Origin of the sequence: Nocardioides sp. T5 (genome assembly GCF_048161455.1) — a bacterium.
Taxonomy (GTDB): domain Bacteria; phylum Actinomycetota; class Actinomycetes; order Propionibacteriales; family Nocardioidaceae; genus Nocardioides.
The window spans coordinates 57,672-283,502 of the sequence record NZ_CP182415.1 but is presented as its reverse complement, the minus strand read 5'-3'; the positions used below and the strand labels follow the sequence as shown (position 1 = coordinate 283,502).

The following is a 225,831-nucleotide window of genomic DNA, read 5'->3' as shown; positions in this document are numbered from 1 at the left end:
TGTGCTCGCCGGCGCCGTTGACCACGACCGGGTCGGTGTAGGTCTTCCAGGCACCCTGGTCGAGCTTCACCTCGGTCAGGGCCACACCGGAGGTGGCGTCGGTGGCGTCGAGGGCCACCCGCACGCCGTCGCCGGCCTTCTCCTGGGTCGCGCCCGTCGCCGGGGTGACCGTGTCGACCTTCACCTCCGAGGACTTCACGTCCTCGGCGTTGCCGGCCTCGTCGGTCGAGCGGAACTCGATGGTGTGCTCACCGTCGGGGACCGTCACCTCACCGTCGTACGTCGTCCACGCGCCGCCGTTGATGCGGTACTCGGTCGACGCGACACCGGATCCGTCGTCCTCCGCCTCGAGGCTGAAGCTCGGAGCGGTGACGTACCAGCCCTCCTCGCCGTCGGCCTCGGCCGGCGACCAGGTGATGTCGGTGGTCGGGGCGGCCTCGTCGGCAGCCTCGACGACGACCTCGATGGACTTGGCGGTCTCCTCGTTGCCGGCCACGTCGGTCGAGCGGAACTCGACCGTGTGGGTGCCGGGCTCGGTGATGGTGAACGGAGCCGTGTAGTCGGTCCACTCGCCCTCGTCGATGCGGTACTCGGTGGAGGCGACGCCGGAGCCGTCGGTCTCGTCGGTCGCGGCCAGCGTGACCTGCACGCCGTCCTCGACCACGGCCTGGGCCGCGGTGGTGACCGGGGCGGTCGTGTCGGTCGGCGGCTCCTCCTCGGAGTCGAGGTGGAAGTAGTCGAACTCGACCGTGACGGGCTCGTCCTGCTCGGGACCGATCGCCATGATGCCCAGCGAGTTGAGCGGTCCGTCGTAGGTGATGCCGTCACCCATGGGCGTCCACGACGCACCGGCGGTGGACTTCACCGCGGCGGTGTAGGTCGTGCCGACCTTGGTCACCTGCACCCACCAGTAGCCGCTCTCGGTGGTGTCGGCGATGTTGAGCGCGTCCCCGCCTCCGACGCCGTTGCCGCCCTTCTCCGCGGCGAGCTCGGCCCGCAGGTCGACTGCGGCGCCCGGCGCGTTGTAGGCCACGATGTCGGCCTTGGCGTAGTTGTCGTCGTCGCCGTACATGAGCAGCCCGGCGAGCTGGTAGCGGTGCTTGAGCGGTGCCTTCATCTTGGTCTCGGCCACCCAGTCACCCTCGGGCGCGTCCTGGAGGACGAAGTTGCTCGGCTGGACCGGGTTGTTGCCGTTGATGTCGCCCGGCTCGGTCGCGATCTTCAGGTGACCGTCGGCCACCGACGCCGTGGTGGAGTCGTAGCGGACCGACTCCGCCCAGCGGCAGCCGTCGAGCGCGTCGCCGTCGAACTCGTCGTCGGCCTCGACCGCGTCGGCCGTCCGGTCCGGGGTCACCCGGAACCAGTCGACCTGCGCCACGCGCGGCGTGGTGCCGAGGTCACCGGCGGCCATCAGGCCGATCCGCGCGCCCGACCCGGTCTTGAGGTCGAGCGTCCCGGCGAGCGCGGTCCAGCTCTCACCGTCGGCCGAGTAGGCCCCGCTGAGCTTGCCCGCGGTGTTGGTGAACCGCAGGTGGATCGTGCTCGGGAAGTCCGCCGCCACGACCGGGGCGGCAGGCGTGGTGCGCGAGCCGTTGGTCTCGGACTGGAACTCCACCAGGCGCGTGCCGTTCTGGTGGCGGACGAAGGCGAGCTTGTTGTACTCGTCGTCGGACTGGTGCACGACCAGGCCGGCCCACTGCCAGTGCGAGCTGTGGTCGAGCGTGATCTTCGTGGTGGCGGTCCAGTCGCCGGCGGGCACCGGCTGGCCGGCGAAGCTCACCGGTCCGGGGCTCGCCTCGTTGATGTCACCGGTGGTGACGGGCAGGCGCAGGGTGCCGCCGGCCTGGGTGATCGGCGCGCCCGGTGCGTTGCGCATCGCCCACTTGGGCAGCAGCGCCGGCGAGTCGAACTCGTCCGAGACCGGGCCCGTGACGCAGGTGAGGGGCTCGCCCGGGGTCTCCGGCTCGGGCTCCTCCTCCTGCGGGTCGGTGTCGATCGCGAACTGCGAGAAGTCCGCGGTCCGGACCACGTTCTCGTGGGCCATGATGAACATGCCGACGTCCTGCGTGTCGGCGATGCCCTCGAGCGTCACCGCGCCCCCGACCTGGGTCCAGGTGTCGCCGTTGTTGGACCAGTACGCCGACACCTCGTCGCCGCGGCGGCTGAGCTTCAGCCACTTCGGCGTCGTGCTGGCGCCGCCCGCGACCGAGGCGTTGAGCTGTCCGTTGCCGTCGGGGTCGGTGAGGAACTCCATGCCGTTCGCGCGGCGCCAGGCGAGCATGGCGTAGCCGGGCGAGGTGCCGGGCTGCGTCATGTCGTTGCGGATCAGGAGACCCGCCTTGCCGGAGTTGTTCTGCAGGGTGCTGGCGTCGACCCGCACGATCGCGTCGTAGGAGTCGTCACCACCGGCCGGCTTGAACAGCGTCGTGTACTGGTCGGTGCCCTGCCAGGCGTTGGTGCCGGCGCCGGAGATCCGGAACGCGCCGGCCCCCAGCCGCTCGAACTCGCCGTTGACGTTGCTGAAGGGGATCAGGTCCCCGAACAGCTCGCCGACCTGCACCTGCACGAGGCGCGAGGTGGTGGTGTTGCCCTCGTTGTCGGTGGCCTTCGCCGTGATCTCGTAGAGCCCCTCCTCGTCGGGAGCGGTCCACGTGGCGGCGTACGGCGCGGCGTCGTCCTCGCCGATCTTGGTGTCACCGGCGAAGAACTCCACCTTCGTGATGGAGCCGTCGGCGTCGGTCGCCTCGGCGGCCACGGCCACCTCGGCGCCCGGGTCGAGCTTGTCGCCGTCGACCGGCTCGGTGATCGCGACCACCGGCTTGGCCGTCGGGGAGATGCCCTGCCCGATCGCCTCGAAGAAGTTGAGCTTGATGTCGCTGTCGCCGGTGAAGACGAGGTAGAGCTCCATCGACTCACTGCCGAGCTCGCTCACGTCGACCGCGACGTCGCGGAACTGCTGCCCGGTCGCCGGGACCTCGGCCGTGCCGACCACGTCACCGTCGGGGCTGCCCGATCGCAGCTCGATGGTGCCGCCCTCGGCAGCCGCCTGCACCCGCAGGTGGAACGTGTCGATCTGGTGGAAGCTGACCGGCTCGAAGTTGACCCACGCGCCGTTCTTGCCGACCACGACCTGGCCGCCGCCGGCGGCGTCGCGGCCCGGAGCGAGGGTGGCGGTGTCCGACTTGGCGTCGAACCACTCGGCCTGCCGCAGCTTCGGGAAGATCACCGCGGTGTCGGAGCCGAGGAGCTTGTTCGACCCGTCAGCGCCACCGGTGTCGGTGTAGCGGGCGTCGACGGCGTAGAAGATGTTCTCGTCGGCCGCGTGGCCACCGATGCTCGTGACGTGGCTGCCGGTGAGGCCGCGCGAGGCGTTGAGCGGGTGGGCGTGGTCGTCGTGGCCGAGCGCGGGCTGGACCTCGACCGCCTGCGGGTCGACGTCGTCACCCTCCTCGGGGTCGGTGACCTGCACCTCCCAGCTGATCTCGTCGCCGAAGTCGAAGAACGCGCCGTCGGGCGGGGTCTCGAGCTCGACCACGGGCCGGGTGTTGCCGACGGTGATCGGCGCCGTCGTCGTACCGGTCTTCTCGGCCGGGTCGGTGACGGTCAGGCGGGCGTCGAAGACACCGTTCTCGGTGTAGGTGTGGGTCGCGGTGACGCCGGTGGCGTCGGTCGTGCCGTCACCGTCGAAGTCCCAGGCGTAGGACAGCTCCTCGTCCTCGGGGTCGCTGGAACGGCTGCCGTCGAAGGAGACCTCGAGGTCGGCCTGTCCGGAGTCGGGGGTGGCGTCGATGCGCGCGACCGGCGAGCGCGAGCCGCTGATGTAGTCGATGCGGTAGAGGCCGGAGGTCGGGTTGTCGCGCCCGTAGCCGCCGCCCCAGTCGAGGACGTACATCGATCCGTCGGGACCGAACTTGGAGTCGATCGGTGCGAGGAACGGCACGTCGGGCAGGAACGGGTTGACCTTCTCCACCTGCGTGCCCTCGCTGGCGGCGGGGTCCTTGAGCTGGATGTTGTACATCTTGTTGCGCGCCCAGTCATAGAAGAAGGGCTTGCCGTCGAAGGAGGCCGGGAACTTGGTGTCGGACTCCAGCTCCTCGTCGTAGCGGTAGACCGGGCCGCCCATCGGGGCCAGGCCGCCGCCCTGCGGGATCGCGCCGACCGAGGACCGGCGGTAGCCGTAGTACATGTCCGCGGCGCGGGCCGGGGGCAGCTCGGTCAGGCCGGTGTTGCGCACCGAGTCGTTGACCGGGTTGGCGCAGTCGAAGTAGTCACCGACGACGGGCGGGTTGAGCGGGGTCGTGGTGCCGTAGTCGACGTCACGGAAGGGCTCACCGTTCGGGTTCTGGCCCTGGTGGTTGCCGCCCATGCAGAGCGGCCAGCCGTAGTTGCCGGGGCTCTTGATGAGGTTCCACTCGGCGATGCCGGCGGGGCCGCGGGTGGCCGGGGCGTCGGTGCCGTTGTCGGGCGAGTAGTCGGCCATGCTCAGCCAGCCGGTCTCGCTGTCGATGGAGAAGCGGAACGGGTTGCGGAAGCCCATCGCGTAGATCTCGGGCAGGGTCTTGTCGCGGTCGACGTCCTCGGCCTCCGGGAACAGGTTGCCCTCGGGGATCGTGTAGCTGGAGTCGACGCCGGGCTCGCCCGGCTCGTCGACCGGCGTGATGCGCAGGATCTTGCCGCGCAGGTCGTTGGTGTTGGCCGAGGTCTCGCGGGCGTCGTGGAAGGTGCCGGCGCGCTCGGAGAGCGGGGCGTAGCCGCCGGACGGCTCGGAGTGCGGGTTGACGTCGTCGCCGACACCGATGAAGAGGTTGCCGTCGTCGTCGATGTCGAGGCCGCCACCGGTGTGGCCGGGCTCGTCGGGCAGGCGGCGGGCGGGGATCTCGATGATCACCTTCTCCGACTCGGGGTCGACGGACCCGTTCTCGTAGGTGAAGCGGGAGACGGTGGACCAGAAGTTGTCGGGGTTCGCGTTGTCCGGGGACTCGGCGGAGCGGTAGAGGAAGATGTGGCCGTTGGTCGTGAAGTCAGGGTCGAGCGCCACGCCGAGCAGGCCGTCCTCACCCCCGGAGTAGACCGGGAGCTGCAGGACCGTGGTCACGGCCTGCGACGCGGGGTCGTACATCCGCAGCTGGCCGCGGACGAGCTCGGTGTAGAAGACCTTGCCGTCGTCGGCGACGTCGATCGCGAAGGGCGCCGAGGTGTTCTGGTCGAGCGGGATGCGCTCGTAGTTGCTCCACACGGTGCCGCCGCAGTCGCCCTCCTCGAGGCCGGCGACGTACTTGACGCCGCCGACGAGCTCGGCCATGAAGTCGGGCTCGTCGTAGTGGGAGGGGAAGTGCCCGAGCGCGGTGCCCCAGAAGCGGCCACCCTCGTAGGGCTTGCACCAGGTGATCGGGTGGTCGTAGCCCATGTTGCCGCCGGAGTACGTCGACTCGTCCATGGTCTGGAGCACGTGGGCGGTGCCGCGCACGTTGTTGCTGAAGTTGTACCACTCGTCGTTGCGGGTCCAGCGGGTCACGTCCTCGGTGCCCGTGAAGTGCTCGGTGGAGGGGTGGGTGGTGTCCTCGTTGCGCACCACGCCCGAGGGACCGGGGTCGGTGCCGGTGGGGGCGTGGCCGGGCATCAGGGAGCCCACCATGTTGTCCCACCAGGGGTAGTTGCCGCGCATGTCGAGGGCGTTGTGCACCGCCGCGATGCCGTTGCCCGCTGCCTGCCAACGCTCCAGGGCCGCCTTCTCCGAGGCGTTCCAGGGGTCGCCGTTGGCCTGGAAGACGAGGATCGCGTCGAACGGCGCGAGGCCCTCGTCGGTGAACACGGCCTCGGAACCGCCGGCGGTCTCCTTGTGCACGACGGTCACCTCCATGCCCTCGGCCTCGAGCGCCGCCTCGACCTTCGGCGTCGCCTGGGCGATGGCAGCGTCGTGCCAGTCGCCGGCAGCGTCCTCGGTGAAGATGAGCACGTGCCCGTGCCCCTCGTGGGCCTGCGCGGGCGCGGCAGTGGCGACGCCGAGCAGGACGCTTCCGACGAGTGCGAGGACGGCGGTCAGCGCGGTCCCTGCGGTGGATCGACGGGCGAGCCGTCGTCGCGCGGTGGTGGGTGACATCCCAAGGCCTCCAGGGGCTGGTGAGTACGACGAGTTCGAGCAGTGAGAGCAGGAGGGGACGCGCTTGTGACGTGGGTCACCCAAGGTCCAGGGTCGACCGTCCCACCCTTTTGTTTGTTGGTCAAGCAAAAGATGGCCCCTATGAACATAAAGACGCACAACGATGCGTGAAAGCACCGTCTAGGGGGTCGGAGCCGGCTGGCTATCCTCGGGTCGTGACCGCGAGCGCCGACCGACCCGTCGACTGGCCGAAGGTGCGTCTCCACGTCGTCACCGGCAAGGGCGGGACCGGGAAGTCCACCGTGGCCGCAGCGCTCGCCCTCGCGCTGGCGAGCTCGGGTCGCAACGTGCTGCTGTGCGAGGTCGAGGGCCGCCAGGGCATCGCCCGGATGTTCGACATCGACCCGCTGCCCTACGAGGAGCGGCGCATCGCCAAGGGCGCTCCCGACGAGGACGGCCGCGCTGGCCAGGTCCACGCGCTCCACATCGATCCCGAGTCGGCGCTGCTCGAGTACCTCTCGATTTACTACAAGCTCGGTCGCGCCGGGAAGGCGCTCGACCGCTTCGGCGTCATCGACTTCGCCACCACCATCGCCCCCGGCGTCCGCGACGTGCTCCTCACCGGCAAGGTCTACGAGGCGGTGCAGCGACCCCGCGGCGGTCGGCACCAGCACCAGATCACGTACGACGCCGTGGTGCTCGACGCGCCGCCCACGGGCCGCATCTGCCAGTTCCTCGGGGTCAACTCCGAGCTGGCCGGGCTCGCCAAGGTGGGCCCGATCAAGTCCCAGGCCGACAAGGTGATGGAGCTGCTCCGCTCACCGCGCACGGCGGTGCACCTGGTCACGATCCTCGAGGAGATGCCCGTGCAGGAGACCTCCGACGGCATCGCCGAGCTCCGCGCCGCAGGCCTGCCCGTCGGCGGGGTCGTGGTCAACCTGGTGCGCCCGCAGGCCCTCAGCCCGAGCGCGCTCGCCCAGGTGCGCGACGGCTCCGTCGACCCGACCGCGGTGACCTCCGAGCTGGCCCGCGCCCGCGTGGACGTCGACGCCGAGCTGGTGGGGTCGCTGGTCGCCGAGGCGCGCGACCACGCCGTACGCCGACACCTCGAGGACGAGCAGCGCGAGCTCGTCGCGGCCGAGGGTGTGCCTACCTACGACCTCCCGCGCCTCGCGAGCGGCATCGACCAGGGCGCGCTCGTCGAGCTCGCCCAGCTGCTCCGCCGCCAGGGGATGGCATGAAGACCACCCCACGGCCCAAGACCACCTCACCGCCGGTCCTCGACGTCGACGCCCTGCTCGACGACCCGACCATCGAGATCATCGTGTGCTGCGGCGCGGGCGGCGTCGGCAAGACGACGACGTCGGCGGCCCTCGCGCTCCGTGCGGCCGAGCGGGGTCGCAAGGTCGTCGTGCTGACGATCGACCCGGCCCGCCGGCTGGCGCAGGCGATGGGCATCGAGCAGCTCGACAACACCCCACGGCCGGTGTCGTCCGTCGGCGCGGACGCGGGCGGGTCGCTCGACGCGATGATGCTCGACATGAAGCGCACCTTCGACGAGGTGGTCGAGTCGCAGGCCAGCCCCGAGAAGGCGAAGCAGATCCTCGAGAACCCGTTCTACGTCGCGCTGTCGAGCTCGTTCGCCGGCACGCAGGAATACATGGCGATGGAGAAGCTGGGCCAGCTGCACCGTCAGGCGCTGGCCGACGGCAGCCACGACCTGATCGTGGTCGACACCCCGCCCTCGCGCTCCGCGCTGGACTTCCTCGACGCACCCGAACGGCTCTCGAGCTTCCTCGACGGTCGACTGATCCGTCTCCTCGTGGCTCCTGCGCGTGGCCCCGCGCGGTTGATGACCGCCGGCTTCTCCGTGGTGACCAACGCGCTCGCCAAGATCCTGGGCGGCCAGATGCTCAAGGACGTGCAGACCTTCGTCACGGCCCTCGACACCCTGTTCGGCAGCTTCCGGCAGCGTGCCGAGAAGACATTCGCGCTGCTCCAGGCCGACGGCACGGCGTTCGTCGTGATCGCCGCACCGGAGCCCGACGCGCTGCGCGAGGCGGCGTACTTCGTCGACCGGCTCACCGACGACGACATGCCGTTGGCCGGCCTGGTCGTCAACCGGGCCAGCCCCTCGGCCCGCACGGAGCTGTCGGCCGAGGAGGCCATCACCGCAGCCGACCGGCTGCAGTCGGGCGACTCCTCGTCACTGACCGCCGGGCTGCTGCGGCTCCACGCCGACCGGGTCCGCATCGTCGAGCGCGAGCAGCACCTGCGCGAGCGGTTCGCGGCGGCGCACCCGAAGGTCCCGACCGCGATCGTGCCGGCGATGGCGAGCGACGTCCACGACCTCGACGGCCTGCGCGCGATCGGCGAGAGCCTCGCGCGGCAGGACTGAGGACCAGACCGACGCGACTCAGGCGTTGACCGCGGGCGCCTCGACCTTGGTGCGGGCGGTCTCCAGGATGGTGCGCCACGACGAACCGGGACGACGGCGGAGCAGCGCACGGCGCTCACGCTCGGTCATGCCGCCCCAGACACCCCACTCGATCTGGTTGTCGAGCGCCTCGGCCAGGCACTCGGTCCGCACGGGGCAACCCGCGCACACCTGCTTGGCCTTGTTCTGCTCCGCGCCACGCACGAAGAGCGCGTCCGGAGTGTCGCCCTTGCATGCGGCGCGTGCTGCCCAGTCCTCGACCCACATAAGTCAAACCCCACGGTGATTGTCGAGCCGGTCGGCCGCCCCCATAGCGGCCATCCCCGACTCAGAATGAAAAGTAAACGAATCACCCCCGGTCCAGACAGGGACCGTGTGGCTCAATTCGTATAGCCCAATATGACTATCCGGCTGCGCGGCTGGAATTCCGGATGGTAAGCGTCCGCCCCGTACTCTGGTGCCCATGTCCTCACGCTCGTCCTCCTCCTCCGGACGCCCCCAGGGCGGCCCTGACGCCGGTCGGGTCGCGTCCCACCTCGCGGTGATGGCTGCCGTCGCGGTCGTCATGGGTGTCCTCGTCGCCTGCCTCGCCATTCCCTTCGCGGGCCTGGTGGGCGTCGCGGCCAAGGACGTCAGCAAGGGCATGGTCAACCTCCCCGAGTCGCTCGAGGCCAAGGACCTGTCGCAGAAGACCCGGATCTACGACGTCAACGGCAACCTCATCGCCTCGCTCTACGACCAGAACCGCATCAACGTGCCGCTCGGCTCGATCTCGCGGCCGATGGTGAAGGCGATCGTCGCGATCGAGGACTACCGCTTCTACGACCACGGCGCCCTCGACCTCCGGGGCACGCTCCGCGCCTTCGTCACCAACCAGGCCAACGGCGGCTCGGTGCAGGGCGGCTCGTCGATCACCCAGCAGATGGTGAAGCAGACGCTGCTCTACCAGGCGGAGACCGACGAGGAGCGCAAGGCCGCGACCGAGGAGACCTACGCGCGCAAGATCCGCGAGCTGCGCTACGCGATCGCGTTCGAGAAGAACCACACCAAGGACTGGATCCTCGAGCGCTACCTCAACATCGCCTACTTCGGCGACGGCGCCTTCGGCGTCCAGTCGGCCGCGCGCCACTTCTTCTCCAAGAACGCCAAGGACCTCAACATGCTCGAGGCCGCCACGTTGGCCGGCCTGGTGAAGAACCCGGTCGGCTACGACCCGGTCGACAACCCCGAGCGCGCCGAGAGCCGGCGCAACGTCGTCCTCGACCGCATGGCACAGCTCGGCGTCCTGACCGAGAAGAAGGCCGACCGGCTCAAGAACAAGCCGATCAAGAAGACGCTCAAGATCGAGACGTCGCCCAACGGCTGCCAGCAGTCGCGCGCACCGTTCTTCTGCGACTACGTCGTCAACTGGCTGCTCAAGGACCCCGTCCTCGGCGACACGACCAAGGAGCGCCGCCGCACGCTCAACAACGGCGGCCTGACGATCAACACCACGATCGACCTCGACATGCAGAAGGCCGCCGACGACTCCGTGTCCTCCCACGTCTACCAGACCGACCAGGCCATCGGCGGCCTGGCGATGGTCGAGCCCGGCAGCGGTGACGTCCGCGCGCTCGCGCAGTCGCGCCCGATGGGCAAGGACAAGCAGGGCGGCGAGACCTACCTCAACTACACGGTGCCCAAGAAGTACGGCGACGCCAACGGCTTCCAGGCCGGCTCGACGTTCAAGCTGTTCGTGCTCGCCGCCGCCATCAACCAGGGCATCCCGCTGAGCACCAGCATCCCCTCGCCGCAGACGATGCACTTCGACGACTGGGACTTCGAGACCTGCGACGGCCCCTACGCCGGCGACCAGAAGGGCTGGGACCCGGAGAACTCCACCGGCGCGGGCACGTTCGACCTCTACAGCGGCACCCAGCAGTCGGTCAACACGTTCTTCGCCCAGCTGGAGACCCGGACGGGCATGTGCGAGCCGCTCGAGCTCGCCAAGGAGATGGGCGTCAAGGTGCCCAAGGCGCAGCAGGTGCCGTCGTGGATCCTCGGCGTCTCCGACGCCGACCCGCTGACGATGGCGCAGGCCTACGCCACCTTCGGGGCCCGCGGTCTCCACTGCGACCCGCGACCGGTCACCCAGGTGCTCGACTCCTCCGGCCAGGTGCTCAAGGACTTCGCCACCCAGTGCGAGCAGGTCATGCCCGGCGCCACCGCCGACGCGGTGAACGACATCCTGCGCGGCGTGATGGAGCCCGGTGGGTTCGGCCAGAACATCGCCATCGACAAGCCCTCCGCGGGCAAGACCGGCACCAACAACAGCAACATGGCCGTGTGGTTCGTCGGCTACACCCCCACCATCTCCACCGCGGCGATGGTCGCCGGCGCCAACGAGTTCGGCGAGTGGGTCAGCCTCAACGGCCAGGTCGTCGGTGGCAGCTCGATCTACGAGGCGTTCGGCTCGACCGTCGCCGGCCCGCTCTGGGGCGACGCGATGGCAGCGGTGTCGGCCAAGCTCCCCTACGAGGACTTCCAGACCCCGCCCGGCGACGAGATCGCCGGCGTGCTCAGCACCGTTCCGGACGTGACCGGCCAGAGCGTCGAGGCCGCGACCGCGGCGCTCCAGGGCGCGGGGTTCACCGCCGCCGACGGCGGCCAGGTCAACTCCGAGGCCGAGGCGGGCCTCGTCGTCTCGACCTCACCCGAGGCCGGCGCCCAGCTGAGCAGCGGCGACACGGTCACGCTCTACACCTCGACGGGCTACGTTCCTCCCCCGCCGTCCACCGACAACGGTGGCAACGGCGGTGGCAACGGCAACGGCAACGGCGGCCGGGGTCGCGGCAACGGCGGTGGCCGGGGCTGACCCCCGGCGGGCTGCTCAGCCCAGCTGCCGGCGCACCTCGGCGGCGACCGCGCCGCCTTCGGCGCGACCCTTGACCTGGGGCGTCACGACGCCCATCACCTTGCCCATGGCGCGCATGCCCTCGCCGGCGGCGCCCGTCTGCTCGATCGCCGCGCGCACCAGCTCGGCGATCTCGGCCTCGCTGAGCTGGGCGGGGAGGTAGTCGGCGATGACCTCGCCCTCGGCGGCCTCCTTGGCCGCCATCTCGGTGCGCCCGCCCTCCTCGAACGCGACCGCGGCCTCGCGGCGCTTCTTGGCCTCCGTCGACAGGACGCCGATGATGTCGTCGTCCGAGAGCTCGCGGGCCTCCTTGCCGGCCACCTCCGCGTTGGTGATCGCGGTCAGCACCATCCGGATGGTCGAGGAGCGCAGCTCGTCACGCGCCTTCATGGCGGTGGTCAGGTCGGCGCGGAGACGGTCCTTCAGAGCACTCATGTGGGCCATTGTGGCAGCCTTGGCGAATGCCTCTCCTCCCCGTCGTACGCCGCACGCTCGGGCTCGGGACGCTCGCCGGCGCCGGCCTGGCGACGTACGCAGCATGGGAGGCCCGGCAGTACACCCTGCGTCGCGTCACCGTGCCCGTGCTGCCTGCCGGCCACGCACCGCTGAAGGTGCTCCACCTCAGTGACATCCACATGGCTCCCGACCAGCGGGCCAAGCAGGAGTGGGTACGCGGGCTAGCCGCGCTCGAGCCCGACCTGGTCATCGACACCGGCGACAACCTCGCCCACATGCGCGCCGTGCCGGTCGTCGCCGACGCCCTCGGCCGGCTGCTCGACGTCCCGGGCGCCTACGTCCTCGGGTCCAACGACTACTACGCACCGGGCATGCGCAACCCGCTGCTCTACCTGCTCCCCGACACGGGCAAGCGCAACACCTCGACCCCGCAGCTCCCGTGGCCCGACCTCAAGCGGCGCTTCGACGCCGCCGGATGGGTCGACCTCACCAACGGCTTCGGGTCGCTGACGGTGCGCGACACCACGATCGCCTTCGCGGGCGTCGACGACCCCCACCTCTCCTACGACGACCTCGACCGGGTCGCCGGACCGGCCGACCGGGCGGCCGACCTGCGCCTGGCCGTGGCCCACGCGCCGTACCTCCGCGTGCTCGACCAGTTCGCCGCCGACGGCTACGACGCGATCATCGCGGGCCACACCCACGGCGGCCAGGTGTGCCTGCCGGGCGGCCGGGCGCTCACCACCAACTGCGACCTCGAGCCCGCGCGCGCCCGTGGCCTGCACCGCCACCCCGCCGACTCCGCCCCCGGTGACGACGGCTCGGCATGGCTCCACGTGTCGGCAGGACTCGGGACCAACCCGTACGTCCGCTTCCGTGTGGCCTGCCGCCCCGAGGCGACCCTGCTGACCCTGGTCCCCGCCGACTGAAGGAGAGCCCGATGTCCCTGGTGCGCGTCCACAACTTCTCGATCTCGCTCGACGGCTTCGGCTCCGGCGAGCCGCAGTCCCTGGAGTCGCCGTTCGGGCATGCCGGCCAGAAGCTCCACCAGTGGATGATGGCCACGGAGCACTGGCAGACCGGCGGCAGCGTCGGCGTCGACAACGCGTTCGCGGCCCGCCACGACGTCCGCTTCGGCGCCGAGATCATGGGTGCCAACAAGTTCGGCCCACCCGGGTGGCAGGACGACCCCGACTGGCGCGGGTGGTGGGGCGAGGAGCCGCCCTTCCACACACCGACGTACGTCCTGACGCACCGGCCGCGGCCCCCGCTCGAGATGGCCGGCGGCACCACCTTCCACTTCCTCGACGCCTCCCCCGCCGAGGCGCTCGCGGTCGCCCGGCAGGCCGCCGGCGACCTCGACGTACGACTCGGCGGCGGCGCGACGGTGGTCCGTGAGTTCGTCGCCGCGGGCCTGGTCGACCACCTGCACCTCGTCGTGGTGCCCGTCGTGCTCGGCCGGGGCACCCGCCTGTGGGACGGCCTCGAGGCGTTGGAGGACACCTTCGACATCGAGACGGTGTCCTCGCCCAGCGGCGTCACCCACCTGACGCTCACCCGCCGCGCCCCCTCCTGAGCCGAGCTCCGTCCACCGGTCCGGGGCGATTTCCAGAGCCCCTGACCGCTCCGGTATGCTCGCCGACGTTGCCCTGACCAGTTCTCTCGGTCAGGGCGGCGGGCTGTGGCGCAGCTTGGTAGCGCGCCTCGTTCGGGACGAGGAGGCCGCAGGTTCAAATCCTGTCAGCCCGACAGTGTCGGAGGGCCGGATCCACGCGAGTGGGTCCGGCCCTTCGTCGTTCCCGCTGGTGCCGGGATGTGGCACTGTGCCCCCATGGCAGACGGTGCTCCCGACGACGGCCCCTCGCTCGAGATGCCCTCGCTGTCGCTGCGGCGCCGGGCGAGGGGAGCCGGCCCAACGGCGAGCTCCCGACCGACCGCAGCACCGACCCGGGAGGTCCCGCCGACGCCCGACCCAGCGCCCGGACGCGAGCTCCCGCGTGTGCCGGTGACCGGCCTGCCCGCAGCGGCGCTGACCGGTGCCGCCGTCGGCGGACTGGCGGTGGCGCTTGCCTGGCTGGCCGGCGTCGGGTGCGAGGCCGTACGCGGCACGTCGGCGTGCGGCGGCGGGCCGGGACTGCTGCTCCTGGTGGTCGTGCTGGCGCTGCTGGCGTGGGCCGGGAGCCTGCTGCTGCGCCTGCTCGGCGTGCCACGTGCGGGATCGACCAGTGTCCTCGCCGTCGGCATCCTGGCGGTGCTGGTGCTGGTCTTCCTGCTCGGCTCGCTCGACACGTGGCGGGCGCTCGTCGCCGTACCCCTGGCGTCGACCGTCGCCTTCGGCGCCGCGTGGTGGGTCACCACCGCCGCCGGGGATTGACCAGGACCGAGTCACTCCCTGCACTTGTCAGGCGGTGCACGGGGCCACATGTTCAGGGATCCCCGGCCGACCGGGGATTCCTGATGTTGTCAGGCCGTGCACGGGCCGACAGGTTCAGCGAGCGGCGGCGATCAGCTCCGCGATCTGCACGGTGTTGAGGGCAGCGCCCTTGCGGAGGTTGTCGTTGCTGATGAAGAGCGCGAGACCGCGGTCGTCCGGGACGCCCGGGTCCTGCCGGAGCCGTCCGACGTACGACGGGTCGCGACCCGCCGCCTTGAGCGGGGTCGGCACCTCGTCGAGCTCGACGCCGGCCGCCGAGCCGAGGAGCTCGCGGGCGCGGGCGGGGGTCATCGGCCGCTCGAACTCCGCGTTGATCGCCAGCGAGTGGCCGGTGAAGACCGGGACGCGCACGCAGAGGCCGGAGACGAGCAGGTCGGGCAGGCCGAGGATCTTGCGCGACTCGTTGCGGAGCTTCTGCTCCTCGTCGGTCTCGTTGAGGCCGTCGTCGACGATCGAGCCCGCCATCGGCAGGACGTTGTAGGCGATCGGCTCGACGTAGGCCACCGGGTCGGGGAGGGCGATCGCCGAGCCGTCGTAGGCCAGCTCGCGCGCCTTGTCGCCCGCCGCGGCCACCGCGTTGGCGAGCTCGTCGACGCCGGCGACGCCGGAGCCGGAGACGGCCTGGTACGACGACACGATGAGGCGGGTCAGCCCGGCCTCCTCGTGCAGCGGCTTGAGGACCGGCATCGCGGCCATCGTCGTGCAGTTGGGGTTGGCGATGACGCCGCGCCCGGCCTCGATGACACCGCCCATCGCGTCGGGGTTGACCTCCGAGACCACGAGCGGGATGTCGGGGTCCTTGCGGAAGGCGGAGGAGTTGTCGACGACGATCACGCCGGCCTCGACGAACCTCGGCACGAGGGCGCGCGAGGTCGTGGCGCCTGCGGAGAAGAGCGCGATGTCGAGACCCGCCGGGTCGGCGGTCGCGGCGTCCTCGACGGTGATCTCGCGGTCGCCGAACGGCAGCACGGTGCCGGCCGAGCGGGACGAGGCGAAGAAGCGCACCTGGTCCGCGGGGAAGTTCCGCTCGAGCAGGATCTGGCGCATCGCGACGCCGACCTGCCCCGTCGCTCCGACGATGCCGATGTTGACCGGCTTGACCTCGCTGCTCATCGTCCGGTGCCTCCGTAGACCACGGCCTCGACCTCGTCGGCGTCGAGGTCGAACGCGGTGTGCGTGGCGCGCACCGCGTCGTCGACGGCGTTCTCGTCCACGACGACCGAGATGCGGATCTCGGAGGTGGAGATCATCCCGATGTTGACCCCCGCCGACGCGAGCGCGGCGAAGAACTTCGAGGTGATGCCGGGGTGCGACCGCATGCCGGCGCCGATCAGCGAGACCTTGCCGATCTTGTCGTCGTAGAGCAGCTTGTCGTAGCCGACCTCGGCCTGGATGCGGGCGAGCGCGGTCATCGCGACCTGCCCGTCGGTGCGCGGCAGCGTGAAGGAGATGTCGGTGAGGCTCGTGGCCGCTGCGGAGACGTTCTGCACGATCATGTCGAGGTTGATCTGCGCGTCGGCCAGGGCCTCGAAGATGCGGGCGGCCTCGCCCACCTTGTCGGGCACGCCGACGACGGTGATCTTGGCCTCGCTGCGGTCGTGGGCCACGCCGGCGATGATGGGCTGTTCCATGGTGTCTTCCTCGGTGGGTCCGCTGAGGCTGGGGTGGGCTCGGGGGTCGTTGACGACCCAGGTGCCCTCGAGCTGGCTGAACGACGACCGGACGTGGATCGGGATGCCGTAGCGGCGGCCGTACTCCACGCACCGCAGGTGCAGGATCTTGGCGCCGCACGCGGCGAGCTCGAGCATCTCCTCGTAGGAGACCTTGTCGAGCTTGCGGGCGCTCGGCACGATGCGCGGGTCGGCGGTGAACACGCCGTCGACGTCGGTGTAGATCTCGCACACGTCGGCCTCGAGCGCCGCCGCCAGCGCCACCGCCGTGGTGTCGGTGCCGCCGCGGCCGAGCGTGGTGATCTCCTTGGTGTCGGCCGAGACCCCCTGGAAGCCGGCCACGATGACGATGTGGCCCTCGCCGATCGCCTGGGTGATGCGACCCGGCGTGATGTCGATGATCTTGGCCTTGCCGTGCACCGAGTCGGTGATCACCCCGGCCTGCGAGCCGGTGAACGACCGCGCGGTGTAGCCCAGGTCGCTGATGGCCATCGCGACCAGCGCCATCGAGATCCGCTCACCGGCCGTGAGCAGCATGTCCATCTCGCGCGCCGGCGGCAGCGGTGAGACGCCGTTGGCCAGGTCGTAGAGGTCGTCGGTGGTGTCGCCCATGGCGGACACGGCGACGACCACGTCGTGGCCGGACTTCTTGACCTCCACGATGCGCCGGGCGACGCGCTTGATGGCGTCGGCGTCGGCGAGGGAGGAGCCGCCGTACTTCTGCACGACAATGCCCACGGTTGGTCCTCGGGATCGGTGTGCGGCCGTCAGCGGCCGCGGTGCTCTGGCGAGCCCGCCGGCGCCGTTGCCGCCAGGCCACCGCCGATTCTACGGCTGGGCGGTCGGGGGGCTCCCGAGCATCTCATCCGCGACCGCCACGACGTCGGCGTCGGCCTCGAAGTCGGTGTCGAACCGGTCGTGGGCCACGACGGTGAGCAGCGCGTTGAGCGCGGCGCCGGCGAGGTTGCCCCAGTTGTTGACGTAGGAGAACTGCCACCACCACAGCGCCTCGTCGACATCACCCGCGCGGAAGTGGCGCAGGCCGTTCTCCAGGTCGATGGCGATCGACGCCAGGTCGTCGGAGAGCCGGCTCTCCACCACCTCGGGGACGTAGGGGTCGAAGACGAAGGTGTAGGCGTCGACACCCTCGAGCATCTCCGCCAGCCGCAGCCGGAGGTCGTCGATGTCGGCCTCGGGCCCCACGTCGGGCTGGTACTCCTCGCTCGGGGTGAAGTCGTGCTGGGCGCCCATCCGGGCACCGGCCAGCAAGACCTGGCTGATCTCGAGGAGCAGCAGCGAGACCGCCTGCGCACCGTTGCCCTCACGCGCGATGGCGCGCAGGGCGAGCAGGAAGCTCTCCACGGAGTCGGCGATCTGCTCGCCGAACACCCTCTCGTCGATCTCGCTCACGGCACTGGACCCCTTCTGACAGCTGTGCATCCGTCGATCACTCTGCTGATCTCCTTCCCGCGAAGGCTCGGCCGAGCGTCACCTCGTCGGCGTACTCGAGGTCGCCGCCCACAGGCAGTCCACTCGCCAAGCGGGTCACGCGCAACCCCATGGGCAGGAGCAGGCGCGTGAGATAGGTCGCGGTGGCCTCGCCCTCGAGGTTGGGGTCGGTGGCGAGGATGACCTCGGTGACCGTGCCGTCGGCCAGGCGCGGCATCAGCTCCTTGACGTGCAGCTGGTCGGGGCCGATGCCGTCGATCGGCGAGATCGCCCCGCCGAGCACGTGGTAGCGGCCGCGGAACTCGCGGGTGCGCTCGATCGCGACGACGTCCTTGTACTCCTCCACCACGCACAGCACGCTCGGGTCACGCCGCTCGTCGCGACAGATCCGGCACTGCTCGTCCTCGCTGACGTTGAAGCAGATCGAGCAGAACTTCACCCGGGCCTTGACCTCGATCAGCACGTCGGCGAGACGACGTACGTCGGTGGGCTCGGCCTGGAGCAGGTGGAAGGCGATGCGCTGCGCGCTCTTGGGACCGACGCCGGGCAGCCGGCCCAGCTCGTCGATCAGGTCCTGGACGACACCTTCGTACAACGAGGTCCCCTCAGCCGAGCCCGGGGAGGCCGGGCATGCCGCCGCCTCCGCCGAGGCCCTCGGTCAGGGGCCCGAGCTGGTCGCCGGCCAGCGCCTCGGACTTCGCGCGCGCGTCGCGGTAGGCCGCGACGATGAGGTCGGACAGGTCGGACAGGTCGTCGGGGTCGGTGCCGTCGAACTCGCCCGAGCGGATGGCCACGCCGACCAGCTCGCCGACGCCGTTGGCGGTCACCGTCACGGCACCGCCCGCGACGGTGCCCTCGACGGTCTGCTGGGCGAGGTTGGCCTGCGCCTCCTCGAGCTGCTGCTGCATCTGCTGCGCCTGCTGCAGGAGGGCGTTCATGTCGAAGCCGCCGCCACCGAGGGCGTCGAAGGGGTTCTGGGTCATCGGGTCTCCCGCTGCTGGTCTGGGGTCGGGTGGGGCCTGGTCATCGGGTCGGGTCAGTCGTTCTTGATCTCTTCGATCAGCTTGGCGCCGAGCGTCTGGCTGAGCAGCGACTCGGTGTCGATGGCCGCGGAGTCGGCGTCGGGATCGTCGGGGTCCACGTCGTCGTCGGCGGAGCGGACGGGACCGGTCGGCTCGGTCGGCCCCCCGGACCGGGCGGCCTCGAGCGCCTCACGGGCGGGTGCGGCCGAGACCGGCGGCGGAGCGGCGGGAGCGGCAGGCGCGGCGGGAGCGGCAGGCGCGGCGGCGCCGGTCACCCAGTCGGGCGGCGCGCCAGGAGCCTCCTGCCCCGGCGTGCCGGGAGGGCCGGCCGGCGCCGCGGCAGGGACGGCGGGCGCCGTGGGGTCGGTGGCCGCCTGGCGCACGACCGGCGCCTGCGCGGCCGCGCCCGACGGGTCGACGATCGACTCGACGCGCCAGTCCATGCCGACCACGTCGATCGCGGCCTGCCTCAGGATCTCGTCGCATCCGCCGTTGACGAAGGAGTCCCGCGCGCCCGAGTTGGCGAAGCCGACCGTCAGCCGCACGCCGTCGACGTCGACCACGTGGGCGTGCTGGGACAGCACCATCCAGGCGAGGCGACGACGGTTCTTGGTCTGCTCGAGGATGTCGGGCCACAGCCGGCGTACGTCGACGAGGCTCAGGCCGCCGCGCGGACCGGCCGGCTGCTCGGCGACCGGGGCGTCGGGTCCGGCAGCGGCGGCCGGGGCCTGGGTCGGCTCGGCGACGACCGGGGGCGCCTGCGGCGTGGAGGGCTCCTGCGCCGGCGGACCCGGCATCGGCGGGGGCGGCGGCGGACCGTCGTCGCGAGCGGACGGGGCCGCCGTGGGCATCGGCGGCGGCGGAGCCGGCTCGTCGCTGCGCGACGGGGCTGCGGGCTGGGGTGCCGCCTGGGAGGTGGGCTGGGGCGCGGCCGCGGGCGCCGCCTGGGGCGCGGGCTGGGGTGCGGTCCGGGGCGGGGCGGCCGGGGCCTCGTCGCGCGCGGCGGGCGCGGGGGCTCCGGTGACGTCCATGCGGCGCTCGAGCCGCTCGAGGCGTGCCATCACGCCGTCGGACGTGTGGTCGGCGCCCGGCAGCAGGACCCGTGCGCAGAGCAGCTCGAGCAGCAGGCGTGGGGCGGTGGCTCCCCGCATCTCGGTGAGGCCGGCGGCCACGATGTCGGCGGCGCGGCTGAGCTCGATCGCGCCGAAGCGCGCGGCCTGGGCCACGAGGCGCTCACCGGCGTCCTCCGAGACGTCGATCAGCCCGGTCGCCGGAGCGTCGGGCACGGCGGTGACGATGACCAGGTCGCGCAGCCGGCGCAGCAGGTCCTCGGTGAAGCGGCGCGGGTCCTGCCCGGTCTCCACGACCTTGTCGACCACCGAGAACACCGTCGCGCCGTCGCGGGTGGCGAACGCCTCGACCACCTCGTCGAGGAGCGAGTCGGGGGTGAAGCCGAGCAGGTCGGTCGCGAGCTTGTGGGTGACCCCGGCCGCACCGGCACCGCCGAGCAGCTGGTCGAGCACGGACAGCGTGTCGCGCGCCGACCCGGCCCCGGCACGTACGACGAGGGGCAGCGCGGCCGGCTCGATCGCCACGCCCTCCTCTCCGGCGAGCTGGGACAGGTAGTCGCTCAGCAGGCGCGGCGGGATCAGCCGGAAGGGGTAGTGGTGGGTGCGCGAGCGGATCGTCGGCAGCACCTTGTCGGGCTCGGTCGTGGCGAAGATGAACCGCAGGTGCGGCGGCGGCTCCTCGACGAGCTTGAGCAGGGCGTTGAAGCCCTGCGTGGTGACCATGTGGGCCTCGTCGATGATGTAGACCTTGTAGCGGTCGCGCACCGGGGCGAAGAACGCCTTCTCCCGCAGGTCACGGGCGTCGTCCACGCCACCGTGGGAGGCCGCGTCGATCTCGATGACGTCGATCGAGCCCGGGCCGCCGCGGGCGAGGTCGCGGCAGCTGTCGCACTCGCCGCAGGGGTCGGAGATCGGCGCCTGCGCACAGTTGAGCGCGCGGGCCAGGATGCGGGCGGAGGTGGTCTTGCCGCACCCGCGCGGACCCGAGAAGAGATAGGCGTGGTTGACCCGGTTGGCTGCCAGCGCGGCCCGGAGCGGCTCGGTCACGTGGTCCTGCCCGATGACCTCCTGGAAGGTCTCGGGCCGGTAGCGGCGATAGAGCGCGAGCGGTGACTCCACGTCGTGAACCCTAACCGTGCCCACCCACAGCGACCACGGGCCGGGCACACCGGCTGCGGGCCACCACGTACCCGGACATGAAGAGGCCCCCCACGCACCCGTCAGAGCTCACTTACCCTTGCTGCCTTCCGGCCCTGGGGGAATTGGGCGAGGTGACGCCGCGTGGGGGGTTGCCGGGGAGTCTAGGCGAGCCGATAACCGGTGCCCAAACCCGGGCAGCGCGGCAACTCGGTCGGCACCTCCATCTGCTCCGACCTCGCGTGCCCCCTCTACATCCGCGGCAAGCGCGACTCCGCGACAACCTCGGCGCGTTCGTCGTACGGGTCCGCACCGAGCCCCGGTGAGCGCACGCGATTTCACCGGCCCCGAACCGACCGGTACGCTCCTCCGCGGAGGTATCGCCTAGTGGCCTATGGCGCTCGCTTGGAAAGCGGGTTGGGTTAATAGCCCTCGGGGGTTCGAATCCCCCTACCTCCGCCACCACCACCAGGACCTCCACTCGCTCGAGTGGAGGTCCTGGTGCGTCTGGCGCTCCTGCGCCTCGATCTCGTACGACGGAGCCGGCCGGCGGATCTGCGACCATGGTGCCCTCGCGCGTGCAGGGGACGGGAGTCGCAGGGTGGCTCTGAGCGGGCCGGAAGGCCTTGGCCGGACCGACCTGCTGCGCGCCCTGGCCGACCGGATCGGCAGCGGCACCGGCGCCCTCGTGCTCGTGGAGGGCGAGCCCGGCGTGGGGAAGACCCGGCTCCTCACCGACCTGGGCCGGCGCGTGCCCGACGTCCAGCGCGTGCACGTGCCGACCCGGAGGTACGACGTACGTCCCGCGGGCGGACTGCTCGACGCGCTGGGGCTCGGCCTCCCGGTCCCAGACCCCGGCCGACGCTCGCCGCTGGAGACGCCGGCGGCTCCGCACTCCGCCGTGGTCGACCTCGTCCGCTCCGCGGTCCGGGCGGCCGCGGAGGGTGGGACGACCGTGGTGATGGTCGACGACCTGCACTGGTCCGACGCCGACACCCTGGGTGCGATGGGCGCCCTGGTCGACCTGACCGACACGCTTCCCCTCTCGCTCCTGCTGGCCCGCCGCCCCGCGCCCCGGTCACCGGCCCTCGACGCGCTCGTCGAGCGCTGCCGGGAGGCCGACGCCGACGTGGTGCGCCTCGAGGGCCTGCCCGAGCCCGACGTCATCGAGCTCGCCGGGCGGTTGGTGGGTGGCCGGCCGGGCCCGCGCCTGCGACAGCGGCTGGTCGCGGCCGGCGGCAATCCGTTCCTGGTCGAGCAGCTCGTCGCCCAGGCGCGCCGGACCGGCCTGCTCCACGACCTGTCGGACGGGTCGATCGAGCTGAGCACGCCCGAGGCGCTGCCGGACGGCTCGGCCGTGCTGCGCCGGATGGTCGACCTCGAGGAGCGACCCGCGCTGGTGCTGCGCGCCCTGGCGCTCCTCGACGGGCGCGCGTCGTACGCCGAGCTGGCGGCGGCGACCGGGCGCGACGTGCTCGACCTGGTCGGCGCCGTCCAGCGGTGCCGGGAGGCCGGGGTGGTGGTCGAGGACGGCGAGGAGCTCCGGATCAGCCACGAGCTCGTCCGTGAGGCCGTCGAGGCCGACCTGCCAGCCGGCTCCGTGCCCGAGCTCAGGCGGCAGGTCGGTCACCGCCTCCTCGACGCCGGCGCGACGCCGGACCGGGTGGCGGCGCAGTTCCTGCGATCGGGACAGGGCATCGACCACGAGGCCGCCGCGGTGCTCACGTCCGTGGCCGGATCGATGGTCGAGCGGGCGCCGGCGACCGCTGTCGACCTGTTCGAGCGGGCGGTCGCCCTGGCGGGCCACGTCGGACCGGAGGCGACGGCCGCTCAGGTGGGGCTCGTCGACGCACTCTTCTGGTCCGGCCGCGCGACCAGTGCCCTCGCCCTCGCCGACCGGCTCCGCGGTGCCGCCCGCCCGGCCAGCCGGCTGGCAGCCGAGGAGACCGGGATCCGGTGCCTGACGATCCTCGGGCGACCGGCCGAGGCACTGGACCGGGCACGCGCCATGCCCCGGGAGCCCGACAGCCGCGCGTGGACGGAGGCGCTCACCGCGGCGATGGCGATGTTCGCCCTCGAGCTCGCCGAGGCCGAGACGTGCGCCACAGCGGCGCTCGCGGCCTGCGAGGCGCACCCGGACCGCTTCGCGGAGGTGCTCGCGTGGAGCGTGCGGGCCTGGGTCCTCAACCTCGGCGGCTACCACGCCGACGCCGTCGAGCCCGCCGCCACCGCCGTACGCCTGGCCGACGAGAGCGCCCACGGCGCCGGTCACCGGATGGCGCCGCGGCTGTTCCACGGGCTCGCGCTGGAGAGCGCCGGCCACTCGACTGCCGCGGCCGAGACGCTGAGGCAGGGCCTGGTGATCGCCGACGACCTCGGCGCCAGGTGGGCGGTGCCGTTCTACCGGTACGCCGTCGCGCTCGGGCACTGGAACGCCGGACGGTGGTCGGCGGCGGAGCGCGAGTGCCACGAGGGCCTGCGGATCGCGGCCGAGGAGGGCATCGCGCTGGCCGCGCCCTGGGCCCACGCGGTGCTGGCCGGTGTCGCGGTCCACGCCGGGGCACTGGACCGGGCGGCGGAGCACCTGGACGAGGGCGACCGGGCCATCGCGGCCGGTGGGGTCCAGGTGGGGCTCGACTGGCTCGCCTGGATCCGCGCGCTGCACCTCGAGGCGCTCGGGCAGCCCGGGGCGGCGCACGCCCTCCTCGTCCAGGCGTGGGGCCTCGCCGAGGCCGTCCACGCCAACGCCGCGCTCACGCTGTTCGGCCCCGACCTGGTGCGGATGAGCGTGCTGGCCGGGGAGCTGGGCACCGCGCGGGACGTGGTGGCTGTGATGGCGGCGGGATCGCGTGCCGGGCGGGCCAACGTCGACGCCCACGTGGACCGCTGCCGCGGCCTGGTGGAGGGCGACCTGTCACTGGTCGCACGGGCGCGAGAGGTCCACGCCGCGGGAGGTCGGCCGGTCGAGGTCCGGCTCGACGACGAGGCCGCGGTCCTGCTGCTGCTCCGCGCCGGCGCCCCCGAGGCCGGAGCGCGGCTCCGGGCCGTCGTCGCGGACTGCGCGGACGTCGGGATGGTGCGCGTCGCCGACCGTCTCGAGCTCGCCGCCCGGGCAGCCGCACCGGTGACTCCTGTCGAGGAGGGGCCCCGGGACGGGTGGGCGGCGCTGACGCCGACCGAGCTGCGGGTGGTCGCTCTCGTGGCGTCGGGCCGGACCAACGCCGAGGTCGCCGCCGCGCTCAGGACCTCCGTCCGCACCGTGGAGTCGCACCTCTACCGGACCTACGCCAAGCTCGGCGTCAAGAACCGCACCGAGCTCGCCCTCGCCCACAACCAGCGTTCACCGGGCGAGGGAGGCTAGCCGGCCGCGACGCGTCGAGCCCTGCTCGCCCGCTCCGGCCCGTCGGGCGCCCCGACGCAGCTCGACCCGGCACTCGTGCTGGTAGACCGCGCCGTTCATCTGGTAGCGGTTGCGCGAGGAGTCCACGAAGTTCCGGCGGACCCGGTCGAGGTCGGCCACGATCGCGCTGCGCATCCGGGCAGGGTCCGGGAGCACGTAGGCGCCGCTCAGGTGGGCGGCGACCAGGCGCGCCTGCGACTCGAAGAGCGGCAGGAACCCCCAGCCGACGGCCTGCAGGAAGCCGACGAAGTGCAGCGACGGGTGCTCGGGGTGGAAGACCCGGAGGTAGAGGGGGACGCGGTTGTCGTCGGAGTCGAAGACGGCCGCGTCGAGGAACGGCGTGGTGGTGCGGTAGCCGGTGCAGTAGATGATCTCGTCGACCTCCTCCCGGCTGCCGTCCGTGAACTCCACGCTGCTGCCGGCGAGCCGGGCGACCTGCGGCCGCAGCCGGACCAGCCCGGCATCGATCCGGGCCGGCAGGTCCGCGGTGACCGTCGGCAGCGCGGAGCCGAAGTGGTGGTCGGGGCGCGGCAGGCCCGCGCGGGTCGGCGACCCGACGACGAGCCGGCAGTACGCCGTCAGCAGCGGCCCCGCGATCGGGCGCGGGAGGTAGGCGTTGACCAGGAACCCCAGCCAGGACGGCATCGCCCGGTCGATGCGCAGCCCGCGCGCGTAGTGGGGCAGCACGTAGCCGCCCCTGCGGATCGCGAGCACCGTGGTGTCGGCGACGGCGCTGACGTCGGCGGCGATCTGGCTGCCGCTGTTGCCGAAGCCGACCACGAGCACCCGCTTGCCGGCGTACTCGTCGCGGCTGCGGTAGGTCTGGGAGTGCCGGGTCCCGCCGGAGAACTCGCCCGGGAAGTCGGGGAGCAACGGCTCGTTGTGGTGGCCGTTGGCGACGACGACCGCCGTGAAGAGCCTGGTCTCGCCGGTGGTGAGGGTGACGCGCCAGCAGTCGTCGGGCCCGGGCTCCACCCGGACGACCCCCGTGCCCCACTCGAAGCGGTCACGGATGCCGTAGTGGTCGAGGCACCCCTCGAGGTAGGCCGACACCTGGTCGGCCCGGGGGAAGTCCGGGTAGCTGCGCGGCATCGGGTGGTCGCTGAGCTCGAACCAGCCCCGCGGGCTGTTGAGGGTCAGCGTCGGCCAGGCGTGGGTCATGCCGGTGGTGTCCTGTGGGCACCAGACTCCCCCGGGCCCGGGACGCTGGTCGAAGCAGACGAAGTCCACGCCGGACCGCGACAGCTCGACCGCCGTCGCCAGGCCGGCGGGGCCGGCGCCGATCACGCAGACGACGTCCCGGCCGGTGGCGCGGATCTCCATGTCCCCCTCCATCCCTCCCACGACAGGATGGAGCGCCACGCGCCGCGTGGTCATCAGTAGAAACACGCAAGGCCCGCGATCGGGCAGGGGTTCAGCGCAGCTGGGCCTTCAGGCCGTAGCGCCACTCCTCGGAGATCAGCAGGCTCCCCTCGTCGAGGCGTCGCTCGACGGCGTCGACGAGCATCGCCGAGGCCCGCTCGGGGTAGACGCGGTCCCACGACAACTCGGCGCGGTGCTCGAAGACGTTGTGGATGACGCTGGTCATCAGGTCCTTGTCGACGGGCGGGGCGAGGAAGTTGCTGCCGGCGAGGAACGTCTCGGAGCGGTCGGACCCGAAGCGCAGGGTCACGCACGGCACCTCGAGGACGTTGGCCTCCTCGACGATGCTGCCGGAGTCGGTGACGATGACCGCGCACATCGACATCGCGGCGACGACGTCGAGGTAGCTGTCCCACACGGGCGTCGAGATGAGCGCGTCGCCGTACCTGGCCTCGAGGTCCTCGAGCCACTGGCGACGCCCGAAGTTGTCGATCGCGGCCTCGGTGCCGAGGAGGCGGATGAAGAGGACGTGGTGACCCTGCTCGAGCAGTGCCTCCATCGCGTCCATGAGGAGGTTGAAGCGGTCGCGGTTGGTGGTGTTCTCGCGGCGGTGCACGCAGAACCGCAGGAACGAGCCGTCGCCCATCTGCGGGAACTTCTGGAGCACCTGGTTCTTGTCGCTGCCGGCGACCGCCTGTGCGAGGGCGTCGACGACGGAGTTGCCGACGACGTCGATGGCGGCGGGCGCGAAGCCCTCCTCGACGAGGAACTCGCGGTTGAGCTCCACGGGGGCGGCGTGCAGGTCGGAGCCGGCGTCGGCGACCCGGGTGTTGAACTGCTCGGGCGAGGGCTCGCGGCTCCCCTTGGCCCAGCTGGCGCGGTCGATCGACTGCTCACGGAAGGACGCCCAGTCGAGGTCGGCGCCCTGCTCGATCCAGCCCTTCAGGACCTCGGGCCTGGGCGAGAGGGTGCGCAGCCCGGCCTCGACGTGGACCAGCGCCTGGCGCTCGCCGAAGGTGGCGAGCGCGCCGGCCATCGCGGTGGTCGTGTCGCCGTGGACGTAGGTGATGGGGAAGCCGCCGCGCTCGGAGAAGCCGCGCAGGTACTGGGCCAGCTTGGCCGTGATGCCGGAGACGAGGTCGTTGACGCCGCCGCGCACCTCGAGGTTGATGTCCTCGCGGACGCCGAACTCGTCGAGCATCGACTGCGAGAGGTTGTGGTCGTAGTGCTGACCGGTGTGGCACAGCACGACGTCGTGGCCGCGGTCGCGCAGCTCGTGGTAGATCGGCGCCTGCTTGATGATGTCGGGCTTCGTGCCGACGACGACGATGTGCTGGCTGTTCTCGTGGGACATGGGTTCCTTCGGGTGGGGCGGTCGTTCGGCAGGTCCGGGGGACCGGTCAGAGGAGGTCCTCGCGGCTGCTGGCCGCGAGGAGCGAGCGGAGCCGCTCGAGGATGCCGGTGTCGAGCGCCTTCTGGCGGTCGAGCACGTAGACGGCGTCCTCGTGGGTCACGACGATCAGGCCGCGCGCGCCGAGCGTGACGACCGGGCGGCCGTCCATGCTGGCGACCAGGGTGTCCTCGGCGTCGAGCTGGAGCGCGGGACCGATCGAGGTGACCCGCTGGTCGTGCAGGACCCGCTCCAGGCGGGGCCAGGTGCCGACGTCGGTCCACCCCAGCTGCCGCGGGACGACCAGGCACTCCATCCCGGCCCACATCAGGGGGTAGATCTCGTGCCCGCCGATGGCGGCGCCGCGGTAGGCCTTCTCGGACGTGGCCCCGCGGGCGTAGCGCTCGATCGACTCGAAGATCAGCGGCAGCGCGCTGCGGTAGGCCTCGCACGCCCGCCCCACCCGTACGCCGTAGCAGGCGGTGTTCCAGAACAGGTTGCCCGTCTCGCCGAGCTCGCCGACCAGGTCCTCGTCGGGCTTCTCGTGGAAGGAGTCGATCACCTGGACGGCCTCGTCGCCGCCCTTGGTGTGGATGTAGCCCAGGCTCGGGTCGAAGCGGGTGGGCTCGGCGCCGAGCACCACCATCGACTCGGGCGTCCGGTCGAGCTGCTCGAGCATGTCGCGCGACGCCTCGTTGAAGGCGTCCTCCTCGGTGATCAGGTGGTCCGAGGGGGCGATCAGCGCCGGCGCGTTGCCGTACTTGTGCGACAGCGTCGCGATGCTGAGGGCGAACGCCGTCGCGGGACCGGCCGGGTCCTCCTCGAGGATCAGGTTCTCCGGCGGCACCGGGCCGAGCGTTGCCCGGGCGGCGTCGGCGAAGCGCGCGCGCGTCGAGACGTGGATGCGGCTCGGGTCGACGATCTCGCTGAGCCGCTCGATGGTGCCGGTGAGCAGCGGGCGGTCGCGCACGACCGGCTGGAACTGCTTGGGGGCGCGGTCCCGGCTGATCGGCCACAGGCGTGAGCCCTGGCCGCCGGCGAGGATGACGGCGACGGGCGCGTCCGAGGTGTCAGGCATGGCTTGATTCCATCATGGGACCGGCGGTCCCGGGTCAACGTCGCAGCAACGGGCGCAGCATGAAGGCCAGCGCCAGCAGCGACCCGGCCACCAGCCCCGACCACAGCAGGATCGCCCGGGGGGTGCCGAAGAGGTCGATGCGCTCGGGCGCGGGCGGCGCCTGGGCGTCGGCGCGGACCTCCTGGACGGTGGTCTCGACCTTGCCCTGGCGGCCCGGCTTGATCTCACGGGTCAGCGCGTCGTGCGCCTGGACGACGCCTGCTCCGGTCCACGGGTTCGCGGCCGTGCCGTCCGGACCGTCGAGGGCACCTGCGCCCTCGGTCGTCGCCTGCAGCCGGGCGACCAGCTGCGGGGCGGTCTCGCGGGGGAAGCGCTGCTTGAGCAGGGCCATCACCCCACTGACCTCGGCGCTCGCCCACGACGTCGCGACCTGGTCCAGGACGCAGACCTGACCGGTGGCGTTGGCCGAGATCGCCCCCAGGGTCGGGGCGGCGACGTCGGTGTCGAGGTTCGGCAGGACGTAGGTGCTGGGGTTCTCGTCGAAGGGCGGGGTCGCACTGACCGCGAGCACGCCGGGGTAGTCGGCCGGGAAGACGTCGGCGTCGTTGTCGGGCGTGCCCTCGAAGCCGGAGCCGGGGGTCTCGGCCGGGGCGTTGCCGGCTGCGGCGACCACGACGACGTCCAGGTCGACGAGGCGAGCGACGGCCGCCTCGAGCTCCGGGTCGGGCTCGCGGACGGCGAGGGAGATGTTGACGATGTCGAACTGCTGCTGGGGTTGCGCCCGGACGACGGCGTCGATGCCCGCGGCGATGCCGGCCGACGACAGCTCCCGCTCGCCCTGGGTGGAGTCGGCGTCGTCGGTGTCGTAGACCTTGACGTCGAAGACCTGGGCGTCCGGGGCGACCCCGCGGGGGCCGGCGATCAGCCCCGCGACGATCGTGCCGTGGCCGGAGAGACGGGTGCCGGGGTTGACGCCCTCGATCGCCACGCCACCGGCGATGTCGAGCCCCTCGACTCCGACCATCCCGCTGTCGATGACGGCGACCTTCACGCCCCGCCCGGTGGCGAGCTCCTGTGCCTGCTCGACGTGCATCCGCTCGAGGGCGGGGTTGTCCTTGGCGTGGGTGTCGGCCAGGCGCTCGGAGCCCGGCCCCTCGCTCTCCAGGCAGGGGGCGTCGTGGTCGGCGGCGGCCGGGGACGCACCGAGGGGCACGACCGACGCCGCGAGCAGGCCCGCGGCGAGCGCCGTACGCACGGGTGGGCGGCGCACCGGAGACAGTCGGCGACCCGTCGACGGTGCCGTCATCAGCCGGCGTCCGCGGCGGCGTCGTCCGCCGGTGGGGCGTCCACGGAGACGCGACGTGCGCTGTTGGTCGACAGCTGGACGCCCGGCTCGAAGAACTCCAGCCACGCGCTCGGCACCAGCGGCGGCTCCACGTCGCCGTAGCCGAGGAAGTCGGGCACCTCCGGCCCGACCAGCTCGTACTTCTCGCCCTTGGGGTCGATGACGTAGCGGGTGCCGGAGTCGGCGGCCTCGCCCGAGCCGGAGAGGACGTAGGCGCCGGCGCTGGGCTCGACGTCGACCGCGTGCCGGCCGGGGCGTACGTCGGCGGCGAAGGGGTCGGCCGCGCCGGTGGGGTTCGTGGCGAGGCCGAAGGTGGCGTCGGCACCGACCGCAGGGTGGAGCACCGCGCACAGCGCGCCGTTGGTGACCGGCTGCGGGACGTCGCTGGGCCACTCCGCGGGCGTGCTGGGGTCGCCGAACGAGGCGGAGAGGTCGCCGGGCAGCTCCTGCGCCGGCTGCTCGACGACGCCGTAGACCATGCCGGCGAAGTCGCTGAGCCGCTCGGGCTTCTCGTCGCCGAGCAGGTAGTAGGAGCCGCTGCTCGAGAGCAGCAGGTCGCCGATGCGGTAGCGCGAGAGGTCGGTGCCGGTGCTGCCGTAGGGGACGCGCTCACCGGGACGGGTGACCCCGAAGGACGCCTTCTCGAGGGGCTCGCCGAGCCGGAACAGGTTGAGCCAGTCGGCGTCGACCTCGGTCGCCGACGCACCGAACCCGAGCCGGTCGCCCAGCGTCGAGGACTGCGTCTCGTCCTCGGGCATGGGGAAGCGGTAGGCGCTGCCCTGCTTGCTCCCGACCGGCGGTGCGCTGGCGATCAGCCAGGTCGTGCCCTCGCTGCGCACGAGGAACGCCGAGCCGGCAAGGTCCTCGACGGTCGGCGTGCGCTGCACCGCGAGCTTGATGCCGACCCCGGCGCCGGTGCAGGCGGTCCAGCCGTCGTCGACCAGCTCGCCCGCCGCGGGGAGGCTGGCCGGTGCGGCGTCGATGCCGAGGTCCTCGCCGAGCTGCACGGTGCGGATGTACTTGTCGCGCACGGTGAAGGGCGTGAGCTCGGCGTCACCGATCAGGAGCTGCGCCGACACGTAGTTGGGCACCCGCTGGAGCATCGGCTCGTCGCCACCGCGGAGGACGACGTACTGCTCGCCGGTGTCCTTGGAGATCACGAAGCTGGGCGCGTCGAGCCACTGTGCGGGCGGGCGTCCGAGCAGGAAGCCGGCGATCGCCGCGCCCGCCAGGAGCAGGACCGACAGGGCGACGCCGCCGATGAGCACGCGGCCGGGTCGTACGGGCTCGACCTCGCGGCCGCCCGGGGCGCCGGAGACGAAGGCGGTGACGAGCCGGCGACGGCTGAAGGCGTGGGCCTCGACGAGGTCCTTCTTGGTGGCCATCTGGTTCCCCGCCCGCTCAGCCCGCCACCGCGGACACGAAGCCGGCCGCGAGGACCATCAGCGGGAGGAGCGCCAGCAGGGTCATCGTCTCGACGACGTCGCCCATGCGACCGCGGCGCACCGACGGCGAGGCCGGTACGAGCGTCAGCGCCAGGAGCACCGCGCCGACGCCCGCCAGGCCGATCGCGGCGCCGGCGCGCCAGTCGTCGTGGATCAGCAGCATCGACAGGGCGACCGAGACCAGGCCGAGGATTCCGGAGACGAGCCCGGCGAGGACCTCCGAACCCGTGCGGTACTGGCGGGTGCGGAACATGACCGCCAGGCAGCACACGGCGGCCAGGATGGTGCCGTAGACGCCTCGCCCGACCGCGAACGGGGCGAGGAGGACGAGCAGCGTGCCGACCGTGGCCGAGACGGCCAGCAGGATCTCGTGCCCGACCCGGGCGTCGTCGGCGACCTCGTCGGGGTCGATCTCGTCGGGGTCGGCGGTGATGTCGTGCAGCGAGTAGAGCTGGTCGACGCTGGTGCCGGTCACCCCGAGTGCGAGCCACGGGAAGATGCTCCCGGCCAGGACGACGAGGGTGAGCAGGACGACGACGACGGTCGACGGCTCCAGCGAGAAGACCCGGATGAGCACCGTGCCGGCCACGATCACCGCCCCGACCACGACGGCGGGGATGACCAGGGCCCGGCCGTCCTGCAGGCCGACCACGGCGACCAGGCCGACGGCGAGGACGCCCAGACCGGCGTAGAGCAGCGGGTCGGCGAAGAAGGCGTCGGCGAGCGGCCAGCTCCAGTCGGGCAGCTCCCCGGGCGCGAGCAGCAGCCCGGCGACGGCGGCGTAGAGCGCGGCCAGCAACGAGACGACGACACCGGCCTCCGGCTCGCCCTGCGCCCGGGTCAGCACGATGCCACCGACCACGAGGAGAGCGGCGATCACCGCAGCGGCGACGCCGCCGAGCACGCTCTCGCCCTGCAGGAGGAGGGCGAGGGCGCCGAGGCCGAGCAGGATGCTGCCCGCGCCGAGTGCCGTACGCCGTCCCGCTGCGGGCTCCCACGGCTTGAGCTCGTTCTCCACGACGTCGGCCATCGCCTCGACGACGTCGTCGTAGACGCGGGGGGCCTTGTCGTCGACACCGGCGGTGACCGTGAGCAGGCCGCCGTCCTCGATGCCCTGCATCGTCAGACCGGCGTTGTTGACCAGGATCCGGCCCTCCTGGGTCACCAGGCGGTAGCCGCCGTAGACAGTGGAGGCGTCGAGCAGGCCGACGGAGCGGGCGAGCTCCGGGACGAGCTCGGCGACCGGGATCGACCCCGGCAGCACGAGATCGACCCGGCGAGATCCCGAGGCGATGGTCACCCGGACCAGGCCCGAGGCGACCGAGGACCCCTGACTCATTGGTGTTTCCCCCTGATTGTCCTTGCACCTGCGTCGGCCGAGGGGCCGGAGCACTGAACGGGGAGCAGCCTAGGCGAAAGCCGCTCGCTGAAATGCCACGAGGCCGGGCGTCCCCGGAGGGACGACCGGCCTCGGACGGTTGCGCTGCTCAGAAGCGGTTGGCGCCCCGGGCGTCGGCCGCCTTGTACTCGGCGTTGGACGCGTCGACACCCTGGCTGGCCTGCTGGAGCAGGAGGGTCATCTCGGTCATCGCCTGGTCCCACTTCGCCTTGGCCTGGTCGTAGGCCATCTTGGCGTTACCGTTCCAGTCCGACTTGAGGGGGTTGAGCTCGTTCTCGAGCTGGTCGAGGCGGGCCTCGATGTCCTTGGCCGCCTTCATCACGTCGGCCGCACCGGCGTCGAGGCTGCCGTGCTGGACCTTGATTCCGTCGAAAGTCATGTCGATCTCCTAGATCTCAGAAGTTCAGGTGTCGGCGTCAGCCGAGACGGCCCTGGAGGTTGGCGTGGTTGGCGGACTGCGACTCGTCGGTCGAGACGTTGTCGCGCTCCGTCTCCTTCATCGAGGCCGAGAGCTGGTCGAGGGCCTTGAGGATGGTCTCCTGCTTCTGGTCCCAGGCGATCATCAGGTTGTTGAAGGCCGTGGCGCCCTGGCCGCCCCATCCGCCCATCATGGTCTGGATGTTGCCGGACAGGACACCGCACTTGTTCTTGACGTCGCCGCGGGCCTGGTCGACGAAGTCGGCACCCTTGGAGAGGGCCTTCTCTGTCTGGCCGTACATCTCGCTCATGTCGATCCTTCTCCCTCGGCGGTCGAACCGACCGAGTGTTGGTGTGTTGGTGACTCACTGGACTGGTGATCCGGTGCTCGGGGAGACGTCCCGGCCCCCCGCGCTGACGTGCATCTACCCGGCCGTTTTCCGCCTAAACATCAGGACGTCATTTCCCACAGGCGGCGGAAGACGCCCGCCGCGACGACCGCGGCGGCGAAGGCGAAGCTGCCGCACAGCGACTCCGCGACCTCGGCGCGACGCGACCACCACACCGACCGCCAGCCGCGGCCGGTGGCCACGGCCGCCGCGAGCGCGATGGCCCCGAGCGCGACGGTGACGTAGAAGAAGGTGTCGACGTGGCCCGCGCCCGCCCCGGCGACGAGGTGCACCGCGAGGGACACCAGCGCCCCGAGGCCGGCGAGGCGCAGCAGGACCCGCGCGGCGGCGTGGCGGTAGGACCGGGCGGCGAGGAGCAGCGAGCAACCGGCGAAGAAGACGAGGCAGCGCGCGCCGATGCGGTCGAGGTCGATGGTCGCGGTGCGGAGCAGCAGCGGACTGGCCACGAGCACCGTCACCAGGATCGCGGCCGCGGCACCGGTGACAATGCGCGAGGCGCGGTGCACCAGGCGCTCCATCGCGTCGCCGGCGACGACGATGCGACCGCGGCGGCCCTGGCGCTGGGTGTCGCGGGCCGACCAGGCCGTGACGGCCAGCCGGTCGAGGTCGAGCAGCGCCTCGTCGGGCACGTCCACCGCGAGCGAGGGCGCGAAGCGCGCCGCCATCATCGACAGGAAGACCAGCAGGGTCCACGCGACCCGCGCGTCCCAGCCCAGCATGGCCGGGACGGCGCAGCAGGCGAAGACGGTGAGACCGCTGACGATCCACACGATGGCCACCTCGTCGCTGTCGACCGACAGCGCGCGCCCGATCCCGGCGACGACCGCAGCAGCGATGCCGGCGGCGCCGATGATGGCGGGGAGCAGGTGGATGCCCGGCTCGTGGAGGGCCGCGAACGCGGCGGCCGCGGCGAAGGCCGGGGCTGCGCGGCGTTGCCGCGCGTGGCGGCCGAGCGGGAGCACGCCGAGGAGCGAGCAGGCGAGCAGCAACCCGACGGCGACGGTGCGGACGACCTCGTCGCCCGCGCGAGCGGCGTACCAGGCGGCGAGCAGGGAGACCAGGGCGGCGACCCAGGCGATCAGCGCGGCGAGCGCCGGGCTCTCGGGAGCGTTCTTGGCCGCCTGCAGCAGCGTCACCCGACGCGGGCGGTGCACGCCGGTCGTCGCGACCAGGACGTCACCGGGCTGGATGCCGGCCTCGCCCAGCGGGACGGCGGCGTTGAGCCGCTCGCCGAGGGCGGTCTGCAGCAGCGGGATGCCGGGCACGTCCGCCTGCTTGGCGTACTCGCGGGCCACGTCGACCGAGGTGGCGCCGGCGGGCACCACGAGGTCGAGCACCCCGGCCGGGCCGTGGATGCTCAGCGCGATGGTCGCGCCAGCACTGCTGGACATCGCGACGTCCGACACCGATTCCCCCTTCGCGTCGACCACCCCGTCGAGCACCGTTGCACTGGAGGGTAGTCGCAGGTGCGGCCCGCGTGGAGGCGCACCTATCATCGGGGCGACTTCATCGGGCACGGCACTGGGGGATGCGTTGAGCACGACACTGCGGGGCGGCCAGAGGCTCGACGAGCCGGAGATGCCGGGCGGCCAGATCGTGCTGCAGCCGCCGCCCGAGCTGCAGGACGGCGAGGGCGCCGGGGGCGTGCTGATGAACGCCATCCCGATGCTCGGCAGCCTCGGCTCCATCGTGCTCGTGGCGACCATGGGAGGCGCCAACCGGAGCCGCAGCTTCCTCGCGGCCGGCATGTTCCTCTTCGCCACGCTCGGCTTCATCATCGTCCAGATCGACCGGCAGCGTAAGCAGCGGGCGCAGCAGGTCACCGGCTCGCGCACGGAGTACCTGCGCTACCTCAGCAACATCCGCAGGGTGGCGCGCGAGGCGGCCGACCAGCAGCGCCGCGCGCTCAACTGGCACCACCCCGAGCCCTCCGCGCTGCCCTCCCTGGCCGAGGACCGCACCCGGCTGTGGGAGCACACCGCGTCCGACGACAACTTCCTGCACGTGCGCTACGGCCTGTGCTCGCAGCCGCTGTCGCTCGAGCTCGTGCCGCCGGAGAGCGCGCCGGTCGACCAGGTCGACCCGGCCGCCGCGTCCGCCCTGCACCGGCTGCTCGTCGTGCACCGCCTCCAGCCCAACCTGCCGGCGTCGATCGACCTGCGCGCCTTCGACCGCATCGAGCTGTGCGGCGACGCCGAGGAGGTGCGCTCGACGGCACGGGCGATGATCTGCTCCGCGACGGCGTTCCAGAACCCCGACCAGCTCATCGTCGCGGTGCTGAGCTCGGAGCAGAACCTGACCCACTGGGACTGGGTCAAGTGGCTGCCCCACGCCCAGAGCACCCGGGAGGTCGACGCGGTCGGCCCGATGCGCCTGGTCTCGACCTCGCTGGACGACCTCGGCAGCCTGCTCCCGCCCGACCTCAGTGACCGGCCCCGCTTCGGCGCCGACGAGCGTCCCGCCACCCCCCACATCCTGCTCGTGATCGACGGCGGTCACCTGCCTCCCGGCAACCACATCGTCCCGCCCGACGGCCTGCACGGCGTCACGCTGCTCGACCTGCCGAGCCGGTGGGACGAGCTGGAGGACTCCACGAGGCTCCGCCTCGAGTTCGCCGACGCGCCCGACGAGCTCGGCAAGCGCCCGGTCAGTGCGCTGCGCCTGCGCGGCGAGCCGGTCCGCGCCCTCGCCGACCAGTGCGACGTCGCCACGGCCGAGGCCTTCGCGCGCCGCATCGCGCCCCTCAAGACCGCGAGCGCCGAGTCGTCGTCGGCCGGCGGCGCCGTCGACATCACCTCGGCGACGCCCGACCACATGGACCTGCTCGGCCTCGGCGACATCTTCAGCTACGACCCGGCGACCGCCTGGCGCCCCCGACCGGCCCGCGACCGGCTGCGGGTGCCGATCGGCATCGGCGACTCCGGCGGCCTGATCCACCTCGACATCAAGGAGTCCGCCCAGCAGGGCATGGGCCCGCACGGCCTGGTGATCGGCGCGACCGGCTCCGGGAAGTCGGAGTTCCTCCGCACGCTGGTGCTCGGCCTGGTCATGACCCACTCCTCCGAGCAGCTCAACCTGGTGCTCGTCGACTTCAAGGGCGGCGCGACCTTCGCCGGCATGGCCGACATGCCGCACGTCTCGGCCGTCATCACCAACCTCGCCAACGAGCTCACCCTCGTCGACCGCATGCAGGACGCGCTGTCGGGCGAGATGACGCGGCGCCAGGAGCTGCTGCGCGACGCCGGCAACTACGCGTCCGTGCGCGACTACGAGAAGGCGCGCGCCAACGGCGAGCCCCTCGAGCCGATGCCGTCGCTGTTCATCGTCGTCGACGAGTTCTCCGAGATGCTCTCGGCCAAGCCCGAGTTCATCGACCTGTTCGTCGCGATCGGCCGCCTCGGTCGCTCGCTGGGCCTGCACCTGCTGCTCGCCTCGCAGCGCCTCGAGGAGGGGCGCCTGCGCGGCCTCGAGTCCCACCTGTCGTACCGCGTCGGGCTCCGCACCTTCTCCGCCGGCGAGTCCCGGGCCGTGCTCGGCGTGCCCGACGCCTACGAGCTCCCCGCCGTCCCGGGCCTGGGCTACCTCAAGCCCGACCAGTCCACGCTGCTGCGGTTCAAGGCGGCGTACGTCTCGGGGCCGCCGTCGAGCCGCACCCGGGTCACCCGCGACGAGGGCGGTGCCATCCGCGGCATCCTGCCGTTCACGATCTCGGAGGTGCAGGCGCTCGAGCCGACCGAGGAGGTCGCCGAGGTGGCGACGCCGCAGGCGCAGCAGCAGGGCGAGCAGCCCTCGCTGCTCGACATCGCCGTGACGCGGATGGTCGGCAAGGGTCCGGCCGCGCACCAGGTCTGGCTGCCGCCGCTCGACGTGCCCGACACCCTCGACGAGCTCATGCCCGACCTGGTCGAGAGCCCCGACCTGGGCCTCACCTCGCCGCAGTGGCGCAACGTGCCGGGCCTGGTGATCCCGCTGGGCACCGTCGACCGACCGCGCGAGCAGCGCCGCGACACGATGACGCTCAACCTCACCGGCGCCGCCGGCCACGTCGCCGTCGTGGGCGGTCCGCGCTCGGGCAAGAGCACGATGCTGCGCAGCATCGTCACGAGCATGGCGCTGGTCACCACGCCGCTGGAGTCGCAGTTCTTCGTGCTCGACTTCGGCGGCGGCACCTTCGCGCCGCTGTCCCGGCTCCCCCACGTCTCCGGCGTCGCGACGCGATCCGAGCCAGACGTCGTACGCCGCGTCATGGCCGAGGTCGAGGGCATCGTCGACCGCCGCGAGGCCTACTTCCGCGAGAACGGCATCGACTCGATCGAGACCTACCGCTCGCGTCGTACGCAGGGTCGCGCCGACGACGGCTGGGGCGACGTCTTCCTGGTGATCGACGGCTGGAGCACCCTGCGCGCCGAGTTCGACGACCTCGAGATGGACATCCAGCAGCTGGCCGCGCGCGGCCTCACGTTCGGCCTGCACATCGTCACCGCCTCGACCCGCTGGGCCGACTACCGCGCGGCCATGCGCGACGTCTTCGGCTCCAAGCTCGAGCTGCGGCTCGGTGACCCGCTCGACTCCGAGATCGACCGCAAGGTCGCCGCGCTCGTCCCGGTCGGCCGTCCCGGCCGCGGCCTGGTGCCGTCCAAGCTGCACTTCCTCGGCGCGCTGCCGCGCATCGACGGCGACGGCAGCGCCGACACCCTCGGCGACGGGGTCGACGCCCTCATCGACCGGGTGGCCGCCGCGTGGAAGGGCCCCCAGGGACCCAAGCTGCGGCTGCTGCCGGAGAAGGTCACGCTCGAGGCGATCCGCGTGGACGCCGTACGCCGCAACGTCCCGGCGAAGCACATCCTGCTCGGCATCAACGAGAAGGAGCTCGCCCCGATCGGCCTCGACGTCGACGCCGAGCCGCACATGCTCGTCTTCGGCGACGGCCAGTCCGGCAAGAGCGCGCTGCTGCGGGCCTACGTCCACGAGATCATGCGCACCCGCACGCCCAAGGAAGCGCAGATCGTGCTCGTCGACTACCGCCGCTCGATGCTCGGCGAGGTGCCCGACGAGTACCTCCTCAACTACCTCACCTCGGCGACCCAGGCGACGCCCACGCTCAAGGACATCGCGAGCTACCTCGAGGGCCGCATCCCCGGCCCCGACGTGACGCCCGACCAGCTGCGCAGCCGGTCGTGGTGGACGGGCGCGGAGGTGTTCGTGGTGGTCGACGACTACGACCTCGTCGCCACCGCGCAGTCCTCACCGGTGTCGTCGCTCCAGCCGCTGATGGCCCAGGCGCGCGACGTCGGCCTGCACGTCGTCGTGGCACGTCGTACGGGTGGCGCGTCCCGCGCGCTCTACGAGCCCGTCATCCAGTCGCTGCGCGACCTCGCGATGCCCGGCGTGATGCTGTCCGGCCCCCGCGACGAGGGCGTGCTGATCGGCAACATCCGTCCGCAGCCCGCGCCCGAGGGCCGCGCCCGCGTCGTCACCCGCGACGGCGGCACCCAGACCGCCCAGCTCGCCTGGCTCGACCCGACCATGTGACCCGCCGCTCGCCCTCGAGCGGTGCGTGAGGCAGGTCTTCCTCGCCCAGAACATGCGTCAGACACCGCTCCGGCCGTCCTCGCCCTCGAGCGGTGCGTGAGGCAGGTTTCTGGCGCGCGGAACGTGCGTCACCCACCGCTCCGCGGGCGTCGTACGACACCGCTCGGACGACGGGTCAGCGGCGGCCGCTCTTGAACATCCCGCGGGCGATCTCGCGGGCGGCGGTGCTCATGAAGTCCTTGAACGCCCGTGACTTCACGACGCTCTCCATCATGCTGTCCTCCTCCTTCGGCGTGGACCGCCGGGAGGACGACTGTGACTTCTCGGTGACCCGCGCGTTCTTCTGCTCGCGCTCCATCTCTTTGACCCGGGCGTCCTCCGCGGCCTTGCGGGCGCCCTCCTCGAGCTTCTTGGCGAGCACCTCGCGGGCGGACTCGCGGTCGATCGCCTCGGCGTACTTCGCGGTGAGGGGCGACGCCGCGACCGCCGCCTCCATGTCCGCGGTGGGGGCGGGGTCCATGAGCGACTCCGGCGCCCGGAGGCGCGTCCACGCGACGGGGGTCGGGGCGCCGCGCTCGTTCATGACCGTGACCACGGCCTCGCCGATGCCCAGCGACGTGATGACCTCACCGAGGTCGTCGTAGGCGCTGTTGGGGTAGGTGTTGACGGTCGCCTTGAGCGCCTTGGCGTCGTTGGGCGTGTGGGCGCGCAGCTGGTGCTGGACGCGGGAGCCGAGCTGGCCGAGCACCTCGTCGGGCACGTCGGTGGGCGACTGCGTCACGAAGAAGACGCCGACGCCCTTCGACCGGATCAGTCGCACGGTCTGGGCGATCTGGTCCAGGAAGGCGTCGGAGGCGTCGTTGAACAGCAGGTGCGCCTCGTCGAAGAAGAAGACCAGCTTGGGCTTGTCGAGGTCCCCCTCCTCCGGCAGGTCGTGGAAGAGGTCGGCGAGCAGCCACATGAGGAACGTCGAGAAGAGCGCCGGCCTGTCCTGGAGGTTCGGCAGCTCGAGCAGGCTGACGATGCCGCGTCCGTCCTCGGCGGTGCGCAGGAACTCCTTGGTCTCGAACTCCGGCTCCCCGAAGAAGACGTCGGCGCCCTGCGCCTCGAAGGCGACGAGCTCGCGCAGGATGACGCCGGCCGTCTGGGGCGAGAGGCCGCCGATCGTCTTGAGCTCGGCCTTCCCGGCTGCGTCTCCGGTGAGGTACTGCAGGACCGCACGCAGGTCGGCCAGGTCGAGCAGCGGCAGCCCCTGCTTGTCGCAGTAGTAGAAGACCAGGCCGAGCGAGGACTCCTGCGTCTCGTTCAGGCCCAGCACCTTCGCGAGCAGGGTGGGACCGAACGCGCTCATCGTGACGCGGACGGGTACGCCGACACCCTGGCCGCCGATCGCGTAGAACTCGGTCGGGAAGCCGGTCGCCGCCCACTCCTGGCCGACGCTCGACGTGCGGGCGGTGAGCTTGTCGCTGGGCTCGCCCGGGACGCTGATGCCGGAGAGGTCGCCCTTGATGTCGGCGGCGAACACCGGCACCCCGTGGGCGCTGAGCTGCTCGGCGAGCAGCTGGAGGGTCTTCGTCTTGCCCGTGCCGGTGGCGCCGGCGACGAGGCCGTGACGGTTGAGCATCGCGAGCGGGATGCGGATGCGTACGTCGCTGAGGTTCTCCGCGTCGAGCATCAGGCCGCCGAGCTCGAGGGCCTCGCCCTCGAACCGGTAGCCGGGCGCGACCGCCGCCGAGATCGGGTCCGAGATCGGGTCGGTGATCGGGTCGGTCGCCGCCGCCGGCTGGGCCTCAGGGGTCTCGCTCATGCCGGCGAGCCTAGCCACGCAGGGAGGCGACGACGAGGCCCCTCGGGGCGGCGTCGTTATGATCACCGCCGTGATCTTCAAGCGGGTGGGCGACGGCCGGCCCTACCCCGACCACGGGCTCGACTCGCGCGGCTGGGCCGACCTGCCCCCGCGCCAGGTGCGGCTCGACGAGCTGGTGACCACCAAGGACACCTTGCGGCTCGACACGCTCCTCGACGAGGACTCGACGTTCTACGGCGACCTGTTCGCCCACGTCGTGCAGTGGAAGGGCGACCTCTACCTCGAGGACGGCCTGCACCGCGCCCTCCGCGCCGCTCTCCAGCAACGCAGCGTGCTCCATGCCCGGGTCCACCAGGCGGCCGACGGATGACCGGGGCGGCCAAGTCGGCGCTCACCCTGACCGTCCTCGCGGTGCTGCTGGTGGTCGCCGCGGTGTGGGGCTGGGCCGCCTTCACCGAGCCGTTCCCGGAGGACGAGCCGGTCGCGATCTGCGAGGACGCGACCGTGTCCGCCGGGTCCGAGGTGCGCCGCGACCAGGTGGTGGTGAGCGTCTTCAACGGCAGCAAGCGCAGCGGGCTGGCCGGTGCCACGAGCGCCCAGCTCACCGAGCGGGGCTTCGTCGAGGGCACGGTCGGCGACTCGCCGCTGCCGGCGGCCACCACCCAGATCTGGTCCTCCGACCCGACCAACCCGGCAGTGGTCCTCGTCAAGCGGCAGTTCAAGCGCGCGAAGGTGGTCGAGGGTGACGCCCTCGGACCGGGCGTCGTCGTCGTGGTGGGCGAGAAGTTCCAGTCGCTGAAGAAGAAGCAGGTCGAGTCGGTGGTCGCCGAGGCCGACGCGACCTGGTGCCGGGCCACCGGCTCGGAGTGACCCCGGGCAGCCCGACCGCCTGACCTCCGCCGCGCGACGAAGAACTGACTCAGTTCTTCAGTCCTTGGGACGGCGCGACGGGTCGCCGACCCACTGGGCGAGCCGGCCGTTGTCGGAGACCTGGCGCATGCGCGACTCGGTGGCGTCGCGCAGCTTGCGCGGCGTGACGACGAGCAGGTCGTCGCCGTGCCGCAGGACCGTACGTCGTTCGGGCACGAGCACCTCGCCGGACCGGATGACCAGGGAGACCGAGGCTCCCGGCGGGAGCCGCAGCTCGCCGACCTCGACGCCGTGCATCTTCGACGTGGGCGCGATGGTCACCTGCAGGAGGTCGGCGGCGACCCGGTCGAGGGGCGCGGCCTCCACGTCGAGGCCGCGCGGCTCCGAACGGCGCGCGACGCCGAGCATCCGGGCCACCCAGGGCAGGGTGGGGCCGGTCAGCAGGGTGTAGACGACGACCATCACGAAGACGATGTCGAACAGGTCCTCGGCGCCCGCCACGCCCTCGGCCAGCGGGATCGTTGCGAGCACGATCGGCACCGCACCGCGCAGGCCGGCCCACGACAGGAACGCCAGGTCGCGGGGGCCCATCGGCTGCACGATGCTGCTCACCAGGACCGACAGCGGTCGGGCCACGAGGGTGAGGACAAGACCGGTCGCCAGTGCCTGCACGACGGTGTCGAGGTCGATCCGCCCGGGCGACAGGAGCAGCCCTAGCATCACGAACAGCCCGATCTGGGCCAGCCACGCGACACCCTCGGAGAAGGAGCGGGTCGCGACCCGGTGCGGCAGCTCGCTGTTGCCGAGGATCAGCGCGGCGACGTAGATCGCGGCGAACCCGGAGGCGTGCACGGCCGAGGCGGCGCCGTACGCCGTGAACGCGAGGCACAGCACCGCGAGGGGGTAGAGGCCCGAGGACGGCAGCGCCGCCCGGCGCATGATCCACGCCCCCGCGAAACCGATCGCCACCCCGATCATGCCGCCGGCGATCAGCTCGAAGACGATGAGACCGCTGGTCCGCAGCAGCCCGGACTCGCCCACGGCGCCGGTGGAGATGATCCCCACGAGCACCACCACTGGTGCGTCGTTGAGCCCCGACTCCGCCTCCAGCGCGCCGGTGAGGCGCTTGGGCAGCGGCAGCGCCCGCAGGACCGAGAACACCGCCGCCGCGTCGGTGGGCGAGCAGATGGCGCCCAGCAGGATCGCCAGCTCCCACGGCAGCCCGAGGAGGTAGTGGGTGCCGACGGCGACGAGCGCCACCGACACGGCCACTCCGATCGTCGCCAGCGAGAGCCCGAGGGCGACGCTGGAGCGCATCTGTCGCCAGTCGGTCGTCAGACCACCCTCGGCGAGGATGACCGCCAGGGCACCGAAGCCCAGCGCGTGGGCGAGCTGGGCGTCGTCGAACGGGATGCCGAAAGGCCCTCCCTCCCCCAGCAGCACGCCGATGAAGAGGTAGATGAGCAGCGACGGCAGCCCGGCGCGCGCCGAGACCCGCACCGCGAGGATCGCCGCCAGGGTCACGACCGCGCCGACCAGCACGAACTCGTCGAGCTGGTGGACGTCGAACGTCATGCACACCTCTGGGCGGCGCTTCGGGTTGCAGGGCCACTGGATCCTATCGGCCGCTCGGGGGCGCCCCGGCCGCGTCGTGGGGGACGGACGGTCCGCCCGGTGCGCCGCGGGGTCGCCTGCGGCACAATCGCGTGCCGGGAGGGGACGTTTGGCGATCCGCCCGACCGGGTAGGCGTCCCCGGACGAGAGAGGGAGTGATCGATGTACGGAGACACCGCCGCGGGCCGCAAGCGCGTCGCGCAGCTCCGGGAGCAGGGCGGCGACATCCGGGCCCTGGCCGCCCGCCTCGTCTCCCAGGCCGAGGCCGTGCCCTGGCGCGGCAAGGCCGCCGACGCGATGCGCGAGCGGGTCAAGGAGCGGGCTGCCCACCTGCGCATCGCCGCCGCCCACCACGAGACCGCCGCCGACTCGCTCGCCCACCACCTCACGGAGGTCGACTCGCTGAAGGAGGCGATCGACCAACGCGCCCACAAGGCCACCGGGCTCGTCGAGGACGCCCGCACCCGCGCCAGCCACGCCACGGGGCCGGACGGTGCGCCGGCCGAGCCCGACGAGACCGACGCCGCTCTGCTGGCCTTCGACCCTCCGCCGGCCGGTCACCGCGACTGGCTGACCGTCACGCTCCCGGGACTCTGACATGGTGACCATCGACCTGACCACACCTCCTCCGCCGCCCACCAGCTTCATCGACGCGATGGCCCGGCGCCTGGCGCTGACGCTGCCCGAGCTCCGCCTGGTCGCCGAGCTCGCCGGCGGCGCGCCGCTTCCCTTCGACCTGCCCGACGGTGGGGACGACGTCGCCGACGCGGGCTCGCTCTCCGGGCGGCTGGGGCAGAGCCGGGGCTCGGCCGAGGACTCCGCCTACGCCGAGGCCCTCCGCACGCTCCACGACCCGGAGGACACCCTGCGCCGCCGCGGCCTGGTGACCGATGCGGGCGCCGAGCCCGGCATCGTCGGAGCGGCCGGCCTGCTCGCGACACCGCGGCTCGCCCTCGACATCGACGTCGCGGCCGGGACCACGCAGGTCAAGGCCTGGCACCGCCAGTCCGGGGGCGCGGTCGCCAGCCTCTCGACCTGCGACGGCATCGTCTTCGAGCTGGCGTGGTTCCCCGTCGACCAGTGGACCACCGAGCTCGCCCGGGTCACCGCCCCGCCCGAGGACCTGCCGCTCGGCACCTCCCACGTGCCGGCCCGGCTCGACGTGCCCTACGCACTCGCCGACTCCGTCGGGGAGGCGCTGCGCTCCGGCCGGTCCGACCTCGTGCCCGTCCTCGTCGGCCAGTCCGACGGGATCGTCCTCGCCGACGGCCGGGAGATCAGCGGCCCCGAGGCCGTCGACGCCGTGTCGGCCGTGCACACCGAGGGTCGCGGTCGCATGCGGATCCTCGCCGCCGAGGTGTCCGAACGCGAGACCACGTCGGTCGGAGTCGTGTCGTGGGTGCTGCTCCGCGACGGCTGGCACTCCCTGACCCCCCGCCACGACGACGGCGCGCGCGTCGCGGTCACCCGCGTCGACCCCGACGACCTGGCCACCGAGCTGGCACCCGTGCTCGCCCAGGTCACCGCTCCGGAGGACATCCCGTCATGAGTGGTCTCGACATCCCCCGCACCCACGACGGTCCACCGGACGCGTCGTCCGCCTCGGTCGCAGCCGACAAGTACGACCAGATGCTGGCGCTGGCCGACCTGTTCGACAGCTCCGGCACCGAGATGCGCACCCGCGCCCGACTGGGCAGCGAGATCCTGGGCGACGACGACGTCGTCGACTCGGGCGAGCTGTCCAGGGCGACCTGGCGGCAGGCCGAGGAAGACATCCGGGCCGCCACCACCGGCAAGAGCGGGCTGCTGACCCGCTCGGTCGAGCTCGACGCCGACGCGCTCGTCGTACGCGCCACGGTCCTCACCTACCGCTGGATCGACGAGCTGCAGGAGGCGGCGTACAAGACGCTCGGCTCCATCGCCGGCCGCGCGATCGGCTACCTCGCCCCCGAGGTCGCGCTCGGCGGCGCGATCGTGAGCGCCGGGCTCATCGAGACCGACACGCTCGACCGCGACGGCGTCACGGCCTACCTGAGCGAGCTCGCCGAGAACAACCCCGAGCTGATGGACCATCTCTCCGGTGGCGGTGGCCTGCTCGACGGCCTGCACATGCGCTCGCTCCTCACCGCCGGGGCGCTCGCGTCCGACCAGGGCGCCCACGCGGCGCGCGGCGGCCTGCGGGCGATCGGCGTGGAGCCGTTCCCGGCCGACGCCGTGTCGGCCTTCCGCGACTCCGCTGGGTCGTTCGTCGAGGTCGAGGCGCCGGAGACGGAGGTCGACAGCACCACCGCGACGCCGCCCCGCTCGCTCGAGGAGCTGATGGCCAACCTCCTCGCCGAGGACCGTCGGATCAGCGTGCAGCGCGTCGGTGCCGGCCGCTACATCGCCTACCTCCCGGGTTCGCTCACCCACGACACGGGCCGGCTGCGCCTCGTCGGCGCCGACCCGACCACGTCGGCCGGCCAGGTGGTGCGCGCGATCGAGAAGGCGGTCACCGACGACGACGCCCGCGTGATGCTCGTCGGCTCCGCTGCCGGGGGCGCGATCGCCGCCGAGATCGCCGCCACCGCCCGCTCGTCGCGCTTCGTGGTCGACCAGGTCGTCACCGCGGGCGCCCCGTCCGCGCAGGTGCCGCGGATCCCCGAGGCCACCCGGGTGCTGTCGCTGGAGGACCGCTCCGACCCGGTGGTGCTGCTCGGGTCGCTGATCAACGCCTCGATCGCCAACCGGCTCACGGTGGTCTTCGACGCGGCCGGGGCCGAGGGCACCCAGCTCTACGTCGCCGGCGCCCGGGCCGCCGACACGGCTGCGCACCCCGAGCTGCGGGCCGAGATCAGCCGCCTGCAGGACCTGGGGTTCCTCGCGGGCTGAGGCTCTGGCTGAGCGTCATACGGATCCGCACCGATGGGTGCGCCCTGGGATGACGTACGGGCGTCCGGCTCGGCTGCGTCCGACGAATCTGCACCTGTAGGTGTCCGTACGTATGACGCTGAGGCGCCTGCTCAGACGATCCCGTGCACGAACTCGCCGAGCTGGGCGAGGTTGCGGCACTCCACCATCGCGACGATCTCGCCGTAGCGGTCGGCCGCGCTGTCGCCCGTGCCCCAGTGGCGGGGGTGCTCCGGGTTGAGCCACCAGGCGTGGCGCGCCCGGCCGGCGAGCTCGCCGAGCACCGGCAGCGCGAGGTCGCTGTAGTTGGACCGGCCGTCGCCCAGCACCAGCAACGAGGACCGCGGCCCGACTGCGTCGGGGTGCTCCTCGGCGAACCGCGTCAGCGCCCTCCCGTAGTTGGTGCGCCCCCACAGCGCGGCCTGGGAGATGCGCCCGGCGAGCGAGTCCATCACCTCGACCACGTCGGCCCCCGGTCGGAAGCTGTCGCTGACCTCCACGACGTCGTCGACGAAGGTGAACGCGCGCACGCCGCTGAACGCCTCCCGCAGCGCGAACACCAGCATCAGGGTGAACTGCGCGAAGTTCGCCACGGATCCGCTGACGTCGCAGAGCACGACCAGGTCGGTGCGGTGCGGACGCTTGGGGCGGTGGTGGGTCGTCAGCGGCACCCCGCCGGTCGCGATCGACGCGCGCACGGTGCGGCGTACGTCGAGGGGGCCCCGTCGGCGGGCGTGCTGCTCCTTGGTGAGCCGGGCAGCGAGCCGGCGGGCGAGCGGGTAGATCTCGCGGCGCATCTCCTCGAGGTCGCTGCGACGGGCGGCGGTGAAGTCGAGCCGGTCGATGGTGGGCCGGACGGTGACGTCGGCGACGTGCGCGGGCCCCTTCTCCTCGGCGATGCGACGCCGGGCATCGCCCTCGACCAGACGCGTGAACTCACCGATCCGGCGTCCGGCCACCCGCTGTGCCTGCTCGTCGTCGAGTCCCTCGCCGAGCAGCCCCTGCACCAGCCGGTCCAGGAGCTCGCCGGGTGACACCCGCTGGAGCGAGGTGTAGGCCGACCAGCTCGACAGGCCCGGTCCGCGCCCGGGCATCGCCCCGAAGCGCGCGACCGCCTCGACTGCAAGGTCCTGCAACGTCCGACCGTCCTGGGCCTGCCCGTCGCCGGAGGCGAGGGCGTCGGCCAGCGCCTCGCGGAAGCGCTCGAGGTCGGGCCCGGTGTCCTGCGGGCCCGACGCCGGCTCGAGCCCGTCACCGGCGACGCCGCTGCCGACGAGCCGCGGGAACCAGATGTCGAAGACGGCGTCGAAGGTGACCCGCTGCGGCTGACGCTTCACGAGCGTGGCGGCGTAGGCGGCGCGCACCGTCTCGCGGTCGTGCCAGTGCACCTTCTCCAGCGCGCTGATCGCATCGAGGCCCTCGGCCAGCGACACCGAGAGGCCGGCCGAGCGCAGCGCCTCGACGAAGCCGATGTGGGTGTCGAGCAGGCTCATCGCGGGAGCTTCAGCTCCTTCATCGCACGTTGCTGGTCCGAGGCGTGCTTGAGCACGACCCCGAGCGTGCGCGCGACGGTGGCCTCGTCGAGGTCACCGACCTGGAGCGCGATCAACGTGCGCGCCCAGTCCACGGACTCGGCGATCGAGGGTGCCTTCTTCAGCTCGAGCTCGCGCAGGCGTACGACGACGTCGACCAGCTGGGCGACGACCCTCTCGTCGAGCTGCGGCACCTGGCTCGTGATGATCGCTCGCTCGCGCTCGGCGTCGGGGTAGTCGAGGTGCAGGAACAGGCAGCGGCGCTTGACCGCCTCGGACAGCTCACGGCTGGCGTTGGACGTCAGCACCACGAACGGACGCCGGGTGGCCGTGACGGTGCCCAGCTCGGGGATGGTCACCTGGAAGTCGCTGAGCACCTCGAGCAGCAGCCCCTCGACCTCGATGTCGGTCTTGTCGACCTCGTCGACGAGCAGCACCGTCGGCTCGTCGCGCCGGATCGCGCCCAGCAGCGGGCGGGTCAGGAGGAACTCCTCGGTGAAGATGTCGTCGTGGGTCTCGCTCCAGGCCTGGTCGGTGCCGGTCGCCTGGATCCGGAGCAGCTGCTTCTTGTAGTTCCACTCGTAGAGCGCCCGCGCCTCGTCGAGGCCCTCGTAGCACTGCAGCCGCACCAGCTCCGCCCCCGTCGCCCGGGCGACCGCCTTGGCGAGCTCGGTCTTGCCCACGCCTGCGGGGCCCTCGATGAGCAGCGGCTTCTCCAGCGCCCCGGCGAGGTACGCCGTCAGCGCCGTGGCGTCGTCGGTGAGGTAGCCGGTCTCGCGCAACCGCGCCGCGGCGTCGTCCGGGGACTCGAACCAGGTCGTCACCGGGCGAGCGTAGCGGCCGCTGCCACGGCCCAGCGGCAGCGGCAGCGGGCTGCTCCGGGACGCGACCTCAACAACCTGTATAAACATTTGTACAACTTTCCCATCCGGGCTGGGAGCGGCTCCGAACCCGGGGCACCGGAACCCCCACGAAAGGAACAGCCCGATGAAGAAGACCGCCGCACTGCTGTCGGCCACCGCCCTGGTCGCCGTACCCCTTGCCATGACCGCGCCCGCCTCCGCCGCCCAGGGCGAGGCGACCGTCTCGGTCCTCCACGCCGTCCCCGACCTGACCGTGGACGTCTACGCCAACGGCGAGGAGCTGATCCCCGACTTCGCGCCGGGCACCCTCACCGACCCCCTCCAGCTGCCCGCCGGCACCTACGACCTCCAGGTCTTCGCCGACGGCGACGACCCGGCCAGCGCGGAGCCCGCCATCGAGGCGAACGGCGTGGAGGTGCCGGCCGGTGCCAACGCCACCGTGGTGGCCCACCTCGACGCTGACGGCAACCCGGTGCTGACGCCGTTCGTCAACGACGTGTCGGCGACCGAGGCGGGCCAGGCGCGCCTGGTGGTGCGCCACACCGCCGCGGCTCCGCCGGTGGACGTCCGGGCCGACGGCGAGGTGCTGTTCCCGGGCCTGGCCAACCCCGACGAGGCGTCCGGTGACGTCCCGGCGGGCAGCTACTCCGCCGACGTCACGCTGGCCGGTGAGAACCAGGCAGTGCTGGGCCCGGCCGACCTGCAGCTCGCGGAGGGCACCGCCACGATCGTGTACGCGTGGGGCTCGGCGGAGGCCGGCAACCTCGACCTCGCGGTGCAGACCATCGATGGGCTGCACTCCGCTCCGTCCGGCGTGCCCGGCGGCGAGACCGGCGCTGCCGCGCTTGACGGGGGTGCCCCGCTGTGGGCCCTCGCGCTCGGCGCTGGGTCGCTCCTGGCGCTCGGCGTGGCTGCGACGAGGCTCGTCCCGGCGCGCGCCCGCCGCTGACGGCCTGGACGCACGGTCGAAAGAGACATGATGACGAGGCTGGGCAGGAGCACCTGGTGGGCCGTGGCTGCGGCCGCGGTCGCCGGGCTCCTGCTCAGCCTCGTCGTCGTCACCGGAGCGGACGACCCGCCCGAGATCGTGCAGGTGCGCGGGGACGCCGCCGTCTCGGCGCCGGACACGGGCTCCCCGCCCGCGCAGGACGAAGACGCCCGCGCCGGCCAGCACGGCGGCGGCTCGCCCGCCACTGTCGGACGTGCCGACGCCTCGCTCGGCGCCCGCCCGGTGCGTCGTACCCGACCACCGACCCGGGTGCGGGTGCCGGCTCTCGGGCTGGACGCAGCCGTCCGGCCGGTCGGCGTGGCCGGGGAGCGGCAGATGCGCCTGCCGGCCGACCCCGAGGTGCTCGGGTGGTACCGGTTCGGGCCGGGCCCCGGCGACCTGGGTTCCGTGGTGCTCGCGGGGCACGTGGACTCGCGCCGGTTCGGCGTGGGACCGCTGGCCGACCTGCAGGCGATCGGCGTCGGCGACCGGGTCGAGGTCGCCACGGGACCGGACGGGACCAGGTCCTACCGGGTCGACAGCATCGAGAGGTTCGACCGGCAGGCGCTGCCGGCGGAGGTGTTCGCCCGAACCGGTCCCGAGCGGCTCCGGCTCGTCACCTGCACGGGTCCGTACCTGCCCGAGGCCGGTGGGTACCAGCAGAACCTGGTCGTCACCGCCGTACCGGTGTGAAAGTGGTGCGGAGCGCTCGCTGCGCTCACGCTCCTCAGGTTCAGGACGCCTCTGCTGAGCCCTTCGCTCCGCGAAGGGCTCAGCAGAGGGGGCGGGATTCGAACCCGCGGTAGGTCTCCCTACGACCGCTTTCAAGGCGGTTCCGATCGGCCGCTCCGGCACCCCTCCTCGTACGACGCCGGGGCGCCGCACACCGCGGGACTCTACCCAACCGCCGCGGGACGTCCGGCACGTGATGAAATCTTCGGCGTGACCACCGAGACCGCCACCGTGCACCGCCTCGCCCCCGCTGTCGCGGCGCGCCTGCTGGGCGTGGTGCTGGTTGCGGTCGCGGCCCTCATCCTGCTGAGCACGCTGGCGATCGCGGTGCTCGACCTGCACACGGTGTTCCTGCTGGTCCCGGTCCTGCTCACCGTCGCGCTGCTCGTCGCCTGCTGGTGGGCGTGGCGCACGAAGGGCTGGGTCGTGCGGATGACGCCCGAGGGCTACCGGGTGCAGTGGGTGCGGGGCGTCGGCGCGGAGTCCGCGCGCTGGAAGGACGTCGAGGACGCCGTCACCACCACGATCGCCGAGGCGCCCGTCGTGGTGCTGCGCCTGCGCGACGGGCGTACGACCACGATCCCCGTCGAGATGCTCGCCGTGGACCGGGAGGCGTTCGTGCGCGATGTCCAGGACCACCTCCAGCGCGGTCACGGCCTCCGCAAACTGTGACCTGATTCGGCGCACGCGCGCCGCGCCTTGTACCCTTCTGTGCGCCCGGCCACGGCCGGGCATGGAGGCGTCGCCTAGTCCGGTCTATGGCGCCCGCCTGCTAAGCGGGTTTGGGGCTAAAACCCCATCGAGGGTTCAAATCCCTCCGCCTCCGCCAGTGTCGGCCCCCTCTGCCCAGGAGGGGGCCGACCGGCCTGCCGTGCCTGCATTTGCAGGAACCTGCAATGCACAGACCTGCAGTCGACTGGACGGGACGTGGCTGCGCACGGTGGGCGACAATGGACGCGTCATCCCCTGTGACATGACCCAAGAGGTGGAAACCCCATGAGCCCTGTACGCCGTATCGCCGCCGCCGCACTCGTGGCAGCACTTGGTCTCGGCTTTGTTGGAGCGACCTCGGCCCCGGCCGGCGCGATCGACATCACCTGGGGGCGCACCGCCATCCGGTGAACCGAAGCCAGTCGTGCCATGATGTGCACGCAATGAAGAGCTGGGACACGGACCCCTCAACCCCCCACGAGTTCTGGTCCGGTGGCCTCCCCCACAGGCCCGTCCCGGCATGAGGGCAGCACCTCCTCGGAGGTGCTGCCCTCTCCCTTTGCCCAGCCGCTCCTCGCGCGCAGGCGGTGCGTCAGGCGGAGGGCGTGTCTGCCTCCCGGCCGGAGATACCGCGCTTGCCCATCTCGTAACCGAGCTGAAAGCGGGTCTCGACCTCGAACTCGCTCTTGAGGTCGGCGACGTAGCCGGCGTAGGTGCGTGGGCTGACGCCGAGCCGCTTGGCGCCCGCCGGGTCGGCGCGGCCCTCGAGGAGCATCCGGATGGTCATCGCCCGCTGCTCCGCCGCGATGTCGCGCATCAGCGAGGTCTCGCTGCTCGTGAAGGGTCGTGCCCGCTCCCAGTGCCGCTCGAACATGTCAACGAGGTAGACCACGGTCGACGGCTCGCTGATCACCATCGCCGCGTCGGTGCCCTCGTGGCTGGGGATGAGCGCGATGCGGCGGTCGACGACGATCAGGCGGTTGAAGAACTCGTCGAGGGTGCGCACCTCAGCGCCGGCGGCGGTGACCGCAGCGACGTACCGGCGGGTGTCGGCACCTCGTCGGGCTGCGTGCTGGTAGAGCGTGCGTACGCGGACGCCACGCTTGAGCGCCTCGATCTCGTGCGCGCCCGCCTGGCTGAGCTGCTTGATCCCGCGACGGTACTGGGGCTGGGCGGTCAGCAGCTCCTCGCGGGCGTCGCCGGCCAGGGCGGCGAGGTAGTTGCTGATGGTCGCCAACCCGCGGATCTCCGCGAACGGGGCGCCGACGGCGCTCGGCGAGCGACGCCAGGTCTGGGACAGCGCGCTGAACGTCTGCGCCCAGTGGGCGGACTCAGCGATCAGCTCCGCGCCCTGCTGGCCGAGCGGAGCGACGACGCGGGCCTGGACGGCGGCCGGATCGACGGCGCGCCACGTGGTGCCGCCCTCGCTCTTCGTCACCAGGCCGATGTCGACCAGCAGGGTGAAGGCAGCGTGCAGCTCGCCCTCCTTGGAGATGCGCGCGTCGGCGGCGTTGATGCCGCCGGACGTCACGATCTCCTCGTAGAGCGGGGTCGCCTGCTCCTCGAAGACGACTCGCTCATCCGGCCCCAAGGGCATGGCTCACTCCGCTCGACCGACATCCCCGTGGGGAGGATGGTGCCACACCAGCCCCAAGCGCCACCCGGACGGACGCACGGGGAACGCACCGACCCGCCGCCCGGAGGACCGGGCGACGGGTCGGTGACGGGTGAGGCGTGGATCAGGCGTCGAGGCGCGCCTTGAGCGTGTCGAGCTCGCTCCAGAGCACGGCGGGGAGGTCGTCGCCGAACTTCTCGAACCACTCCTGGATCTGCGGCAGCTCGGCCTTCCACTCCTCGGCGTCGACCGCGAGGGCCTGGGCGAGCTCGTCCTCGGTCAGGTCGAGGCCGTCGATGTCGAGCGAGCCCGGCGCCGGCACGTGGCCGATGGGGGTCTCCACGGCGGCGGCCTGGCCGTCGATGCGCTCGATGACCCACTTGAGGACCCGGCTGTTCTCGCCGAAGCCCGGCCAGAGGAAGCCACCGTCGTCGCCCCGGCGGAACCAGTTGACGTAGAAGATCTTCGGCAGCTTGGCGGCGTCGTTGTCCTTGCCGATGCCCACCCAGTGGCCGAAGTAGTCGCCGGCGTTGTAGCCGATGAACGGCAGCATGGCCATCGGGTCACGGCGTACGACGCCCACGGCGCCGACCGCGGCCGCGGTGGTCTCCGAGGAGAGCGTGGCGCCCATGAACGTGCCGTGGTTCCAGTCGCGGGCCTCGGTCACCAGCGGGATGGTGGTCTTGCGGCGCCCACCGAAGAGGATCGCGTCGATCGGCACGCCGCGCGGGTCGTCGTACTCGTCGGCGAGGATCGAGCACTGCTTGATCGGGGTGCAGTAGCGGCTGTTGGCGTGGCTGGACAGCTCGCCGGTCTCCTCGGCCAGCTCCGGCGTCCAGCGCTCGCCCTTCCAGCTCGTGGCCTCGGCCGGCGTGTTCTCCAGGCCCTCCCACCAGACGTTGCCGTCGGGGGTCAGCGCGACGTTGGTGAAGACCGAGTTGCCCTTGCGGATGGTCTCCATCGCGTGCGGGTTGGTGTGCTCGTTGGTGCCCGGCGCGACGCCGAAGAAGCCGAACTCGGGGTTGACCGCCCACAGGCGACCGTCCTCGCCGATGCGCATCCAGGCGATGTCGTCACCGATCGCCTCGACCTTCCAGCCCGGGATGGTGGGCTTGAGCATGGCGAGGTTGGTCTTGCCGCACGCGCTCGGGAAGGCCGCGGCGACGTACTTGGTCACGCCCTGCGGGGACGTCAGCTTGAGGATCAGCATGTGCTCGGCCAGCCAGCCCTCGTCGCGGGCCATCACCGAGGCGATGCGCAGCGCGTAGCACTTCTTGCCGAGCAGGGCGTTGCCGCCGTAGCCGGAGCCGAAGCTCCAGATCATCCGCTCCTCGGGGAACTGGACGATGTACTTGGTGTCGTTGCACGGCCACGCGACGTCGGCCTGGCCGGGCTCGAGCGGCATGCCGACGGAGTGGAGGGCGGGCACCCACTTCGGGTCGTCACCCGCGGCCTCGAGCTCCTCGATGCGGCGCAGCACGTCGGTGCCCATGCGGGCCATGACCCGCATCGACACGGTGACGTAGGCCGAGTCGGTGACCTCGATGCCGAACATCGGGTGGTCTGCCTCGAGGTGACCCATGACGAACGGGATGACGTACATGGTGCGACCCCGCATGCAGCCGGCGTAGAGCCCGCGCATGAGGTCCTTCATCGCCTCCGGGTCCATCCAGTTGTTGGTGGGCCCGGCGTCACGCTCGTCGACCGAGCAGATGTAGGTACGGTCCTCGACCCGGGCCACGTCGGTGGGGTCGGACGCCGCGTGGAACGAGTTGGGCATCACGTCGGGGTTGAGGCGCGTGAACGTACCGGTCGCCTCGAGGGACGCGGTGAGCTGGGCCCACTCCTCGTCGGAGCCGGTGCACCAGTGGACGGCGTCGGGCTGGGTCAGCTCGGCCACCTCGGCGACCCAGGCGAGGATGCCTGCGTGCGTGGTCGGTGGCGTCGTCTGGGTGTCGATCGTTGCGGTCATGCCGGTTCCTCACAGCTTGCGTCGCGGTCGGTTCGCGCGGCCTCGTTGTCGGCGACTTGTCGCGGACGTTAACGCTCGTGAATCGGCGCACATATTGGATCGATCACAGACCTGTGACGTGGGTCTCGCTACTTCCGCGTACGTCGGTGCGGCTGGGCGAGGCGGTCGCCGAGCGAGCCCCCGGTCGGTCCGCCGACCGGGGCGTCGGGATGGATGCTGCGGGTCTCCGCGCGGCGGTTGCTGGCCGCGAGCCAGTCGCGGAGGTAGAACTTCGGCAGGATCTTGGCCACGGCGAGCGTGACGTAGACGATCGTGTTGATCGCGACGAAGGCGGCGAGCACGGCGATGAAGTCGTTGCGCAGGATGCTGTCGGGCAGCAGCACGCCCATCGGGACCAGCTGCGGGACGAGGTGGGGGATCGTCATCTCAGGTCTCCACCCGTGAGCCGGAGCCCGTCTGGACGACGTGCTTCCAGTCCGCCTGCTTGGCCAGGGAGAGGTCCCAGATGCCCTTGAGGTAGACCAGGTTGAGGAACATGGCGTAGAAGAGCTCGGGGAACAGCGAGAGCCCCAGCAGGCGAGCCTTCCAGCCGCCCCGCCACACGGTCACGACGCGCTCGACGGTGAAGACCAGGCCGATGCCGATCCAGAACGGGAACCACACCCAGTTCGAGGTGGCCAGGACCATCAGGATGATGAGGAGCAGGTAGGCGCCGAGCGCGATGACGCCGTAGCCGATGCCGAGCTGCTGCATCCAGTAGCGGAACGTCTGCGGCCGTACGCCGTAGGCGCCGAGGTTCTCGAGCGCACCGCGCTGCCAGCGCAGCCGCTGGGCCCAGAGGCCGCGCCAGTTGGGCATCACCTCGGTCACCACGGTGCACTCGCTGGGCGAGATCATCAGGGCGCCGAGCGTCTTGAGCGCGATCGTCAGCTCGTTGTCCTCGGTCAGGGCGACCGTGTCGTAGACGTCGCCGGGGACGCCGGGCAGGATCTTGCCCCGCTCCTCGGCCACCGCCCGCAGCGCCCGCGGGCGGAACACCGACGCGGTGCCGGTCAGCACGAACACCCGGCCGCGGCGGCGGCGCAGGTCGCGCTGGTAGCGGGTGTACTCGTTGCGCTGGAACTGGCCGATCAGCCCGAAGCCGTCCTCGCCGTAGAACAGCCCGCCGACCGCCATCAGCGCCCGGTCGTCGGTCAGCCGGCGGGTCGCACCCTCGAGGAAGCCGGCGTCCAGCGTGGTGTCGGCGTCCATGATCATCACGCAGTCGTTGTCACCCTGGCCGGGGAGGACCTGCGCGAGCGCCTGGTTGAGGCCGCCGGCCTTCTTGTGGGTGTTGTCGACGGTCTCGTGGACGTCGACGCCGGCCTCCCGGGCGAGACGGACCGTCCCGTCGGTGCAGTTGTCGGCGACGACCACGATCCGGGCCGGCGGCACGGACTGCGACTGCAGCGACGCGAGGGTCTCGGAGATGCAGCCCTCCTCGTTGTGCGCCGGGATGAGGACCGTGATCGTCACCGGGCCGGCGTACTCCCCGCGGGTCTCGGTCATCACCAGCTTGGGGGCGAGGGGCATCCGGTTGCCGTCCTCGCTGCGGCGGGCCCGGGTGAGGAGTCGTCGCTCGACCCCGGCGACGCCGGCCGCGAGGAGCAGGGCGACGCCCACGGCCGCCAGCAGCACTCGGGGGGCGGGCATCTCGGTGTCGTAGAACACCCGCCAGATGCCGAACAGCAGCCCTTCGTCGGGCGCCCGGCCCGCCTCCGGGTCGCCCATGGCCACGGCCACCCACAGGGAACCTGCGCCCAGTGCTGCCGAGCCGATGATGGCCAGGCCCACCGACCGTTGAAGCCACTGCATGTACGGAATCTCCTCCTCTGCCTGCCGGGCGCGCCGCGCCGGAGGCGTTCAGTCGTGCGGCGCCGCCGTGACTGCGGACGGCACGAAGTCGCGGACGAACTCGTCGAAGGGCACGGGCTTGCCGATGAGGTAGCCCTGGGCGAAGTCGACGCCCTCGTCGCGGCACACCTGGAGGATCTCCGGCTCCGAGACGAACTCGGCCACGGTGCGCTTGCCCAGGTCGCGGGCGATGCCGACGATCGAGCGCATGATCGTCCGGTCGACCGCCGACTCGTGCACCCGGGCCACGAACTCCCCGTCGATCTTCACGTAGTCGAAGATCAGGTGCTTGAGGTAGTAGAACGAGCCGAACCCGGCACCGAAGTCGTCGAGCGCGAAGGCGCAGCCGAGCTCGGTCATCCGCTCGGCGAAGGTCCGCGCCAGCGCGACGTCGGCGACCGCAGCGGTCTCGGTGATCTCGAGGATCAGCGCGGACGGCGCGACGCCGTGCTTCTCGAGCGAGGAGACGATCGCCTCCTCGATGACGGGGTTGCCGATGGAGTGGCCCGACAGGTTGACCTCGAACTCGAACGCCGGGTCGTGGTCGCGACGCATCCGGGCCAGCAGCTCGAGGCTCTTGTCGACCACCCAGGCGTCGACCTGGGGCATGAGGCCCACGCGCTCGGCGATGTAGACGAACCGCGACGGGGGGACCAGCTCGCCCTCGTCCCGCAGCCGCAGCAGCACCTCGGCGGAGCTGATCCGGCCGCTGTGGATGTCCATGATCGGCTGCAGGTGGAGCTCGAACCGGTTCTCGGCGAGCGCGGCCTCGATGCGGCTCTGCCACTGCAGCCGGGCCGCGGTGCGGGGCCCGCGCTCGTCGCCCTCGAACAGGACGACCGCCTGGTTGCGGCCGGCGTCCTTGGCGTCGTACATCGTCATGTCGGCCAGCGCGAGCACGTCGGCGGCGTGCTCCGAGGCGGCCCGGAACGTGACCGCTCCGACGCTGGCGGTGACGCGTCGCGCCACGCCGTCGAGGGTGGCGGCGTGGGTGGCGATCCGGTCGACGACGAGGCCCGCCACCCGCTCGGCGTCGGCCTGCTCGCAGTCGGTGAGCAGGATGGCGAACTCGTCCCCGCCGAGGCGGGCCACCACGTCGGTGCTGCGGATCGAACGACGCAGCAGCCCGGCGATCGTGACGAGGAGCTGGTCGCCGGCGTTGTGCCCGAGCGTGTCGTTGACCTGCTTGAAGTTGTCGAGGTCGAGCAGCAGCAGGGCTCCGGTGGGGCCGTGGCGCCGGCACCGGTCCAGGTGCCGGTCGAGCTCGCTCTCGAAGCGACGGCGGTTGGCCAGCCCGGTGAGGATGTCGTGGTCCGCGAGGTGCGCGAGACGGTCGAGGTAGCGGCGCCGGTCGGAGATGTCGACGACGTTGACCATCACGATCTTGCCCATCTGCGGATCGGCCACGACGGTGCTGCTGAGCGCGACGTTGACGTCGTTGCCGCCCGAGTCGCGCAGCTGGCACTCCGCCTCGAGGGACTCACCGCCACGCAGGAACATCAGCCGGCCGAGGTGGTCCTGGATCCGGTCCTGCCCGGGGGTCTCGAAGGCGCCCAGCTTGTGCCCCACCATGTCGGGCGGGTCGAGGCCCACCAGCACGGCCATCGAGACGTTGACCCGGATCACGGTGCCGACCTGGTCGAGGAGCGCCACCCCGTGCGGGGCGTCGTCGAAGAGCCGCTCGACCCGGTCGCTGGCCAGCCGGGCGCGCCGGGTCTGGCGCTCGAGGTCGCGCACGATCCGCTGCAGGACGGGGGCGAGGACGAGCGCGATCGCCCCCCACATCACGGCACGACGCCAGTCGCCGAGCGCGTAGTCGGGTGCCCCGATCACCAGCACCGGCACCACGAGGGTGGCCACGGCCAGGCCGCTGGCGATCCAGAGCTCGCGTGGGCTGCCCGTGATCGCGATCCAGAGGATCGGGACCAGGAACAGGACCGTCATGCCCGACGACGAGCCGCCGCTGCCCGCCCCGGCCGCGTCGTTCACCAGCGCGGCGTAGGGGAAGAGCAGGAAGGCGGGGAGCGCGTCGAGCCAGGTGCGCTCCGGCCGGCGACGGCTGACGACGAACAGCACGACGACCAGCACCAGCAGGAGGGCGGCGAGGGCGGCCACCCACCACGGCCGCTCGTAGGGCGGGAGCAGCACGGTGCACAGACCGAGGGCCGCCACGACGCCGAAAGGGGCGGCGAGGGCAGGGCCGCCTCGTCTGAGGTCGGAGGGTGAGGACCCGGGTGCGCCGGTCCCCGAGACACGACGTCGCACCCCACCACCCTAGTGGCGGGGGCGACGTCGTGAGGCCTACTCCTCGGCTTCGAGATCAGCGGCGACGCGGCGGTGCGCCTCCCAGATCTCCTCGGGCATCCGGTCGAACTGGTCCAGGTGCTCCTCGCGGAAGCCCATCTCCTGCTGCCAGCGCTCCTTGTCGATCGTCAGGATCCGCTCGAGGTCGGCGGCCGGCACGTCCATCCCTGACAGGTCGAGCTCCTCCTCGGTCGGCAGGATGCCCACCGCCGTACGCCGTCCCTCGACCTCGCCGTTCTTCAGCTGCAGGAGCCACAGCAGCGGGCGCAGGTTGTCGCGGTAGCCGGGCCAGAGGAAGTGGCCGTCGTCCGGGTCCTTCTGGAACCAGTTGACGTGGGCGAAGATCGGCTGCTCCTCCGCCGCCCCGACGATGTCGAGGTAGTGGCGGGCGTAGTCGCCCTCGCCGTAGGCCATGAACGGACGGTTGGACATCGGGTCGTAGCGCAGCTGACCGTCGACGCCCTCCGCCGCGAAGGTGGCCTCGGCGCCCAGCGTGAGGCCGTCGTAGACGCCCTCGGCGAGGTCGGTGATCGCCCGGATCAGCGGCTCGCGGTCGCTGGTGCGGCCGCCGAAGATGATGGCGTCGATCGGCACCCCGGCCGGGGCGTCGTAGTCGGGCGCGATGTTGGGCACGTTGTCGAGCGTGGTGGTGAAGCGGCTGTTGGGGTGGGCCCAGGCCGCGGTGTCGTTGTCCTTGCGGTCGGCCAGCGGCGAGCCCGTCCAGTCGAGCCACCCGCGCACGTCGGTCGGCGGCTTGGGCGTCTTGCCCTCCCACCACACCTCGCCCGTCGACGGGTTGTAGGCCACGTTGGTGAAGATCGCCTGCGAGCCCTCGCCGATGGAGGAGAGGGCGTTGGGGTTGGTCCTCTCGTTGGTGTCCTTCGCGACGCCGAACACGCCGTACTCCGGGTTCATGCCCATCAGCCGACCGGACTCCTCGTCGACCCACAGCCACGCGATGTCGTCGCCGTAGAACGACACGTGGTAGCGGTCGCCCAGCGCATCGGGGGCCGCCATCATCGCGAGGTTGGTCTTCCCCGATGCGCTCGGGAAGCCCCCGCAGACGTGCCAGGTCTTCCCGGTCTCCTTGTCGTGGATGCCGATGAGCATGTACTGCTCGGCGAGGAACTTCCGGCTCGCCCAGCCGTCGTACGCCCCCTGCCGCAGGCCGTGGGCGATCTTGCCGAGCAGCGCGTTGCCGCCGTAGGACGACCCGAAGTGGAGGATGGTGCGCTCGTCGGCGACGGTCACGAAGTAGCGCTGGTCGTCGGGGGTGCCCTGGCCGAGGTGCTCGAGGTCACCGGTGACGTGGACGGCGCGGACGAAGGAGTCGGGGTCCTCGAGGTCGTTGACGAACTGCACGCCGACGCGGGCCATGCGGATCATGTGGAGCACGACGGTGCGGGTGTCGGTCAGCTCGACGCCGGCCGCCCACGGCTCGAGCGGGTTGCCGGCGGGGGCCATCAGGTAGGGGATGACGTACATCGTCTTCCCCTCGGACGCACCGCGCATCCGGTCGTGCAGCATCGGCTTCATCTCCGAGGCGGGACGCCAGTTGTTGTAGACGCCGCGGTCCTTCTCGTCGTTGGTCGCGACGATCGTGCGCTCCTCCGAGCGCGCGGTGTCCTTGTAGTAGCTGCGGGAGTAGTAGCGACCCTCGCCGGCCATCTGCAGCTCGCCGGCAGCGACCGCCTCCTCGAGGAGCCGCGCGTCGTCGGAGGCGTTGACCACCTCGACGCGCTCGGCGCCGGTGAGCTCGGCGTACTCCTTCACGAACTCGCGGACCTTGGTGTTGGTCAGTCCGGCTTCGTCCATGACTGCCTCGAGATCTGCCATTGCGCTCACCTCTCGTCGTGCGGCGGTGCCTCGCCGCGGTGCGGGTGCTTGGCACCTTAGGGCACGGTCCGGGCGCGCGACGGGGGTCGGAAGTCCCGACTGTGCGATGACCTCCGGAGCAGACGACCGGTCCCTGATTTCACTCGTCCGGAGTGCGTCGGCTATTCTCGACCAGTCCTCGCAGCCGCTCCGGTTGCACGGACGGGCGCCTGTAGCTCAACGGATAGAGCATCTGACTACGGATCAGAAGGTTTGGGGTTCGAATCCCTACAGGCGCGCAGATCAAGAAACCGCAGGTCAGACTTCTGACCTGCGGTTTCTTGTTGCGTGGGCGCCCCGAGTCACGCCTGCCAGATGCGCATCCAGTCGACGGACATGTGCTGCGGCAGCTGCTTGTCCTTCATGTAGGACAGCTCGTAGTCGGAGGCGAGCAGGCTCAGGATCGGGTACTGCGGCTGGCCGGAGACGCCCTTGCGCGTGCGCCAGGTCTCCTTGCCGTCGATGCGGAAGATGTACCTCTTCGGCGTCCACTCGACCGAGAACACGTGGTAGTTCTTCGACCAGCCGTCGCGCCGGCCCGCCAGGAAGCTGCGCGGCCGCTTGAGCCAGGAGCCGGTCTTGACGACCTGGTTGCGACGCTTCCAGTGGATGAAGCTGGTCAGCCCGCCCCGGGGGTGCTTGTCGCCGAAGTACTCGATCACGTCGATCTCGGCGCCCGCCGTGCGGGGCTTGCCCGGCCGGGAGACCTGGGGCTGGAGCCAGAAGCTGCTGTGCTGGCCGCGGCGCTGGTGCATCCGGACCCGGGCGGCCGCGAAGCCGTACTTGAAGGACACGCGGTTCTGCGTCGAGATGTGGCCGTTGAGGCGGTAGGCGTAGCGCCCGGAGGACTTCCCCCGCTTGACGGCCCGGCACTTGTCCGAGCGGCTCCGATCCTTGATCACGCTGAGGCGCACCTTGCCGCCGGACACCTTGACCGCCTTCGGGCTGCCCTTGGAGCACAACCGCTTGCTGGCCCGCTCGTAGCGCTGCCCGCGGTGGCTCCACTCGGGGCGCAGCGAGCGACCCGAGAAGTTGTCGGTGTAGAGCGGGGCCAGCCAGCGCGCGGTGCTCCGCGGCCGGCTGACGGCGCGAGGCAGACCGCGGTGGCGGCGCGCCGTGACCCGGTAGGTCTGCGCGCTCCCGCGGCGTACGGCCCGAGCGGAGAACTCGGCGCGGCCACGACGGTCGAGCCGCGCCTTCCCGACGTTCTTCCACCGGGAGCCGCGCTTGACCTGGAGCCGGACCGGGCGGCCGGCCCGGCGTGGCTTGACCGTGGCCTCGATGGCCACCCGGGCCGCGTCGGCACGGGCGGTGCGGCGACCCTGGTCGACGATCTGGGGCAGGACCCGGATCGTGGCCCGGGACCGGGCCGGCCGTGCCGTCGGGGCGGACTCCTGCCGTGCGGAGGGACCGGCAGCGGAGCCGGTGTCGACGGTCAGGAGCAGGGACGCGGGCATGAGCAGCGCGAGGGCGCTGCCTGCGAGCACGCGGCGTGCAGGCATGTGATGACGCTCCGTTCTCGGTGGGACGTGTCCTGGAGACCTCTCCCCTCGAGGGTGTCCCGGACCTCACGACCAGCCAAATCCGCACTCCGCCGGGCAGCCGGCACGCACCCGGTCGCGCGGTGCGACCGTAGGCTCTGGTCCGTGCCGCCCATCGATGACGCCACCCGACCGCGTGTGGCGGGCTCGGTCGAGCTGACGCCGCAGCAACGCGGGGCCGGCGACCACCTGCGGATGATCCACGACCACTTCCGCCACCAGCTCGAGACCCTGACCCGGGCGGTGGAGTCGCTGCGGGACGGGGCCGGTGGCGTCGACGCCGTACGGGCGGGGGTGCACGACCTCGCGCCGGCGCTGTCGGCGCAGCAGGTGGCCGGGCTGTGCGGACAGGTGTGCCGCTTCCTGACGATGCACCACACGATCGAGGACCAGAACCTGTTCCCCGCGGTCGCCACGATGGAGGCCTACGCACCCGTCGCGGCGCGGCTGGCCGAGGAGCACCTCGTCGTGCACGCCCACCTCGAGCGTGTCGACGACCTGGCGCTCGCCGTGCGCACCGACCCCGCGCGGGTCGACGAGCTGGTCGAGGCCGTCGCCGGGCTGCGGGCCGACCTCGAGTCGCACTTCGCCTACGAGGAGACCGAGATGACCGAGCCGCTTGGCCTGCTGGGTCTCGGCGTCTGACCCGACCCAGCGGTGCTGCCTAGGCCCGGTCGGGGTCGTACAGGGCGGTCATCCGGCCGTCGGGGTCGAGGCGGGCGAGGAGCGCATCGCCGATCTCCTTGAGCTGGGCGAGCTGTTCGCGGCTGAGCGGGTCGAGCACGTGGCGCCGCACGGTGTCGACGTGCCCCGGGGCCGCGGCCACCACCTGCTCCCACCCGGCACCGGTCAGCCGGGCGTTGGTGGCGCGGCCGTCCTCCGGACAGGGGAACCGCTCGACGAGCCCGCGGTCCTCGAGGCGTCGTACGACGTGGGAGAGGCGCGGCAGCGTGGCGTTGGTGCGCTGGGCCAGGCCCGTCATGCGCAGGGTGCGCTCGGGGGACTCCGAGAGCATCGCGAGCACGAGGTACTCGAAGTGGGTGAGCCCGGACTCGCTGCGCAGCTGGTGGTCGAGGACGCCGGGGAGCAGCTCGGCGACGGCGATCAGACGCAGCCAGGCCTCACGCTCGGTGGGATCGAGCCACTGCGTCTCCATGCCCACAGGCTAGCCATTGGTTGACAGGACAACCCATGGCGGACCGCCTGTCGCAGGGGGCGGGTCAGTGCGGGACGGGGCCGTGCTTCGCCGCGCTCCGGGCGTGGCGTGCGGTGGTGCCGCGCTGCTCGCGGTTCGCCGCCACGAGGAACATGCCCATGCCCACGACGAAGAGGATCGCCATCGTCAGGAACACCAGTGCGAAGACAGTGGGCGACCAGTCGTGCTGGACGTACTGCTGGGGGAGCATCGCGGACCTCCGTGACTCGTCGGAACCTCCAGCGTGCGCGTCCGGACGCCCGGGCGGCAGGTCCGAAGGACCCGGGCCGTGCTGCCGGACGTCCCGGCGTGGTCAGCGGTCGAGGAGCGGCCGGGCCGGGTCCCAGCTCGTGCCGTCGCGCTCGTCGCGGCGCTTGCGGGCGATGGCGGACAGCGCCTCGAGGACCACGCGGTTGGCGAGCGCGGCGGTGATGTCGGCGTGGTCGTAGGGCGGGCTGACCTCCACGACGTCGATCCCGACGACGGGCAGCTCGAGGCAGATCCGGCGTACGGAGTCGAGCAGCTCGCGTGCGGACAGGCCGCCGGGCTCCGGCGTCCCGGTGCCCGGCGCGTGGCCGGGGTCGCAGACGTCGATGTCGACGGAGAGGAAGACGCCCTCGCACTCGTCGGTCGCGATGGTGAAGGCCTCGGTGAGGCACTCCGACAGCCCCCGGTGGACGATCTCGGTCATCTCGTAGGACCGCATGTTCTCCGCGGCCATCCAGTCGAGGGTCTCGGGTCCGGGCCAGTAGCCGCGGAGCCCGACCTGGAGGAAGCGGTCGCCGCGCAGCGCACCCGACTCGATGAGCCGGCGCATCGGCTGGCCGTGCCCCCACAGCGACCCGAACTCGATGTCGCCGGTGTCGGCGTGGGCGTCGAAGTGGATCATCGACACCCGGCCGTGGCCGAGCACGTTGGCCACACCCTTGGCGTCGGGGTAGGCGATGGAGTGGTCGCCGCCCAGCACGACCGGGATCGCACCGGCCCGCGCCACCTTCTCCACCGCCGCCTCGAGCCGGCCGAGGGTGGTCTCGATGTCACCGGGCGGCAGCTCGACGTCGCCGGCGTCGACGACCCGCAGGTCCTGCAGCGCGTCGGTGCGCAGCGCCAGCGAGGGCCGGGAGCCGTCGTGGGGCAGGTAGTCGGTCATCCGGATGGCCTGCGGCCCGAAGCGCGTGCCCGGGCGGTGCGATGTACCCCCGTCGAACGGTGCGCCGACGACCACGACGTCCGCGTCGGCGTACGTCGTCTCGTCGTCCAGGTCGCACTGCGGGACGCCGAGGAACGTGATGTCGGGCCCGAACTGGGCGCCGTAGCGAGCCATGCGCCGACTCTAGGGTCTCGTGCTCGCCCGTGTCCCCTGCGAGGCTGTGGCCCACGCACCGACGAGCGGGAGGCAGCATGGGAGACGACACCTTCTGGACCGATGCCGAGCAGCACCTGATCAGGTACGGCGGCGGGTTCACGCCGCGGATCATCGCCCGGGCGGCCGGGTGCTACGTCTACGACGAGCAGGACCGCGCGATCCTCGACTTCACGTCGGGCCAGATGAGCGCCGTGCTCGGCCACTCGCACCCCGAGGTGGTGCGCACGGTCACCGCGTCGATCTCGACGCTCGACCACCTCTACTCCGGCATGCTCAGCCGGCCGGTGGTCGAGCTGGCCCGCCGCCTGGCGACGAGCCTGCCCGAGCCGCTGACCCGGATGCAGCTGCTGAGCACCGGCGGCGAGGCCAACGAGGCGGCGATCAAGATGGCCAAGCTGTCCACCGGGCGCTACGAGGTCGTCGCCCTCGACCGGTCGTGGCACGGCATGACGACGGGCGCAGCGGGGGCGACCTTCTCCGCCGGCCGTCAGGGCTACGGCCCGCCCCCGGTCGGCAACCTGACGTTGCCCGCGCCCGACGCCTACCGCTCCCCCTTCCGGCGTCCCGACGGCAGCCACGACTGGGAGACCGAGCTCGAGTGGGGCTTCGCCACCCTCGACCGGCAGTCCTCCGGCAGCCTCGCCGCGTGCCTGGTCGAGCCGATCCTGTCCTCCGGCGGGATCCTCGAGCTGCCCGAGGGCTACCTCGTGCGCCTGCAGGAGAAGTGCCGCGAGCGCGGGATGCTGCTGGTCGTCGACGAGGCCCAGACGGGGCTCGGCCGCACCGGCACGATGTACGCCGTCGAGCGCGACGGCGTGGTGCCCGACATCATCACCCTGTCCAAGACCCTCGGAGCCGGGCTGCCGGTGGCGGTGGTGGTGACGTCCGCGGAGATCGAGGAGCGCTGCCACGAGCGCGGGCACCTCTTCTTCACCACCCACTCCTCCGACCCGCTCGCCGCGGCCGTCGCGCTCACGGTGCTCGACGTGGTCGAGCGCGAGGGGCTCGCGCACCGTGCGAAGGTGCTCGGCAAGGAGCTCGGTGACCGGCTGCTCGACCTGCACGAGCGCTACGACGTGGTCGGCGACGTCCGCGGCCGCGGCCTGCTGCAGGGGGTCGAGCTCGTCACCGACAAGGAGAGCCGCACGCCCGCCGACGCCCTGGGCCGTGCCGTCACCGCCGCCGCCCTCGACCTGGGCCTGCACATCAACATCGTCCAGCTGCCCGGGCTCGGCGGGGTGATCCGGATGGCTCCGCCGCTCACGATCTCCGAGACCGAGCTCCACGACGGCGTCGACAAGCTGGAGCGGGCGATCGCCGGCGCGGTGGCGCAATGACGTCGTCGACGGACGACCCGGACGAGGCCGGCGGCTCCTGCTGTGCCCCGACCGCGAGCCGGCCCGGGGAGGGGCCGACGGCCGCGCCCGCTCCGGCCGTTCCGCCCTCCGAGCGGAGCACCCGCGGCCAGGTCCGGATCCCGGCCGGGACGTTCTGGATGGGCGACAGCCACGGCGACGGGGACCCCGCCGACGGGGAGCGTCCCGTGCACGCGGTGCGCCTGTCGTCGTACCTCATCGACGCGAAGGCCGTGACCAACGCGCAGTTCGCCGCCTTCGTGAAGGCGACCGGCCACGTGACCGAGGCGGAGCGCGACGGCGTGTCCGCGGTGTTCCACCTCGCCGTGCAGGCGGCCCCCGCCGACGTGCTGCAGCGGGTGGCCGCCGTGCCGTGGTGGCTGGCCGTGCGCGGCGCCGACTGGCGCCACCCGGCCGGGCCGCGGTCGGGCATCGGGGACCTGCAGAACCACCCCGTCGTCCACGTCTCGTGGCGGGACGCGCAGGCCTACGCCCGGTGGGCCGGCAAGCGCCTGCCCACCGAGGCCGAGTGGGAGCACGCCGCGCGCGGCGGCCTCGAGCGCGCGCGCTACCCGTGGGGTGACGAGCTCACCCACGGTGGCCGCTGGCGCTGCAACATCTGGCAGGGCGACTTCCCCCGCCACAACACCCTCGACGACGGCCACCTCACCACGGCGCCCGCGACCGCGTTCCAGCCCAACGGCTACGGCCTCCACAACACCGTCGGCAACGTCTGGGAGTGGTGCCAGGACGCGTTCCGTCCCAGCGAGTACGCCGACCGGGCGGGCGCCGACGCGGTCCTCGACCCGCTCGCCGCGGAGCCGGACGACGTCCCCGACGCGCTGGTCCCGCGCGTGATGCGCGGCGGGTCCTACCTGTGCCACGACAGCTACTGCAACCGCTATCGCGTCGCAGCGCGCTCCTCGAACACCGCCGAGTCCGCCTCGGCCAACATCGGCTTCCGCTGCGCCAACGACGCCTGAACGCGCTGGGCGCCCGGTCCCGCTACCAGTCCCCCAGCGCCGCGAACCGCTCGCCGATGAGCCGGTGGGTGGCGGAGTCGGGGTGCAGGTTGTCGGGGAGCGGCAGCCGCCCCGCGTCCGCCGGGCCGTAGAGCGCGAGCCCGTCGACGTACGTCAGGTGCGGGTCGCCGCGTCGCTCGACCACCTCGGCCAGCGCCTCGCGCACCACCTCGAGCGTCAGCGCGCCGCGCGCCACGGCCTCCGGGTCACCGGTGGCGACGAAGGCGACGCGCCCCTCGGCGAGCGCCTCCATGTCGGGACCGGTCGGCCCGGGCACGGCCTCGTGGATCCCGCAGAAGACGGGCGAGACCAGGCGGATCGGCGTCTCCGGATGGCCGTCGCGGATCGTGTCGAGCCAGCCGTGGAGGGCGGGGCCGAGGGCGCGACGGCGCAGCAGGTCCTGGTTGACCAGGTTGATGCCGATCTTGAGGCTGATCACGTCGGCCGGGGTGTCGCGGATCGTGCGGGCGACGAACGGGTCGAGGAGCGCGCTGCCGCCGAAGCCGAGGTTGACGAGGTCGAGCCCCGCGAGCCCGGCGGCGACGACGGGCCACGGCTCGGTCGGGTGGACCGCGACCGACCCGTGGCTGATCGAGCTGCCGTGGTGCACCCACCGCGGCCGGTCGTCGGCGACCAGTGCCACCGGGGCGTCCGCGCGCAGCGCGATGAGCTCGGTCTGCTCGTCGTGGGGCAGCCAGACCTCGACGACCGCGTCGCCCTCGGGCAGCGGGATCACGAGGGTCGTCGGCTCCCTGGGGGTGAAGGTGCTGGCGCCGGTCATCATGTCGACGTCGAGCACGTTGCCGCCGGGCGCCTGCTGCCGGTCGACGAGCTCGCCGCCGACGAGGACGTCGTACCAGCCGTCGGGCCGGGCCGGCGCGCCGACGTAGCGCCGCTTGGTGGGCAGCACGTCGAGCTCGAGGCGGGTGGCGACCGTGCGCAGGACGAGGCGTACGCCGGCGGGCTGGGCCTCGACGAGGTGGAGCTGCGGGTCCTCGGACTGCGCACGCGCCCACGCGGGGAGGCGGTGGGGCAGCAGCCCGCGGCCGGTGCGCTCGAGCTCGAGCGCACCCCTCACCAGCGGGGCGAGGGCGTCGAGGGTCGTCGCGCTCAGGGTGGTCATCGGGTCTCCCAGGAGCGGAGCAGGGTGTCGAGCCCGTCGAGCACGCGCTCCCACGTGTCGTCGGACGTGGGCACGGACGGCCCGCCGTGGCTGAAGGCGCCGGCGGCGTCGAGCGCGGCGTAGCCGTGGAAGGTCGCACCGAGCAGGCGCACGGCGTGCACCTCGTCGGCCTCGGACAGGCCGTAGGCGCGCACGGCCGCGCGGGCGAGCTCGGCGTGGCGGGGTCCGGCACTGGTCGCTGCGGCCGACGCGTCGAGCGGCAGGCGGGTGGCGGCGTAGCGCCCCGGGTGCTGGCGGGCGTACGAGCGCCACACGCCGCCGACGGATGCAAGCGCGGCGCGACCACTGACCCCGGCGAGCGCGTCGGCCACGAGGTCGGCGGTCTCGGCCAGGGCCAGCAGCGCGACCCGCGTGCGTACGTCGTCGGCGCTGCGGACGTGGGTGTAGAGGCTGGGCGTCGCCACCCCGAAGCGGGCGGCGAGCGCGGCGAGGGTGACGCGGTCGAGCCCCACCTCGTCGGCGAGCGTGGCCGCCGCCTCGGCGACCCGGGCACTGGTCAGTCCGGCACGCGGCACGACGACCCCTTTCCTCATGTCATTAGGTTCAAACCTTAGAGCATGAGGAAAGGAGTCGGGGAATCAGCGCTTCTTCGACGCCCGTCGGGCCGCACCGACCTCGTCGGGCGCGCCGTCGGTGGCCAGCGCGCCGCTCGTGCCCTGGAGGTGCGCGCGGACGAACCACTGGTACTGCTCGAGGTCAGCGGTCTGCCCGATGAGGATGTCCTCGGTGACGGGGTCGTCGCCCACGGCCTCGATCGCGGCGCGATGGTCCTCGATGACGCCGCTGTAGACGACCTCGAGGGCCGCGAGGTGGGCGGTCGTGTCGGCGCGCGCGAGGTCGTAGTCGTCCCACGTGCGGGCGGCGACCAGGGCGCCGGGGAGCCCGTTGGGCGGCACCCCGAGGGTCGACATCCGCTCGGCGAGGACGTCGACCATGTCGCGGACGCCGTCGATCTGGGGGTCGAGCATCTCGTGCACGCCGATGAAGTGCGGGCCCACGACGTTCCAGTGCGCGTGCTTGAGCGTCAGCTGGAGGTCGTTGAGGGCGTGCACCCGCATCTGCAGGGCGTCGGCGACGGCGTGACCCGTCGTGGTGTCGAGCCCCGGGACCGTCAGCGGCGCGTCGGCGTCGCTCGTGACCGGGGAGGTGCGGGAGGAACGTGTCGTCTTCTTGGCCATGTCGCCAACCTAGGCTCGCCGCACAACCCTGCGCGCCACCTCCTCAGCGGGCGCTCGCGACCCGCTTCGGGAGCACGAGCAGGAGGCCTGCGAGCACCACCACTGAGCCCACAGCCGCCGCTGCGGCCGCCCGCCGGTCGTAGACCACGTCCACGACGAGGAAGAAGATCCCGCCCAGCAGCACCGCGATCATCAGCAACGCGATGCTCGTGAGGCGGTGACCCGCCTGCACCAGCTCGGGCTTGGCGTCGGACTGGAAGACGTGGCGGTGGATGGCCACCGGCGCGAGCATCACGGCGACGGTGCCGAATGCCAGCGCCAGCAGGCCGACGCACCAGGCCCGCTGGAACGCGTCGAGCTGCTCGAAGCGGGACTGGAAGGGCAGCGTCGCGAGGAATCCGGCCAGCAGCTGGACGCCGGTCTGGCTCACCCGGAGCTCCTGCAGGAGCTCGTTCCAGTTGCGGTCCGCCCGCTCCTGCGGGGTCTCGTCGCGCGCCTGGTCGCCCATCCTCGCGACGCTACTCACGGCGCGCCCCGCGCCCACCCCCTGACGGGTGAGCAGGGCCCCCTGGCGCGGTGGCACCGTGGGATCCATGGCCGGGAAGAAGAAGGATCCGGGACCGTCCGTCAAGGACGCAGAGGTCTACGAGGCCCTGCGCGACGACGGCGCCAGCAAGGAGAAGGCGGCTCGCATCGCCAATGCGTCCGCCGCCCAGGGCCGCTCGACGGTGGGCGACCGGGGCGGGCACGCGGAGAGCTACGAGGACCGCACCGTCGACGAGCTGCGCGAGCGAGCCGCAGAGCTCGACATCGAGGGCCGATCGTCGATGACGAAGGACGAGCTGATCGACGCGCTCCGCAATCACTGACGCCTGGGCACGACCCGCCTCAGCGCGGGTCGAGCTCGGCGAGCGCCCGTAGCCAGGTGCGGTCGGCGTCGACCGCCGACGTCGCCGGCATCGGCGCGGTCGCGTCGAGGAGGCGCGCGGCCGCATCGGGTACGTCGCCACCGGCCTCGCGCACGACCCCGGCGAGCACCCGGCCCGCCGCCGTCGCCGCCCCCCGGTGGGTGCTGATGACGGCCTCGTAGATCGGCGGGCCCTTCGCGACGGGCACCTCCCACGCGGCGACGAGCGCGGCGTAGGTCTCGCTGAGGCAGACCACCGCCCACTCCCGGCGCAACGGCGAGTCGCCGGGCAGCTGGCAGCGCGCTGGGGAGGCGTCGAGGTCGGCGTCCCCGTCGAAGTCGGCGACCACCGCGGCCCAGGCAGCGGTGCGACCCAGCTCGTCCCAGCGATGGCGCGAGGACTCGTAGCGGTGGCCCAGCTGGAAGGCGCCGAGCACGACGGACCGGTCACCGCGGGCCAGGCACTCGTCCTCGACCGCGTGCGACGCGGCGATCAGCGGACGGCGGTGCAGCCGGAGGGGTCGTACGCCCGCGACGGCCTCCGCGGCCGCCGCGAATACCGACCGCTCCTCGCCGGCCTCCCGGGCGCGCACCACGGAGTCGATCGCGACCTGCAGCGGCAGGCCCGAGTCGCGCACCTCCAGCACCTGACGCACGAGGGCGACGTCGGCATCGGTGAAGCGCCGGTGACCCGAGGCGGAACGCTCTCCGCGAGGAAAGCCGAACCTGTTCTCCCAGGTGCGCAGCACCCCCGGCGTGACGCCCGCGCGTGCCGCGAGCACCCCGATGCTGAACCCGTCCGAGACCCGGTCCGCCACGTGTCCTCCTCAAAAAGATCGCTGTCCGTCCTTGCCAGACATGCTCGCATAACTTATACAGGTGTGTAGAGGTTTTGTCCTCATCCACCCCCACCCCAGGAGACTCCCATGACCGCCATGATCCTCATCAGCACCGCCGCCATCCTCGTCGCGATCGTCGGCTGCGCGGTCATCTGGCGCATGGACATGCTCCGTGCCGACGAGATCGAGCACACCCGGCCCCCCGCCCCGCGCCCGGCGACCCCGCAGCTCGGCGGCTCGGAGGGCACCCACCCCGCGTCACTGCCGTCGACCTGACCCCCTTCCAGGTCACGGCCGACGACCCGGGTGGGCCGGCGCACACCCCCGGCCCGGCCCACCCGCACGGGTGTCGTTGGGCGACCACCCCCGTGGCAGGTTGGAGGTGACGGACCAGCCGGTCCGCACCGACCGAACCCCAGGAGGAACGACATGGGTCTGGACGACAAGTTCGACAACAAGTCCGACGAGCTCAAGGGCAAGGCCAAGGAAGCCACCGGCAAGGCGACCGACGACGAGAAGCTCGAGGCCGAGGGCAGGGGCGACCAGGCCGGTGCCAACGTCAAGCAGGCCGGCGAGAAGATCAAGGACGCCTTCAAGAGCTGACGGGCTCTCCTGTCCACACGTGCCCGCCGTCGCCCGCGTCGGCGACGACCAGCACCTCGCCGGCGGCCACCGACATCGTGTGGTCGCCGGCGGTCTGCGGTTCGAGGGGCACCCCCACCCGTTGCCACGCGCGGCCGTCGCCGGTGTGCCACAGCTCGTAGTGGTCGCCGGTGCTGACGGTGGCCAGCACTCCGGCGGACGTGGTGGCCAAGGAGGCGACGTACGGCGCCCCGCGCCAGGAGTCCGCGATGCGGCCGAACTTCACGGCGTCCTGCCAGCCGTCGTCGTCGCGCACCCAGGCGGCGTACGTGTCGTCGCTGCGCCCGACCGCCAGCAGCCGCCCGTCGTCGAGCAGGGCCACGCGGTGCACGTCCTGCGCGCCGTCGGCCGCCGGCATCTCCTCCGGCGCCCAGGTGAGGCCGTCGGGCGAGGTCCACGCGAGCGGGTCCGGGTCGAGGTGGCGTCCCGTCCTCGCACCCGCGCCCACCACGACCCAGTGCTCCCCCGCCCAGCCCGCGCCCTGCGCGAGCGACTCCAGGTCGCCGTCGTCGGTCAGCCCGGGCTCGGCCTCGACCCGCACGAACTCGCGGGGGTCGTCGGTGAACCAGACGCCCGGGCCGGAGGTGCGGTTGCCGGTGATCAGCCAGCCCGTCGGGCCGCCCGCGACCGGGCCGACGTTGGTCGCGCTGACGCCGCCGTACTGCGTGAACACCGCGCGTACGTCGACCAGCCTCTCGCCGTCCATCCAGAAGGTCGTGACCCGGGGGTTGCCGTGTGCGCCACCGGAGCGAGCCCCGACGACCGCGATCCGGTCGCGCGAGCAGGCGATCGAGTTGAGGATCGCCCGGCGCCCCCAGTAGGTGCGGGCGTCGACCGGCACGGGCTCCCACCGCTCGCGGTCGGTCGAGAACCACAGCGCGGGTCGGGTGTCGCGGGTCTCGGTCGGCCGGTCGAGGAACACCGCCCCGGCGACCCACCACCCCTCGCCGCACTCCACGGCGTCGCGCAGGACCGTACGACCGGCGGCGCCCGGGTGCGGCGGCAGCGGGTGCTCCACCCACCTCATCTCCACCGGCTCCGGCGGGGGCGGCTCCCCCTCGCAGCCCGCCAGCGCGACGGCGGCCAGCAGTGCCACCACGACCAGGGCCCGGTTGCGCACCCTTCGAGTGTGACGCATGGGCGCCACCGCCCTGGGTACGAAGCGACCATGACCCACGGCCACGACCCCGACCGGATCGACCCCTCGAAGCAGAGCGGTCGGCCGTGGATGGTGACGGCGGTGCCGATCGGGCTGTTGCTCGCCCTCACGATCCTCGTGGTCGTCTACTTCCTCGCGCGCTGACGCCTCCGTCCACAGCCTGACCGCGTCGCCCGCACGGGTGTCGGTCGCCGCTCATAGGGTGGCGCCGTGACCCTGCACCTGCACACCTCCGAGCGCACCGACGCGCTCGCCGACGGCCTGGCGGACCTGCTGGTCACCCCGCTCCCCGACCCCTTCGCGCGTGAGGTCGTCGTCGTGCCCGCGCGCGGCGTCGAGCGCTGGCTCACCCAGCGGCTCTCGCACCGCCTCGGCGTGGGCGCCCGCGGGCGCGACGGCGTGTGCGCCGGCGTCGACTTCGTGACCCCCCACTCGCTGGTGTCGATGCTGCTCGACCGCGACGCCGACGACCCGTGGAGCCCCGACCGGCTGGCGTGGCCGCTCCTCGAGATCATCGACTCGGTGATGGGGGCGCCGGGGTTCGACGACCTGACCAAGCACCTGACCGACCGGCACCCCGGCGACCAGCGCAGCGTCCGTCGCTACGCCGTCGCCCGGCGCCTCGCCGGGCTGTTCTCCTCCTACGCCGTCCAGCGCCCGCAGCTCGTCCGCGACTGGCGGGCAGGCGACGACACCGACGGCGCCGGCGGCCCCCTCGACCCCGACCTGCGGTGGCAGGCCGAGCTGTGGCGCAGGCTCGCCGCCCGGGTCGAGGCACTTGCACCTGACGTCCGGCACGCCACGACGCTCGAGCAGCTGCGCGACGGCGCCGACGGGCTCGACCTGCCCGGTCGCCTCTCCCTGTTCGGCCACACCCGGCTGCCGGTGACCGAGGTCGAGCTCCTGCGCGCCCTGGGCGAGCGCCGCGACGTCCACCTGTGGCTCCCGCAGCCCTCCCCCGCCCTGTGGGAGTCGCTGGCGCCGACGGCCGCTGCCGGGCCGGTGGCGCGTGCCGACGACCGGTCCGCCGACCTGGTCGGCCACCCGCTCCTGGCCTCCCTGGGGCGCGACTCCCGCGAGCTGCGCCGCACCCTCGGCCCCGTCGAGGCCGAGCAGCACGCGGCGGGCCATGCCGGCTCGGCGACCCTGCTCGGCTGGCTGCAGTCGGACCTGCGGGCCAACCAGGCGCCCGACGGTGACGCCCTCGCGGCCCGGGTCCGCCGGCCCACCGACCTCTCGGTGCAGGTGCATGCGTGCCACGGCACCGCCCGACAGGTCGACGTCCTGCGCGAGGTGCTGGTCGGGCTGCTCGAGGACGACCCGACGCTCGAGCCGCGCGACATCCTCGTGATGTGCCCCGACATCGAGACCTACGCCCCGCTCATCTCGGCCGGGTTCGGGCTGGCCGACGTCGCGCGCGAGGACGTCGGCCACCCGGCCCACCGGCTCCGCGTCCGCCTCGCCGACCGCTCGCCCGGCGCGACCAACCCGCTCCTCGGCGTCGCCGCCGACCTCGTCGAGCTGGCAGCCGGCCGGATGACGGCCACCTCCGTCCTCGACCTCGCTGCGACCGAGCCGGTGCGGGCCCGGTTCGGCTTCACCGACGACCACCTCGAGCGGATGGCGCGGTGGGTCGACCAGGCGGCCATCCGCTGGGGCTACGACCGCGACCACCGCTCCGCCTTCGGCCTCGACCTCGACGCCAACACCTGGCTCGCCGGGCTGCAGCGGGTGCTCCTCGGTGCGGCGATGTCCGGGGAGGGGCACCGGTTCGTCAGCGGCACGCTGCCGCTCGACGACGTCGGCGACGGCCACCTCGAGCTCGTCGGCAGCTTCGTCGAGATGGTCGACCGCCTGCACGCCTTCGTGAGCGCAGCCGCGTCGGCGACGTCGGTCGCCGACTGGACCGTCGCCCTCGGCCGGGCGGTCCACGGGCTGACCCTGAGCGGGTCCGACGACGCGTGGCGCGTCGCGCAGTTCGACCGCGAGCTGGCCCGCATCTCGGCCGGCGTCGGCGACCACGAGACCCGCCTGCGCCACGCCGACGTACGCGCCCTGCTCCGCCACCGCCTCCGAGGACGCCCCACGCGCAGCAACTTCCGCACCGGCACCCTCACCGTCTGCACGATGGTGCCGATGCGCTCGGTCCCGCACCGCGTCGTGTGCCTGGTCGGGCTCGACGACGGGGTCTTCCCGAGGATCGAGGCCGTCGACGGCGACGACGTCCTGGCCCGGCGACCGATGACCGGCGAGCGCGACATCCGCTCGGAGGACCGCCAGCTGCTGCTCGACGCGATCGGCGCCGCCACCGAGACGCTCGTGGTGACCTACGCCGGCCGGGGTGAGCACACCAACGACGACAAGCCGCCGGCCGTGCCGCTCGGGGAGCTCCTCGACGCGCTCGACCGCACCAGCAGCACGCCCGTGCGCGACGACGTGCTCGTGCACCACCCGCTCCAGCCCTTCGACGAGGCCAACCTGACCGCCGGGGCGCTGGTGGGGTCCGCGGACCGGCCCTTCTCCTTCGACCGCACGGCGCTCGCCGGCGCCCTGGCGGCGCGGGCGCCGATGCCGGCCCCGCGGGCACTCGTGCCCGGTCCGCTGCCGCCGCCCGAGCCGGTGCGGGAGGTGGCGCTCGCCGACCTCCACGACTTCCTCGCCCATCCCGTGCGCAGCTTCCTGCGCCAGCAGCTGCGGATCACCACCCCCTACGACGTCGACGAGACCAAGGACGCCATCCCGATCACGCTCGACGGCCTGGAGAAGTGGGACGTCGGCGACCGGTTGGTGCGCGACGTGCTCAGCGGGGGCGACCCCCAGGCCGCGATGCTGGCCGAGCAGCTGCGCGGCCTCCTGCCGCCCGAGGACCTCGGGTCGGCCATGCTCACCGAGATCGTCCAGCGGGTGCGCCCGCTCGTCGAGGCGGCCGTACCGCTGCGCACCGGGCCCGCGCGCACGATCGACGTCGACGTCGACCTCGGCGACCGCCGGCTGACCGGCACCGTCGGCAGCGTCTTCGGCAACAACCTGGTCTCCGTGAGCTACTCCAGCCTCGGCGCCAAGCACCGGCTGTCCGCGTGGCTCGACGCCCTCGCCCTCGCCGCCGGCCACCCCGACGAGAACTGGACCGCCCACACGATCGGTCGCTGGGGCAGGTCGGGCCGGCGGGCGCTCGTGTCGCCGCTGCCCGACCACGAGGCGCGCGCACACCTGCGCGACCTCGTCGCCGTGATGGAGCGCGGCCAGCGCGAGCCGCTGCCGTTGCCGGTGCGGACCAGCCTGGCCTTCGCCGAGGAGTTCGCGATCATCGAGCGGTCCGGCGGGGGGAGCCCGGCCGACCCCGACGCCAAGGCACGTGCGGAGTGGGTGACGCCGCGGTTCAACGAGACCGGCTTCCCCAAGGAGGACGGCGACCAGTGGCACGTGCGCGCCTGGGGCGAGCAGGCTCCCTACGACCTGCTCGCCGCGCCGCTGCTGGCCGACGAGGAGGGACCGGCGCCCCACCGCCTGGCCCACTACGCGCTCCGCGTCTGGTCGCCGCTGCTCGCCCACGAGCTGGTCCGGGGGATCTGACGTGGACGAGATGCAGACCTTCGACATCTGCGGTCCGCTGCCGACCGGCACGACGCTGCTCGAGGCCAGCGCCGGCACCGGCAAGACGTGGACGATCGCCGCGCTGGTGACCCGCTACCTCGTCGAGGGCGTCGCCACCCTCGAGGAGATGCTCGTCGTCACCTTCACCCGCGCCGCCAGCCAGGAGCTGCGCGACCGCGTACGCCGCCAGCTCGACGACGCGGCGGCCGTGCTGGCCGACCCCGCCACCGCCGACCCCGCCAACCGGCTGCACGACTGGCTGCTCGACGCCGACGGGGCCGAGCGGGCCGTCCGGCTCGGTCGGCTGACCGACGCGCTGACGTCGTTCGACGCCGCGACCATCGCGACCATCCACCAGTTCTGCCAGCTGGTGCTGCGCAGCCTGGGCGTGGCCGGCGACACCGACACCGGCGCCGTCCTGGTCGAGGACCTCGAGCAGCTCACCACCGAGGTCACCGACGACCGCTACCTCCACCTCTTCGCCCGCGAGCAGCAGGCGGCATGGAGCCGCGAGGAGGCGCTCGGCATCGCCCGTGCCGTCGTCGGGGACCCCCGCGCGCGGGTGGCTCCCCAGGAGGCGCTCGCCGAGGACCCCGAGGGCGTGGCCGCGGGCCGGGTGCGCTTCGCGTGCGACGTGCTCGAGGAGATCGACCGGCGCAAGCGCCGCCTGGGCGTCCTGTCCTACGACGACCTCCTCGGCCAGCTCGCCGACGCGCTCGCCGACGACGACGCGCCGGCCCGCACCCGCATGCGCCAGCGGTGGAAGGTCGCGCTGATCGACGAGTTCCAGGACACCGACCCCGTGCAGTGGCAGGTCTTCGAGCGCGCCTTCCACGGCGTCGCCACGCTCGTGCTCATCGGCGACCCCAAGCAGGCCATCTACGCCTTCCGCGGTGGCGACATCGTCACCTACCTCGACGCCGCCGAGCAGGCCACGACCCGGCAGACGCTCGGCGTCAACTGGCGTGCCGACCAGCCGCTGCTCGATGCCCTCCACGTCCTCGTCGAGGGTGCCGCCCTCGGTGACGAGCGCATCTCGGTCCACCCGGTGAGCGCCCACCACGGCGCCCCACGGCTCGAGGGCGCCGGCCCGCCGTTCCGGCTTCGGGTGGTGCGCCACGAGGAGCTCGGACGTCGCCGCCCGCGCATCGGCGACTGGCGCGAGCACGTCCTCACCGACCTCGCCGCCGACGTCAAGCGCCTGCTGACCAGCGGCGCCACGGTCGGCGCCGGCGACGACGCCCGACCGATCGAGCCCAAGGACGTCGCGGTCCTCGCGGCCCGCCGGGCCGACCTGCTCGCCGCGCAGGACGCCCTCGCCGCGGTCGGCGTGCCCGCCGTGCTCAACGCCGGCGGGTCCGTCTTCAAGACCGCGGCGGCGACGCAGTGGCTGACGCTGCTCGAGGCGCTCGAGCAGCCCCATCGCGCCGACCGCGTGCGCGCGGCCGCGCTGACCGACTTCTTCGGGCGCAGCGCCGACGACCTCCAGGCCGAGCCCGACCCGACCGACGAGCTCAGCGAGCGCGTACGCCGCCTCGCCGACGTGTTCGCCACCCGCGGCGTCGCGGCGGTGCTGGAGAGCGCGGTGCTCGAGGGCCTCACCGCCCGCGTGCTCGGACGCGTGGGGGGCGAGCGCACGCTGACCGACCTGCGCCACGTCGGCGAGGCGCTGCACAAGGTGACCGTCAGCGAGCGCTTCGGCGTGGTCGGGCTGCTGGGCTGGCTGCGCACGCAGGTGGCCGACGACAAGATCGAGGTCGCCTCCGAGCGCACCCGCCGGCTCGACTCCGACGCGGCCGCCGTCCAGCTCGTGACGATCCACGGCAGCAAGGGCATGGAATACCCCGTCGTCTACCTCCCGACCCTGTGGGACCGGTGGGTGCGCGACGAGGACGTGCCGCTCTTCCACGACGCCGACGGCGAGCGCTGCCGCGACGTCGGCGGACCCAGCCGCTGGCGCGACACCGCCGTCGCCGCGAGCCGGCACGAGGACGCCGGGGAGTCGCTCCGGCTCCTCTACGTCGCGCTCACCCGGGCCCAGTCCCAGGTCGTCGCGTGGTACTGCCCCACCGCCAACAACACCGCGTCCGCACCCCTGCACCGCATGCTGTTCGGGCGCGCGCCGGGGCACGCCCGCGTGCACGACGAGCAGCCGGTCGTCGGCGACGACGAGCTCGTCGAGATCCTCGGACGCTGGAGGACGGCCGGCGGCCCACAGCCCGAGGTCGCCGCCCTCGTCCCGGTCGACACGACACCCATCCAGCGCGACCTGCCGCCCCTGGCGGTGCGCACCTTCGACCGCGACGTCGACACCGACTGGCGCCGCACCTCCTACTCCGCCCTCTCCGCCGCCGGCGCACCCCATGCCGGCGCGCCCGACCGGGTGCTGTCCGAGCCGGACGACGCACCCGACCTCGACGACGCCGACCTCGAGCAGCTCGACGACACGACCGCACCCGAGCCCGACCTCGAGCTGACGGCGGTGCCCTCCCCCATGGCCGACCTGCCGGTGGGCGCCGAGTTCGGCTCCCTCGTCCACGAGGTCCTCGAGCACGCCGACCCCGCCGCGACCGACCTGCGGGCCGAGCTCCTGGCCCAGGTCGAGGAGCACCGCGCGTGGTGGGCGGTCGAGGTCGACGCCGACGAGCTGGCCGACGCGCTCGTCGCGGTCTGCGACTCCCCGCTGGGTCCGCTGGCCGGCGGGCTCACGCTGCGCGACATCCGCCTCCCCGACCGGTTGCGCGAGCTCGACTTCGAGGTGCCGCTGGCCGGCGGCGACCTGACGTCGGCGCGCGACGCGGCCTCGGTCGTGCTCGGCGACCTCGCCCCGCTGCTGCGCCGGCACCTGCCCGACGGTGACCCGCTGCTGGCCTTCGCCGGGACCCTCGAGGGCGACCCGGACCTGGCCGGCCAGCGCCTCCTGGGCTACCTCACCGGCTCGATCGACGTCGTGGTGCGGGTGCCGGTCGGCGGCCGCACCCGCTACCTCACCATCGACTACAAGACCAACTGGCTCGGCGACCGCGCAGCGCCCGCGACGGCCTGGGACTACCGCCCCGACGTCCTCGACGAGGCGATGGGGCACTCCGACTACCCGCTCCAGGCGCTCCTCTACACCGTCGTGCTCCACCGCTACCTGCGCTGGCGGCTGCCCGACTACGACCCGCACCTGCACCTCGGCGGTGTGCTCTACCTCTACCTCCGCGGCATGTGCGGTCCGGCCACGCCGCTCGTCGACGGCAAGCCCTGCGGCGTGTTCTCGTGGCAGCCACCCGTCCCGCTCGTGACGGCGCTGTCCGACCTGCTGGACGGAGTCACACGATGAGTGACCTCTTCGAGCCCGTCGACGCCACCGACGCCCGGCTCGCGCTCGGCGCGACCGGGCTGCTCGGCGCCTTCAACACCGCCGGCGTGCTGACCAGCGCCGACGTCCACGTCGCCGCGGCCCTTGGCCGGCTCGGGCGTGAGGGCGACGAACGGGTGCTGCTGGCGGTGGCGCTCGCCGTACGCGCCGTGCGCGGCGGGTCGGTGTGCGTCGACCTCGCGATGGTGGCCGACCCGCCCGACCTCCCCTGGCCCTCGCCGGACGAGTGGGCGCAGGCCGTCGCTGCGAGCCCCCTGGTGGCGGCCGGGCTGGTCCGCTGGGACCACGACCTGCTCTACCTCGACCGCTACCACGAGCAGGAGACCCAGGTCGTCGACGACCTGCTCGCGCGCGCCGCCACCTCCCCCGACCACGACCCCGACCTCATGCGGGCCTCCCTCGGCCGCGTGGTCGCGGCCATGCAGGCGGCGGCCGTCGCCGCCGGCCGGGAGCGTCCGTCCTACGACGAGCAGGTCGCGGCCTGCCTCGCCGCGGCGGGCCAGTGGACGACCGTTCTCACCGGTGGTCCGGGCACCGGCAAGACCACGGCTGTCGCGTCCCTGCTGGTCGGGCTCCTCGACCAGCACCCGGGCGGCCTGCGCATCGCGCTCGCCGCGCCGACCGGCAAGGCCGCCGCCCGCCTGCAGCAGGCGGTGCACCAGGAGGCCGAGGCCTTCGAGGAGGCCGACCGCGTCCGGCTCGCCGGCGTCACCGCCTCCACGCTCCACCGGCTGCTCCGCCCCGACCCGGGGAACTCCACCCGGTTCCGCCACCACCGCGGCAACCGCCTGCCCCACGACGTGGTCGTCGTCGACGAGTCGTCGATGGTGTCGCTCACCCAGATGGCGCGCCTGCTCGAGGCCGTACGCCCCGACGCCCGGCTGGTGCTCGTCGGCGACCCGCACCAGCTGTCGTCGGTCGAGGCCGGCGCGGTGCTCAGCGACGTGGTCCGCGGCTTCGACGGGCGCGCCGACTCACCGGTCGCGGCGCTCGAGTCCACCCACCGCTTCGGACCGGAGATCGGTGAGCTCGCCGAGGCGCTGCGCACCGGCGACGCCGACGGCGCCCTCGCCGTCCTCGCCGCCCGCCACGAGGCGGTCGAGTGGGTCGACGACGTCGACCCGGCCTCGCGCATCCGCACGACCGCGCTCGAGGCGGCGCTCGCCGTCCGCGACGCCGCCGAGCGCGGCGACGTCACCGGGGCGCTCGCCGCGCTCGACCGGCACCGCCTGCTGTGCGCGCACCGCGACGGCCCCTTCGGCGTACGCCACTGGAACCGTCGCATCGAGCACTGGCTCACCGCCGAGACCGGTGACCCGCTCTTCGAGCGGGCCTACGTCGGCCGTCCGCTGCTGGTCACCGCCAACGACCACCAGCTCGGCGTCTACAACGGCGACAGCGGGGTGGTCGTGCTGACGCCGGCCGGTCCGCGCGCCGTCATCGCCGCCAGCGACGGTCCGCGCGACCTCGCCCCGTCCCGGCTGGGCGACGTCGAGACCATGCACGCAATGACGATCCACAAGTCGCAGGGCTCGCAGGCCGACGTGGTCACGGTCCTGCTCCCCGACGAGGACTCCCGGCTGCTGTCGCGCGAGCTCTTCTACACCGCCGTCACCCGGGCCCGGTCGCGGGTGCGTGTCGTCGGGTCCGAGGCGGCGATCCGCGCGGCCATCGGCCGCCGCGCCCAGCGCGCGAGCGGGCTCGGCCTCCGCCTTGCGGCCGCCGACCGACCCGCGTCCCCCGCCGTCCCGCCGTCGCGCGCCTGAAACGCCGGCGACACAGATCACCGATAGCCTCTTTGCATGCCATACCTGATGCGAGTCGAGCTCCCGGACGTGCCCGGGTCGCTGGGTCGCGTCGCGAGCGCGATCGGTGAGGCCGGCGGCGACATCGAGGCGATCGAGATCGTGGAGAAGCGCGACGGGTTCGCCGTCGACGACGTGCTCCTCGAGATCACCCACGGCACCATGCCCGACTCGATCATCTCCGCGTGCAGCGTGCTCGACGGGGTCAGCGTGCTGTGGATCAGCCGCTACGCCGCCGGGGGCAACCTGTTCCTCGACCTCGAGGTCGTCGAGGCGCTCACCGAGGACCCCGCCTCCGCCCGCGACCGCCTCGTGGACCTGCTGCCGATCGCCTTCCGCGTCGACTGGGCCGCCCGCGTCACGCCCGGCGCCGACGGGGTCGCCGCCACCGTCGTCCACGCGACCGACGCCGCGCCGTCGGCGTACGACATCGGACACATCCCCGCACCCACCCGCCTTCCCGGCGACGAGGTCTACGTCGAGTGCGCCGCCCCCTTCGGTGACGACCTCGTCCTGCTGGGTCGCCGCGGCGGTCCGGAGTTCCTCGACTCCGAGCTCGCCCGCCTCGAGCACCTCGTCGGGCTCGCGATGACCATCAGCCACTGACCCCCGCCCTCCCCTTCCCCGGGCTCGAGCGGTGGTCCACCGACATTCCGCGCGGGCCGAGTGTGGGTGGGCCACCGCCGCCCGGCGCGTCGACGTACGACACACCGACGGGCGGTGGTCCACCGACGTTCCCTGCCGTTCGAACGTGGGTGGGCCACCGCCCGAGCGGTGCGTGAGACACGTTCCGCAGCCCGGAAACCTGCGTGGCGCACCGCTCGCCGTACGACCCGACCCCCGCGGTGGTCCACCGACGTTCCCTGCCGTTCGACTGGGGTGGGCCACCGCTCGAGCGGTGGGTGAGACACGTTCCGCAGCCCGAGAACCTGCGTGGCGCACCGCCAGCCGTACGCGTCCACTCGGGCGGCGCGTGAGACACGTTCCGCCGCCCGGAAACCTGCGTGGCGCACCGCTCGCCGTACGACCCGACCCCCGCGGTGCGTGAGACACGTTCCGCAGCCCAGAAACCTGCGTGGCGCACCGCTAGCCGTACGCGCCTGCTCGGGCGGTGGGTGAGACACGTTCCGCAGCCCGGAAACCTGCGTGGCGCACCGCCGAGCGGGGGTCAGGGCACCGAGCGGATCCGGGTGACGAAGACGGAGCCGAGGACGCAGAGCACGAAGCCGACGAGATAGACGACGCCGTAGCCGAGGGACCAGCCCTCGCCGTGGGTGGCGACGGAGCCACCGAGCTCGCGTACGACGACGAGGATGAGGCCGGCGATCGCCGGGGCGAGCACCTGGGGCAGGGCGGAGGCGATGTTGATGACGCCGAGGTCCTTGGCCCGGTCGACGGCACCGGGGAGGACCTGCGTGATGAGCGCGAAGTCGACGGCCTGGTAGACGCCGAACCCCGCGCCGAGCACCACGGCGGCGAGCAGCGCGCCGGGCCAGTCCTGCCACAGGCCGAGGACGAGCGAGCTGGCCCCGATGAGCACGCCGGACCAGATCACGAAGACCTTGCGCCGGCCGATTCGGTCGCTCCAGTGCCCGACCACGACGGTGGTGGCGACGGTGCACACGCCGTAGATCAGCACGAGAGTGCCGAGCCGGGCGGTGGCGTCGTCGTCGCCGAACCCGAGCCCGTCGGTGAGGAAGTAGTAGAGGTAGTTGAGCGCGATCCAGTTGCCCAGGTTGACCAGCAGCCGTGTGAGCCACGCCCACGCGAAGTCGGGGTGCTCGCGCGGCGAGACCCAGAAGGAGCGGAGCAGCCGCCGCCAGTCCATGGGCTCGAGCGGGTGGTCGGGCGGCAGCGCGAGGTCGCGCGAGCCGAGCAGGTAGGGCACCGAGAGCAGCAGCATCACGACCGCGATCGCCAGGTAGCCCTGCGCGATCGATCCGGTCACCTCCGCGATCTTGATACCCATCAGCACGCCGACGGTCCCGGCGATGGCGACGAGCCCGCCGATGAGGCCGCGACGCTCGACGGGCACCTGGTCGGGCACGGCCGCGACGCCGCCGGCCCACGCGGCGTTGAGCGCGAGCTGGACCAGGCTCCAGGCGACGACCATCAGCGCGGCGGTCTCGGCGACGGACAGCAGCAGCAGCGAAGCGGCGCCGAGCACCACGCCGCCGAGCACCCACGGCACCCGGCGCCCCAGGCGCGAGCGCGTGCGGTCGCTGAAGGCGCCCCACAACGGGTTGGCGAACAGTGACACCGCGGCGCCGCTGAACAGGACGACCGCGAGCAGGGCCTCCTTGCTCATGCCCCCGGGCTCGGCAGCGGCGATCCTGTCGGCCTGCTGCGCGAGCAGCACCTGGATCGGGCCGAACCACCCGGCCATCACCCCGAGGTTGAGCAGGACCAGCGCCCCGACCCAGCGGGCCGGCGGGTTGTCGACGGGCTCGTCGAACGGCGACCGGGTCGGCAGCGTGGTCGTCACCGCGTCATTGTGGGGCCGCGAGGTCGCTGCGGGAAGGGTGCCGTGGCGGGACTCTGCCGTCCGCGCTCTCACGCGCGCTGGTGTGCGAGTACGTTCGATCCAACCCGACGACAGGAGGTCGTGATGACGGACCAAGCAGGGACCGACGCTCCCGACGAGCTCGAGCAGGCGGGCGAGCCGTTCGAGCCCGAGGCGCCGGCCCACCTCGACCCGGACGCCGAGGCGGTCGTGCACGACGAGGACCTCGACGAGGAGGCGCTCGTGGACGAGTCCGACCCGGCGCCCGATCAGCCCGCGACCTGAGTCAGGCGCGTTCGAGCAGGAAGAGCGGGATCTCCCGGTCGGTCTTCTCCTGGTAGGAGGCGTACGTCGACCACGTCGCGACGGCGTGCTCCCACCAGTCGGCGCGCTCCTCGCCCTCGAGGATCCGGGCGGTGTAGACGTGCTTCTCGGCCCCGTCCTGCAGCTCGACCTCGGGGTGGGCGACGAAGTTGTAGTACCACTCCGGGTTCTCCGGGGCGCCGCCCTTCGAGGCCACGGCGAGGTAGGCACCGTCGCGCTCGACGCGCATCACCGGGTTCTTGCGGAGGTTGCCCGACTTCGCGCCCACCGAGGTGATGACGACGATCGGGTAGCTCGTGTCGGGCAGCGTGTTGGCCCGCTCCCCGTCGCTGGCCTCGTACTCGGCCACCTGGTTGCGGACCCACTCCGCCTTGCTCGGGACGTACGTTCCAGTCAGTGACATGCCTCCCACAACACCATGCTGGGTAGCGATCTTCCTCACCCGCACGGATAGCCTCCCGCCATGAGTGCGATCGAGGGCGTCAGCGAGATCTTCGACCCCGAGGCCTGGGACGTGGTGCCCGGCTTCGACGACCTCACCGACCTGACCTACCACCGCGCCCGCGAGCACGGCACCGTGCGGATCGCCTTCGACCGGCCCGACGTGCTCAACGCGTTCCGCCCGCACACGGTCGACGAGCTCCTGCGCACCCTCGAGCACGCGCGTACGTCGGCCGACGTCGGCTGCGTCATCCTCACCGGCAACGGGCCGAGCGCGAAGAACGGCAAGTGGGCCTTCTGCACCGGCGGTGACCAGCGCATCCGCGGCAGGGCCGGCTACCAGTACGAGACCGACGGGCACACCGATGCCGGCGCCGAGCCCCTGAGCCCTTCGAGTCCGGCGATCGACAAGGCCAGGCTCGCCCGGCTCCACATCCTCGAGTGCCAGCGACTGATCCGCTTCATGCCCAAGGTCGTCGTCTGCGTCGTCCCCGGCTGGGCGGCCGGCGGCGGCCACAGCCTCCACGTCGTCGCCGACCTCACCCTCGCCAGCCGCGAGCACGCCCGGTTCAAGCAGACCGATGCCGACGTCGGCTCGTTCGACGGCGGCTACGGCTCGGCCTACCTCGCCCGTCAGGTCGGCCAGAAGTTCGCCCGCGAGATCTTCTTCCTCGCCGACGAGTACGACGCCGAGGAGATGCACCGCATGGGGGCGGTCAACCGCGTCGTCGAGCACGCCGACCTCGAGAAGGTCGCCCTCGACTGGGGGCGGAAGATCAACGGCAAGTCCCCGACCGCGCAGCGGATGCTGAAGTACTCCTTCAACCTCCTCGACGACGGCCTCGTCGGCCAGCAGCTGTTCGCCGGCGAGACGACCCGCCTGGCCTACATGACCGACGAGGCGCAGGAGGGACGCGACCAGTTCCTCGAGAAGCGCGAGCCCGACTGGTCGCCGTACCCCTGGTACTACTGACCTGCCGGCCGGTGGCCTGCAACCCTCGACCCGCTACCAGCGGTCCGCGGGGTCGGCGTCGTGCTGGTCGGTGACCTCGTGGAGGAGCTCGGCCGCCGTGTGTCGGTTGCCAGCCGTGCTGCCGGCCAGCAGTGCCTCCTCGCCCTGACCCGGCGTGAAGTCCGGAGGCACCACGAGCAGGGTCAGCCGTCCACCGTCGCCGAGGTCGACGCTCAGCACGTGGGTGTCGTCGCGGGGACACGCATCGACCGTGATCACGCGCTGCTCGACCGTGAGGGTGCGAGGAGCTGTGTCCCAGTCCGGGCGCGAGTACACCACTCGACTGATGTGCCCGTCGGTCAGCGGGAACTGCCGCACGAGGTCCGACATCTCGGACTCGAGGTCGCGGCTGTAGGGCCACCACGCGCCGTCCAGCTGGTCCTGGCCGGGAGCGCGACCCAGCCGCAGGCGCAGCGGGCGACGGCTCTCGGGAGCGGAGACGATCTGCGGCGCGGTCATGGCGTCCGCCTCTCGACCAGCGATCGATGCCGAGCTGGCATCCATCGCGTGGGTCCTCGCCGGGCACTGTACCCCGGGCCGACCTTCCCGTTCGGCCCGGCACGGCCCTCGTCCCCAGCGGGACCCATGGTTGCTTCTTGTGTCACAGCACCGCCCCTCGCGGCGCCACCTCCACCGCGCTGACACCCCGGGCGTACAGCACCAGCAACCGATCGCCGTGCCGGCAACGAAGGACGCCCGCGTCGTCCGCCAGCAGGGTGACGACGCGGTCGATGACCTCGGCCTCGCTCCCGGCCGCGGGGTCTTCGTAGGTGACGTCCATGCTGCCCCCACCGACCAGCCGGACCCGGAGCACGATGTCGGCCATGGTCACGGGCCGATCGCGGTGCAGGCCAGCTGCCGCACTCGACGGGCCGCGTCGCGCGCGGCCTCCGCGTCGGGGAACCAGTCGCCGGACACTGCCACTCGGACGCCCTCGGGGCGCCAGGCGCCCCACTGCCACTCCCCACCGGCCCCGGGCCGGACCCGGTAGTCGGGATCATCGCTGTTCACCCGGAAGTCATGGGCAGCCTGGTCGGCGTAGGCAAGACTGACGAAGGTGCGCCCCGCCCAGGCGACCACGTGGTTCTCGTCGTCGACGAGCCACCACGCGGCGTGGCTCGCCAGATTCGTCTCGACGACGAACCTCATGGTCGTCCCGTTCGACGTCGGCATGACGCCTGCCTCTCGACCGGGACGCTCCTCCGGTGGGGGGACGTCGCCGGTCAGTCACTCCCCACCGTACTCCCGGAAGAAGCCGCGTGACGCCGGGAGAAGGGATGTCATCCCAGTGGTCGCGGCTGCGGCCCCGAGGGCGAGGAGTCAGCTGGTCGCCAGGCTGGTGTTGTCGATCTCGGGGTAGTGCCTGCGGATGTTCACCTTGCGCTCGAGCTCGCCGATGATCGCGGGCGCGAAGTTCACCTCGTAGAGGGCGTGCGCACTGCCGAGGCCGCCGGGGCTGAAGACGTTGATCTCCATCAGCTTGTCGCCCACGATGTCGAGGCCGACGAGGAACATCCCGTCGGCGACCAGCTTGGGCCGCACCACCTCGACCATCTGCAGCATGTCGTCGGTGACCTTGACCTTCTCGGCCTTGCCTCCGGCGGACATGTTGGAGCGGATGTCCTTCGTCGACGGCGTACGTCGGAACGCGGCGTACTCGCCGTCGACCATCAGCGGCTGCCCGTTCATGACGAACATCCGCACGTCGCCCTTGGCCGCCTCGGGGAGGTACTCCTGGGCGACGACGTAGCCGTCGCGCGAGATGGCCTCGATGATCTGCTTGAGGTTGGGCGCCTCCTTGCGGTCGACGAGGAACACGCCCGCTCCGCCCGAGCCCTGCAGCGGCTTGAGGACGGCCTTGCCGCCGAGGTCGGTGATGAACTCCTCGATCATGTCCTCGTCGCGCGAGATGAGCGTGCGCGGCCGGACGATCTCCGGGAAGTGCTGGAAGTAGGCCTTGGACAGCGCGTTGGCCAGGCTGGTGGGGTCGTTGACGACCAGCACGCCGCTCGAGGAGATCAGCTGGCCGAAGGCGACGCCGGCGTTGTTGCGCCACGGGTCGGTCTCGGCGTCGTCGGCCGGGTCGTTGCGCAGCATGACCACGTCGAACTCGTCCATGCCGATGAGCTGCTCGACGTCGGGCTTCTGGACGTCCGCCAGGTGGCGCTCGAGGGAGCGGTACGACTTGGCGTGGCCCGCGCGGGCCTTGGTGCTGAGCGAGCCGTCGGGCTCGTAGGCGAAGTCGCCGATGCCCATGTACCAGGCCTCGTGCCCCATCTCCTTCGCAGCCAGGGCGAGGCGGTTGGTGGTGTACTCCGCCTTCTCCGTCTCGATGTCGTTGACGACGAATCCGATCTTCATGCGTGTCCCTCCAGAAGGGTGCTGAGGTCTTCGGTGCCGGCCGCGCGGGCGAGGTTGTCGTGCGCGGACGGGTCGTGCAGGTATCGGGGCAGCACGCGAGGCGGCCGCAGCAGCCCGCGCGACTCGAGGTCCCCGATCAGGGGCAGGTCGCGCAGGGAGAACTTGCCGAGCCAGAGCTGGTCGAGCGTGCCACCGCCACCGAGGTGCTCGAGCAGCTCGACGAGCCCGCGGAGGTAGATCGCGTCCTTGGTCATCCCGCCGGAGCGGTAGACCCGCATCACGGTGGTCCACGCGCTCCCGCTGGGGAAGTCGTCGGCGACGAGCGCCTCGTGGGCCTCCGCGAACGACGCTCCGGCGACGAGGCGGTGGACGGTCACGACGCGGCTGGCGAGCTGGCGGAGGCGGAAGGCGGTGAGCCCGCCGCAGGCGATCTCGGCGAGGACCGCCAGCCCCTCCTGCGTCTCGTCGTAGCCCGCGAGCCCGACGCCGAGCACCTTGATCGGCTGGTGGCTGCCGTTGGCCTGGGTGACGAGGTGGGTGCCGACCTCGTGGTGGAGCAGCGCCTGGGCGCGGGCCCGCTGGACCTTGGTCTCCGGCCCGATGAGCAGCACGTCGCCGGACACCATGACGCCGTTGACGTCGGGGCGGATCTCGGCGTGCATGTCGAGGTCGGGGTCCTCGTCGCGGTAGCGCGCGATCTCGGCCTCGGCCAGCTCGAGGAAGGCCTCGGCGTCGAGGGCCTCGTCGCTGGGCTCGGTGCGGGTGATGCCGGCGAGCAGCGCCTCGGCCTGCCGGCGCAGCGACGGCGACACCCCGCCGTACAGCTCCACGCTCAGCGGCAGGAAGTCCTCGGTGTCGCGCGCCTCGAGCATGTCGAGCTGCAGCTCCATCTCGCGGTGCTTGGCGCGCAGCAGCTGGCCGAGGACGGGGTCCTCGACCGCCCCGAGGTCGACGTCGTCGAGCTCGGCGCGTACGACGGCGGGGTCGGTCTCGAGCTCGCGGTAGGTGAACGGCGGGTCGGGCTCGCGGCCCTCCAGGAAGTCGTCGCGCAGGTCGTCGGCGTCGACGGGCGTGACGTCGAGCAGGAAGCGGAAGCTCTGGGCGAGCAGGGACAGGCGGTGGTCCACGGCCAGGTCGGACGTGCTGAGCTCCGCACCCGGCCCGGTTGGGTGGCCGTCCGTCACCGCAGCTTCTCGAGCTCGATGTGCAGGCCGGGCAGCGCCGCGGCGAGACCGATCTGGGAGCGCCGGAACCGGTCGGCGTGGAGCTCGCCGGTCCACTCGTCCATGAAGGTCTTCTTGAACTCCAGCGCCAGCACGCAGCCCACGCGCGGGTAGCGGTCGTGGACCCACCAGGCGAGGTTGCGACCCTCGAAGGCGACGTTCTCGCGCGCGTCGATCGGGCCGCAGCCCAGCGAGGCGTCGCGCAGGTCACCCACGAACCGCTCCACGAGCGGGCCGAAGAGGTCGTCCTCGACGCTGCCGGTGCCGACGTTGACCTCGGGGTTCTCCGAGGCCGGGGCCGGCGGCTCGTCGGCGCCGTCGCGCCGGTGGTTGTAGGAGTGCACGTCGAGCAGCACGAACGGGCCGCGCTCGGCCAGGGCGTCGAGCCGCGGCGCGAGGGCGTCGTAGAAGGCGTCGTACGTCGCCAGGCTGCCCTCGAAGAGCTCGTCGGACAGCTCGCCGTCGCGCCACACCTCGAGCCCCCAGCAGTCGTCGGGCTTGCGGTAGACCGCCTCGCGGCGGGGCCGGTTGAGGTCGGCCTCGAAGCGGGACCGCGACGTCACGACGTGGTCGGGGACCACGGCGGCGAGCCGGTCGGTGAACGGGTCCTCCTCGCGGAAGCGTTCCGCCCGGTCGAGCACCATCGCCTCGGCGATCTCGGGTCGCAGCTCGTGACCGGCGTGCACCGAGGTCGCCACTACCGGGCCGTCCCATTCGCCGACGAACGCAACCGCGTCCGACGTCCCTCCCAAGTCCGTCATGGCGGCCTGTCTACCGGAGTGGGCACACCACCTCCACCGCCGCGCACCCCTACGGGTGGCCGGCTGGCTGGCCTGGGGTAGGACTGGGGCATGCGGATCGTCGTGCTCACCGGTGCCGGGATCTCCGCCGAGAGCGGCCTCACCACGTTCCGCGACGCGGGTGGCCTCTGGGAGGGCCACGACCCCATGCAGGTCGCCACCCCGGAGGCGTACGCCGACGACCCGGGCCTGGTCCAGCGGTTCTACGACGCGCGGCGCGCTGCCCTGTCGCAGGTCGAGCCCAATGCCGCGCACCACGCCCTCGTACGCCTCGAGGACGCGCTCGGCGACGACCTGCTGGTCGTCACCCAGAACGTCGACGACCTCCACGAGCAGGCCGGTTCCCGGCGCGTGCACCACATCCACGGGCGGTTGCGCTCGGCGTGGTGCACCCGCTGCGACGAGCGCCACGACTGGCACGGCCCGTTGGCCGACGGACCCGCCTGCCCCACGTGCGGGGTCTCCGGCCTGCGGCCGGACATCGTGTGGTTCGGCGAGATCCCCTACGGCATGGACCTCGTCGAGCAGGCGCTCGACGAGTGCGACCTGTTCGTCTCGATCGGCACGTCGGGCGTCGTCTACCCCGCTGCGGCGTTCGTCCACTGGGCCCGCGGCGCCACCCTCGAGCTCAACCTCGAGCCCAGCGCCGGTGCCACCGACTTCGCCGAGTCGCGCCGGGGGCCGGCCACCCGCCTCGTCCCGGAGTGGGTCGACGACCTGCTCGCCTGACCGCCCTCCGGCCGGCTACGCGCGGTGCAGGGGTCGGAAGTGGAGCCGGACGCGGGTGCCGCGACCGAGGGTCGACTCGACCTCGACGCGGCCGCCGTGGCGCTGCATGATCTCCCGCACGATGCCCAGGCCCAGGCCCGTGCCCGGCCGCAGCAGCGCCTGCTCGTTGGTGGAGCGGAAGAGCGGGGCGAAGAGATTGGCCTGGTCGGCCTCGGAGATCCCGAGGCCCTCGTCCGTGCAGACGAAGGACAGGCCGCCGTCGGGTCGCTTCTCCACCCCGATCCACACCTCGTGACCGGCGTCGGAGTACTTCACGGCGTTGTCGACGAGGTTGGACACGGCGCTGGCGATCTCTCGCGGATCACCCTGGACGACGGCCTCGCCCGCATCGCCGACCAGGTGGAGCGTGATGCCCGCCCGCTCGGCCACGGCCGTCATGGCCGTCATGGTCTCCTCGGCCACCCGGACGAGGTCGACGTGCTGCATGGCCGGCGGTTGCTGCGGGTCGCTGACCTGGGACAGCATCGACAGCCCCTGCAGCAGGTCGCCCAGCCGCTCGCTCGCGCGCACCACGGCCTGCGCGCGGCGCCGGTCGGGGGCGGCGATGAGCTCGCTCGAGGTCAGGAACTCGGCGTTGGCCGCGATCACCGTCATCGGGTTGTTGATCTCGTGGGTCAGCTCGCGCAGGAACCAGTGGCGGGCCACCTCGAGCTCGCGCAGCTCCTCGAGGAGGCGGCGCTCGCGCTGCGTGGCGTGGGCGTTGGCGATCGCGCGTCCGAGGTCGTGGCCGAGCTCCAGCGCCGCGACGCCCTCGCCGTCGGTCCAGCGCCGCGATCCGGTGCGGCGGGCGCACATCAGCATGCCGAGCACCTCGTCGTCGACGCCGACGGGCGCGACCACGACGGCCTCGAACCCTGCTGAATCGAGCGCGGCGGTGAACCAGTCGGCGTACGTCGCGAGCTCGGGGTCGCCCCACACGTGACCGGGCTCGATGATGATCACGCGCTGGTGCGTCCACGCACGGGCAGCCGCCTCGTCGAGCGCGCGCCGCACCTCGGGCGCCATCCTCAGGCCCAGGCTGTCGCGCGTGCCGGCGTCGTCGTCGATGAAGACGCGGATCTCCAGCTCGTCGACCGACAGGGCGCCGAGCAGGGTCGAGCGGGCCTCGCGGACGAGGTGGTCCACGTCGTGGCGGGCCGGGTTGGACCGGGCCAGGCGGCGGGTGGCCCGGATGACCCGCATGTGGTCGGCGTACTCCTCGCGCTCGACGAGCGTGACGATCGAGAGCAGGACGGTCTCGAGCTCGTCGCTGATCTCGAGCATCCGGGCCTTGTCGGGCCGGGCGAGGTCGGTCGGCACGTCGAGGTAGAGCAGCGCGCGCAGGTCCCCGCGCTCGTCGGCGATCCGGGCGACGAGCATGTCCATCGGGTGCCACTCGCCGGGCGCGCCGGTGACCGGCATGTCGGGGACCACGACGACGCCGTCGATGCGCTCGCGGATCTCCTCGGAGAGCTTCTCGAACGGGATCCAGAGGAAGTGGCCCAGCTGCTCGCCCTCGGCGAAGACGAGCTGCATGTCGGAGAGGCGAGACGCGGTGCCGAGGCGCTCCTGGGCGGTGGCCGTGTCGCCGTGGATCGCGACGAACTCGAGCAGGCCCTTGGGGCGGACCACCTCGATGGCACAGATGCGGAAGCCGGCACGCGTGGCGGCGTCGCGGGCCAGGGCGTGCATGAGCGCGCGAGCCCGCTGGTCACCCCAGCTGAGGTCGCGTGTCCTGCGCTCGCCTGTTCGCCCCTGCTCCATGGCGCACTGCCCCTCCCCACCCGCCACTCGGATCGTAGGCGGGTGACCCACACGCCCGGACCGTTTTCCACAGGTTGTGACGGGGACGTGGCTCAGCCGGTGCCCCGCCGAGGTCCTGTCAATGCGCCGTACGCGGGCCGGCGACGGGCAGCCACACGCTGAACGTCGTCCCCTCGCCGAGCACCGAGTCGACCTCGATGGTCCCGTCGTGGCCGGTCACGACGCGCTCCATGATCGCCAGGCCGAGGCCGGTGCCGGGACGCTTGCGCGCCTCGGGGCTGCTCGAGCGGAAGAAGGGGGTGAAGACCTTGTCGACCTCCTCGGCCGCGATGCCGATGCCGGTGTCGGCGCAGGTGATGAGCACGCCGTCGGTCCCGTCCACCGACCGGGCCGAGGCCTCCATCGACACCCGTCCGCCCGCGGACGTGTACTTGATCCCGTTGGACAGCAGGTTGGCGACCATCCGCTCCAGGCCGGCCGCCTCGCCCGTGACGACGAGCCGGTCGGCCACGACCGCGTCGAGCGACACCCCCGCGCGCGCGGCCGTGGGGGCCAGGAACTCGCTCGTGTCCCGGACCATCGCCGACAGGTCGACCTCGCCCGTCTGGGCGCCCCGTTCGGGGTCACTGACCGAGGCGAGGGTCATCAGGTCCGCCACCATGTCCTCGATGCGCCGGGCCGAGCGGTCGAGCGCCTCGATGGAGTGGCGCGACTCCTCGGAGTGCACCTCGAGGCCGAGGAGCTCGAGGTGGGAGAAGAGGACGCTGACCGGGTTGCGCAGCTCGTGGGCGAGGGTCAGGACCATGTCGCGTCGGTAGTCGCTGACGTCGCGGAGCTCGGCGTTGAGGGCCCGCTCGCGCTCCCGCAGCCGCGCCTCGAGGAGCAGCCGGGCGAGGTCGGCGGCCACGGTCATGGCCGCGTTGATCTCGGAGGCGTTCCACCGCGGCGCGTCGGGCGCCCGGCCCATCGACAGCGTGCCGAGGTACTCGTCGCCGGCGCCGATCGGCACCAGCAGGCCCGAGCCCAGGCCGTGGGTGTCGAGCAGACGCGTGAGCGACCGGGGGGTCTCGATCGACTCCTCCTTCATGCTCCAGGTCCGCTGCCGCTCGACGACGACGTGCCCGCGGCGCTGCCACTGCCCGCGCATCAGCTCCGCCACGTCAAGCCGGTCGTGCTCGAGCCCGGGGACGTCGGCCCCGGCGACGATCACGTCGACGGTCGCGACGTCCATCGCCTCGACCATCGCGCGGGCCAGCTCGCTCAGCAGGTCCTGGACGCCGAGCCCCGGTCGTACGCTCTCGATGGCGCGCCGCGCCTGGGTGACCATCCGGACCTGCTCGCCGTAGAGCTCCCGCTCGACGATGCTGATGACCGCCTCGAAGAGCACGCCGGCCTCGGCGTTGACCGCGGCCACGCTGTCGGACGTCGGCCGGAGCCCGGAGTGCGGCTCGTCGAGGTAGAGCAGCCCGCGGAGCTCGCCGTCCTCGTTCTGCAGCAGGCGCACCATCTGGTCGTCGGGGTCCCACCCGTTGGGCAGGCCCGAGGCGGGTACGTCGGGCCGGTGGCCGTACTCGTCGAGCCAGGCGCGCGTCTCGTCGTCCAACCGCTCGCTCGGGATGTGCCGCCAGCCCGCCATCTCCACACCGAGCTGGTGGATGTGGTCGAGGGCCAGGGGCGAGGCCTGGCCGAGCATCTTGTCGCGGGCGTCGTCGTCGCCGGCGATCGCGACGAACTCGAGGTAGCCGTCGGACCGCAGCGCCTCGATGGCGACCACCTTGTGCTGCGTCCGCTTGGCGACGTCCTCCGCGATGGCGTGCAGCACCGCGCGCTGGGCCTCGTTGCCCCACGCGCGTCCCCGCGGGCGTACCCACAGCCCGTCGTCGTCCATCACTGCTCCCGCCCACCGTCCCGAGCCGCCGCCGGTGACGTTACGCCCAATCGGGCCTGCCCGGACCCACTTCCGGCTGATGGGCGCGGCTTGGTGACTCGCGGGTAACATAGCGGCATGAAGCGTGAGATCTACGACGAGGACCACGAGGCCTTCCGCGCCTCGGTCAAGCAGTTCCTGGACCGCGAGGTCGCCCCGCACCTCGAGACGTACGCCGCCGGCCACGGGCTCGATCGCGACTTCTGGCTCGCCGCCGGGAAGCAGGGCTTCCTCGGCCTGGAGATCCCCGAGCAGTACGGCGGCTCCGAGGCCGGCGACTACCGGTTCAACGCGGTCCTCACCGAGGAGCTCGCCAAGGTCAACATGACCCTGCCGAGCTGCGTCGGGATCCACGCCGACATCACCGTGCCCTACCTGGTGCACCTGACCAACGACGAGCAGAGGGCGCGCTGGCTGCCCGGGTCCGCCACCGGTGAGATCGTCACGGCCATCGGGATGACCGAGCCGGGCGGCGGCTCCGACCTCGCCAACCTCAGGACCACCGCGGTCCGCGACGGCGACGACTGGGTGATCAACGGCTCCAAGACCTTCATCACCAACGGCGGCTCGGCCGACCTCGTGCTCGTCGCGGCCCGCACCAGCCCCGAGAAGAAGGCCAAGGGGATCTCGCTGTTCGCCGTCGACACCACGCTCGAGGGCTTCAGCGTCGGCCGGGTGCTCGACAAGGTCGGCCAGGACGAGTCCGACACCGCCGAGCTGTCCTTCGAGGACGTGCGCGTCAGCAACGACGACCTCGTCGGCCCGCTCGACACCGGCTTCATCTCGATGATGCAGTTCCTGCCCCAGGAGCGCCTCGGCTCGGCCATCACCAACCTCGCCCACGCCAAGCAGATACTCGAGGAGACGGTCCAGTACGCCAAGGACCGCCAGGCGTTCGGCCAGCCCATCGGCTCCTTCCAGAACACGCAGTTCCTCCTCGCCGACCTCGTCACCCGCGTCGACGTCACGCAGGCGTTCGTCGACCAGTGCGTCGTGGCCCACACGAAGAAGGAGCTGACGCCCGTCGACGCGGCCAAGGCCAAGTGGTGGACCTCGCAGGTCCAGAACGACGTCCTCGACCACTGCGTGCAGGTCCACGGCGGCTACGGCTACATGAACGAGTACCGCGTCGCCCGCGCCTGGCGCGACGCCCGCGTGACGAAGATCTGGGCGGGGTCCAACGAGATCATGAAGATGCTGATCGGCCGCGACCTGGGACTTTGAGCCCGTGACGCGGATGTTCGTGGCGGCGGTGCCCCCGGAGGACGCCGTCGCCCACCTCGACGAGTTCCTGGCGGTGCGCCGCGACGCCGCGGCGTACCGCTGGACCGTGCCGGACCAGTGGCACCTCACGCTGGCCTTCGCCGAGGACGTCCCTGACCGGTCCCTCGACGACCTGGGCGACCGGCTCGAGCGGGCGGCCCGCAAGCGGCGGCCGGTGCGGTTGCGGCTGGCCGGCGGCGGCGCCTTCCCCCACCCCGACCGTGCCCGGGTGCTCTTCGCCCGGCTCGCCACCGACGATGACGCCCGCACGGAGCTGGACCGGTTGGCGACCGGCTGCCGCGCCGCGCTGTCGAAGGCCGGGGCCCGCGTCGACGGGCAGCGCTTCCGCGCACACCTCACGCTGGCCCGGCTCGGGAGCCCCGACAACGTCACGTCGTGGGTGCGGCTCCTCGACGGCTACGAAGGGCCGGAGTGGGAGCTCGACGAGGTGGCGCTGGTGGCGTCCCACCTCGGCGAGGGCCCGCGCCGCCGTCCACGCCACGAGGTCGTCGCGACGTACGCCATCGACTGAGGGCCTGGGCGGCCGATGAGCACAGCCTCACCTTCGTTGCAGGACGCACCACCGCGAGCGACGATCAGAACGTGAGCCTTGAGATCGGTACGGACGAGGACCCCCAGCACTTCCACGACGAGCTGGGCGACCACGTCGGCACGCGGCTCAACTGGCTGCGCGCCGCCGTGCTGGGTGCCAACGACGGCATCGTCTCGACCGCCGGCGTCGTGATGGGCGTGGCGGGTGCCACCGACGACAGCGGCGCGATCGTGATCGCGGGCATCGCCGCGCTGACCGCGGGTGCGCTGAGCATGGGCGCCGGCGAGTACGTCTCGGTCAGCACCCAGCGCGACTCCGAGAAGTCGATCCTCCAGCTCGAGGCCAAGGAGCTGCAGCAGATGCCGCAGACCGAGGAGCGCGAGCTGGCCGCGATGTACGTCGACAAGGGACTGTCGCCGGAGACGGCCGAGAAGGTCGCCCGCGAGCTCACCGAGCACGACGCCCTGCGCGCGCACGCCGACATCGAGTTCGGCATCGATCCCGACAACCTGACCAACCCCTGGCACGCCGCATGGGCCTCGATGCTGGCCTTCACGGTCGGCGCACTGCTCCCGCTGCTGATCGTGGCGTTCGTGCCCGACACCGTGCGGGTGCTGGTCACGGTCCTCAGCGTCGTCGCGGCTCTCGCGCTCACCGGGTTCGCCAGCGCCCGCATCGGCTACAGCCCGCGTCTGCCGGCCGTGCTGCGCAACGTGTCCGGCGGCCTGCTGGCGATGGGCGTCACCTACCTGATCGGCATGCTCGCCGGCACCCAGCTGGGATAGTCCCTCTGCCTCGGCGCCCTATCTGCGTCTGTGGAACTTCACGTCGCCGCTCGGTAGACGTTCAGCGACGTAATCGGCGTCGTGGGCCCGGTGGTGATGGTGGGCGCAGAGCAGCACGGCGTTGTCGAGGTCGGTCAGGCCGCCCAGCAGCCACGGCAGCCAGTGGTGGGCCTCGGCCCAGGTGCCCGGCACGTCGCAGCCCGCGGCACGGCAGGTCTTGTCGCGCAGCAGGAGGGCCCGCCGCTGCGCGGCGTTGAACAGTCGCTGGGCGCGCCCGAGATCGAGGATCTCGGACCTGCCACCCAGCACGGCGGGGAGGATCCGTCCGTTGCACGCGAGTCGTCGCGCCTCCCCTGCGCTGATCCGCTCGCCGGCACACGGGTCACCGTGCGGATCGGCCGGCACCGTGCCCGCCCCGAGGACGTCGGCCGCGCCGAGCTCGGACCTCAGCGTCTCGAGCGAGATGGTCACCACCACGGTCGTCGCGTCGCCTCCGTGGACGGGCAGGCGCTGCGGGTCGAGGCTCTCGAGCAGCTGGCAGAAGGCCTCGCCGAGACGGCGGGGGTACGGCAGCCGCGGCATCGGGTCGAGGAGGGGCGCGGCCGGCTCACCGAGTGGGGTCGGGACCCCGTCGCGCCGGGGGTTGGCGTAGGCCTCGAGGTAGGTGGCGAAGCGGGTGGCGACCGCGTCGGGCAGGCGGCCCGAGACCCGCGTGGTGCCGTCACCGAGCCGCCGGAGCATCAGTCGGGTGCGGCGGCGACCCTCCGCCTCGAGGGCGGCGAGGCGCTTGCCCTCGACCTCCGCAACCACCTCCGGCGCCACGACCTCGAGGACGTGACGCCCGACCCGGGCCAGCTGCTTCGGTCCGAGCCGCTGGGCGTGCTCGATCAGCAGGGCCTCGGCCTGGTCCAGCAGCTCGGCCGGCACGGAGTCAGGGAGGTCCTCGAGCGATCGGACGACCACCCGCGCCTGGGCGGTGTTGACCCGGCCCTCGCGGAGGGCGGCCCCCAGGGTGCTCCACCGCCGGTCGAGCGCGGTCGCGAGCCGGAGGTCGGCCCGCGCGTCCTCGAAGCGCGTGCAGGTGGCGTCGGCATACCACGCGGCCGCGTCTCGCGCCCCGACCTCGGTCGCCACGTCACCGGCGTCGACGAGCACGCGCATCCGCAGCTCGGCCACCCGGGACTCGATGCGAGCCAGCTCGCGCAGCGCATCCGCCTTCTCAGCGGCCGACATGAAGAGCGGGTTGGCATCCGCCACGTCCTTCAGCACGACGTCCATCGCCGTGGCCGCAGCCAGGATCGGATGGGACATGTGCGGCCTCCTCTCGACGACGTCGTCGCGCACGCGCAACTCACTGACGGTCGTCGCTCCTGGAGGCCGGCCCAGCCGGACACTTACGTCCCTCGCAACTCGCCCACCCAGCCACCGTCCGGGTCACTGACCCTAGAACGATGGACTGTTTGAAGCGTGCGGCCAGACTACACGTCGCGATGCATATTCGCAAGCATGTTCGAACTGCAGTTGCGGCGCAATGACGCGCTTCCCGTTTCCCGTTGCAGTTCGATGCATCGTGGACACACCCGAGCCTGACCTCGGCAGCTCAGGCATCGGGCTCTGGCTGACTGCGTCCGTTGTGACGTCGTTGCTCGAGCAGGATCGCTTGCCGATCTCGCCCGTTGGAGGGGAGGCGGTAGCAACCCCGTGGACCCTAAGTTGACGGTCCGGTCGAGGTTGAACAGGAGACGGAATGTCGTGATGCCCTTCCCGAAGTTGCCGCGCCAGGACGTCCTGCCTTTCCCCCCGACACCGTCTGGTTCCCGTGCTGGGCGCACGATGCAGGACTCGATCTACGAGCCGCGTGCGCCGGAGCGGCGGCTGGCCGATGACGCGCCGAACATCCTGGTGGTGCTCATCGACGATGCCGGTCCTGGCCTGCCGGACACCTTCGGTGGTGAGGTCCGTACCTCGACGCTGACACGCGTCCTGGCGGAGGGTATCGGCTATAACCGCTTCCACACGACGGCGATGTGCTCGCCCACTCGAGCCTCGCTCCTGACCGGGCGCAACCACCACCGGATCGGGAACGGGCAGATCGCGGAGCTCGCCAACGACTGGGACGGCTACTCCGGGCACATCCCGACGAGCACCTCCCTGGTCGCCGAAGTCCTTACCGACTACGGGTACGCGACGGCGGCGTTCGGCAAGTGGCACAACACCCCGGCCGAGGAGACGACGCCGTCAGGCCCCTTCCACAACTGGCCGACCGGTCGCGGGTTCGAGTATTTCTACGGGTTCCTCGCGGGCGAGGCCAGCCAGTACGAGCCCAACCTGGTGCGCAACACCACCAGCGTTCTGCCCCCGAAGCGGGCGGAAGAGGGCTACCACCTCAGCGAGGACCTGGCTGACGACGCGATCGGCTGGCTGCGCCGCCACCAGGCCTTCGAGCCGGACAAGCCGTTCTTCATGTACTGGGCGAGCGGCTGCCTGCACGGCCCGCACCACGTCATGAAGGAGTGGGCCGACAAGTACGCCGGACGCTTCGACGACGGCTGGGACGCCTATCGCGAACGCGCGTTCGCGAACGCAAGATCGGCCGGGTGGATCCCGGAGGACGCCGAGTTGACACCGCGCGACCCGACGCTCCCCGCCTGGGACGACATCCCGGACGCCGAGAAGCCCTTCCAGCGACGGCTGATGGAGGTCGCCGCCGGCTTCGCCGAGCACGTCGACGTCCAGGTTGGCCGGCTGCTCGACGAGGTGGAACGCCTCGGGCACGGGGACAACACCGTCGTGTTCTACATCTGGGGGGACAACGGTTCGTCCGGCGAGGGCCAGAACGGCACCATCAGTGAGCTGCTGGCCCAGAACGGGATCCCCACCACGGTCGACATGCACATCAAGGCGCTCGACGAGATGGGCGGCCTCGAAGTGCTCGGTTCGCCGAAGACCGACAACCAGTACCACGCCGGCTGGGCGTGGGCAGGAAGCGCGCCCTACAAGGGCATGAAACTGGTGGCCTCGCACCTGGGTGGGACACGGAACCCGATGGCAGTGCGCTGGCCCTCGCGGATCGCCCCCGACGCCCGGCCCCGTTCCCAGTTCCACCACTGCAACGACCTGGTACCCACCATCTACGAGATCCTCGGGATCACCCCGCCACGCGTCGTACGAGGGATCGAGCAGCAGGACCTAGACGGCACCAGCTTCGCCTACACCTTCGACGCCCCCCAAGCGCAGGGCCGGCTGCGGACGCAGTACTTCGAGATCATGGGTAGCCGCGCGATCTACCACGACGGCTGGATGGCCTCTGCGTTCGGACCACGAGCACCCTGGGTCCCCGGCCTGCCGCCGGGCATCCAGGCGTGGACGCCAGACAGCGACACCTGGGAGCTCTACCACCTCGACCAGGACTGGACCCAGGCCCACGACCTCGCCGACGCGCACCCCGACAAGCTCGCGGAGCTCAAGGAGGTTTTTGCGATCGAGGCCGCTCGCAACAGCGTCTACCCCATCGGGGGTGGGCTCTGGGTGCCCGTGTACCACCCAGAGCTGCGCATCTCCACGCCGTACCGCAGCTGGACGTTCAGTGGCGACGTCGTGCGGATGCCCGAGTTCTGCGCGCCCGCGCTCGGCAACCGGGCCAACACCGTGACCGTCGACGCCGAGCTGCCCGAGGCAGCGAACGGCGTTCTATACGCACTCGGTGGAGCCGGTGGCGGCCTCACCTGCTACCTCGACGACGGCCACCTCTGCTACGAGTACAACTGCTTCATCCTCATGCGCACCAAGATCCGGTGTGACCGGAAGCTCACGGCAGGACGGCATCAGGTTGACATCCGCACGGAGTACGCCGAGGTCCGGCCAGGCGGCTCGCTGAACGTGACGCTGTCGGTCGACGGCACCGTGGTCGCGTCAGGAGTGGTTCCCGTCAGCGCGCCACTGCTATTCACGGCCAACGACTGCCTCGACATCGGGACCTGCCTGGGCGGCTCGGTTTCGCTCGACTACTACGACCGCGCGCCATTTCCCTTCGAGGGCACCATCCACTCTGTCGACGTTCGCTATCTCACCTGAGCATGCCAAGCTCCGGCGGTCGATCTACGTCCACGTCTTGCGCGAGTACGCGCGGCACACTGACCACCTCACGTGTCTGTCGAATCGCTGGCGACCAGCCAGGGGCGTAAACATCCTCGGGGCAAGTACGCGCCTGATCGACGCTAGCGCTGGCATCGCCTCATGACCGGGGAGATGTTCGTGGCCGCACCGCTACGCGGCGCAATGTCGCGCCCCGGACGGTACGCGGCGGAATGGGACACACCTCGACCGGTGCGCGCCGGTGCTGGTTCGCCCAAGGTGGCTGACACGCGGACGAGTGCTAGGTAGCGGAGGACATTGATTGCTTCGTATCGGTCTGGCTGAACCACCGGGCGCCCAAGCTCCAGCGAGGGAACCTGCAGCGAAGACGTCGACGGCTGCAGCGCTCGTGAGTCTGACTGAGGAGCGCCGAAAGGTAAAGACGGGAGCGGCCCCGGAGGGCGACTCCCGTCTTTCAGCTAGCGAACCGAAGCTCGTAGGAGAGACATTAGCCTAAGGCGGTGACAGCGGAAGCATTCTCGGACGAGACCCTGGTGATCGCTCGACTCCGAGAGTTGGTCGATCACTCGACGCCTTGGCATCGCAGCCTGTGGCAGATCGGGAGCGTGCTGGCGCTTCGGGAAGTGATCGAATACGCCAATGGCGTCCGATCCGGCGTCGCGAAGAGCGAGGGCCTGGCTTACGTCACCAAGTCAGCGGCCACCGCCCTGGGACGCGATCTCGGACTTGGCGCAGGCGAGGTTCGAAACGAGATCGTCCGAATTCTGGCATGCGGTGTCCACAAGACCGAGGGAGTGCTCAACGAGTCCGTCGCGGCGTCGCTCGAGCAGCTGATTCGGCGAGTGGATGGGGACTACTTGGCCAACTGGGAGAGCGCGCACGCTCGGGGTGACGTCTCAGATCAGAACCTGGAGCTCATGTCCCGCGCTGTGATTGCGCACCTACTGGACGCAGACTTCGCGCCTGACCATCTCCATGGATGGTTGCTGGCCAGTAGCGACCGCGTCGACGTGACCCTCGCATCGGTCATGGCGCAAGCCAGCGAGATGTGCGGGCGAGACGCCGTTTCATATGAGGTCCACGTCCCCTTCACTGCGTTGTCCCCCGAGATCGTGGCATCCGCGGGATCACGGTTCCTCGAATGGGACGCATTCGTCACTTGGCTCGCCGACCAAAGCCTCCCGGCACTCAAGGCCCGCGAAGGAGTGGGGGCGCTCAAGTTCTCTGTTTCGGCTCGCGAGCCAAAGGGGGCGATCGCGGCGGCGGAGATCGAGGTGCGTCGCCTCACTGCCCGCGCTGCAGTGGGCTTGGCCTCCGGCACGGTTCAACCGGTAGGAGTTGCGATTGTCGTGCCAGCGGCTACGCCTCGATGGCGCCAACTACGATCGCGTCAGCGCGAGATTTTGCTGTCCTCCATCACCCGTCACGGTCTGCTCCTTCCTGCATCGCGGACCGGCGAGGGACGCGCCCTTGATGATGCGTTTGAGCTACTGGCCGCCGCAGAGACGGCGACCTCCTGGACATCCGTCGCAGCCATGTGGGCTGCCGTCGAAGGTCTCCTAACCCGATCGGGCGATTCTGGAGTAGCTGCCGCGGACCGTATGGCAGCAGTCGTTGCCGGCGGCTTCATGCGCGCAGAGCTGACTCAGCTCGTCGACGTGCTCGCCAGCAACGACGACCTGCTCGGCGAGGCCATGAGAACTGAGACCCGACTGACGGCCAAGATGGATGCAGTACTGAACGCTGTGCAGAACGGGACCACGCTGCAGCTCACTGATCCTACGGATGTGGCAGCGGTTGCACGCGTCCGCAACGCGCTTGGCGACGCGGCTGGGACCATGGACCGGGTACGCGGGTACTACCGAGATGCGTTCCGGCGGTTGTATATGCAGCGGAATCTGTTGCTGCACGGCGGTCGCTTTGATTCTGTTGCACTGCCCGCGACTATGCGCACCTTGCCGCCGCTCGTCGCGGCCGGGCTAGATCGGCTGGTGCACGGCGCGATGCAAGACCCGCCAACGGATCCGTTCGGACTGGCTGCTCGAGCGGAGAATGAGCTAACGCTTCTTGGCAAGCCCGAGGCACGATCGATACACCGAATGCTCGAGTAGGTACGGGTCTGGATGCGGCCATCCCTGTACGAACTCCGGCACGTTCTCGGCACCACCCGCCGCCGAGGCTTACCATTCGCAAAATGGGTGATTTCGGTGTCTTTACCAACCCGCTGAAGGCAGAGAGCTCAACATGGCTTCCGGCCTCGTCGACGCGGAGACGGCAAACAACGAGCCCAGACGCAACCTTGACCTGCTGACTCCGCGCGCGAATCACGCAATCGTCTTCAGGGCCGCACGCTCGGCGACGGCGAGGCCGTCACGGTGGTCCGGCGCGTCTGATGCTGGTGCGCGACCACTATTCCGCGCGATTATTTGAGTTGCTGGGACACCATGCAAGATGGCGCGGAGAGACGCACCGCTGTAGCGACGGCCACCGGAAGCTAAAGACGAACCGAGGGGCGACGCGCTCCCTGGCCTCCGCGGGCTTGAGTACAACGCAGAAGAGTGAAGGTGCGGCTGCGACACTGCGGGACGCGCGATGGCGTCGACCGGACCTGCCCTAGGGTGAGCCCAATGGACGACTATCGAGCCGTGGCCGTCAATGAGCTGGAGCGCCTCGAAGAGGATCTCCTGTACACGGAGAAGGCCCACTTTGCCGCCGCAGAGGGTCTTCAACGCACCCACTGGATCCTAGGTGCGCTCGCCACTGTCACGGCTGCCGCGACGTCGGTCTCGGTGATCGCCGATGGTGCTACGTGGCTCTCGGGCTCGTTCGCCCTACTTGCGGCGGTCCTGTCCGCGTTGCTTACCTTCGTCAAGCCTGACGAGCGGGCCGGCCAACATCTGGCGGCGGCCCGGATCCTCAACGACGTAAGGGTCCAGGCACGCCAGCACCGGGAGCTCGACATGCATTCCTCGACCTCGGAGCAGCCGGAGGTGTGGCGCGAGTATGTCGAAACGATCCGGACGGGGAAGCGTGACGCTGACGCGTCAGCCCCGGCGATCGGGCAACGCGCCTTCGAGAAGGCGAGGAAGAAGATCGAGGGCGGGGACTTCGCCCACGCTGTCGACGCCTGACGGGCTCGCGGGATGGCGTCGTTACCGGGCCTGCACCTGTCGAAGAGCGCCGGTTGCGCGGATGCGGTAGTTCGCCATCTGAGGGCTGACTTCGTAGCGCTCGACGATGTCGTCGACGCTGGCGCCAGCCCGCAGCCTCGACACGAGGAGGCGCCGGGGTAGGAGGAGACAGCCGGCGAGCCAGTTCGCCTCTTGCTCTTCGTCGGCGTCGCAGCCGAAGAAGGTCAGATCGCCGATCTTCTGGACGTCCTTGACTTCGTGCTTGAACAGAAGGTGGGAAAGCTCGTGCGCGATATCACTGGTTCGCCGGCCGATGCTCGCGAGGGGGTTCCACACGATGATGTGCCGGTCGCCGATCTCGAAGGTGCATGCCGAGAAGGCGCCGGGCTGTTTTTCGTCGATCTCTATAAGCCGCTCGATGTCGATGAGGTCGCCGGCGGATCGAACCTCGGCCCCGAGTGAAGCCGCTAGGCGCTCGAGTGGAAGCTGGTCGCTTGTACCGAGCTTCAGGTCACTACGGACCTGATCGCTGAGGCGTTCGGCCTCAGCCTTGAACCCACGACGCACGGCTAACGGGCTTCCTCGACCAGAGCCGTGTGCATGTCCTCGAGCGCGTCGGAAAGCAGCTTGCCGACTTCGGGGAGGAAGGTCTGACTGGAGCGAAGATGTACCGCGAACGCTGGCTTGGGTGCGGCAAGCACGTTGTAGAGATCCTGGATGAGCTTCATCATCGTGCCGGCTGACTCTTCATCAAGACGGTCGTCGGTGTAGAGGTGCTTAGCAATCAGGTCAGGCGTCGACGGCTCGACTGCAGCCGTTTCGGCCGCGTCGAATAGGGAATCCTCGGCACCGAGCCAGCTGATGATGCGCTTGTAATTCCGCAACTCGGGCACGTGACCGCGTTCGACGCGGGATAGCGTGTTGAAACCGACGTCGATCTCGTCGGCGAGCTCGCGTAGCGATAGGCGCCGGCGCCGTCGTTCTGCTCGGAGCGACTCTCCGAGGGCGGGCTGAAGTCTGTCTTCCGTCATCTTCTTCTCGACCCCTTGTGTGGACACGGGCTTGGAGGCCGCATCCCGGGAAAGTGTTGCGGTGGATGCTAGCTGTAGGGATGCAGGATGGCTGCCTGCGACTCGGCGTCGAGGCAGTCTTGTCCATCGCCGTACCAGAGCCCGGTCGCTAGCCAGAGTTCATAGAAGGTGAGCCACTCGCATGCCCATGGTAGGAACGTTTCGGTGACGTACTGCGTCGGTGACCACTCGCCAGGCAGGGTGAGGCAGAGGGTTCCGTCGTCGTAGACGTGCGGGAGAAGTCCGTCTTCGGTCGGCTTGAGTGCGGGTGCGAGTACCCGAACGGACGGGCGACGGTTCGGTTTGACGTCGATCCGCAGGTGATACTGCCCAGTCTCGGAAGTCGGTTGGACCCAGCCGGTCCAGATCAGCGAACCGGGCCGGAGGCGGATCGACCCGTTCGGCGCTAGTTGCCGAAGGGCGAACGCCTGATGGGCGAGATTCAGCTCAGTTCGGTGACCCACCCGCGAAGCCATTGCGGCGCACCTTCCGGGAGTACTCAGCCCCGGTTGCCGCGGCGAGGGTGCCGCCGGTGGTGACCTGGAGCCGTTGGGTGTCGCGCGCGGCGTTGAGGGTGTTGCTGTAGCCGGCGCTGGCGGCCTTGGCGAACCGGTCGCCGAAGGAAGCGGCGATGCGGGGGATGGAGTTGTCGAGGCCGGCCTTCAGGCCGAAGCCATTGAAGTCGTTGGTGGCGGCCTCTAGCCACTGGAAGAACCACGCGGCCCGCTTGGGGTACCTAGCCCAGGAGTCGGCAAAGTTCTCCGTGTTCAGAACCGGGTTCGGCACCCACCACATGCCGTCGCGGTGCTCGACCATTCCGCCCATGCGGCCAATGACGTCACGCAGTACTTCGTAGACGTCGTCGCCGCCGGTGTAGGCGCGCGCAGCGAGCGTGGTCAGGATGACGGAGGCGGGCCGGTCGCCGAGATTGTCGGTGAAGTAGATGTCACGGTGTCGCTTCAACGCCTGGACCGTCTGCTGGAGAGTCGTCTTGACCTGCCACTCGGGGACGTTGTCAATCTGCGTGCTCTTAGCCTCGAGGGCGGCGACGAGCGCCTCGCGCATCTGGCTCTTGAACCAGTCGATGTAGCCGGTCGGGTGAGACGGCAGCCACCGTCTAACGTCCTTGTCGGTGATCAGAATCCCAACTCCGGTGTCGCAGTTCGGGATCGCGGGGAGGAGGTCGATGTGCATCCCGTTCCAGTGGAGCGTCCAGCACCGTTCGCATTCACTGATGGTCGGATGTCCACTCCGAGCCGACCGTGAGTAATTGCGGACGGGAACTCCTGCGTCAACCTTCAGGTCGACTTGACTGATGGCGGTCTTGCCAATGTCGCGGATGGCGACCGCATCAAGGTCGATCTCGTCGTTGCGGTGGACGTTGCGCACCACCGTGCCGAGGGGAAACGAGCCCTGCGGGGTGACGATGTTGTCGCCCCGGGTGTGGCCCCAATGATCGGCAAACTGGTGGCCGAGGGCCGTGTAGTGGGCGACGACCTGGTCGTATTCCGCGACAGTGATGTCAAGGGACCGCAAACCATCACCGAGCATGGAGCTCAGCGACCCGATCCCGCGCGAGCTTTGAAGCATCGTCATGATACGAAGTGTATCACCAGTGATACACTTCGTGCTGGAGTCTACGCTCGGCGCGTCGGGGGCAGCCTCGGGACTCAGGTTGAGCTTCGCTGCCGACAACCGTCCGCGCTCCATGCAGCAGGCACGTGGCGTCATAGTGGGCGGTTCGCAGCGCCTCGCCCAATCTGAACGGAGAGGGCCAACCCGAGGAAGGTTGCCGTCAGCCGACGGCTGGAACGGACTCACCCCGAGCGCTCGGTGGCCCGAAGCCATACCAAGTGCTCAGGCCCGGTCGACCGCCGGTCCGGTGGACCCGCGCAGCACCAGCTCGGGCGCGAAGAGGTACTCCCGCGAGGCGACGGGGTCGCCCGAGATGGCGTCGGCCAGGGCGGCCACGGCCGTGCCACCCATCTGCGCGACCGGCTGGCGCACGGTGGTGAGCGGCGGGTCGAGGAACGCCACGAGCGGGGAGTCGTCGAAGCCGACGACCGACACGTCGCGAGGTACCTCGAGCCCGGCGGCGCGGGCGGCGCGGATGGCGCCGATCGCCATCATGTCGGAGCCGCACACGATGGCCGTGGCGCCCTGCTCGAGCAGCTCATCGGTGGCGGCCGCTCCACCCTCGACGGAGAAGATCGTCTCGGCGATCCACGAGCGTGCCTCGGTCTCGGGCAGGCCCAGGTGGGTGCCGAGCGCGGCGACGAAACCCTCGTGCTTGCGCGCCGAGGGCATGAACCGCGCCGGGCCGATCGCCAGGCCGATGCGCCGGTGCCCGAGATGGGCGAGGTGGGCCACGGCGATGTCCATCGCCACCCGGTCGTCGGCCGAGATGAACGGCGCCGGGACCCCGTCGACGTACCCGTTGATGAAGACCACCGGGAGCCCTCGGTCGAGCAGCATCTGGTAGCGCTCGTGGTCTGCCCGGGTGTCAGCGTGCTTGCCCGAGACGAAGATGATGCCCGCGACCCCGTGGTCGAGGAGCGACTCGACGTACTCGTCCTCCGACAGGCTGCCGGGCGACTGGGTGCAGAGCACGGGGGTGAATCGCCGACGCGCGAGGGCGTCCTCGATCACCTGGGCGAACGCGGGGAAGATCGGGTTCTCCAGCTCGGGGACCACGAGTCCCACCAGGCCGGCGGAGCGCTGGCGCAGGTGCGTCGGTCGCTCGTAGCCGAGGACGTCGAGGGCGGTGATCACCGACTGCCGGGTGCCCTCGCTGACGCCCGGCTTGCTGTTGAGCACGCGGCTCACGGTCGCCTCGCTCACGCCTGCCTCGACAGCGATCTGGGACAGGGTGGCCATGCGGGAATGTAAGCAGGCCTTTCAACTACGTTGCAAGGTCTTTCAGATTCTGAATGTTCTTGCTAATCTCTGGTGACCGTCATCACAGCGCCCTCCCCCGGGCGCGCTTTTCATGGGAGACATCGATGCGCCGATTCAAGGCCGGCTCCGCCGGGATCGCCGTCGCCGCCCTCGCTCTCACGCTCGCAGCGTGCGGAAGCGACGGCGGGGACTCGGACAGCAACACCGACAACGAGGGCGACAGCAGCTCTGCCGACCTCAGCGCCGAGCTCACCTGGTGGGACACCTCCGACCCCACCAACGAGGCCCCGGCCTACGACGAGCTGATCGCGAAGTTCAACGAGGAGTACCCGGACGTCACGATCAAGCACGAGACGGTCCCCTTCGACCAGACCCAGAACAAGTTCAAGACCGCCGCGGAGTCCGGCTCGGGTGCGCCCGACATCCTCCGTGCCGAGGTCGCCTGGACCCCGGAGTTCGCGTCGCTGGGCTACCTCTACGCCCTCGACGGCACCGCGGCCCTGGAGAACAACTTCCTCGAGACGCCGCTCTCCAGCAACGTCTACGAGGACAAGACCTACGGCGTCCCGCAGGTCACCGACACGCTGGGCCTGATGTACAACAAGGAGCTCTTCGAGAAGGCCGGCCTGGACCCCGAGGCCCCGCCGACGACCTGGGACGAGGTCCGTGAGGCGGCGAAGGCCCTGAAGAGCAAGGCCAAGGTCGACGGCATCTACCTCAACTCCGCCGGCTACTTCCTGCTGCCCTTCATGTACGGCGAGGGCGCCGACCTCGTCGACGTCGACGGCGAGACCATCACGGTCAACAGCCCCGAGGCCGCCACCGGCATCCAGACCGCCCAGGACATGGTCAAGGACGGCACGTCGGCCAAGCCGACCGCCAACGACCCCTACGGCACGATGATGACCCTGTTCAAGGAGCAGAAGGTCGCCATGATCATCAACGGTCCCTGGGAGGTCGCCGGCATCAGCGACGACCCCAACTTCGGGGGCATCGACAACCTCGGCGTCGCGCCCGTCCCTGCCGGCGGTGCCGGCCAGGGCGCCCCGGTGGGCGGCCACAACTACGTCGTCTACTCGGGCATGGACGACGCCAAGGCCGAGGCCGCAGCCGCGTTCATCGGCTTCATGAGCTCGGCCGAGTCCGAGGCCTTCATCGCCGACGAGCTCGGCCTGCTGCCCGGTAACGCCGACTCCTACGACATGGTCACCAACGAGCGCGTCGCCATGTGGGCCGACGCCATGGAGGTCGCCCAGCCGCGGCCGTGGATCGCCGAGGGCGGCCAGTTCTTCGCCCCGCTCGACGAGATGGCCACCGAGGTGATGATCCAGGGCAAGCCCGTGCAGCCTGCGTTGGACAAGGTCGCGGAGACCTACAAGAGCGACGTGGTCCCGGACTACTCGCTCCAGTGACACCCTGCTGACCGCAGGGGGCCGGACCGGGTGACGTCCCGGTCCGGCCCCCCGCGGGAAGCCCCATCCAGCACACCTTCTCGACCCCCGGAGACAACGGATGCGCAAGACCTTCGACAAGCACTGGTACGCGTGGGCGATGGTGCTCCCCACGGTGATCGTGCTCGGTGTCCTCGTCTTCTACCCGCTCGTGCGGGGCGTGGCCCAGTCGTTCACCAACCTCAACGAGTCCAACCAGCGCGACGAGATCTGCACAAAGGTCCTCGGCGGCGCGGAGACCTGCGAGCCCAACCCCGACGCCGCCCAGTTCGTGGGTCTCGACAACTACGTCGACATCCTCACCGGGGCGCAGGGCGACTTCTGGCTGCAGTTCGTCAACACCCTGGTGTGGACGGTCGCCTGCGTGGTCCTCCACTTCGGGCTGGGCCTGGGACTGGCGGTGATGCTGAACCGCGAGTTCCGGTTCCGGGGCTTCTACCGCGTCGCCCTGATCCTGCCGTGGGCGGTGCCGGCCTTCGTGGCGGCCTTCGCCTGGCGCTTCATCTTCGACGAACGCTTCGGGGTCATCAACGGCGCGCTGCGCGCGATCGGCCTCGATCCGGTGTCCTGGTTCGAGCAACGCTGGACCTCGCTGTTCACCGCCATCGTCGCCAACGTCTGGCTCGGTGTCCCGTTCATGATGGTGGCCCTGCTCGGCGGGCTGCAGTCGATCAACGGCGACCTCTACGAAGCGGCCGAGATCGACGGCGCCTCGTCGTGGCAGCGCTTCGTCAACATCACGCTCCCGGGGCTGCGTCCGGTCAGCTCGACGGTGATCCTGCTCGGCACCATCTGGACCTTCAACATGTTCCCGATCATCTACTTCGTCACCCGCGGCCAGCCCGCAGGTGAGACCGAGATCCTCGTGACCGGCGCCTACCGCGCGGCCTTCGAGGGCATCCGCGACTACTCGCTGGCCGCGACCTACGGCGTGCTGATCCTCTCGATCCTCGTCGTCTACGCCAGCGTCTACCGGCGCATGCTCGCCAAGCAGGGAGAGGTGTTCTGATGTCCGGCATGTCCGCGATGCCGCCCGCCGCAGTCGCGGCCGACCCGGTGGAGTCCGTCGCCACCACGCGCGCACCCCGCGAGCGTCGTCGCAGCGAGCGCTCGGTCCTGGCGAGCGTCGGTCTGCACGGCACGCTGATCTTCGCAACGTTCTGCGCGCTGTTCCCGATCGCCTGGGTGATGCTGAGCTCGATCAAGCCGGCCAGCGAGATCCGCCGCTCGGAGATCCAGCTCTTCGCCAGTCCGACCCTGGAGAACTACCGCACCCTGCTGACCAGCACCGACTTCCCCTACTGGTTCCTCAACTCGGTCATCGTCGCGGCCTTCACGATGGTGTTCGGCATCGCCATGTCCGCCACCGCCGGCTACGCCCTGAGCCGCTTCAACTTCCCCGGCAAGCGCGGCCTGATGTGGACCTTCCTGCTCACCCAGATGTTCCCGGTGGCGATCCTCATCGTGCCGATCTACACGATCATGGCGAACCTGGGGCTGATCGACACCAAGGCGTCCCTCATCATCGCCTACCTCACCGTCGCGGTGCCGTTCTGCGCGTGGATGCTCCGCGGCTACTTCGACACCATCCCGCGCGAGCTCGACGAGGCGGCTGCCCTCGACGGCCTCGGTCCGTTCGGCACCTTCTGGCGCATCGTCCTCCCGCTCGCGCGGCCGGGCATCGCGGTGACGGCGTTCTACACGTTCCTGACCGCGTGGGCGGAGGTGGCGTACGCCATCGCCTTCATGCAGAGCAGCCGCAACTACACGCTGGGCGCCGGCCTGCAGCAGTTCGTCCCGCAGTTCAGCCCCCGCTGGGAGCTGCTCACCGCCGGTGCCGTCCTCGTCACGCTCCCCGCCGCGCTGGTCTTCTTCTTCGCCCAGCGCCACCTGGTGGCGGGACTGACCGCCGGCGGCACGAAGGGCTGAGCACCCGAGCCACCTACCGGCGAGCGAGCTCCTCGGCCGAGAGGGCGGCGACGATCTCGTTGACCTTGTCCTTGGCGTCGCCGAAGAGCATCTGGGTGTTGTCCTTGAAGAACAGCGGGTTCTGCACGCCGGCGTAGCCGGTGGCCATGGAGCGCTTGAAGACGATGACGTCGCGGGCGTTCCAGACCTCGAGCACGGGCATGCCGGCGATCGGGGAGCCGGGCTCCTCCATCGCGGCCGGGTTGACGGTGTCGTTGGCGCCGATGACGAGGACGACGTCGACCTCGGGGAAGTCGTCGTTGACCTCGTCCATCTCGAGCACGATGTCGTACGGCACCTTGGCCTCGGCAAGCAGCACGTTCATGTGGCCGGGCAGGCGGCCCGCGACGGGGTGGATGCCGAAGCGGACGTCGACGCCCTTCTCGCGCAGCTTCCTGGTCAGCTCGGCGACGGGGTACTGCGCCTGCGCGACGGCCATGCCGTAGCCGGGCGTGATGACCACCGAGGAGGCGTGGGCGAGGAGGTCGGCCACGTCGTCGGCCTGGATCTCGCGGTGGTCGCCGTAGTCGCGGGCCTCGCCGGAGACCGCGCCGTCGGAGCCGAAGCCGCCGGCGATGACGCTCACGAAGGAGCGGTTCATCGCCCTGCACATGATGTAGGAGAGGATCGCACCCGAGGAGCCGACGAGGGCGCCGGTGATGATCAGCAGGTCGTTGCCGAGCATGAAGCCCGCGGCGGCAGCGGCCCATCCGGAGTAGCTGTTGAGCATCGACACGACGACCGGCATGTCGCCGCCGCCGATCGCGGCGACGAGGTGGAAGCCGAGCACGAGCGCGAGGACGGTCATGATCGCCAGCGGCGCCATGCCGACCCAGCCGTCGGCGAGCATGAACCACACCATCAGCACGGCCGAGGACACGAGGATGGCCAGGTTGAGCAGGTGGCGTCCGGGGAGCATGAGCGGGGCTGACTTCATCCGCGCGCTCAGCTTGAGGTTGGCCACCACCGAGCCGGTGAAGGTCACGGCGCCGATGAAGACGCCGAGGAACACCTCGGCGTTGTGGACCGCGTCGGACTCCAGGCCCACGCTGCCGTGCGCCGAGGCGACCTCGATGTAGGTGTTGTAGCCCACCAGCACCGCGGCCAGGCCGACGAAGCTGTGCATCATCGCGATCAGCTCGGGCATGCCGGTCATCTCGACCCGACGGGCCAGCCGGATGCCGATCACCGCACCCACGGTGCCCGCGACCGCGATGATGACGAGGCCCACCACGATCGGCGTCTTGTCGACGATGAGGTCGTCGGTGAGGTAGTCGAGGACCAGCAGCAGCGTGGCGACCAGTGCCAGGGCCATGCCGGCCATCCCGAACGCGTTGCCGCGCCGGGCCGTCTCGTGCTTGCTCAGGCCGGCGAGCGCGAGGATGAACAACAGCGCCGCGAGGATGTAGGCGCCTGACACGAACTCGACCACGGGCTCAGCCCTTCTGGAACATGTTGAGCATCCGCCGGGTGACGAGGAAGCCACCGAAGACGTTGATGCTGGCGAGCAGGATGGCCACCCCGGCGATGATCTGGACCGCGAGGTTGTCGATCGGCGCCTGCAGGATCGCGCCCACCACGATGATCCCGCTGATCGCGTTGGTCACGCTCATCAGCGGCGTGTGCAGCGCGTGGTGCACGTTGCCGATGACGTAGAAGCCGATCACGACGGCGAGGACGAAGACCGTGAGGCTCGGCAGGAAGCTGGGCGGGGCCAGGGTCGCGAGCGCGAGGAAGAGCACGGCCCCCAGCCCGGCGGCGTACACCCGGCGGCGCGGGTCCGGCGGCGCCTTCTCGGCTGCCGGCTCCGGCTCGGCGGCGGCGGCGGGGACCGGTGCCGCGGAGACCTGCACGGGCGGCGGCGGCCACATCCTCGCGCCGTCACGGGTGACCGTGATGCCGCGCTGCACGACGTCGTCCATGTCGAGGACCAGGACGCCGTCCTTGCCGGGGGTGAGCAGCGTGAGGAGGTTGACGACGTTCGTGCCGTAGAGCTGGCTGGTCTGCGCCGCCAGCCGGCCGGCGAGGTCGGTGTAGCCGAGGACGGTGACGCCGTTGGCGGTGACCACCCGCTCGTCGGTCACCGTGGCGGCGACGTTGCCGCCGTTGGCCGCAGCCATGTCGACCACGACGGAGCCCGGCTTCATCGCCGCGACCGTCTCGGCGGTGACGAGCAACGGGGCGGGCCGGCCGGGGATCAGCGCGGTGGTGATGACGATGTCCGCGGCGCGCGCCTCCTCGTCGTACATCGCAGCGGTCGCGGCCTCCTGCTCGGCCGTCATCTCCTTGGCGTAGCCGTCGGAGGAGACCTCCTGCTCCATGTCGACCGTGACGAACTGCGCGCCCATCGACTCGACCTGCTCGGCCACCTCGGGGCGTACGTCGAACGCGCGCACGATCGCGCCCAGCGAACCCGCCGCGCCGATGGCCGCCAGCCCGGCCACACCGGCGCCGACCACGAAGACGCGGGCCGGTGGGACCTTGCCGGCCGCGGTGACCTGACCGGTGAACAGCCGACCGAACTCGTGCGCGGCCTCGATCACCGCGCGGTAGCCGGCCACGTTGGCCATCGACGACAACACGTCCATCGACTGCGCGCGGGAGATGCGCGGCACCGCATCCATCGCGAGCCCCGTCACGCCGGCGGCGGCGAGCCGCTCGACCAGCTCCGGGCTTCGCGCCGGCGCCATCAGGCTGACCACCGTCGCACCCGGTCGCAGCCGGGCGACCTCGTCGTCGGCCGGCGCGTTGACCTTGACCACGACGTCGCTCGACCAGACGTCCTCCCCCGTGCCGATCGCGATGCCGGCGTCGGTGAAAGCGGTGTCCGGCTGGTCGGCCGCCGCCCCCGCACCCTGCTCGACCACGACGTCGTACCCGAGCGCCGCGAGCTGCGACGCCGTCTTCGCCGTCGCCGCCACCAGCGTCTCGCCGGGCCGGGACTCACGGGGGATGCCGATGCGCACTGCTGCCTCCTGGGATGGTCGGGCCGGGCACAACGTACCGAAAAGGCGGAGCTCACACCGTCGTCTCATGTGGCGTGGACCACATCGACCCGCAGGTCGAGTGCGCTCGCGGTAGTAGTCATCGTAAGGCTGCGCACTCGACCTCGGGGCTGTGGATGAACCGAGCGGCAACTGGCTTCTCCGCCGCAGACTGCGGCGATGGGGGACCGATTGTGGCGACATCTCGCAGACGTGCAGGCGGGGCTGCTGAGCCATCGTCAGCTCCGCGAGCTCGGCGTGTCTCGCGGCGAGATCCGCAACCACGTACGAGTCGGGCGCTGGGCGGCGAGGTCGGGTGAGGTGGTCAGCACGACGACCGGACCGCTCTCGCCCGAGCAGGCGCTGTGGCTGGGAGTCCTGCACGGCGGGTCGAGCGCAATGGTCGGGGCGCTCAGCGCCGCCCGCGAGCGCGGGCTCAGACGATGGGACCGCGACGAGATCACCATCTTGGTGAGCAACCCGATGAGCTTCGACCCGCTCCCGGGTTACCGGTTCTTCCGCACGCGACGTCCTTTCAAGGTGCTCGTGGGCGCGGGCGAGCTGCCTGTGTGTCGCCTCGAGCCCGCGGTGCTGATGTTCGCAGCGCACGAGCCCCACCTGCGTACGGCGTTGGGGGCCGTCGCAGCAACTGTGCAGCAGCGACTCACCACGGCGGACACCCTCGTCGACTGGCTCGACCGACTCACGCCGCTGCGCCGCTCCCGCGACCTGCGCGACCTCCTCTCGGACGTGGGCGACGGGGCCCACTCGATGGCGGAGGTCGACCTGCGCAAGGCCTGCCGTGACTACGGCGTCCAGCCTCCCAGGTCCCAGCGATCGCGGGTCGACAACCGAGGCCGTCGGCGCTACACCGACGCCGAGTGGCGACTGGGGGACGGGCGGGTGCTGGTGCTCGAGATCGACGGAGGCGTGCACGACGACCCGCAGCAGGCGACGCTCGACCGGCGACGCAACCGGCAGCTCACCAGCGCGACACGGACGGTCGTGCAGTGCTCGGCCTGGGAGATCCGGCACGAGCCGTGGGAGGTGATGGAGGACCTGCTGGCGCTCGGCGTACCCCCTGTCGGTTGAGTGCGCAGCGCCGCGGCCACAACTACCGCGAGCGCACTCGACCCGGCTGCGTCAGTGCGCGACGCCGTAGAGCCGGTCGCCGGCGTCGCCGAGGCCGGGGACGATGTAGCCCTTGTCGTTGAGCTTCTCGTCGAGCGCCGCGGTCACGACGGTGACCGGCACGTCGAGGCCCTCCAGGCCCTTCTCCAGGTTCTTGACGCCCTCAGGCGCGACCAGCAGGCAGATCGCGGTGATGTCATCGGCGCCCCGGTCGGTCAGGAACCGGATCGCGGCGGCGAGCGTGCCGCCGGTGGCGAGCATCGGGTCGAGCACGTAGCACTGACGGCCCGAGAGGTCCTCGGGCAGCCGCTCGGCGTAGGTCGAGGCCTCGAGGGTCTCCTCGTTGCGCACCATGCCGAGGAAGCCGACCTCGGCCGTCGGCAGCAGCCGCATCATGCCGTCGAGCATGCCCAGACCGGCGCGCAGGATCGGGACGACCATCGGCTTGGGCTGGGCGAGGTAGACCCCTGTGGTCGGACCCACCGGGGTGGTGATCGGACGCGGGTCGACGCGCACCTCCCGGGTCGCCTCGTAGGCCAGCAGGGTCACCAGCTCGTCGGTCAGCCGACGGAACGTCGGCGAGTCGGTGTGCTCGTCGCGCAGGACGGTGAGCTTGTGGGAGACGAGCGGGTGGTTCACCACGTGCAGGCGCATGGGGGTCACCCTAGTGGTGAGGACGGTCGCGGATCGAGACGCCCGAGAGGGTTGGCGGCCTCCATGGTTTCTGCGACATTGGAGGAGGAGGTGTGGGGATGTCCGAGCAGACCGGCGAGGTGGACTTCGCGCTGGCTGCGTTCCGGGTCGACGGGACGTGGCAGGTGCAGGAGATCGCCTCGCCCGCCTACGACTCCGTCGACTCCCTCGGCCACGCCCTTCGCCAGGTCGCGCGCGACGAAGGCGCCGTGGCGATGGTCGCTGTCGACGAGGACTTCTTCGTGCTCGTCCGGGTCTCCGGGCCGAGCACCGGCGTGCTGCTGTCCGACGTCACTGCCGCGGACGAGTGGGAGCTGGCCCAGTCGGTGATCGCCTTCCTCGGCCTCCCGCCGCCCGAGGACGACGACGTCGAGGTCCCGGCCGGCGACCTCGGCCTGCTCGACGACCTCGGCCTCCACGCCATCGACCTCGGCGCCCTCCTCGACGACGTCGAGCTCTACCCTGACGAGATGCTCTCCGAGATCGCCCGCCGGCTCGGCTTTGGCGAGCTCTTCGACGACGCAGTCGGCCCCACCTCGGCATGACCACCCCCCGACCTTCTTCTCCTCCGCTGCGCTCCCCCGAACAACGCCGCGGGGACCCCGGATGAGGCCCACTGGCCCCTGGGACGACGCGATGCGCCTGGCCCTGACCGAGGCGGAGGCTGCGCTGGCCGCGGACGACGTACCCGTCGGCGCCGTCGTCCTCGACCCCTCCGGCGCGGTGATCGGCACCGGGCACAACACGCGTGAGGCCCACCACGACCCGACCGGCCATGCCGAGGTCGTCGCCCTCCGCGCCGCCGCCGCTGCCCGCGGCGAGTGGCGGCTCTCCGGCTGCACGCTCGTCGTCACCCTCGAGCCGTGCACGATGTGCGCCGGTGCCGTGGTGCTCGCCCGGGTCGACCGCCTCGTCTTCGGGGCGTACGACGACAAGCTGGGCGCCGTGGGCTCGCTGTGGGACGTCGTGCGCGACCGTCGGCTCAACCACCGGCCCGAGGTCGTCGCCGGGGTGCTGGCCGCCGAGTCCACCGCCCTCCTCGACGGCTTCTTCGCCCGCCACCGCACCGAGGAGGCACGGTGACCACCGTCCGCCGCGCCACGGTCGAGGACGCGGCCGTCCTGGGCCGGCTGCTGTGGGACTTCAACACCGAGTTCGACACCGAGACCGACGACGCCGACGTGCTCGCCCGTCGGTTCGCGCGGCTGATGCGCCTCGACGGGGTGCTGGCGGTGCTGGCGGAGGACAGCGGGGCGGCGGTGGGCTTCGCCCTGGTCACGCTGCGCCCGGCCATCTGGTTCGACGGCCCCGTCTCCCAGCTCGAGGAGCTCTACGTCGTGCCCGGCCTCCGCTCGGGTGGCATCGGCACGCAGGTCCTCGACCTCTGCCGCAGCCTGGTGCGCGACCTGGGGTCGCCCGAGATGCACATCAACGTCGACGAGGTCGACGCCGACACCCGCCGCTTCTACGAGCGCCACGGCTTCCGCAACATCGAGGACGGCACCGACTACCGGATGCTCTGCTACATCGGCGCGACCTGATCGGGGAGCGTCGGCCTGCTCAGGGCGAGCCGGGATTCCCCGATCCGCGCTCGCGCCGGACGGAGATCACCCAGCAGCGGACACCATCTCCTCGACGCCCTCCGTCAGGCACTCCTCGAGCGCGACGAGGTCGGCGACCGAGCTGCCGTCGACGTTGACGCCGATGCACGCGGTGTCGCCGCAGGTCACCAGGCAGACGGTCAGCGCCGCGCCCGGCAGCGGCCCCAGGACGTACATCCCCTGCACCTGCGCACCCGCCATGTAGCGCCGGCGTGGCGGCCCGGGGAGCGTGAGGACGAAGGCGTCCGGCGCTGCGGCGGTGCGCAGCGCCGAAGCGCCGACGAAGGACGGCATCCGGTTCATCAGCGGGGCGGCGGCGTCGAGCACCTCGAGGGCGCGCTCGGTGTGCAGCGACAACACCTCCCCCCGCACGGCGGCGACCCGGTCCACGGGGTCCTCGATGGCGAGCGGTCCGGAGATCAGCGCGCCGGCGAAGCGGTTGCCGAGGTCGTCGGCGCGGTCGAGCGAGACGCGCACCCCGACGGGGATCTCGGCGACCGTGCTGCCGCGGCGCGCATGGTAGCGGCGCAGCCCGCCGAGGACCAGCGCGACGGCGGCGTCGTCGAGGGTGCCGCCGCCGAGGCGGGCGACCTCGCGCATCGGGTCGATCGGCGCGTGCAGGGTGAGGAACGACCACATCCGGCCGGTGCGCGGTGACAGCTCCGGCGAGGGCGGGGCCGTCCGGGTGAGCAGGCGACGCACGGAGGCGCCGTAGCGCAGCGCCGAGGCGAGCACGACCTGCGGGCGGGCAGCCGCGGTGCCGACGCGCCGCGCGGTCGCGAGCGTCGACGCGGGGAGCGACGCGATGTCGGTGCGCAGTCCCGTCACGGCCAGGTCGACCGGACCGGGCTCCGGCAGCGCCTCGACCTCCTCGTGGACCGGTTTGCGCGGGGTGTGGTCGCGCCGGCCCGACTGGAGCATCGAGAGCAGCTGGACCATGCCGAGGGGGTCGGCGAGCGCGTGGTGGATCTTGAGGACGTACGCCGCCCCGTCCGGCATGCCCTCGAAGAGCACTCCCTCCCACAGCGGCCGCGTGCGGTCGAAGGGGCGCAGTGCCATCTGCGCCGCGTGGACCAGCATCTCCTCGCGGTCGGCGACCCGCTCGCGGCGCAGGTGGTAGGCGAGGTCGAAGGTCGGGTCGTCGGCCCACGTCGGCGCCGCGGTCGGCACGGCCGGCTCGACGACGCGCTGGCGCAGGCGGCGTACGAGCCGGGTGCCCCACTCGGTGGCGGCGACGAAGCGGTCCCAGTCGGGCGCCCGGTCGAGGTCGATCACGACGGTCGAGGTCGAGGACTGCACGGGGTGGCGCTCGGCGCGCCACAGCAGCGTCTGCATCGGCGTCAGCTCGGGCGTGGCCGACCACCCGGTCACGGAGGCCCAGCGCGCGATGTCGTCGGTGTCCATCGAGGGGTCGCTCATGTCGGCCACCTCGCGAGCGTCTCCTCGAACTTCGCGCGCAGCGCCGCGATGCGCTCGCTCATGTCGTCCACGCTCCAGTCGGTCTCGGGCTCCAGCACGCACACGTCCACGACGCCGGGGTTGAGCACGAGCGAGCTGCGGCGCATCAGCTCGCCGGTGTTGCGCAGCACGATCGGCACGACCGGCACCCCCGCCTGCGCGGCGAGGTGGAACGCGCCCTTGCGGAAGGGTCCCAGGACCGGCGTCGCGGACCGCGTGCCCTCGGGGAAGATCATCAGGGACGTGCCGGAGCGGATCCGCTCCACGACGCCGTCGAGCGTCGCGCGGGCCGAAGCCGAGTCGGAGCGGTCGATCCAGGCGGGGTCGATGACGACCGAGCCGACGACGGCCCGCGGGTCCCAGCGCGCCTCCTTCTTGGCGACGATGGTGAAGTCGCGCTCGAGGAGCCGGCCGAGGACCGGGATGTCGAGCGCGCTCTGGTGGTTGGCCACGAAGATCGCCGGCCGGTGGGTCCAGAGCCGCTCCTGGTGGAGCACGTCCATCGACACCCCGGCCAGCGCCATCGGCAGCTGGGTGGCGAGGCGGATCGCGGCGTTGCGCCCTTCCTTCAGGTCGCCGCGCGCCATCCCGTAGGCCAGGCCGAGGCCGACGCCGGCGTTCATGCCGGCGAGCGCGGCCGCCGTACGACCGGCGGCGATCAGCGAGCCGCCGACCGGGTCGCTGAGGTCGAGCACGGGCCAGCCCAGGCGCCCCGCGGCGGCGCGCAGGTCGCGGTGCGGGTTGAGGGCGGTGGGGTGGCCGACGGAGGACAGGAAGGCGACGTCCTCGTAGCCGTTGCCGTAGGCGTAGGACCGGGCGAGGTCGACCGCGTGCTCGCGCGCGAAGGTGCGTACGCCGCTGGCCTTGTGCCGTCCCCACAGCATCGGGCCGTCGGTGGCGCCGGTGAACTGGCCGTCCTCGACGACGAGCCGGGTGCAGACGAGGTGCTCGACGCCGAGGTCGCGGGCGACGGGCGCGATCTGGTACTTCGTGGCCGCCGAGGCGACCGCGACGGTGTGGCCGGCGCGCTGGTGCGCCATCACGAGGGCGCGGGACTCCCGGCGGATGGTGCCGGCGATCTTGGAGCGGAACAGCCGCTCGCCGAGGTCGGCGAAGGCCTCCTCGGACTCGCCGCGCATGGCGGCGAAGGCGACGTGGGCGATGCGGGTCGGGTCGCCGCCGAGCTCGCCGTCCACGGCGGTCACGACGGTGCGCAGGAACTCCGCCGGCGAGACGTCGCGGCCCTTGAGCCGGTCGCCGTAGAAGGTGGCGGCGGTGTAGCCCGCGACGAGCGTGCCGTCGAGGTCGAAGAACGCACCGACCGCGGGCCCCTGCGGCCCCGCCTCGATGGCCTCGATCGCCTCGGTGACCGCGGCGGAGAGCCCGCTCACGCGTTCTCCCGCTTCGACGACTGGGGCTGCGGGACCGGCGGCGGGACGACCTGCACCGGCTCGCCGGCGATCTCGCCGATGATGGTGACCCGGCGCACGGAGTCGCGCAGCTCGGCGGCGAACGCCTCGCGCGCCGACCCGACGCCCTCGCCGCCCTCGAGCAGGCCCTTGTGGCGCGCGAGCGCCAGGGCCGTGCGGAACAGCTCCAACGAGATGGACTCCTCGCTCGCGACCCGGCGCTGGAGTGCCCACTGCTGGCCGACGGCCAGCGAGTCGGCGAGCAGGTCGGCCTCGTCGACCGGCCCGTCGCCGTGGTCGGCGAGCCGGTCGGCGACGACGAGGTAGGCGTCGAGGAAGGGGCGCAGCACGAGGTGGGCGAGGTGGGGCCGCGCGCCGACGAGCAGCTCGCGCGCCTTGACCGGCGACATCTCCGTCACGCCCTCGCCGACCAGCAGCCGCAGCTCGGTGCGCAGGTCGTCCTCGAAACCCGCACGGGAGGGGAAGAAGAACTCGAACTTCAGCAGGTCGCGCATCCGCTTCGCCTCCTCCCAGCCCACCTGCAGCTCGCCGCCGGGCGGCAGCTCGGTGCCCGGCTCGAGCTCGCTGACGGTCAGCAGGGCGAGCTCACCGATGGCGCGCTCGACGAGGATGTGGATCACGGTGTTGCGGTAGAACGCGGCGACGAGGTGCTGGTCGTCGCCGATCTTCCACACCGGCTCGGTGCCCTGGTCGTACGCCGTCAGCACCCCGCTGCGGGTCAGCTCGGCCAGCGCCCGGCGGATGGTCGCGCGGTCCCGCAGGTCGGCGGCACCGGCGACGGGCCAGCGACGCGCGTCGATGTAGGCGGCCAGCGGCTCGACGGTCTCGAGGACCTCGTCGACGGTCAGTGCGCGGTCGGCCCCCAGCAGGGCGAGCGAGACGATCGCGGTGGTGGTGACCGGGGTGGCGCGGTTGATGCGGTGGGAGATGTCGAGCGCGACCCGCTCGACGGCCTGGTGGCCGGTCACGCCCTCGGCAGCGAGCTCGGCCATCCGCTCCCGCAGCGAGAACGGCTCGCCGACGGTGAGGTAGGCCCGCCCGAGCCGGTTGCGCTGCAGCCGCGCGAAGCGCACCAGCCAGCGCCAGTCCTCCGGCGTCTTGCTGGCGCCACGCGCCTCCTCGGTCATCAGCGAGACCTCGTGCAGCTGGTCGTAGACGACCGACAGCGGGACCACCTGCACGTCGGGGGCGTCCGGGTCGAAGGCGTCCCCCTCGCCCTGCACGGTGTCGGTGAGGTACTTGAGGATGCCGTGGACCGGCGGGCGCAGCTTGCCGGTGCGGGTGCGGCCTCCCTCGATCGACCAGGCCAGGTTGCGCTTGTTGGTGACCATCTGCCGGATGTAGGACCGCAGCGCGAGGCGGTAGACCGGGATCTCCTGGGTCGCCCGCCGGATGAAGATGAGGCCCGTGCGGCTGGCCACCGTGCCGATGATCGGCAGGTTCAGGTTGGCGCCGCCGAAGGTGTAGGTCGGCGAGAAGCGCCGCGACGACAGGGCGTTGGGGATGACCATGCCGTCGAGGTAGGACCGGTGGCTGAAGGCCAGCGCCAGGCTGTGGGAGCGGTCGAGGCGCCGCAGCTCCTGCATGTCGTCCTCGTCCACCAGGACGTCGTACGCCCTCAGGAACCAGTCGCCCATCCGCGCCCACCCCTGGGCGGTGCGGTCGTCGTGGGCGGCGGCCATCTCGTGGAGGTAGCCCTTGACCTCGCTCCAGACCTCCTCCTCGTCGCGACCCTGCTCCTCGGCCGCCGCGGCGACCGCGCGCTGGAAGCGCTTGTCGTGGAGCAGCTCGGTGACCTCGCGCGGCGGCGCGGCGGGCAGCCGCTCCCCCACGCTCCGGGGCAGGGCGGCACGGGCGAGGTCCCGCACACGACGGACGGCGGTCACGGTCCCTCCTTCCCGCCGCGGCTCGGCGCGAGCAGAGGCGTGCGCCGAAGTTACCGTCGTACGCCTCCGCTGGCCATGGCTCACCCCTCACTGCTGGACCACCGCCGGTTTTCGGCTCGCGCGTCTCCTCCGGTAACGTTCCGCCCGGTGGCGTGTCCGAGCGGCCGAAGGTGCATCACTCGAAATGATGTGTGGGGTCAAACCCACCGTGGGTTCAAATCCCACCGCCACCGCCAGCCAACCGATCGGGCCGGTCCTCTGCGGACCGGCCCGATCGTCGTTCCCGGGCCCGCGCGGGGCGTCGTACGCTCCTCGCGTGGACGAGGACAACCCCGCGCTCCGCGCGCTGGCCGCATCGGGGATCGCGCACGAGGTCACCCGGCACGGACGGGTGGGCTCGCTCGCCGAGGCGGCAGCCGCGCGCGGGGTGGAGCCGTCCGCGGTCGTGAAGACGATGGTCGTACGCCGCGGCGAGGGCGACCACCTCTTCGTGCTCGTGCCCGGTGACCGGGAGATCTCCTGGCCCAAGCTGCGCGGGCTCCTCGGCGTGAACCGGATCTCCATGCCCGCGGCCGAGGCCGCCCGGGAGGTGACCGGCTACGAGCGCGGCACCATCACCCCGTTCGGCTCGCGGACCACGCTGCCCGTGGTCGCCGACGAGCGCATCGTCGGGCGGGCGATCTCGCTCGGAGCCGGTGCGCACGGGGTCGCGGCGACCGTCTCCGCCGACGACGTCATCGCCCACCTCGGCGCGCAGGTCGCCGACGTCACCGACCCCGCCTGATCAAGCTTCGTGCATCTTGAAGCCTGCTGACGGGATTGGGCAGAATCGCCCCATGGGACGTGGGCCGGACCGCCGCTTCAGGGCCTCGGGTGCTGCTCTGGTCGGTCGCTACACCTACCGGCCCGACAGCGACGAGTGGTGGTGGTCGGACACGATGTTCGAGATCCACGGGTTCGAGCCGGGAACCGTCGTCCCCACGACCGAGCTCGTGATGCGGCACGTGCACCCCGAGGACGTCCCGGCGGCGTGGGAGTCGCGGGAGGCGCTGCTCCGGCGGAGCGAACCCTTCTCCTTCCTGCACCGCATCCGCACCGCGCGGAACGCCGTCCGCGTGGTCCTCGCCGCCGGACACCTCGACGACGACGACGGCACGCGGGTCGTGCACGGGCACCTCGTCGACATCACGGACGTGCGGCAGGACGCCGTGGACACCGAGGTGGACACGGCGGTCGTGGACTTCGTCGAGCACCGCGCCGCGATCGAGCAGGCCAAGGGCGTGCTCGCCAGCTCTACAGCGTCGACGCCGACACCGCGTGGGCGTTGCTGCGCGCCTTCTCGGCCGACACCAACCGCAAGGTGCGTGACATCGCGCAGGTCCTGCTGGAGGCGGCGACCAGCGACCGCACCCCCACCAAGGTCGGCCCGGTGTCGGCCCACCAGATGCTCGCGCGGCTCTACGAGGTCCCCGACCGCGATTCCGTGACCGGCTGACGACGCCGGAGACCCGGCGACGACTGCTTCACCGTTCTGTGGGTGTGGCGTGTACTTCGGTTGTACCGTGGGCGCGTGCCCACCGTGCTGATCGTCGAGGACGAGCCCGACCTCGCACAGGTGATGGAGCTCGCGCTCGGCCGGGCCGGCTTCGACGTCCTCGCCGTCGACACCGGCAGCGAGGCCCGCGCGGTCATCGTGAGCCGCCAGGTCGACGTGGTGGTGATGGACCGCGGCCTGCCCGACATGGACGGCCTGGAGGCCACCGCCTTCCTCCGCGCGGCCGGCTTCCTCGGTGCCGTCCTGGTGACCTCCGGCCACGCCGGGACCGACCACGTCGCCGCCAGCCTGGGCGCGGGTGCCGATGACGTGCTGGGCAAGCCGTTCACCCTCGCCGAGCTCGTCGAACGCGTCCGCGGCTCGGTCCGGCCCACGGTCGCCGAGGCGGGCTGAGGCAGAAAACTCCGTGGCCGAACCGCGTCATGGCTCGCGACACGGCCCGTCTCACCAGCGGTAGGGCCAGGCGGTCGCGTTCCGTCGGGCTCGTCCACCGCCCCCGTACGTCGTCCTCCCGCCGGCGTCCGGTCCCCCCAGTGGCGGTGGGGCCACGCACCACCGACGCGACTACGGCACGGCCCTCGCAGGGGCCGTGCCGTTGGTCCGTCCGGCCTCTTGGAGGGGTGGCCCGACACTTGGAGGGGGTTGTACGGGCCTTCAGGTGACGGACTCCCCGCTCGAGCGGGGAGTCCGCAGAGGAACCACGATCCGAACTCTATTTGCACTGAGTGCAACAATGAGCGGGTGACCACGACCCCACCGACCGACGGCCGCAGCGCGCTGCGCGAGGAGCGGCGTCGCGCCATCCTCGACGCCGCCCGGGCGCTGGCCACCGAGCACGGGGCCGACGGGTTCACCGTCGAGCAGGTCGCCGCCCGGGCAGGGGTGTCGCGGCGGACGGTCTTCAACCACGTCGCGGGCCTCGACCAGCTGCTGGTGGCGGTGTGCGAGCAGATCCTCGCCGAGGCGACGGCCGACCTCCTCGCCGAGGTCGACCACCGTACGACCGAGCTCCCTCCGGGCGAGGCCGGCGGCCGGGCGGCGCTCGACGCCGTGGCCGAGGCCACCCGGGGCGTCGACCTGCCCACCGCGATCGCGACGATCCACCGCGTCCTCGGTGCGCCGGACATCGGCGACGAGCGCGCCCAGGGGATCTCCCGGACCGCCTTCGAGCACGTCGGCGGCCGGCTGCGCCAGCAGCTCGTACGTCGCGCGCCCGGCCTCGACCCGGTCGACCTCGAGATCGGCCTGGCGCTGCTCTTCAGCGGCATCGTGACGATCGCCGGCCTGTGGCTCGAGCAGCACCCCGACCTGGCCCCCGACGTGCCGTCCGACGCGCGCACCGACTGGGACGCACTGCTCGACCGCGTGCTCCAGCGGCTCCGCATCGGCCACGACGGCTGACCCACCCGACTCCCTCCTTCCTGCACCGCAACCGAAAGGCCCGCCGCCACCATGGCTGAGCTCCTCTACCGCATCGGTCGCTTCGCGGCCCGCCGCCACTGGGCCGTCATCGGCGCCTGGCTGGCGGTCCTGGCCGTCACCGCGGTGACGTACGTGTCCTTCGCCGGCGCGCTGTCGTCCAACATCACGCTGCCCGACACCCCGACGACCCGGGTCTCCCAGCAGCTCGAGCGCGACTTCGAGGGCGCCGGGGGCGGCAACGGCTCGATCGTCGCCCAGACCACCGACGGCACCGCCTTCACCGACGCGCAGCAGCGCGAGATGGTCGCCCTGTTCGACCGGCTCGCGGAGGTCGACTCCGTCGCGGAGGTGTCCGACCCGTTCGCCACCCAGGACGAGCTGGACTCGTCGGCGAAGCGGGTCGCCGAGGGCCGCGAGCAGCTCGACGACGGGCTCGCCCAGCTCCGCGAGGGCCAGGCGCAGATCGACGCCGGCCGTCAGCTGCTCGACGAGCAGCGCGCCCAGGCGCGCGAGGACGGCACGCTCGCCGCCATCCGCCCGCAGCTCGAGGCTGCCGAGCAGCAGCTCGACGACGGCCAGGCCGAGATCGACCGGCAGCAGGCCAAGGTCGACGAGCAGGCGCCGCAGCTCCAGCAGGGCGCCACGCTGTCGCGGCTGTCGGCGCCCTTCCGCACGGTGTCCGAGGACGGCAGTGCCGCGGTCGCCAACGTCACCTTCGACGTCTCGACCAACGAGGTCACCACCGAGGTGAAGACCGAGATCGAGGAGCTCGTCGCCGACGCGGGCATCGACGGGGTCGACCTCTACCCCTCGCAGGACATCGCGCAGACCGTCCCGTCCATCCTCGGCCCGGGTGAGATCGCCGGCGTCGTCATCGCCGCGGTCGTCCTGTTCGTGATGCTCGGGACCGTGATCGGCGCCGCCCTGCCGCTCGTCACGGCGCTGCTCGGGGTCGGGGTCGCATCGCTGGCCTCGCTGTCGTTCTCGGGCGTCGTCGACTTCGTCTCCGTGACCCCGGTGCTGGGCGTGATGCTCGGCCTGGCGGTCGGCATCGACTACTCGCTCTTCATCATCAACCGCCACCGCCGCCAGCTCATGCAGGGAGCCGACCTCCACGAGTCGATCGGGCTGGCCAACGGCACCTCGGGCAACGCGGTCGTCTTCGCCGGCGTCACCGTCATCGTCGCGCTGCTCGCCCTCAACGTCACCGGCGTCGGGTTCCTCGGCCTGATGGGCACCGTCGGCGCCGTCGCCGTCCTGGTCGCCATCCTGATGGCCGTCACCCTCACCCCCGCGATCCTCTCCCTCGTCGGCATGCGCGTGCTGCGCCGCCGCGAGCGCGCGCGGCTGGCGGCCGGCGAGCGGACCCACGACGAGCAGATCACCGACCGCGACCGGCCGATGAGCAACAGGCGCGCCTGGACGGTCCTCGGGCTGGGTGTCGTCGGCCTGCTCGTCGTGGCCGCACCCGCGACCCAGATGCGGCTCGGCCTGCCCGACGGCTCCACCCAGCCGCCGGAGTCCGCCGCGTTCAAGGCGTACGACGTCCAGGCGGAGAAGTTCGGTGACGGGTCCAACGGCCCGCTGCTGGTCGTCGCCGACCTGCCCGGGGCCATCGCCGAGGACGACGTCGTCGCCGAGCAGGCCGCCGTGGGCGAGCAGCTCGGCCAGGTCTGGAACGTCGAGGCGGTCGTGCCGATCGGCGCGTCGCAGGACCGGTCCGCCCTGGCCTTCCAGGTCGTCCCGAAGGGGTCGCCGTCGAGCGAGTCGACCGCGGAGCTGGTCCAGAACCTCCGGACGCTCACCCCGACGACCGCCTCCGGGGGCGAGGCCACCCTCGGCGTGGCCGGCAACGCCAGTGCCGGGATCGACATCTCCGACAAGCTCGCCGACGTGCTGCCGACCTACCTGTTCCTGGTCGTCGGGCTGTCCCTGGTGATCCTGGTGCTGGTGTTCCGCTCGATCCTGGTGCCGCTCACCGCGACCCTCGGGTTCGTGCTGTCGCTGCTCGCCGCGTTCGGCGGCATCACCGCGATCTTCCAGATCGGCTTCCTGTCCGACCTGTTCGGCGTCCACGCGCCCGGACCGGTGCTGAGCTTCCTGCCCATCATCGCGACCGGCATCCTCTTCGGCCTGGCGATGGACTACCAGCTGTTCCTGGTCTCCGGGATGCGCGAGGCCTACGCCCACGGCGCGCCGGCGCGGGTCGCCGTGCAGCACGGCCTGCTCGCCGGGCGCTCGGTCGTCACCGCCGCCGCGATCATCATGATCTCGGTGTTCGCCGGCTTCATCTTCAGCCACGACGCGACCATCAAGCCGATCGGCTTCGGCCTGGCCTTCGGCGTGCTGCTGGACGCGTTCGTCGTCCGGATGCTGCTGATCCCGGCCGCGATGCACCTGCTCGGCGAGTCGGCCTGGTGGCTGCCGCGGTGGCTCGACCGGATCCTGCCCGACGTCGACGTCGAGGGTGCCAAGCTCGAGCGCAGCCACCCGGTGGTGCACTGACACTGCGGACGCGCGACGTCATGGGAACCGCCGGTCCGAACCGGAGGTTCCCATGACGTCGTGGCCGTGCACCACAATGGTCTCGTGACCGAACCCCGCGCCGTCCACACCTGGCTCACCGACATGGACGGCGTCCTCGTGCGCGAGGAGGACCCGATCCCCGGCGCCAAGGAGTTCATCGGCGCGCTGCGCGAGCAGGGCGTGCCCTTCCTGGTCCTCACCAACAACTCGATCTTCACCCCGCGCGACCTGCGGGTGCGGCTGCTGCGCAGCAGCGGCATCGACGTGCCCGAGCAGTCGATCTGGACGTCGGCGCTCGCCACCGCGCAGTTCCTCGACGACCAGCGCCCGGGCGGGTCGGCGTACGTCGTGGGCGAGACGGGGCTGACCGCGGCGGTCCACGACATCGGCTACGTGATGACCGACCAGGACCCCGACTACGTCGTCCTCGGCGAGACGCGCACCTACTCCTTCGAGGCGATCACCCGCGCGATCCGGCTGATCAACGACGGCGCACGGTTCATCGCCACCAACCCCGACCCCAGCGGACCCAGCGCCCAGGGCATGCTCCCGGCGACGGGGTCGGTCGCGGCGCTCATCAGCACGGCGACGGGACGGCAGCCCTACTTCATCGGCAAGCCCAACCCGCTGATGATGCGCAGCGCGCTCAACCGCATCGACGCCCACTCGGAGACCACCGTGATGATCGGTGACCGGATGGACACCGACATCATCAGCGGCCTGGAGGCGGGCATGCGCACCGTGCTCGTGGCGACCGGCGCCACCGAGCGCCACCAGGTGCAGGACTTCCCCTACCGCCCCACGCTGGTCGTCGACTCGATCGCCGACGTGGTGCCCTACGTCGCGCAGCGGTGCCTGCCCGAGGACACGACGCCCTGATCAGCCCGGTCAGCCCGGTCAGCCCGGTCAGCCCGCCTGGCCGTACGGCGTCAGCAGCTGGTCGACCGGCGCGAAGTCGTCGGTGAGGAGCGGGGCGTCGTCGACCCAGGCGGCCAGCTCGGCACCGGCCAGCACCCCCCAGTCGAGCTCCCGCTCCTCGAACCCGGCCGTCACGGCCTCGAGCTCGAGCGGCTCGCGGGAGGCGACCACCACGAGGTTGCCACCGTCCTCCCCGGCGAGCACGTCGGGCGCGGCGAGCAGCGCGACCTCCCCGAAGACCTCGCTGGTCGTGCGCACGTAGGCGCGGGCGAAGGCGAGCGGACCGTGGTCGATGACGTTGGCGACGTGGACGCCGTCCTCGCCCAGGCCCGCCTCGAGGCCCTTGATCGCCTCGCGGGTCGCGAGGTGCCACGGCACGCTGACGCCGCCGAAGGCGTCCCCGACGACGAGGTCGAGGCTGTCGGGGGCGAGGTCGTCGATGGCGAGGCGGCCGTCCTCGACGGCGACGTCGACGCCGTCGGGCAGCTCGCCGCCGAGCAGCCGGACGTCGGCCTCGACGACGCCGGCGTCTATCTCCGAGACCCGGCTGCTCGTGCCGGGCCGGGTGGCCGCGAGCCAGCGCGGCAGGGTCAGCCCGCCCGCACCGAGGTGGTAGGCCGCCAGCGGCTCGCCGGCGGGGAAGGCCGCGTCGACCACCGACGCCATCGCCCGGACGTACGCGAAGTCGAGGTGGGTGGGGTCCGCGAGGTCGACGTAGGAGTGGCGCAGCCCGTCGAGCACCAGCACCCGACCGTCGGGCCGGTCGGGGTCGGCCGTGACGGCGAGGCAGTGGTAGGTCGTCTCGACGTCGCAGCCGCTCGGCGCCGCCGCGGCTCCCAGTCCGGCCAGCGCCACCACCACGCCCAGCACCGCGTCGCTGCGCCCGCGGCGTCCGGCCACCTGCACCACGACCGAGGTCACCAGGAGCACGACGCCGAGGCCGACCAGGATGCCGCTGACCGGCACCCGCGAGACGAGCACGAAGCCGGTGACGACGGTCCCGACGATGGCCCCCACCGTGCCCAGGCCCGAGAGGTGCCCCACGACCGTGCCGGTCTCGGCGAGGCTGGTGAGGCGGAGCTTGATCACCACCGGGCTGACCGCCGAGAGCAGGACGCCCGGAACGAGGATCGACAGCGTGGCCGCGAGGAGCAGCAGCCCGGGATCACCCGCGGCCGCGGCCCCGCGGACCACGGCCGGCGTCAGGGCGACGGCCGCGCCGGAGATGCCGAGCAGCGGCCCCAGCAGGGGCCGCGGGGCAACGCGGTCGGCGCTCCAGCCGCCCGCCCACGTGCCCGCGGCGATGGCCGTGAGCGCCAGCCCGATCACGAGGGTGTTGGTCTCGAGCGTCAGCCCGTAGTGCGGCGCGAGAAGCCGCAGCGCCACCAGCTCGACGACCAGCACCGCCGCCGAGGAGCCGAACACCAGCGCTGCCGCGGCCCACGGGGACAGGTCGTGCCCGTGCGCCGCCTCGTCTGCCATGCGGACGATCCTGTCAGCCACCTCCACGCCTCGGCGGTGCCGGTGCCGGCGCCGCTTCCCCGGGGGCGTCGCTGACGCCCGTACCCGGGGAAGGGGTCCTTCGGCCCTGCCGCACGGGGCCCGGGCGCGCGACCATCGGAGGAGGTGAGGGAGGTGGCGCGCCGTGAGACGCATGATCGTTGTCCTGGTCGCCGCGCTGGCGCTCGTGGCCCTCGGTGCGTCCGGGGCGGTCCTGGCCCAGTCGGACGACCGTCCGCGATGGGGCCACAGTGGCATGGCCGGAGGGATCGGCGGAGGGATCGGCGGAGGAATGGGCGGCGCCATGGGCGGCGTCCGGACGACGGACGAGGCGGCCTGGCTGCGCGAGATGATCGCCCACCACCAGGAGGCCGTGGCCGCGGCGGGTGAGCTCAGCCGGTCCGACGAGCCCGCGATGCGGGCCTTCGGGCGACGGATCGTGGCCGACCAGTCCGCGCAGATCCGCCTCATGGAGGGGTGGCTGGAGCGGTGGTACGCCGGCGAGCCGGCCGAGTCGACCTACGAGCCGATGATGCGGGACCTCACGGACCTCACCGGCGAGGAGCTCGACCAGGCCTTCCTCGAGGACATGATCGGCCACCACATGGCCGCAGTGATGATGTCGCAGCAGCTGCTGATGCGTGGCTTCGACGAGCACGACGAGGTCGCCGACCTCGCCCGCACGATCCGGACCGACCAGATGCGCGAGATCCGGTGGATGCGGGCACGGTTGGGCACGGGCGGGTGGCCGGGCTGCCCGGTCGGGATCAGGTGAGCGGTCGCGGGTCGAGCAGGTGACCGCGGCGCCAGGCGCTGTGCAGCACGACGGCGGCCAGCACGGCGCCGGCGGTGCCGAGGGACAGGTCGCCCAGCGTGTCGGCGTAGGCGAACTCGCGCTCGGTCGAGCGGCTGATGAAGGCGAAGTACTCGGCGACCTCCCACGCGATCGCGGCGCTGGCCCCGAAGGCGAGGGCACGTTCGAGGACGCGCCCGAAGCCCACCTCGCGGGGCAGGGTGAGCAGGATGAACGCCGCGGCGAGCAGGCCGGTGTTCATGAAGTGCATCCAGTCGTCGAACCACACGACCGTGTCGTAGAGGTCCATCCGGTTGCCGAGGATGTCGGTGAAGCAGGTGATCGTGATGAGCAGGTCGGGCAGCCAGGGGAACGAGATGCGGTCGCGCCACAGCGCCCACCACAGGACCGGCACGGTGAAGGACATCAACGGGTAGCCGATGGCGCGCATGCCGGCGGCCTTGTCCCGCAGGTTGGCCTGGTCGGGGTGCAGGACCGCGAAGAGCAGGAGCAGCAGCAGGGCTGCCTTGGCGAGGACGTTGGCCGTCTTGGCCAGCGTCGGCGTCAACGGGTGCTCGATCGTTGTCGTTGCCGCCTCGGTCACCCGGTCCCCCATCGTCGAGCGCCACGACGATCGGGCGTCCGGTCCCAGTGTGTCAGCACCCTCCGGTGCGCTCACCACGTGGCTGCGTGGCACTCCTGCGCGGGCAGCGCCTCCACCTGCAACGTCGCGTGCTCGATGCCGTGGCCCTCGCGCAGCGCGGCGCCGGCGGCGGCGAGCACGACCTGGGCGTCCGCGCCCACCCGCAGGACGAGGTGCGCGGTCGCGACGTTCATGCCCGACGTCAGCGTCCAGGCGTGCAGGTCGTGGAGCTCGGCGACGCCGGGGACGGCCTCGAGGTCGCGGACGACGGCGTCGAGGTCGACGTCGTGGGGCGCGTGCTGGCCGAGGACCGCCAGCACCTCACGCCCCAGCACCAGCGCGCGTACGGCGACGAGGGCGCCGATCGCCACCGCGACCACGGTGTCCCACCAGCCGTCGCCGGTCAGGTGGACGAGGAGCCCGGCCAGGAGGACGCCGACACTGCCGGCCGCGTCGGCCATCACCTCGAGGTAAGCGCCCCGGACGTTGATCGACTCCGCGGCGCCGCCGCGCAGCAGGACCAGGCACACCAGGTTGACGACCAGACCGATCGCGCCGACCACCAGCAGCGGGCCCGAGGCGACCTCGACGTCCGCGCCGATGCGGCGTACGGCCTCGACGACGACGTAGGCCGCGACGCCCAGCATGATCAGCACCGTCAGGCCCGAGGCGAAGACCTCGGCCCGGTAGGAGCCGTAGGTGCGCCGGCCGGTGGCGTCGGGGCGGGTGGCGATCGTGGTCGCGACGAGGGCCGCACCGAGGGCCACGACGTCGGCGGCCATGTGGCCGGCGTCGGAGAGCAGCGCGAGCGAGCCGGACGCCAGGCCCACGACGAGCTCCACGCCGAAGAAGCCCGCGACGAGCCCGAAGGCGACGGCGAGCCGCCAGCGGTGCCGGGCACCCGCGTGGCCGTGCCCGTGTCCTGCGCCCATCACGTACCTCCATCGTCGTCGGTCCGTATCATCGCCCAACGGCGATGCCGGGTCAAACCCGGCGCCCGCCGCGGTTGGCCGATGCCGGAGGATGGGACCGACCCGACCTGCCCCGAGGAGACCGCCCCGCATGAGCACCCCTCTCACCGTCGACGCGCTCACCACGGTGGGCGAGCCGCAGGAGCGACCGCTCGCGATCGGGCTGCTGGTCGGCGGTCTGGTCGGCCTCGTCGCCTCGGCGGTCCTGCTCATCGAGCGCATCCGCCTCGCCGAGGACAGCGACTACGTGCCGACGTGCAGCATCAACCCGGTCCTCAGCTGCGGCAACGTGATGGAGTCCGCGCAGGCCGCCCTCCTGGGCTTCCCCAACCCGATCATCGGCGTGGCGGCCTTCCCGGTGGTCATCGCGACCGGTGCCGCGCTGCTCGCCGGGGGCCGGCTGGCGCCGTGGTACTGGCGCGGCCTGCAGGCCGGCGTCACGGTGGCCTTCGCGTTCGTGTGCTGGCTCGTCTTCCAGAGCCTCTACCGCATCGGCGCCCTGTGCCCCTACTGCATGGTCGTGTGGGCGGTGGTGATCCCGCTGTTCTGGTACGTCACCGCGCGCAACGTCGCCGCGGGGGCGCTCGGCGCTGCCCCGGACGGTCGACTCGCGGACGGCCTGCGCGACTGGCGGGGGCCGCTGGTGTTCGGCACCTTCCTCGTGGTCGTGCTGCTGATCCTCGAGCGCTTCTGGTCCTACTGGTCCTCGCTCCTCTGAGGACCGGGCCTGCCTGGATCCACGCTCAGGGGTGCCGCTCCTCGTAGTGGTGCTCCGCCCCGACCCCGGTCAGCGCGAGCAGGCGCCCGGCGCTCGCGAGGACGTCGGTGAGCTCGGCCTCGCTCGTCAGCGACCACAGCGACGCCCGCCCCTCCGGCCGCGAGGAGACCAGGCCGCAGTCCCGGAGGCAGGCCAGGTGCTTCGAGACGGTGCTCTGGGCCAGGCCGAGGTGCGCGGTCAGGTCGACCACCCGGTGCTCACCGAGCGACAGGTGGCGCACGATCAGCAGTCGCGACGGGTCGGAGAGCGCATGGAACAGCGCCGCCTCGGCCGCCAGCCCGGTCGACTCCGATCTCATCGCCACGCGACGATGCTAGGCCATCCGGCGCAGGACGACATCGCGGACACGTGTCCGCACGTGCGGCGGTTGTGGCCCCCGGATCCACGATTCCGGGGCCATCTCCGCCGCACGTGCGCGGCTGGGGGGCTCAGACCACGCGGGTCTTCGGCATCCCCTCGGCGGTCTTCGCCGGGTCGCGTACGACGACGGAGCCGAGCGCGTCGTCGATGCGGGACATCACGTCCGCGTCGAGCTTCACGCCGGCGGCCTTGACGTTGTCGGCGACCTGCTCGGGGCGGGAGGCGCCGACGAGGGCGGCGGCGACGTTGTCGTTCTGCAGCACCCAGGCGATGGCGAGCTGGGCCATGGTCAGCCCGCAGTCCTTCGCGACGGGCTCGAGGTCCTGCACCGCGGCCAGCACCTCGTCACGCATGAAGCGCGAGATCATGTCGGCGCCGCCCTTGGTGTCGGTCGCGCGCGAGCCGGCCGGCGGCTCGGCGCCGGGCTTGTACTTGCCGGTGAGCACGCCCTGGGCGATGGGGCTCCACACGATCTGCGAGACGCCGAGCTCCTTCGACGTCGGCACGACCTCGTCCTCGATGACGCGCCAGAGCATGGAGTACTGCGGCTGGCTCGAGATCAGCTGGAAGCCGAGCTCCTTCGAGAGCTCCACGCCGGCACGGATCTGGTCGGCGGTCCACTCGCTGACGCCGATGTAGAGCGCCTTGCCCTGCCGGACGATGTCGGCGAAGGCCTGCATCGTCTCCTCGAGCGGGGTCTCCACGTCGTAGCGGTGGGCCTGGTAGAGGTCGACGTAGTCGGTCTGGAGGCGCCGCAGCGAGCCGTCGATCGACTCCATGACGTGCTTGCGCGAGAGGCCGGTGTCGTTCTTGCCGCCGGGGCCGGTCGGCCAGTAGACCTTCGTGAAGATCTCGAGCGACTCGCGGCGCTCGCCCTTCAGCGCCTCACCGAGAACGGTCTCCGCCGCGGTGTTGGCGTAGACGTCCGCGGTGTCGAAGGTCGAGATGCCCTCGTCGAGCGCGGCACGCACGCACTGCGTGGCGACGTCGTTCTCGACCTGGGAGCCGTGGGTGAGCCAGTTGCCGTAGGTGATCTCGGAGATCTTCAGTCCGCTGTTGCCGAGGTATCGGAATTCCATTTCTCCGACACTAGCGAGGCGCCGGGCGGAGTCCCCGCCCGAAAGGACGGGTCGGCTCAGTCGAGGACGACGAGGACGTCGCCGTCCTGCACCACGTCGCCCGCGGTCACCTTGATCGCGGTGACGGTGCCGCCGCGCTCGGCGAGCATCGGGATCTCCATCTTCATCGACTCCAGCAGCACGACGGTGTCGCCGGCCTCGACGCGGTCGCCCTCGGCGACCTCGATGGTGAGGACGTTGGCGACCAGCTCGGAGACGATCTCGAGGGAGGTGGGGCGGGCCATGGCGTCGACGCTAGCGGTTACCCGGGCGTACGCACGGATCGAGCGGGACTCAGAGCTCGGCGAAGCGGCGCGGCTCGGGACGGTGCGGCCCGGCCTCCTCGGCGCGGCGCCCGCCGCGACCCTTCGGCCCCGTCAGGGCGAGGTCGGCACGGATCACCAGCCAGCCGAGGACCAGACCGAGGACCAGGGAGTACGCCGCGCGCAGCCCGGCCTCGAGGTAGGAGGTGTCCGGGGAGACGAGCCCCGTCGCGAGCGGGACGGTGGCGGCGACGCCGAAGGCGCAGAACCACCAGCCCTGGCGCCGGCGCGCGCGGACGTGGGTGCCCCACACCAGCGCCGGGATGCCGAGCAGCACCACCAGCGGGCGCGGGAACGCGCCGATGCGGGCCGAGGTCCAGTCGGCGAAGTCGAGGACCGAGGAGACGAAGCTCTGGGCTCCGTAGCGCCGCAGCAGCTCGGCGTACGCCAGGGTCGCGAAGAGGACGCCGAGGCCGATGGCGACGACGATCATCCCGCGCCGGCCGAGGCCGTGGAGGCCGGCGCCGAGGCGGTAGACGATCGCCAGCACGAGGGCGAGGGCGAGGAGCAGGGCGACGATCTCGAACCGCTCGGTCGCGACGGTGGGCTCGAAGCCGACGGCCGCGAAGGCCGCGACCGCCGCGACGAGGGCCGCGATCAGCGCCTCACGGACCGCCTTCAGCCCGGTGATGGCCGGGACCGTCACCATGACGGCGTACACGCTGCCGACCACGCAGGTCATCACCGCGGCGCCCGTGGGCAGCACACGGCCGCCGACCAGCAGGCTGGCGACGCCGAGGACGAGCGCGAGGCCCGCGGACACGAGTGCGCGGCCGGCGGTCCGGGTCGCCAGCAGCCATGACAGGGAGGTGACCACGGCGACCGCACCCGCCCCGTCGAGCCACCCGGGCGCGGCACCGGCCTCGCCCACGGCCGCGACGTCGGTGAGCGCGCCGCTCACCGCCGACCAGCCGAGGGCGGCGGTGCCGAGGATCAGCACGCCGAACCAGAAGGCGAGCAGGGAGCGCCGCGGGCCGTCATGGAGGGTCGTCCCCGTCCCGGCGGGGGCGGTCGACGCCGGGGCCGCGGGGGCCGGAGCGGGTGGTGCCTCCGGCGCCGGCTCGGCGGGTTCCGACGTCACCGCGGGCGGCGGGGGCGCCGGCGGTGCGGCCGGTGGTGGCGCGGTCACGCTCGCGGGCTCGGCCTTCCGGGTCCGCCGCAGCCGCGAGGGCGGCCGCTCGGCAGCCCGTTTGCCGCGGGAGGACCCGCGGGGGCTGTCGGAGGTGGGGGAAGGCACGACCGAGGAGGTTACAGCCGACGATTGGCGAGCGACGGATTGGTGCGGCGGGCCTCGTGGAGGTCGGCGCGGTCGAGGACCGCGTCGAGGACCTGTTCGCGGCCGTCGGCCTCGGCGAGGACGTCGCCCAGCGGGCCGATCACGGCGGAGTGACCGACGTAGCGGGGCTCGGGCTGCCCCGCGCCGACGACGAAGCAGGTGTTCTCGATGGCCCGGGCGGTGAGCAGCGTGCGCCAGTGCGCGACCTTGCGGTCGCCGGGGAGCCACGCCGCCGGCACCACGAGGACCTCCGCCCCGGCGTCGACCAGGCGGCGCGCGAGCTCGGGGAAGCGCAGGTCGTAGCAGGTCATCAGCCCGACCTGCCAGCCCGCCACCTCGACGACCACCGGCTCGATCGCGCCGCCGGTGAGGCGGTCGGACTCGCGGTAGCCGAAGGAGTCGTAGAGGTGGATCTTGCGGTACGTCGCCGGGTGGGCGCCGCCGGCGACGAGGGTGTTGAAGGGCCGGGCCGGGTCGTCCGCGACCTCGAACATCCCGGCCACCACGGTGGACGACGTCGCCTCGGCGACGCGGGCGACCTCGCGGGCGAACGGCCCGTCGACCGGCTCCGCGAAGGCGCTGACGTCGGACCCGGCCTGGCCGAAGTCACGGGCGAAGGCCTCGGGCAGGACGACCAGGTCGGCGCCCGGCTCCACCTCGGCGAGGCGGGCGCGGTTGGCGTCGGGGTCGAGCCCGCTCGCCCACTGGTGGACGCGCACGCGCAGCTGGTCGGGCCGGTCGGACATGGCCCCAGCGTAGGACTGCGAGGATGACGGGATGAACCCTCACCACCCGGCGCCCGCGACCGGCGGGTTCGCGGGCGTGGTGCTGGCCGGTGGCACGGCCGCACGCATGGACGGGGTCGACAAGGCGTCGGTCGAGCTGGCCGGCCGGTCTCTGCTGGACCACGCCGTCGACGCGTTCGTCGACGCCGACGAGGTCGTGGTCGTAGGACCGGACACCGTGCGGACCGCCCGGCCGGTGACCTTCGTCGTCGAGGACCCGCCCCGCGGTGGCCCGGTCGCCGGGCTGCTCACCGGGGTCGACACCCTGCTGCGGGTGCCGCGCCTGGTCGGCGTGCTGGCGGTCGACATGCCGCGCGTGACCGCGGCGACGATGCGGCGCCTGCGCGAGGCGGCGGCCGGCCGGGACGGGGCGTTCCTCGTCGACGGCGACGGACGACGGCAGCTGGCCGGGGTGCTCGACGCGTCCCGGCTGGACGTCGTACGACCCGGGCGGGAGGCGCAGCACGGGATGGCGCTGCACCGCCTGCTCGCACCCCTCGACCTCGCCGGGGTCGCGGCGAGCGGCGAGGAGGCCGTCGACGTCGACACCTGGTCCGACCTGCGCGACCTGCGCGGCTGAGCGCGGCTCCCTTGCCGCACCCGGGTGGGGTGCGAGACATTGGGCTCGTGAACCTCCACGACTGGATCGACGAGCTCGCCGACGTGCTCGACGTCGAGACCGAGGTCGACGAAGGCCTGGTCCTCGACCTCGCCCGCGTGGCCGCGCAGAACGTGCAGAAGACCGCAGCGCCCATCACCGCCTACCTGCTCGGCTTCGCTGCCGGCGCGAGCGACGCGAACCCGGAGCAGGTCGAGCGCCTCGCCGCCCGCGCGCAGCAGCTCGCGGAGAGCTGGGACCGGCCCGCGGACGCGCCCGACCCCGACGACGTCGACGACGAGGTCCCCGACGACTCCTCGGTCGACCACTCCAGCGACCTCTACGAGGACTGATCGCGTGCGCGCTGCCGTCACCAGCGGGGCCGGTGGCCCCGACGTGCTGTCCGTCGGCGAGGTCGACGACCCGCGCCCCGGCGTCGGCGAGGTCCTCCTCGACGTCGCCGCCACGGCCGTCAACCGGGCCGACACCCTGCAGCGGCAGGGCTTCTACCCACCGCCGCCCGGCGCGTCCGAGGTCCTGGGCCTCGAGTGCAGCGGCCGGATCGCCGAGGTCGGCGAGGGGGTCGAGGGCTGGAAGGTCGGCGACGAGGTCTGCGCCCTGCTCGCCGGCGGCGGGTACGCCGAGCGCGTGGCGGTGCCGGTCGGCCAGGTCATGCCCGTCCCGGCCGGCGTCTCCCTCGTCGAGGCGGCCTGCCTGCCCGAGGTCGCCGCGACGGTCTGGTCCAACGTCTTCATGACCGCCCACCTCGACCGGGGGGAGCGGTTCCTCGTCCACGGCGGCGGTGGCGGCATCGGCACGATGGCCATCCAGCTCGCGGCCGCCCGCGGCGCCGAGGTCCACACCACCGCCGGTTCCGCGGAGACCCTCGAGCTGTGCCGCTCGCTCGGCGCGACCCGGGCGATCAGCTATCGCGACGAGGACTTCGTCGAGGTGCTCACCGAGGCCGGGGGCGCCGACGTCATCCTCGACAACATGGGCGCGAAGTACCTCGGCCGCAACGTCACCGCCCTCGCCGCCGGCGGCCGCCTCGTCATCATCGGGATGCAGGGCGGCTCGAAGGGCGAGCTCGACATCAACGCCCTGCTCCGCAAGCGCGCCTCGGTCACGGCGACCTCGCTCCGCTCCCGACCCCTCGTCGAGAAGGCCAAGATCTGCTGCGAGGTCGTGGAGAACGTCTGGCCGCTCGTCACCGCCGGCCGGGTCCGCCCGATCGTCGAGACCACGCTCCCCCTCGACGAGGTCGCCCGCGCCCACCAGCTGATGGACGACGGCGGGCGCGCGGGCAAGATCGTCCTCACCCTCTGACGTACTCCCTCTGTCGCGCTCCTCGAGCGGTGGGTGAGGCACGTTCTCGGCGGGCGGATTCATACGGTCGTTGCAACGCTTCTAGGAAGGAAGCGATGCGATGGGTTTCGTTCACGATGTGGGGACGCGGGATCGGTTCTATGAGCTGGTGTGTGTCGAGGGTGCTTCGTTGACGGCTGCTGCTGCGGCTGTCGGGGCGGGGGTGGGGTCCTCGACACGGTGGTGGCGGCAGGCTTTCGGCATGGATGTTCACATCGCCAAGGGCAAGGTCGGTGGTCCGGTGCATGGGCCGCCGCTGGACGTGCGGCCGGGCCGGTTCTTGACGCTGCCGGAACGGCGGGTGATCGAGTACGGCCTGAGCCGGCACGAGTCGTTGACGCAGATCGCCGCGGGGCTGGGTCGCGACAAGTCCGTGATCAGCCGCGAGGTTGCTCGCAACAAGACCGGCGAGGGGCGCTACGTCGCGGCCGTGGCGCATCTCAAGGCGTTCTTGGCCCGGCGCCGGCCCAAGGAGTTCAAACTCCACAACACCGCGCTGTGTGAGCGGATCGATGAGTGGATGACCAAGCACGGCTGGTCGCCGGCGTTGATCGCGGCGACCCTGCGGGCCGAGGTCGAAGCCCAAGGCGGCAGCAACAATGAGTGGGTGAGCCACGAGACGATCTATCAGGCGCTCTACGTCCAGGGTCGTGGCCATCTGCGTGCTGACCTGCACAAACAGCTGTCCACCCAACGGCCCAAGCGACGCAGCCGGGGCCGGGCTGCCGGGCCGGGCAGCGGGAACCCCTACTCGCAGGCGTTCACCATCAGCGACCGGCCGGCCGAGGCCGCGGACCGTGCGGTGCCCGGACACTGGGAGGGCGACCTGATCGTGGGCCCCTACTCGCGTTCAGCGATTGGGACCCTGGTCGAGCGGGCGACGCGGTTCACGATCCTGCTCCACCTGCCCGGTCGCCACACCGCGCAGGAAGTCGCAGACGCGATGATCCGCGAGATGGGTCAGCTGCCCGAACACCTGCGCCGGTCGCTGACCTGGGACCGCGGCACCGAGATGACTCAGTACGCGCGGATCCAGACCGACCTGAAGATGCCGGTCTACTTCTGTGATCCGCACTCGCCGTGGCAGCGCGGCACCAACGAGAACACCAACCGGCTGCTGCGCCACTGGTTCCCCAAGAGCACCGACCTGCGCCAGTTCAGCATCGACGACCTCCGCGACGCAGCAGACTCCCTCAACGCCAGACCCCGCCCCACCCTGGACATGCGCACCCCAGCGGACGCGCTCAACCGGCTACTCCAACAACAAGCAGCATGACCAACGTTGCAACGACCACTTGACGCCGAGGCGCCCGGAACCTGCGTCACGCACCGCTCCACGAGTCGGCGGCCGCGCGACGCCGTACGTCGGTGACTGACGCACGTTCTCGGTCCCCGGAACCTGCGTCACGCACCGCTCCGAACAGGCGCCGACCGGGGCCCAGGTGGACTTCGGGGCGCCGGACTAGGGTGGCGGCCATGACCGAGCAGCAGCAGCCCGAGCCCACCGACGGCCCCAGCGGCCAGGGGGCGGACGAGGACCAGGTCGTGGTCCTCGGCCCCGACGGCCAGCCCATCGGCACCATCCCGGCGAGCGCGCTCCCGGCGATGACCCAGGTGGCAGGTGCCGGGGACGACGAGGACGGCGACGGCGAGCGCCACATCACCGAGCTGGTCGAGCAGCCGGCCAAGGTGATGCGGATCGGCAGCATGATCCGCCAGCTCCTCGAGGAGGTGAAGGCCGCGCCGCTCGACGAGGCCAGCCGCAACCGGCTCAAGGACATCCACGCCGCGTCGATCAAGGAGCTCGAGACCGGCCTCGCGCCCGAGCTGGTCGAGGAGCTCGAGAGGCTCTCGCTGCCGTTCACCGAGGACGGCACCCCGTCCGAGGGCGAGCTGCGGATCGCCCAGGCCCAGCTCGTCGGCTGGCTCGAAGGCCTCTTCCACGGCATCCAGACCGCGATCTACGCCCAGCAGATGGCCTCACGCGCCCAGCTCGAGCAGATGCGCCGCGCGCTCCCGGCCGGGCATGGCGGGCATCCCGCCCAGGGTCCGCACCAGCCGACCGGGATGCCGACGATGCCGGGCAGCGGCGAGCCGGACGACTCGGCCGGCAGCCGCGGCGGCATGTACCTCTGAGGCCTCAGCCTCGACCCGACGGGCGCGCGAGGCGTCGTACGACGACCAGGCCGAGCGCGCCGACGACGCCGATCGCCAGGGCAGACCACAGCAGGTCCGGCATGGCGGTCCCCTCGGCCTCGACCTCCGACCGACCGGGCAGCGGCGGGGTCCCCGGGCCGAGGACCGCGGTCAGCTTGCCGGCGAAGGCGCCCTCGGCGTCCCACCCGGCATCCTGGCAGTCCTGAAGTGACAGCCGACCGCGCGCATCGACGCTGGCCAGCACGAGCAGCTCGCGATCGAGCGGCAGCCGCTGGTCGCACGTGCTGCCGGTCCGCGGCGCGACGACGTCCTGGGTGCGGCTCACCCGCCCGGCGTGCACGGTGTCGACGGTGAAGCGGTAGACCAGCGCCCCGTCGGCGGCCCGCTCGCTCGTCGCGGTCCCGACGAAGGCCACGTCGGCCCGGTCGGCGTACTGCTGCGGCGACAGACGGGCACAGCTGCACGCCGCGGCCGGGGCCGCCGACCCCAGCACCAGCCCACCCGCGAGCACCGCCAGGACGGCGAACAGGCGGGCGACCACGTCAGCGCGCGAGGCGGCGTACGACGACGAGGCCGAGGAGGCCGATGATCGCGGCCGCCGCGCCGGGTGCCGCCGCGCGGGCGAACCCGGCGGGTGGCGAGTCCTCCACCAGCGTGCGCTGGGCCGTCGGGGGCGGGGGCGGCTCGACCGAGGTGCCCTCGCCGAGGAGCGCCTCGATCTTGGCGACCTTGGTTGGGTTGGCCTCGCTGGTGCCGCTGCAGCTGTCGGCCTCGAAGGGGGCGCCGGTGCCGGTCGCGATGAAGACGTAGGACGTGCCGACGGCCAGCTCGCCGAGGCCGCAGGCGTTCTTCCCACCGGCCGAGAACACCTGGGTGGAGCGCTCCGGCGTGCCCTGGTAGGCCCGCGAGGCGGTGACGTCGTAGGTGTGGTCGTTGCCGGCGACCTCCACGTTGTCGACGGTGCCGATGAAGACGGCGTCGGCGCGCTGGACCTGCTGCTCGAGCCCGCCGGTCCGGTTGCGGCAGGTGCAGTCGGCTGCGGCGGCCGGGGCCTGGACCGTCACCACGAGGCCGAGGCACGCGAGGAGCAGTGCGGCAGCGAGTCGGGCGGCGTGGATCATGGCGGGCAGCCTAGCGAGGGAGGCCGGAGGAGAGGCCGAAGAGGTCGGCGAGCACCGTGGCCACCCCGTCCTCGTCGTGGTGGGGCGCGAGGTGGTCGGCCAGCTCGCGCACCGTCGGGTGGGCGTTGGCCATCGCGTAGGACGTTCCCGCCCACTCCAGCATCGGCAGGTCGTTGGGCATGTCGCCGAAGGCCACCACGTCGGCGGGCCCGAGCCCCATGCCGGCCGCGACGGTGGCCAGCGTGGACGCCTTGGTCACGCCGGCCGCGCTGATCTCCACGAGCGTGCCCACCGACGACCAGGTGGTGACGACTTGCTCGCCGAGGGCGCCGGCCACGAGCTCCCAGTAGGGCTCGGGCTCGTGGTCCTCGTGGCGGGCGAGCAGCTTGACCACGTCGCCGTCGACGAGCTCCTCCAGCGGAGCGGTCGGCACGTCGGGCGCGAGGTTGACGGCCAGCCGTGGCATGAAGTCGGGCTCCTTCGCGAACCCGGTGGTCTTCTCGAGTGCGAAGACGGTGCCGGGCAGGTCGGCGCGCAGCCGCGCCGCGACCTCGAGCAGCACCTCGGCCGGGATGGTCCGGGCGGTGCGCACCTCCCGGCGCGCGACGTCGTACACGATCCCCCCGTTGCTGCAGATCGCGAGCCCGTGCCCGCCGACGGCCTCCCACAGCTCCTCCATCCAGCGGATCGGACGACCTGTGGTGAAGACGACGGGTACGCCGGCCGCGTCGAGCTCGTCGAGGACCGCGCGGGTGCGTGCCGAGACCCGCCCCTCGGAGCCGAGCAGGGTGCCGTCGAGGTCGGTGGCGACCAGCCGCGGCGCGGTCACGAACCGTCCCGGACGGACACGGTGACGGTCAGCAGGTCGCCCTCGGTCACGCCCGCGGCCGTGCGCACCGCCTTCTTGACCGGGAGCACGAAGCTGCCGGAGCCGGCATCGGGGAAGACGCTGGTGTCCCAGGTGGTCGATCCGACCCGGGCGCGCACCCGCACCGAGCCGAAGCCGCGCGGTTCGCCGGCCCGCTCGCGGATCTCGTCGGCGAGGTCGACCGGCAGGGTCACGAAGCACCACGCGCCCGCGTCGGTGGACTCCTTGCGCGCGGTCCACCGCCACAGCTCGGCGGTGAAGGTGACGCCCTCGTCCACGCCTCAGGTGCCCCGCGGGAACCAGCGCGTCATCTCGACCGCGGCGCCCTCGTCGTGGACGGTGGCGGTGACGTCGTCGGCCGCCGCCTTGACCTCGTCGACGGCCTGCCCCATCGCCACGCCGCGACCGGCCCAGCGGAGCATCTCGATGTCGTTGCGCCCGTCGCCGATCGCGAGCACGTCGGCCGCGGACAGCCCCACCTTGTCGCAGACGTGCTGCAGGCCCGACGCCTTCGAGACCCCGACCGGGGAGAGGTCGAGCCACGCGGTCCAGCCGACGACGTAGTCGGTGCCGTGCAGGCCGAGCCTGGCCGCCAGCTCGATGAAGTCGTCGGCGGTCGCCTCGGGGTCGCGGACGATCACACGGCTGACCGGCTCGCCGACGATGTCATCGACGTGGGTGATCACCTGCTCACCCGACAGCTCACCCTCGGGGAAGACCCGGTTGACGCGGTAGCCGCCGACCTCGCGCTCCTCGACCGCGACCAGCGCGTGCGGGTGGTGCTCCAGCACCGCGGCGACGGCCGGGGCGGCGTCGAAGGTCTCCTCGTGGACGACCTCCATGGGCGGGTAGCGGAAGACGACGGCACCGTTGGACGCCACGACCCACAGCTGGTCGGCTTCCTCGCGCGGGATGTCGAGCAGGTCGGCGATGGTCGTCATGCCGTGCGGCGAGCGGCCGCTGGCCAGCACGATGTGGGCGCCGGCGTCGAGCGCGCGGTGCACGGCGTCGTAGACCTCGGGCGTGATGGTCTCGTAGTCCTCGGTCTGCCCGTCGACCCACTTGAGCAGCGTGCCGTCGATGTCGAGCGCGACGACACGGGGAGTCCAGTCAGCCAAGGGGTTTCATCACTTCCAGGCCGCCGAGGTAGGGGCGCAGCGCCTCCGGCACGGTGACCGAGCCGTCCTCGTTCTGGTGGGTCTCCAGGATCGCCACGATGGTGCGCGTGATCGCGGTGAGGGTGCCGTTGAGGGTCGCGACCGGGACGGTCTGGCCCTTCTCGTCGCGGGTGCGGATGTCGAGGCGGCGCGCCTGGAAGTCGGTGCAGTTGGAGGTCGAGGTGAGCTCGCGGTACTTGCCCTGCGTCGGGATCCACGCCTCGCAGTCGAACTTGCGCTGCGCGCTCAGCCCGAGGTCGCCAGCGGCGACGTCGATGACGCGGTAGGCGAGACCCAGCTTGTCGAGGAACTCCTTCTCCCACGCCAGCAGCCGCTCGTGCTCGGCGTAGGACTCCTCGACCGTCGTGTGGACGAACATCTCCACCTTGTCGAACCAGTGCACGCGGATGATGCCCTTGGTGTCCTTGCCGTGGCTGCCGGCCTCCTTGCGGAAGCACGGGCTGAAGGCGGCGTAGCGACGCGGCAGCGAGGCGGCGTCGAGGATCTCGTCGGAGTGGTAGGCCGCCATCGCGACCTCGCTCGTGCCGACGAGGTAGAGGTCCTCGCCCTCGATCCGGTAGACGTCGTCGGCGGCCTGGCCGAGGAAGCCGGTGCCCTCCATGGCCCGCGGCTTGACCAGCGACGGGGCGATGACCTGCGTGAAGCCGGCGTTGCGGGCCTGGTCCATCGCCATGCTGACCAGCGCGAGCTCGAGCTGAGCCCCGATGCCGGTGAGGAAGTAGAAGCGCGAGCCGCTGACCTTGGCGCCGCGCTCGAGGTCGATGGCGCCGAGCAGCCTGCCGAGCTCGATGTGGTCGCGCGGCTCGAAGTCGAACTCCCGCGGCGTCCCGACGTGCTCGAGCACGACGAAGTCGTCCTCCCCGCCGGCAGGCGCCTCGTCGGCGGCCGGGTTGGGGATCGCCTTGATGGCCTCGTCCCACTCGGCCTCGGCGGCGTTGCGCGCGGCCTCGGCCTGCTTGACGCTCGCCGCGAGGTCCTTGACCTGCGCGAGCAGGGCCTGCTTCTCCTCGCCCTGCGCCTTCGCGACGAGCGCACCGCTGGCCTTCTGCTCGGACCGCTTGGCCTCGAAGTCGGCGATCGCCTTCCGCCGCGCGGAGTCGGCCGCCAGCGCCCGGTCCACCACGTCGTCGGACAGTCCGCGCTTGGCCTGGGCGGCGCGCACGCGGTCGGGGTCGTCACGGAGCAGGCGGGGATCGATCACGAATGAAGGCTATCCGTCCGGGCGTGGGGAGGCCCGTCCGGTGTGGGCATACTTCGCGGGTGACTCCCGCCTCTCGCAACCGCGCCCTCGGTGGGGCAGCCCTCGTGGCAGCCCTGTTCGCGGTCCTCGGCTTCTTCGTGACCCGTGACCGGGCTCCGCTCGACACCTTCGACGTGGAGGGCCGGCGCCTCGAGGACTGGGCCGACGACCACGCGCTGCTCATCGACGGGCTGCGGTTCGTGGAGGTCGCCTTCGGGACGATCGGGATGACCGTCCTCACCGTCCTGCTGGCGCTCTGGCTGCTCCTGCGACGCCACCGCTGGGCGGCGCTCCTGGTCGTCGTGGTGATGTCGGTGACCTCGCTCGCGACGACGGGCCTCAAGCACTGGCTCGGCCGCGACCGCCCGGACTGGCAGGACACCCTCGGCCTGCACGCCAACTTCAGCTTCCCGTCGGGCCACGCGTCGTCCACGGCAGCCTTCGCGGCGCTCCTGATCATGCTGCTCGTCCTGTTCGTACGTCGTACGTCGCTGCGCCGGCTCGGCATCGCCGCGGTCGTCGCGTGGTGGCTCGTCGTGGCGCTGGACCGCGTGCTCCTGGGCCGGCACTTCCCCAGCGACGTCATCGGCGGCCTGCTGCTGGGCCTGACGGTCTTCCTGCTCACGCTGGCCTTCATCGACCCGCGGCCGCGCTCGATCGCGGCGAAGAGCGAGCCGCTGCCGGAGGTCTACGCCTCGGAGAAGCGGCTGGCGGTGATCCTCAACCCCATCAAGGTCGAGGACGTCGGCCAGTTCCGCTCCCTCGTCGCCGGGATGGCCCAGGAGTCCGGCTGGTCCGAGCCGGCCTGGCAGTACACGACCGTCGAGGACCCCGGCACCGGCATGGCCGAGCGCGCCGCCGTCGCCGGGGCCGACCTGGTCATCGTCTGCGGCGGCGACGGCACCGTGCGCGAGGTGTGCGCCGAGCTCGCCGGCACCGGCATCCCGGTGGGCATCGTCCCGGCCGGCACGGGCAACCTCCTCGCCCGCAACCTCGGCATCCCGCTCTACATCCGCTCCGCGGTCGACATCGCGCTCAACGGCCAGGACCGGGCCATCGACATGGTCGAGGTCGGCGGCGACGGCATCGAGGACACCCACTTCATGGTGATGGCCGGGATGGGCTTCGACGCCGCGATCATGGAGGGCGTCAACGAGGACATCAAGAAGAAGATCGGCTGGGTCGCCTACGTCATCTCGGGCCTGAAGTCGCTGATGTTCCCGGCGGTCCGGGTCGAGATCCAGATCGACGACGACGAGCCCACCAGCCACCGGGCCCGCACGGTCCTCGTCGGCAACGTCGGCTTCCTCCAGGCCGGCATGCCGCTGCTGCCCGACGCCACCATCGACGACGGCGTGCTCGACGTGGTGATCCTGCACCCCCGCAAGTTCCTGTCGTGGATCCCCCTCGCCGTGCGGGTGCTCGCGAAGAGCCAGACCGTCGACGAGCTGATCGACCGGCGCACCGGCTCGCGGGTCCGGATCACGGCCGCCACCGACACCCCCCGCCAGCTCGACGGCGACTCCATCGGCGAGGGCCGCGAGCTCCGGATGGAGTGCATCCACGGCCGCCTGCTGGTGCGCGTGCCGCGCTGAACCTCTGCCGCAACGCCTCAGGGACGGGCGTGCTCGATCGCCTCCTCCTCCTCGGGCGAGAGCTGCTGCCCGCACGACCAGGAGGAGATCGACTTGGCGTAGGTGCGGGCCTCGCTGCGGCCGTGGATCGAGGTCAGCACGACCCCGTGGCCGGCGTCGTCGAGCACGGCGAGGCTCCAGCTGAGGTGGCCGCCGACGTCGCCGAACGCGTCGTAGCGCACCACCGACAGGTGCCGCAGCGCGTCGGCGCTCTCCGCCTTGAGGGCAGCGACCTCTTGCCGCAGGCCGTGCACGTCCTCGGGCAGCGCGTCGACGCCTTCCCCACCGGTGCGGGTCGTCGTACGACGGAGGGCGAGCGCGGCGAGCGCGCAGGCAACGGCGGCGAGGACGACGGCGACGACATCGAGCATGCGCTGACCCTATGTTCGGGGGGCGGTCACGGCCCGTCGGACACCCCCGGAGGTGACACACTCGCCGACGTGACCCGTCGCATCGCCTACCAGGGAGAACCCGGCGCCAACTCCCACCTGGTGTGCCAGCAGGCCTATCCCGACTGGGAGCCGCTCGCGTGCGCGTCGTTCGAGGACGCCTTCGCCGCCGTGGAGACGGGCGAGGCCGACCTCGCGATGATCCCGATCGACAACTCGATCGCCGGCCGGGTGGCCGACATCCACCACTTCCTGCCGACCTCCGACCTGCACATCGTGGGCGAGCGGTTCCTGCGCATCCAGTTCTCCCTGATGGCCTTGCCGGAGGCGAGCATCGAGTCGTTGCGCACCGTGCACAGCCACGTCCACGCGCTCGGCCAGTGCCGCGGGGTGATCCGCGAGCTCGGCCTCACGCCCGTCGTGGCCGGCGACACCGCGGGGGCCGCCCGCGAGGTCGCGGAGTCCGGTGACCCGACCCAGGCCGCGATCGCGCCCCCGCTGGCCGCGGAGATCTACGGCCTGCAGGTGCTGCGCGAGGAGATCGAGGACGAGGACCACAACACCACGCGCTTCGTGGTCCTCTCGCGCGACTTCGAGCAGGCGCCGTCCGGCAACGGACCGGTCGTGACGACGTTCATCTTCAACGTGCGCAACCTCCCGGCCGCGCTCTACAAGGCACTCGGCGGCTTCGCGACCAACGGCGTCAACATGACCAAGCTGGAGAGCTACATGGTCGGGGGCCACTTCACCGCCACCCAGTTCCTGGCCGAGGTCGACGGCCACCCCGACGACCCGGGGGTGCGCAACGCGCTGGAGGAGCTGGCGTTCTTCACCACCGAGGTCAAGGTGCTCGGCGTCTACCCCGCCGATGCCTTCCGTGCCGAATAGCTGGTCGCGCAGAGCGGCTGACACACTCCCCCGGTGATCGATCCCCTGGTGGTGGCGCTGGCCTTCGGCGCGATCTTCGTCGTCGAGCTGCCCGACAAGACCTTCATCGCCACGCTGGTGATGTCGACCAAGATGCGTCCGCTGTTCGTGTGGATCGGCGTCGCGCTCGCCTTCCTCGTGCAGACCGGGGTCGCGGTCGGCATCGGCAAGGCCGCGTCGTTCCTGCCGGAGCAGCTGATCCACACCGTCGCCGCGCTGATGTTCGTGATCGGCGCGATCATCCTCTTCCGGGCCGCGCGCACCGCCGACGCCGACGAGGGCGCCCAGGAGGACGAGTACGCCGCCAGGGCCGACTCCGGCGCCCACGGGTTCAAGGTCGTCGTGACGTCCTTCCTGGTCCTCTTCGCCGCCGAGTGGGGTGACCTCTCACAGCTGCTGACGATCTCGCTCGTCGCCAAGTACGACGACCCGGTGTCGGTCTTCCTCGGCGCCTGGGGTGCGCTGCTGGCGGTCTCCGGCCTCGCGGTCATCGTCGGCCGACTGCTCCTCCAGCGGGTGCGGCTCTCGGTGCTGCACTACGTGGGTGCGGCCGTCTGCGTGCTCATGGCAGCCTTGACGGTGTGGGAGATGACGCGCTGAGCGACCCGCTGGTCGCAGCTGTCCGGGATCGCTTCGTCGCCGTCAACGGGGACCACCCGATGACCGACGAGGACGACGCCTACGTCCGCGAGCACTTCGTCGCGGCCACGCCCGCGGCGATGGAGCAGATGCTGGCCGGTCGCCTGCCGCTGCCGTCGTACGTGCTCAGTGACGGGACGCCGATGGTGCCCGCCGACCACGGCGCCCTCGCCGAGCTCGCCGGTGGTGTCGACCGGCTGCGTGACTGGTTCCTCGCGTTCTGGGCCGACGACACGGCCACCGGTGAGGACGAGTGGGGTCACTACCTGTCCGGGCAGTACGTCTGCCTGCGCGAGGTGACGCCGATCCGGATCCGGATGAAGACCGCGCGCGTCGCCGAGGCGTCGGCCGCGGTCGAGGTCCTGCGCCGCGACCCCCACGACCCGGTCGGCCGCGGCCTGCTCGGCCAGGCCGTCGACGGCGTGCTGGCCGTGCCCGGGCTCGACGCGATCCTCCTGCCGATGACGGCGTACGACCGGCTCCGCTTCGGTGGCCCCACGGTCCGGGAGAGGTGGGTCGACGCCCCGCGCGCGGAGTTCCTCACCCCCGTCCCGCCGGTCTGGCCGCTGCGCACCGAACGTCTCGTGCTGCGGCCCTTCGAGCCCGCCGACGCCGACGCGTTCGCCGTGGGGTGGGCCTCGGAGGAGTGGACCAGCCTGCTGCTGAGCCGACCGATGAACCGTGCCGAGGTCGGCGAGATGGTCCGGCGGCGCATGGACCCCGGCGACGGCACGTTCGTCGGCCTCGTCGTCGCCACTCACGACGGCACCGTGGTCGGCGACTCGATGCTGCACCTCCAGGGCACCGGCCTCACCGAGGGCGAGATCGGCTGGACGATCCTCCCCGGGTCCGGTGGCCACGGGTACGCCACCGAGGCCGCCCGCGCCGTGCTGCGCCTCGGCTTCGAGCACTTCGGCCTCCGGCGGGTCGTCGCGAACCTCGACGCCCGCAACGACCGCTCCGCCGCCCTCTGCGAGCGCCTCGGCATGCGCCGCGAGGTCCACCGCCTCGGGGACTTCTGGTCCAAGGGCGCCTGGACCGACTCCTACGAGTACGCCCTCCTCCGCGAGGAGTGGCGGGCGCTGGGCTGACCGCCCGCGGTCGGGTCCGGCCCCAGCTGCCGCCGCCAAGCCGTCGCACGTGCGGCGGATGTGGCCCTCAGATCGGCGTTTGCGGGGCCAGAACCGCCGCACGTGCGAGCGGTGCTGTGGATGACGCCCGCGGTCCGCGCCGAGATCCGGGCACCATCCGGGGATGGACTTCGACCCGAGGAGACCCTTCCAGCGTGGCACCGCACTCGCGGCCGGCGTGAGCGCCAAGGAGCTGCGCGGGCCGGGCTACCGGCTGGTGCTGCCGGGCACCTACGTCGCCGAGACGACGGTCGTCACGCCCCGTGTCCGCGCCCGGGCCGCCTTGATGCCGTACGACGGGGTGGCGTGGGCGAGCCATGCCTCGGCAGCTCGGGTGTACGACCTCCCGATCCCGACGATCGGCGACGAGCACGTGAGCGTCCCCCGGGCGGGACTCCGCCGCCGGCACCGAGGCGTGAAGGTCCACGTCGGTCGGCACACCGCCACCCGCGTGGTCAACGGCGTACGGGTGACCGAGCCACTGATGCTGTTCGTCGAGATGGCGGAGCAGCTGACGCTGGTCGACCTCGTCGTCCTCGGGGACGCGATGGTCCGGCGACGGCTCGTCACCCCCGAGGCCCTGGTCCGGTTCTGTGCAGAGGTCCGGCACAAGGCCTCCTCACCGGCGGCACGGGCGGCCGCCTTCGTCCGGCGTGATGTCGACTCACCGATGGAGACGCGGCTGCGCATGCTCATCGTGCTCGCCGGACTGCCCGAGCCGGTGGTCAACCTCAAGGTGCGCGACGAGGTGGGCGACGTGATCCGCAAGTACGACCTGAGCTACCCGGCGATCAAGGTCGCGGTCGAGTTCAACGGCAAGCTCCATGTGCTCGTCCCGGGGGCGTGGGAGGCCGATCTCGAGCGCCGCGACGCGGTCGACGACTCGCACTGGCGACTGCTGCCCGTCATCAGCTCCGGCATCCACGCCACACCTGATCACACCCTCCGCCGCATCCACCGCGTGCTCCTCGCCCGCGGCCTGCCCGGCGTACCCCTCCGCCTGGGAGACGGCTGGCGGCCCCACTTCCCGGGCCACGCCGACGCCGCGTGAGCACGTGCGGCGGATCTGGCCCTCGATTCGCCCGTTTCGGGGCCAGATCCGCCGCACGTGCGCGGCGGGTGAGCGCCGCTTCCGCGCACGACGCCCGCGCACGGCAGCGCTAGAGTCCCGCCTATGCCCAACCCCACCACCGGCACCCCGCACGGAGCCGACAGCGAGGTCGGCCGCCTGGCCACCGTCATGCTCCACCGCCCCGGCAACGAGCTCAAGCGTCTCACGCCCCGCAACAACGACCGGCTGCTGTTCGACGGCATCCCGTGGGTGAGCCGGGCGCAGGAGGAGCACGACGCGTTCGCGGAGACGCTGCGCCACCGCGGCGTGGAGGTGCTCTACCTGACCGAGCTGCTCACCGAGACGCTCGAGAGCGAGATGGCCCGCAACCACGCCATCACGAGCGCGCTGTCAGGGCTGCACCTCGGCGACACCATGCGCCGCTACCTCGCGCAGGCGCTGCGCGACCTCGCGCCGGCCGAGCTGACCGACGTCCTGACCGCGGGCATCCGCAACGACGAGGTCAAGGGCGGGCACGGGCTCGTCACCAGCCTGCTCGACCCCCACGACTTCCTCATCGACCCGCTGCCCAACCTGCTCTTCACCCGCGACTCGAGCGTGTGGGTGCGCGACCGGGTGGCCGTCACCAGCCTCGCGATGCCGGCCCGCAAGCGCGAGACGCAGCTGACCGAGCTGATCTACACCGAGCACCCGCGCTTCGCCGGCACCCGCAAGATCCACGGCTGGCACAACGAGCACGTCGAGGGCGGCGACGTCCTGCTCCTGGCGCCGGGCGTGATCGCCGTCGGCGTCGGGGAGCGTACGACGCCCGCCGGGGTCGAGCGGCTCGCCCGCCAGGTCTTCCACGCCGACCTCGCCCACACCGTGCTGGCCGTGCCGATCGCGCAGGAGCGCGCGACGATGCACCTCGACACCGTCTGCACGATGGTCGACGTCGACAAGGTCGTGATGTACCCCAACGTCGCCGACACGCTCCGCGCCGTGACCGTCACCCTCGACGACCCGGGCTCGGGCGAGTCCGACCTCAGCCTGAGCGTCAGCGGCTACGAGCCCTTCCTCGTCGCCGCGGCCAAGGCCATGCAGATCGACACCCTCCACCAGATCGACACCGGCCTCGACCCGGTCACCGCCGAGCGAGAGCAGTGGGACGACGGCAACAACACCCTGGCCCTCGCGCCGCGGGTGGCGGTCGCCTACGAGCGCAACGACGAGACCAACGACCGGCTCGAGGACGCCGGGATCGAGGTCGTCCGGATCGCCGGGTCGGAGCTCGGCTCGGGACGCGGCGGCCCGCGCTGCATGAGCTGCCCGATCTCCCGCGAGCCCCTGCACGCGGACTGACGCCGGACTGACGCCGACCGGACCGGACCGGCGCGTCACGTTCGCCGGTGTGCTTCGTTGACGAGGCATGACTGACTCGATCCTGGACGGGCTCGGGCCCGCCGACGTCGAACGCGTGCTGGCAGCCGGTCGTCCGCTCACGCTGCCGCAGGGCTGGTCGCCCATCGCCGAGAGCACCCCGGCCGACAAGGCGTACCTCATCACCGAGGGCGAGGTGTCGGTCCGCAGGGGTGGTGTCGAGATCGCCACCCTCGGACCCGGCTCCGTCGTCGGCGAGGCGGCCATCGTCAACCGCACCCTGCGATCGGCGACCGTCGTCGCCCTGACACCGCTCCGGGTCGTCCACTTCACGAGCGACACGATCCATCAGCTGGTCGAGCAGGTGCCGGCCTTCGGCGCCGCCCTCCGCGCGGCGGCAGCCCGGCGCCTCGAGGGGAGCTGAGGCGGATGGGCGGGGCCGGGCCCGACGACGCCCGGGCGCTGGGCGCCCTCCTCCTCGGCGAGGAGCCGAGCCTGACCCGCGTCGAGGTGGCCGAGCGCGCCGGGGTGCCGCTCGACCTCGCCGTCACCCTGTGGCACCAGCTCGGTTTCCCCCACCGCACCGACGACGACGTCGCGTTCGCCGAGAGCGACGTCGAGGCCCTGCGCCTCTCCGCCGAGCTGGTGCGGATCGGGATCCTGCCACCGGAGTCGCAGGCAGCGCTGGTGCGGACCTGGGGCCGCAGCTACGCCCGCCTCGCCGAGTGGCAGACGACGTTGCTCGCAGGGCTGGCCGTCGACGACAGCGACCCGAGCGCCGGTCCGGCCGGCCTCACCGAGCTGGTGAGCGAGGTGCTCCCCCGCGTCGAGGCGCTGCAGGGCTACGTCTGGCGGCGCCACCTGGCCAGCGCGGCCGAGCACCTGCTCGAGGACGCCAGCACCCTGACCACCACCGAGTCGCAGCTGTCGGTGGGCTTCGTCGACATCGTCGGCTACACCACGCAGAGCCGCAGCCTCGACGGGCCCGAGCTGGTGCGGTGGGTCGACGGCTTCGAGCAGGACACGACGACGCTCGTGGTCGACCACGGCGGCCAGGTGATCAAGACGATCGGCGACGAGGTGCTGTTCACCGTCGCCGACCCGGCCGCCGCCGTGGAGGTGGCCCTCGCGCTGACCGCGCGCGGGGCGGACGCCGAGGACCCCTTTCCGGCCGTGCGGGCCGGCATCGCGCACGGGTCCGTCGTACGACGCCTCGGTGACGTCTTCGGCTCGACGGTCAACGCCGCCTCCCGCCTGACGTCGGCCGCGCGGCCCGGCAGCGTGCTGGTCGACGCGGGGGTGCACGAGGCGCTGGCGAGCGACGAGGGGGACGCGTGGCGGTTCCGGCGCGCGCGCCGGATCTCGGCCAAGGGGTTCACCCACCTCGAGGCCTGGCGCGTCAGGGCGACGGAGACGTGAAAGCCCGGTCGTTGTTGACGGGGGAAACAACAACGACCGGGCAGTGACGAATCTACTCCGCCCCGGACGGCCCGCACAACCGTTGGATCCGTTGTGTTCGAGCCGTGGTCAGATGGTGGACCCGGCCTTACCGGATCGTCACCTGGCGGTTGGCGAGTCCGGCTCGCGCGGACCGCTCCTCGGCGCTCAGGTCTCCGCCCTGCAGGGCCTTCTCCAGGTCGGCCGCGAACCGCGCCGCCGGCTCCTCGAGGACCTCGGCCCCCGTGCCGACCGGCAGGTCCCACACCGGGGCCAGCAGGCCGTGGGCACGGAACATCCCGACGAACCGGGACCCCTCGGCCACGGAATCCTTGCCGGCAGCGTGCAGTCGGGCGAGCGCGTCGAGGAGCTCGTCCTCGGGGTGCGGCATGACCCAGCGCAGGTGCTCCTTGGTCCCGACGTTGGTCCAGTACGCCGCCTCGACCGAGGTCAGCCGGCTGGTCGGCATCACGCCGCCGTTGGCCTGCTCGAGCGCGGCCTCCATGCTCGCGTCGCGCTCGGGGATGTCGTCGATCCAGTACTCGAAGCCGTCGTGCACCGTGATGTCGAGGCTGGTGTCGCTGATCAGGTCCTGGATGCTCGGGCCGTCGCCGGGCGCGCTCATCAGCCCGACGATGCCGGGCTCCTCGGTGGCCAGCGCGGCCTCGAGGACGGCGCCGAGGTCGCGGGCCGGGTTGCCGTAGGAGTGCTGGACCTGCAGGCCCAGCCAGATGTCGCCCGAGTCGCGCACCATCGCCGGGGCGGCCCCGGGCAGGAGCGTCGCGAGGCGGACGGTGCGGTCGCCCTCCTTGAGGGTCAGCGGCGCCGTCGCGGCCGGGACCAGCTCGCGCAGGGCGATGACGTCGCACTCGCTCGGCATGCCCTTGAACGGGCGCGCGACGAAGGTCGGCGCGGCACCGCCGGCTGCACCGTGGCAGGCCTTGTAGCGCTTGCCCGAGCCACAGGGGCAGGGCTGGCGGGGGCCGACCTCGCCGGCGGCGGGTGCGGACTGGGCGGTCTTCCGGGACTTCTTGGCCATACCCCAGAACTTATCCGCCCAGCAGCTCCAGCATGTAGGCCGGCCGGTCGGTGATGACCGCGGTGACGCCGAGGTCGAGGCACAGGTCGAGGTCCTCGGCGGTGTTCACCGTCCACACGTGGATCTCGCGACCCTCCTTGCGCAGGTGCCGGCCGAGCCCGGGGTGGTCGCGCAGCTCCTTGATCCCGGGGCCGACGATCCAGTCGTCGCCGACCACGGGCCGCAGCACCGGCCAGTGGTGCGCCTTTTCGACCAGGATCACGACGTCGAGCCCGGGCGCGAGACGGCGTACGCGGTTGACGGCGCTGAGCGAGAAGCTCATCACGCGGGCGGGCGACCCGGCGCGGTCCCACCCGAAGTCGCCCAGCAGCTCGACCAGGCGCCGCTCGACCAACCCGCCGAAGCGGGTGGGGTGCTTGGTCTCCACGGCGAGCTCGACGTGGCGGTCGTAGTCGGCGACGGTCTGGAGCAGCTTGCGGAGGGTGAGCACCTTGCCGGCGTCCGGGTCGCGGGCCGGCGCCTCGTCGTCGAGGTCGGACCACGGGTTCTTCCACGAGGCGAAGTCGAGCTCGTCGAGCTCGGCGAGGTTCATCGTCGACACGATCCCGGGCGTGGACGTCGTACGCCGCAGGTCGCGGTCGTGCACGCACACGAGGTGCCCGTCGGCCGTCAGCCGGACGTCGCACTCCAGCGCGTCGGCGCCCTCGTCGAGGGCCTTCACGTAGGCGGCGAGCGTGTGCTCGGCGGTCTCGTGGCTGCTGCCACGGTGGGCCACGACCTGGGGCCGGTCACCCGACGTCCGGTCAGGGGGCGTCCGGTCGCGGCGCGTGCGCGGCGTACGTCGCATGGCCTGAGCATGGCACGCAGACCGCGCGCGACACGTCACCCCTGCAGGCGTCAGTGGACGTGGTCGCGCCAGTCGTCAGGCACCCGGTCGGCCGGGCCGGGGACGGTCTGGTCGTCGGGCCGGCTCTGCGGGTCGGCCAGCCGGGGCCCCTCCACCCCGACGGAGCGGCTGTAGTCCCAGAACCAGTCCTCGCCGGGCTCGAAGCTCTGCACCACCGGGTGGCCGGTCGCCTCGTGGTGGGCGGTCGCGTGCTGGGCGGGGCTGGAGTCGCAGCAGCCGACGTGCCCGCACTGGGCGCACCGGCGCAGGTGGACCCACCAGCCGCCGTCCTGCTCGCACTCCACGCACCCGGTGCCCGACGGGGTCGCTGCGGGATCGATGCCTGCCGTCATGCCCCCCAGCCTGCACCGTCACCGCCCGCGGCGGAAGGCCCCGGCTCCCTCTCCGGAGAGGAAGCCGGGCAGCCAGTGAGCCTCCCAGGCCGGGATCTCCTGCCGCTCGACCGCCGTGCGGGGCGGTGCCTGCGAGGCCGTGCGGTAGCGGCCGTCCCCACGCTCGAGGTAGTGGTAGTTCACCAGCTCGCGGCGCAGGTAGGCGAAGTCCTCGTGCACCCCGAGGAGCACCTCGTTGACCTCGGGCTCGGAGTAGTCGCGGCCCGGCTCGAAGCGGCTGAGCACCTCGAGCAGCACCCCCGCGCGTACCTTGCGCTTCGCCGGCACCCGCTCGATGCGGCCGCCGGTGAAGAGCCGGCCGACGAGTCGCTCCTGCTCGGCACGGGCGGCGTCGTACGCCTCCCGCTCGAGCGCGGCCCGCGCAGCGGTGTAGCCCTCGCCGGTCGCGGCCATCCGGGCGCGGACGACCTGCTTGAAGTCACTGTTCCTGGTCACGGTCGATCACCTTCGGCTGCGCTGCGCCCCCAGTACGCCGCTGCAGCGGGCGTCGACGAACCTGACTCACGGATGCGTCCGAGGATCTGCTCCCCTTCGCCGTGTGCGCGGACTGGGGCCGGCGCGTCGGGCTGGGCGGCGGACGTCGCCCTCGACGGTGAGTCTCCCAGAGACTCACCGTCGACGGCAAAGCACTTTCCGGCGGCGTCAGCGGGTCTCGACGACCTCCGGCTCGTCGACCGGGGTGCCGGCCGCCTGCCGCTTGTCGGCCCGCTTGTTGGCCCACAGGCTGGTGGCGATGGTGATGCCGAGGATGCCGAGGATCACGAAGAGCGACATCAGCGTCGGCACGTCGGGGACCGACGGCCAGACCAGGTGGGCCCAGTGCAGCACGAGCTTGAAGCCGATGAAGCCCAGGATCGCGGCGAGGCCGTAGCTGAGGTGCCGCAGCGCGCCGAGCGCACCCTCGAGAACGAAGTAGAGCGCACGCAGGCCGAGGAGGGCGAAGGCGTTGGTGACGAAGACCAGGTAGGGGTCGCCGGTGATGCCGTAGACCGCGGGCACCGAGTCGACGGCGAAGACGACGTCGGTCGCGAGCACCGCGACGGTGACGAGGGCGAACGGCGTCAGGGCACGGCGGCCCTTCTGCAGGACGGTGAAGCGGGTGCCCTCGTAGTCGTCGGAGACCGGCATGAAGCGGCGCATCACCTTGACCACGCGCATCTCGGCGACGTCGACCTCGTGCTCCTGGCCGCGGATCGCGTCGCGCAGCAGCTTGACGCCCGTGAGCAGCAGGATCGCGCCGAAGATCAGGAAGACCCAGTCGAAGCGGGACAGCGCGGCCGCGCCGAGGGCGATGAAGATGCCGCGCAGCACGAGCGCGCCGATGATGCCGTAGAGCAGCACCCGCTGCTTGAGCACCTCCGGCACCGCGAACGCGGCGAGCAGCAGCATGAAGACGAACAGGTTGTCGACGCTCAACGTCTTCTCGACGAGGTAGCCGGTGTAGTACTCCAGTCCGCGGTCGCCGCCGTGGACGTTCCAGACGTAGAGGCCGAAGGCCAGCGGCAGCGCGACGTAGAACGCCGACCAGCCGATGGCCTCCTTCATCTTCACCTCGTGCGGGCGCCGGGTGGCGATGAAGTCGACGACGAGCAGGGCGAGCACCACCCCGATGGTGACGAACCACAGGGTGGGGGACGCGATGGACGACATGGGTCTCCTCAGGATGGGTTTCCTGAGGTCTCCCCCGCCGCCGGCTGTGCTGGGACGGCCGCTCGCCGGGGCGCCTGCTGAGGCGCCGTAGTGACCGACGAGCGTTGGTGGGGTACTCCCCTCGCCGCGTAGTCTAGTTGAACGGGCAAGCGGACCTCCCATCCACGGTCGCCCCGTATCGTCCCCGGCATGGAGACAGTCGAGTACGACGTCGTGGTCATCGGGGCCGGCCCCGCCGGGGAGAACGCCGCGCAGTACGCCGTGGAGGGCACCGGCATGACGGCCGTCCTCGTCGAGCGCGAGCTGCTCGGCGGCGAGTGCAGCTACTGGGCGTGCATGCCGAGCAAGGCGCTGCTGCGCCCGGTGGCAGTGGCTGCCGTGACGGCCGACCTGCCGGGAGTCTCGACGGCGCACGTCGCCGCCAAGGCGCTGCTCGAGCGCCGCGACACGTGGGTCTCCCAGTACGACGACTCCGGCCAGGCGGACTGGGCGAAGGGCGCCGGCCTCGACGTCGTACGCGGTGACGCGCGGCTCGTCGGCGAGCGGGACGTGCGCGTCTCGTCGCCCGATGGCGACGACGTGGTCCTCCGGGCGCGACGGGCCGTGGTGATCGCCACCGGCAGCGCGGCGCACGTCCCCGAGGAGTACGCCGACGCGCTGCCGTGGGACTCCCGCGACGCCACCGGGGTGGTGGAGGTGCCTGACCGGCTGGTCGTCGTCGGCGGCGGCGTCGTCGCGTGCGAGGCGGCGACCTGGATGGCCGCGCTCGGCTCGTCGGTGACGCTCGTCGTCCGCGGCCCGCGACTGCTGAGCCGGACCGAGCCCTTCGCCGGCGAGGCCGTGCTGGCCGGCCTGCGCGAGCGCGGCGTGAGCGTCCGGCTCGGCACCTCCGTGGAGGACGTACGCCGCTCGGCCCCCGAGGCCACCGGCACCGGACGCATCCACGGCGGCCCCGTCACGCTGACCACCACCCGCGGCGAGCTCGAGGCCGACGAGGTGCTGCTCGCGATCGGCCGGAGCCCGCGGCTCGACGACCTGGGCCTGTCGTCGGTGGGCCTGACGGCGGACGACGTCACCGGCGGCCGGCTGCCCGAGTGGCTGCACGTCGTCGGCGACGCCTCGGGCGGACCGCCCCTCACCCACTGGGGCAAGCACCAGGCGCGCGTCGTCGGTGCCCGGATCGCGGCCGCCGCGGCGGGCGAGGTGGCCTGGGAGCCCGACCGCGAGGCTCCGGTCCCGCAGGTCGTCTTCACCGAGCCCGAGGTCGCGAGCGTCGGGCTCACCGAGGCCCAGGCGCGCGACTCCGGTCACGAGGTGGTGGTCACCCGGGTGCCGACCTCCTCGGCGTCCGGCACGGCGCTCCTGCGCGACCACGTCGCCGGCGACGCCCAGCTCGTCGTCGACGCCCACACCCGCCTGCTGCTCGGCGCGACCTTCGTCGGCCCCGAGTCGGGGGAGATGATCCACGCGGCGACGGTCGCCATCACCGGCGGCGTCCCGGTGCACGTGCTGCGCCACGCCGTGCCGTCGTACCCCACCGCCTCGGAGCTCTGGCTCCGGCTCCTCGAGGAGCTGCCGCCGTCCTTCCGCACGCCGCCGCCGTCCGCCTGACCGCCCACCGTTGGTCGAGGAAGGCGCCTTGGCGCCTGTCACGAGACCCGGACCGACCGGCGACCAAGGCTGAGGGGTCTCGTGACGGTCGCTGCGCGACCTCCTCGACCAACAGGCTGGGCTCAGCCGCGCTCGCGGAGGTAGCGCCCGAAGTGCGGGACGGTGAAGGCGATGCGGCCGCGCTCGCCGGAGTAGACGAGGCCCTTCTTGAGCAGCGAGTCGCGCGCCGGGGAGAGCGACTGCGGCTTCTTGCCGAGCGCGGCGGCGACGTCGGCGCTCGGGACCGAGTCGGGCTCGTCGAGGGCGACGGCGACGTCGGCCATCGCCATCAGGTAGTCGCGCTCCCCCGGGGTGGCGCGCTCGTAGCGCGAGCCGAAGAAGCCGACCGCGAGCTCCGACTCGGCCTCGGGCGCGGCGACGGCGACGTCGGCGGCCGTGATCGGTGAGCGCGGCGCGAGGTCCCACACGGCCTTGCCGTAGGCCTGGATGAAGTAGGGGTAGCCGCCGGTCGCGTCGTACATCGCGGCGAGCGCGTCCGGGTCGTACGCCGCGTCCTCGTCGGCGGCCGGCGCCTCGAGCGCGCGGTCGGCGGCCTCGCGGGAGAGCCGGTCGATGCGCTGGTAGCGGAAGAGCCGCTCGCTGTAGGACTTGCTCGCGCTCAGCACGGCCGGCAGGTGCGGCAGGCCGGCGCCGACGACGATCACCGGCAGGCCGGACTGGCTGAGCTCGTGGCAGGCGGCGCACAGTGCCGACACGTCGTCGGGACCGAGGTCCTGCATCTCGTCGATGAAGATGCCGATGCCCTTGCCGACGTCGGCCGCCAGCCCGCCGAGGTCGGTGAAGAGCTCGACCAGGTCGATCTCGATGTCGCCGGAGTCGGCCCGGCCGCGTACGGCGGCGGCGTCGATGCCCGGGCTCCACTGGTCCTTCAGCCTGGCCCCGGCGCCCGCGTCGCGGTGCGCGAAGGACTTGATCACGCCGAGGACGTGGTCGACCGACTCCTCGTCGCGGTGACCCAGCTCGCGGACGGCCTGGTGCAGCGCGCTGCTCAGGGGCCGGCGCAGCCCCTGGCCGGGACGGGCCTCGAGCTTGCCGGTGCCCCAGCCCTTGCGCACGGCCGCACCGCGCAGCGCGTTGAGGAGGACGGTCTTGCCGACGCCGCGCAGCCCGGTGAGGACGAGGCTGCGCTCGGGGCGGCCGTTGGCCACCCGCTCCAGGACGACACCGAACGCGGCGAGCTGCTCGTCACGACCGGCGAGCTCGGGCGGGCGCTGGCCCGCGCCGGGGGCGTAGGGGTTCCGGATCGGGTCCACGATCAGACCCTATTCGGCAATCTAGTCCGATCCCTAGATCACCGGATAGTCGGCGAGTCAGCCGGCCTCGCTGGGCCGGTCGAGCCGCCCGACACGCTCACGGGCGGCGTCGTACGCCTCGTCGAGCCCCCGGCGCAGCATCGCGATCAGGTCGGGCACCTCGTCGGCCGCGAGCCGGAACGTGCCGGCGCAGACGTTGTCGCGCCACAGCGACAGCACCACGAGCTGGCGGTCGTGGTGCCACGTCACGCGCAGCGAGCGGTCCTCACCGCGGGGGTCGAGGAAGACCGTCCGGGTGCGAGGCGTGCGCTGCTGGGCCATGTTCCATTGTGACCCGTCCCACAAGCGGTTGCCTAGACTGACGTGCGTGCCCGAGCTGCCCGAGGTCGAAGCCCTCGCCCAGGACCTGCGCCGTCGCCTGGTCGGCCGCGCGATCAGCCGCATCGACCTGGCCGCCTTCAGCGCGCTCAAGACCTTCGACCCGCCGCTCCACGCGCTGCACGGCACGCTCGTCGACGACGTCACCCGGCACGGGAAGTTCCTCGACATCGACGCGAGCGGGGTCCACCTGGTCATCCACCTCGCGCGCGCCGGCTGGATCCGGTGGCGCGACGAGGTGCCCGCCCTCCCGGCGAGGCCCAACTCCAAGAACCCGCTCGCCGCCCGCATCGTCATCGACGACCCCGAGCTCGAGACCCAGCCCGGCCTCGACGTCACCGAGGCCGGGACCCGCAAGGGCCTCGCGATCTACGTCATCCGCGACCCGCAGGAGGTCGAGGGCATCGCCCGACTCGGGCCCGACCCGCTCTCCGACGACTTCACCATCGAGGTGCTGCAGCAGATCCTCGAGGCCGAGGGCCGCAAGCAGGTCAAGGGCGTGCTGCGCATGCAGTCGATCGTCGCCGGCATCGGCAACGCCTACTCCGACGAGATCCTCCACGCCGCGCGGATGTCGCCGTTCAAGCCGGCCAACAGCCTCGACGAGGCCGAGCTGCAGACGTTGTACGACGCCGTGCGCACGACGCTGGGCGACGCGGTCCAGCGCTCGAGCGGCCTTGCGGCGGCCGAGCTCAAGGGCGAGAAGAAGAGCAACCTCGCCGTCCACGGCCGCACCGGGCAGGCCTGTCCGGTCTGCGGCGACGTGGTGCGCGAGGTGTCGTTCGCCGACTCGAGCCTGCAGTACTGCGCGACGTGCCAGACGGGCGGGAAGCCGCTCGCCGACCGGCGCCTGTCCAAGCTGCTCAAGTAGCAGCCGAGGCGTCGGCCGGGCCCACCCCCGTGACAGCCCGGCCGACGCCTCGTTCGTCAAGAATACCCTGACGTCGACCGAATGCTCTCACGCAGTGGCGTGCTTGTCGCCCGACCGGCGCGAGAATCTTTCCCAGGCGGCCTGCCGGGAGACCCCGAGGGCCCGCCCGATCTCCGCCCAGGAGATGTTGCGGCTGCGGAGCAGATCGACCCACTCGTGGGCGAACGCGGTGTTCTGCTCGGCGGAGGCGAGGATCTGCGGCAGCGTCGCCAGCAGCTCGGCGTCGTCCATCCGCTCCCACGGGAAGGGACCGCTCACCGCCGCGATGGCCTTGTCGTCGTGGATGATCGCGTGGAAGTCGTCCACGCACGACGCGCAGACCTGGGCGCCGAGACCGCCGATCAGGCGCAGGTCGGTGCCGGGGCCCCCGGGCTCGCCACAGAAGGAGCAGATCCTGCCCTCGCGCGTGATCGCCATGGCACGTCCTCCCTCTGCGTCACCGGTGGCAATCGTACGTCGAGAGCCGGCACCGCGCCGTACTGGCGCGGCGGCGCTCACTCGGTCGTCTCGGGGATCTCGGGCAGCTCGGGCATCTCGATGTCGTCCATCGGGTTGCCGCACGTCTCGGTCAGGTAGTCGCCGAAGGCGTCGGCCTGCTCCTCGACCTCCTGCGAGGCGTCGGCGCCGCCCTTCTCGAGGTCCTCGAGGTTCTCCATCGAGAAGTCGGCGGCGTCGATCTCCTTGGCCTGGTCGACGACCGCCTCGAAGCCCTTCCGTGCGTCGTCGGGGATGTCCTCGGGGGTCCCGACCTCCTCCATCCGCGAGGCCCAGTCCTTGACCGCCTGGGCCATGTCCTCGTCGCTGGGCAGCTCCGGGGTGGTCGTGTCCTCGGGCACCAGGTCGGACATCAGGCTGTTGGCCGCCTCGCAGAAGCCGTCCGTGCTCGCGTCGCTCGGGGCGCCGCTCCCCCCTCCCCCGCAGGCGGAGGTGACGGTGCCGACCAGCAGCACGGCGCTGGTCAGGGTCAGGCGGGCTCGGACGCTCATGGACTCCCCCTCGGGTGGGACGCGTCCCACGCCGGGTCGCGTCACGATCGGGCCCACCCTCCCGTGACCGGTCACTCGTCGTCCACTCGGAACGGTCTGGGCAGCGGGACGTCGAGGCTCCGCCTGAGCGAGTCGAGGTAGTCCGCGCGCGGACGTCGTACGACACCCAGGGACGCCAGGTGCGGGGTCTGCCACTGCACGTCGAGCACGCGACGCTCGGCGTGGTCGTCGCGCAGCAGGTCGACGAGCGCCAGCAGCGCGACCTTCGACGCGTCCCGCTCGCGGTGGAACATCGACTCGCCGGCGAACAGTCCGCCGATGCTGACGCCGTAGAGCCCGCCCACCAGCCGGTCGTCGCGCCAGGCCTCGACCGAGTGGGCCCAGCCCAGCCGGTGGAGGCGGCCGTAGGCGTGCCGGAACTCCGGCGTGATCCAGCCGTCGGCGCGGTCCGGGCTCCCGCACGCGTCCACCACGTCGTCGAAGGCGGTGTCGATGCGGATCTCGAGGTCGCGCGCCGAGCGTCGCAGCGACCTCGACACCCGCAGCCCGTCGAGCGGCAGCACGCCCCGCTCCACGGGTGAGAACCAGCCGAGGTGCTCCTCGCCGTCCAGGGTCACCGGCATCGGGAACAGCCCCAGCCCGTAGGCGGTGACCAGCGTCCCCGGCTCGAGGTCGGCGCCCAGCGCGACCAGGTCGTCGTCGGGGTCCCACGTCGAGCTCGGCGGGAAGGCCCACGGCGTCGGAGCGGGGGCGATGGGCACGCTTCGCACGCTAGCGAACGCGCAAACCCTCCCGGGACCGGACACGTGCGGCGACCTCCCGCCACGCCCCGTGCTGGGCCGCCGACCGTACGATCGGGCCATGGGCCTGAAGCAGACCGTCGGGCGGCAGCTCGCCCCCCGGATCACCGACCTCGCACCGGGGGTGACCGGCGGCTTCGTGCGCGAGGCGCTCAACCGGGCGATCGACGGCGTCGGACCTCTCGCGCCGGCGGCCGACGCCGCCGACAACCAGCTGCACGAGCAGCGCGGCAACGTCGAGCGGGCGATCCACGAGGTCATCGAGAACAACGTGCGCATCGCCGGCGCCCAGGGCTTCGCCACCAACGTGGGCGGACTGGTCACGATGGCGGTCGCGATCCCCGCCAACGTGGCCGGGCTGGCGATCATCCAGTGCCGGATGGTCGCGGGCATCGCCCACCTGCGCGGTCACGACCTGACCGACCCGCGCGTGCGCAACGCCGTCCTGGCCACCCTGCTCGGCGAGGACCAGGTCGGCGAGCTGGTGAAGAAGCGCAAGCTGCCCAGCACGCCGATGGCGATCGCCACCGCACCGGTCCACGACCCCACCATCGACGGCACCATCTCGGCGACCGTCGCGAGCGACATCGTCGCGCGCGTGGCCGGCAAGCGGCTGGCGACCACCGTGGCCCGGCGGGTGCCGATCGTCGGCGGCGTGGTCGGCATGGGCGCCGACGGCTTCATGACCTGGCGCATCGGCCGCTACGCCGACCGGGAGCTGCTGCCGCGGAGGCGCTGACGCGTCGTCGTACGCCGGCTGTTCAGCCCTTGCGGCCGCGCAGGCGCCGGTAGGCGTCGAGCGACCCCCGGCCGGCGGGGCTGCCCTCCAGGGTCGTCACCACCTTGCGCCGGGCCCGGTAGGCCGTGGTCGCCCGGGTGCGTTCGAGCTCCTCGTGCGCCTCGCGCAGCTCGCGGTGCAGCCGTTCCTCGACCGCCCGCAGCCGTGCGCCCTCCACGAGCAGGGCGCTGATCGCGTCGAGGGCGGGGGGCAGCAGCTCCTCGGCCGTCGCGGTGTCGGGATCGGCGAAGGTGCCGGCGTCGGGACCCAGCAGGTCGTCGAGCGAGCCCACGACGTCGTAGCCGCGCTCGTCGAGCACCTCGATCCAGCGCTGCGAGAGCTCGCGCGCCCACGCGTGGTCGGCCGGCGCGAGGCCGAGCCGGGCCGAGGCCACGCTCCGCGACAGCGTCTGGTGGGCGAGCGTCTCGCGGACGAGGGGGCGGTAGTCGGGCGGCGCGATGATCGAGGTGACGCGCTCGTTGATGGTGCGCAGCAGGGAGGTCTCGGGGACGCCGAGGGACGGGTTCTCCCGCTCGGCGGTGAGGTCGAGCGGCAGCCCGTCGAGCCCGAACGTCCGGGCGAAGCGGCGCCACAGCTCGCCCCGGTCCGCGCCCGGCGGGGGCAGCGTCACCAGGTGCACGCGCTCGGGCGGCAGCGAGGAGCCCCACCGCTCGAGGATGTCGGGGAGCTCCTGGACCGCCCAGAACCACGACCCGATCCGGGAGTCGCGGGCGGGGTCGCGGATGGTGCGCAGGAACGAGGCGTACGTGATGTGGCTGCGGTGCTTGACGTTCTCCTGCCACTCGGCCGGGACCTGGCGCACCAGGTCGCGCGCCGACAGCACCAGGTGGACCTCGGCGTCGCCGAGCGAGGCCAGCGCCCGCTCCACCTGCGTCGGGGTCGCCCGCGCGAAGATCTCGTGGCTCACGATCGAGGTGCCGTGCCACTCGCGCACCGCGGCGGCGAGCCGGTCCCAGGCGCCGACGGCCTCGGTCTCGATGCCGCCCCACGGGAGCGTCATCAGGTCGAGCGCGGCGAGGAAGTGGGCGTCGAACCGGTCGGCGGGGTAGAGGATGTCGTGCTCGCGCAGGACCTCCTGGTTGCGGAAGAGGACGTCCTGGAGGTAGGACGTACCGGTCTTCGGGCAGCCCACGTGCAGCAGCACCCGCCTGCTCACCGCTCCACGCTCCTCTCCCGGCCCGCGCGCCAGCCGGTGTCGACGATCATCCGGATCGCCAGGTCCAGCACCTGCCCGTCGTCGGCGCCGCCGTGCCGGGACAGGCCGGTGAGGCCCGGCGCACGGGGTGCGAGGTCGGCGAGGTCGCCGACGACAGGGTAGCCAGCGCGGGTCAGGGCGCGGGTCGTGCGCGCCGCGGACGACGCCACCCAGTCGTGCTCCGTCGGGGGTACGACGACGGGCGCGACGCCGCTGTCGGGCATCCGCTTCTGCAGCGTCCGCATCAGGGCCGGCCGCTCGCCGACCGGGACGCGGATGCCCACGACGGCCGAGATCCGGCGCGCCAGCTCGGCCTGGTCGGCGCCCGACACCCGGACCTCCGGCAGGCGGCGTACGCCCAGGTGCTCGGGCAGCTGGGCGAGGTCGGTCACCACCCGGACGTAGGGCCGGCGCCCGCCCCAGCGGCGGATCGAGTCGTCGAGGTCGGCGCGGGCCGGCAGCTGGTCGCGCTCGCGCCAGAAGCGCAGCCAGTCGGCCCACGGCCGGCTGCCGTGCTCGAAGCACCGCTGCGTCCAGGTGTGGGCGAGCAGCTCGTCGAGCGGGCCGCCGACCGCCACCACGAAGGGGCGGGGGCCTCCCTCGGGACGGCCGCGTCCGAGCAGGTGCTCGCGTGCGGCGGTGGCGACGACCGGGTCGCCGACCAGCCGGAACCGGCGCCGCCACGGCCGGGGCACGCCCCGCCGCACCGGTTCCGGCCCGAGGGCGACGAGGTCGTCGGCGAGCAGCGTGCTCGCCACCCGGAGCAGCTCGTGGGCACTGACCGTCGCGGGATCGACCGGCTGCGCGCCGAACCCGCCCGACGCGGCGCCCACCAGCGGCAGGTCGGCCTTCCCGCGACCGGCCGCCGGTGCGGCGAGGACCCGGTCGGCGAGTCGAGTGCGCAGGTGGTCGTGGTCGCCGCGGGGCCGCGCACTCGACCCGAGGGCGAGGTTGATGCGGCGCAGGAGCTCGAGCTGCTGGGCGCCGGGGAGCGCACGACCTCCCGAGGCCGGGTCGGAGCCGGGGTCGGTCGACGGGTCGGTCCACGCCAGCCACGGCGTCGTACCGCCGACGCGCAGGTGGGCGACCCACCCGTGCACGGACCCTGCCGGTCGGGTGGCGCTGGCGGTCACCGGTCCCGCAGCCGGCGCGCGACGTCGCGGATCCGGCCGCCCACCGTGTCGGTGGCGGCGCGGTTGGCGGCCTCCTGCGTCATCACGGTCAGGGCGTCGAGTGCGGCACCGAGCTCGAGCTTGGCGCGCACCCGGTCGGGGTCCCTCCACTTCTCGCCCTCGGCAGGACGGCGCGGGCGGAGGTCCTCCACGTCGCCGACCACGTCGACGCCGCTGCCCTTGATCCACTCGATCCAGGCGTCGGCCTGCTGCTCGGCGAAGTCGTAGCGGTCGGGCGGCAGCCGCACCGGGATCGCCTTGCGGGAGACCAGCACCTGCTGGGCGAGCAGCTCGCGGATGAGGGCGTCGTACGCCGGGTCGCGCCACAGGCCGAGCTCGAGGCGCCGGTTGAGCTTGCGCAGCAGCGAGGTCTCCGCGATGCCGAGCGACCGGTTGTCCCGCTCGGAGTCGAGCGGTGCCCACGCGGGGTCGATGCTGAACGCCCGGCAGAACCGCAGCCACAGCTCGTCGCCGTTGGGGCCGCGGTCGTGCGGGACGGTGACGACGTGCACCCGCTCGGGGGGCAGCCTGGCGCCCCAGCGCTCGAGCACGGTCGGCAGGTCCATCGCGTTGAAGAACCAGGTCTGGCTGCGCTCGACCTTGGTGAGGAAGCGCTTGAAGGGCCACTTGCGGCCCTGCTTGATCGACTCCTGCCAGGCGGCGGGCAGCTGCCGGCCGAGGTCACGCGCGGAGTAGACGAGGTGCACCTCGTGGCCGGCGAGGTCGTTCATCGCCTTGGCCACCTTGTCGGGCTTGGCGCCGGCGAGGATCTCGTGGCTGATCACGACGTTGCCGTCGGCGCGCTGCACGCGCCGCATCATCGCGTCCCACGCGCCCTCGGCGTGCCCGGGCGCGCCGCCCCAGTCCTGGTCGAGCAGGTCGAGCGCCGCCCGGAAGTGGAACATGTCGGACCGCCCGCCGCGCGGGCCCGGGATGGTCACGCCGTGACGCGCCAGGGAGGCGGTGTTGAGCAGCAGCCGGTCCTGCAGGTAGGTCGTGCCGGTCTTGGGGGCGCCGATGTGGAGGTGGACGACGCGGCTCATGGCGCTGATTGTGCCAGTCCCCCACCGAGGGCGCGTACGACGGCGCTGGGGCTGGGGCGGCCGAGCTGGGCGGCCATCCACGTGCTGGTCACGACGGCGGCCTCGAGGTCGACCCCGTGCTCGATCCCGAGGCCGGTCAGCATCCAGACGAGGTCCTCGGTGGCGAGGTTGCCGGTGGCCGACTTGGCGTAGGGGCACCCGCCGAGGCCGCCGGCGCTCGCGTCGAAGGTGGTGATGCCGGACTGCAGGGCGGAGAAGGTGTTGGCGAGCGCCTGGCCGTAGGTGTCGTGGAAGTGCATCGCCAGCCGGTCGGTGCCCACGCCCGCCTCGACGAAGGCGGCGACGAGGGCCGTGACGTGCCCGGCGGTCGCGACGCCGATCGTGTCGCCGATGCTGAGCTGGCTCGCGCCGAGGTCGAGCAGCCGGGTGCCGGCGGTGACGACCTGCTCGATCGGCACCGCGCCCTCCCACGGGTCGCCGAAGCACATCGACACGTAGGCCCGCACGTCCAGGCCCGCCTCGCGCGCCCGCGCCACGGTGGGCTCGAACATCGCGAACTGCTCGTCGAAGGTGCGGTTGAGGTTCTTGGTCGCGAAGGTCTCGGTCGCGCTGCCGAAGATCGCGATGTGCTCGAGCCCGAGCTCCAGCGCCCGGTCGAGGCCGCGCTCGTTGGGCACCAGCACGGGCAGGTGCCGCCCGGCCTCGCCGAGCTCGGCCATCAGCTCGGCGGCGTCCGCGAGCTGCGGCACCCACGTCGGGTGCACGAAGCTGGTGGCCTCGACGATCGGAAGTCCCGCGGCCACGAGGCGTCGTACGAACTCGGCCTTGACCGCGACCGGGACGATCGCCTGCTCGTTCTGCAGTCCGTCGCGGGGGCCGACCTCGTAGATGGTGACCCGCTCGGGGAGGCCGTCGGCTCGCACGGTCATCGGCAGCTCAGCCATCGGCGGGCTCCACGACGAACAGCACGGCGCCGAGCTTGACGAGGTCCCCGGTCGCGGATCCGACCGTGGTGACCGCGCCGGCGAAGGGCGCCTTGAGCGCGAGCTCCATCTTCATCGCCTCCATGACTCCCAGCGTCTCACCCTCGGCCACGGCCTGGCCCTCGGCGACGTGGACCGCGAGGACGGTGCCGGGCATCGGCGCGAGCAGGGTGCCGTCGCCGACCTCGGGGCCGTGGTCGGCGAAGGGGTCGGGGACCTGGAAGACGTGGCGCTGCCCGCGGTGGGCCACCTCGACGGTGCGCCCGACCTGGGTGGCGGTGGCGTCGTGGTGCTCGCCGTCCACCTCCGCGGACACCGAGCCGATGCCGCCCCGTAGCCGCTGGCCGCCGAGCCAGCGGACGGCGTGCTCGCCCACCCGGTCCTCGGTGACCGGGACGGTCTCGTCGAGGCGGACCAGCACGGGCGCCGGGTCGGCGCCGAGCCGGAAGCCGTCGGCGTGCCACGGCGAGGTCGGCGCGTCGACGGCCTCGGCACTCGACGGGGCGAGCATCAGCGCGGCCAGCACTCGCGCCAGCTCGCGGGACGGCGGCTCGACCTCGTGGTGGTCGAGCCAGGCGGTGTCGATCGTGGCCTCGCGGAACTCCGCGGTGTCCGCGAGGGCTCGCAGGAACCCGGTGTTGGTCGTGAGGCCCATGATCGCGACCCGGTCGAGCGCCCAGATCAGGCGGGAGAGCGCCTCGGAGCGGTCGGCTCCCCAGGCGATCACCTTGCCCAGCATCGGGTCGAAGGAGGTGGAGACGTCCTGGCCGGGCTCCAGCGCGTGGTCGATCCGGACGTGCCTCCCGCCGGCGTCGTGGAGGGACGGGCCGAAGCGGGGGGCGCCGGAGCCGAAGTCCGCGCCCCACGACACGTGGCCGGCCCGACCGGCCTGCGGCAGGAAGCCGTTGAAGGAGTCCTCGGCGTAGACGCGGGCCTCGATCGCGTGGCCCTCGAGGGTGACGTCGGCCTGGTCGATGCCGAGCGGCTCACCGGTCGCGACGCGCAGCTGCAGCTCGACGAGGTCGACCCGCTCGCGCCCCTGGTCGGTCCGCACCCGGACGACCTCCTCGGTGACCGGGTGCTCGACCTGGAGGCGGGTGTTCATCTCGAGGAAGTAGAACTCGCCGGTGGCGTTGTCGAGCAGGAACTCGACCGTGCCGGCGCCGGTGTAGCCACACTGCTGCGCCAGCGCGACGGCCGCGCTGGTGATCGCGGTGCGCTGGTCGGGGCTGATCGTGGGCGCGGGGGCCTCCTCCAGCACCTTCTGGTGCCGGCGCTGGGTGGAGCAGTCGCGCTCGAAGAAGTGCAGCACCGTGCCGTGGGTGTCGCCCATGACCTGCACCTCGATGTGGCGGCCGGACTCGACGTACTTCTCGATGAGGATCGTGTCGTCGCCGAAGGACGAGCGGGCCTCGCGCTGCGCGGCCGCGAAGGCCTCGTCGTACTCGCTCGCGCTGCGCACCACCCGCATGCCCTTGCCGCCGCCGCCGGCCGCGGCCTTCACCAGCACGGGGTAGGCGAACGACGCCGGGTCGGTGGCGTCGGGACCGGCGAGGTCGTACGACGGCACGACGGGCACCCCGGCGGCCACGGCGACGTCACGGGCGGCGTCCTTGCGGCCCATCGCGTCCATGACGTCGGCGCTCGGGCCGACCAGGGTGATGCCCGCCTCGGCCAGCGCCCGCGCGAAGGGCGCCCGCTCGGACAGGAAGCCGTAGCCCGGGTGCACGAACCCGGCGCCGGACTCCCGCGCGGCCGCGACGACCGCGTCGATGTCGAGGTAGGACTCCACCCGCACCGCCCGGTCGGCCTCGCCGACATGAGGTGCGCCGACGTCGAGGTCGGTGTGGATCGCGACGGTGCTCCACCCGAGCCGGCGGGCGGTGCGGATGACGCGGCGGGCGATCTCGCCGCGGTTGGCGATCAACAATGTGTTCATGGCTCTCCTGGTCCTTTCGGCCTGGGTCTCGTGACGGTCGCTGGGCGACCTCCTCGACCAACGGTTCCGCTGGTCGAGGAAGGACGAAGTCCTGTCACGAGACCGAGGACCACTACATGCGGAAGATCCCGTACTTCGGCTCGGGGATCGGCGTGTACGCCGTGGCGGCCAGCCCCATCCCCAGCACGCGGCGGGTGTCGGCGGGGTCGATGATGCCGTCGTCCCACAGGCGGGCGCTGGCGTAGTAGGGCGATCCCTGGGTCTCGTACTGCTCGCGGATCGGCGCCTTGAAGGACTCCTCGTCCTCGGCGGACCACTCCTCGCCGCGAGCCTCGAGCCCGTCGCGGCGGACGGTGGCGAGCACCCCGGCGGCCTGCTCGCCACCCATGACGGAGATGCGGGCGTTGGGCCACATCCACAGGAAGCGCGGGTCGTACGCACGCCCGCACATGCCGTAGTTGCCGGCACCGAACGAGCCGCCGATGACGACGGTGAACTTGGGGACCACCGAGCAGGCGACCGCGGTGACGAGCTTCGCGCCGTCGCGGGCGATGCCGTTGTTCTCGTACTCGCGCCCGACCATGAAGCCGGTGATGTTCTGCAGGAAGACCAGCGGGATCTTCCGCTGGTTGCACAGCTCGATGAAGTGGGCGCCCTTGAGCGCCGACTCGCTGAAGAGGATGCCGTTGTTGGCGACGATGCCGACCTCGTGGCCCCAGATCCGCGCGAAGCCGCACACCAGGGTGTCGCCGTAGAGCTTCTTGAACTCGTGGAACCTGCTGCCGTCGACGACGCGGCGGATCACCTCGCGGACGTCGTACGGCGTCCGGGTGTCGGTGGGCACGACGTCGTAGAGCGACTCCGCGGGCTCGTGCGGCTCCTCGACCTCCGCGGCTGCCTCCCGCGCGGGGCGGGCCGGGGGCAGCGTGGCGACCACGCTGCGGACGATGTCGAGGGCGTGGGCGTCGTCGTTGGCGAGGTGGTCGACCACCCCGGAGGTGCGGGCGTGCACGTCACCGCCGCCGAGGTCCTCGGCCGTGACGACCTCCCCGGTCGCGGCCTTCACCAGCGGCGGGCCGCCGAGGAAGATCGTGCCCTGGTTGCGCACGATCACCGTCTCGTCCGACATCGCGGGGACGTAGGCCCCGCCCGCGGTGCACGAGCCCATCACGCTCGCGATCTGCGGGATCCCGGCGGCGGAGAGGTTGGCCTGGTTGAAGAAGATCCGCCCGAAGTGCTCGCGATCCGGGAACACCTCGTCCTGCATCGGCAGGAACGCGCCGCCCGAGTCGACCAGGTAGATGCACGGCAGCCGGTTCTCCGCGGCGATGGTCTGCGCCCGCAGGTGCTTCTTCACCGTCATCGGGTAGTAGGTGCCGCCCTTGACCGTCGCGTCGTTGGCCACGATGACGCACTCACGACCCGACACCCGGCCGATGCCCGCCACCACGCCGGCGGACGGCACCGCGTAGTCGTCGCCCCGGTCTCCCCCGGGTCCACTGTCGTACATCCCGTAGGCGGCCAGCGGGGCGAGCTCGAGGAAGGGACTGCCCGGGTCGAGCAGCCGGTCGACGCGGTCGCGCGCCAGGAGCTTGCCGCGGTCGGTGTGCTTCCTGCGCGCACTCTCCGACCCGCCCTGGCGCACCCGCGCCAGCCGGGCGCGCAGGTCGTCGACGAGCTCGCGCATGGTGGGGGCCGCCCCTGCCGTCGGGGTCTCTGACTCGGACACGCCCTCAGGTTAGCGATCGTTAACCTGGCATGTCCATCGCCGCACCTGCAGCCCGGCGATGGACGCCGGAGCCATCGCTCTACCCTCCGAGCAGGGGAGGGCGGCTGCGCATCGCGCAGGTCTCGTACACCATCCGTGCGGGAATCCGCGGTCACGACACACGGGGCCGAGGGAATCTTTGCCCAAAACTGGGGTAGACACTGCTCCTACCTAGGGGTGTAGCGCCTACGATCTACGATGCAGGTGGGGTGCATCGATCGGGGGTCAGTGGGCCGCTGCGGGGTTGCGGCCCACTGGAGCATCTGGGTGGATCGGGGAGGAACGAGTGATTCCGCTGTCGGACGCGGAGGCGCCGCACCGCCTCATGCCGCTCCCCGCGCCACGGGCACCGTGGGCGGGGTTAGCAGGCACTAACCTCGGCGACGTGACTCCCCGCCGCCAGCAGATCCTCGACATCGCGGCCGACCTGTTCGCCTCCCGCGGGTTCCACGGCGTCTCGGTGGCCGAGCTCGGCGCCGCCTGCGGCATCTCCGGCCCGGCGCTCTACAAGCACTTCGAGTCCAAGGACGCGATGCTCGCCGAGATGATGGTGACCATCAGCGAGACGCTGCTCACCGAGGGACGCGCCCGGGTCGCTGCCGCCGACGGCCCGCGGGAGGCGCTCGAGGCGCTGGTCGAGTGGCACATCGAGTTCGCCCTGGAGCACCGGGCGCTGATCGTCGTGCAGGACCGCGACTGGAGCAGCCTGCCCGACGAGGCACGGGAGCGCGTCCGCTCCCTCCAGCGTGCGTACGTCGACGAGTGGGCCGCGCAGGTGCGCCGCCACGACCCCACGCTGAGCCCGGAGGCCTCGCGCACCCGCGCCCACGTCCTCTTCGGCCTGCTCAACTCCACGCCCCACAGCGGCCGGCTGCCGGACCCGCAGATGCACGACGTGCTGCGCGACATGGCCCACGGCGCCCTCGGGCTCTCCTGAGCCAAGGCCGCGCAGCGGGCTCCTCACCAGGAGTCGAACGGACTCTCCAGCCGCAGCAGGCGCGCGGCCCGGACGGCCGCGTCCTCGGCGACCACCAGGTCGTCGACGTCGTCGGTGGCGTCCGAGTCTCCCCCGGACCCAGCCGCGACGGTCGGCTCGCCGGCCGGCTGCCGGAGCTGGTGCAGGTCGCGCAGCACCCGCTCGCGCGAGAGCCCGCGCAGGTGGGTCAGCACGAACGGATCGGCCTGGATCAGCCAGGCCAGCTGGGTCAGCACCGCCAGCGCATGCGGGCACGGGTCGAGCCACGCCTCACACGTGCAGGCCGAGCCCAGCTCGCCGCCGTAAGGCAGCAGCTCGACACCGGCCTCCTCCACCGACTCGACCAACGCGTGCGGCAGCTGGCCGGCCAGGAGGGCGCCGATGCGTCCCGACTCGGACGCGACGAGCTCGGTGAACGCCGCGGCGTCGTCCTCGGCGAGGACCGGCACGGTGACCTCGACGGTGAACGCGTCCTGGCCCTCGGTCACCGCCGCGACCGCGCCGCCCTCGGTGACCGTGATCGCGCCGACCGCCCCGGCTCGGGCGAGAGCCCGCCCGGCGCGCAGCTCCTTCTCCCCGAAGGCGGCCTCCTCCACGGCGCGCAGCACCGCCTTGCTCCACCAGGTGCCGGTCCCGCCACCCCGCCGCGCGGGCAGCCGGGGATGGGTGGTGCCGTTCATCGTCTCAGCTCGACGAGGTCGCGGAGCTCGTCGTCGGACAGCTCGGTCAGGGCGGTCTCGCCGCGGGAGAGGACCGAGTCGGCCAGGGAGCGCTTGCGGGCGAGCAGCTCGGCGATCTTCTCCTCGATCGTGCCCTGGGTGATGAAGCGGTGCACCTGCACCGGTCGGGTCTGGCCGATCCGGTGGGCCCGGTCGGTGGCCTGGTCCTCGACGGCGGGGTTCCACCAGCGGTCGAGGTGGATGACGTGGTCGGCGCGGGTGAGGTTGAGCCCGGTGCCGCCGGCCTTGAGCGAGAGCAGGAAGACCGGCACCTCGCCGGCCTGGAAGCGGGCGACCATCGCGTCGCGCTCGCGCACCGGGGTGCCGCCGTGCAGGAGCTGGTGCGGCACGCCCGCGGCGGCGAGGTGACGCTCCAGCAGCCGCGCCATGGCGACGTACTGGGTGAAGACGAGGACCGCGCCGTCCTCGGCCATCACCGTGCCGACCAGCTCGTCGAGCAGCTCGATCTTCTCCGAGCGGCCCCGGAGCTTGGGGTTGGGCTGGCGCAGGAAGTGGGCGGGGTGGTTGCAGATCTGCTTGAGGCCGGTGAGCAGCTTGAGCACCAGGCCGCGGCGGGTCTCCTCGTCGGCCTCCTCGATGCGGCGCATCGACTCGCGCACGAGCGTCTCGTAGAGGACGACCTGCTCGCGCGTGAGGCCGAGCAGGTGGTCGGTCTCGGTCTTGGGCGGCAGCTCCGGCGCGACCCCGGGGTCGGACTTGCGGCGGCGCAGCAGGAAGGGGCCGATGAGGTCGGCGAACTGCCTCGCCTTGGTCGGCTCGAGGCCCGACTCGATCGGTCCCGCCCACACCTTGCGGAAGGCGTTGCGGCTGCCGAGCAGGCCGGGGATCGCCCAGTCGAGGATCGACCAGAGCTCGGTGAGGTCGTTCTCGACGGGCGTGCCGGTGAGCGCCACGCGCGCGGTGCTCGGGATCGTCCGCAGCGCCCGGGCCGCAGCCGAGCGGGAATTCTTCACGTGCTGGGCCTCGTCGGCGACGACCAGGTCCCACGCGACCTCCGCGAGCAGCGCGGCGTCGTTGCGCATCGTGCCGTAGGTCGTGAGCACGAAGCCGCCGGTGACGCCGCCCAGGTCGCGGGCGCTGCCGTGGTGACGGCGTACGTCGACTCCCGGTGCGAAGCGACGGATCTCGGCCTCCCAGTTGCCGAGCAGCGACGCCGGGCAGACGACGAGCGTGGGACCACCCGCGCCCGTGTCCCTCCGGTGCAGGTGCAGCGCGATCAGGGTGATCGTCTTGCCGAGACCCATGTCGTCGGCCAGGCAGGCGCCGAGGCCGAGCCCCGTGAGCTCGGCCAGCCAGGTCAGGCCGCGGCGCTGGTAGTCGCGGAGCTCCGCCTGCAGCGCGGCGGGGACGTCGACGAGCTCGCCCGAGGCTGCGTCGCGGACCCGGTCGCGCACCTTCAGCAGGCTCGCCCCGACGACTGCCTCGTAGGGCGAGTCCTCGATGTCGACGACCCCGGTGAGCGTCGCCGCCAGCGCCTGCACGGGCGTCACCGTGCGGATCAGCCGCTTGCGGGCGCGCTTGATCACCGCGGAGTCGACGGCGACCCAGTTGTCGCGCAGCTTGATGATCGGGCTGGTGGTGCGGGCCAGCTCGTCCATCTCGTCGTCGCTGAGCTCGTCGCCGTGCAGCGAGAGCTGCCACTCGAAGCCGAACAGCGCCTGCGGCCCGAAGAGGCCGTCCTGCAGCGGCTCCTCGCGCGTGCCGGCGGGCGAGCGGTGGCCCAGCTCGACCCGCTGGGTGACCTCGCGGTCGAGGTACTTGGGCCACATGACGGGGTGGCCCGCCTCGGTCAGCGCCGCGGCACCGCCGTCGAGCAGCGACAGGATCTCGTCGGAGTCGAGGACGATCTCGTCGGGGACACGCAGGTCGAGCAGCCGGTCGAGCACCGGCCAGGCGTCGGCCGCGGAGCGCAGCGCGATGGCCGCATGGGTGCGGGCGCGCTCGCCGAAGCCGTGCGCGGCCTCCGGGCCGGACTCGGCCCACAGCTCGGAGGCGTCGGCGAGGTGGGCGGGGTTGTCGACGGCGTGGACCTGCAGCACCAGGCGCAGGGCTCCTGCGACCAGCTCCTCCTCGTCGGCCTCGACCCGGAACGAGAGGGAGACCAGGTGCGGTCGGTCGTCGCGCCCCCGCGCGCGGATGCGGGCGATGCGGTGCTGCAGCTCGTCGCTGAACGCGTCGGGGCTCGACGGCTCCGATCGGTCCGCCGGCGCACGAGCCGCCGGTGTCGGGCCCCGGTGGCGCGAGCGCCCCGGGGTGGTCCGGGGCATGGTGTCCACCACCGCGTCGAGCAGCCCCCGCACCATGCCCTCGGCCGTCGCCTCGTCGAACCCGTCCCACGCGCGCGAGCGCGCCAGCTCGGCGATGCGGCGCTCGTCGGCGGCGTCGAGCCCCGCGACCTGCCAGTGCCGCCCCTCGGGGTCGGGGGCGAAGCGACCGGACGCGACCAGCTGCAGGCCCATCAGCGCGGCGCCGGCGAGGAGCGCGACCGACGGGTGCACGTCGGCCTGGTCGCGGACCTTGCCGAGCACCGGCAGCGCGCCCCGGATCGGCATCACGATGGTGCGGCGCTCGTCGGTGAACTCGACCGAGCCCTCCCGGGGCGGCTCGCCCACCAGCAACCTGGCGGGACCGGTGACCGGGACGAGACTCACGTGGCCACCTTCCTGTCCCCGCCGGGCAGCGGACGACAGGGACGCTAACGCCTCGCACCGACAGGGAGTTCCCGAGCCGCTACGGTCGGGCACCATGGACATCTCGGCGCTGCTGGCGGCCCACCCCGTGATCGACGGCCACAACGACCTGATGTGGGCCGCGCGCGAGCAGGCGGCGTACGACTTCTCCCGCCTCGACGTCGGGGCGGGCGGCACCCCGACCCACACCGACCTGCCGCGGATGCGCGCGGGCGGGATGGGCGCGCAGTTCTGGTCGGTCTACGTGCCCACCCTGCTCACCGGGGACGACGCCGTCAGCGCCACCCTCGAGCAGGTCGACGCGGCGCGGGTGCTCACCGAGTGGTACGCCGACCAGCTGGCGTGGGCGACGACCGCCGACGAGGTCGAGGAGGCGTGGGCCTCGGACCGCATCGCGTCGCTGGCCGGCGCCGAGGGCGGGCACTCGATCAACTGCTCGCTGGGCACCCTGCGCGCCCTGCACGCGCTCGGGGTGCGCTACCTGACGCTGACCCACAACGCGAACACCCCGTGGGCCGACTCGGCCACCGACACCCCGGTGGCCGGCGGGCTGACGGCGTTCGGCCGCGAGGTCGTGCGGGAGATGAACCGGGTCGGGATGATGGTCGACCTCTCCCACGTCTCGGCCGAGACGATGCGTGACGCGCTGGAGGTCGCCGAGGCACCGGTCATCTTCAGCCACAGCTCGGCCCGGGCCGTCACCGACAGCCCGCGCAACGTCCCCGACGACGTGCTCGAGGCGATGGCCCGCGGCGGCGGGGTGTGCATGGTGACCTTCGTGCCGAAGTTCGTGAACGCCGCCTGCGCCGACGCCCACCGCGAGCTCGTCGCGGCCGCCGCCGAGGGCGGCATCGCCGAGGCCGACGGCCCGCGGTTCAGCGCGTTCGAGAAGGCCTGGTCGCTCGACCACCCGCAGCCGAGCGCCACGCTCGCCGACGTGGTGGCGCACTGCGAGCACGTGCGCGAGGTGGCCGGCATCGACCACATCGGGCTCGGCGGCGACTACGACGGCGTCGCGACCCTCCCCGACGGGCTCGAGGACGTCTCCACCTACCCGGCGCTCCTGGCCGCGCTGGCCGAGCGCGGGTGGTCGGGCGACGACCTCGCGCGGCTCACCTGCCGCAACACCCTGCGCGTGCTCCGGGAGGTCGAGTCGGTGGCCGCGGACCTGCAGGCCGAGCGCGGCCCCAGCCTGGCCCGCATCGAGGACCTGGACGGCGTACCACCCCTCCACCCGTGAGGGTGACGCAGGCCACCCCGAAAACAATTGCGTCGTTGTCGGACGCAACCAATACCGTTGCCGGGTGACCGACACCCAGACCCAGCCCGGCGCCGCGCAGCCGGAGCACTCCGACAAGCTCGACAAGAGCGTCCTGATGGTGGCCGGCGTGGTCGTCCTCGGCGCGATCATGTCGATCCTCGACATCACCGTCGTCTCCGTCGCGCTCAACACCTTCCAGGAGGAGTTCGACGCGACCGCGGCCGAGGTCGCCTGGACGATGACCGGCTACACCCTCGCCCTGGCGAGCGTGATCCCGCTGACCGGCTGGGCCGCCGACCGCTTCGGCACCAAGCGCCTCTACCTGCTCGCGGTGCTGCTCTTCACCATCGGCTCCGTGCTCTGCGCGGCCGCGACGTCGCTGGAGATGCTGGTCCTCTTCCGCGTCCTGCAGGGCCTCGGCGGCGGCATGCTGATGCCGCTCGGCATGACGATCCTGACGCGCGCCGCCGGCCCCGAGCGGGTCGGTCGGGTGATGGCCGTGCTCGGCATCCCGATGCTGCTGGGCCCGATCTTCGGCCCGATCCTCGGTGGTGCCCTGATCGAGAGCGCCTCGTGGCACTGGATCTTCCTGATCAACCTGCCGATCGGCATCGCCGCGATCGTCTACGCCTGGATCGTGCTGCCCCAGGACCACGTCGAGCCGTCGGAGACCTTCGACTGGCTGGGCATGGTGCTGCTCTCCCCCGGCCTCGCGCTGTTCCTCTACGGCGTCAGCTCCATCCCGGAGGAGGGCACGGCGATGGCCGTGCGGGTGCTGGGGCCGATGATCGTCGGGCTCCTGCTGATCGTCGCGTTCGTCCCGTGGGCGCTGGCCAAGCGCAACATCCACCCGCTCGTCGAGCTGCGGCTGTTCAAGAACAGGAACATGACCGTCGCCGTCATCACGATGACGCTCTTCGCGATCGCGTTCTTCGGCTCCTCGCTGCTCTTCCCGCTCTACTTCATCCAGGTCCGCGGCGAGGGCACCCTCTTCACCGGCTGGCTGCTGGCGCCGCAGGGCATCGGCGCGATGATCACGATGCCGCTCGCCGGGATCCTGGCCGACCGGATCGGCCCCGGCAAGATCGTCCTCACCGGCATCACGGTGATCACCGTCGGCATGGCGATGTTCACCCAGATCGAGGCCGACACCTCCTACGTCTACATCCTCAGCGCGCTCTTCATCATGGGCCTCGGCATGGGCGGCACGATGATGCCGATCATGTCGGCGGCGCTCGCGACGCTGACCTCGCACAACGTCGCGCGCGGCTCGACCCTGCTCAACATCACCCAGCAGGTGGCAGCCTCTATCGGGACCGCGCTGTTCTCGGTGATCCTCACCAACGAGCTGAAGGACTCGCGCTTCGTCGCTGCGGGCAACGCGCTCGCCGAGGCCGGCGGCGACCAGACCCAGGTCGCCGCGATCCTCGACCGCTTCGGCATCTCGCCCGAGCAGCTCGGCGTCCTCGAGCAGCTGGTCACCAACGACATGGCCGACGCCTTCGCGACCGTCTTCGTCGTCGCCACGGTGCTGGTCGCCTGCTGCCTGATCCCGGCGGCGTTCCTGCCCCGCAAGAAGGTCTCCCCGGTCGACGCCACCGCGGTCATGGCCCACTGACCCGTCGTCGTACGTCGGCCGCGGCCCGTCCTCCTGCCGGAGGGCGGGCCGCTGTCGTTCCGCGGCCGTCGGGTGGCCGGACCCCGTCCCTGCCCGGCGATATCTGAGGACGCCGTGGTCGTGATGCGGGCCTCGCTCCGTCCGTGGCGTCCTCAGGTATCCGGCTCGCGGTCCGGCGGGGCAGGCGGCGCGCACGTGCGGCGGATCTCGCCCTCGTACGCCGCTTGGCGGGGCCACCTCCGCCGCACGTGCGGCCGTCGACGACCTGGGGCTGGGGCTGGGGCTGGGGCTGGGGAACCGTCGGGTCCTCGGACGCGCGCCGACACGACCCGACGGTTCCCCACCGCGTACGCCGGGCGCGCGAGCGTCAGACGAACCCGACCCCATGGGTGCGGATCCGCATGACGCTGCGGGCGCCCGACGCCGTACGTCAGACGAACCCGATCCCACAGGTGCGGATCCGCATGACGCTGCGGGCGCCCGACGTCGGGGCGCGACGCGCGAGCGGGCGCCGACCCGGGTCGTCAGCCCTGGGCGGCGAGGGCGAGCGGGAGTACGGCGGAGGCGCCGGCCGCGCGGATCGCGGTCGCGGCGACGGTGAGGGTCCAGCCGGTCGCCACCTGGTCGTCGACCAGGAGGACCGTCGCACCGGCAGGGATGTCGGCATCGAGGCCGCCGCGGCGACGCACGGCCGCGACCCGCTGGGCGGAGTTGGACTGGCCGGCGCGCGGCGGGACCGAGGGGTCGCGGATCGCCCACGTGCCGACGACGGGGACCTGCATCACCCGTGACAGGCCGTCGGCGAGGTCGCGGACGAGGGTGGGCCGGGTCGCTGACTCGACGACGACGATCGCGTCGGGACGCGACGACCACTCGGGCGCCCAGTCCTTCATCACGTCCATGACGGCCTGCGCGAGGCCCGGGGGCACCGGGCCGTCGGGGGTGTCCTCGCGGAACAGCGCGCGCAGCGCCTGACCGTGACCGAGGTCGGTGAGACGGGCGACGGTCCGGCCGGGCTCGGCGCCGGCGGAGATCTTGCCCTTGAGGTCGAGGCCGAGGTTGGCCAGGGCCGTCGGCCACATCCGCCGCGGCTCGAGCACGACGCCGGGACGCGACAGCCGCTGCCCGGCCTCGGCGACCGCGGCCTCGCTGACCGACGTGGACAGGGTCAGGCCGCCGCAGTTGTCGCAGCGCCCACAGTCCGTGGCCTCGGGGTCGTCGAGCTGCTCGCGCAGGTAGCGCATCCGACACTCGGTGGTCCGCAGGTAACCGAGCATCGCCTGCTGCTCGCGCTCACGGGCCTCCGCGACCCGCGCGTAACGCTCGGCGTCGTAGTCCCACGGGCGGCCGGTGGCGACCCAACCGCCCTGCACGCGCTGCACCGCGCCGTCGACGTCGAGCACCTTGAGCATCGACTCGAGCCGGTTGCGGCCGAGCTCGACGCGGGTCTCGAGCGTCGCGGTCGACAGCGGGCGGTCGGACCCGGCCAGGGCGGCCAGCGTCTCGCGCACCTGCTCCTCGCGGGGGAAGCCGAGCGAGGCGAAGTAGGCCCAGATGTCGCGGTCCTCGATCTGCGGCAGCAGCACGACGGTGGCGTCGTCGGTGCCGCGGCCGGCGCGACCGACCTGCTGGTAGTAGGCGACCGGCGAGGCGGGCGCGCCGAGGTTGATCACGAACCCCAGGCTCGCGTCGAAGCCCATGCCGAGGGCGCTGGTGGCGATCAGGGCCTTCACCCGACCGTCGACGAGCGCCTGCTCGAGCCCGTGGCGCTCGTCGGCCTCGGTCTGCCCGGAGTAGGCGGCGACCTCGAGGCCGCGCTCGCGGAGGTAGCCGGCGACCTCCTGGGTGGCCGCGACGGTGAGGCAGTAGACGATCCCGGACCCCGGCTGCTCGGCGAGGTGGTCGGCCAGCCAGGCCAGCCGCTGCTCGGGGGTCTTGAGCTGGACGACACCGAGCCGGAGCGACTCGCGGTCGAGGGTGCCGCGCTGGACGAGGACCTGGTCTCGTGACAGGCCCTGAGGGCCCTCCTCGACCAGCGGAGAATCGCCGTGCACGCCCAACTGCTCGGCGACGTCGTCGGTGACCCGCGCGTTGGCGGTCGCGGTGGTGGCGAGGACCGGGATGCCGGCCGGCAGCTCGGCGAGCAGCGTACGCAGCCGGCGGTAGTCGGGGCGGAAGTCGTGGCCCCAGTCGGAGATGCAGTGGGCCTCGTCGACGACGAGGAGCCCGCAGGTCGCCGCGAGCCGCGGCAGCACCTCGTCACGGAACCCGGGGTTGTTGAGCCGCTCCGGGCTCACCAGCAGGACGTCGACCTCTCCGGCGTGGATCTGGTCGTGGATCGGCTGCCACTGGTCGATGTTGGTGGAGTTGATCGTCACTGCCCGGATGCCCGCGCGCTCCGCGGCCGCGATCTGGTTGCGCATGAGGGCGAGCAGCGGGCTGACGATCACCGTCGGCCCCGCCCCCGCCTCCCGCAACAGCTTGGTCGCGACGAAGTAGACGGCCGACTTGCCCCAGCCGGTGCGCTGGACGACCAGCGCGCGCCGACGGTCGACCGCCAGGGCCTCGATGGCGGCCCACTGGTCCTCCCGGAGGACGGCGTCGTCGCGGCCGACCAGCGCGCGCAGGTGCCGCTCGGCTGCCTCCCGCGCGGAGAGGCGTACGTCGTCGGTCGCGGTGGCGGTCGGGCTGCTCATGCGCCCTGTCTACCAACCGCCACCGACGACCGCACCGCCGCATCCACAGGCCCGGGTCGCGAGCCCGCGGCGGTTTCGTCCCGGGTGGGGTGAGGGCGGGGCCGCAGCGGGGTAGGCCAGTGGGAAACGGTCATCGACGTCGGTAGTCCAGTGGACAAGGGTCGACATCGGGCGGCAGGTCCAGCCACTTTCCACTGGACTACCAGCAGCCGCAGCCACTTCTCACTGGACTACCCCCGGCGGGGAGGCGACCCTCCCCGAGCCCGCCTCAGCGGGTGCTGCGCGCGATGAACCGGTCGATGTCGACGCCGGCCCGGCGGGCGGCGCGACGGGCCTCGGGGGTGGTCAGGTCGGGCGCGACGAAGCGCTTCGGCTCGATCGTGCGGTCGGCGTCGGCGTACTGCCGCTGCAGGACGGCCTGCTGCTCACCGCTCGAGGAGGAGGCGGCGACCACGTCGGCGGTGACCGCCACGGTCGCACCGGTGAGCAGCGGGCTCACGGTGGGCGTGTAGCCGCCGGCGTGGCCGGTGACCTTGGGGTGGTAGCTCTCGGTGATCGGGTTGGAGAGCCCGTTGATCCACTCGTCGTCGTCGCAGACGGCGTGGCCGACGAAGCGGCTGGTGGGGTCGGCGAACGAGAAGCCGGCGGCGGAGGCCGCCGTCGCCAGCCGTGAGTTCAGCAGGTCGGCGGTCTGGTTGAGCCGCGACTCCTCGGCGGGCGAGAACCACGTGAAGGCGTTGCAGTCCTCGCCGTTGAAGATGCGCGGGTAGCCGACGACGACGACCTTGGCGTACGGCGAGCGGCTGCGGATGCCGGAGTAGAGGGTCGCGAGCCGGGCCGGCAGGGTGCCGTTGATGAACGACTGGGCACCGTTGATCGCCCGGTCGCAGCTGCTCATCCAGCCCGGCAGCGCGCACTCGGTGAGCACGTCGGCGAAGCCGGCGTCGTTGCCCCCGACCGAGATCGACACGTAGGTGGTGGCCGAGGTCAGCGCGGAGAGCTGGGTGGTGGTGACGTCGGCGACCGTGGCACCCGAGCAGGCGCGGAAGTTCAGCGCGTAGCCGCGGGCGGCGGCGATCAGGCTCGGGTACGCCGAGGTGGAGCGCTGGCAGCTGGTGCCGTCGGCGAGGTAGGAGCGGGTGCCGGTGCCCGAGGAGTAGGAGTCACCCAGGGCGACGTAGGCGGGGGCGGCGGCCTGGGCCGGCTGGAGCAGCAGCGGGGTGAGCAGGCCGGCGAGAGCCGCGCCGAGCACGGCGAGGCGGGACGTTCGATTCATCTGGTCGATCCTGTCGCGAAGGGGCCACCCGAGTGTGGCCTCGATCACAGTAGGGACAGAGCGGTGTGCTCCACCAGAGGCGATTCGTCGGTCTTCCCGACCTCAGCCGTCCACCCGGCGCAGTCGCGCGCCCGCCGGCGGGAGCGAGGCGGCGTCGCGGAACGACTCCCCGACCAGCACCGGGACGACGTCGCTGACGTCGTGCCGGGCGGCGATCTCCACGTCGGCGACGAAGCCGGCCTCGGCCAGCTCGCGTCCGCCCGCGCAGTGGAGCAGGTCGTGGGGCAGCACGGCGGCGTGCCAGGCCGCGATCGCCAGCCGCGCCTCCGGGCTGGCCCCGGCCTCGGCCTCGCCCTCCGCGTCGAGTGCGGCGAGGACCGCACCGGCACCCCACAGGTCCTCGGCCGCCGGCCGGAGCGTGTCGTCGTACCACCTCTCACCCGCGGGTACGACGACCACGCTGGCGCCGTCGGCCACCTTCGGCGCCAGCCACCGGGCCACCGCCCCGGCGTTGCGCAGGCAGGCGCCGACGACCCGGGCACCGGAGTCGGCGAGCGCGAAGGCGATGGTCGAGCCGTTGGGCGAGGGCAGGACGAGCCGTTGGACGCCCTCCACCTCGGCGAGGCTGGCGGGCGAGAGCGAGACGTGGCGCGCGTCGCCGCGCGAGAGCGCCTCGAACCGACCGACGGCCAGCGTCGCGCCGTGGCGCAGAGCGTGCTCGGCGGCGCGGGAGTCCTTCCAGCGGAACGGGAAGACCTCGATGTCGCGCTCGAGCGCGACGGTGAGGGTCGTGGTGAAGGACAGCACGTCGACCACGACGGCGTAGTCGGCCGGCACCGCCTCCGCGCCCGTCGGGCCCCACTCCATGCGGAGCCGATAGGTCGACTGGTCGTGTCCCGGCAGCGTCACGCGAGCCATTCAACAACCCCCGCGAGGCACCCGCGCAAACCCCGTCGCCTCAGTCCGGGGTGTTGGGGACGACCAGCACGGGCACGGTCGAGTGGCGTACGACCTGGGTCGCGGTCGAGCCGAAGCGGAGGCCCTTGAACCCGCCGGCGCCGCGGGTGCCGACCACGAGCATCTCGGCGTGGGCGGCCGCCGCGATGAGGCACTCGGTGGCCTGGCCCCGCAGGGCGTAGAGCTGGAGGTCGAGGTCGCCGGCCAGCCCGGCCGCCTCGCAGTCGGCCTTCAGGTCGGCGACGACCGCCTGCTCGAACTCCGCGAACGGGGGGACGTAGCCGCCGACCATGGAGTCGGGCCGGGGCGCGGTCGCGAGGTTCCAGACCCGGACGACGTGGAGCGTCACCCCGAGCCGCCTGGCGAGGTCGCCCGCACGACGTACGACGGCACCCGACGCGCGCGAGCCGTCGTGGCCGACGACGATCCCGCCGGTGATGTCGGCTTCCTTCCTGACCATGCTTCATCCTATGAAGCACGCAGGTCCCGCGGGATGGGTCGAAGGGCCCTAGTTCGCGCCGGTCACCAGATGCGCACCCGACTCTCGGGCTCGAGCCACAGGCCGTCGCCCGGCTGCGTCTCGAAGACCTCGTGGAACTCGTCGAGGTTGCGCACGATGTTGGCGCGGAACTCGGCGGGGCTGTGCGGGTCGATCGTGAGGTACTGCAGCTCCTGCTCCTTGCGGCGCTTGGTGCGCCACACGTGGCTCCAGTTGAGGAACAGCGTGCGCCGGTCCTCGACGGAGGCCTCGCCGCCCTGGCTGATGACGTACGCCTTGTGGGCGATGGTCAGGCCGCCGAGGTCGCCGATGTTCTCGCCGACGGTGAGGCTGCCGTTGACGTGCTCGCCCGGCAGGTTGCGCGGCTCGAAGGCGTCGTACTGGCTGATGAGCGCCTGCGACTTGGCCTCGAAGGCCGACTTGTCGTCGGTGGTCCACCAGTCGTGCAGGTTGCCGTCGCCGTCGTACTGGGCGCCCTGGTCGTCGAAGCCGTGGCCGATCTCGTGGCCGATGACCGCGCCGATGCCGCCGTAGTTCTCGGCGTCGTCGGCGTCGGGGCTGAAGAACGGCGGCTGCAGGATGGCGGCCGGGAAGCAGATCTCGTTGGTGCCCGGGTGGTAGTAGGCGTTGACGGTCTGGGGCAGCATCAGCCACTCGTCGCGGTCGACGGGCTGGCCGACCTTCTCGAGCTGGCGGTCGGTCTCGAAGGCCGACGCGGACGCGACGTTGCCCAGCAGGTCGTCGGCGGAGACGTTGAGCGAGGAGTAGTCGCGGAACTCCGTCGGGTAGCCGATCTTGGGGTAGAAGCGGTCGAGCTTGTCGTAGGCCTTCTGCTTGGTGTCCTCCCCCATCCAGTCGAGCGCCTCGATGGAGCGCCGGTAGGCCGTGACGAGGTTGGCGACCAGCTCGTCCATCATCTGCTTCGACGTGGGCGGGAAGTGGCGCTCGACGTAGACCTTGCCGACGGCCTCGCCGATCGCACCCTCGACGAAGTCGACGCCGCGCTTCCACCGGGCCCGCAGCTCCGGCGTGCCGTTGAGGGTGCGGCCGTAGAAGTCGAAGTTGGCCTCGACGAACGGGTCGGGCAGGTAGGGGGCCGAGCTGCGGATGATGCGCACGTACAGGATGTCGCGCCAGGTCTCGATCGGCGTCTCCTCCAGCACGGTGGAGAGGTGGGAGAAGAAGTCGGGCTGCATCACGATCGAGCGCCGCAGCGTCTCCTCGGTGCCGCCGAGGCCGGTGACGTAGGTGATCCAGTCGAAGGCCGGGCAGAGCTCGCGCAGCTCCTCGAGGCTCTTGTGGTTGGTCGTCTTCTGGACGTCGCGGGTCTCGGCGGCCTCCCAGTGGCCCTCGGCCAGGCGGGTCTCGTACGCCAGCACGCGCGCCGCCGCGCCGGCCGGGTCGTCGTGCTCGCTGAGGGTGAGGAGCGTCGTCAGGTAGGCGAGGTACTTCTCCCTGATCTCGGCGAACTTGTCCTCGCGGTAGTAGGACTCGTCGGGCAGGCCGAGGCCGCCCTGCGCGAGGTAGACGATGTTCTTCGAGGCGTCGCCGCGGTCGGGGGTGATGTAGGAGCCGAAGAGGCCGGGCCCGCCGATGCGCTCGTAGGCGCCGAGGAAGGCGGCGAGCTCGGTCAGGTCGGTGACGGCGTGGGCCCGGTCGAGCAGGCCCTGGACCGGGCTGAGGCCCTTGGCGGCGATGGTCTCGGTGTCCATGAAGGAGGCGTAGAGGTCGCCGATCTTGCGCTCGTCCTCGTCGAGGCCGTCCGCCGGCCGGTCGGCGAGCTCGGTGATGATGTCGCGCACCTGCTGCTCGGCAGCGTCGGCGAGCGCGATGAACGCACCCCAGCTCGACTTGTCGGACGGGATCTCCGTCTCGTCGAGCCACCGGCCGTTGACGTGGCCGAAGAGGTCGTCCTGCGGGCGGATGTCGGGGTTCATGCCGTCGCGAGCGGCGTCGAGGATCGTCACGCGCTCGACCCTAACGCCGCGGGCCCAGCGGGAGCATCAGCGCACGCGCACGACCGACTTGCCGAGGGTGCGCCGCTCGTCCATGTCGACGAGTGCCTGCCCGAAACCGGCCAGGTCGTACGTCACGCCGACCGGCGGCTTCACGACGCCCGACTCGATCATCGGGACGAGGCGGTGCCACTGCTGCTGCATGTAGCCGGGTCGGGTCATGGCGTACGCCCCCCAGCCGACGCCGCGGACGTCGGTGTTGCCCAGCAGGAGCCGGTTGACCTTGACCTCGGGGATGCCCTGGCCGGCTGCGAAGCCGACGACGAGCACGCGACCCTGCTCCGCGAGGCAGCGCAGCGAGTCGGTGAACGCGTCGCCGCCGACCACGTCGAGGACGACGTCCACGCCCCGGCCGCCGGTGAGGTCCTTGACCGCGGCCTTGAAGTCGGGGCCGACCACGGCCTCGTCGGCCCCCGCCGCCCGTGCGAACGCCGCCTTCTCCTCGGTGCTCACCACGGCGATCGTCCGGGCGCCGAGTCCCTTGGCGACCTGCAGCGTGGCGGTGCCGACCCCGCCGGCCGCGCCGTGGACGAGGACCGTCTCGCCCTCGCGCAGGCCCCCGCGCTCCTCGAGCGCGAACAGAGCGGTGAGGTAGTTCATGGGGAGCGCCGCCCCCTCGTCGTACGACATCGCGTCGGGGAGCGCGAAGGTGAAGATCGCCGGGTTGGCGACCTGCTCGGCCGCCCCGCCGCTGAGGTTGACGCCGGCGACCCGCTGGCCGACGGCGAACCCGCTCGACTCCGGCGAGCCCGGGTCGAGGACCACGCCGGCGAAGTCGACGCCGAGGGTGAACGGCGGCTCCGGCTTGAACTGGTACTCCCCCCGGCTCAGCAGCAGGTCCGGGAAGGCGACGCCGACGCTGTGCACCTCGACCAGGACGTCGTCGTGGCCCGGGGTAGGCGGGTCGACCTCGCGCACCTCGATGTCGGCGGGACCGGTGAGCGTGACGACCTGGACTGCGCGCATGTGGCGACCCTAGCGACGGCGGCTCAGCCGACCCGCTTCACCTCGGCGAGCTCGAAGTGCATCGGGTCGGTCCAGCGCCAGTCGCCGCCCCAGGCGAAGCCCCACGTCTTGAAGATCGCCACCACGTCGCGGTCGATCTCGCCGACGGTGCCGCGCTGGTTGCCTGCGGTGTTGAGGTCGAGGGCCAGGCCGAAGGAGTGGTTGGACAGCGTCGTCGTGTCGGCGATGAAGCGCGGGTAGTAGCACCCGGCGTACTGACCGGGGTCGATCGCGTCGGACAGGCCACGCTGCTGCACCTCGAGCAGGGCGGCGCGCAGCTGCGGGAACAGGTCCTTGTGGCACGTGACGGTGCCGAGGATCGGCACCTGCTCGGTGCGGATGTGGTCCGACACCCAGGCCGGGTCGGGGGCGATCCGGCCGCCGCCGACCACCCGGTAGCGGAAGGTGCCGACGACGCTGCCCAGCGTGCCGCCGGTGGGGACAGCGGTGAGCTTGGCGTCGGGGTCGAGACCGAGCCGCGAGGCGACGTCGAGCATCTGCACCGAGGCGTCCTTGCCGACGAGCCGCTCCAGCGGCTTGCGGATGGTGGCGGGGGTGATGTCGTCGGTCGAGATCAGCAGGCCGTTGTCGGTGGCCATCTCGATGTCCTCGGCCCACGCGGTGTTGACCACCATGTCGATGGTCGGGACCTGCGGGGTGTACGCCCCGACGTGGAGGTCCGGCGCGTCGTCCTCGACGCCGAGCCGGATCATCCCCTCGTCGTCGACCAGCCGTCGCGCGACCGCGCGGTCGATGGCCAGCTCGCCGCCGGCGACGCGGTCCCACGCCTCCTGGAAGTCGGCGACCTGCGCCTGGGTGAAGTTGCGGTAGCGGGCGGGGTCCACGGAGGCGACGGTGAGCACCCGGTTCTCCAGGCTCACCTGGCCCAGCCCGATGCGCTCGGTGTGGGCCACGCCCTCCAGCTGCTCGACCTGCTTCAGCAGCTCGTCGTCGATGGTCTTGTCCCACTGCACGAGGATGTCGGCGCTCCACAGCCGTCCGCTGCGCTCGCCGGGTGGGTCGACGGCGTGGGCGGGGTCGGCCACGGGGACCGTCGAGGCCTGCCCGGTCGGCTCCGTCGGCTCGCTCGGCTCGGCGGTCGTGGCCGGTGAGGGGTCCGGCTCCTCCGGCGCGGCCGGCTCGCTGCACGCGGCGAGCGCGGTCAGGAGGACGGCTGTCGCCGCCGCGCCCGCCCGTCGTCGTACGCCCACGCCCCCGACCCTAGGCACTCGGTGTCTGGACACCGCTCGGGATCGTGATCCACGAGACCAGCCCGCCCAGGGCGAGCAGCGCGGCGCACGCGAGCATCGCGGTGCCGTAGGCCGCATCGAACAGCGCCGGGTCGCGGTAGTCGTCACCGGCGAGGCCGACCGCCGCGGGCAACGCGGCGACCGCGAGCAGGGAACCGGCACGTGCGACCGCGTTGTTGATGCCGCTGGCGATGCCGGCACTGTCGTCCGGGGCGGCATTGAGCACGGTCGACGTCAGCGGCGCCACCATGAGGGCCAGGCCCAGGCCGAAGACCGTGAGCCCGGGCAGCACGTCGCGCCACCAGGTCACGTCTTCACCCACCACGAGCAGCCACACGGCGCCGGCCGCCATCACCAGCGGCCCGACCGTCATCGGGATCCGCGGTCCGATCCGCTGGCCGAGGGCGCCGCCCCGGGAGGCGAGCAGCAGCATGCAGGCCGTGATCGGCAAGGTGGCGAGGCCGGCCTGGAGGGCCGAGTAGCCGCCGACCGTCTGCAGCTGGAGCACCAGGAAGAACAGGATCGCCCCGAGGGCGGCGTAGACCAGCAGCGTCATGCCGTTGGCCGCGCTGAACGTGCGGTCGGCGAACAGCTCCAGCCGGACCATCGGGTCGTGCAGCCGGCGTTCGACGACGATGAAGCCGACCGCGGCGACGACCCCGATGGCGACGGCGTACGGCGTCGCGGTGCCACCGGCGTCGGTGAGGGCCCAGGTGATGCCGGCGAGGGCGAGCGCGGCAAGGGTCGCCCCGGCGACGTCGAAGCGCCCACTGGCCTGCTCATCGCGGCTCTCCGGCACCCAGCGCTGCGCCAACCACACCGTCAGGGCGGCGAGGGGCAGGTTGATGAAGAAGATCCAGCGCCACGAGGCGTAGTCGATCAGGAGCCCGCCGACCAGGGGTCCGACGGCTGCGGCGATGCCGCCCAGCCCCGACCAGGCGCCGATCGCGCGACCGCGGTCCGTGGCCCGGAACGACGCCTGGATCATCGCCAGGCTGCCCGGCGTGAGGAGCGCGCCGCCCATCCCCTGCAGCACGCGCGCCGCGATCAGCACCTCGGCGGTCGGCGCGAGCCCGCACAGCAGCGAGGCGAGCGCGAACCACACGGTGCCGATGACGAAGACCCGACGTCGGCCGAGGCGGTCCCCGAGCGACCCGCCGATCAGGATGAGCGAGGCGAGGGAGAGGAAGTAGCCGTTGGTGATCCACTGCAGCTGCGCCAGCGACGCGTCGAGGTCGGCGCCCATCGACCGCAGTGCCACGTTGACCACCGTGCCGTCGAGCAGCGTCAGCCCGGAGCCGAGGGTCGCGGCGGCCACGATCCCCCGCGCGGTCGGCGTACCCCAGACGACTCCGCTCACGCGGCAAGGCTAGGGCGTGCAGTCGTCCACTGGTCCAGTGCACCTTGACCCCGGGTGGCGATCTCCGTTGGATGCCGAATGTGACACACGTCACATCCCCCCACCGGCGCCCACCCGGCGTCACCCACCCCGAGGAGAAGACCCCCATGTCCTCACGAGGAAGCAGGCGCCGCACCGCGTGCCTGGTGTCGCTGGCGCTGGTCGCCAGTGGTGCCACCTGGCTCGCCACCACGACGACCGCCGAGGCAGCACCCCCGTCGTGCTTGAAGCGCACGAACAACACCTACGAGAAGCTGCTCGAGTGCGTCACCCTCGAGGGCGTGCGCGCCCACCAGGCCGCCTTCCAGGGCATCGCCGACGCCAACGACGACGAGTTCTACCCGGGGAGCCGGGTCGCCGGCACCGAGGGCTACGCCGCCAGCGTCGACTACGTGGTCGGCAAGCTGGAGGCCGCGGGCTACGACGTCACGCTCGACCCCTTCGAGTTCCAGTTCGTCTTCCCTGCCCTCCTGCGCCAACTGTCGCCCGTGTCGGCCGACTACGAGACCGGCACCTTCACCGGTTCCGGCAACGGTGACGTCACCGGCACGGTGATCCCGGTCGACCTCGCCCTCACGCCGCCGCGCGCGAGCTCCAGCGGCTGCACGGCCTCGGACTTCACCGGGCTGGACTTCAGCGGCCCCACCGACATCGCGCTGATCCAGCGCGGCACCTGCACGTTCGGCGAGAAGGCCTTCTTCGCCCAGCAGGCCGGCGCCGAGGCGGTCGTGATCTTCAACCAGGGCAACGACCCCACGCGCGAGGGGCTGATCGTCGGCACCCTCAACCCGCCCCCGGGACCGATCTCGGTGCCGGTCGTCGGTGCCTCGTTCGCCGACGGCGTTGCGCTCTCGGCCCCAGGCTCCACCGCCCGCGTGCGCGTCCTGCCCAGCGAGACCCGCACCGACTACAACGTCCTGGCGGAGAAGCGCGGCGTCGTCAACCCGGACAACGTGGTGATGAGCGGAGCACACCTCGACAGCGTGGCGGCCGGTCCGGGCATCAACGACAACGGCTCCGGCTCGGCCGCGCTGCTCGAGACCGCGCTGCAGATGGCGAAGGTCAAGCCGGTCAACACCGTCCGCTACGCGTGGTGGGGGGCGGAGGAGTCCGGCCTGCTCGGCTCGACGGCGTACGTCACGGGCCTCTCCCAGGCCGAGCGCGACCGCATCGCGCTCTACCTCAACTACGACATGGTGGGCTCGCCCAACTACGTCTTCATGACCTACGACGCCAACGAGTCGACCTTCCCGGCTCCCGCGGGCGTTCCGATCCCGACCGGGTCCGAGGCGATCGAGGAGCTCTTCGAGGGGGTCTACACCTCCTTGGGCCAGCCCTATGACGACGCCCAGTTCTCCGGGCGCAGCGACTACCAGGCCTTCATCCAGGCCGGCATCCCCTCGGGCGGTCTGTTCACCGGCGCCGAGGTCGTCAAGACCCCCGCCCAGCAAGCCATCTGGGGCGGCACCGCAGGGGCCCAGTTCGATCCGTGCTACCACCTCGCGTGCGACACGTTCGCCAACAACAGCGACACGGCGCTGGACGTCAACAGCGACCTCATCGCGTACGCCGCGCTGACCTACGCCTACTCCACGGAGTCGGTCAACGGCGTGGCGGGCAAGCCGGTGCCCGAGTCCGTGCCGCTGCCGGAGCCGACCGGACCGGAGGGCACGTTCTGCACGACGGCCGGGTGCCCGTCCGGCGGTCTCCACGACGACCACGAGCACGAGAGCGAGTGACGCCACGATGACGGGAGGGTGGTCGCCGCGGCCGCGGCGGCCACCCTTCGTCGTTCAGCCGCGCAGGGCCTGACCGGCGAGCCAGGCGATGTCGGCGGCAGTCTTCTCGGGCGAGCCCGAGGGCTGCATCACGTGGCTGAGCACCACGCGCACGACCATGTCGATGGCCGGGTCGAGGTGGGCGACGTCGATGCCCGGGGCGTACGGCGCCACGCGTGCGCTGATGACGTCCTTGGCGGCACCGAGCAGCGAGCCGGCGTTGGTCGTCAGCAGCGGCAGCAGCTCGGTGTCGGCGCCGTGGGTCGCGCTGACGACGGCATGCAGCAGCTTGTTGGCGCGGGCATAGGTCAGCACGTCGGTGACGGCGCGCTCGATGGCCCGGGTGAGGTCGTCGGGCTCGGCGTCGAAGGCCTGCTCGACGACCTGCAGGAAGCGGGCGAGCTCCTCGAGGATCATCGTCTCGGCGAGCGCCGGCTTGGAGCCGACCTCGTTGTAGACCGTCTGGCGGCTCACCCCGGCCGCGTCGGCGAGGCGCGCCATCGTGACCGCGGCCCAGCCCGACGAGGTCGTCATCTCCACGGCCGCCGCGACGATGCGCTCGCGGGTCGTGGTCGTGGCCATGACGGGATTCTGGCAGGCCTCAGCCGTGCTCGGCGTGCCGGCCGGCGGGCACCTTGGTGACGAAGGTGAGGGCGACGGAGGCCAGCGCGATGACGCCGATGGTCGTGTAGGCGAGCGTGTAGGCCTTTTCGTCACCGATGAGCGCGGAGGCGAGCACCGGGCCGATGACGCCGCCGAGGCTCCATCCGATGAGCATGAGGCCGTAGATCGCGCCGGCGTTGCGGACGCCGAAGAAGTCGCCCGCGGTGGCGGGCATCGTGCCGAACGTGCCGCCGTAGCAGAGGTAGATGACCGCGGCGAGCGCGGAGAACAGCAGCACGCTGCCGGCGTGCGGGAGCAGGATCAGGCAGATGCCCTGCAGGGCCAGGATCGCGGCGAAGGTCCTCATCCGCCCGATGCGGTCGGAGATGCCGGCCCACACGATGCGGCCGGCACCGTTGAAGATCGCCAGCACGCCCACCAGCGTCGCGGCACCGGTGACGCTGACGCCGGCGATGTCCGTGGCGCTGAGCTTGGCCTGCGAGATCAGCGCGATGCCGGCGCTCACGCTGAGGGTGAGGATGGCGGTGAGGAAGTACCACTGCGGGGTGCGCAGCGCCTCGGCCTGGGTGTAGTCGGTGTCGCCGGTGTCGGCAGCGCCGTCGCTCTCCTCGACGCCGGGTACGACGTAGTCCGCGGGCGGGTTGCGGAAGATCGAGGCGCCCACCAGCGACATCAGCAGGTAGGCCAGGCCGAGCGGCACGAAGGCGCCCGTGGGGTCCTCCGGATCGCGGTCGATGAGCAGCTGCGCCACCGGCGAGGTGAGCACCGCGCCGAACCCGAAGCCGCCGACGGCGAGGCCGGTGATGAGCCCGGTCTTGTCGGGGAACCACTTCTGCAGCATCGCGATGGGAACGATGTAGGCGACGCCGAGGCCGAAGCCGCTGATCACGCCGTAGCCGAGGATGAGCAGCCAGTAGTCCTCGGCGCCGTTGGTCAGCCCGGCCAGCAGGATGCCGACCGAGTAGATGACGCCACCGGCGAGCGCCACGACGCGCGGGCCCCTGGCGTCCTGCACACGGCCACCGACGTAGCTGCCGACGAAGATCATGCCGATCGTCACGGTGAAGGGCAGCGAGGCGCGCACCTTGCCGAGCTGCCACGACTCGGCCTCCTCCAGGGCGCCGCCGAAGACCGACCAGGCGTAGACGGCACCGATCGAGAACTGCAGGAGCAGCGCGCCGGCGACCAGCAGCCAGCGGAAGCCGCCCGGGGTGGAGCCGTCCCGCGCGGCGTCGTCACGAGCGCGTGTGGATGTCCGTTCCATGCCTGTCTCCTTCGTACGGTCCGGCCGTCCGACGGCCCGAGGTGACCTGTGGCTCACCCCTGGTGGCGTACCTGCTCGCCGCGCTCGACGCGCTCGCGCTGCGGCACCACGGTGTACTTCGGGTCCCTCGCCGAGGCCATCCCGGCCTCGTAGACACCCATGCGGGTGCAGAACGACCCGGCCATCAGGGCCGTGCCCGAGACGACCGAGAGCACCCGGCTGCGTCCGCCGAGGAGGGCGCCGGCGGCGCCGGTCGCGGTGAGCACCTTGCTGGCCCGCATCCACCTGCCGGCGGTGCCGGTGTGGAGGGTCTCGGCCGCGAGGCCCATCGACGTCTCCATGCGGTGGGCCATCACCAGCTCGACGGCGGCGCCGCCGACGGCGAAGGTGCGGGCCGGTCCGGCCTCGGCGATCGGGGCGGTGACCATCGCCCAGCCGCCGGAGGCCGCGGCGGCGGAGCCGCAGAAGACGAAGGGGAGCTCCTCGTGGGCCGCGTGCCACGCCGGGGTGGCGGTGTCGGCGAGCAGCACGGCGGTGTACGCCGCCACGGGCGGGGCGGTCACGGCCCCCACCAACCCGGCCGGGCGTCCCAGCCGCAGCAGCAGGCGCACCGGCCCGCGCTGCCAGCGGGTGGGCAACATGCCGACCAGCTCAGCGGCCGAGGCCAGGCCCGCGAACGGCCCGTGCAACGACAGGATCCACGTGCCGACCGACATCGGCGAGGTCAGCTTGACCACGCGCAGCATGTTGAGGAAGCGGCTCGGCTTGCCGAGGTCGTGGACCAGGGCCACGATGCTGAGGAGCAGCCCGACCAAGGAGCCGATCCGTCCTGCGCGTCGCAGCCCGGGCCGGTCGGTCAGGTCCGCACCGCCGGCGAGGAGCGAGGAGCCGGCTGCGACGCCACCGGTGAAGAGGTAGTAGGCGATGTCGTGCTCCCACGGCGCGGCCTTGACGATCGGGCGGCCGTAGTAGGACGTGAAGTCGGCGTCGGGCACCATCACCCGGTCGCCGCCGCGTGACCTGCCCCGCGAGCGGCCGGGGCTGCCGCCGTGGCGGACCTGCGTGCCGGACCCGTCTCCGTGGGTGGAGGCGTCCGGGGCGGGGCTCACGGCCGCCTCCGCACGAACGAGAGCGCTGCGCCGATGAGCAGCGCCGTGCCGGCCATCCCGGCCCGGGTGAACATCCGCGGGAGGTCCTTGGTGGTCACGACCGGGTCGGGCGGCAGGCCGTAGACCTCGGGCTCGTCGAGCAGCAGGAACATCGCGCCGGTGCCGCCCACGCCGTCATCGGGGTCGTTGCCGTAGAGCCGGGCGTCCATCACGCCTCGCTCGTGGAGCAGCTCCACCCGGGCGGTGGCGCGCTCGCGCAGCTCGTCGACGTCGCCGTACTGGATGGACTCCGTCGGGCACGCCGCGGCGCAGGCCGGGCGCTGGCCGTCGGTCAGGCGGTCGTAGCAGAGGGTGCACTTCTGGGCGATGCCCACCTTGGGGTCGCCCTCGGGGCCGCGGCGGCGGTCGATGACGCCGTAGGGGCAGGCGGCGACGCAGTAGCCGCAGCCGTTGCAGATGTCGTCCTGCACCACGACCGTGCCGAACTCGCTGCGGAAGAGCGAGCCGGTGGGGCACACGTCGAGGCAGGCGGCATGGGTGCAGTGCTTGCACACGTCGGACGACATCAGCCACTGGAAGTCGGGCTTCTCGTCCTGGGGCACGTCGCTCACCGGCGCGCCGACGGCGGGCATGCCGAGGTCGACCGAAGGCGCGGAGGGCTTGGCGGCGGGCTTCTCGATGAAGGCGACGTGGCGCCACTGGTTGGCGTTGAGCGAGTGGCTGTTGTCGTAGGACGTGCCGAGCATCTCGAAGGCGTTCTCCGGGACGTCGTTCCACTCCTTGCACGCCACCTCGCAGGCCTTGCAGCCGATGCAGACGCTGGTGTCGGTGAAGAAGCCCTTGCGCTTCGGGGCGTCGGTGTAGCCGGCGTCGGGTGCCGGGTCGAGCGGTCCGAAGAGGCTGTTGGGGCCCATCACTGACCTTCCTGGTCGTCGTCGCTGGTCTCGGCGGCCGCGAGGGAGCGGGCCTGGGCGTCCGCCGACGCGGTGACGATCCGGGCGGGCAGCTGGTCACCGATCCCGGCCCGCCGGCCGTAGTCGGCCACCAGCTCCCGCAGTGCGGGGCCCGTCGGCCGCCGCCCGGGACGTACGTCGCAGGTGCCGACCTTGCTCTCCTGGATCAGCACGTTGGGGTCGAGGGTGATGCCGAACAGGTCGTTGGCCGAGTCGCCGGTGACGAGGCCGCCACCGCCCCAGTGGTAGGGCATCCAGACCTGGTGGACCGTCCGGCCCTCGACCCGCAGCGGCCGCAGCCGCTCGGTGACCAGCACCCGGCCCTCGACCGCCGACCGGGCGGTCACGACGTGGCACCAGCCCATGTGCTCGAGGCCCCGCTCGCGCGCCAGCGTCGGGGACACCTCGACGAACATCTCCGGCTGCAGCTCGGCGAGGTGCTCGAGGTAGCGGCTCATGCCGCCGGCGGTGTGGTGCTCGGTCAGCCGGCTCGTGGTGAAGACGAACGGGAACACGTCGCTGTGCTCCTCCGGCGGCGCCGGGTTCATCGGGTTGTCGTCGCGGCGGTAGTCCATGCGCGTCGGGTTGGCCTGCTGGCCGTAGAGCGGGTTGCGGAACGGCGACTCGACCGGCTCGTAGTGCGTGGGCATCGGGCCGTCGATGAGGCCCTGCGGCACGTAGAGCGCGCCCTTCCCGTCGCCCTGCATGATGAACGGGTCGATCCCCTCGATGGCCTCGATGCCGTCCGAGCCCTCGGGCGCCCGGTAGGACGGCGGCTTGGTCTTCTCGAAGTCGGGTACGTCGTCGCCGACCCACTGCTGCTGCTCCTCGTCCCACCAGACGTAGGCCTTGCGCTCGCTCCACGGCTTGCCGTCGGGGTCGGCGGACGCGCGGTTGTAGAGGATGCGGCGGTTCATCGGCCAGGCCCAGCCCCACTCGGGTGCCACGAACGACTGGTCGTGGCGGGACTTGCGACGGTTGGCCTGGTTGACGCCGTCGGCGAACACCCCGGTGTAGATCCAGCAACCGCCGGCGGTGGAGCCGTCGGCCTTCATCTCCACGAAGCTCGACAGCGGCCGCCCGGTCGCGACGTCGTAGCCGTTGATCTCCTTCAGCACCGCCTCGGCGCTGGGCTCGCCCCACGCCTGCGCGCCCTCGGAGCCGAGGGCGCCCTCGTCGTGGACGGGGTAGTCCCACGCCAGGTCGAGCAGCGGTCGGTCGCGGTCGTCGGTCGAGTCGGCCAGACGCTCACGGACCATCCGGCCGAGGTGGTAGAAGAACCACAGCTCCGAGCGGCAGTCGCCCGGCGGGTCGACCGCCTTCTCGCGCCACTGCAGCATCCGCTGGGTCTGGGTGAAGGTGCCCTCCTTCTCGGCGTAGGAGGCGGCCGGGAAGAGGAAGACCTCCGTGGCGCACTCCTCCGGCACGATCTCGCCCGTCGCGACCTCGGGCGCGTCCTTCCAGAACGACGCGCTCTCGATCTCGAAGAGGTCGCGCACCACGAGCCAGTCGAGGTTGGCCATGCCGAGCCGCTGTGCCCGGCCGTGGGCCGAGCCGACGGCGGGGTTCTGGCCGAGGAGGAAGTAGCCGGAGACCTTGCCGTCGATCATGTCGAGCACCGTGCGGTAGGTGCCGTGGTCGCCGGTGATCTTGGGCAGGTAGTCGAAGCAGAAGTCGTTGTCCGGCGTCGCCGCCTCGCCCCAGTAGGCCTTGAGGAGGCTGACGGTGTAGGCGTCGGCCTTGGACCAGAAGCCCTTGCTGCCCGGGTTGCGGATGCTGTCGACGTAGTCGCCGAGCGTCGCGTGCTGGTCGGGGTTGGGCATGGGCAGGTAGCCCGGGAGGATGTTGAAGAGGGTGGGGATGTCGGTCGACCCCTGGATGCTGGCGTGGCCGCGCAGCGCCATGATGCCGCCGCCGGGACGGCCCATGTTGCCGAGCAGCAGCTGGAGGATCGCGCCGGTGCGGATGTACTGCACGCCGACGCTGTGCTGCGTCCAGCCGACGCTGTAGACCAGCGCCGTCGTGCGCTCGCGTCCGGAGTTCTCCGTCCACGCCCGGCAGACCTCGAGGAAGTCGGCCTGGCTGACGCCGCAGGTCTGCTCGACCACCTCGGGGGTGTAGCGCGCGAAGTGGCGCCGGAGCACCTGGTAGACGCACCGGGGGTGCTGGAGCGTCTCGTCGCGCCGCGGCTTCCCCTCGACCTGCATGCCGTGGGCCTCGTGCTGCATGCCGGCTGCGGAGTCGCGCTGCTCCTGGGTCTCCTCGGAGTCGTCGGCCTGGGCCGCGCTCTGCTGGCCCGGTTCGTCCTCGACGTCGTACTGCCAGCTGGTGGGGTCGTAGGTGCGCTTGTCGGGGTCGAAGCCGCTGAAGAGCCCGTCGAGGTCGTCGGTGTCCTCGAAGCGGTCGCTGACGATCGTCGCGGCGTTGGTGTAGTTGACGACGTAGTCGCGGAAGTCGAGGCCGTTCTCGAGGACGTAGCTGATGATCCCGCCGAGGAAGGCGATGTCGCTGCCGACGCGGATCGGGACGTGCTTGTCCGCCACCGCGCTGGTGCGGGTGAAGCGCGGGTCGACGTGGATCACCTTGGCGCCGCGGTTCTGCGCCTCGACGACCCACTGGAAGCCCACGGGGTGCGCCTCGGCCATGTTGGAGCCCTGGATGATGATGCAGTCCGCGTTGGCCAGGTCAGCCGTGAAGCCGGTGGCGCCGCCGCGCCCGAAGCTGGTCCCCAGACCGGGGACGGTGGCGGAGTGTCAAATACGCGCCTGGTTCTCGATCTGGATGGCGCCCATCGCGGTGAAGAGCTTCTTGATGAGGTAGTTCTCCTCGTTGTCGAGCGTCGCGCCGCCGAGGCTCGCGATGCCCATCGTTCGCCGCACGCGACGGTCCTTCTCGTCGAGCTCCTGCCACGCGTCGCGGCGCGACTTCACGACCCGGTCGGCCACCATCTCCATCGCGGTGGTGAGGTCGAGGTCCTCCCACTCGGTGCCGTGGGGGCGGCGGTACTTGATCGTGGTCTCGCGCAGCGAGCTCGTCACGAGGTTCTTGCTGGCCGAGCCCTTGGGGCACAGCCGGCCGCGGTTGACCGGGCTGTCGGGGTCGCCCTCGATCTGCACGATCTTCTCGTCCTTGACGAAGATCTTCTGCCCGCACCCGACGGCGCAGTAGGGGCACACGCTCCGTGCGACCCGGTCGGCGGTGCTGGTCCGTGGCTCGACCTCGTCGGTGCGGCGCGAGCGCACGGCCTTGCCGCGTCCGAGGAGGTCACCGCTCGTCAGCTGCCGGAGCACGGGCCAGGGGAGGAGCGACCTCGACTCCGCCATGGACCTCACCCTCCGAGCACGTGTGGAGCCACGACCCTACGGATCGGCGTACGACGTCGTCCACCACCCGAGGGGTGGGCGCGTCAGCGGACGACGAGTGCGTGCTCCCCCGCCGCGACCACCTCGCCGACGACGGGGTGCCCGGGCAGCTCGCCGACCACCAGGAGGCCGCCCGAGGTCTGGGCGTCGGCGAGCAGGACCAGCTCGTCCTCGTCGAGGTCGGACGCCAGGTGGGGCCGTACCCAGTCGAGGTTGCGCCGGCTGCCGCCGGGCACGAAGCCGTCGGCGAGCGACTGCCGCGCTCCGTCGACGTACGGCACCGCCGCCGCGTCGACGACCGCGGTCGTGCCGCTCGCGCGCATCATCTTCATGAGGTGGCCGAGCAGGCCGAAGCCGGTGACGTCGGTGGCCGCACGGACGCCGGCGTCGACGGCCGCGCGGCTGGCGTCGCGGTTGAGCGCGGTCATCACCGCGACCGCCTCCTCGAACCACTCGCCCGTCGCCTTGTGGCGGTTGTTGAGCACGCCGAGGCCGAGCGGCTTGGTCAGCGTCAGCGGCATCCCGGGCCGCGCCGCGTCGTTGCGCAGCAGCGCGGCGGGGTCGGCCATGCCGGTGACCGCGAGGCCGTACTTCGGCTCCGGGTCGTCGATGCTGTGCCCGCCGGCGAGGAAGGCGCCAGCCTCGGTGCACGCGTCGTCGCCGCCGCGCAGCACCTCCGCCGCCACGTCGAAGGGGATCCGGTCGCGCGGCCAGCCGAGCAGGTTGACCGCGACCACCGGCGTGCCGCCCATCGCCCACACGTCCGACATCGCGTTGGTCGCGGCGATGCGCCCGAACGTGTAGGCGTCGTCGACCACCGGGGTGAAGAAGTCGGCGGTGGCGATGACGGCCCGGCCGGTGCCGTCGGGCGCGTCGTCGATGCGTACGGCGGCCGCGTCGTCGCCGTGGTCGAGACCGACCAGCAGGTCGCCCGACTCCCTGCCCCGGCCGAGGCCGCTGAGCACGCGCTCCAGCTCGCCGGGCGGCACCTTGCACGCGCACCCGCCGCCGGCGGCGTACTGGGTCAGCCGGAGGGGTGACGTCATGGGTCCAACCTAGGGCGCGGGTGGATAGTGTGCGGGCGGAGGCGGTTCTCGTCTGGTGACGGACGCGGTCCTCAAAACCGTTGCGACCCAGCAGCTGGGTCGGGCGGGTTCGATTCCCGTCCGCCTCCGCCAGACGTGGGAGCAGGAGGGCGCGTGACGGATCCGAGACGGGCCGTCCCGCGCACCGACCAGGTCCTGGCCGACGAGCGGCTGCGGTCCGCGGCGACGCGGCTGGGCCCGACCCTGGTCAAGCAGGCCGTCGTCCGGGCGCAGGAGCGGTGCCGGGCCGGTGAGGTCGCTCCGGACGAGGTGGCCGACGTCGCCGTGGCCGCCCTGCCGGTGTCGGCCACGACGCTGCGGCGGGTGGTCAACGCGACCGGCGTGGTGGTCCACACCAACCTCGGCCGCGCGCCCCTGTCGGGTGCCGCTGTCGAGGCCGTACGCACGGCGGCCGGTGCCACCGACGTCGAGCTCGACCTCGCGACCGGGCAGCGCGGACGACGCGGCCGGGGTGCGCTGGAGGCGCTCGCCTCGGCCGTTCCCGACGCGGGCGGGGTCCACGTGGTCAACAACGGCGCGGCCGCGCTCGCCCTGGTCACGCGGGTGCTGGCGCGCGGCGACGACGGGCGCGACACCGTTGTCATCGCCCGGGGCGAGCTCGTCGAGATCGGTGACGGCTTCCGCATCCCCGAGCTGATGGAGTCGGTCGGCGCCCGGCTGCGCGAGGTCGGCACCACCAACCGGGTGCACCTCGCCGACTACGCCTCCGCGCTGGACGACTCGACCGCCTTCGTCCTCAAGGTGCATCCCTCCAACTTCGCCGTCACCGGCTTCACCTCCTCGGTGCCCGCCCGCGACCTCGCCGGGCTCGAGCACGCGGGCCGGCGGGTCCCGCTCGTGGTCGACATCGGCTCCGGGCTGCTCGAGGCCCACCCGCGGCTGCCCCACGAGCCCGACGCCGCGTCCGCCCTGCGCGCCGGCGCCGACCTCGTCACGGCCTCCGGCGACAAGCTGCTCGGCGGCCCGCAGGCGGGTCTGCTGCTCGGTGGGGCCGAGCTGGTCGAGCGGCTGCGGCGCGACCCGTTCGCGCGTGCCCTGCGCGTCGACAAGCCACTCTCGCCGCCCTCGAGGCGACGCTCGTCGGACCCGTGCCCCCGGTGCATGCCGCGCTCGGGCGGTCCGTCGACGACCTCCGGGCGCGGGCGCGGGCGATGGTCGCGGCGTGGCCGGCCGGGCTGGTGGCGTCGCTGGGTGCCGAGGTCGTGGACTCCGCGGGCGCGGTCGGCGGCGGCGGGGCGCCGGGGGTCGAGGTGCCCAGTGCGGCGATCGCGCTGCCCGAGCACCTCGCCGCGCCGCTGCGCGCGGGTGAGCCGCCCGTGCTGGGCCGCACCGTGCGCGGGCGGCTGCTGCTCGACCTCCTGGCCGTCGACCCGGCCGAGAGGACGCCGCGCTCGCCGAGGTCGTACGCCGTGCCGCGGGGGCGGGCAGCGCCTGATGCACGTCGTCGCGACCGCGGGCCACGTCGACCACGGCAAGTCCACCCTGGTGCGCGCGCTCACCGGCACCGATCCCGACCGGCTCGCGGAGGAGCGGCGACGCGGGCTGACGATCGAGCCGGGCTACGCGTGGACCTCGTGGCCGGACGGGGGCGACGTGGGCGACGTGGCGTTCGTCGACGTGCCCGGCCACGAGCGGTTCCTCACCACGATGCTCGCCGGCATCGGGCCCGTCCCGGCGGCCCTGCTGGTCGTCGCCGCCGACGACCCGTGGATGCCGCAGGCGGCCGAGCACCTCGCCGCCCTCGACGCGCTCGGCGTGGGCCACGGGGTCGTCGCGGTCACCCGCAGCGACCTCGCCGACCCGGCACCCGCGATGGCCCGGGCGGCGGCCGAGGTGTCGCGCACCAGCCTGGCCGGTGCACCCGTCGTCGCGGTCAGCGCGCGCACGGGCGCCGGGCTCGACGACCTCCGGGCGGCCCTCACCACGATGCTCGCCGCGCTCCCGGCACCTGCCGCGGACGTCGACGTACGCCTCTGGGTGGACCGGCGCTTCACCGTGCGGGGAGCGGGCACCGTGGTCACCGCCACCCTGCCCGCCGGAACGGTGCGGGTCGGCGACACCCTCGCCGACGGCGAGCGGCTGGTGCGGGTCCGCGGGCTGCAGGCCCTGGACGCGACGCCGATGCCGTGGCCGGCACCGCCAGGGTAGCGCTCAACCTCACCGGCGACGTCGACGGCATCACCCGCGGGACGGCGCTGACCACCCCTGCGGCGTGGCACCACACCGAGGTGGTCGACGTACGCCTGCGGCCGGGTCCCGGCGCCGGCCCTTCCCTCCATCCGCCGCTGGCGCCACGCCTGCACGTCGGTGCCGCCGACGTCGCCGTGCGCCACCGTCCGCTGGGCGACCCGGGCAGCGGCGTCTCCCGGCTGACGTTGGAGCGCGCCCTGCCGCTGCGGGTGGGTGACCGGATGCTGCTCCGTGACCCGGGCGACCGCCGGCTGTGGCGGGTCGACGTCCTCGACCCCGACCCCCGCGGCTGCGTCGGCGCGGTGCCGCGGGCCGGCGGGCGGCCCAGGCTCGCGCGCGCCGACGGCACCCCCGCCTCGCCGACGAGCCTCGCCCGACGCGGTCTCGCCCACCGCGACCGGTTGCGTCGCATCGGCGTGCCCGTCGCGCCCGGCGACCACCTCGAGGCAGGCCCCTGGCTGGTCAGCCGCGGTCTCGCCGTCGCCCTCGCCGACCGGCTGCCGCCCCTCGTCGAGGAGCACGCGCGCTCCCACCCGCTCGACCCCGACGTGCCGTTGACCGTGCTGGCCGACCGGCTCCGCCTGCCCGACCCGGACCTCGTCGAGCCGCTGGTGCGGCCGCCCCTGGTGGTCGTGGGTGGTCGGGTGCGGGCGCCCGGGTCGGGGCTCCCGTCGGAGGTGTCCGCCGCCGTCGACGTCGTACGCCGCGAGCTGGAGGCCGCGCCCTTCGCCGCCCCCACCGCCGACCGGCTGCGCGAGCTCGGTCTCGACGAGCGCGCCCTGGGCGCCGCCGAGCGCGCCGGGCTGCTGTGGCGCATCGCCCCGGGTCTCGTCCTGCTGCCCGGCGCCGACCGCGACGCCGCCGCCCGCCTCGCCCGTCTCGAGCAGCCCTTCACCACCAGCGCCGCCCGCCAGGACCTCGCTACCTCGCGCCGCGTCGTGCTCCCGCTGCTCGACCGGCTCGACCGGGCCGGGCTCACCCGCCGTCTCCCCGACGACCGGCGCGAGGTCGTGCGCTGAGGCTGACTCAGCCTGTCGCGCGCTCGGGCGCGCAGGGCACGAAGTCGACCTTGTCGCGCACCCCGCAGTCGGGGCAGCACCAGTCGTCCGGGACGTCCGCCCAGGCCGTGCCGGCGGCGAAGCCCTCGTGCTCGTCACCGGCCGCGACCTCGTAGACGTACTCGCAGCTCGGGCACCGGGCCGCGAGCACCTCGCCCACGGGGTCGAGTGCGGACGCGGTAGCAGTCGCCCCGGAGCCGCGCACTCGACCCGGGGCGGGGTAGCGCTCGAGGTAGGTCTGCCGCTTGCGCGGGCTGATGTTGGCCAGGGACACGTCGCCGCCGAAGTGGTCGACGACCCGCTGGTCCATCACCCGCCGCCAGACCGCGGGCACGGCGGCCAGCACGATCATCCCGGCGTAGCCGGTCGGCAGCACCGGGCTCTCCTCGAAGTCCCGCAGCGTCTGGTAGCGCCGGGTCGGGTTGGCGTGGTGGTCGCTGTGTCGCTGCAGGTGGTAGAGCAGCACGTTGGTCGCGATGTTGTTGGAGTTCCAGCTGTGGCTGGGCAGCACCCGTTCGTAGCGCCGGCGGTCGCCCTCCCCGACCTTCTGCCGCAGCATCCCGTAGTGCTCCATGTAGTTGACGACCTCGAGCAGCGAGAAGCCGACGACCGCCTGGACGAGGAGGTACGGCAGCACCTCGGGCCCGAACGCGACCAGCACCCCCGCCCACAGCACGAGCGTCATCAGCCAGGCGTTGAGCACGTCGTTGTCGAGGCGCCACGGCGACTGCTTGCGACGCGCGAGGCGCCGCTTCTCCAGCCGCCAGGCCGACCGCAGCGACCCGCCGACCGTGCGCGGCCAGAAGGCGTAGAAGCTCTCACCGAGCCGCGCGCTGGCCGGGTCTTCGGGCGTGGCCACGCGGACGTGGTGGCCACGGTTGTGCTCGATGTAGAAGTGGCCGTAGCCGACCTGGGCGAGCGCGATCTTGGAGAGCCAGCGCTCGTTGGCCTCCTTCTTGTGGCCGAGCTCGTGGGCGGTGTTGATGCCGATGCCGCCGATGCAGCCGATCGAGATCGCCAGGCCGACCTTGTCGAGGGTCGACAGCGGCTGGTCGGCGAGGAGGCCGAGGACGTCCCACCCCCCGACGACCGCCATCGCGCCGAGGAAGCCGGCGTACTGGATGGGCAGGAAGAGGTAGGTGATCCACCGGTAGTAGCGGTCCTGCTCGAGCGCCTCGATGACGTCGTCGGGCGGGTTGGAGCGGTCGAGCCCGGCGACCAGGTCGATCGCGGGGACGATGCCGAGGATGACGATCGGCCCGACCCAGAACCAGACCCCCCAGCCGGTCGCGACGTAGCCGCCGAAGGCGACGAACGCCAGGCTCGGCACCACCAGGCCGATCAGCCACAGGTAGCGCTTGCTGTCGGTCCAGATCTCGGTCGTGCCCTCGGGGACCGTGCCGCTGGGTGCGAGTCGGGTGGGGTAGCCGGCCATCGTCCTGACCTCCTGCCATCGGGTTTACAGGACCATACGATCTGTAAAGGTGGTTGACAAGAGGGTGCTGCGTGTAAAGTCGTGGAGTCAGGTCAGTGAGGCGTTCACGCGCCTCGCGCGCTCGAGCACGACGGCGTACGCCTCCGGCTCGGCCACGGCGAGACCGCTCACGAGGTCGAGGGCCTCGGCCGCCCACGCCCGCGCTCGGTCAGGATCGCCGGCGGCGTGCCGCTCGGCTCCGGCGAGCAGGATCGCCGCGTGGGAGCTCGCGAAGCCGGCGGGGTTGTCGGCGAGGGCGCGGCGGGCGACGGCGACCGACTCCTCGCTGGCGGCCAAGGCCTGCTCGGGACCGACCGCTGCCGCCATGGCGTCCGCGACGGTGTCGAGCGCGCCGGCGAACCACGCGAGGTGCGCGAGCGGGTCGCGGTCCGCGAGCACGCGCAGCAGGTCGACCCCCTCGCGCCCAGCCACCACCCCCGCCTCCGCGCGGCCGGCGCGGGTCAGCACGTGGCAGTGGGTGACCAGAGCGTTGGCCAGCGCGCGGTCGAAGGCGTGCGGCTGAGCGTCGTGCAGGCGCCGCCGCAGCTCCACGCACCGGTCGGCGAGGGGCTCTGCATCCGCGGTGCGGCCGAGCTCGGCCAGCACGATCGCCTGGTTGTTGAGGCTGTCAGTGAGCGCAGGGAGGGCGGCCGGCGATCGTCGGGCCAAGCGCTCACGCAGGGCGAGCGCCTCTGCTCCGGGCGGCTCCGCGTCGGCAGCGCGCCCGGACTCGAGGTGGAGATTGGCCAAGTTGGCCAGTCCGATCGCGAGGTCGCCGAGTTCCTCGTCGCCGCCGACCTGCGCGGCGAGCCGCAGCTCGCCGACCGCGAGACCCTGCACCTCGATCGCCTCTCGCCAGCGACCATTCATCCGCAGCTGGACGCCGAGGTTGACCAGCCCGGCGACGTACGTCGCGTCACCCGCGTCGGAGGCGGGCCGGTCGCGCGCGCTGCGCGCCAGCTCCACCACCGCCGCCAGCCCTTCGGCATGACGACCGGCCTCGGTCAGGGTGGCCGCCCGGTTCAGGAGCGCGCGGGCCCGCTCAGACCACGGCAGCCGGGCCCGCATCGCCATGACCTCCGCGCTGATGGCTTCCGCCTCCTCGAGCCGACGCAGGCGAGTCAGGCTGTTGGCCATGACCTCGAGCGAGTCCGAGAACCGCGACAGCTGGTCGGAGTCCATCGCCCCCGCAGCTCGACGCATCGACGCGGACTCTCGGGCGGCGTCGATCGCCTCGTCCCAGCGCCCCGCGTCGTGGAGCACCACTGCACGAGCGTGCACGACGTCGGGGACGACGAAGGACGCCATCCCGAAGCGCACCCGGTGCGCGATCGCCTCCGCCTCCTGCAACGTGACGAGGGCCTCCTGGAAGCGCCCCTGCGCGGACAGACCCATGCCGAGCTCCTGCAGCGCGGCCACCTTCGACACGCGTCCCACCTCAGCACCTCCCCGGCCGCACCCCTCGGCGTGGGTGCGTGGAGGCTAGCGTCGGCATGGGCCCGCGCGCGGGCGAACGACGTGAGCGGTGTCTCGTGCGGTGTTGCCCCCGTCACACCGGTGTACGGCTGGCGATAGGTTGGGCGCCATGGAACACCCCTTCGGCATCGACTTCGGCGGCACCGGCATCAAGGGCGCCCCTGTCGACCTCGAGGTCGGCGACTTCGCGCACGACCGGATCCGGATCGACACCCCCCGACCCGCCACCCCGCAGGCGGTCGCCAAGGTCTTCGGACAGATCATCGACAGCTTCCCCGTGTCCACGCGGCCGGTCGGCGTGACCGTGCCCGGCATCGTCCGGCACGGCGTGGTGCACTCGGCGGCCAACATCGACAAGTCGTGGATCGGCGAGGACGCCGACGCGATCTTCACCGCCGCCCTCGGGCGCGAGGTGCACGTGGTCAACGACGCCGACGCCGCCGGGCTCGCCGAGGCGGAGTACGGCGCTGCGAAGGGCCGCGGCGGCCTGGTCATGGTCATCACCCTCGGCACCGGCATCGGCTCGGCGATGATCTGGAACGGCCAGCTGGTCCCCAACTCCGAGATGGGCCACCTCGAGCTCGACGGCGCCGTCGCCGAGGCGACCACGGCGACCAGCGCACGCGAGCGCGAGGGCCTGTCGTGGGAGGAGTGGTCGGAGCGGCTCACGGCCTACTTCCGCCACCTCGAGCGGCTCTTCTCCCCCGACCTGTTCGTGATCGGGGGCGGGGTGAGCAAGTCGTGGGACAAGTTCGGCCACCTCATCAAGGTCGAGACCGAGATGGTGCCCGCGACGCTGCAGAACCGTGCCGGCATCGTCGGTGCCGCGCTCGTCGCGCACCAGATGGCCGGCGTCGAGGACTGACCCCGTACGCCGCCCCGCCCGGGCGGTGTCCCGGCCAGGCCCCGCTGACCACCTCGCGGTGCGTGGCGCAGGTTCGCGTACCCGAGAACATGTCTCACCCACCGCTCGGTCGGACCGGCGATCAGGAGCGGTGCGTGGCGCAGGTTCGCACACCCGAGAACATGTCTCACCCACCGCTCGGCGGGCGGCGATCAGCCCCGGGCGTCAGTCGTCCAGCACGCGCTCGAACGCCTCGGTCGCACCGCGGAGGTAGCGCCGGACGACGGCCTTCTCCTCCTCGGTGAAGGTCGCGTCGTGGCGGTCGAGCGCGGCGAACATCGGCATCAGGTGGCCGATGATCTCGCCGCGCCCGGAGTCGGTGATGTGCAGCTCGGTGCGCCGACGGTCGACCTCGTGCGGGCGCCGCTCGACGTGACCCCGGGAGACCAGCCGGTCCACGATGCCCGTCGCCGCGGCGGTCGAGACCTCCAGCCGGCGGGCGACCTCCGCGGGACCGATCTGCTCGCGGCTGAGGTGCTCGAGCGTGACGAGCTCGGTCTCACTGAGCCCGGCCCGTCGCGACACCACGTGGTTGACGCGGCTGCCGGCGGCGACCAGGTCACGCAGCGCCAGGAGCGTCGGCGGCTGGGAGCGTTCCTGGCCCCGGTCCACCCACGGCGGAGGCGCGACGACGTGCTGCTCGTCCGTCACGGGCGTCCCACCTCCGGCTCTCGGCGTCCACTTGCCTGGGCGATGATACTACCGCTAACTTGATAAGTAACTTGCTTAGCAATCACGCTCCCTAGCTACTCCCCCGAGGAGACCCCGTGCCCTCCCACCGCACCCCCGCCCCGGCCCGGGCGATCGCCGGCCGCCGGCTGGCCTGGTTCTTCGCGCTCGTGCCGATCCTGCTCGCGCTCTTCGTCATCGCGTTCGTGCCGGAGGGCGAGCGCGAGGCCTCCCCCGTCGACACGCTGCCGGCCGGAGCGGACAGCACGCTCGCGGTCGAGCTCGAGGAGCAGCTGCCCGACGACGAGGGCCAGGTGGCCATCGTGCTGTGGACCGCAGAGTCCGGTGAGCTCGACGCCGCGACCCAGGACGAGCTGGCCCAGCAGGCGGGCGCGCTGCTCGCGGACGCCGGCGGCGGAGGCGCTCCCGAGGGCGCGCCCCAGGGCGGGCCGCCCGGTGGTGGTGAGGGCCAGCAGTCGCCTCTCGTGGTGGCCGAGGACCAGACCGCCGCGTTCGTCGCCGTACCCGTCTCCTCGACCTCCGCCACCGACAACATCGACCAGGTCGAGGAGCTGCGCACCCAGCTCGGCGAGGACGTCCCCGACGGCGTGGAGGTCCAGGTGACCGGCCCCGCCGGCATCCAGGCCGACATCGGCCAGGTCTTCGACGGCGCCGACATCCGGCTCCTCGCCGCGACCGCGGCCGTCGTGGCCATCCTGTTGATCATCACCTACCGCAGTCCCGTGCTGTGGCTGGTCCCGCTGACGGTCGTCGGCATCGCCGACCGCCTGGCCGCGATCGTGTCGACCAACGTGCTCGAGGTCGTCGGCGTCGCCTGGGACGAGTCGACGGTCGGCATCCTGAGCGTGCTCGTCTTCGGAGCCGGCACCGACTACGCCCTCCTGCTGATCTCGCGCTACCGCGACGAGCTCAAGACGACCGAGTCGCGCTACGAGGCGATGGCGCACGCCCTCAGCCGGACCTTCGAGGCGGTGCTCTCGAGCGCCACCACCGTCGTGCTGGGCCTGCTCACCCTCCTCCTGTCGGCGATCCCGACGACCCGCGGCCTGGGCCTCGCGTGCGCGGTCGGCGTCCTCATCGCTGCGACGTTCGCCCTGGTCGTGCTGCCGGCGGCACTGGTGCTGTTCGGCCGGTGGGTCTTCTGGCCGCGGGTGCCGCACGTGGGCGACCCGGTCCTCGTCGACTCGCGCGGTGTCTGGCACCGCGTCGGCAGCGCCGTCTCCCGTCGTCCGCGGACCTTCGTCGCCGGCACCGTCACCGTCCTGGCGGTGATGGCCCTCGGCGCCACGACGATCACCACCGGTCTCGACCCGGCCGACCAGTTCCTCGAGCGCCCCGAGGCCATCGCGGCCGCCGAGCGCCTCGGTGAGTCGTTCCCCGCCGGCACCAGCGACCCGGTCCAGGTCCTCACCCGTGACGACCCCGAGCCGGTGCTCGCTGCCGTCGAGGAGGTCGAGGGCGTGGACTCCGCGCGCGTCACCAGCAGCGGTGACGGCATCACCCGCATCGACGCCGTGCCCGACGCCGCACCCGGCAGCGACGCGGCCCAGGCGGTCGTGCTCGACGTCCGTGACGCGGTGGCCGACTTCGACGACACGCACGTCGGCGGCGGCGACGCCGAGGCCATCGACGCGGCCGACTACGCCGCCAGCGACCGCCAGGTGATCCTGCCGCTCATCCTGCTGCTGGTGCTCGGCGCGCTGCTCCTGCTGCTGCGCTCGATCGTGGCGCCCCTGCTGCTCGTCGCGACCGTCGTGGCGACGTACGCCGCCAGCATGGGCGCGTCGTGGTGGCTGTTCCAGAACGTCTTCGGCTTCGAGGCGATGGACACCGGCGTGCCGCTCCTGGCGTTCCTCTTCCTGGTCGCACTGGGCGTCGACTACAACATCTTCCTCGTCACCCGGGCCCGTGAGGAGGCGCGAGAGCACGGCACCCGCACCGGCATGCTGCGCGCCCTGACCGCCACCGGCGGCGTGATCACCAGCGCGGGCATCCTGCTCGCCGCGGTCTTCGCCGTCCTCGGCGTGCTGCCGCTGGTGGTGCTCGCCCAGCTCGGCGCGATCATCTTCGTCGGCGTGCTGCTCGACACCCTCGTCGTGCGCACCGTCCTCGTGCCGGCGCTCGCGCTCACCCTCGGCGAGAAGTTCTGGTGGCCGCGCAAGGTCGGCCCGCCGGACGCCGGTGCGGAACCGCGCCCGGAGGCGGCGTACGTCGGCTCTCACGGCCGCTGATCGCCGATGCCACCCGGCTGCTGGTGGACTCCCCGCTCGAGCGGGGAGTCCGCCACCTGGAGGGGTGCACAACCTGCACGAAGTGACGGACTTCCCCTACAAGCACGCCGTTATGACACGGCGCGCCGCCGCATGCGCCCTCGTACGCCGACGCGTAAGGACCAGCCCGCCCTCAGCTCTCGCGGCCGCTGATCGCCGATGCCACCCGCTTGGTCACGTCGGGGTGGAACACGCTCGGGATGATGAAGGCAGCGTGCAGCTCCTCGGCGCTGACGGTGTCGGCGATGGCCTGGGCGGCGCGCAGCAGCATGTCGGTCGTGACGTGCTGGGCACCGGCGTCGAGGAGGCCGCGGAAGACGCCGGGGAAGGCGAGCACGTTGTTGATCTGGTTGGGGTAGTCGGAGCGGCCCGAGGCCACCACGGCGGCGTACTTGTCGGCCTCGGCCGGGTCGACCTCCGGGTCGGGGTTGGCGAGGGCGAAGACGACCGGCTTGGGCGCCATCGTCGGGATCCACTCGGGGTCGAGGATGCCGGGGGCCGAGACGCCGATGAAGACGTCGGCGTCGACGAGGACCTCCTGCAGCGAGCCGGTGGCACGACGCGGGTTGGTGGCCGAGGCGAGGTCGCGGTGCGCCGGGGACAGCGACTCGTCCGCGGACGACAGCGCGCCGAACCGGTCGACGACGACGACGTCGTGGGCGCCCGCGGCGAGGAGCAGGGTGACGATCGCGGTGCCGGCGGCACCGGCCCCGGACACCACGATGCGCACGTCGGCGAGCTGCTTCTCGACGCAGCGCAGGGCGTTGGTGAGCGCGGCGAGGACCACGATCGCGGTGCCGTGCTGGTCGTCGTGGAAGACGGGGATGTCGAGCGACTCACGCAGCCGGGCCTCGATCTCGAAGCAGCGCGGGGCCGCGATGTCCTCGAGGTTGATGCCGCCGAAGCCGGGCGCGATCATCTCGACGGCCCGGACGATCTCGTCGGTGTCCTGCGACGCCAGGCAGATCGGCCACGCGTCGATGTCGGCGAAGCGCTTGAAGAGCGCGGCCTTGCCCTCCATGACCGGCATCGCCGCGCCGGGACCGATGTTGCCGAGGCCCAGGACGGCCGAGCCGTCGGTGACGACTGCGACCGAGTTGCCCTTGATGGTGAGCTTGCGGACGTCCTCGGGGTTGTCGTGGATCGCCATCGACACCCGGCCGACGCCGGGCGTGTAGGCCATCGACAGGTCGTCGCGGGTGCGCAGCGGCACCTTGGACTGCACGCCGATCTTGCCGCCGAGGTGCAGCAGGAAGGTCCGGTCGCTGACCTTGTGGACCGTCACGCCCTCGACCTCGGACACCGCCGCGACGAGCTCCTGGGAGTGCGTGGCGTCGGCCGCCGAGCAGGTGACGTCGACGGTGAGCCGGTCGTGGCGCGACTCGGCGACGTCGATCGCGGTGACGACGCCCCCGTTGTGCGCGATGGTGGTTGCGACGGCGCCGACGACGCTGTGGTCGGCCGCGGTGTACAACCGCATGGTGATCGAGTACGACGATGCGGTTGCTGCCATGGAGCAGACCCTCTCCCCCGGGTGGGGTTACGGGCAAGTCACCTCCGTCTAGGCTCAGGTCGTGGACACCGAGCTCGTCGACGCCCCCGACCACCACCGCTACGAACTGCGCTCCGGCGACACGCTCGTCGGCTTCATCGACTACCGCCTGCACGGCGACGTGATCCGGCTGATCCACACCGAGGTGCCGGAGGCCTTCAGCGGCCAGGGGCACGCCTCGACGCTGGTCCGCGCGGCGCTCGACGACGCCCGCGCGCGCGGCCTGACCGTGCGGCCCGACTGCCCCTACGTGGCGTCGTACATCGAGAAGCACCCGGAGTACGCCGACCTCGTCGCGTGAGCCGGGGGGGTCCGCGAGGCGTATGCGGGCCGGAACACGGGCACGCCTAAAGTCGCGGCGACGACACGGGGGAACGGGGATCAGGCATGGCCGAGCAGGTCACGGACGTCGACGGCGCCGAGAAGGCGATCGCGCGACGCATCGGCTTCGTCGCGCGCCCGGTGCGCGGGCTCGTCAACGCCCCGCACCTGCTGGTGCTCGTGGTGCTCGGCATCTGGGTCGTGTGCTCCTTCACCTACGCCGCGCTCGAGGACAAGGGCCCGGTCGAAGGGCTGTGGTGGGGCATCGTGACCGGCTCGACCGTCGGCTACGGCGACTTCTACCCGTCCTCCACCGCCGGCCGCGCGGTCGGCGCGGTCCTCATCGTGTCGATGCTGGTGCTCGTCCCGATCGCGATCGGCCACGTGATCGCCAACCTCGTCTTCGACAAGGAGTCCCTCGCCGTGGCGACCGTCCTCGAGGACGTCCACGCGCGGATCGACCGGCTCGAGCACCTCACCCTCGCCTCCCTCGAGGCACAGCACGGCCGCGCGTGGCTCGAGGAGCGGCTCGCCGAGCACGAGGCGGCCGACGCCGCCACCACCGACGTCGCCGAGCAGATGCTGGCGATGTTCGGGCAGAAGAACGCCCCAGAGACGAACGCCAGCCAGGACCCGCCCGGAGGCTCCCGATGACCACGCCCACCCGCCGCCGCATGCGGTCGACCAGCATCTCGCTGGGCATCACCGCCGTGATGGCGAGCAGCCTCACCGGCTGCTCCTCCAGCGCCGACTACGCCGCGGTGTGCGTCGACCCCGACACCCAGGAGCGCGTCGACGACGACCAGTGCGACGACGACTCCGACTACAACGGCGGCGGCACCGGCTTCTTCTGGTACTACCTCGCCGCGAGGTCGGTCGTCCCGGGCATCGGCCAGACCGCCACCGGCGGCACCTTCCGAGGCAGCAGCCTCACGGGCGTCGTGCAGCGCGGCGGGCTGCCCACCACCGGCGGCTCGACGGTGAAGTCCGCCACCACCAAGGGCGGCTTCGGCGGCAGCAACCGCGGCTTCGGCTGAGCCCGAGCGCACCGACCCACCACCCGATCCCGCCAGCACCGCTCCCAGGAGACCTTCCGTGACCGACCTGATCGACGCCCTCCTCCACGCCGTCGCCTACGCCCTCGTCGGCGGCGCGATGCTGGTGGTGGCCTACTACGTCCTCGACCTCGCCACGCCCGGCCACCTCGGCACCCACCTGCGCGGCGTCGACGAGAACGGCAACGAGTCGGTGCACGCCCACTCCAAGGGCGCCGGCCTGGTGACCTCGGCGTGGCTGGTCTCCAACGCCGCGGTGCTGTTCACCGCGATCTGGACCAACGGCGAGACCTCGCTCGGCTGGGCGCTGGTGTGGACCGTGTGCTTCGGCGCGGTCGGCATCGCCCTCAACACGCTCATGTTCTTCGCGGTCGAGGCGATCACCCCGGGCGACCTGCGGCAGATCGTCACCGCGCCGGGCCCCGTACGTCCTCTCGCACAGGTCGCGGCGGCCGTCGCCCTCTCCGTCGGCGCCATCGTGTGCGCCAGCATCGCCTGAGCAGGGAGGGCACCCAGACATGTGGCGGCACCGGTCACGGGCGCGTGAGGGCTGGCGCGACACCGTCGTGGAGCAGGGCCTGGTCTTCCCGACCACCAAGATGCCCGACGGCTCCGAGCTGCCCTACTGGAACGAGGACGCCTGGTACGAGGTGACGATGGAGGAGGTGGAGGCGCTCGAGGCCGCCACCGAGGAGCTGTGGGCGATGTGCCTGCAGGCCGTCACCCACATGGCCACGACGATGACCGACGAGCGGCTCGGCCTGCCGCCCGGCTCGCTGGGCGTCGTACGACGCTCGATCGAGGCCGGCGACCCGGCGCTCTACGCGCGCTTCGACCTCGCCTACGGCGCCGACGGGTCGATCAAGATGCTCGAGATCAACGGCGACACCCCGACCGGCCTCGTCGAGACCGGGATCATCCAGTGGAACTGGATGGAGGACGTGATGCCGGAGATGGACCAGTGGAACTCCGTCCACGACCGCCTCATCGAGGGGTGGCGCACGCTGCGCCGGTCGGGCCACTTCGACGGCGACCGGATGCACTTCCTCTACGACCTCGGCGAGGAGGACTCCTACGACGGCGGCGAGATGGAGATGACCGTCCACTACCTGATGGACGCCGCCGTCCAGGCCGGGTGGCTCGCGCTCGCCCACCCGGTGGCCGAGGTCGGGTGGAACCCCGACACCCGGGACTTCCGCGACGTCCACGACGAGCCGCTGCGCAACGCGTTCAAGCTCTACGCCTGGGAGGAGATGCTGGCCGAGCCGTTCGGCCGGATGGTCGTCGACCGGTCCGAGGCCCGACCCACCAAGTGGATCGAGCCGGCGTGGAAGGTGCTGCTCAGCACCAAGGCGATCCTGCCGGTGCTATGGGAGCTCTTCCCACGCCACCGCCTGCTGCTGCCGGCGTACTTCGACGAGCCGCGCGACCTCGAGCGCTGGGTCGCCAAGCCGCTGCACGGGCGTGAGGGCGACAACATCCGCATCCACCTCGACGACCTGCTCGAGGACGTCGTGATGCCGGGCGGCTACGGCGCCGAGGGCTGGGTCTACCAGGCCTACACCGACCTGCCGAGCTTCGAGGGCAACCGCGTGGTGCTCGGGTCGTGGATCGTCGACGGCGAGGCCGCCGGGATGCTGGTGCGCGAGTCGGACAGCATGGTCACCGACTACTTCTCCCGCGTCGCGCCCCACGTGATCAGCGACGGGCTGGCGCCGTCGGAGGAGCAGGTCGCGCAGTGGCTGGCCGAGCGCGTCGGCCCCGACGCGCCCTCACTCCCCACGTGAGGCTGCGACGTCCTCATCGTCGCTCGCGAGACCGGTCCTGCACGGACCGCTTCACGAGGACCAGGGGAAGCAGCAGCACGCCCACGAGGGAGATGAGCCAGACGATCACCGTCGCCAGGAGCCACGTGGTGGGTCCGCTGATCGACAGGCCGTCGGACAGCGCGGCTGTCACGACCAGCCCTGCCAGGGTCGCCACCAGGGCCACCCCGCCACGCAGCGCCGGCACCCTGGACAGCGCCATCTGGGTGAAGAACGGCTGCGCGATCGCATAGACCAGCGTGAAGACGACGACGGCGACCAGGAACGCCGTCCCTGAGACCGTCACGTCGTCCAGCACGGCGGCGGCGACCAGCAGGCCCACGGCGTTCGCCAGCAGCTGGATGCCCGTGGCGATCAGAAGTCGGATCATGGCGCCCCCTCCTCGACGGCAGGCCGATCCTCTCGCCCGGCGCGCCGATCGACGTCACCTGAGAAGGGTGAACGGTCACCGTCCCTGGAGCAGCCGGGTTCCGCCCCAGCGGGCGGCCGTTCACCCGGTTTGGGCGACGCGGCGGTCTTCGCCGCGAGCGACGCTCGAACCCCTCAGCCGTTCGTGCGCGGGCCCGACCTGCCGACGCTCGTCCCATGTCCCAGGAGGCTCACGTGTCAGACCGACCCAACATCCTGATTCTCTGGGGTGACGACATCGGTATCTCGAACCTGAGCTGCTACAGCGACGGGTTGATGGGATACCGCACCCCCCACATCGACCGCATCGCGGACGAAGGTGTGCGGTTCACCGACTACTACGGCGAGCAGAGCTGCACGGCGGGGCGGGCGGCGTTCATCACCGGCCAGAACCCCTATCGCACGGGTCTCACCAAGGTCGGGATGCCCGGTGCCGACATCGGGCTGCGCGCCGAGGACCCGACGATCGCGACGGCCCTGAAGAGCCTGGGCTACGCGACGGGCCAGTTCGGCAAGAACCACTTCGGGGACCGCGACGAGTTCCTGCCGACCGCCCACGGCTTCGACGAGTTCTTCGGCAACCTCTACCACCTCAACGCCGAGGAGGAGCCCGAGCTCGACGACTACCCGACCGAGGAGGACTTCCCGGACTTCCACAAGAACTTCGGGCCCCGGGGGGTGATCCACTCCTGGGCGCAGGAGGACGGCACGCAGCGCATCGAGGACACCGGCCCGCTGACCAAGGAGCGGATGAAGACCATCGACGACGAGGTCGTGCCCGAGGCCCTGCGCTTCATGGGCGACGCCAAGGACGCCGACACCCCGTTCTTCGTGTGGCTCAACACCACCCACATGCACTTCCGCACGCACATCAAGGACGGCAGCCGGGGCAAGGCAGGACGCTGGCAGTCGGAGTACCACGACACCATGTGCGACCACGACGAGCTGATCGGCGCGGTGCTGGACTGGCTCGACGAGCAGGGGCTCGCCGAGAACACGATCGTCATGTACTCGACCGACAACGGTCCCCACATGAACACCTGGCCCGACGCCGGCATGACGCCGTTCCGCAACGAGAAGAACTCCAACTGGGAGGGCGCCTACCGCGTGCCCGCACTCGTGCGCTGGCCCGGGCACTTCCCGGCCGGAGAGGTGCGCAACGGCATCGTCAGCCACGCCGACTGGTTCGTCACGCTCCTGGCCGCCGCCGGCGACACCGACGTGAAGAGCCGCCTCAAGGCCGGCACCGAGCTCGCCGGGTCGAGCTACCACGTCCACCTCGACGGCCACGACCAGCTCGACTACATCTCCGGGAGCGCGGAGGCGAGCCCACGCCAGCACTTCTTCTACGTCTCCGACGACGGCGACCTGACGGCGCTGCGCTTCGACAACTGGAAGGTGGTGTTCCTCGAGCAACGCGCCACCGGCACGCTGAACGTGTGGGCGGAGCCCTACACCGAGCTGCGGGTGCCGAAGATCTTCAACCTCCGCACCGATCCCTTCGAGCGGGCCGACATCACGTCCAACACCTACTACGACTGGCTCCTCGACCACGCATTCGTCCTCGTGCCCATGCAGGCCTACGTCGCGCGGATGCTGCAGACCCTCGTGGAGTTCCCGCCGCGCCAGGAGTCGGCGAGCTTCACGGTCGGCAAGGTGATGGAGAAGCTGAAGGCCGGTGTCGGCAGCGCCTGAGCTCGTGCGCCTGTCCGGCGGCACGTTCCGGATGGGCTCCGACGAGCACTATCCCGAGGAGGCGCCGACCCACCTGGTGCGGGTCGGCGACTTCTCGATCGGCGCCACCGCGGTGACGAACGCCCAGTTCGCGCGCTTCGTGCGGGCGACCGGCTACGTCACGGTCGCCGAGCGCCCGCTCGACCCGGCAGAGTTCCCCGACGCCCCTGCGGAGAACCTCGTCCCGGGCTCGATGGTGTTCACACCCACGGACGGACCGGTCGACCTGCGCCACCTCAGCCAGTGGTGGACGTGGACGCCCGGCGCGAGCTGGCGGGCGCCGTACGGGCCGGGCAGCTCGGTGAAGCGGCTCCCCGACCATCCCGTGGTGCAGGTCTGCCACGAGGACGCGCGCGCGTACGCCGACTGGGCAGGTCTCGACCTCCCGACGGAGGCGGAGTGGGAGTACGCCGCCCGCGGCGGCCTCGAGGGAGCGGCGTACACCTGGGGTGACGAGAAGCGACCCGGAGGTCGGATCATGGCGAACACCTGGGACGGTCCGGACTTCCCGTGGCGCCACACGAAGGAGAGCGGATACCTGCGCACCGCGCCGGTGGGGCGATTCCCCGCCAACGGGTTCGGGCTCTTCGACATGGCGGGCAACGTCTGGGAGTGGACGGACGACTGGTGGACCAGCCGGCACCCCGACGACGCGACGTCGGCGTGCTGCGCTCCCCTCGACCCGCGGGGTGGCGACCTGGAGGGCAGCCTCGACCGACACCAGCCCCAGTTCCGCACCGGACGCAAGGTGATCAAGGGCGGGTCCCACCTGTGCGCCGACTCCTACTGCCTGCGCTACCGTCCCGCGGCGCGCCGACCACAGATGGTGGACACCGGGATGAGCCACGTGGGCTTCCGCTGCGTACGACGAGCCGTGAGCGAGGCGGGATGACGGACGACCTGCGCCTGCCGTCGTGGCGTCCCGGACCGGCCAGGGACTCGGTGATCGGCTTCCTCGACGCGGCACCGGAGCTGCCGGAGGCCGAGCGGTTGGCCTGCTTCGACAACGACGGCACCCTGTGGGTGGAACGACCGACCTACGTCCAGTGGGACTTCTTCGTCGACGCGCTCACCACCAGGTCGGCCGAGGACGCGTCGCTGGCACGCGAGCCCGAGCTGGCTGCAGTGCTCGGCGGTGACCGCGCTGCCATCGCCGAGCTCGGTCTGGTGCGCATCGCGATGGCGCTCAACGGGCTCTTCGCGAGCATCACCCCGGAGGCCTTCACGGCGGCGGCCCGCGAGTTCATGTCGCGCGCCGAGCACCCGACCCTCGGCCGCAGGCACGCCTCCAACACCTACCAGCCCATGCTGGAGCTGATCGCCGAGCTGCGCGCGCTGGACTTCGCCGTGACCATCTCCACAGGAGGCGGCGCGGAGTTCGTCCGGGCGGTGAGCCAGGACCTCTACGGCATCCCACCGGAGTCGGTGGTGGGAACCCTCGTCCAGTACGAGTACTCCCCCGACGACCTCGGACGACCACGCCTGCTCCGCACGCGTGGAGTCTTCGGCGACGCCAACGAGGGCGCGACCAAGGTGACCAACATCCAGACCCAGCTCGGACGTCGGCCGTGCCTGGCCGCGGGCAACTCCGCCGGGGACCGGGAGATGCTCGACTGGGCCCTGACGGGAGACGGTCCCTCGCTCGCGCTCCTGCTCGACCACGACGACGACGAGCGCGAGGTCGCCTACGCCAGCGAGGCAGGAACGTTCGACGCCGTCGAGCCCATCCTCGAGGTCGCCGAGCGTTCCGGCTGGACGGTCGTCAGCATGCGGCGCGACTGGGAGACCGTCTTCGCGCCGGACCCCGCGTAAGCCGAGCGGGGTCAGCCCCCGCGTCGGGCTAACGCACCACCGAGTCGGTGATCGTCCGACTGGCGCCGAGGAAGAAGATCCCGGGGATGGTCTCGAAGCCGTCGCTGGGGTTGTCGGTGAGGCGGGAGCCGTCGATCGTCAGCGTGCCGGTGCGGTCGTTGGAGACGAAGAAGATCGCGCCGCCGCCCTCACGCGCGCGGTTGCCGGTGATCGCGGAGTCCTCGACGGTGAGGTGGATGTCGTCGCCGTCGAGGTAGATCGCGCCGCCCGAGCCGCCACCCGGGGTGCCGGGTCGCGCGGGGTTGGCGCCGCGGCCGACCGCGCGGTTGCCGGTGAACGTCGACCCGCTGATCCGCCACGAGACACCGATGCTGCTGATCGCCGAGCCGTTGCTGCACCGCCCGCCGGTGAAGGTGGAGCGGCGTACGACGACGGGGCGGTCGCGGTGCTGGTCGAGCACCCGGACCGCGGCTCCGCCCACGTCGGGGCCGGTGCGGTCGCAGCGGTTGTCGGCGAAGGTGGAGTCGAGGATGCGCAGCCGGCCACCGCGCACGAACACCGCGCCACCGCCCCCGCCGTCGGTCGCCTCGCCCGTGCTGTTGCCGCGGACGAACCGCATCCGCTTCAGCACGAGCCGCGGCTCGGCCTGGTCGTTGCAGTGCGAGGTCGTCCACACCTGCGCGCGGTCGCAGGTGTTCAGGTAGAGGATCCGCCGCCGGCCCTCGCCGCTCAGGGTGACCAGGCCGCCCCCGTCGAGGACGACGCGCGCCGAGGTGTTGACGACCTTCGCGGTCCGCTTCATCGCGATGGTCACCGGCGACGGGCCGCAGTCGAAGCCGATCACGCCGCCCTTCGCCACGGCGCGTACGACGGCGCGCGAGGTGCACGACGCGGGCGTGCCGGTCCCGACGACCACGTCGGCCGCTCGGCCGAGGGGTCTCGTGACAGGCGCCGGGGCGCCTTCCTCGACCAGCGACGCCGTAGCTGTCGCGGGTGCCGACGCCACCACCGCGGCGAGCACCGTCGCGGCGACGACGCCGGCGCGCATCAGAGGGCCTTCTCGATGTCGTCGGACAGCTTCTCCGGCTCGGTGGTCGGGGCGTAGCGGTCGATCACCTGGCCGTCGCGGCCGACGAGGAACTTGGTGAAGTTCCACTTGATCTTGCTGCCGAGCAGCCCGCCCTTGGAGTCCTTGAGCCAGTCGAACAGCGGGTGGGCGTCGTCGCCGTTCACGTCGACCTTGGAGAACAGCGGGAACGTCACGCCGAAGTTGCGCTCGCAGAAGTCGGAGATCTCCGCCTCGTCACCGGGCTCCTGGTTGCCGAACTGGTCGCACGGGAAGCCGAGCACGACCAGGCCCTGGTCGGCGTACGTGTCCTGCAGCTGCTGGAGGCCCTTGTACTGGCCGGTGAAGCCGCACTGCGAGGCGGTGTTGACGACGAGCACGACCTTGCCGTCGTACTGCGCGAGGTCGGTGTCGGTGCCGTCGATCGCGGTGGCCGAGAAGTCGGAGAGTGAGGTCATGGCGCCGAGTCTGCCAGCGGCGCTGTCACGAACGGCTCGCCGAACCGCTCACCGAACGCCCACTCCTCGAGCGGACGGCGCTCCCGGTCACGGCGGTCGCGGGCGGCGGTGCGCTCGTCGACCTCGGCCGGGTCGCCCGGCACGCCGACGGCGATGCCGGTGAGCACCCGGTGGGTGGCGGGCACGCCCAGCGCCGCGGCGAGCGCGTCGTGGTCGAAGCCGGCGAACTGGTGGGCGTGCAGCCCCATCGCCCGCGCCTGCAGGGTGAGGTGGGCCGCGGCCTGGCCGACGTCGTAGAGGGCGTGGTCGCTGTACGACGCCGCCCCGGGCTCCTCGCTCTCGCGCACGTGCGCGGTGGTGACGAAGACGACCGAGGCCCGCGGCACCCAGCCGGCGTTGCCGCGGGTCAGCGTCGCGACGAGCCGGTCGTGCTGGGGAGTGCCCGGGACGCAGACGACGAACGCCCACGGCTGGGTGTTGCCCTTGCTCGGCGCCCACTGGGCGGCACGCAGGAGGGTCTCGATCTCGTCGCCGCCCAACCGGTGCGCGTCGTCGTACACGCTCGGGCTCCAGCGGGACCGCAACGGCTCGGCCAGTCCGGCGGCGGTGGGCTGCGGCGCGCGATCGGTCACCCGGGCGAGTATGCCGCGCTCCTGCGTCGCCTCAGTCGTCGAGGGCGTCGAGCTCGGCCAGCGCGGACTCCCACCGCTCGCGCCGCTCGGCGTCGGTCTGCTCCCACCACTTCGGGCCGCGCTCGCCGAGCCCGACCTTGGCCAGCTGGGTGCGGTGGCGGGTTGCCTCGAGCTCCGCGTCGTCGCGGGCCGTACGCACGCCCGACCGGCCGCGACCGAGGTGGGACTTCAGGCGGGCCAGCTCCTCGTCCGGGATGGCCGGGTCCGTACGCCGCCAGCGCCGGCCGTCGACGACCAGCCACTTCTCGTCCTCGGTCGGCTCGCTGGGCGCCATGCCCCGAGCATGCCCGCGCGGGCAAGCGCAACGACGAAGGCCCCGGACCGAAGTCCGGGGCCTTGTCACACTGGGTGCGCGAGGGGGGATTTGAACCCCCACGCCCTTTCGGACACTGCGACCTGAACGCAGCGCGTCTGCCGTTCCGCCACTCGCGCAAGAAGCGGGCTCAGGCTACCCCACCGCCGACGCGCCCTCCCAATCGGCTGGACGCCGGGGCGCCACCGTGGCGCGGGCGCGCCCGGCCGGTACGCTCGGCGGCACCGGTCGGGCGGTCGTTCATGCCTGCCCACCCCGACGCTTCGACGAGAGGAGGCCTGAGGATGAACCCCTTGCAGCGCTTCGAGCAGCGGCTCGAGACCGTGATCTCCGGCGTGTTCGCGCGGGCCTTCCGCAGCGCCGTGCAGCCCGTCGAGATCGCCGCCGCGCTCCAGCGCGAGTGCGACAACAACGCCCAGGTGCTGAGCCGGCAGCGCCGACTGGTGCCCAACGACTTCCACGTCGAACTGTCCGCCACCGACCTCGACCGCATCGTCGGCCTCGGCCGCGCGCTCGAGCAGGACCTCGTCGACCAGCTGCAGGACCACGCCGACGCGCAGGGCTACGTCTTCACCGGCCCGATCGGCATCGCCTTCGAGTCCGCCGACGACCTCACCACCGGCCGCTTCCGGATCCGGTCCAAGGCGCAGGCGAGCGTCACCGACAACGACCAGCGCACCCGCACCCGCTCGTCCCACGCCACCCTCGAGGTCAACGGCACGCGCCACCCGCTGCGCCCGCCGGGCCTGGTGGTCGGCCGCGGCACCGAGGCCGACCTGCGCATCAACGACCCCGGCGTGAGCCGGCGCCACCTCGAGCTCGAGGTCAGCATCGACGGCGTCGAGGCGGTCGACCTCGGCTCCACCAACGGGATCCTCGTCGACGGCACCAAGGTCCCCCGCGCGCGGCTGCGCGACGGCTCGACCATCAAGATCGGTCACACCGAGATGACGGTCCGCATCGACGGCGGACGCGACGAGGCCGGGGGCTGGAATGTCTGAGCTGACCCTCTTCCTGATCCGCGTCGCGTTCCTGGCCATCCTCTGGATCTTCGTGCTGTCCGCGATCTCGGTGATCCGCTCCGACATGTTCGGTGCCCGGGTGCCCGAGACCGCTCGCAACGGCGCGCCCGCACCGGGCCGCAAGGGCAAGGCCCCCAAGGCCCCCAGGAAGCCGCGGCGCGGCGCCCCCACCCACCTGCTCGTGGTCGAGGGCGAGAACCCCGGCACGCGCGCCGAGCTCGCCGACGCCCCGCTCCTCATCGGCCGCGGCAGTGACGCCGCGATCAAGCTCGACGACGACTACGTCTCCACCCGTCACGCCCGCGTGGCCGCCAGCGGCGACGAGTGGTTCGTCGAGGACCTCGGCTCGACCAACGGCACCTACGTCGGCCCGGTCCGCATCACCCAGCCCACCACCATCGGCCCCGGCGTCCAGGTCCGCGTCGGCAAGACGATCCTGGAGCTGCGGAAGTGATGTACCTCCACTACTCCGCGATCTCCGACGTCGGCCGGGTGCGCCGGGAGAACCAGGACAGCGGGTACGCCGGTCCCTGGCTGCTGACGGTCTGCGACGGCGTCGGCGGCGCGGTCCGCGGCGACCTCGCCTCCAGCACCGCCGTGCAGGCGCTCCGCAAGCTCGACCAGGAGCCGGACGACGACCTCCTCGGCCAGGTGGCCGGGGCCGTCCACCGTGCCGACGACCGGATCGCCGAGCTCGTCGAGGAGGACCCCGGCCTCAACGGCACCTCCACCACCGCGACCGTCGCGCTCTTCGACGGCACCCGCTTCGGCGTCGGCCACATCGGCGACAGCCGGGCCTACCTCTACCGTCGCGGCGAGCTGCGCCAGCTCACCCACGACCACACCTTCGTGCAGTCGCTCATCGACGAGGGCCGCATCACCGAGGAGCAGTCGCGGACCCACCCGCACCGCAACCTCATCCTCAAGGCGCTCGACGGCATCCGCCACGAGGAGCCCGACCTCTTCGACTTCCCCGCCGAGGTCGGCGACCGCGTCTTCATCTGCAGCGACGGCGCCTGCGGCACGCTCACCCACGACCGGATGGCCGAGATCCTCGGCACCGGCACCCCCGACTTCGCCGCCGTCGAGCTGGTCCGGGCCAGCCTCGAGGCCGGCAGCACCGACAACGTCACCTGCATCGTCGCCGACGTCTCCGAGGAGGC

At 72.2% G+C, this 225,831-nt stretch carries 201 protein-coding genes, 8 tRNA genes, 1 other RNA gene and 2 pseudogenes (2 of these 212 running past the window's edge); 94 read left to right on the top strand and 118 right to left on the bottom strand.

Annotated features, from left to right (window positions below; translation table 11 throughout):
* Positions 1-6,100 carry the 5' portion of an OmpL47-type beta-barrel domain-containing protein gene (locus tag ACNKF0_RS01305; protein WP_416955147.1) on the bottom strand. 854 nt of this gene lie to the left of the window's left edge, so 6,100 of the gene's 6,954 nt are visible here — the first part of the coding sequence; it begins with the start codon at positions 6,098-6,100; the stop codon falls past the left edge of the window.
* 215 nt (positions 6,101-6,315) lie between these two features.
* Here ACNKF0_RS01305 and ACNKF0_RS01300 point away from each other — a divergent pair, with 215 nt between their 5' ends.
* Together ACNKF0_RS01300 and ACNKF0_RS01295 are read left to right on the top strand one after the other, a co-directional pair.
* Entirely contained in the window at positions 6,316-7,341 is a 1,026-nt protein-coding gene (locus tag ACNKF0_RS01300; protein WP_416955146.1) for an ArsA-related P-loop ATPase, read from the top strand.
* Complete coding sequence (locus ACNKF0_RS01295) at positions 7,338-8,498, top strand: ArsA family ATPase (RefSeq protein WP_416955145.1); 1,161 nt, start codon at positions 7,338-7,340, stop codon at positions 8,496-8,498. The genes ACNKF0_RS01300 and ACNKF0_RS01295 overlap by 4 nt, the downstream gene beginning before the upstream one ends.
* Positions 8,499-8,516: 18 nt before the next feature.
* Here the strand turns inward: ACNKF0_RS01295 and ACNKF0_RS01290 are convergent, their stop codons facing one another.
* Positions 8,517-8,804, bottom strand: coding sequence for a WhiB family transcriptional regulator (locus ACNKF0_RS01290; protein ID WP_416955144.1), 288 nt, complete (start codon positions 8,802-8,804; stop codon positions 8,517-8,519).
* Between the two features lie 196 nt (positions 8,805-9,000).
* Between ACNKF0_RS01290 and ACNKF0_RS01285 the strand changes: the two genes are divergently transcribed.
* Positions 9,001-11,391, top strand: coding sequence for a penicillin-binding protein (locus ACNKF0_RS01285; RefSeq protein ID WP_416955143.1), 2,391 nt, complete (start codon positions 9,001-9,003; stop codon positions 11,389-11,391).
* A 15-nt stretch (positions 11,392-11,406) separates the two neighbouring features.
* On the opposite strand, the gene ACNKF0_RS01280 is transcribed toward ACNKF0_RS01285, so the two are convergent.
* The gene (locus ACNKF0_RS01280; RefSeq protein WP_416955142.1) at positions 11,407-11,865 is read right to left on the bottom strand and encodes a GatB/YqeY domain-containing protein; all 459 of its coding nucleotides are present in this window, start codon (positions 11,863-11,865) and stop codon (positions 11,407-11,409) included.
* Positions 11,866-11,891: 26 nt separating this feature from the next.
* Here ACNKF0_RS01280 and ACNKF0_RS01275 point away from each other — a divergent pair, with 26 nt between their 5' ends.
* From ACNKF0_RS01275 to ACNKF0_RS01260, 4 genes are all read left to right on the top strand, one after another.
* Positions 11,892-12,815 carry a metallophosphoesterase gene (locus ACNKF0_RS01275; protein ID WP_416955141.1) on the top strand — a complete coding sequence of 308 codons (924 nt, stop codon included), beginning with the start codon at positions 11,892-11,894 and terminating at the stop codon, positions 12,813-12,815.
* 11 nt (positions 12,816-12,826) lie between these two features.
* The gene (locus ACNKF0_RS01270) at positions 12,827-13,462 is read left to right on the top strand and encodes a dihydrofolate reductase family protein (protein ID WP_416955140.1); all 636 of its coding nucleotides are present in this window, start codon (positions 12,827-12,829) and stop codon (positions 13,460-13,462) included.
* Between the two features lie 99 nt (positions 13,463-13,561).
* Positions 13,562-13,635: transfer RNA gene (locus ACNKF0_RS01265), tRNA-Pro, on the top strand.
* A gap of 82 nt (positions 13,636-13,717) precedes the next feature.
* The gene (locus ACNKF0_RS01260) at positions 13,718-14,260 is read left to right on the top strand and encodes a hypothetical protein (protein WP_416955139.1); all 543 of its coding nucleotides are present in this window, start codon (positions 13,718-13,720) and stop codon (positions 14,258-14,260) included.
* A gap of 114 nt (positions 14,261-14,374) precedes the next feature.
* On the opposite strand, the gene ACNKF0_RS01255 is transcribed toward ACNKF0_RS01260, so the two are convergent.
* From ACNKF0_RS01255 to ffs, 7 genes are all read right to left on the bottom strand, one after another.
* Positions 14,375-15,433 carry an aspartate-semialdehyde dehydrogenase gene (locus ACNKF0_RS01255; protein ID WP_416955138.1) on the bottom strand — a complete coding sequence of 353 codons (1,059 nt, stop codon included), beginning with the start codon at positions 15,431-15,433 and terminating at the stop codon, positions 14,375-14,377.
* Complete coding sequence (locus ACNKF0_RS01250) at positions 15,430-16,728, bottom strand: aspartate kinase (RefSeq protein ID WP_299931259.1); 1,299 nt, start codon at positions 16,726-16,728, stop codon at positions 15,430-15,432. Before ACNKF0_RS01250 ends, ACNKF0_RS01255 begins: the two co-directional genes overlap by 4 nt.
* A 90-nt stretch (positions 16,729-16,818) precedes the next feature.
* A complete protein-coding gene (locus ACNKF0_RS01245) occupies positions 16,819-17,400 on the bottom strand; it encodes a DUF5063 domain-containing protein (RefSeq protein ID WP_299931260.1) in 582 nt (193 codons plus the stop codon).
* A 37-nt stretch (positions 17,401-17,437) separates the two neighbouring features.
* On the bottom strand, positions 17,438-18,034 hold the full coding sequence (gene recR / locus ACNKF0_RS01240; protein WP_299931261.1) for a recombination mediator RecR: 597 nt from the start codon (positions 18,032-18,034) through the stop codon (positions 17,438-17,440).
* A 10-nt stretch (positions 18,035-18,044) separates the two neighbouring features.
* Positions 18,045-18,422 (bottom strand): YbaB/EbfC family nucleoid-associated protein, encoded by a 378-nt coding sequence (locus tag ACNKF0_RS01235; protein WP_299931262.1) that lies wholly within the window; start codon positions 18,420-18,422, stop codon positions 18,045-18,047.
* Positions 18,423-18,475: 53 nt separating this feature from the next.
* Positions 18,476-20,650, bottom strand: a complete 2,175-nt coding sequence (locus tag ACNKF0_RS01230; protein WP_416955137.1) for a DNA polymerase III subunit gamma and tau — start codon at positions 20,648-20,650, stop codon at positions 18,476-18,478.
* Positions 20,651-20,731: 81 nt separating this feature from the next.
* Positions 20,732-20,822, bottom strand: an RNA gene (gene ffs / locus ACNKF0_RS01225) — signal recognition particle sRNA small type.
* Positions 20,823-20,851: 29 nt separating this feature from the next.
* Between ffs and ACNKF0_RS01220 the strand changes: the two are divergent.
* From ACNKF0_RS01220 to ACNKF0_RS01210, 3 genes and pseudogenes are all read left to right on the top strand, one after another.
* A pseudogene (locus tag ACNKF0_RS01220) lies at positions 20,852-20,917 on the top strand (hypothetical protein); the annotation flags it as partial.
* A gap of 124 nt (positions 20,918-21,041) precedes the next feature.
* Positions 21,042-21,130, top strand: a tRNA-Ser gene (locus ACNKF0_RS01215).
* A 139-nt stretch (positions 21,131-21,269) separates the two neighbouring features.
* On the top strand, positions 21,270-24,029 hold the full coding sequence (locus ACNKF0_RS01210; protein ID WP_416955136.1) for an AAA family ATPase: 2,760 nt from the start codon (positions 21,270-21,272) through the stop codon (positions 24,027-24,029).
* Here the strand turns inward: ACNKF0_RS01210 and ACNKF0_RS01205 are convergent.
* From ACNKF0_RS01205 to ACNKF0_RS01165, 9 genes are all read right to left on the bottom strand, one after another.
* Positions 24,009-25,391, bottom strand: a complete 1,383-nt coding sequence (locus ACNKF0_RS01205; protein ID WP_416955135.1) for a flavin-containing monooxygenase — start codon at positions 25,389-25,391, stop codon at positions 24,009-24,011. The two genes, ACNKF0_RS01210 and ACNKF0_RS01205, sit on opposite strands and share 21 nt — an antisense overlap.
* Before the next feature lie 91 nt (positions 25,392-25,482).
* Positions 25,483-26,784, bottom strand: a complete 1,302-nt coding sequence (locus ACNKF0_RS01200) for a UDP-N-acetyl glucosamine 2-epimerase (protein WP_416955134.1) — start codon at positions 26,782-26,784, stop codon at positions 25,483-25,485.
* Between the two features lie 46 nt (positions 26,785-26,830).
* Positions 26,831-27,898, bottom strand: a complete 1,068-nt coding sequence (locus ACNKF0_RS01195) for a sugar phosphate nucleotidyltransferase (protein WP_416955133.1) — start codon at positions 27,896-27,898, stop codon at positions 26,831-26,833.
* Between the two features lie 34 nt (positions 27,899-27,932).
* Complete coding sequence (locus ACNKF0_RS01190; protein WP_416955132.1) at positions 27,933-29,168, bottom strand: S8 family serine peptidase; 1,236 nt, start codon at positions 29,166-29,168, stop codon at positions 27,933-27,935.
* Positions 29,169-29,203: 35 nt separating this feature from the next.
* Positions 29,204-30,628, bottom strand: coding sequence for a type VII secretion protein EccB (locus tag ACNKF0_RS01185; RefSeq protein ID WP_416955131.1), 1,425 nt, complete (start codon positions 30,626-30,628; stop codon positions 29,204-29,206).
* A gap of 16 nt (positions 30,629-30,644) precedes the next feature.
* Positions 30,645-32,027: a type VII secretion integral membrane protein EccD gene (gene eccD, locus ACNKF0_RS01180; RefSeq protein WP_416955130.1), complete on the bottom strand. Its 1,383-nt coding sequence runs from the start codon at positions 32,025-32,027 to the stop codon at positions 30,645-30,647.
* 148 nt (positions 32,028-32,175) lie between these two features.
* A complete protein-coding gene (locus tag ACNKF0_RS01175; protein WP_172257656.1) occupies positions 32,176-32,466 on the bottom strand; it encodes a WXG100 family type VII secretion target in 291 nt (96 codons plus the stop codon).
* Positions 32,467-32,503: 37 nt separating this feature from the next.
* Positions 32,504-32,815, bottom strand: a complete 312-nt coding sequence (locus ACNKF0_RS01170; RefSeq protein WP_179618679.1) for a WXG100 family type VII secretion target — start codon at positions 32,813-32,815, stop codon at positions 32,504-32,506.
* Between the two features lie 140 nt (positions 32,816-32,955).
* A complete protein-coding gene (locus tag ACNKF0_RS01165; RefSeq protein ID WP_416955129.1) occupies positions 32,956-34,356 on the bottom strand; it encodes a hypothetical protein in 1,401 nt (466 codons plus the stop codon).
* A 91-nt stretch (positions 34,357-34,447) separates the two neighbouring features.
* Here ACNKF0_RS01165 and eccCa point away from each other — a divergent pair, with 91 nt between their 5' ends.
* A complete protein-coding gene (gene eccCa / locus ACNKF0_RS01160; RefSeq protein ID WP_416955128.1) occupies positions 34,448-38,446 on the top strand; it encodes a type VII secretion protein EccCa in 3,999 nt (1,332 codons plus the stop codon).
* A gap of 175 nt (positions 38,447-38,621) precedes the next feature.
* Here the strand turns inward: eccCa and ACNKF0_RS01155 are convergent, their stop codons facing one another.
* Positions 38,622-40,253: a helicase HerA-like domain-containing protein gene (locus tag ACNKF0_RS01155; RefSeq protein WP_416955127.1), complete on the bottom strand. Its 1,632-nt coding sequence runs from the start codon at positions 40,251-40,253 to the stop codon at positions 38,622-38,624.
* Between the two features lie 70 nt (positions 40,254-40,323).
* On the opposite strand from ACNKF0_RS01155, the gene ACNKF0_RS01150 reads away from it, so the two are divergent.
* On the top strand, positions 40,324-40,623 hold the full coding sequence (locus ACNKF0_RS01150; RefSeq protein WP_416955126.1) for a type II toxin-antitoxin system VapB family antitoxin: 300 nt from the start codon (positions 40,324-40,326) through the stop codon (positions 40,621-40,623).
* Positions 40,620-41,123, top strand: a complete 504-nt coding sequence (locus tag ACNKF0_RS01145) for a LytR C-terminal domain-containing protein (protein WP_416955125.1) — start codon at positions 40,620-40,622, stop codon at positions 41,121-41,123. The genes ACNKF0_RS01150 and ACNKF0_RS01145 overlap by 4 nt, the downstream gene beginning before the upstream one ends.
* Positions 41,124-41,180: 57 nt before the next feature.
* Here the strand turns inward: ACNKF0_RS01145 and ACNKF0_RS01140 are convergent, their stop codons facing one another.
* The gene (locus ACNKF0_RS01140; RefSeq protein WP_416955124.1) at positions 41,181-42,698 is read right to left on the bottom strand and encodes a potassium/proton antiporter; all 1,518 of its coding nucleotides are present in this window, start codon (positions 42,696-42,698) and stop codon (positions 41,181-41,183) included.
* 201 nt (positions 42,699-42,899) lie between these two features.
* Here ACNKF0_RS01140 and ACNKF0_RS01135 point away from each other — a divergent pair, with 201 nt between their 5' ends.
* The 3 genes from ACNKF0_RS01135 to ACNKF0_RS01125 are packed head-to-tail and all read left to right on the top strand — an operon-like array spanning position 42,900 to position 45,608.
* Entirely contained in the window at positions 42,900-43,334 is a 435-nt protein-coding gene (locus tag ACNKF0_RS01135) for a hypothetical protein (RefSeq protein ID WP_416955123.1), read from the top strand.
* 4 nt (positions 43,335-43,338) lie between these two features.
* Entirely contained in the window at positions 43,339-44,286 is a 948-nt protein-coding gene (locus tag ACNKF0_RS01130) for a hypothetical protein (protein WP_416955122.1), read from the top strand.
* Positions 44,283-45,608: a hypothetical protein gene (locus ACNKF0_RS01125; protein WP_416955121.1), complete on the top strand. Its 1,326-nt coding sequence runs from the start codon at positions 44,283-44,285 to the stop codon at positions 45,606-45,608. Before ACNKF0_RS01130 ends, ACNKF0_RS01125 begins: the two co-directional genes overlap by 4 nt.
* Positions 45,609-45,739: 131 nt before the next feature.
* Here ACNKF0_RS01125 and ACNKF0_RS01120 read toward each other — a convergent pair whose 3' ends face one another.
* Positions 45,740-47,119, bottom strand: a complete 1,380-nt coding sequence (locus tag ACNKF0_RS01120; protein WP_416955120.1) for a vWA domain-containing protein — start codon at positions 47,117-47,119, stop codon at positions 45,740-45,742.
* Positions 47,116-47,982, bottom strand: coding sequence for an AAA family ATPase (locus ACNKF0_RS01115; protein ID WP_416955119.1), 867 nt, complete (start codon positions 47,980-47,982; stop codon positions 47,116-47,118). The genes ACNKF0_RS01120 and ACNKF0_RS01115 overlap by 4 nt, the downstream gene beginning before the upstream one ends.
* Positions 47,983-48,145: 163 nt before the next feature.
* On the opposite strand from ACNKF0_RS01115, the gene ACNKF0_RS01110 reads away from it, so the two are divergent.
* Both ACNKF0_RS01110 and ACNKF0_RS01105 read left to right on the top strand, forming a co-directional pair.
* Entirely contained in the window at positions 48,146-48,970 is an 825-nt protein-coding gene (locus ACNKF0_RS01110; RefSeq protein WP_416955118.1) for a DUF4397 domain-containing protein, read from the top strand.
* Between the two features lie 27 nt (positions 48,971-48,997).
* Positions 48,998-49,702, top strand: a complete 705-nt coding sequence (locus ACNKF0_RS01105) for a class F sortase (RefSeq protein ID WP_416955117.1) — start codon at positions 48,998-49,000, stop codon at positions 49,700-49,702.
* 83 nt (positions 49,703-49,785) lie between these two features.
* Here the strand turns inward: ACNKF0_RS01105 and ACNKF0_RS01100 are convergent.
* Positions 49,786-49,870 (bottom strand) — tRNA-Ser (locus ACNKF0_RS01100).
* Between the two features lie 81 nt (positions 49,871-49,951).
* Here ACNKF0_RS01100 and ACNKF0_RS01095 point away from each other — a divergent pair.
* Both ACNKF0_RS01095 and ACNKF0_RS01090 read left to right on the top strand, forming a co-directional pair.
* Positions 49,952-50,413, top strand: coding sequence for a hypothetical protein (locus tag ACNKF0_RS01095; protein ID WP_416955116.1), 462 nt, complete (start codon positions 49,952-49,954; stop codon positions 50,411-50,413).
* Positions 50,414-50,476: 63 nt separating this feature from the next.
* Positions 50,477-50,570 (top strand) — tRNA-Ser (locus tag ACNKF0_RS01090).
* A 474-nt stretch (positions 50,571-51,044) separates the two neighbouring features.
* Here the strand turns inward: ACNKF0_RS01090 and ACNKF0_RS01085 are convergent.
* The 6 genes from ACNKF0_RS01085 to ACNKF0_RS01060 all read right to left on the bottom strand — a co-directional run bounded on the left by ACNKF0_RS01085 (position 51,045) and on the right by ACNKF0_RS01060 (position 60,072).
* The gene (locus ACNKF0_RS01085) at positions 51,045-52,049 is read right to left on the bottom strand and encodes a TrmB family transcriptional regulator (protein WP_416955115.1); all 1,005 of its coding nucleotides are present in this window, start codon (positions 52,047-52,049) and stop codon (positions 51,045-51,047) included.
* 142 nt (positions 52,050-52,191) lie between these two features.
* Complete coding sequence (locus ACNKF0_RS01080; RefSeq protein WP_416955114.1) at positions 52,192-54,039, bottom strand: phosphoenolpyruvate carboxykinase (GTP); 1,848 nt, start codon at positions 54,037-54,039, stop codon at positions 52,192-52,194.
* Positions 54,040-54,167: 128 nt separating this feature from the next.
* On the bottom strand, positions 54,168-54,464 hold the full coding sequence (locus tag ACNKF0_RS01075) for a hypothetical protein (protein ID WP_416955113.1): 297 nt from the start codon (positions 54,462-54,464) through the stop codon (positions 54,168-54,170).
* A gap of 1 nt (position 54,465) precedes the next feature.
* A complete protein-coding gene (locus ACNKF0_RS01070) occupies positions 54,466-55,893 on the bottom strand; it encodes a glycosyltransferase (RefSeq protein WP_416955112.1) in 1,428 nt (475 codons plus the stop codon).
* A 48-nt stretch (positions 55,894-55,941) separates the two neighbouring features.
* Positions 55,942-58,104 carry a putative bifunctional diguanylate cyclase/phosphodiesterase gene (locus ACNKF0_RS01065; protein ID WP_416955111.1) on the bottom strand — a complete coding sequence of 721 codons (2,163 nt, stop codon included), beginning with the start codon at positions 58,102-58,104 and terminating at the stop codon, positions 55,942-55,944.
* A 129-nt stretch (positions 58,105-58,233) separates the two neighbouring features.
* Entirely contained in the window at positions 58,234-60,072 is a 1,839-nt protein-coding gene (locus tag ACNKF0_RS01060) for a phosphoenolpyruvate carboxykinase (GTP) (RefSeq protein ID WP_416955110.1), read from the bottom strand.
* Between the two features lie 205 nt (positions 60,073-60,277).
* Between ACNKF0_RS01060 and ACNKF0_RS01055 the strand changes: the two genes are divergently transcribed.
* Positions 60,278-60,350: transfer RNA gene (locus ACNKF0_RS01055), tRNA-Arg, on the top strand.
* 63 nt (positions 60,351-60,413) lie between these two features.
* On the opposite strand, the gene ACNKF0_RS01050 is transcribed toward ACNKF0_RS01055, so the two are convergent.
* Positions 60,414-61,613: a family 16 glycosylhydrolase gene (locus tag ACNKF0_RS01050; RefSeq protein ID WP_416955109.1), complete on the bottom strand. Its 1,200-nt coding sequence runs from the start codon at positions 61,611-61,613 to the stop codon at positions 60,414-60,416.
* Between the two features lie 144 nt (positions 61,614-61,757).
* Here ACNKF0_RS01050 and ACNKF0_RS01045 point away from each other — a divergent pair, with 144 nt between their 5' ends.
* The gene (locus ACNKF0_RS01045) at positions 61,758-62,297 is read left to right on the top strand and encodes a hemerythrin domain-containing protein (protein ID WP_416955108.1); all 540 of its coding nucleotides are present in this window, start codon (positions 61,758-61,760) and stop codon (positions 62,295-62,297) included.
* A gap of 19 nt (positions 62,298-62,316) precedes the next feature.
* Here the strand turns inward: ACNKF0_RS01045 and ACNKF0_RS01040 are convergent, their stop codons facing one another.
* The 3 genes from ACNKF0_RS01040 to speB all read right to left on the bottom strand — a co-directional run bounded on the left by ACNKF0_RS01040 (position 62,317) and on the right by speB (position 64,171).
* Positions 62,317-62,808: a MarR family winged helix-turn-helix transcriptional regulator gene (locus tag ACNKF0_RS01040; protein ID WP_416955107.1), complete on the bottom strand. Its 492-nt coding sequence runs from the start codon at positions 62,806-62,808 to the stop codon at positions 62,317-62,319.
* Positions 62,809-62,872: 64 nt separating this feature from the next.
* Positions 62,873-63,058, bottom strand: a complete 186-nt coding sequence (locus ACNKF0_RS01035; RefSeq protein WP_299930814.1) for a hypothetical protein — start codon at positions 63,056-63,058, stop codon at positions 62,873-62,875.
* Between the two features lie 102 nt (positions 63,059-63,160).
* Entirely contained in the window at positions 63,161-64,171 is a 1,011-nt protein-coding gene (speB, locus tag ACNKF0_RS01030; RefSeq protein WP_416955106.1) for an agmatinase, read from the bottom strand.
* A 77-nt stretch (positions 64,172-64,248) separates the two neighbouring features.
* Between speB and ACNKF0_RS01025 the strand changes: the two genes are divergently transcribed.
* A complete protein-coding gene (locus ACNKF0_RS01025; protein WP_416955105.1) occupies positions 64,249-65,550 on the top strand; it encodes an aspartate aminotransferase family protein in 1,302 nt (433 codons plus the stop codon).
* Positions 65,547-66,551 carry a formylglycine-generating enzyme family protein gene (locus tag ACNKF0_RS01020; RefSeq protein WP_416955104.1) on the top strand — a complete coding sequence of 335 codons (1,005 nt, stop codon included), beginning with the start codon at positions 65,547-65,549 and terminating at the stop codon, positions 66,549-66,551. Before ACNKF0_RS01025 ends, ACNKF0_RS01020 begins: the two co-directional genes overlap by 4 nt.
* A gap of 22 nt (positions 66,552-66,573) precedes the next feature.
* Here the strand turns inward: ACNKF0_RS01020 and ACNKF0_RS01015 are convergent, their stop codons facing one another.
* From ACNKF0_RS01015 to ACNKF0_RS01000, 4 genes are read right to left on the bottom strand one after another with little or no spacing between them, the layout of a single operon-like run.
* Entirely contained in the window at positions 66,574-67,713 is a 1,140-nt protein-coding gene (locus ACNKF0_RS01015; protein WP_416955103.1) for an SGNH/GDSL hydrolase family protein, read from the bottom strand.
* Positions 67,710-68,306, bottom strand: a complete 597-nt coding sequence (locus ACNKF0_RS01010; RefSeq protein ID WP_416955102.1) for a TetR/AcrR family transcriptional regulator — start codon at positions 68,304-68,306, stop codon at positions 67,710-67,712. The genes ACNKF0_RS01015 and ACNKF0_RS01010 overlap by 4 nt, the downstream gene beginning before the upstream one ends.
* A gap of 45 nt (positions 68,307-68,351) precedes the next feature.
* Entirely contained in the window at positions 68,352-68,951 is a 600-nt protein-coding gene (locus ACNKF0_RS01005) for a Dps family protein (RefSeq protein ID WP_416955101.1), read from the bottom strand.
* Positions 68,952-68,994: 43 nt separating this feature from the next.
* Positions 68,995-69,459 (bottom strand): DUF6328 family protein, encoded by a 465-nt coding sequence (locus ACNKF0_RS01000; protein WP_416955100.1) that lies wholly within the window; start codon positions 69,457-69,459, stop codon positions 68,995-68,997.
* 85 nt (positions 69,460-69,544) lie between these two features.
* Here ACNKF0_RS01000 and ACNKF0_RS00995 point away from each other — a divergent pair, with 85 nt between their 5' ends.
* Entirely contained in the window at positions 69,545-69,820 is a 276-nt protein-coding gene (locus ACNKF0_RS00995; protein ID WP_416955099.1) for a Rho termination factor N-terminal domain-containing protein, read from the top strand.
* Between the two features lie 19 nt (positions 69,821-69,839).
* Here the strand turns inward: ACNKF0_RS00995 and ACNKF0_RS00990 are convergent, their stop codons facing one another.
* Positions 69,840-70,676 (bottom strand): DICT sensory domain-containing protein, encoded by an 837-nt coding sequence (locus ACNKF0_RS00990; RefSeq protein WP_416955098.1) that lies wholly within the window; start codon positions 70,674-70,676, stop codon positions 69,840-69,842.
* Between the two features lie 108 nt (positions 70,677-70,784).
* Between ACNKF0_RS00990 and ACNKF0_RS00985 the strand changes: the two genes are divergently transcribed.
* Entirely contained in the window at positions 70,785-70,973 is a 189-nt protein-coding gene (locus ACNKF0_RS00985) for a hypothetical protein (RefSeq protein ID WP_416955097.1), read from the top strand.
* A gap of 153 nt (positions 70,974-71,126) precedes the next feature.
* The gene (locus ACNKF0_RS00980; protein WP_416955096.1) at positions 71,127-71,300 is read left to right on the top strand and encodes a CsbD family protein; all 174 of its coding nucleotides are present in this window, start codon (positions 71,127-71,129) and stop codon (positions 71,298-71,300) included.
* Here ACNKF0_RS00980 and ACNKF0_RS00975 read toward each other — a convergent pair.
* Positions 71,290-72,459, bottom strand: a complete 1,170-nt coding sequence (locus ACNKF0_RS00975) for a hypothetical protein (RefSeq protein ID WP_416955095.1) — start codon at positions 72,457-72,459, stop codon at positions 71,290-71,292. The genes ACNKF0_RS00980 and ACNKF0_RS00975 overlap by 11 nt on opposite strands.
* Positions 72,460-72,507: 48 nt before the next feature.
* Here ACNKF0_RS00975 and ACNKF0_RS00970 point away from each other — a divergent pair, with 48 nt between their 5' ends.
* From ACNKF0_RS00970 to ACNKF0_RS00950, 5 genes are all read left to right on the top strand, one after another.
* Positions 72,508-72,642 carry a hypothetical protein gene (locus tag ACNKF0_RS00970; protein ID WP_299930775.1) on the top strand — a complete coding sequence of 45 codons (135 nt, stop codon included), beginning with the start codon at positions 72,508-72,510 and terminating at the stop codon, positions 72,640-72,642.
* A 66-nt stretch (positions 72,643-72,708) separates the two neighbouring features.
* The gene (gene recC, locus ACNKF0_RS00965) at positions 72,709-76,071 is read left to right on the top strand and encodes an exodeoxyribonuclease V subunit gamma (protein ID WP_416955094.1); all 3,363 of its coding nucleotides are present in this window, start codon (positions 72,709-72,711) and stop codon (positions 76,069-76,071) included.
* 10 nt (positions 76,072-76,081) lie between these two features.
* On the top strand, positions 76,082-79,417 hold the full coding sequence (locus tag ACNKF0_RS00960; RefSeq protein ID WP_416958637.1) for a UvrD-helicase domain-containing protein: 3,336 nt from the start codon (positions 76,082-76,084) through the stop codon (positions 79,415-79,417).
* Positions 79,414-81,222, top strand: coding sequence for an exodeoxyribonuclease V subunit alpha (gene recD / locus ACNKF0_RS00955; protein ID WP_416955093.1), 1,809 nt, complete (start codon positions 79,414-79,416; stop codon positions 81,220-81,222). The genes ACNKF0_RS00960 and recD overlap by 4 nt, the downstream gene beginning before the upstream one ends.
* Before the next feature lie 36 nt (positions 81,223-81,258).
* Entirely contained in the window at positions 81,259-81,867 is a 609-nt protein-coding gene (locus tag ACNKF0_RS00950; protein WP_416955092.1) for an ACT domain-containing protein, read from the top strand.
* A gap of 562 nt (positions 81,868-82,429) precedes the next feature.
* On the opposite strand, the gene ACNKF0_RS00945 is transcribed toward ACNKF0_RS00950, so the two are convergent.
* Positions 82,430-83,746 carry an MFS transporter gene (locus ACNKF0_RS00945; RefSeq protein WP_416955091.1) on the bottom strand — a complete coding sequence of 439 codons (1,317 nt, stop codon included), beginning with the start codon at positions 83,744-83,746 and terminating at the stop codon, positions 82,430-82,432.
* A gap of 123 nt (positions 83,747-83,869) precedes the next feature.
* Between ACNKF0_RS00945 and ACNKF0_RS00940 the strand changes: the two genes are divergently transcribed.
* Entirely contained in the window at positions 83,870-84,049 is a 180-nt protein-coding gene (locus ACNKF0_RS00940) for a hypothetical protein (RefSeq protein WP_299930760.1), read from the top strand.
* 1 nt (position 84,050) lies between these two features.
* Here the strand turns inward: ACNKF0_RS00940 and ACNKF0_RS00935 are convergent, their stop codons facing one another.
* Positions 84,051-84,491 (bottom strand): nitroreductase family deazaflavin-dependent oxidoreductase, encoded by a 441-nt coding sequence (locus tag ACNKF0_RS00935; RefSeq protein ID WP_299930757.1) that lies wholly within the window; start codon positions 84,489-84,491, stop codon positions 84,051-84,053.
* 60 nt (positions 84,492-84,551) lie between these two features.
* On the opposite strand from ACNKF0_RS00935, the gene ACNKF0_RS00930 reads away from it, so the two are divergent.
* Positions 84,552-85,502 carry a 1,4-dihydroxy-2-naphthoyl-CoA synthase gene (locus tag ACNKF0_RS00930; protein WP_416955090.1) on the top strand — a complete coding sequence of 317 codons (951 nt, stop codon included), beginning with the start codon at positions 84,552-84,554 and terminating at the stop codon, positions 85,500-85,502.
* A gap of 33 nt (positions 85,503-85,535) precedes the next feature.
* Here the strand turns inward: ACNKF0_RS00930 and ACNKF0_RS00925 are convergent, their stop codons facing one another.
* From ACNKF0_RS00925 to ACNKF0_RS00900, 6 genes are all read right to left on the bottom strand, one after another.
* Positions 85,536-86,000 (bottom strand): DUF5994 family protein, encoded by a 465-nt coding sequence (locus ACNKF0_RS00925; protein WP_299930752.1) that lies wholly within the window; start codon positions 85,998-86,000, stop codon positions 85,536-85,538.
* 142 nt (positions 86,001-86,142) lie between these two features.
* On the bottom strand, positions 86,143-86,367 hold the full coding sequence (locus ACNKF0_RS00920; protein ID WP_299930847.1) for a hypothetical protein: 225 nt from the start codon (positions 86,365-86,367) through the stop codon (positions 86,143-86,145).
* 2 nt (positions 86,368-86,369) lie between these two features.
* Positions 86,370-86,690: a hypothetical protein gene (locus ACNKF0_RS00915; protein ID WP_416955089.1), complete on the bottom strand. Its 321-nt coding sequence runs from the start codon at positions 86,688-86,690 to the stop codon at positions 86,370-86,372.
* Positions 86,691-86,861: 171 nt separating this feature from the next.
* Entirely contained in the window at positions 86,862-87,902 is a 1,041-nt protein-coding gene (locus ACNKF0_RS00910) for a glutathione synthetase (protein WP_416955088.1), read from the bottom strand.
* A complete protein-coding gene (locus ACNKF0_RS00905; protein ID WP_416955087.1) occupies positions 87,899-89,086 on the bottom strand; it encodes a flavohemoglobin expression-modulating QEGLA motif protein in 1,188 nt (395 codons plus the stop codon). The genes ACNKF0_RS00910 and ACNKF0_RS00905 overlap by 4 nt, the downstream gene beginning before the upstream one ends.
* Positions 89,083-89,886, bottom strand: coding sequence for an N-formylglutamate amidohydrolase (locus ACNKF0_RS00900; protein ID WP_416955086.1), 804 nt, complete (start codon positions 89,884-89,886; stop codon positions 89,083-89,085). Before ACNKF0_RS00900 ends, ACNKF0_RS00905 begins: the two co-directional genes overlap by 4 nt.
* A 90-nt stretch (positions 89,887-89,976) precedes the next feature.
* Here ACNKF0_RS00900 and ACNKF0_RS00895 point away from each other — a divergent pair, with 90 nt between their 5' ends.
* Positions 89,977-90,654 (top strand): NAD-dependent deacylase, encoded by a 678-nt coding sequence (locus ACNKF0_RS00895; protein ID WP_416955085.1) that lies wholly within the window; start codon positions 89,977-89,979, stop codon positions 90,652-90,654.
* A 15-nt stretch (positions 90,655-90,669) separates the two neighbouring features.
* Here ACNKF0_RS00895 and ACNKF0_RS00890 read toward each other — a convergent pair whose 3' ends face one another.
* Positions 90,670-92,457 carry an ATP-binding protein gene (locus tag ACNKF0_RS00890; protein ID WP_416955084.1) on the bottom strand — a complete coding sequence of 596 codons (1,788 nt, stop codon included), beginning with the start codon at positions 92,455-92,457 and terminating at the stop codon, positions 90,670-90,672.
* A gap of 118 nt (positions 92,458-92,575) precedes the next feature.
* Entirely contained in the window at positions 92,576-94,345 is a 1,770-nt protein-coding gene (locus ACNKF0_RS00885) for a sensor histidine kinase (protein ID WP_416955083.1), read from the bottom strand.
* Between the two features lie 117 nt (positions 94,346-94,462).
* Here ACNKF0_RS00885 and ACNKF0_RS00880 point away from each other — a divergent pair, with 117 nt between their 5' ends.
* The 3 genes from ACNKF0_RS00880 (at position 94,463) to ACNKF0_RS00870 (ending at position 96,985) form a co-directional block, all read left to right on the top strand.
* Positions 94,463-95,608: an acyl-CoA dehydrogenase family protein gene (locus ACNKF0_RS00880; RefSeq protein ID WP_416955082.1), complete on the top strand. Its 1,146-nt coding sequence runs from the start codon at positions 94,463-94,465 to the stop codon at positions 95,606-95,608.
* Between the two features lie 13 nt (positions 95,609-95,621).
* Positions 95,622-96,179 (top strand): RNA 2',3'-cyclic phosphodiesterase, encoded by a 558-nt coding sequence (thpR, locus tag ACNKF0_RS00875; protein ID WP_416958634.1) that lies wholly within the window; start codon positions 95,622-95,624, stop codon positions 96,177-96,179.
* A 71-nt stretch (positions 96,180-96,250) separates the two neighbouring features.
* Complete coding sequence (locus ACNKF0_RS00870) at positions 96,251-96,985, top strand: VIT1/CCC1 transporter family protein (protein WP_416955081.1); 735 nt, start codon at positions 96,251-96,253, stop codon at positions 96,983-96,985.
* 18 nt (positions 96,986-97,003) lie between these two features.
* Here the strand turns inward: ACNKF0_RS00870 and ACNKF0_RS00865 are convergent, their stop codons facing one another.
* Entirely contained in the window at positions 97,004-98,296 is a 1,293-nt protein-coding gene (locus ACNKF0_RS00865; protein WP_416955080.1) for a DUF222 domain-containing protein, read from the bottom strand.
* 522 nt (positions 98,297-98,818) lie between these two features.
* Between ACNKF0_RS00865 and ACNKF0_RS00860 the strand changes: the two genes are divergently transcribed.
* The 3 genes from ACNKF0_RS00860 to ACNKF0_RS00850 all read left to right on the top strand — a co-directional run bounded on the left by ACNKF0_RS00860 (position 98,819) and on the right by ACNKF0_RS00850 (position 104,211).
* A complete protein-coding gene (locus ACNKF0_RS00860) occupies positions 98,819-101,059 on the top strand; it encodes an arylsulfatase (protein ID WP_416955079.1) in 2,241 nt (746 codons plus the stop codon).
* A 521-nt stretch (positions 101,060-101,580) separates the two neighbouring features.
* Positions 101,581-103,191, top strand: a complete 1,611-nt coding sequence (locus ACNKF0_RS00855) for a hypothetical protein (RefSeq protein WP_416955078.1) — start codon at positions 101,581-101,583, stop codon at positions 103,189-103,191.
* A 516-nt stretch (positions 103,192-103,707) separates the two neighbouring features.
* On the top strand, positions 103,708-104,211 hold the full coding sequence (locus ACNKF0_RS00850) for an SLATT domain-containing protein (RefSeq protein WP_416955077.1): 504 nt from the start codon (positions 103,708-103,710) through the stop codon (positions 104,209-104,211).
* A gap of 21 nt (positions 104,212-104,232) precedes the next feature.
* Here the strand turns inward: ACNKF0_RS00850 and ACNKF0_RS00845 are convergent, their stop codons facing one another.
* From ACNKF0_RS00845 to ACNKF0_RS00830, 4 genes are all read right to left on the bottom strand, one after another.
* A complete protein-coding gene (locus ACNKF0_RS00845; RefSeq protein ID WP_416955076.1) occupies positions 104,233-104,778 on the bottom strand; it encodes an ImmA/IrrE family metallo-endopeptidase in 546 nt (181 codons plus the stop codon).
* Between the two features lie 2 nt (positions 104,779-104,780).
* On the bottom strand, positions 104,781-105,242 hold the full coding sequence (locus ACNKF0_RS00840; protein ID WP_416955075.1) for a helix-turn-helix domain-containing protein: 462 nt from the start codon (positions 105,240-105,242) through the stop codon (positions 104,781-104,783).
* 486 nt (positions 105,243-105,728) lie between these two features.
* Entirely contained in the window at positions 105,729-106,877 is a 1,149-nt protein-coding gene (locus ACNKF0_RS00835) for a hypothetical protein (protein WP_416955074.1), read from the bottom strand.
* A gap of 261 nt (positions 106,878-107,138) precedes the next feature.
* Positions 107,139-108,158 (bottom strand): LacI family DNA-binding transcriptional regulator, encoded by a 1,020-nt coding sequence (locus ACNKF0_RS00830; protein WP_416955073.1) that lies wholly within the window; start codon positions 108,156-108,158, stop codon positions 107,139-107,141.
* A gap of 125 nt (positions 108,159-108,283) precedes the next feature.
* Between ACNKF0_RS00830 and ACNKF0_RS00825 the strand changes: the two genes are divergently transcribed.
* The 3 genes from ACNKF0_RS00825 (at position 108,284) to ACNKF0_RS00815 (ending at position 111,559) form a co-directional block, all read left to right on the top strand.
* The gene (locus ACNKF0_RS00825) at positions 108,284-109,591 is read left to right on the top strand and encodes an extracellular solute-binding protein (RefSeq protein WP_299930700.1); all 1,308 of its coding nucleotides are present in this window, start codon (positions 108,284-108,286) and stop codon (positions 109,589-109,591) included.
* Between the two features lie 100 nt (positions 109,592-109,691).
* Positions 109,692-110,639 carry a carbohydrate ABC transporter permease gene (locus ACNKF0_RS00820; protein ID WP_299930697.1) on the top strand — a complete coding sequence of 316 codons (948 nt, stop codon included), beginning with the start codon at positions 109,692-109,694 and terminating at the stop codon, positions 110,637-110,639.
* Positions 110,639-111,559 carry a sugar ABC transporter permease gene (locus tag ACNKF0_RS00815; RefSeq protein ID WP_416955072.1) on the top strand — a complete coding sequence of 307 codons (921 nt, stop codon included), beginning with the start codon at positions 110,639-110,641 and terminating at the stop codon, positions 111,557-111,559. The genes ACNKF0_RS00820 and ACNKF0_RS00815 overlap by 1 nt, the downstream gene beginning before the upstream one ends.
* A 13-nt stretch (positions 111,560-111,572) precedes the next feature.
* Here the strand turns inward: ACNKF0_RS00815 and pntB are convergent, their stop codons facing one another.
* Positions 111,573-113,030: a Re/Si-specific NAD(P)(+) transhydrogenase subunit beta gene (gene pntB / locus ACNKF0_RS00810; RefSeq protein ID WP_416955071.1), complete on the bottom strand. Its 1,458-nt coding sequence runs from the start codon at positions 113,028-113,030 to the stop codon at positions 111,573-111,575.
* A gap of 4 nt (positions 113,031-113,034) precedes the next feature.
* On the bottom strand, positions 113,035-114,564 hold the full coding sequence (locus ACNKF0_RS00805) for a Re/Si-specific NAD(P)(+) transhydrogenase subunit alpha (RefSeq protein ID WP_416955070.1): 1,530 nt from the start codon (positions 114,562-114,564) through the stop codon (positions 113,035-113,037).
* 198 nt (positions 114,565-114,762) lie between these two features.
* Between ACNKF0_RS00805 and ACNKF0_RS00800 the strand changes: the two genes are divergently transcribed.
* Complete coding sequence (locus tag ACNKF0_RS00800) at positions 114,763-115,674, top strand: hypothetical protein (protein ID WP_416955069.1); 912 nt, start codon at positions 114,763-114,765, stop codon at positions 115,672-115,674.
* Positions 115,675-115,725: 51 nt separating this feature from the next.
* On the opposite strand, the gene upp is transcribed toward ACNKF0_RS00800, so the two are convergent.
* Entirely contained in the window at positions 115,726-116,367 is a 642-nt protein-coding gene (gene upp / locus ACNKF0_RS00795) for a uracil phosphoribosyltransferase (protein ID WP_299930682.1), read from the bottom strand.
* A gap of 98 nt (positions 116,368-116,465) precedes the next feature.
* On the opposite strand from upp, the gene ACNKF0_RS00790 reads away from it, so the two are divergent.
* The 3 genes from ACNKF0_RS00790 to ACNKF0_RS00780 all read left to right on the top strand — a co-directional run bounded on the left by ACNKF0_RS00790 (position 116,466) and on the right by ACNKF0_RS00780 (position 117,947).
* The gene (locus tag ACNKF0_RS00790) at positions 116,466-116,951 is read left to right on the top strand and encodes a tRNA adenosine deaminase-associated protein (protein WP_416955068.1); all 486 of its coding nucleotides are present in this window, start codon (positions 116,466-116,468) and stop codon (positions 116,949-116,951) included.
* A gap of 61 nt (positions 116,952-117,012) precedes the next feature.
* Entirely contained in the window at positions 117,013-117,489 is a 477-nt protein-coding gene (gene tadA / locus ACNKF0_RS00785) for a tRNA adenosine(34) deaminase TadA (RefSeq protein ID WP_416955067.1), read from the top strand.
* A complete protein-coding gene (locus tag ACNKF0_RS00780) occupies positions 117,486-117,947 on the top strand; it encodes a GNAT family N-acetyltransferase (RefSeq protein ID WP_416955066.1) in 462 nt (153 codons plus the stop codon). The genes tadA and ACNKF0_RS00780 overlap by 4 nt, the downstream gene beginning before the upstream one ends.
* 66 nt (positions 117,948-118,013) lie before the next feature.
* Here the strand turns inward: ACNKF0_RS00780 and ACNKF0_RS00775 are convergent, their stop codons facing one another.
* Genes ACNKF0_RS00775 through ACNKF0_RS00765 form a run of 3 tightly spaced genes read right to left on the bottom strand, consistent with a single transcriptional unit; the run spans position 118,014 to position 122,781 of the window.
* Positions 118,014-119,426: a wax ester/triacylglycerol synthase domain-containing protein gene (locus ACNKF0_RS00775; protein WP_416955065.1), complete on the bottom strand. Its 1,413-nt coding sequence runs from the start codon at positions 119,424-119,426 to the stop codon at positions 118,014-118,016.
* The gene (locus ACNKF0_RS00770) at positions 119,423-120,856 is read right to left on the bottom strand and encodes an HAD-IB family hydrolase (protein ID WP_416955064.1); all 1,434 of its coding nucleotides are present in this window, start codon (positions 120,854-120,856) and stop codon (positions 119,423-119,425) included. Before ACNKF0_RS00770 ends, ACNKF0_RS00775 begins: the two co-directional genes overlap by 4 nt.
* Positions 120,853-122,781, bottom strand: coding sequence for a lysophospholipid acyltransferase (locus tag ACNKF0_RS00765; RefSeq protein WP_416955063.1), 1,929 nt, complete (start codon positions 122,779-122,781; stop codon positions 120,853-120,855). The genes ACNKF0_RS00770 and ACNKF0_RS00765 overlap by 4 nt, the downstream gene beginning before the upstream one ends.
* 146 nt (positions 122,782-122,927) lie before the next feature.
* On the opposite strand from ACNKF0_RS00765, the gene ACNKF0_RS00760 reads away from it, so the two are divergent.
* The 8 genes and pseudogenes from ACNKF0_RS00760 (at position 122,928) to ACNKF0_RS00725 (ending at position 129,163) form a co-directional block, all read left to right on the top strand.
* Positions 122,928-123,017 (top strand) — tRNA-Ser (locus ACNKF0_RS00760).
* An 80-nt stretch (positions 123,018-123,097) separates the two neighbouring features.
* A complete protein-coding gene (locus tag ACNKF0_RS00755) occupies positions 123,098-123,565 on the top strand; it encodes an aminoacyl-tRNA deacylase (RefSeq protein WP_299930624.1) in 468 nt (155 codons plus the stop codon).
* 52 nt (positions 123,566-123,617) lie between these two features.
* Positions 123,618-123,878: pseudogene (locus tag ACNKF0_RS00750) on the top strand (PAS domain-containing protein); the annotation flags it as partial.
* A gap of 227 nt (positions 123,879-124,105) precedes the next feature.
* Positions 124,106-124,276 (top strand): hypothetical protein, encoded by a 171-nt coding sequence (locus ACNKF0_RS00745; protein ID WP_416958653.1) that lies wholly within the window; start codon positions 124,106-124,108, stop codon positions 124,274-124,276.
* A 75-nt stretch (positions 124,277-124,351) separates the two neighbouring features.
* Positions 124,352-124,729 (top strand): response regulator transcription factor, encoded by a 378-nt coding sequence (locus ACNKF0_RS00740; protein ID WP_416955062.1) that lies wholly within the window; start codon positions 124,352-124,354, stop codon positions 124,727-124,729.
* A 348-nt stretch (positions 124,730-125,077) separates the two neighbouring features.
* A complete protein-coding gene (locus ACNKF0_RS00735; protein WP_416955061.1) occupies positions 125,078-125,737 on the top strand; it encodes a TetR/AcrR family transcriptional regulator in 660 nt (219 codons plus the stop codon).
* Positions 125,738-125,788: 51 nt separating this feature from the next.
* The gene (locus ACNKF0_RS00730; protein ID WP_416955060.1) at positions 125,789-128,263 is read left to right on the top strand and encodes an MMPL family transporter; all 2,475 of its coding nucleotides are present in this window, start codon (positions 125,789-125,791) and stop codon (positions 128,261-128,263) included.
* Between the two features lie 123 nt (positions 128,264-128,386).
* Positions 128,387-129,163 (top strand): HAD-IIA family hydrolase, encoded by a 777-nt coding sequence (locus tag ACNKF0_RS00725; RefSeq protein ID WP_416958632.1) that lies wholly within the window; start codon positions 128,387-128,389, stop codon positions 129,161-129,163.
* 27 nt (positions 129,164-129,190) lie between these two features.
* Here the strand turns inward: ACNKF0_RS00725 and ACNKF0_RS00720 are convergent, their stop codons facing one another.
* Positions 129,191-130,684, bottom strand: coding sequence for a fused MFS/spermidine synthase (locus ACNKF0_RS00720; protein ID WP_416955059.1), 1,494 nt, complete (start codon positions 130,682-130,684; stop codon positions 129,191-129,193).
* Positions 130,685-130,856: 172 nt separating this feature from the next.
* Here ACNKF0_RS00720 and ACNKF0_RS00715 point away from each other — a divergent pair, with 172 nt between their 5' ends.
* On the top strand, positions 130,857-131,477 hold the full coding sequence (locus ACNKF0_RS00715) for a DUF305 domain-containing protein (protein ID WP_416958630.1): 621 nt from the start codon (positions 130,857-130,859) through the stop codon (positions 131,475-131,477).
* Here ACNKF0_RS00715 and ACNKF0_RS00710 read toward each other — a convergent pair.
* The gene (locus ACNKF0_RS00710) at positions 131,470-132,099 is read right to left on the bottom strand and encodes a hypothetical protein (protein ID WP_416955058.1); all 630 of its coding nucleotides are present in this window, start codon (positions 132,097-132,099) and stop codon (positions 131,470-131,472) included. The genes ACNKF0_RS00715 and ACNKF0_RS00710 overlap by 8 nt on opposite strands.
* A 71-nt stretch (positions 132,100-132,170) precedes the next feature.
* Positions 132,171-133,070, bottom strand: a complete 900-nt coding sequence (locus ACNKF0_RS00705) for a cation diffusion facilitator family transporter (RefSeq protein WP_416955057.1) — start codon at positions 133,068-133,070, stop codon at positions 132,171-132,173.
* Between the two features lie 130 nt (positions 133,071-133,200).
* Between ACNKF0_RS00705 and ACNKF0_RS00700 the strand changes: the two genes are divergently transcribed.
* Entirely contained in the window at positions 133,201-133,827 is a 627-nt protein-coding gene (locus tag ACNKF0_RS00700; RefSeq protein ID WP_416955056.1) for a vitamin K epoxide reductase family protein, read from the top strand.
* Between the two features lie 25 nt (positions 133,828-133,852).
* Here the strand turns inward: ACNKF0_RS00700 and ACNKF0_RS00695 are convergent, their stop codons facing one another.
* The 5 genes from ACNKF0_RS00695 to ACNKF0_RS00675 form a co-directional block, all read right to left on the bottom strand.
* Complete coding sequence (locus ACNKF0_RS00695; RefSeq protein WP_416958628.1) at positions 133,853-134,185, bottom strand: ArsR/SmtB family transcription factor; 333 nt, start codon at positions 134,183-134,185, stop codon at positions 133,853-133,855.
* Between the two features lie 130 nt (positions 134,186-134,315).
* The gene (locus ACNKF0_RS00690) at positions 134,316-135,326 is read right to left on the bottom strand and encodes an aldo/keto reductase family protein (RefSeq protein ID WP_416955055.1); all 1,011 of its coding nucleotides are present in this window, start codon (positions 135,324-135,326) and stop codon (positions 134,316-134,318) included.
* 56 nt (positions 135,327-135,382) lie between these two features.
* Positions 135,383-135,610 carry a biotin/lipoyl-binding carrier protein gene (locus ACNKF0_RS00685; RefSeq protein WP_299930591.1) on the bottom strand — a complete coding sequence of 76 codons (228 nt, stop codon included), beginning with the start codon at positions 135,608-135,610 and terminating at the stop codon, positions 135,383-135,385.
* 49 nt (positions 135,611-135,659) lie between these two features.
* Entirely contained in the window at positions 135,660-136,925 is a 1,266-nt protein-coding gene (locus tag ACNKF0_RS00680; protein ID WP_416955054.1) for a hypothetical protein, read from the bottom strand.
* Positions 136,926-136,936: 11 nt separating this feature from the next.
* Positions 136,937-137,710, bottom strand: coding sequence for a carbon-nitrogen hydrolase family protein (locus ACNKF0_RS00675; RefSeq protein ID WP_416955053.1), 774 nt, complete (start codon positions 137,708-137,710; stop codon positions 136,937-136,939).
* A 31-nt stretch (positions 137,711-137,741) separates the two neighbouring features.
* Here ACNKF0_RS00675 and mobA point away from each other — a divergent pair, with 31 nt between their 5' ends.
* The 5 genes from mobA (at position 137,742) to ACNKF0_RS00650 (ending at position 141,848) form a co-directional block, all read left to right on the top strand.
* Positions 137,742-138,329 (top strand): molybdenum cofactor guanylyltransferase, encoded by a 588-nt coding sequence (gene mobA / locus ACNKF0_RS00670; protein ID WP_416955052.1) that lies wholly within the window; start codon positions 137,742-137,744, stop codon positions 138,327-138,329.
* Between the two features lie 47 nt (positions 138,330-138,376).
* Entirely contained in the window at positions 138,377-138,700 is a 324-nt protein-coding gene (locus ACNKF0_RS00665; RefSeq protein WP_172257512.1) for a DUF6457 domain-containing protein, read from the top strand.
* Positions 138,701-138,704: 4 nt separating this feature from the next.
* Positions 138,705-139,673, top strand: a complete 969-nt coding sequence (locus tag ACNKF0_RS00660; protein ID WP_416955051.1) for an NAD(P)H-quinone oxidoreductase — start codon at positions 138,705-138,707, stop codon at positions 139,671-139,673.
* 100 nt (positions 139,674-139,773) lie between these two features.
* Positions 139,774-140,988 (top strand): IS30 family transposase, encoded by a 1,215-nt coding sequence (locus ACNKF0_RS00655; RefSeq protein ID WP_416955050.1) that lies wholly within the window; start codon positions 139,774-139,776, stop codon positions 140,986-140,988.
* Between the two features lie 200 nt (positions 140,989-141,188).
* Positions 141,189-141,848 carry a bacterial proteasome activator family protein gene (locus ACNKF0_RS00650; protein WP_416955049.1) on the top strand — a complete coding sequence of 220 codons (660 nt, stop codon included), beginning with the start codon at positions 141,189-141,191 and terminating at the stop codon, positions 141,846-141,848.
* A gap of 4 nt (positions 141,849-141,852) precedes the next feature.
* On the opposite strand, the gene ACNKF0_RS00645 is transcribed toward ACNKF0_RS00650, so the two are convergent.
* Genes ACNKF0_RS00645 through serS form a run of 6 tightly spaced genes read right to left on the bottom strand, consistent with a single transcriptional unit; the run spans position 141,853 to position 146,237 of the window.
* Positions 141,853-142,410, bottom strand: a complete 558-nt coding sequence (locus ACNKF0_RS00645) for a hypothetical protein (protein WP_416955048.1) — start codon at positions 142,408-142,410, stop codon at positions 141,853-141,855.
* 1 nt (position 142,411) lies between these two features.
* Positions 142,412-142,990 (bottom strand): hypothetical protein, encoded by a 579-nt coding sequence (locus ACNKF0_RS00640; protein ID WP_299930569.1) that lies wholly within the window; start codon positions 142,988-142,990, stop codon positions 142,412-142,414.
* Positions 142,991-143,000: 10 nt separating this feature from the next.
* Positions 143,001-143,819, bottom strand: a complete 819-nt coding sequence (locus tag ACNKF0_RS00635; protein WP_416955047.1) for an HAD family hydrolase — start codon at positions 143,817-143,819, stop codon at positions 143,001-143,003.
* The gene (locus ACNKF0_RS00630) at positions 143,816-144,136 is read right to left on the bottom strand and encodes a DUF1905 domain-containing protein (RefSeq protein ID WP_416955046.1); all 321 of its coding nucleotides are present in this window, start codon (positions 144,134-144,136) and stop codon (positions 143,816-143,818) included. The genes ACNKF0_RS00635 and ACNKF0_RS00630 overlap by 4 nt, the downstream gene beginning before the upstream one ends.
* 3 nt (positions 144,137-144,139) lie before the next feature.
* Positions 144,140-144,976, bottom strand: coding sequence for an HAD family hydrolase (locus ACNKF0_RS00625; protein WP_299930560.1), 837 nt, complete (start codon positions 144,974-144,976; stop codon positions 144,140-144,142).
* Positions 144,969-146,237 (bottom strand): serine--tRNA ligase, encoded by a 1,269-nt coding sequence (gene serS, locus ACNKF0_RS00620; RefSeq protein ID WP_416955045.1) that lies wholly within the window; start codon positions 146,235-146,237, stop codon positions 144,969-144,971. The genes ACNKF0_RS00625 and serS overlap by 8 nt, the downstream gene beginning before the upstream one ends.
* Before the next feature lie 59 nt (positions 146,238-146,296).
* Here serS and ACNKF0_RS00615 point away from each other — a divergent pair, with 59 nt between their 5' ends.
* The gene (locus ACNKF0_RS00615; RefSeq protein WP_416955044.1) at positions 146,297-147,871 is read left to right on the top strand and encodes a YegS/Rv2252/BmrU family lipid kinase; all 1,575 of its coding nucleotides are present in this window, start codon (positions 146,297-146,299) and stop codon (positions 147,869-147,871) included.
* Between the two features lie 17 nt (positions 147,872-147,888).
* Here the strand turns inward: ACNKF0_RS00615 and ACNKF0_RS00610 are convergent, their stop codons facing one another.
* Positions 147,889-148,281 (bottom strand): DUF4446 family protein, encoded by a 393-nt coding sequence (locus tag ACNKF0_RS00610; protein ID WP_416955043.1) that lies wholly within the window; start codon positions 148,279-148,281, stop codon positions 147,889-147,891.
* Positions 148,282-148,350: 69 nt separating this feature from the next.
* Between ACNKF0_RS00610 and ACNKF0_RS00605 the strand changes: the two genes are divergently transcribed.
* The 7 genes from ACNKF0_RS00605 to ACNKF0_RS00575 all read left to right on the top strand — a co-directional run bounded on the left by ACNKF0_RS00605 (position 148,351) and on the right by ACNKF0_RS00575 (position 154,845).
* Positions 148,351-149,187: a prephenate dehydratase gene (locus ACNKF0_RS00605; protein WP_299930549.1), complete on the top strand. Its 837-nt coding sequence runs from the start codon at positions 148,351-148,353 to the stop codon at positions 149,185-149,187.
* 33 nt (positions 149,188-149,220) lie between these two features.
* The gene (locus ACNKF0_RS00600) at positions 149,221-149,826 is read left to right on the top strand and encodes a TMEM165/GDT1 family protein (protein ID WP_299930546.1); all 606 of its coding nucleotides are present in this window, start codon (positions 149,221-149,223) and stop codon (positions 149,824-149,826) included.
* Positions 149,808-150,956, top strand: coding sequence for a GNAT family N-acetyltransferase (locus ACNKF0_RS00595; RefSeq protein WP_416955042.1), 1,149 nt, complete (start codon positions 149,808-149,810; stop codon positions 150,954-150,956). Before ACNKF0_RS00600 ends, ACNKF0_RS00595 begins: the two co-directional genes overlap by 19 nt.
* Positions 150,957-151,119: 163 nt before the next feature.
* Positions 151,120-152,046, top strand: a complete 927-nt coding sequence (locus tag ACNKF0_RS00590) for a hypothetical protein (RefSeq protein ID WP_416955041.1) — start codon at positions 151,120-151,122, stop codon at positions 152,044-152,046.
* A 123-nt stretch (positions 152,047-152,169) separates the two neighbouring features.
* Positions 152,170-153,408 (top strand): arginine deiminase, encoded by a 1,239-nt coding sequence (locus ACNKF0_RS00585; protein ID WP_416955040.1) that lies wholly within the window; start codon positions 152,170-152,172, stop codon positions 153,406-153,408.
* Between the two features lie 67 nt (positions 153,409-153,475).
* Positions 153,476-153,850 carry a cyclic nucleotide-binding domain-containing protein gene (locus tag ACNKF0_RS00580; protein ID WP_299930535.1) on the top strand — a complete coding sequence of 125 codons (375 nt, stop codon included), beginning with the start codon at positions 153,476-153,478 and terminating at the stop codon, positions 153,848-153,850.
* Positions 153,851-153,855: 5 nt separating this feature from the next.
* On the top strand, positions 153,856-154,845 hold the full coding sequence (locus ACNKF0_RS00575) for an adenylate/guanylate cyclase domain-containing protein (protein WP_416955039.1): 990 nt from the start codon (positions 153,856-153,858) through the stop codon (positions 154,843-154,845).
* 127 nt (positions 154,846-154,972) lie between these two features.
* On the opposite strand, the gene ACNKF0_RS00570 is transcribed toward ACNKF0_RS00575, so the two are convergent.
* The 5 genes from ACNKF0_RS00570 to ACNKF0_RS00550 form a co-directional block, all read right to left on the bottom strand.
* Complete coding sequence (locus ACNKF0_RS00570) at positions 154,973-155,902, bottom strand: DUF5926 family protein (RefSeq protein ID WP_416955038.1); 930 nt, start codon at positions 155,900-155,902, stop codon at positions 154,973-154,975.
* Between the two features lie 10 nt (positions 155,903-155,912).
* Positions 155,913-156,749, bottom strand: coding sequence for a glycerophosphodiester phosphodiesterase family protein (locus ACNKF0_RS00565; RefSeq protein WP_299930529.1), 837 nt, complete (start codon positions 156,747-156,749; stop codon positions 155,913-155,915).
* A gap of 50 nt (positions 156,750-156,799) precedes the next feature.
* Positions 156,800-157,141, bottom strand: coding sequence for a UBP-type zinc finger domain-containing protein (locus tag ACNKF0_RS00560; RefSeq protein ID WP_299930525.1), 342 nt, complete (start codon positions 157,139-157,141; stop codon positions 156,800-156,802).
* Positions 157,142-157,159: 18 nt separating this feature from the next.
* A complete protein-coding gene (locus ACNKF0_RS00555) occupies positions 157,160-157,636 on the bottom strand; it encodes a DUF2087 domain-containing protein (RefSeq protein WP_416955037.1) in 477 nt (158 codons plus the stop codon).
* A 207-nt stretch (positions 157,637-157,843) separates the two neighbouring features.
* Positions 157,844-158,851, bottom strand: coding sequence for a TerC family protein (locus ACNKF0_RS00550; protein ID WP_416955036.1), 1,008 nt, complete (start codon positions 158,849-158,851; stop codon positions 157,844-157,846).
* Positions 158,852-159,040: 189 nt separating this feature from the next.
* Here ACNKF0_RS00550 and ACNKF0_RS00545 point away from each other — a divergent pair, with 189 nt between their 5' ends.
* Entirely contained in the window at positions 159,041-160,462 is a 1,422-nt protein-coding gene (locus ACNKF0_RS00545) for a dihydrolipoyl dehydrogenase family protein (protein ID WP_416955035.1), read from the top strand.
* A gap of 122 nt (positions 160,463-160,584) precedes the next feature.
* On the opposite strand, the gene ACNKF0_RS00540 is transcribed toward ACNKF0_RS00545, so the two are convergent.
* Together ACNKF0_RS00540 and ACNKF0_RS00535 are read right to left on the bottom strand one after the other, a co-directional pair.
* Positions 160,585-161,775: an ATP-binding protein gene (locus ACNKF0_RS00540; protein ID WP_299930513.1), complete on the bottom strand. Its 1,191-nt coding sequence runs from the start codon at positions 161,773-161,775 to the stop codon at positions 160,585-160,587.
* Between the two features lie 57 nt (positions 161,776-161,832).
* Positions 161,833-162,096: a hypothetical protein gene (locus ACNKF0_RS00535; RefSeq protein ID WP_299930509.1), complete on the bottom strand. Its 264-nt coding sequence runs from the start codon at positions 162,094-162,096 to the stop codon at positions 161,833-161,835.
* Positions 162,097-162,142: 46 nt separating this feature from the next.
* Between ACNKF0_RS00535 and ACNKF0_RS00530 the strand changes: the two genes are divergently transcribed.
* Complete coding sequence (locus ACNKF0_RS00530; protein ID WP_416955034.1) at positions 162,143-163,024, top strand: Fpg/Nei family DNA glycosylase; 882 nt, start codon at positions 162,143-162,145, stop codon at positions 163,022-163,024.
* Positions 163,025-163,111: 87 nt separating this feature from the next.
* Here ACNKF0_RS00530 and ACNKF0_RS00525 read toward each other — a convergent pair whose 3' ends face one another.
* The 3 genes from ACNKF0_RS00525 to aat form a co-directional block, all read right to left on the bottom strand.
* On the bottom strand, positions 163,112-163,501 hold the full coding sequence (locus tag ACNKF0_RS00525) for a hypothetical protein (RefSeq protein ID WP_416955033.1): 390 nt from the start codon (positions 163,499-163,501) through the stop codon (positions 163,112-163,114).
* Positions 163,502-163,578: 77 nt separating this feature from the next.
* Complete coding sequence (locus tag ACNKF0_RS00520; RefSeq protein WP_416955032.1) at positions 163,579-164,070, bottom strand: hypothetical protein; 492 nt, start codon at positions 164,068-164,070, stop codon at positions 163,579-163,581.
* A 71-nt stretch (positions 164,071-164,141) separates the two neighbouring features.
* Positions 164,142-164,831 (bottom strand): leucyl/phenylalanyl-tRNA--protein transferase, encoded by a 690-nt coding sequence (gene aat / locus ACNKF0_RS00515; RefSeq protein ID WP_416955031.1) that lies wholly within the window; start codon positions 164,829-164,831, stop codon positions 164,142-164,144.
* A 100-nt stretch (positions 164,832-164,931) separates the two neighbouring features.
* Here aat and ACNKF0_RS00510 point away from each other — a divergent pair, with 100 nt between their 5' ends.
* Positions 164,932-165,609, top strand: a complete 678-nt coding sequence (locus ACNKF0_RS00510) for an EcsC family protein (protein ID WP_416955030.1) — start codon at positions 164,932-164,934, stop codon at positions 165,607-165,609.
* 22 nt (positions 165,610-165,631) lie between these two features.
* Here the strand turns inward: ACNKF0_RS00510 and ACNKF0_RS00505 are convergent, their stop codons facing one another.
* The 6 genes from ACNKF0_RS00505 to ACNKF0_RS00480 all read right to left on the bottom strand — a co-directional run bounded on the left by ACNKF0_RS00505 (position 165,632) and on the right by ACNKF0_RS00480 (position 173,688).
* Positions 165,632-166,825: a hypothetical protein gene (locus ACNKF0_RS00505; RefSeq protein WP_416955029.1), complete on the bottom strand. Its 1,194-nt coding sequence runs from the start codon at positions 166,823-166,825 to the stop codon at positions 165,632-165,634.
* Positions 166,822-167,964 (bottom strand): hypothetical protein, encoded by a 1,143-nt coding sequence (locus ACNKF0_RS00500; RefSeq protein WP_416955028.1) that lies wholly within the window; start codon positions 167,962-167,964, stop codon positions 166,822-166,824. The genes ACNKF0_RS00505 and ACNKF0_RS00500 overlap by 4 nt, the downstream gene beginning before the upstream one ends.
* A gap of 29 nt (positions 167,965-167,993) precedes the next feature.
* A complete protein-coding gene (locus ACNKF0_RS00495) occupies positions 167,994-169,079 on the bottom strand; it encodes a hypothetical protein (protein ID WP_299930487.1) in 1,086 nt (361 codons plus the stop codon).
* Positions 169,076-170,023, bottom strand: coding sequence for a hydroxymethylglutaryl-CoA lyase (locus tag ACNKF0_RS00490; protein WP_416955027.1), 948 nt, complete (start codon positions 170,021-170,023; stop codon positions 169,076-169,078). Before ACNKF0_RS00490 ends, ACNKF0_RS00495 begins: the two co-directional genes overlap by 4 nt.
* Positions 170,016-172,001 carry an acetyl/propionyl/methylcrotonyl-CoA carboxylase subunit alpha gene (locus tag ACNKF0_RS00485; protein WP_416955026.1) on the bottom strand — a complete coding sequence of 662 codons (1,986 nt, stop codon included), beginning with the start codon at positions 171,999-172,001 and terminating at the stop codon, positions 170,016-170,018. The genes ACNKF0_RS00490 and ACNKF0_RS00485 overlap by 8 nt, the downstream gene beginning before the upstream one ends.
* A gap of 112 nt (positions 172,002-172,113) precedes the next feature.
* Complete coding sequence (locus ACNKF0_RS00480; RefSeq protein WP_416958626.1) at positions 172,114-173,688, bottom strand: carboxyl transferase domain-containing protein; 1,575 nt, start codon at positions 173,686-173,688, stop codon at positions 172,114-172,116.
* 466 nt (positions 173,689-174,154) lie between these two features.
* Between ACNKF0_RS00480 and ACNKF0_RS00475 the strand changes: the two genes are divergently transcribed.
* Positions 174,155-174,706 (top strand): TetR/AcrR family transcriptional regulator, encoded by a 552-nt coding sequence (locus ACNKF0_RS00475; RefSeq protein ID WP_416955025.1) that lies wholly within the window; start codon positions 174,155-174,157, stop codon positions 174,704-174,706.
* Positions 174,707-174,729: 23 nt separating this feature from the next.
* On the opposite strand, the gene ACNKF0_RS00470 is transcribed toward ACNKF0_RS00475, so the two are convergent.
* Both ACNKF0_RS00470 and ACNKF0_RS00465 read right to left on the bottom strand, forming a co-directional pair.
* Positions 174,730-175,425 (bottom strand): SWIM zinc finger family protein, encoded by a 696-nt coding sequence (locus tag ACNKF0_RS00470; RefSeq protein ID WP_416955024.1) that lies wholly within the window; start codon positions 175,423-175,425, stop codon positions 174,730-174,732.
* On the bottom strand, positions 175,422-178,136 hold the full coding sequence (locus ACNKF0_RS00465) for a DEAD/DEAH box helicase (protein ID WP_416955023.1): 2,715 nt from the start codon (positions 178,134-178,136) through the stop codon (positions 175,422-175,424). The genes ACNKF0_RS00470 and ACNKF0_RS00465 overlap by 4 nt, the downstream gene beginning before the upstream one ends.
* A gap of 94 nt (positions 178,137-178,230) precedes the next feature.
* Between ACNKF0_RS00465 and ACNKF0_RS00460 the strand changes: the two genes are divergently transcribed.
* Entirely contained in the window at positions 178,231-179,415 is a 1,185-nt protein-coding gene (locus ACNKF0_RS00460; RefSeq protein ID WP_416955022.1) for a dipeptidase, read from the top strand.
* A 64-nt stretch (positions 179,416-179,479) separates the two neighbouring features.
* On the top strand, positions 179,480-181,054 hold the full coding sequence (locus tag ACNKF0_RS00455) for a DHA2 family efflux MFS transporter permease subunit (protein WP_416955021.1): 1,575 nt from the start codon (positions 179,480-179,482) through the stop codon (positions 181,052-181,054).
* A 524-nt stretch (positions 181,055-181,578) separates the two neighbouring features.
* Here ACNKF0_RS00455 and ACNKF0_RS00450 read toward each other — a convergent pair.
* From ACNKF0_RS00450 to ACNKF0_RS00415, 8 genes are all read right to left on the bottom strand, one after another.
* Positions 181,579-183,750 (bottom strand): RecQ family ATP-dependent DNA helicase, encoded by a 2,172-nt coding sequence (locus tag ACNKF0_RS00450; RefSeq protein ID WP_416955020.1) that lies wholly within the window; start codon positions 183,748-183,750, stop codon positions 181,579-181,581.
* A 268-nt stretch (positions 183,751-184,018) separates the two neighbouring features.
* A complete protein-coding gene (locus tag ACNKF0_RS00445; protein ID WP_416955019.1) occupies positions 184,019-185,026 on the bottom strand; it encodes an SGNH/GDSL hydrolase family protein in 1,008 nt (335 codons plus the stop codon).
* 102 nt (positions 185,027-185,128) lie between these two features.
* A complete protein-coding gene (locus ACNKF0_RS00440) occupies positions 185,129-185,935 on the bottom strand; it encodes a 2-phosphosulfolactate phosphatase (protein WP_416955018.1) in 807 nt (268 codons plus the stop codon).
* A gap of 49 nt (positions 185,936-185,984) precedes the next feature.
* On the bottom strand, positions 185,985-186,443 hold the full coding sequence (locus ACNKF0_RS00435) for a universal stress protein (RefSeq protein ID WP_416955017.1): 459 nt from the start codon (positions 186,441-186,443) through the stop codon (positions 185,985-185,987).
* A gap of 62 nt (positions 186,444-186,505) precedes the next feature.
* The gene (locus ACNKF0_RS00430) at positions 186,506-188,449 is read right to left on the bottom strand and encodes a M13 family metallopeptidase (protein ID WP_416955016.1); all 1,944 of its coding nucleotides are present in this window, start codon (positions 188,447-188,449) and stop codon (positions 186,506-186,508) included.
* A 36-nt stretch (positions 188,450-188,485) separates the two neighbouring features.
* Positions 188,486-189,463, bottom strand: coding sequence for an NADPH:quinone oxidoreductase family protein (locus tag ACNKF0_RS00425; RefSeq protein WP_416955015.1), 978 nt, complete (start codon positions 189,461-189,463; stop codon positions 188,486-188,488).
* Between the two features lie 23 nt (positions 189,464-189,486).
* Positions 189,487-190,713: a M15 family metallopeptidase gene (locus ACNKF0_RS00420; protein WP_416955014.1), complete on the bottom strand. Its 1,227-nt coding sequence runs from the start codon at positions 190,711-190,713 to the stop codon at positions 189,487-189,489.
* 10 nt (positions 190,714-190,723) lie between these two features.
* A complete protein-coding gene (locus ACNKF0_RS00415) occupies positions 190,724-192,112 on the bottom strand; it encodes an MFS transporter (RefSeq protein WP_299930445.1) in 1,389 nt (462 codons plus the stop codon).
* A 146-nt stretch (positions 192,113-192,258) separates the two neighbouring features.
* On the opposite strand from ACNKF0_RS00415, the gene ACNKF0_RS00410 reads away from it, so the two are divergent.
* Entirely contained in the window at positions 192,259-193,890 is a 1,632-nt protein-coding gene (locus ACNKF0_RS00410; protein WP_416955013.1) for a M28 family metallopeptidase, read from the top strand.
* Positions 193,891-193,944: 54 nt separating this feature from the next.
* Here the strand turns inward: ACNKF0_RS00410 and ACNKF0_RS00405 are convergent, their stop codons facing one another.
* The 6 genes from ACNKF0_RS00405 to selD form a co-directional block, all read right to left on the bottom strand.
* Positions 193,945-194,511, bottom strand: coding sequence for a TetR family transcriptional regulator (locus tag ACNKF0_RS00405; protein ID WP_416955012.1), 567 nt, complete (start codon positions 194,509-194,511; stop codon positions 193,945-193,947).
* A gap of 19 nt (positions 194,512-194,530) precedes the next feature.
* Positions 194,531-195,817: an OFA family MFS transporter gene (locus ACNKF0_RS00400; protein ID WP_416955011.1), complete on the bottom strand. Its 1,287-nt coding sequence runs from the start codon at positions 195,815-195,817 to the stop codon at positions 194,531-194,533.
* A gap of 53 nt (positions 195,818-195,870) precedes the next feature.
* Positions 195,871-196,926 (bottom strand): NrfD/PsrC family molybdoenzyme membrane anchor subunit, encoded by a 1,056-nt coding sequence (gene nrfD / locus ACNKF0_RS00395; protein WP_299930436.1) that lies wholly within the window; start codon positions 196,924-196,926, stop codon positions 195,871-195,873.
* The gene (locus ACNKF0_RS00390) at positions 196,923-197,840 is read right to left on the bottom strand and encodes a 4Fe-4S dicluster domain-containing protein (RefSeq protein ID WP_416955010.1); all 918 of its coding nucleotides are present in this window, start codon (positions 197,838-197,840) and stop codon (positions 196,923-196,925) included. The genes nrfD and ACNKF0_RS00390 overlap by 4 nt, the downstream gene beginning before the upstream one ends.
* Positions 197,840-201,202 carry a formate dehydrogenase gene (fdh, locus tag ACNKF0_RS00385; protein ID WP_299930430.1) on the bottom strand — a complete coding sequence of 1,121 codons (3,363 nt, stop codon included), beginning with the start codon at positions 201,200-201,202 and terminating at the stop codon, positions 197,840-197,842. The genes ACNKF0_RS00390 and fdh overlap by 1 nt, the downstream gene beginning before the upstream one ends.
* An 83-nt stretch (positions 201,203-201,285) precedes the next feature.
* Positions 201,286-202,287, bottom strand: coding sequence for a selenide, water dikinase SelD (selD, locus tag ACNKF0_RS00380; RefSeq protein ID WP_299930427.1), 1,002 nt, complete (start codon positions 202,285-202,287; stop codon positions 201,286-201,288).
* 37 nt (positions 202,288-202,324) lie between these two features.
* On the opposite strand from selD, the gene ACNKF0_RS00375 reads away from it, so the two are divergent.
* From ACNKF0_RS00375 to ACNKF0_RS00365, 3 genes are all read left to right on the top strand, one after another.
* Positions 202,325-202,419: transfer RNA gene (locus ACNKF0_RS00375), tRNA-Sec, on the top strand.
* Positions 202,420-202,440: 21 nt separating this feature from the next.
* Entirely contained in the window at positions 202,441-204,495 is a 2,055-nt protein-coding gene (gene selA, locus ACNKF0_RS00370; protein ID WP_416955009.1) for an L-seryl-tRNA(Sec) selenium transferase, read from the top strand.
* Complete coding sequence (locus tag ACNKF0_RS00365; RefSeq protein ID WP_416955008.1) at positions 204,474-205,556, top strand: SelB C-terminal domain-containing protein; 1,083 nt, start codon at positions 204,474-204,476, stop codon at positions 205,554-205,556. The genes selA and ACNKF0_RS00365 overlap by 22 nt, the downstream gene beginning before the upstream one ends.
* Before the next feature lie 7 nt (positions 205,557-205,563).
* Here the strand turns inward: ACNKF0_RS00365 and ACNKF0_RS00360 are convergent, their stop codons facing one another.
* Complete coding sequence (locus tag ACNKF0_RS00360) at positions 205,564-207,030, bottom strand: fatty acid desaturase (RefSeq protein ID WP_416955007.1); 1,467 nt, start codon at positions 207,028-207,030, stop codon at positions 205,564-205,566.
* 87 nt (positions 207,031-207,117) lie between these two features.
* A complete protein-coding gene (locus ACNKF0_RS00355) occupies positions 207,118-208,497 on the bottom strand; it encodes a tetratricopeptide repeat protein (protein WP_416955006.1) in 1,380 nt (459 codons plus the stop codon).
* Positions 208,498-208,654: 157 nt separating this feature from the next.
* On the opposite strand from ACNKF0_RS00355, the gene ppgK reads away from it, so the two are divergent.
* Entirely contained in the window at positions 208,655-209,410 is a 756-nt protein-coding gene (gene ppgK / locus ACNKF0_RS00350) for a polyphosphate--glucose phosphotransferase (RefSeq protein WP_299930415.1), read from the top strand.
* Positions 209,411-209,614: 204 nt separating this feature from the next.
* Here ppgK and ACNKF0_RS00345 read toward each other — a convergent pair whose 3' ends face one another.
* The gene (locus ACNKF0_RS00345) at positions 209,615-210,100 is read right to left on the bottom strand and encodes a MarR family winged helix-turn-helix transcriptional regulator (RefSeq protein ID WP_416955005.1); all 486 of its coding nucleotides are present in this window, start codon (positions 210,098-210,100) and stop codon (positions 209,615-209,617) included.
* A 116-nt stretch (positions 210,101-210,216) separates the two neighbouring features.
* Between ACNKF0_RS00345 and ACNKF0_RS00340 the strand changes: the two genes are divergently transcribed.
* Positions 210,217-212,370 carry an MMPL family transporter gene (locus tag ACNKF0_RS00340; protein ID WP_416955004.1) on the top strand — a complete coding sequence of 718 codons (2,154 nt, stop codon included), beginning with the start codon at positions 210,217-210,219 and terminating at the stop codon, positions 212,368-212,370.
* Positions 212,371-212,542: 172 nt separating this feature from the next.
* Here ACNKF0_RS00340 and ACNKF0_RS00335 read toward each other — a convergent pair whose 3' ends face one another.
* Complete coding sequence (locus tag ACNKF0_RS00335) at positions 212,543-213,922, bottom strand: NAD-dependent malic enzyme (RefSeq protein WP_299930406.1); 1,380 nt, start codon at positions 213,920-213,922, stop codon at positions 212,543-212,545.
* Positions 213,923-213,983: 61 nt separating this feature from the next.
* Here ACNKF0_RS00335 and ACNKF0_RS00330 point away from each other — a divergent pair, with 61 nt between their 5' ends.
* The 5 genes from ACNKF0_RS00330 to ACNKF0_RS00310 all read left to right on the top strand — a co-directional run bounded on the left by ACNKF0_RS00330 (position 213,984) and on the right by ACNKF0_RS00310 (position 217,124).
* The gene (locus ACNKF0_RS00330; protein ID WP_299930403.1) at positions 213,984-214,262 is read left to right on the top strand and encodes a GNAT family N-acetyltransferase; all 279 of its coding nucleotides are present in this window, start codon (positions 213,984-213,986) and stop codon (positions 214,260-214,262) included.
* Positions 214,263-214,348: 86 nt separating this feature from the next.
* A complete protein-coding gene (locus ACNKF0_RS00325) occupies positions 214,349-214,936 on the top strand; it encodes a potassium channel family protein (RefSeq protein ID WP_416955003.1) in 588 nt (195 codons plus the stop codon).
* The gene (locus ACNKF0_RS00320) at positions 214,933-215,319 is read left to right on the top strand and encodes a hypothetical protein (protein WP_299930397.1); all 387 of its coding nucleotides are present in this window, start codon (positions 214,933-214,935) and stop codon (positions 215,317-215,319) included. Before ACNKF0_RS00325 ends, ACNKF0_RS00320 begins: the two co-directional genes overlap by 4 nt.
* A gap of 58 nt (positions 215,320-215,377) precedes the next feature.
* Positions 215,378-215,836, top strand: a complete 459-nt coding sequence (locus tag ACNKF0_RS00315; protein ID WP_416955002.1) for a DUF350 domain-containing protein — start codon at positions 215,378-215,380, stop codon at positions 215,834-215,836.
* Between the two features lie 19 nt (positions 215,837-215,855).
* Positions 215,856-217,124: a glutathionylspermidine synthase family protein gene (locus tag ACNKF0_RS00310; protein ID WP_416955001.1), complete on the top strand. Its 1,269-nt coding sequence runs from the start codon at positions 215,856-215,858 to the stop codon at positions 217,122-217,124.
* 13 nt (positions 217,125-217,137) lie between these two features.
* Here the strand turns inward: ACNKF0_RS00310 and ACNKF0_RS00305 are convergent, their stop codons facing one another.
* Complete coding sequence (locus tag ACNKF0_RS00305) at positions 217,138-217,533, bottom strand: phage holin family protein (RefSeq protein WP_416955000.1); 396 nt, start codon at positions 217,531-217,533, stop codon at positions 217,138-217,140.
* A gap of 233 nt (positions 217,534-217,766) precedes the next feature.
* Between ACNKF0_RS00305 and ACNKF0_RS00300 the strand changes: the two genes are divergently transcribed.
* The 3 genes from ACNKF0_RS00300 to ACNKF0_RS00290 are packed head-to-tail and all read left to right on the top strand — an operon-like array spanning position 217,767 to position 221,117.
* Entirely contained in the window at positions 217,767-219,266 is a 1,500-nt protein-coding gene (locus ACNKF0_RS00300) for an arylsulfatase (protein ID WP_416954999.1), read from the top strand.
* Positions 219,250-220,197, top strand: coding sequence for a formylglycine-generating enzyme family protein (locus tag ACNKF0_RS00295; RefSeq protein WP_416954998.1), 948 nt, complete (start codon positions 219,250-219,252; stop codon positions 220,195-220,197). The genes ACNKF0_RS00300 and ACNKF0_RS00295 overlap by 17 nt, the downstream gene beginning before the upstream one ends.
* A complete protein-coding gene (locus ACNKF0_RS00290) occupies positions 220,194-221,117 on the top strand; it encodes an HAD family hydrolase (protein WP_416954997.1) in 924 nt (307 codons plus the stop codon). Before ACNKF0_RS00295 ends, ACNKF0_RS00290 begins: the two co-directional genes overlap by 4 nt.
* A 28-nt stretch (positions 221,118-221,145) precedes the next feature.
* Here the strand turns inward: ACNKF0_RS00290 and ACNKF0_RS00285 are convergent, their stop codons facing one another.
* The 5 genes from ACNKF0_RS00285 to ACNKF0_RS00265 form a co-directional block, all read right to left on the bottom strand.
* Entirely contained in the window at positions 221,146-222,165 is a 1,020-nt protein-coding gene (locus ACNKF0_RS00285) for a hypothetical protein (RefSeq protein ID WP_416954996.1), read from the bottom strand.
* Positions 222,165-222,641 (bottom strand): glutathione peroxidase, encoded by a 477-nt coding sequence (locus ACNKF0_RS00280; protein ID WP_416954995.1) that lies wholly within the window; start codon positions 222,639-222,641, stop codon positions 222,165-222,167. Before ACNKF0_RS00280 ends, ACNKF0_RS00285 begins: the two co-directional genes overlap by 1 nt.
* Positions 222,638-223,273 carry a nitroreductase family protein gene (locus ACNKF0_RS00275; protein WP_416954994.1) on the bottom strand — a complete coding sequence of 212 codons (636 nt, stop codon included), beginning with the start codon at positions 223,271-223,273 and terminating at the stop codon, positions 222,638-222,640. The genes ACNKF0_RS00280 and ACNKF0_RS00275 overlap by 4 nt, the downstream gene beginning before the upstream one ends.
* Positions 223,274-223,304: 31 nt before the next feature.
* A complete protein-coding gene (locus ACNKF0_RS00270; protein ID WP_416954993.1) occupies positions 223,305-223,607 on the bottom strand; it encodes a hypothetical protein in 303 nt (100 codons plus the stop codon).
* A 75-nt stretch (positions 223,608-223,682) separates the two neighbouring features.
* Positions 223,683-223,765: transfer RNA gene (locus ACNKF0_RS00265), tRNA-Leu, on the bottom strand.
* A gap of 165 nt (positions 223,766-223,930) precedes the next feature.
* On the opposite strand from ACNKF0_RS00265, the gene ACNKF0_RS00260 reads away from it, so the two are divergent.
* The 3 genes in view from ACNKF0_RS00260 to ACNKF0_RS00250 are tightly spaced (each overlapping or abutting the next) and all read left to right on the top strand, a layout consistent with a single transcriptional unit that may run on beyond the window.
* Complete coding sequence (locus ACNKF0_RS00260) at positions 223,931-224,647, top strand: FhaA domain-containing protein (RefSeq protein ID WP_416954992.1); 717 nt, start codon at positions 223,931-223,933, stop codon at positions 224,645-224,647.
* Positions 224,640-225,122 carry an FHA domain-containing protein gene (locus tag ACNKF0_RS00255; protein ID WP_416954991.1) on the top strand — a complete coding sequence of 161 codons (483 nt, stop codon included), beginning with the start codon at positions 224,640-224,642 and terminating at the stop codon, positions 225,120-225,122. Before ACNKF0_RS00260 ends, ACNKF0_RS00255 begins: the two co-directional genes overlap by 8 nt.
* Positions 225,122-225,831 carry the 5' portion of a PP2C family protein-serine/threonine phosphatase gene (locus tag ACNKF0_RS00250; RefSeq protein WP_416958624.1) on the top strand. Its footprint extends 532 nt past the window's final position, so the window shows 710 of its 1,242 coding nt (coding positions 1-710); its start codon is at positions 225,122-225,124; the stop codon falls past the right edge of the window. The genes ACNKF0_RS00255 and ACNKF0_RS00250 overlap by 1 nt, the downstream gene beginning before the upstream one ends.

Excerpts from the sequence above, each read along its gene's own strand:
- ACNKF0_RS00815 (WP_416955072.1), top strand. The coding sequence starts at position 110,639 with ATGTCCGGCATGTCCGCGATGCCGCCCGCCGCAGTCGCGGCCGACCCG.
- ACNKF0_RS01025 (WP_416955105.1), top strand. The coding sequence starts at position 64,249 with ATGGGAGACGACACCTTCTGGACCGATGCCGAGCAGCACCTGATCAGG.
- ACNKF0_RS00360 (WP_416955007.1), bottom strand. The coding sequence starts at position 207,030 with ATGGCCGGCTACCCCACCCGACTCGCACCCAGCGGCACGGTCCCCGAG.
- ACNKF0_RS01200 (WP_416955134.1), bottom strand. The coding sequence starts at position 26,784 with ATGTCCCACGAGAACAGCCAGCACATCGTCGTCGTCGGCACGAAGCCC.
- ACNKF0_RS00930 (WP_416955090.1), top strand. The coding sequence starts at position 84,552 with ATGAGTGCGATCGAGGGCGTCAGCGAGATCTTCGACCCCGAGGCCTGG.
- ACNKF0_RS00575 (WP_416955039.1), top strand. The coding sequence starts at position 153,856 with ATGGGCGGGGCCGGGCCCGACGACGCCCGGGCGCTGGGCGCCCTCCTC.
- ACNKF0_RS01050 (WP_416955109.1), bottom strand. The coding sequence starts at position 61,613 with ATGCCTGCACGCCGCGTGCTCGCAGGCAGCGCCCTCGCGCTGCTCATG.
- ACNKF0_RS01175 (WP_172257656.1), bottom strand. The coding sequence starts at position 32,466 with ATGACTTTCGACGGAATCAAGGTCCAGCACGGCAGCCTCGACGCCGGT.
- ACNKF0_RS00725 (WP_416958632.1), top strand. The coding sequence starts at position 128,387 with ATGGACGGCGTCCTCGTGCGCGAGGAGGACCCGATCCCCGGCGCCAAG.
- ACNKF0_RS00640 (WP_299930569.1), bottom strand. The coding sequence starts at position 142,990 with ATGATCCACGCCGCCCGACTCGCTGCCGCACTGCTCCTCGCGTGCCTC.
- ACNKF0_RS00695 (WP_416958628.1), bottom strand. The coding sequence starts at position 134,185 with ATGAGATCGGAGTCGACCGGGCTGGCGGCCGAGGCGGCGCTGTTCCAT.
- ACNKF0_RS00690 (WP_416955055.1), bottom strand. The coding sequence starts at position 135,326 with ATGGAATTCCGATACCTCGGCAACAGCGGACTGAAGATCTCCGAGATC.
- ACNKF0_RS00255 (WP_416954991.1), top strand. The coding sequence starts at position 224,640 with ATGTCTGAGCTGACCCTCTTCCTGATCCGCGTCGCGTTCCTGGCCATC.
- ACNKF0_RS00585 (WP_416955040.1), top strand. The coding sequence starts at position 152,170 with ATGCCCAACCCCACCACCGGCACCCCGCACGGAGCCGACAGCGAGGTC.
- ACNKF0_RS01120 (WP_416955120.1), bottom strand. The coding sequence starts at position 47,119 with ATGAGCCTGCTCGACACCCACATCGGCTTCGTCGAGGCGCTGCGCTCG.
- ACNKF0_RS00985 (WP_416955097.1), top strand. The coding sequence starts at position 70,785 with ATGACCGCCATGATCCTCATCAGCACCGCCGCCATCCTCGTCGCGATC.
- ACNKF0_RS01000 (WP_416955100.1), bottom strand. The coding sequence starts at position 69,459 with ATGGGCGACCAGGCGCGCGACGAGACCCCGCAGGAGCGGGCGGACCGC.
- speB (WP_416955106.1), bottom strand. The coding sequence starts at position 64,171 with ATGGCTCGCTACGGCGCCCAGTTCGGGCCCGACATCACGTTCCTCGGC.
- ACNKF0_RS00790 (WP_416955068.1), top strand. The coding sequence starts at position 116,466 with ATGTCCGAGCAGACCGGCGAGGTGGACTTCGCGCTGGCTGCGTTCCGG.
- ACNKF0_RS00800 (WP_416955069.1), top strand. The coding sequence starts at position 114,763 with ATGGGGGACCGATTGTGGCGACATCTCGCAGACGTGCAGGCGGGGCTG.
- ACNKF0_RS00925 (WP_299930752.1), bottom strand. The coding sequence starts at position 86,000 with ATGACCGCGCCGCAGATCGTCTCCGCTCCCGAGAGCCGTCGCCCGCTG.
- ACNKF0_RS00485 (WP_416955026.1), bottom strand. The coding sequence starts at position 172,001 with ATGAACACATTGTTGATCGCCAACCGCGGCGAGATCGCCCGCCGCGTC.
- ACNKF0_RS01145 (WP_416955125.1), top strand. The coding sequence starts at position 40,620 with ATGACCGGGGCGGCCAAGTCGGCGCTCACCCTGACCGTCCTCGCGGTG.
- ACNKF0_RS00560 (WP_299930525.1), bottom strand. The coding sequence starts at position 157,141 with ATGACGGCAGGCATCGATCCCGCAGCGACCCCGTCGGGCACCGGGTGC.
- ACNKF0_RS01060 (WP_416955110.1), bottom strand. The coding sequence starts at position 60,072 with ATGGCAGATCTCGAGGCAGTCATGGACGAAGCCGGACTGACCAACACC.
- ACNKF0_RS00310 (WP_416955001.1), top strand. The coding sequence starts at position 215,856 with ATGTGGCGGCACCGGTCACGGGCGCGTGAGGGCTGGCGCGACACCGTC.
- ACNKF0_RS01260 (WP_416955139.1), top strand. The coding sequence starts at position 13,718 with ATGGCAGACGGTGCTCCCGACGACGGCCCCTCGCTCGAGATGCCCTCG.
- ACNKF0_RS01195 (WP_416955133.1), bottom strand. The coding sequence starts at position 27,898 with ATGCCTGACACCTCGGACGCGCCCGTCGCCGTCATCCTCGCCGGCGGC.
- ACNKF0_RS00655 (WP_416955050.1), top strand. The coding sequence starts at position 139,774 with ATGGGTTTCGTTCACGATGTGGGGACGCGGGATCGGTTCTATGAGCTG.
- upp (WP_299930682.1), bottom strand. The coding sequence starts at position 116,367 with ATGCGCCTGCACGTGGTGAACCACCCGCTCGTCTCCCACAAGCTCACC.
- ACNKF0_RS00775 (WP_416955065.1), bottom strand. The coding sequence starts at position 119,426 with ATGAGCGACCCCTCGATGGACACCGACGACATCGCGCGCTGGGCCTCC.
- ACNKF0_RS00580 (WP_299930535.1), top strand. The coding sequence starts at position 153,476 with ATGACTGACTCGATCCTGGACGGGCTCGGGCCCGCCGACGTCGAACGC.
- ACNKF0_RS01135 (WP_416955123.1), top strand. The coding sequence starts at position 42,900 with ATGTACGGAGACACCGCCGCGGGCCGCAAGCGCGTCGCGCAGCTCCGG.
- ACNKF0_RS01125 (WP_416955121.1), top strand. The coding sequence starts at position 44,283 with ATGAGTGGTCTCGACATCCCCCGCACCCACGACGGTCCACCGGACGCG.
- ACNKF0_RS01155 (WP_416955127.1), bottom strand. The coding sequence starts at position 40,253 with ATGAGCGAGACCCCTGAGGCCCAGCCGGCGGCGGCGACCGACCCGATC.
- ACNKF0_RS00535 (WP_299930509.1), bottom strand. The coding sequence starts at position 162,096 with ATGGCCCAGCAGCGCACGCCTCGCACCCGGACGGTCTTCCTCGACCCC.
- ACNKF0_RS00935 (WP_299930757.1), bottom strand. The coding sequence starts at position 84,491 with ATGTCACTGACTGGAACGTACGTCCCGAGCAAGGCGGAGTGGGTCCGC.
- ACNKF0_RS00280 (WP_416954995.1), bottom strand. The coding sequence starts at position 222,641 with ATGACCTCACTCTCCGACTTCTCGGCCACCGCGATCGACGGCACCGAC.
- ACNKF0_RS01235 (WP_299931262.1), bottom strand. The coding sequence starts at position 18,422 with ATGACCCAGAACCCCTTCGACGCCCTCGGTGGCGGCGGCTTCGACATG.
- ACNKF0_RS01255 (WP_416955138.1), bottom strand. The coding sequence starts at position 15,433 with ATGAGCAGCGAGGTCAAGCCGGTCAACATCGGCATCGTCGGAGCGACG.
- ACNKF0_RS00425 (WP_416955015.1), bottom strand. The coding sequence starts at position 189,463 with ATGCGCGCAGTCCAGGTCGTCACGCTCACCGGTCCCGCCGACATCGAG.
- ACNKF0_RS01010 (WP_416955102.1), bottom strand. The coding sequence starts at position 68,306 with ATGAGGAAAGGGGTCGTCGTGCCGCGTGCCGGACTGACCAGTGCCCGG.
- ACNKF0_RS00910 (WP_416955088.1), bottom strand. The coding sequence starts at position 87,902 with ATGAAGATCGGATTCGTCGTCAACGACATCGAGACGGAGAAGGCGGAG.
- tadA (WP_416955067.1), top strand. The coding sequence starts at position 117,013 with ATGAGGCCCACTGGCCCCTGGGACGACGCGATGCGCCTGGCCCTGACC.
- ACNKF0_RS00850 (WP_416955077.1), top strand. The coding sequence starts at position 103,708 with ATGGACGACTATCGAGCCGTGGCCGTCAATGAGCTGGAGCGCCTCGAA.
- ACNKF0_RS00950 (WP_416955092.1), top strand. The coding sequence starts at position 81,259 with ATGCCATACCTGATGCGAGTCGAGCTCCCGGACGTGCCCGGGTCGCTG.
- ACNKF0_RS01295 (WP_416955145.1), top strand. The coding sequence starts at position 7,338 with ATGAAGACCACCCCACGGCCCAAGACCACCTCACCGCCGGTCCTCGAC.
- ACNKF0_RS00915 (WP_416955089.1), bottom strand. The coding sequence starts at position 86,690 with ATGAGGTTCGTCGTCGAGACGAATCTGGCGAGCCACGCCGCGTGGTGG.
- ACNKF0_RS00525 (WP_416955033.1), bottom strand. The coding sequence starts at position 163,501 with ATGGCGATCACGCGCGAGGGCAGGATCTGCTCCTTCTGTGGCGAGCCC.
- ACNKF0_RS00895 (WP_416955085.1), top strand. The coding sequence starts at position 89,977 with ATGCGGATCGTCGTGCTCACCGGTGCCGGGATCTCCGCCGAGAGCGGC.
- ACNKF0_RS00260 (WP_416954992.1), top strand. The coding sequence starts at position 223,931 with ATGAACCCCTTGCAGCGCTTCGAGCAGCGGCTCGAGACCGTGATCTCC.
- selD (WP_299930427.1), bottom strand. The coding sequence starts at position 202,287 with ATGACGTCACCCCTCCGGCTGACCCAGTACGCCGCCGGCGGCGGGTGC.
- mobA (WP_416955052.1), top strand. The coding sequence starts at position 137,742 with ATGAACCCTCACCACCCGGCGCCCGCGACCGGCGGGTTCGCGGGCGTG.
- ACNKF0_RS00480 (WP_416958626.1), bottom strand. The coding sequence starts at position 173,688 with ATGCGCGAGCTCGTCGACGACCTGCGCGCCCGGCTGGCGCGGGTGCGC.
- ACNKF0_RS00305 (WP_416955000.1), bottom strand. The coding sequence starts at position 217,533 with ATGATCCGACTTCTGATCGCCACGGGCATCCAGCTGCTGGCGAACGCC.
- ACNKF0_RS00390 (WP_416955010.1), bottom strand. The coding sequence starts at position 197,840 with ATGGGCCCCAACAGCCTCTTCGGACCGCTCGACCCGGCACCCGACGCC.
- ACNKF0_RS01185 (WP_416955131.1), bottom strand. The coding sequence starts at position 30,628 with ATGGCCACCAAGAAGGACCTCGTCGAGGCCCACGCCTTCAGCCGTCGC.
- ACNKF0_RS00840 (WP_416955075.1), bottom strand. The coding sequence starts at position 105,242 with ATGACGGAAGACAGACTTCAGCCCGCCCTCGGAGAGTCGCTCCGAGCA.
- ACNKF0_RS00610 (WP_416955043.1), bottom strand. The coding sequence starts at position 148,281 with ATGCTCGATGTCGTCGCCGTCGTCCTCGCCGCCGTTGCCTGCGCGCTC.
- ACNKF0_RS01290 (WP_416955144.1), bottom strand. The coding sequence starts at position 8,804 with ATGTGGGTCGAGGACTGGGCAGCACGCGCCGCATGCAAGGGCGACACT.
- ACNKF0_RS00715 (WP_416958630.1), top strand. The coding sequence starts at position 130,857 with ATGATCGTTGTCCTGGTCGCCGCGCTGGCGCTCGTGGCCCTCGGTGCG.
- ACNKF0_RS00995 (WP_416955099.1), top strand. The coding sequence starts at position 69,545 with ATGGCCGGGAAGAAGAAGGATCCGGGACCGTCCGTCAAGGACGCAGAG.
- ACNKF0_RS00825 (WP_299930700.1), top strand. The coding sequence starts at position 108,284 with ATGCGCCGATTCAAGGCCGGCTCCGCCGGGATCGCCGTCGCCGCCCTC.
- thpR (WP_416958634.1), top strand. The coding sequence starts at position 95,622 with ATGTTCGTGGCGGCGGTGCCCCCGGAGGACGCCGTCGCCCACCTCGAC.
- ACNKF0_RS00405 (WP_416955012.1), bottom strand. The coding sequence starts at position 194,511 with ATGGCCACGACCACGACCCGCGAGCGCATCGTCGCGGCGGCCGTGGAG.
- ACNKF0_RS01080 (WP_416955114.1), bottom strand. The coding sequence starts at position 54,039 with ATGACCGCAACGATCGACACCCAGACGACGCCACCGACCACGCACGCA.
- ACNKF0_RS00520 (WP_416955032.1), bottom strand. The coding sequence starts at position 164,070 with ATGAGCGTCCGAGCCCGCCTGACCCTGACCAGCGCCGTGCTGCTGGTC.
- ACNKF0_RS00285 (WP_416954996.1), bottom strand. The coding sequence starts at position 222,165 with ATGCGCGCCGGCGTCGTCGCCGCGACGGTGCTCGCCGCGGTGGTGGCG.
- ACNKF0_RS01070 (WP_416955112.1), bottom strand. The coding sequence starts at position 55,893 with ATGCAGTGGCTTCAACGGTCGGTGGGCCTGGCCATCATCGGCTCGGCA.
- ACNKF0_RS01035 (WP_299930814.1), bottom strand. The coding sequence starts at position 63,058 with ATGCTCCCCCAGCAGTACGTCCAGCACGACTGGTCGCCCACTGTCTTC.
- ACNKF0_RS00400 (WP_416955011.1), bottom strand. The coding sequence starts at position 195,817 with ATGGAACGGACATCCACACGCGCTCGTGACGACGCCGCGCGGGACGGC.
- ACNKF0_RS00470 (WP_416955024.1), bottom strand. The coding sequence starts at position 175,425 with ATGAACGGCACCACCCATCCCCGGCTGCCCGCGCGGCGGGGTGGCGGG.
- ACNKF0_RS00700 (WP_416955056.1), top strand. The coding sequence starts at position 133,201 with ATGAGCACCCCTCTCACCGTCGACGCGCTCACCACGGTGGGCGAGCCG.
- ACNKF0_RS00410 (WP_416955013.1), top strand. The coding sequence starts at position 192,259 with ATGTCCTCACGAGGAAGCAGGCGCCGCACCGCGTGCCTGGTGTCGCTG.
- ACNKF0_RS00880 (WP_416955082.1), top strand. The coding sequence starts at position 94,463 with ATGAAGCGTGAGATCTACGACGAGGACCACGAGGCCTTCCGCGCCTCG.
- ACNKF0_RS01270 (WP_416955140.1), top strand. The coding sequence starts at position 12,827 with ATGTCCCTGGTGCGCGTCCACAACTTCTCGATCTCGCTCGACGGCTTC.
- ACNKF0_RS00510 (WP_416955030.1), top strand. The coding sequence starts at position 164,932 with ATGGGCCTGAAGCAGACCGTCGGGCGGCAGCTCGCCCCCCGGATCACC.
- ACNKF0_RS00460 (WP_416955022.1), top strand. The coding sequence starts at position 178,231 with ATGGACATCTCGGCGCTGCTGGCGGCCCACCCCGTGATCGACGGCCAC.
- ACNKF0_RS01040 (WP_416955107.1), bottom strand. The coding sequence starts at position 62,808 with ATGGAGACGCAGTGGCTCGATCCCACCGAGCGTGAGGCCTGGCTGCGT.
- ACNKF0_RS00270 (WP_416954993.1), bottom strand. The coding sequence starts at position 223,607 with ATGGCGCCCAGCGAGCCGACCGAGGACGAGAAGTGGCTGGTCGTCGAC.
- ppgK (WP_299930415.1), top strand. The coding sequence starts at position 208,655 with ATGGAACACCCCTTCGGCATCGACTTCGGCGGCACCGGCATCAAGGGC.
- ACNKF0_RS00320 (WP_299930397.1), top strand. The coding sequence starts at position 214,933 with ATGACCACGCCCACCCGCCGCCGCATGCGGTCGACCAGCATCTCGCTG.
- ACNKF0_RS01275 (WP_416955141.1), top strand. The coding sequence starts at position 11,892 with ATGCCTCTCCTCCCCGTCGTACGCCGCACGCTCGGGCTCGGGACGCTC.
- ACNKF0_RS01075 (WP_416955113.1), bottom strand. The coding sequence starts at position 54,464 with ATGACGATCCCCCACCTCGTCCCGCAGCTGGTCCCGATGGGCGTGCTG.
- ACNKF0_RS00545 (WP_416955035.1), top strand. The coding sequence starts at position 159,041 with ATGGAGACAGTCGAGTACGACGTCGTGGTCATCGGGGCCGGCCCCGCC.
- ACNKF0_RS00650 (WP_416955049.1), top strand. The coding sequence starts at position 141,189 with ATGACCGAGCAGCAGCAGCCCGAGCCCACCGACGGCCCCAGCGGCCAG.
- ACNKF0_RS01205 (WP_416955135.1), bottom strand. The coding sequence starts at position 25,391 with ATGGAGATCCGCGCCACCGGCCGGGACGTCGTCTGCGTGATCGGCGCC.
- ACNKF0_RS00730 (WP_416955060.1), top strand. The coding sequence starts at position 125,789 with ATGGCTGAGCTCCTCTACCGCATCGGTCGCTTCGCGGCCCGCCGCCAC.
- ACNKF0_RS00885 (WP_416955083.1), bottom strand. The coding sequence starts at position 94,345 with ATGGACGACGACGGGCTGTGGGTACGCCCGCGGGGACGCGCGTGGGGC.
- ACNKF0_RS01170 (WP_179618679.1), bottom strand. The coding sequence starts at position 32,815 with ATGAGCGAGATGTACGGCCAGACAGAGAAGGCCCTCTCCAAGGGTGCC.
- ACNKF0_RS00970 (WP_299930775.1), top strand. The coding sequence starts at position 72,508 with ATGACCCACGGCCACGACCCCGACCGGATCGACCCCTCGAAGCAGAGC.
- ACNKF0_RS01285 (WP_416955143.1), top strand. The coding sequence starts at position 9,001 with ATGTCCTCACGCTCGTCCTCCTCCTCCGGACGCCCCCAGGGCGGCCCT.
- ACNKF0_RS00980 (WP_416955096.1), top strand. The coding sequence starts at position 71,127 with ATGGGTCTGGACGACAAGTTCGACAACAAGTCCGACGAGCTCAAGGGC.
- ACNKF0_RS00490 (WP_416955027.1), bottom strand. The coding sequence starts at position 170,023 with ATGGCTGAGCTGCCGATGACCGTGCGAGCCGACGGCCTCCCCGAGCGG.
- ACNKF0_RS00550 (WP_416955036.1), bottom strand. The coding sequence starts at position 158,851 with ATGTCGTCCATCGCGTCCCCCACCCTGTGGTTCGTCACCATCGGGGTG.
- ACNKF0_RS00890 (WP_416955084.1), bottom strand. The coding sequence starts at position 92,457 with ATGGAGCAGGGGCGAACAGGCGAGCGCAGGACACGCGACCTCAGCTGG.
- ACNKF0_RS01015 (WP_416955103.1), bottom strand. The coding sequence starts at position 67,713 with ATGACCACCCTGAGCGCGACGACCCTCGACGCCCTCGCCCCGCTGGTG.
- ACNKF0_RS00435 (WP_416955017.1), bottom strand. The coding sequence starts at position 186,443 with ATGGTCAGGAAGGAAGCCGACATCACCGGCGGGATCGTCGTCGGCCAC.
- ACNKF0_RS01005 (WP_416955101.1), bottom strand. The coding sequence starts at position 68,951 with ATGGCCAAGAAGACGACACGTTCCTCCCGCACCTCCCCGGTCACGAGC.
- eccD (WP_416955130.1), bottom strand. The coding sequence starts at position 32,027 with ATGAGTCAGGGGTCCTCGGTCGCCTCGGGCCTGGTCCGGGTGACCATC.
- ACNKF0_RS01105 (WP_416955117.1), top strand. The coding sequence starts at position 48,998 with ATGATGACGAGGCTGGGCAGGAGCACCTGGTGGGCCGTGGCTGCGGCC.
- ACNKF0_RS00705 (WP_416955057.1), bottom strand. The coding sequence starts at position 133,070 with ATGGGCGCAGGACACGGGCACGGCCACGCGGGTGCCCGGCACCGCTGG.
- recD (WP_416955093.1), top strand. The coding sequence starts at position 79,414 with ATGAGTGACCTCTTCGAGCCCGTCGACGCCACCGACGCCCGGCTCGCG.
- ACNKF0_RS01280 (WP_416955142.1), bottom strand. The coding sequence starts at position 11,865 with ATGAGTGCTCTGAAGGACCGTCTCCGCGCCGACCTGACCACCGCCATG.
- ACNKF0_RS00900 (WP_416955086.1), bottom strand. The coding sequence starts at position 89,886 with ATGACGGACTTGGGAGGGACGTCGGACGCGGTTGCGTTCGTCGGCGAA.
- ACNKF0_RS01020 (WP_416955104.1), top strand. The coding sequence starts at position 65,547 with ATGACGTCGTCGACGGACGACCCGGACGAGGCCGGCGGCTCCTGCTGT.
- ACNKF0_RS00830 (WP_416955073.1), bottom strand. The coding sequence starts at position 108,158 with ATGGCCACCCTGTCCCAGATCGCTGTCGAGGCAGGCGTGAGCGAGGCG.
- ACNKF0_RS00960 (WP_416958637.1), top strand. The coding sequence starts at position 76,082 with ATGCAGACCTTCGACATCTGCGGTCCGCTGCCGACCGGCACGACGCTG.
- ACNKF0_RS01085 (WP_416955115.1), bottom strand. The coding sequence starts at position 52,049 with ATGCCCTTGGGGCCGGATGAGCGAGTCGTCTTCGAGGAGCAGGCGACC.
- ACNKF0_RS00335 (WP_299930406.1), bottom strand. The coding sequence starts at position 213,922 with ATGGCAGCAACCGCATCGTCGTACTCGATCACCATGCGGTTGTACACC.
- ACNKF0_RS00445 (WP_416955019.1), bottom strand. The coding sequence starts at position 185,026 with ATGAATCGAACGTCCCGCCTCGCCGTGCTCGGCGCGGCTCTCGCCGGC.
- ACNKF0_RS00685 (WP_299930591.1), bottom strand. The coding sequence starts at position 135,610 with ATGGCCCGCCCCACCTCCCTCGAGATCGTCTCCGAGCTGGTCGCCAAC.
- ACNKF0_RS00940 (WP_299930760.1), top strand. The coding sequence starts at position 83,870 with ATGACGGACCAAGCAGGGACCGACGCTCCCGACGAGCTCGAGCAGGCG.
- ACNKF0_RS00865 (WP_416955080.1), bottom strand. The coding sequence starts at position 98,296 with ATGTCCCATCCGATCCTGGCTGCGGCCACGGCGATGGACGTCGTGCTG.
- ACNKF0_RS00565 (WP_299930529.1), bottom strand. The coding sequence starts at position 156,749 with ATGCGACGTACGCCGCGCACGCGCCGCGACCGGACGCCCCCTGACCGG.
- ACNKF0_RS00450 (WP_416955020.1), bottom strand. The coding sequence starts at position 183,750 with ATGAGCAGCCCGACCGCCACCGCGACCGACGACGTACGCCTCTCCGCG.
- ACNKF0_RS00570 (WP_416955038.1), bottom strand. The coding sequence starts at position 155,902 with ATGGCCAAGAAGTCCCGGAAGACCGCCCAGTCCGCACCCGCCGCCGGC.
- ACNKF0_RS00325 (WP_416955003.1), top strand. The coding sequence starts at position 214,349 with ATGGCCGAGCAGGTCACGGACGTCGACGGCGCCGAGAAGGCGATCGCG.
- ACNKF0_RS00720 (WP_416955059.1), bottom strand. The coding sequence starts at position 130,684 with ATGGCAGACGAGGCGGCGCACGGGCACGACCTGTCCCCGTGGGCCGCG.
- ACNKF0_RS00820 (WP_299930697.1), top strand. The coding sequence starts at position 109,692 with ATGCGCAAGACCTTCGACAAGCACTGGTACGCGTGGGCGATGGTGCTC.
- ACNKF0_RS01140 (WP_416955124.1), bottom strand. The coding sequence starts at position 42,698 with ATGACGTTCGACGTCCACCAGCTCGACGAGTTCGTGCTGGTCGGCGCG.
- ACNKF0_RS00675 (WP_416955053.1), bottom strand. The coding sequence starts at position 137,710 with ATGTCCGACCGGCCCGACCAGCTGCGCGTGCGCGTCCACCAGTGGGCG.
- ACNKF0_RS00835 (WP_416955074.1), bottom strand. The coding sequence starts at position 106,877 with ATGACGATGCTTCAAAGCTCGCGCGGGATCGGGTCGCTGAGCTCCATG.
- ACNKF0_RS00860 (WP_416955079.1), top strand. The coding sequence starts at position 98,819 with ATGCAGGACTCGATCTACGAGCCGCGTGCGCCGGAGCGGCGGCTGGCC.
- ACNKF0_RS00920 (WP_299930847.1), bottom strand. The coding sequence starts at position 86,367 with ATGGCCGACATCGTGCTCCGGGTCCGGCTGGTCGGTGGGGGCAGCATG.
- ACNKF0_RS00290 (WP_416954997.1), top strand. The coding sequence starts at position 220,194 with ATGACGGACGACCTGCGCCTGCCGTCGTGGCGTCCCGGACCGGCCAGG.
- ACNKF0_RS00590 (WP_416955041.1), top strand. The coding sequence starts at position 151,120 with ATGGACTTCGACCCGAGGAGACCCTTCCAGCGTGGCACCGCACTCGCG.
- ACNKF0_RS01110 (WP_416955118.1), top strand. The coding sequence starts at position 48,146 with ATGAAGAAGACCGCCGCACTGCTGTCGGCCACCGCCCTGGTCGCCGTA.
- ACNKF0_RS00495 (WP_299930487.1), bottom strand. The coding sequence starts at position 169,079 with ATGAGCCGCGTCGTCCACCTCCACATCGGCGCCCCCAAGACCGGCACG.